Source organism: Streptococcus sp. DTU_2020_1001019_1_SI_AUS_MUR_006 (genome assembly GCF_032340315.1).
Classification (GTDB): domain Bacteria; phylum Bacillota; class Bacilli; order Lactobacillales; family Streptococcaceae; genus Streptococcus.
The window spans coordinates 1-230,686 of the sequence record NZ_CP135436.1; the positions used below are offsets into that span (position 1 = coordinate 1).

Genomic DNA, 230,686 nt, shown 5'->3' on the forward strand with positions numbered 1-230,686 from the left:
CTTTCTCTTTTCAAAAATCCCGACTTGTGATAAGATAGGCTGGTATGCGTTTAGATAAATTATTAGCCCAGGAAAAAATCAGCCGTAAGGCCATGAAACAAGCTCTTTTGAAAAAAGAAATCTTTGTAGATGGACACGCTGCTCGTTCCCTTGCACAGAATGTTGATACTGGATTACAAGAGCTGATTTTCAAAGATAAAAAAATCCAAGGATATGAACACACCTACCTCATGCTCCACAAACCTAACGGAGTCGTGACGGCAAGCAAGGATAAAAAACTCCCAACTGTCATGGACCTTCTTCCTCAGCATCTCCAGTCTGACCAACTCTACGCCATCGGCCGTCTGGATCGGGATACGACGGGTCTCCTCCTCTTAACGGATAATGGTCCCCTAGGTTTTCAACTCCTCCATCCTCAGTATCATGTGGATAAAACTTACCAAGTAGAGGTCAATGGGCCACTGACTCCCGACCATATCCAAGAGTTTAAAGATGGGATTGTTTTTCTTGATGGAACTATTTGTAAACCTGCTCAGCTTGAGATTCTATCTTCAAGCCCTAGTCTCAGCCGAGCCACCATCACCATCTCTGAAGGGAAATTTCATCAGGTCAAGAAAATGTTCCTCTCAGCCGGTGTCAAGGTCACTGCTCTCAAACGAGTTCAATTTGGAGATTTTATATTGGACCCTGAACTAGCAGAAGGTGACTTCCGACTTCTAAACTCACAAGAATTGGCAATCATTCGTGACTTTCTTAGAAAAAGTGGTTAAAAAATGAGGTTGGGACAAAAGATCCCGACCTCACTTTTTATTAGCAATCAAACTTTGACGCGGTTGCTGATTGAACTTTTTGTTCGTCTTTTAGACTCCAAAAAGCTCCTAATCATCCTCGCGGGGCTGGGACTACGAAATCGAGACTTTGTCTATCGATTTCTGTCACACCGCCATTTCTTATTTTTCAACTTTTACTTTCCCTGTCCAAGAATCCAATCCGTAAGAGAGGATATAGATTTCTGAGAAACCTTGTTTTTTCAAGAAAAGTGCTGCGTTTGTGACACGTTGCGCACGTTGGTTTTCATAGAGAAGGACAGGTTTATCCTTGCGAAGAGCTGCAAGACTTGTCTTCAATTGATTTGAAGGAATATTACGAGCTCCGAGGATATGTTTTCTGTGGAAGTCAGCTGGATCACGCAAGTCAATCAACTGACCTGTACGAATCAAAGACTCAAACTCTGCATTGTCTACAATTTTCGCTGCACGACGAATGCGAAGGTAGTTGTATCCCATCCAAGCCAACATCGCTACAATAAGTCCCCATAATACCCAAGTTACCATATTACCTAATCTCCATTTTTTTCTAAATAGTCTAATTCTAGTTTGTGCTCTCTGCGCAGAACAGCCTCCGCTTCAAGATAATCCAGCTTGTCCATCAAGCCTGCATCATAGATTCGAGATAGCTCGATCTTCATCAGTTCAATGTCATAGAGACGTTTTCCCATGTAGACAATGATACCAAACTGTTTGAGAAATTGTTGCACATCATAGAGTGTTTTCATAGCTTTCATTTTAGCAAATAATCAGAGTTTTTTCAATAGTTCCCATGGAAGACTATTTTTACTGCTTACTAATTTTCTTGATACTCCGATATAGAAGATACCCAGCAATCATTCCAACAAAATTCTGCAACAAATTGTGAGGGATATCTGTTAGGGCTGCCCCCAAACCTTTCATCCAAGAAGTCGCACATGCATATCCAGCTACCATAAGAAAAGTTGCCAAAACCAATCCAAGCCACTGCCATTTTCCTTTAAAACCTGCAAAGTAACCCTGCAAGCCATGGAAAAGCAAGCTGAAAAACATCCAATGAGGATAACCTGAGATTAGGTCAATAATGAAACCTCCTAGACCTCCGACAATAGCTCCTTCCCGTTTTCCATAATAAAAAGCAGTAAAGAAAATACCAGCATCTAGTAGAGTTAAGATTCCTGTTTGGGTTGGGATTTTGACAATATAACCTAAAACTACCGATAGGGCAGTTAGTATTGATAATAGGGCGATTTTACTTGTTTTGGTTTGCTTCATACTGTCTCACTCCATATTGATCTGCTTGTGCAATGGCACGGTAAACAAAGGCTTTGGAAGTTTCAATTGCTGGTAATAGTTCCTCTCCCTTGACTAACTGACTAGCAATACTTGATGCAAAGGTACATCCTGCACCAGCATTTTGTCCTTGGATAACTGGATTTTCAAGAATCGTGAAATTCTCCCCATCATAAAAGACATCCACAGCCTTATCCTGACTGAGGCGATTTCCACCCTTGATAATCACTGCTGGTGCACCCAAGTCATGTAATTTCTGCGCTGCAGCCTTCATATCTTCCAGACTTTCAATCTTTTGGCCTGCAAGCAACTCTGCCTCAGGAAGATTCGGAGTAATCACTGATACATAAGGGAAAAAGCGAATCAACTCTTGACAGAGCTCACTGACTGCAACGTCGTGCGTTTCCTTACAAACCAATACAGGGTCCAAGACTACTGGAACTCCTAATCTTTCCTTAATGAAATTCAATGCTTTTTCAGCAACACCGACTGTCGGCAAGAGACCAATCTTAATCCCTCCAAAGTCTACACTTTTCAGGCTATCCAACTGTTGTTGGAAAATAGTCTCATCCGTCGGAAAGACTTCAAAACCATTTTCTGTCAAAGCAGTCAAGCAGGTCATGGCTACAAATCCATGCAAACCATTCAAAGTATAGGTGGCAAGGTCAGCAGCCAGTCCACCTCCACTAAAAATATCATTTCCTGAAAGTGCTAAAATACGATTATTCTTCATAACGAATCTCCTTCAAATACAAACCATTAGGCGCTGCAGTTGGACCTGCCAACTGTCTGTCTTTTTTCTCCAAGATGAGGTCAATCTGTTCAATCGGCATACGGTTGTTACCAATTTTCAGCAGGGTTCCGACCATATTTCGAATCTGCTTATAGAGGAAACCATTGCCTGAGAAGGTAAAGGTCAAAAACTGCCCTGTTTTATCAACCCTAAGACTAGCTTCTGTAATCGTCCTAACCTTGTCCTCCACGCTAGTTCCTGATGCTGTAAAACCAGTAAAGTCATGCGTTCCTTCCAGTTTTTTTACAGCAAGCTGCATCCGCTCCACATCGAGTGGATAGGGATAATGAGTCGCATAATGGCGACGCATAGGATTTTTAGGACGTCCTCTATCCACGATAAACTCGTAGGTCTTGCTATGCTTGGCATAACGGCAATGAAAATCATCGGCCACAATCTCAATCGAAATCACATCGATATCTTCAGGGCTTTGGGTATCGAGAGCAAAGCGAAGTTTCTCCTCATCCATCTGATAGGGAAGATCAAAGTGGATGACCTGTCCTAAAGCATGAACGCCACTGTCCGTTCGCCCAGCGCCATGAATGGTAATAGCTTGTCCTTTATTTAATTTGGTTAAAGTTTTTTCAATTTCCTCCTGAACACTACGCGCATGAGGTTGCCGCTGAAAACCAGCAAAAGCGTAGCCATCATAGGAAATGATTGCTTTATATCTAGTCATGTATCTATTTTATCAAGAAAATTTCTCTGCAACAAGTTTGAAAACCAAAAATTGTACGGGGACAGTTCTTGGTATCATCTAGTTTTTATCTAGATCTTCTCATTATGTATTTTCTCTCTGGAACTTCAATGGTTTCAACGATTTCAAATCCCTCTTTGTGGTAGAGATTTTTGGCTCTTTGATTTGATTCAAAAACCGTTAGGGAAATACTCTCTATTTCTTTATTTTCAAACATTTCTTGAAGAAAGTATTGAAAAGCTTTTCGACCTAATCCTTTCCCCTGCTTATGTGGAGCTATGAGAAATCTTCCAATATGAAGATTTTTATCTTCTAGTTTGATTTTCTGGATGATGCCTACAAACTCTTCTCCAGCAAAAATGGAAAAAATCCCTTCCATCTTTTGCAAAGATTGGGCAATCAAGGGATAAGAAATCTTTGGTCCCATCCATTGCTTCTGAAAACTTTCTCCCAAAGCATTAGACCACTGACAAATGAGTTGGGCATTTTCTAACTGAAGTCCTTTTTCAAAGTGAATTTTCATATTTGTTCCTAAAACTTCTCCTGCATCCAACTATTATACTCTTTCTTTTATCTTTTCCGAATAAATAAGTATGATTCATCTTTACTTTTTTCTTGTTGGAGCGATTCTTGCTTCCTTTCTAGGTTTAGTCGTTGATCGTTTTCCTGAGCAATCCATCGTCTTTCCTGCTAGCCACTGTGATTCTTGTCAGACTCATTTGAAACCACTGGATTTGATTCCGATTGTTTCTCAAGTAGTCTATCGCTTTCGCTGTCGCTATTGCAAGGCTCGCTATCCTGTTTGGTATGCCCTCTTTGAGTTGTGCTTAGGACTGCTCTTTCTAGCTGGGTCTTTGGGATTTCTAACTCTAAGTCAAGTCATCCTAGTCACTGCTGGCTTGACTTTGAGCATCTATGACCTTCGTCATCAAGAATATCCCTTGCTAGTCTGGCTGACTTTCCACCTAGTCCTCATGGTATGCTGTGGTTGGAATCTAATCATGGCTTTCTTCTTGATTCTTGGAATCATTGCCCATGTTATTGATATTCGCATTGGAGCAGGTGATTTTCTCTTTCTAGCCTCTTGTGCACTCGCCTTTACACTTACAGAAATTCTGATTTTAATTCAATTTGCTTCCACAACTGGCATTCTAGCCTTTCTCCTACTAAAGAAAAAGGAAAGACTTCCTTTTGTGCCCTTCCTCTTGCTTGCTGCTTGCATGATTATTTTTGGTAAGCTACTGCTTGTCTGATAAAGTCAGCGATTTCTGCTACTTGTCCTCCATGTAGAGCCTTAACAATCTTGGAACCGACGATAACGCCATCTGATACTGCATTAAAGCGTTCTACATCAGCTTGTGTGGATACACCAAAACCGGTCAAGACTGGAATGTCAGCCACTTGATGCAGTTGAGCCAAGTGCTTGTCCAAGTCATCTCGGTAATTTCCTGCTTTCCCTGTCACCCCGTTAATGGCAACAGCATAAACAAAACCTTCTGCCCCTTCAATGAGTTCTTTTTGACGCTCCATTCCTGTCGTCAAGCTGACAAGTGGAATCAAAGCAATGTCTGTATTCACCAAAAAGGGCTCTACAAAGTTAGCATGCTCATGAGGCAGGTCTGGAATAATCAATCCCTTAACCGCTGTATCAGAAAGGTCTTTGACAAATTTCTCAATACCGTACTGAAAGAGGGGGTTAAAGTAGGTCATGATAACAAGTGGAACTTCTGTTTCAATAGTCTTCAAAGTTTCAACTAAAGCCTGGGTAGAGGTTCCGCGAGCTAGACTGCTCAAGCCTGCTTCTTCGATAACTGGACCGTCTGCAACAGGGTCTGAAAAGGGAACTCCTATCTCAATGGTAGACACACCCAAGTCTTCTAAAAAGTGGATTGTTTCAGCAAGACCATCTAATCCTTTTTCGTGGTCTCCAGCCATGATATAGGGAACAAAAATTCCCTTTCCTGCTGCTTTAATTGCATTCAATTTTTCTGTTAGTGTCTTAGGCATGAGCTTCTCCCTTCTTTGCTGCGTCTGCTTCCAAGCGGTCTTTAACTTGAACTACATCCTTGTCTCCGCGACCTGATAGACAGACAATCATAGACTTGTCTGGACCAAGTTCTTTGGCTAATTTCACCGCAAAGGCGATAGCGTGACTAGACTCCAAGGCAGGGATAATCCCTTCCACACGAGACAAGAGTTGGAATCCTTCCAAGGCCTCTTCATCTGTCACAGGAACATAGGTCGCACGCTTGATATCGTGGTAATGAGAATGTTCTGGACCGATACCTGGGTAGTCCAAACCTGCTGAGATAGAGAAGGCTTCTAAGATTTGTCCATGGGCATCTTGGAGAACATCCATGAGAGAACCGTGAAGAACTCCTGGGCGACCCTTGGTCAAGGTAGCTGCGTGATGCTCTGTATCCACACCAAGTCCTGCCGCTTCAGCTCCATACATAGCTACAGATTCATCTTCCACAAATGGATGGAAGAGACCGATAGCATTAGAACCACCACCTACACAGGCTACTAGGGCATCTGGCAAATCTTGCCCTGTCAAGTCACGGTACTGTTGTTTTGCTTCTCGACCGATAACACTTTGGAAATCACGCACAATTTCTGGAAAAGGATGAGGCCCCAAGGCAGAACCAAGGATATAGTGGGTATCATCGATGTTGGCTACCCATGAACGAAGGGCTGCATTGACCGCGTCTTTAAGCACGCGCGAGCCATCTGTTACAGCTTCCACCTTGGCTCCCAAAAGTTCCATACGAAAGACATTGAGGGCTTGGCGTTTAACATCTTCCTCACCCATATAGATAGTACATTCCATGTTGAAAAGGGCTGCAGCTGTTGCAGTTGCTACACCGTGCTGACCGGCACCAGTTTCAGCGATAATTTTCTTTTTGCCCATGCGTTTAGCAAGAAGAACTTGGCCCAAGGCATTATTAATCTTGTGGGCACCTGTATGGTTGAGGTCTTCACGTTTGAGGTAAATCTTGGCTCCTCCAATATGCTGGGTCAAGTTTTTTGCGTAGTAAAGAGGAGTTTCACGCCCCACATACTGGCGCAAGAGTTGGTTTAATTCCTCTTGGAAACTTGGATCTGCCTGACTTTCACGATAAGCTTCTTCCAAGTCCAATACTGCTGTCATCAATGTTTCTGGGACGAAACGTCCGCCGAATTTTCCGTAAAATCCATCTTTATTTGGTTCTTGATATGCCATTCTTTACCCTCTCTATAAATCTTCTAATCTTTTCATGATCTTTTTGTCCGTCTGTTTCTACTCCGCTTGATACATCTACTGCAAAGGGAGAGAAATACTGAATTGCTTCTTCTACATTATCTTCGTTAAGCCCACCTGCGATGAGGAAAGGCTGAGATAGTTCTGTCGTATCCAGTTGCCCCCAGTCAAATGTTTGTCCACTCCCTGCGACAGGTGCATCAAAGAGTAGATAATCTGCCTGAGAATTGGGTACATGCCCCCTTTCATCCACCTGAACAGCCTGAATGCTGGCACAAGGCAAATTCTCAAACAAATCATCCGCCACCTGACCATGAATTTGAACTAAGTCCAAACCAATCTTTTCAATCGCTTCTAGTAGTTCTTCCCGACTTGGTGAAACAAATACCCCAACTTTTTTTACATTTGTAGGAATAATCTCAGCCAGTTCTATTGCTTGTTCCAAGGTCACCTGTCTTTTGCTAGGAGCAAAGACAAAACCGATATAGTCGGCCCCTGCTAACACAGCTGTTTCTACCGCTCCTTTGGTCGATAGTCCACAAATCTTAACCTTTGTCAATCTGCAACTCCTTGATTCTCTGGGCTACATCTTCTGCTTGCATGAGGGCTGTTCCCACCAAAATTCCGTTAAAGTATGGTGCAACACGTTTTGCATCCTCCTCTGTAAAAATAGCAGATTCAGAAATGTAGAAGCAATCGTCCTTAAAGTATTGGGCCAAGTCTACGCTAGTCTGCAAGTCAACTTCAAAGGTAGTCAAATTACGATTATTCACACCAATAATTTGAGCGCCAAGACGGTGGGCAACTTCTAGCTCTGCTAGATTATGAGTTTCCACCAAAACTTCTAGACCTAGCTCTGTCGCATAGTCATACAGTTCCTTGAGGCGTTCTTCTGATAAAGCCGCTACGATGAGCAAGATAACTGTCGCACCTGCATTGCGAGCACGGATGATTTGCTTTTCATCGATGATAAAGTCCTTGTTCAGTGTCGGAATCTGTACTTGATTGGAAATCTCACGAAGATAATCCAAATGACCCTTGAAGAAAACTTCGTCTGTCAGAACAGAAATCATAACCGCGCCATTCGCTTCATAAGTCTGGGCCTGTTGAACGATATCCACATCCAGATTGATATCACCCATACTTGGACTCGCCTTCTTGACCTCCGCAATGATTTGCAAACGGTCCTGATGGTTTTTCAAATATTCAGCTAAGCGATAGCTTTCACGCAAGGGTTGAAGCTCCTCTCGCTCCATCATTTCAACTTCACGCGCCTTTTGCTCTAGGATACGTGATAAAAATTCCTGACTCATCTTTGATACTCCTGTAATAGTCTGAGTTTTTCAAGGGCCTTACCACTGGCAATTACTTGACGTGCCAATTCAACTCCGTCCTTGATACTGTCTGTTTTACCATTGGCGTAGAATCCTAGACCAGCATTTAAAACGGTTGTTTCCAAGAATGGACTTGGTTCGTTATTAAGAACACTGACAAGAATGGCTGCATTCTCATGCGCATTTCCGCCACGAATGTCCTCAATGGCAATGCGTTCCATTCCCAAATCTTCTGGAGTAAAGGTTGACAAAGTGATTTCACCATTTTCAAGAAGGGCAATGCTGGTAGTACCATTCAAACCAGCTTCATCCAATCCTTGTGGACCAGCTACTACGATAGCACGTTTTCGACCCATGTTTTTCAAAACCTGAGCTGTACTTTCTAGAAGTTCTGGACGACTAATTCCTAGAAGCTGTGTTTCCAAGACCATTGGGTGAATCAGTGGACCTGTCAAATTCATGATAGTTGGAATTCCCAACTCCAAGCGTGCTGGCATGATATATTTCATAGCTGGGTGCATGTTTTTGGCGAAGAGAAAGACAATTCCTGTTTGGTCAAATACCTTACCCAATTGTGATGGTTTAAGGTCAATATTGATTCCCAAAGCTTGCAAGACATCTGCTGAACCAGATTTAGAAGAAATAGAGCGATTTCCATGTTTAGCCATGTGGATTCCTCCACCTGCCAAGACAAAGGCTGCAGTTGTAGAAATGTTGAAGCTAAATGACTTATCTCCACCTGTACCACAATTATCCATAGCATCTTGAATGTTGGTTGGAATGTGTTGAGCATGTCCTCTCATAACTTGGGCGAGGGCTGTTCTTTCTTCAGGTGTTTCTCCCTTCATCTTGAGGGCTAAAAGAAGTGAAGCGATTTGTGCTTCTGTCACTCGCCCTGTTACGATGCGTTCGATCACATCTGTCATTTCAACACTTGATAAATCTTCAAAGTTCGCTAATTTTTCAATAATTTCTTTCATTTTGTCTTCCTCACTTTAAAACTTTCTCGATAAAATTCTGAATAGACGATAGGCCATCTGGCGTTCCAATACTTTCTGGATGATACTGCAAGCCATAAATCGGCAAGGTTTTGTGTTGAATACCCATAATGGCTTGGTCATCTGTCGAACGAGCTGTCACTTCAAACTCTTCTGGCATCTCTTCAATTAAAATACTGTGGTAACGCATGACTGGACGATTGTCCTCGATTCCTTGATAGAGAACGGAAGGAGTCTCAAATCGAATCTGGCTTTGTTTGCCGTGCATAACTTTAGGAGCCAAACCCAACTTACCACCGAAGACTTCCGCGATGGCTTGGTGTCCCAAACAAATCCCTAGAATCGGTTTCTTACCTGCAAAATCACGAATCATTTCTTCCATCTTCCCAGCATCAGCTGGCCAACCTGGACCAGGAGAAAAGACTAATCCATCTGCCTTTGTAGCTTCTTCATAAAGAGTTGGATCATCATTTCTCAAAACCTGAACTTTTGCGAAATTCCCAATGTATTGGGCTAGGTTATAGGTAAATGAATCATAATTATCAATCAATAAAATCATGGTCTTAGTTCTCCCATTCTAGTCATAGATTTAGCTTTGTTAATGGTTTCTTGGTATTCGTTTTGGGCGATAGAATCATAAACAATTCCTGCTCCAGCCTGCACATAGGCTGTTTTATTTTTTAGAATCATGGTTCGAATTGCAATGGCAAAGTCCATATCTCCAGTTGCTGAAAGGTAGCCGATAGCTCCGGCATAAACGCCTCGCTTCTCTGTTTCCAACTCATAGATGCGTTTCATGGCCCGAATCTTAGGGGCCCCCGATACTGTTCCTGCCGGAAGAGTCGCCTTCAAGGCATCCATGGCAGTGAGTTCTGGTAACAAACGTCCTTTAACTACGCTGGTCAAATGCATGACATAGCGGAAAAGTTCCACTTCCATATACTTGGTTACTTGGACACTTGCTGTTTCAGCAATTCTACCGATATCATTGCGTCCTAGGTCCACTAGCATTCGGTGTTCTGCCGTCTCCTTTTCATCAGAAAGTAGATTACTAGCTAATGCTGCATCTTCCTCGTCATTGGCACCTCTAGGTCCCGTACCGGCAATCGGATTGGTTGTTACAATGCCGTTTTTTACGGAAACCAAACTCTCAGGACTGGCACCGATGATTTGATAATCTCCAAAGTCATAAAAGTATAGGTAATTTGATGGATTTGTTACTCGGAGATTTCTGTAGAAGTCAAAAGGATTTCCAGTTACTTCTGCTGAGAAACGCTGACTGAGCACGCATTGGAACATATCTCCGTTACGAATCAAGTCGCGAGCTGTTTCTACCATTTCTTCAAATTTCTGAGGAGCGATATGTGGTCTAAACTGAAGTGGAGAAAGGTCCAAATCTTCAAATTCATTTGATGCTGGGATTTTTAACTCCTCTAAAGCTTGATCCAAAGCCGCTTCTAGTTCTTCATTGCTTCGATCACTGTAAAGAGCATCCTCGATGATATGAATTTTTTCTTTCTTGTGGTCAAATACCATATAACTCTCGTAAACAAAGAAATGCATATCTGGCGTCCCAATCGTATCCTCAGGAAGCTGGCCAATCTCTTCGTAAAGAGAAATCATGTCGTAACCAACAAAGCCAATCGCTCCACCACCAAAAGGTAGGTCTGAATGATGCTGACTCTTTTGTGTCACCTCATAAAGGAAATCCAATGGGTCACGATCAATCACTTGGCCATTTTGATAAAGAACTCCATTCTCAAACTTAATCTCAAAAACTGGATTATAAGCCAAGATAGAAAATCGAGCATTTTCTTTTTCTCTTGGGATACTTTCAAGTATGACCTTGTGTTGTCCGTTCAAGCGCATATACGCCAAGATTGGTGATAAAACATCTCCATGAATGATTCGTTCCATTGTAATTTCCCTTTCAGTCAATAATTTATAGACTTTTAGTCTTAATTTCTTACCTTTTTCTATTTCCCTTAAATAGTGCGGACGGGAGCAACTTTCTCCGAAATTTCATCCCTAATTTTTGAGCTCCTCGCTCATTCATTTTTAGGCTCAGGCTAAAATAGTTCCCCGAACTATTTTACTCTCAAAAATTCCGTTCTAGAGAAGCATCTTTACTTCTCTAGAATACCACTATGGCGGGAAATAGCTGTTCAATGCTCACTTCGCTCGCAAATATTTTATAGAAATCTATCTAGTGATGAAGCATAATTTATAGTTAATTGAACCTAGAATAGTACACTAAGGATTCTAAAACGTCTCTAGAAATTAATTTTACTTTCCTAATCTTTTTGTTCATATCTTATTTCAATCCACTATAAAACTGATAGCCATATCTACGAAAAATATATAAAAATCCCCACGCAAAATAACTTGCGTGAGGACGAAATTCGCGGTGCCACCTCAATTATAGGATTTCTCCTATCTCTCATTCCTGTCTCAGATAGCTCCTGTAACAGGTTGTGCGATAAAGGGCACTCCCTTGAGAATCATGTTTTCTTCTCTCAATTCAGATGGACCCAACCTTACAGCTTTCTCTGCTTGTTTTCAGCAACCACAAGCTCTCTGTGAGAGAAATCTCTGTATCTTTTCCATCTTTTATTTTTTAGCTTCAAGGTAGTCTGCAATAGCAGCTACGTCCTTGTCTCCACGACCAGAGACATTAATGATGATAATCTCATCTCTACTTAGTTTTGGTGCTCGTTTGACTGCTTCTGCGATAGCATGGGAGCTTTCAATAGCTGGGATAATTCCTTCAGTCTTGCTAAGTAGAAGCAAGGCTTGAACAGCCTCTTCATCAGTCGCTGCAACATACTCTACACGACCAGAGTCTTTAAAGAAGGCGTGTTCTGGTCCAACCCCTGGATAGTCTAAACCAGCAGAGATAGAGTAAACAGGTGCAACATTTCCATCTTCACCAAAGACTGCATAGGTTTTCATTCCATCGACAATTCCTACACTACCCTTGGTCATTGTTGCCGCGTGTTTATCGGTATCTAAACCGTGACCAGCAGCTTCTACCCCAACCAATTTAACTTCTTCATCAGCTACATACTGCGAGAAGGCACCGATGGCATTAGAACCACCACCCACACAGGCAATGACGTAGTCTGGCAAACGTCCTTCTTTTTCCAAGATTTGACGACGAGATTCTTCACTGATGACTTTTTGAAACTCATGGACAATGGTTGGATAAGGGTGAGGACCTACAGCTGAACCTAGAACATAGAAAGCTTCAAGGTCATTCATCCAGGCTCCAAAAGCTGCATCAACCGCATCCTTCAGAGTACGTGTTCCTGTTTCAACTGCGTGAACGGTTGCTCCCATCATCTCCATGCGGAAGACATTGAGACGTTGACGCTCCACATCTTCTGCCCCCATGTAGACATCACATGCCATACCAAATTTGGCTGCAGCAGCCGCAGTCGCAACGCCGTGCTGGCCAGCTCCTGTCTCAGCAATCACACGTTTTTTACCCATGCGTTTTGCTAGAAGGATTTGACCCAAAACATTATTAAGTTTGTGAGATCCAAGGTGATTCAGATCTTCGCGCTTGAGATAAATCTTAGCTCCACCTAGGTGCTCTGTCAAACTTTCTGCAAAATAGAGCGGTGTTTCGCGACCTGAATAATCCTTCAAGTAATGGCGAAACTCAGCTAAAAACTCTGGATCGTCCTTGTATTTTTCAAAAGTCACTTCCAATTCATCTAGCAAAACCTGAATTGGTTCTGGTACAAAACTACCACCAAATTGTCCAAAATATCCTTTAGTTGTCATAAAATTTTCCTCCTTCTATATGAATCCGGCTTTTTATTTGCTTTTAGTAGTGAAATGGTCTGGGGGACCATTTCAGCCTTTACTAAAAGAACAAGTGAAACTTGAATATTACTCTCAGTTAACTCCCTAATAAAAGATAAACAAAATGACGGATAGAAAAAGCCCACACACGGAATATATTTCCATGTGAGGGCGTTTGTAACGCGGTACCACCTCATTTGTAAAGAGACTATCCCCTTTACATCTCTGCCTTGTCTATCAACAAGTTGCACTGTAAGGTGTGCCTACCGAATTTTCATTGTTTCAAATTCATTTTTTCAAATCAGCCCAATTTCACTACTTTCAACCACCTGTTCACAGTAACCACAGGCTCCCTGAAGATCAAAAATAATTACTTTTCTGATTTGTTGAGTTAATTATATGTTATTGTTTTTTCTTTGTCAACCGTTTTCAACAATTTTTTACTAATTTTTTTAACTATTATTTAGCACTATTATTTAGAACCTAGAACTTCTTCAGAAACTCTGACAAAAGTCTCAATGATATAATCTACTTCTTCATCCGTTAATTTTGTATGAAGAGGAAGCGTAATTTCATTTTCAAAGAAGGCATAAGCCTTTGGATAATCTGCCATATCGAAACCAAGATTCTTATAGGCTGTCAAAAGTGGAAGTGGTTTGTAGTGAACGTTACTTGCGATTCCTGCCTTAGCCAATTCTTGAATGATTTGATTACGTTGTTCGAGACTAGCACCTTCTACATGGGTGATGTAAAGGTGACGACAAGATTCAACAGTATCTGTCTCATGAGCCAATGGATGGATAGGAGTTCCTGCAAATCCACGGTCATAGCGAGTTACGATTTCTTTACGACGTTGAAGCAAGCCAGGATAACGGTCCAACTGTACCAAACCAAGCGAAGCCATGATATCAGTCATATTGCACTTGTATGCGGGTGTTACGATATCGTATTCCCATGATCCTAGTTGCATCTTGGCAAGAGCATCTTTTGTTTGACCATGGAGGGAAAGGATTTGGAATTCCTTATACATTTCTTCATCATCAATCGCTGGATTGGCTTTCCAAGTGGCACTTCCTCCTTCTGCAGTTGTAAAATTCTTGACTGCGTGGAAAGAGAATGATGTGAAGTCTGCAATTGAACCGGCTGGTTGTCCCTTGTAGGTTGAACCCAAAGCGTGGGCACTATCAGAGACAATCACAATACGGTTAAAGGCCTTTTGCCACTTGCTAGCAGCTTTAAAGAGGTCACGTTTCTTCTCAACAACTTGGAACAAACGGTCATAGTCACAGATAATCCCTGCTAGTTCTACCGGGATGATGACTTTAGTCTTCTCAGTAATAGCTTGCTCAAGCTTGTCATAGTCCATTTCAAAGGTATCAGCTTGGATATCAACCATAACTGGTGTAGCACCTACGTGGGTGATGACACTACATGATGCTGTGTAGGTCATAGCTGGAACGATAACTTCGTCACCAGGTCCTACTTCAAGCACGCGCAAGATCAATTCAAGAGCTGCTGTTGCAGAGTTGAGGCAGACTGTCTTAGGTGTCTGAGTATAGACAGATAGACAACGTTCTAATTCTTTTGTCTTTGGACCTGTTGTGATCCAACCAGAACGAAGGGTATCAGCTACTTCAGCAATTTCAGCTTCGGTAATATCGGGTGGTGAAAATGGAATATTATACTTTGTCATTGATTTACTCCTTTTACTGTATTCACTCTTGTGACTACTTTATTTTAAAACTTCAACTACAGTCTGGAACATGATCTTGATATCTCCGAAGAAACTAAAATCACGTAGATAGGCTAGGTTAAAGTGCATTTTTTCTGGAAGGACTCTTTCCACATAAGCCTGATCAACTGTCATACCTTTTGTAGTCATTTGACTGATGATGGCATCCTCGTCCTTATAGTTAATGCTGGCAAGCGATGTAATCCCTGCAGGTAAGAGCAAGGTAGCCATCATTTCAGGGCTATACTGCTCTGTGTAGCGTGGTACTTCTGGGCGTGTTCCTACAAAGGACATCTCTCCTTTGAGGACATTAACCAGCTGAGGCAGTTCATCCAAACGCACACGTCGAATGAAATTTCCAACTTTTGTGATACGACTGTCATTTGCAGAAGTTACTAGACTTCCTTTTTTATCAGCATCTGTCACCATAGTCCGGAATTTCCAAATCTTGAAATGATGGTTGTACTGGGTTACCCGCACTTGCTTGTAAATAACTGGACCCTTGCTATCTAGCTTGATCCAGATGCTTAGAATCAGAAATAAGGGGGAGGTCAAGATTAACAAGACTACGGCTAGAAACAAATCTAGACAACGCTTGAAAATCAATGAGCCTTTTCTTCTAGACACAAGCTGGTAGTATGGTTTTACCTCGCTCAATTGCATTTCTTGAGGTAGCTCCTCCCATTTCAGCATGCACATTCTCCTCTGTTTTTTATATATAATCTTTATTAACATTCTACATTATACCACAAAATGAAAGAGGCAGTGCAAGAAATCTGTGTTTTAAAGGAATTCTTCCCTAGGAAAGAGCCCCTGCCTGCAAACTATACATCTTGTGATAGGTTCCACCCAATGCTAGGAGTTCCTCGTGGGTTCCACTTTCGATGATACGTCCCTTATCAAGAACATAGATACAATTAGCATCTTGAATGGTAGAAAGGCGATGGGCGATGGCAATGGTTGTCCGACCTTGTCTCATCTTAGCTAGGGAATTTTGGACCAGAGCTTCTGTTTCAGAGTCGATATTGGCTGTCGCTTCATCCAAAATCAGGATTTTAGGTTGACTGGCAACAGTTCTAGCAAAAGCAAGAAGCTGACGTTGACCAGTTGAAAAACTCGAACCACGCTCAGATACAGGAGCATCATAACCTAAAGGAAGATCTTGAATGAAAGAATCTGCATCGACAAATTCTGCTGCAGCCTTGACTTGGTCATCGCTGATATCTTGGTACATGGCGATATTGGACTTAATGGTCCCATGATAGAGGAAGGGATCCTGTAGAACCAAACCGATGTTTTTTCTCAGCCCCTCTTGACTATACTCTCGAATATCCACATTATCTAGGAGAACCCGACCTGACTGAAATTCATAAAAGCGCATGAGAACATTGATGATAGAAGATTTTCCAGAGCCAGTATGCCCGACAAAGGCAATGGTTTCACCTTTATTGACAGTAAAAGAAATATCATCTAGAATTTGGTGTTTTCCATCATAAGAGAAGGACACATGTTCAAAGCGGATATTTCCTTCTTGAATCTCGGCTTGTCCATTTTCTTGGACCGGTTCATAGTTGGACTCATCGATCAGTGCAAAGACACGACCTGCTGAAACCATGGATGTTTGAAGGGTAGAAAAGTTCTGTGTCACCTCGATGAGCGGATCAAAGAGACGATTGATATACTGGATAAAGGCATACATAGTTCCTGCCGTTATTCCTAGATAAAGTCCGCGATAGCCAAAGTAAGCCATCAAAACTGCATAGCCCAACAGCTTCAACAAACTCATAGCTGGACGTAAAAAGAGAGAATCCAAGGCTACTGAACGGTTAGCGTAGACTAGGTGTTCCTGGTTTATCTCATCAAACTCTTCTTGCAGGCGTTTTTCTTGGTTAAAGGCTTGAATAATACGAATGCCTTCGATATTTTCTGCCAGCTTACTGTTAATATCTGACAGTAGACTTCTGGTTTTTTCAATGACCTTGACCGATTTTTTACGGTAGAGATTAACCAAAAGGAAAATCAAAGGTAGAAAGAGCAAGACTAAAGCAGTCAGACGATAGTCCAAAACTAACATGGTATAAAGGGTCGTCACGAATATAAAGACTGCCGAGATAAAGCTAGATAAGATTCCCGAAAACATATCACTGATAGTCTCGGTGTCATTTGTCAAACGAGAAACAATAGAACCTGCAGGAGTTTTATCGAAATAAGACATGCCTAGCTTCTCCATATTGGCAAAGGCATCACGTCGGATATCTCTAACGATGCTGTAGGACACGCGCGCAAAAAGGAGATTCCCCACATATTGGACAATAGTTTGAAGAATGTAGAGACCATAGTAAACTAGCAAAACTGTAACAGCAAGCTGATTGAGATTGTTTAGATACTGGTCGATAAAGTGAGAAGCTACCAGGGGGATAATGCTCTTAACAACAGTCGTCGCAAGGAGAAAAGCAAGTGCTAAAAAGGTGAGTAGACCATAAGGCTTGAGATAGGACAACAAGCGTTTCAATACAGCCCATTGTGCTTGTTTATTGCGCATCTTCTTCTCCTTTCATTTCTAACTGTTGAGACCGGTAGGTTTGTGCATACCAACCATCCAAGGCAAGTAAGCCCTCGTGTGTCCCTCGCTCAATGATACGACCATCCTGCATGACCAAAATCAAATCCGCATGAACAACTGCACTGAGTCGATGGGCAGTGATAATGGTTGTCTTGTCCTTGCGAGTTTCCTTGAGATTATTGATAATAGCGAACTCTGTCTTGGCATCCACAGCTGACAAGGAATCATCTAAAATCAGGATATCAGGATTTAAAATCATAGCCCGACTCATGGCCAGACGTTGCTTTTGTCCACCAGATAGACTGACACCTTTTTCACCAATAACCGTTTCAAATCCCTGGGGCATGGCTTGAATATCTTGATAGACTTGAGCCAACTTGGTTGCTCCTTCTACTTTTGAGAAAGGCAGGTAAGGATTTCCAAAACGAATATTATCTAGGATAGAGCTGGCAAAGAGAAATTGATCCTGTGGGACATATCCCATCAAACTACGCAAGTCAGCTAGTCGATAGTCACGAATATCATGTCCGTTCAGATAAATAGCTCCTTGGTCAACATCATACTCACGTAGGAGCAACTTAATCAAAGCTGTTTTCCCTGAACCAGTCTGACCAACCAAGCCCAGAGTTTGCCCTTTTTCAAGACTAAAGTAAATATCTCGCAGCGTCTCCTCGTCTTCAAAGGCGAAACTATCAATGGCATAGTCCAAACGCCCGTTTTCAATTCCGTCAAGTGGAGATTCTGGGTCTTTGACAGGTGATTTTTGAGACAAGAGACTCTCAATCCGTTGGTAGGAAACTTTTCCTCTCTGAGTGATATTAAAGAGGAAACCAATGGCCATCAAAGGCCAGACCAACATATCCAAGTATGAGATAAAGGTGACCAGATTTCCGACAGTTACCTGTCCTGCTTGCACCATAAAGGCACCGACCAAGAGAGTTAAGGCATAGGAAGAACCAACAAAGAGCAAAACCATAGGGTCAAAGAGACTATCATATTTCATGGTTTGCAGATTCTTTTGGAAGGTCAAATCATTAACTTCCTGGAAAGATGCCAATTCATCAGACTGATAGCCAAAGGACTTGGTTACCTTTATACCTGATACAGACTCCTGAACCTTATTATTAAGTTCAGAAAAGGCTGCTTGTGATTCTCCGAAAGCCTTATGGGTCTTTCTCCCCAGACGACTAGTCCCATAGGCCATAAACGGCAAAGGGAGAATGGCAACCAAGGTCATCTGCCAAGAAATGCTAAAGAGCATAGTCAAGAGAGTCACCAAGGCTGTGATAGAGGCATCCACTGCCATCATGACACCACCACCTGCTAAACGAGTCAGAGCATTGATATCATTGGTTGCGTGAGCCATCAAATCCCCAGTCCGATAACTCTGATAAAAAGCGGGAGACATCCTTGTAAAATGTTCAAATAGTCTTGAACGCATGATTTGTCCAAGTCGGTAGGAGGTCCCTAGGATATACATACGCCAAACGTAACGCAGATAATACATCCCGAAAGCTGCCAGCAGGAGATAAAAGAGATGGAGCAGGAGGTCATCTTGTGTTAATCGTCCCGAAGTAATGGCATCGATTACGCGCCCCATGACCATAGGTGGGATGAGGTTTAGTACAGAAACCAAAACCAAAGCTACAATTCCAACTAGGTAACGGCGTTTTTCTAATTTAAAAAACCACCAGAGTTTTTGGATGATGGACATAAAATTCCTTTCTAATAACAAATGGAAACCTGAGGCGACTGCCTCAGGTTTTTCCTATTCATAGGTGATGACGCTTAGTTGACCTTTATCATACTCAGCGATAAAAATATGCATAGGAGTAAAATTTCATTTATTTTCAATCCTTTACATAAATCATTCTTTATTATAAAGGAATGACCTTGATTTTTCAAACTATACGTTGGGGAATTACTTCTTTTTCTGGTATAATATTGTCTATAATCTGAATGAAAAGGTACACACTATGAAACTAATCTCATGGAATATTGATTCCCTCAATGCAGCGTTGACGAGTGATTCTGCGCGTGCGAAATTATCACAAGACGTTCTCCAAACCTTGGTAGTCGAAGATGCTGATATCATCGCTATCCAGGAAACCAAGCTTTCAGCTAAAGGACCTACAAAAAAACACCTTGAGGTACTGGAAGAACTCTTCCCAGCCTACGAAAATACCTGGCGTTCCTCTCAAGAACCTGCTCGTAAAGGCTATGCTGGAACCATGTTCCTCTATAAGAAAGAACTGACCCCAACTGTTAGCTTCCCAGAAATTGGCGCACCTTCTACTATGGACTTGGAAGGCCGCATCATTACTTTGGAATTTGATGAATTTTTCGTGACTCAGGTCTACACACCAAACGCTGGAGATGGGCTCAAACGCTTGGAAGAACGTCAAGTCTGGGACGTCAAATATGCGGAATACTTGGCTCAACTAGACAAGAAAAAACCAGTCCTAGCAACAGGAGACTACAACGTTGCCCACAAGGAAATTGACCTTGCCAACCCAGCCAGCAACCGTCGTTCACCAGGATTTACAGACGAAGAACGTGAAGGATTTACAAACCTTTTAGCCAAAGGATTTACAGATACCTTCCGCCATATCCATGGCGATGTGCCAGAACGCTATACTTGGTGGGCACAACGCAGCAAGACTTCAAAAATCAACAACACAGGCTGGAGAATCGACTACTGGCTCACAAGTAACCGTGTGGCAGACAAGGTTACCAAGTCAGATATGATTGATTCAGGCGCACGCCAAGACCATACACCGATTGTATTGGAGATTGAACTTTAAGGAGAAACGAATGGACTATCAAGCCGTCATCCCTGAATTTGTAGTATCTGACATCGAAAAGTCGCGCCGCTTCTACTGCAACTTGCTGGGATTCACTGTCCAATACGAGCGTCCAGAGGAGAAATTTCTCTTCCTCTCGCTTGAAGACTGCCAACTTATGCTAGAAGAAGGCAGTGCAGAAGAATTAGCCCAACTGACTTATCCTTTCGGACGCGGTGTCAACATCTCCTTCGGCATAGAGGATGTCCCTCGACTCTATCAGAAAGTAATAGAGTCTAACTATCCTATTCATCGTCCTTTGACCAAAAGAGAATTTCGTGTTGGTGAACAATATATCTATCCTCATGAATTTGCAGTTTTAGACCCAGATGGTTATTTTTTAAGATTTAGTGAATAGAATAATAGAGTATTACAGTGGAAAAAGAAATAAAAAAGAGGCTTGAGCCTCTTTTTCTTATTTCCTAAATCCTCACCTGTCTATCTTCAGATCGTTGCCCTGTGACAAACATGGTGAAGGTTGCCTTGCAGACATTTCGACCATCTTGGTTGGTGATATCAACATCGACGACACAAGTGGTACGTCCATGATGGACACATTCTCCTTTGATAGTGAGAACATCCCCTAGATTTCCAGCTTTCAGATAGTTGATGGAAGACTGGAGCGTCACTCCGTCTAATCCTAGCGAAATCACCACAAGTCCACTGATTTGGTCACAAAGGGTAAATAGATAGCCTCCATGGGCATTGCCATAATAGTTGAGTGAGGAGTCCACTACTTTTGTCGTCACCACAACGTGACCATCTCTCATTTTTTCGATTTCGTAATTTTCAAAGGCAGATATAGCGTCAAAGTGAAAATCTTTCATACGTTCCTCCTGATATTTCAAACGACACTATGATACTACTTTTCAAGACTCTACGCAAGAGAGAAGCACTTATTCGGGCAAAATACCAACCTGCTCCACAAAGCGCATAAAGGCAGCTTGTCCTTCTTCTGTTTGCTTGTAAACACCTGCATCTTCCAATACTCGAGCGAAGATTTTACCCACAGATTCTTGGACAATTTCGAGAGCTTGGTCTTTATCAGTCAATCCAGGATGACTTTCTTTCAACTCATCCGCCCATTCTTGGTGATAATCCGCAATAGAAACGCCCTCTCCGACTAGATAAGCTGCTACTTGCTCCACTTCTTCCTTCAAGCGTGGTGGCAAGATTGCCAAACCCATGACCTCTATCAAGCCGATATTTTCCTTCTTGATATGCTGGACATCCTTGTGGGGATGATAGATACCATCTGGATGTTCTGGAGATGTTTGATTATCCCGCAAGACCAAATCCAACTCAAACTGCCCATCTCTTTTACGCGCAATCGGTGTAATGGTATGGTGCGGTGTCCCGTTGCTTTCCGCCAAGACCTGCACACTTAGATCTGAGTACTGACGCCAAGCCAGTAAGATTTTCTCAGCAAGGTCCGTCAAATCCTCTTTAGAATCTGAAGTTAGTCGAATCACAGACATAGGCCACTGAACAATCCCTGCTTTAACAGTTTTAAAATCTGCAAAGGTAAAGCTTTTCTGAATAGGAGCCACTTCCATTGGAAAGACATGCCGCCCCCCTTGATAATGATCGTGCGTCAGGATGGAACCACCCACGATTGGCAAATCAGCATTCGAACCAGCAAAGTAGCCTGGAAACTGCTCCACAATTGCTAACAAACGTTCAAAACTTTGGCGACTAATGGCCATAGGACGATGCTTGCTATCTAGGAAAATACAGTGCTCATTAAAGTAAGCGTAAGGCGAATACTGGAAGCCCCACTCCTGACCAGAAATATCAAAACGAATAATGCGATGGTTGCTTCTAGCTGGATGGTTGACACGACCATGGTAACCTTCATTTTCCATACAGAGCTGACATTGAGGATAGTTACTCGACTTGACCAACTTAGCTGCCGCTATCTCTTTTGGATCCTTTTCAGGCTTAGAGAGATTGATGGTAATCTCTAATTCACCGTAGTCAGACGGAACACGATAAGCAATATTCTTTGCGATAGCCTTTAGTTTGATGTAGTCATTCTTCTGACTGAGTTGGTAGAAGTTCGCAATCGCCTGCTCTGGTGACTGGGCATAGGTATCCCAAAAGTCACGATTAAGCTGACTTGGACAAGGGGTTACCAAGTCCATGAGGTCAGCGCCTAGTATCTCACGCGCAGCCTGACTATCTTCAATTGTTTCCAATCGAACGGCTTCCTCGACAAGATGGTCTTTGAGATCAATCAAGTTGTCCTGATCAGTCTCAACGTCAAAAATTCCTTCACCAACCAAAGCCAAGACACGATTAGTCAGATAAATCCGGTCCAACTCTTCAAAGGTACTTTCTGCAATGACTTTGGTAACAAATGTTTCTACTAAGGTCACTAGAAAACCTCCTTTTGACTAATCAAGAACGCGAGTACCACCTGCAACTTCAGCGATATAGAAGCTTGGTGCATAGCCAACGATTTCTTCATAGTGTTTGCCAACAGCTTCTTTAAAGTTCTCAACCGTATCTTTTTGAACCAAGGCAATGGCGCAACCACCAAAACCTGCTCCTGTCATACGAGCACCAAGAACACCTTCTTGAGCCCAAGCTGTATGAACCAGGGTATCCAATTCCAAGCCAGTTACTTCATAGTCATGTTCAAGAGACACATGAGATGCATTCATCAAACGACCAAACTTGTCCAAATCTCCCGCTTGAAGAGCCGCTTGTGCTTTAAGGGTACGTTGATTTTCAAGAACGGCATGGCGAGCACGTTTCAAACGATTTTCGTCTTTGATCAGGTAGCTGTATTCATCAAAAGCCCATTCATCCAATTCGCCTAAAGTCTGGATATCCAAGGCCACTTGAAGTTCTTCCACTGCTTTTTCACACTCAGCACGGCGTTCATTATATTTAGAATCTGCTAGTTCACGGCGTTTGTTAGTGTTCATGATAACAACGACATTGTCCTTCAAATCAAGGGGAACCAAGTCGTATTCTAGAGTATTAGTATCTAGGTATATAGCACGTTGGTCTGCCCCCATACCGATAGCAAATTGGTCCATGATACCAGAGTTAACACCGATAAAATTATTCTCTGTCAATTTTCCGATTTTTACTAAATCTAAACGATCCAATTTTAGGTCAAAGAGGTATTCTGCCACGACACCAGTCAAAAGCTCCAAAGAAGCTGAAGATGACAAACCAGCACCATTTGGGATATTCCCAAAGACATAGAAATCAAAACCTTTGTCAATCACATGCCCAGCTTCTTGCAAGAAATGAAGGACACCTTTTGGATAGTTGGTCCAGTTGTGCTCTTTCTCAAACTTAAGGTCAGCCAGAGGAACTTCGATAATGCCTTTGTCCTCAAAGTTTGCGGAGTAGAAACGCAACACTTGGTCATCACGCTTGCGTGCTGCTCCATAAGTTCCTAGTGAAATAGCAGCTGGGAAAACATGGCCACCATTATAGTCAGTATGTTCCCCAATCAAGTTGATACGGCCTGGTGAAAAGAAGGTTTGATCTGCTTCTTGACCAAAAACAGCAAGAAAGTCCTTGCGAAGTGCATCAGCAGTAAGATGTTGTGTCATATGAATTCTCCTTTGACAATTGTTAGGTAAAAAAACTTAACCTGTAATCGTTTTCTTCTATTGTACCCAAGGGTTTTGCTTTGGTCAACATTTTTACCTATATTTTACTAAACTATAGGTAAAAAGCAACAAAAATATGCTATAATAACCTAAAAAGGAGGGGAATTATGGCTACACTCAAAGATATCGCTCAGCTAGCCTCTGTCTCGATCGCAACTGTATCCCGCGTTCTCAATCGCGATCAGAGCCTATCTGTTACAGAAGAAACTCGACATCGTATCTTAACCGTCGCAGAAGAACTAGGATATACAAAACATCTCAAAACAGGCGAAAGTCATAAACTCAAACAAAAAATTGCTATCATCCAGTGGGTGAGCGAACAAGGTGAATTAGAGGATCTCTACTACTACCAGATCCGTCTCGGAATTGAAAAAAGAGCTCAAGAGTTAGACTATGACATTTTGCGCTATTTTAACGACCAACCTTTCACGCTTAGCGAGGAAGTGATTGGTATCCTCTGTATTGGTAAATTTAGTCGTGCACAGATTGCTTCATTCGAGGAATATCAAAAGCCTCTAGTTTTCCTTGACAGTGATACGATTGCCCTTGGTCATACCTGTGTCATTACGGATTTCTATAATGCGGTTAGACAGGTGGTTGATTACTTTACAGATCATGGGCTTAAAAAGGTTGGTATCCTATCCGGTCTTGAAACTACTACTGACCATGAAGAAGTTATCTCAGATAAACGCTTAGATTACTTTAAATCCTATACACAAGAAAAAGGAATTTATAACGAGAAATTCATTTTCCAAGGAGAGTTTACTGCCCAATCTGGCTACGACTTAATGAAACATGCAATTCAAAGCTTGGGGAAACAACTTCCATCTGCCTTTTTTGCTGCAAGTGATAGTCTGGCAATCGGTGCCCTTCGGGCACTCCAAGAAGCTAGTATCCACCTGCCAGAGCGAGTGAGTTTAATTTCCTTTAATGACACTAGCTTGACCAAACAAGTTTTCCCACCCCTTTCAAGTATCACTGTTTATACAGAGGAAATGGGACGCACAGGCATGGATATCCTTAATAGAGAAGTGCTCCACGGACGCAAAATTCCAAGCCTCACTATGCTGGGAACCAAGCTGACTTTAAGAGAAAGCACCTTGCATTAAGCACAACAACTGAACATAAAAAAAACCTAATAGAGATTGAACTGCACCCCAAAAGTTAGACATAAAAATCTAACTTTTGGGGTATTTTTATTATGAAATTAACTTATGATGATAAAGTTCAAATCTATGAACTTAGAAAACAAGGATATAGCTTAGAGAAGCTTTCAAATAAATTTGGGATAAACAATTCTAATATTAGGTACATGATTAAATTGATTGATCGTTACGGAATAGAATTCGTCAAAAAAGGAAAAAATCGTTACTATTCTCCTGATTTAAAACAAGAAATGATTAATAAAGTCTTACATGAAGGCTGGACTAAAGATAGAGTTTCACTTGAATACGGCCTCCCAAGTCGTACGATACTTCTTAATTGGCTAGCACAATACAAGAAAAACGGGTATACTATTGTTGAGAAAACAAGAGGGAGAATACCTAAAATGGGACATAAGCTAAAAACGAGACCTGAAGAGAGGACAGAATTAGAACGTCTTCAAGCAGAAAATGAGTACCTGAGAGCGGAGAATGCCATCCTAAAAAAGTTGAGAGAACTCCGATTGAAGGAGGAAAAAGAGAAAGAAGAAAGACAGAAATTGTTCAAGAATTAATGACTGAGTTTTCGTTAGATATTCTTCTAAAAGCCATTAAACTAGCTCGTTCGACCTACTACTATCACTTGAAACAGCTAGACAAACCAGATAAGGACCAAGAGCTTAAAGCTGAAATTCAATCCATTTTTATCGAACATAAGGGAAATTATGGTTATCGTCGGATTCATTTAGAACTAAGAAATCGTGGTTATCTGGTAAATCATAAAAGAGTTCAACGCTTGATGAAAGTACTCAATTTACAAGCTAAAATGCGACAGAAACGAAAATATTCTTCTCATAAAGGAGACGTTGGTAAGAAAGCAGATAACCTTATTCAACGCCAATTTGAAGCAGCCAAACCAATGGAAAAGTGCTATACGGATGTGACTGAGTTTGCCATTCCAAATAGCACGCAGAAATTGTATTTATCGCCTGTTTTAGATGGCTTTAATAGCGAAATTATTGCTTTTAATCTTTCTTGTTCGCCTAATTTAGAACAAGTACAAACAATGTTGGAACAGGCATTCACAGAGAAGCACTACGAGAATACGATTCTCCATAGCGATCAAGGTTGGCAATACCAACACGATTCTTATCATCGGTTCCTAGAGAGTAAGGGAATTCGAGCATCTATGTCACGTAAGGGCAACAGCCCAGACAACGGCATGATGGAATCTTTCTTTGGCATTCTTAAGACTGAAATGTTTTATGGTTATGAGAATACGTTTCAGTCACTTGAGCACTTGGAACAAGCTATTGTAGACTATATTGATTACTACAACAACAAACGAATTAAGGTAAAACTAAAAGGACTTAGTCCTGTACAATACAGAACTAAATCCTTTGCTTAAATTAATTGTCTAACTTTTTGGGATCAGTACAAATTCTCAAATCTCTATTAGGTTTTTCTTTTTATACTCAATGAAAATCAAAGAGCAAACTAGGAAGCTAGCCGCAGGTTGCTCAAAGCACTGCTTTGAGGTTGTAGATAAGACTGACGAAGTCAGCTCAAAACACTGTTTTGAGGTTGCAGATAGAGCTGACGTGGTTTGAAGAGATTTTCGAAGAGTATTAATCCATCACAATCATAGACTTAATGGTCTTACGTTCATCCATAGCCTTATATGCTTTGTCAATATCTTTCAGTTTATAGCTTGAAGTAAAGACACGGCCTGGATTGATCTCACCATCAAGGACAGCTTTAAGCAAGAATTGCTTATCGTATGTTGTCGCAGAAGCTGCTCCACCTGCAACAGAGATATTTTGCATAAAGGTTGAACCAAGAGCACGATTCTTATAATGTGGAACTCCTACAAATCCCATGCGACCGCCATTATGAAGGACACCCAGTGCTTGCTCAACAGCCGCTTCAGTACCGACGCACTCAAGAGCGGCGTCTGCTCCACCACCGAGAATTTCTCGCACCTTGGCAATGCCTTCTTCTCCTCGTTCAGCTACAACAGCTGTCGCTCCTGATTCCAAGGCCATTTTTTGACGATCTTCGTGACGACTCATGAGGATAATTTGTGAAGCGCCACGCATTTTAGCTGCGATGACAGCACATTGCCCAACAGCCCCATCGCCAATAACGACAACTTTATCCCCTGGTTTCACATCTGCCACACGCGCTGCATGATAGCCTGTCGGCATGACATCAGCTAGAGTCAAGAGAGATTTAAGCATCCCTTCTGTGTAGTCAGACGGTTGTCCAGGGATTTTAACAAGTGCCCAATTGGCATAGTGGAAGCGGAGGTATTCAGCTTGGAAATTCCCTCCTAGGTTATTTCCGATATGATTGTCACAAGAACCATCAAATCCTGCACGACAGGCATCACACTCCCCACAACCATGAGTAAATGGTACAATCACAAAATCACCGGGCTTGACCGTTGTAATGGCTTCTCCAGTTTCTTCAACGATTCCAATCGCTTCGTGTCCACTATTTTTATGACCCGCTTTGATATCTGGATTACGATAGCTCCAAAGGTCTGAACCACAAACGCAAGCACGAACTACACGGATAATAACATCATCTGATTCTTGAATACTTGGACGCTTGACTTCTTCAATACCAATCTGACCTGCCTTAGTATAAACTGCTGATTTCATAAAATTTCCTCTCTGTATCTAACTACCTTTAGTATACACTTTTTAGCAAACTTTCGCTCATTTATACTACGTCTCATTAATGATGATGATGTTCATGACTTTTATCTACTTCCAACTCTTCGACCTTTCGCTTATGGGCTTGGTGAGTTTCTAGGTCTGCATCAACCTCAATGGTGATATTTTGGAAACCACAATCTTTGAGTAGGGTTCGAATCGATTCCTTGCAAAGCTCCATCTGTTCAATTTCTTTTAGACAAACATGGACAATAGCATTTTTCTCCAAACCATCCATGGTCCAGAGATTGAGCTGATTGATACTAGCTATGTGGTCCAGTTGCTCCAAATCACTCTTTACTTGATGGATATCCACTCCTTCTGGCACAGCATCCAAGAAAATCTTGAGAGTAGACCAAAAACGTGGAATAGCCTTTAACAGAATGAAGAAGGAAATGACAAGAGATAAGAGCGGATCCAGAATATACCAGTCGGTAAATCGCAGAACAATGGCCATTAGGATGACGGCCACCCAACCCAAAGTATCTTCCAGAAAATGAAGACTCAGAATAGACTCATTCTTGGTTTTTCCTTTACGAACTACTAGACTTGCCAGCACATTAATGCTAACAGCAATGATTCCTAACCATAAGATTCCCTCATCGTTGACCGGTTGTGGATTAAAGAGTTTCGTTATATTTTCTAAAATAACGAGAACAGACCCTGTTATTAGAATCACAGCCGTTACCATGGCCCCCAAGAGGCTAAAGCGCTTATAGCCCAAGGTATAGTGGCTGTCTTCTTCACGATTAGAGACTGTTTCTAGAAAGGCTGATACCCCAATTGCGATTGCATCTCCCAAGTCATGAACGGAGTCAGCAAGCACAGCACTAGAACCAAAAATCCCTCCTGCGATAAACTCAATAATGGCATAACTCAAATTTAAGAAAAAAGCTAACCAAACAGCACCTTTCGTTGACATTTTCCCATCCTCCTTTGGTATAATTGTAGTATAATTATTTCCTTTACTAGTATTATCTCTTACTCCGAAAAGAAAGGATAGGGGCAAACTGTTTACTTTGTAAGTTAATGAACAGTTTGTTCAAAGTGTCCATATGACTGCTCAAGATCGTCGCATTACCAAGACTCGAAAAGCTATTTATACTGCTTTTTTACAATTACTAAATCAAAAAAATTTTGAATCCATCACTGTTCAGGAGATTATTGACCTAGCAGATGTCGGTCGTTCCACCTTCTACAGTCACTATGAGAGCAAGGAATTACTCCTAGACGAGCTCTGCCGTTATCTCTTTCATCATCTTTTTGAACGTGAGGAAAATATAACTACAAATGCTTACTTGACACATATCTTTTCACATTTTAAGAAAAATCAGGACCACGTCACCAGTCTTCTTTTCTCTAAAAACGACTACTTCCTCCGTCAATTGCAGAAAGAATTGGAACACCATGTTTATCCTATGGTCGCAGAGGACTTGCAAGTTTCCTATCCTAATATTCCTGCTTCTTATCTCAAACACTATGTTGTAACTAACTTTATCGAAACATTGACCTGGTGGCTGAAAAAGGGGAAATCTTACACGGAGGATCAAGTAGTGAGATTTTACTTAGACGTCATGGGGATGAAGTAGCAAACACAACTATAGATTTCATATCCACTCAAAAGAAAAATACCTGTCAACATTCTATCATTCAAATATTCCATTCACCATGAATATTTTGCCTCTACTTTCTATTTAGTAATCTGATCAAATTATGATTTTTTAAGCAAGTACATTAACTAAAAAAATTCTAAGACAAGGAGCCTTAGAATTTTTTTATCGTAACCAACTTTCGTCTAACTGGCCTTTACTTTTGCTAAAAGCTTTCCCATGTTCATCAATAACAGCATGAATCTCTTGGCATTGTTTGAGAGTGAGTCCTTCCAATACATTACAATAAACAGCATGCATTTCATTATAGGTATCAAAATTTCCAAATCCTAATCGTCGAAAAAGTCTTCTAGCATATTCGTCCGAAATAAAAACTGAACGATCAAAAAGATATAGTAAAAGTGCATCTGCAGTCTCTGGTCCAATCCCTTTTAACTCCAAAAGTTGCTTCCGTAAATCTTCTGTTCCAATCCTAGCAAGAACCTCAAAACCACCATTTTCTCTTAGCCAGATTAGAAGTCCCCTAATCGTTTGAGACTTTTGCTTAAAAAATCCAGCAGGTCGAATACGTTCCTGTAAATCTTCTAGTGATAACCCTAGGATACCCTCTACTGTCATGACATCCATAAGACCAGCTAAAGCCAACTTAGCATTTTTCTCAGATGTTCGCTGGATAAGAATAGTCGATACCAGATCTTCAAGCTTGTTATCCGATTGCCACCAATTTTGTTCTCCATAGTGCTTACAGAGTCGCAAAAGAGTCTCTTGTATTTCTTCTTGCCTCATCATTTCTTCAATAATCCCTGTTCCACCAAGAAATCATGTGCAACAGTATAAGCATCCTTACCATCAATACCAACCTGATAGTTCATCTGACTCATCTGGCTCTCGGTGATTTTACCAGCTAGTTTATTAAGAATAGCTTCCAACTCAGGATGTTTTTCGAGTAATTTAGCATTCATGAGTGGAGCGCCCTGGTATGGAGGGAAGAGTTGTTTATCATCCTCCAAAACCACTAAATCATAGCGAGCAATTTCAGCATCTGTTGAGTAAGCATCTGTAATTTGAATGTCACCTGACTGGATGGCTTGGTAGCGAAGAGCTGGCTCCATGGTTGCCACATTGAGATTCAATCCATAAACAGACTGCAAACCCTTGTTTCCATCCTCACGGTCATTAAACTCTAGAGTGAATCCCGCCTTGAGCTGTCCTTCTACTTTTTTCAAGTCTGAAATCGTCTTAAGCCCATATTCTTGCGCAATTTTTTTAGGAACTGCTATAGCATAAGTATTTTGATAAGCCATGGGTTTAAGAAAGGCTAGCTGATCCTGTTTGGCAATGCCATCACGAGCCACCTCGTAAACCTTTTCTGGGTCATGTCCAACTTCTGGAGATGGTTGGAGGAGACTCTCTGTCACTGTTCCAGAAAATTCTGGATAGATATCAATATCCCCTTTTTTCAGCGCTTGATAAAGGAAATCTGTCTTCCCAAAGTTAGGCTTGACCGTCACCGTCATATCAGTATTTTCCTCGATGAGAAGTTTATACATATTCATGAGAATCTCAGGTTCAGGTCCCAACTTCCCAGCTATAACCAGATTTTCTTTCTCATTATGTGGAATAATGCTTGGAACATAACTAACTCCCAAACCAAGGACCATGACCGCAAAGGTCGAAACAATCGTACGCAACTTTGCCTTTTCCAACCATTTGAGAATGACATTAAAGAGAATGGCCAAGATGGCTGATGAGATTGCTCCGATTAAAATGAGACTAGCATTCCGACGATCAATTCCCAAAAGGATAAAGGAGCCCAATCCACCAGCTCCCACAAGAGCTGCTAGAGTCGCTGTCCCAATAATCATAACGGTCGCTGTTCGAACCCCCGATACAATGACAGGCATGGCAAGTGGAATTTCAAACTTCTTGAGTCGCTCCCACTTGGTCATCCCAAAAGCAATCCCGGCCTCCTCAAGACTAGGATCAATGCCATTCAGGGCTGTGATTGTATTTTCTAAAATCGGGAAAATAGCGTAAATGACAAGGGCTGTGAGTGCTGGTAAGGTTCCAATCCCCATGAAAGGAATAAAGAGCCCCAACAAGGCCATTGAAGGAATGGTCTGGAAGATACCTGCAACTTGTAGCACCCAGGTCGCTGCTTTTTTATGAGCATTTAGGTAAACCGCAAGTGGGATGGTCAGAAAAATAGCGACCAATAAGGTCAAAAGAGATAATTGTAAGTGTTGTCCCAGAGCTGTTACCCATTCACTAAATCGATCATGAAAGGTTGAAATCAAATTAGACATGAAGGCTACCTCCAAACAAGTTTGCTACAAAGTCTGTCGCAGGCGCTTGTAAAATTGTTTCAGGTTCTGCGACCTGGCGAATCTCCCCATCCTGTAAAACAGCAATTCGATCGCCTAATTTTAAGGCCTCGTCCGTATCATGAGTAACGAAGATGGTAGTCATACCGAACTCCTTGTGCAAATCTTTGGTAAGAGCCTGCAACTGCTTGCGGGAGATAGCATCCAAAGCTGAAAAAGGTTCGTCCATCAATAGAATCTTTGGTTCCCCAATGATGGCCCGCACAATCCCAATCCGCTGTTGCTCCCCACCAGATAACTCACTAGGTATGCGCTTTGCATACTCTGCAGCAGGCAGACCCACCTTGTCCAAGAGTTCTTCTGTTTTAGAGGCAATTTGTTCCTTGCTCCAACCCTTCATCTCAGGAATCAATGCTATATTTTCAGCAACTGTTAAATTTGGAAATAGGGCAATAGCTTGAAGGACATAGCCGGTACTGAGACGTAACTCCCGTTCGTCATAGTCTTTGATGCGTTTCCCATCCATATAGATATTACCATCCGTTGGCTCCAAGAGACGGTTAATCATCTTGATCATGGTGGTCTTACCAGATCCTGAAGGACCCACTAGCACCATGAATTCTCCATTTTCAATGCGGAGATTGACATCTTTTAAAATATTTTTATCCGTGTAGCGCAAGGCCACATGTTTGTATTCAATCATGTTTTTCCTCAATAAGTTTTCTATCTCTAAGAATATCCAATAGGCTACTTGCCGGATGCCCTAGAACTTTTTCGATATCTGTTGAAACCCCAGCTTGTTCCCCAACTTTGATAGCTGTATAAGTGCTGACCCAGGCATCGTACTCCCAAGTTTGTGCTGGCCATTTTTTCCGTGACTCATAAGCTTCTTCTACTGTTTCATCCACATACGCGATGGTCTTACCGGTCTCTTTTGAGAGAAGCGCTACGATTTCTTCCATGGAAAGATCCTCTGGCCCTGTTAAATTCAAGGTTTGATTTTCCCAGTCCTTAGGATTTAAAAGAATCTCTGCTACAACCCTAGATGTGTCCTTACGGGCAACAGCTGACACAAGACCACTGCCGGCCGGACCACGAATCTCTCCATTTTCAAGTGCAATATCAATCAAGAAATCCAAATAAAAATTATCTCTCAAAAAAGTGTAGGTGAACCCTAACTCCTTGATATAGGCTTCCGTCTGGGCATGATCTCGAGACAAGGTAAAAGTTGCTTTCTCATCTGCCCCATAAAAGGAGGTATAAACGATATGTTGCACCCCTGCTAGTTTTGCAGCATCTAAAAACTCCTTGTGCTCCTTGACACGCTCTGGATTTTCCCTAGCAGAAACCATCAACAAAGTATCGATCCCCTTCAAGGCTTCAACCACCTCTGGAGTATTGGTATAGGACAATCTACGGATTTCCGCAGACGCATAAACTTTTGCACGCTCTGGGCTTCTTGCTAGATGGACTGAAGCGATTCCTTTCTTATCAACAAGATCAGCCACATAGGAGCCTAATTTCCCTGTTACACCTGTAATTCCGATCATAACTGTTACTTCCTTTCCCTAGATGTCATTTTCTTTAGCTTTTAGATTTGAGATAATACGCTCTTGATAAGCTTCAAATTCTTGGATTTCTTGATCCGAAAAGCCTTGGTAGAAAATTTCACCCAATTCTTTGCTAACACGGTCTCCAATTTCTTTTTGCGCCCAACCGAGGTCTGTCAAAGAGATATATTTTTTCCTTTTATCTTGTGTGCAAGGTTCAATCGTGACCAAGCCTTGTTCTTCCAATTTCTTAACCATACTGGTCAATGTATTATTGGCTAGACCCGTCACAAGAGCGATATCGGTCGCTGTAGCGCACCCTAACTCTTGCTTCCACAAAATCGTTAAAATTTTTCCCTGTTCACTTCTGTATTGAGCATCTGGTTCATTGCTCAAGAGTTTTTGAAAGATACGCCCGTTTAACAATCGAATCTGTAGAGCTTGGTAACCTCCTAACATCTTGTCCATTTTGTCTCCTTTTTTATTCTATATCGAACTTTTTAATTATTGTAACACCCTAAATTACATCTGTCAACTATTTCGATATGGAAATAATAAAAAACTTCCTACCAAAAAGTAGAAAGTCAGCATTTTTATAAAATTAAACATGCATCACATATGAAGCATTCCTCTTAAAGAAATTACTATGTACCAGATAAGGATCATACTTAGAATTTTGACTATAAACCAAACATAAAGGAATGATAAAAATTTTTATAAAATATAGTAAACAAAAGAATAAGAAAAGACTAAAACTAAGATTCCTTAATTCAAAAAAATAAAGACAAAAGAAAATTAAAGCATTTAATAGAATATTAAATCCCCTAGCAAAACTAGCTGATAAGATATTCGTCTTGATCTGAGGATTAAAAAGTTTGACAAGAAACAAGGCTAATAAAGAGATATTATAGATACAAATTGGCTTGTAATCATGACGATAGAGGACTAAAAACAAGAACAAAGAATGCTATAGTGGATTGAACTTAGAGTAGTACAATATAGATTCTAAAACATTTTTAGCAGTCTTGGTGTACTGTTCTAGATTCATTCTACTATAATTTCCGTATAAAAGTAGACAAATGTCTACTAGAAATGTTTAGTTTTGGCAAACGACTGGGAATGATGATGCTATAGATTCCTTATCTCAAATACTGCCGTATGAATCCACTCGTTATGCATTTGAAAGTCATTCTCTATGATTCTACTAAAGGTGAAACCATTTTTTAAAAGCACTCTCTGAGAAGCCTGATTGTCCCTTGCCGTTCCTGCAATGATTTTATGTAAACCATAAGTAGTAAAGGCCTTTTCTAAAACGAGTTTAACTGCTTCGCTTGCATATCCTAAATTGGTAACATTTTCTCCAATCCTATATCCAAGTTCTGCTGTTTTTCTATCCTTCCCTAAAACACTTAAATTGATTCTTCCGACCATAGTACCTTGTGCATCTCTAATAAGATGCATGTAGACATCATGATTCTCTTGTTCCCTTAACAATTCCCTTGTAAGTTCTTTAAAAGCTTCTGAGTCAAAATAGTGGGCTGGTCTAGGAGGTAAACTTCGCTCAAAATACTCCCGATTTTCTTTTTCAAAAGAATAAACATCTATACTATTTTCTTCAGACATCAGCTCTAGACTTATCATTGTAAACCATTTCCTATCATTCTCTAGATTCAAATTTACTTATATTTACACAAAGTGACATTTATAGACTTTAAAGAGATATTTTTATTTTTTTCATATCGTATCTACATTATAACACAACATACTATGAAGAAAAATAATATCCATCAAGGTCCTCATAAATTCCAACATCTTGCTAAACAGGCTGGAACGCCTCTGAAAGTTGTTTTTGAACCCTACTTGCTTCATCTTCATAAAATAATCATGACTTACAAATAAAGAAGAAAACCATCTCAAATTTGATGAGATGGTTAATCATTTAGTCTACTTTATAAAAAACTTGTTCTGATCTGGTTGGAGCAGCTTGACCAGCAATCAGCCTATTTTGAGTTAAATCAGTATCTAACCCAGGCATAATAAGTCCAGCAGGATAAATACTCATTCCATAGCCTGAGATACCATCTCTAATGCTAAATTCAATCGTTCCATGGCTACCCATGCTCTTTTTTTCAATGTTTCTACTGTTTACTAGTCCATTTTTATCGAATGTAAATTCTTGCCCAAGTCCATTTCTCCAAGTTCCAACTAGAGTCGAGAAATCTCCATTTAGAATGGCTTGCTCATCTATTTTTTGTGATTCAGCATTCGTTTGCTCTTCTTGTGTCGAGATTTTTTCCTCAGTAGTCGTAACACTATCTTGAGTAGTCGTTGTACTAGTGGTTGTTGTACTAGTGGTAGAAACCTGTTCTGTTGTAGCATTTACTGCTTCTACATCTTGCTTTTTATGATTAAAGAAGAACATAAAACTTATCAGTACTATAGCAATTAAGCAACTTAACAGAATCAAAATCCAATTGATGCCTTTTCCTATTTTCATTTATAACTCCTTTATATTATTCGTATTTAATTATATCATACTAAACTGATACTAGGAAGAAATTGTATAAAACAAAGACTAGTGGTGTGAATTTTGCTAAAAACCATCAAAAAATACCCCTTGGCATGAACCACGAAGTGTTTCGAAACGTTGATAGTATCGTGTTGATGAACCTTTTGAGGCAACTGACTTCGTCAGGTTGCAGCCACATTTGTAAGCGACTAAAGTCGCTAGAGCTATCCTAATTGCGCACCGCCAGTTCTCATAGAAAAAAACACCTTGCAAGATGCAAAGTGTTTTCGTTTGTATTCTGCTACCCATCAACGAATTAACGTTTAGAGAACTGGCTAGCTTTACAAGCTTTTTTCAATCCTAGTTTGAAAAGTTTGGCTTTTAGGACAGCTCAAAAGCGCTTGATAGGAAACGTCCGAAGAGTTTCTGCCGATTTTTATTTCAAGAAAATAGTGCAATTTCTTAACGCAAAACTTTCAATCCTATCCTCTTCCTTCTTATCCTAACAAAGTTTGTAATATTGGAATAACAACGATAAATAGAACCGTACTTAGAGTCACCACATTCGTAGAGAATTCCACATCTCCTTTTCCCTGATTAGCAAGGATCGGAAGAACAGCTAAAGCTGGTGTAGCGGACTGAATCATAAAGGTCTTAAATTCTACTGTCGCCATATTTGGTGCAAAGAACTTCAATACAAGAAGCATGATTAGAGGAGCTAGGATAAAGCGTCCAACTAAAGTGACAATTGTATCTTTATCAAAAGTAATAGTTTTCAAACCTGCCTTTGCAAGAACGATACCAATATAAATCAGAGATAGGGGAGTGACGATATTTCCAACATAGGTTAAGGTATTCGTTGCGAAATCTGGAATAGAGATTCGGAGAATCAAAAATAGCAGAGCCACAAGAAAACCTACAAGCGGGGCTGGTAGTAATTTCTTCCAATCAAATTTAGTTTCCTTCTTGCTTTGACCCGATTTACTATCGCTCGTCATCAAATACACGCCCAATGTCCAAGTGGAAATCGTGTTGGTGATATAGTAAATTAAGAAATAAGGAAGAGCCTGATCCCCAAAAAGAGCAACGTTTAAAGGTAAACCAATAAAAATAGTGTTGGCATTCACAAAGGTATTAATCATGGTTCCTCGCCGTCCTGGACGAACCTTGAAAACCATAACTACAATATAAGCTACGATATAGCCCAAGATAAAGGCCACAAATGTATAAAGGAGACCTCCAGAAAGACTGATTAGTTTATCTAGTGTTAGGTATTTCATTACTGACACAAAGATTGACGCTGGCAAAGCTACATTCATGATCAAACGAGATAGGTTAGGTCCAAAGGCATCTCCAAACCATCCCTTCACCTGAAGAATATACCCCAAAACAATGATAGCGATAATCGGAATGATACTCGTAATCGAGGTTAAAAAGAGTGACATAGGTATCCTTTCTAAATTACTTAAGTCCACAGCCCATACAAATCTGTCGCTAGCGAAGGATAGACAGCAGCAGTGAATTATTTATACTCTGGATACCACTTCAAATCACGAACTGCTTTGGCCATATCTGTTTCCTTAGCACGCGCAAGACCTTGCTCTTGTGCTTTTTTAGCGACTGCTTCTGCTACTTTAATAGAAACATCTGCTACATACTTAAATGGTGGCAAGACAGGAGCTCCTGGTTGGCCTGGATTAACAATACCACTCAATGAATGAGCTGCTGCTCCAATCATTTCATCAGTCAAAAGACTTGCTTCAGAAGCCAGCATACCTAGACCAAGACCTGGGTAAATCAAGGCATTATTGGCTTGACCAATCACATAGTCGACACCTTTATAAGAAACTGTATCAGCAGGAATTCCTGTTGCGACAAAAGCTTTGCCATCTGACCATTCAATCAAATCTTTGGCACTAGCTTCTGCTAGTTTGGTTGGATTTGACAAAGGGAAGATCATCGGACGTTCTGTATTTTCACACATAGCTTCTACTATTTCTTTAGTGAAGGTATTAGGTTGAGTTGAAGTTCCTACAAGAATGGTTGGCTTCACAGTCTTCACTACTTCAAGCAGGTCAGTCAACTTGTCTGCGTTACTAAAGTCGGCACGTTTCTTAGCAAACGGTTTTTGTTCAGGGGTCAGGTCATCCATGTCATCAAAGAGAAGACCTTGTTTATCAACCATAAAGAAATGTTTATAGGCTTCTTCTTCAGAAAGACCTTCACTCACCATTTCACGAAGAACACGAGCGGCAATTCCTGCGCCCGCAGTACCACCACCATAGCAGAGATAAACTTGATCTGTTAATTTTTCACCACTAATATCCAGTGAACCAAAGATACCACCTAGGGTAACGATTCCTGTACCTTGAATATCATCATTAAAAGTTGGAATTTGTTTTCGGTATTTTTCAAGAATATTGGCAGCATTCGAGCGACCGAAGTCTTCCCAGTGAAGGTAGAGTTTAGGAAAGAGACGTTCTGCTGTTTGAACAAATTGGTCAATGAAGTCGTAGTAACGATCTCCGCGAACCCGTTCGTGACGATTTCCTAAGTAATTAGGATTGTTACGAAGTTCTTCGCGGTTAGTCCCTGCATCAATAACTAAAGGAAGAACCATAGAAGGATCGATTCCAGCAGCACCCGTGTAGACCATCAATTTCCCAACAGAAATATCGACACCATTTGTTCCCCAGTCACCGATTCCAAGGATTCCTTCTGCATCTGTTACAACAATGAGACGAATCTCGCGATCCCCAGCGGCATTTTTCAAAGTAGCTTCAATATTTTCAGGATGATTGATATCAAGATATCCCGCATATTGGGGGTCTACAAAGAGGTCACTATAGCCTTCAATGGTATCTGCAATGGTTGGATCATATACAATTGGATTGAATTCTTCCAAATGTTGAGAAAAGAGGTAATAGAAAAGAGTCCGGTTGGTGTTAAAAATTTCCATTAGGAAAAGACGCTTTTCTAAATCATTGGCTTTTGTTTGCATTTGTGCATAAGTTTGCGCCGCTTGTTCTTCAATCGATTGAACATACGGTGGCAGTAAACCAATAAGACCTAGTTCCTTTCGCTCCTCTAAGGTAAAGGCAGTCCCTTTATTGAGGAAAGGGTTGTTTAAAATATCATGTGCAGTCATAGTGCAACCTCCTTTTTACTTCTATTATACCACTTAAAATGAATTGTTTATAAAACTTTATTGTTTAAAAAATACTATTGTGTACGCATATGTTATAATGAGTCTACGAAGACAATTTTCTAATAAGCTCTTTTATAGTTAAAACACCATTATTAATGACACTTTAAGCTGTTATATTTTATAAAGTTCTGAACTCATAAAACTCTCGATGATCACTCTTTACTAAAAGTTTCGAGTAAAAGAAACTAATCATACAAATTGGCAATCCGAATTAAAATAAATATTATGTAAGTTTGTTATACAATACTTTGTATTTTTTAAGATGTTTTTTTGTCATGCAAAACTTGTATTCTATTTATATGACGAATAAAAACTATTTACAACAATATATTTCCCAAAAAGTGAAATATTTTCGAACACAGAAAAAAATGAGCCAGGAAGAACTTTCGGAACAAGCGGGGCTCGGGCTTAAGTATATCAATCAACTTGAAAACCAAAATGTGAATCTGACCATTCACAGTCTTGAAAAAGTGATTGTCGCCCTAAAGATGACCCCAGAGGAATTTTTCAATTTTGATAGCCTTGAATCAACCTCTGATAAGACCGACAATCTTTCACTCAAAAGAATCAACATGAAGGTTAAACAACTCCCTATTGATAAACGAGAAAAGATGTTGGTCATTTTTGAAAGTATCTTAGATAACCTTTGATATCCCTGACTCACTTACATTTTAACCGGTGAATACTCGTATAGTCAAATTGTAGGATACGGATAAAATTTATTTATCTGGTGATTTCCACTTATTTTCCTTCTCCAACTAATGAAAGTGAGCCCCTATGAATTTAAAAGATCTACAATATTTTTATGACCTCTGCCAGCTTCAATCCTATACGGAAGTTGCAAAACAACACAAAGTCAGCCAACCATCTATTTCTTATGCCATCAAGCGCTTAGAAGAATCTTTTAATTGCAAATTGATTCACCACGATCCCTCGCATCGTTCCTTCAAACTCACTCCTCAAGGACAAATCCTTCTAAAGCATACAGAAAAGATCTTACCTGAGGTCATTTCTACTCGCAAAGAAATCAATCGTTCCTTGGCCCAATACTCTACTGTAGGATTCCCTCCTATTATCATTCAGTATCTCTTTGCTGCCTTAAGCGAAAAAGATCAATTCGATTTTTTAAAAAAGGTACGCCCGATCCGCGGTGGCTCCGTAGAATTATTAAATCTTCTCCTCAAAGGAGACCTTGATGCAAGTCTACTCGGCTTGATTGAACCACTCAATCATCCTTCAATAGAGACACATGAACTCTTTCATAAAGAACTGTATGTCGTTTTGTCTAAGAACCATCCTCTTGCTACCGCTCCTTCCCTCACTTTTGAAGATTTAGTAGATCAATCCTTTATACTTTTAGACGAACACTTTGTTCACTTGAAAGCTTTTGAACTGCTTAATCAAAAGTATCAAAACAAGGCAGAAATATTCTTTAAGAGTGACGACATTGTCATCATTAAAGAACTTTTAAAGAAAGGGATTGGCCTTAGTTTGCTGGCTGATATCGCACTTTCTGATGAAGATGATGATTTAATAAAAATTCCTCTAGTACCGGAGGACCAGATAACATTTACAGTTTATTACGCTTATCTCAAATCAGCTACACTGTCATCAGAAGTAGAAGCCTTATTTAATCTCATTAAATCATATGAATAGAAAAAACTCTAACTATCAACTACCTGATAGCTAGAGTTTTTTACATTATAGGTATTAGACTAAAGTACGAAGAAATAGGATATGATCGCCAAATTTTTCATTTACCTGATACCCTTCAAGGAGATTTCTAATTATAAATCCACAAGGTGTCAATAAAAAAAGAACACCCCGAAAGGTGCTCTTTGTAAGTACAGTCATTCTTTCGAAGAACGTTTACTAAATTGTGATGCTTTACGAGCTTTCTTAAGACCTGGTTGGGGCACCACTTATTTCATCTAATTTCAAAGTGCTTTAAAATCAACGCTTTCATAAGTTTTCAAAACATAAAATTTCAACTAATTTCAATCAATTTCATCAAAATAAGGTAAACTTTCATCAAAAATAAGCAAAAATCGAACCAGAATATCAAAAGTTTCCCTTATATAAAATTTTTACATATATACTAATTTGTTTCCATTCATTAGAAAAGAGAGCCACCGCTCTCTTTCTTTTTATCTATTATATTTTCGTTTTCCTGCTAAAGCAAATAGTCCAACACTTGCTCCAAGCAATGCTAAAAGTCCTGAATCCTTTGTTCCTGTATTTGGAAGTTGTTTCTTAGGTTCTGCTTTTGTATTTGTAGTTTGTGCAGGAGCTTGATATGTTTTATCGTCTTTAGTTCCCATCGTAGCAACATTTACTGGTTTGTTTTGAACCTTCGCATCCACAACATCAACTACTTTACCAGTTGCGTCAGTAACTTCCTTAGGTTGACCACCTGCTTTACGGATTGCGTCTGCTTTACGAGATAGCTCTTCCAAGCGACGTTTTTCTGCTTGTTCAGTTTCGTAACGGTCTTTGAGGTCTTTCAAGTTAGCATGGACACGAGCCTTAGCTTCTGCGATACCCTCAAGACAAGCCAACTCTTCCTTAGCAGTCTTCAACTCAGCACGGAGGACACCAAGTTTAGAGTTAATACCAGTAAGCTCTTTGTCTAAAGTCTTAAGGACTTCATCACGCTTAGTAAGAGCAAGTTCAAGAACTGTATGAGTGTCAGTAGCCTCTTTAGATGCTTCACGTTTACGAGCAAGGTCTTCACCTGCTGACTTACGAGCCAAGACTGCTACATCATGAGACTTAGTAAGGACTTCCAATTCACCTTTGGCAGTTGCAAGAGATTGGTCAGCAGTAGATTGTTCAGCTTTAGCAGTAGCAAGAACTGTTTTAGCTTCAGCAAGAGCCTTAGCTTTGTCAGTAGCGTTTGATTTAGCTAGAGCAAGGACTTCTTTGGCAGTTTGCAATGCTTTAGTGTTTTGTGCTAGTTTGTCTTTAGCATCAGCAAGAGCCTTTTCAAGAGATGGAACATCAACCTTATTACCCACTACGTTAGAGAGGTTAGTACGAGCAGTGGCAAGAGCTGTCTCAGCATTAGTGTAGGCAGTTTGGGCTGTCGCTACTGCTGATTTAGCTTCTTGAGAGGCTTTGAGGGCGTTGTCATAAGTTGATTGAGCCAAGTCTAGTTTTTCTTGCAATTTGGCAACTTTTTCAGCAGTGCTTGGGGCGATTACGACTTTGGTTTTGTCGAATTTGGCTCCATAAGAAGTTACGTTGTCGGATGTACCAAGATAATGAATTTTTGTATCTGTATTTTCATCGTAACTTGTAGAGATACCAAGATATTGGTGGTAAGACATAAATGGTTCGTCTGCCACGTGAGATACCCCTTGAGCATGCCCCCAATCAGCGTGAGTATCCCAGTAAAGCATAGCATATACGTCGTTGTAGATAGCTTTTTTGATTTCTGAAACGGTAGTAAGTTTGTGAGTATCGTTACCAATAAGCTCTGCTAGAAGAACACCGTACTCTTTACCTACTGATTTTAAAGTCTTAGTATCGTGATATTCGATACCTTTTGTAAGCTTAGCTACTTTATCTGCGATAGCCATAGCATCTTCGTTAACTGAAACCAAACCTGTACCAAATTGTTTACGAACTTGGTTAAACAAGTCAGCTGCAAACAATGACAAGTCTTTACGTGTTTCGTAGTCGAGATTATTAACATCAACTTTAGTGTTTTGGTCTTTCTTAGTAGAGTTAAATGGTAAGTCAAAACGGTAAATCTCACCATCTTTAGTTAGAGTTACTTTACCTGCCTTTTGCAACTCCTTAATACCTTGTTCTTTCAATTTTTGAGAAAGTGCTTCTGGTTTGCCAGTAGTTAGGTACTCTTTAAGGAGTGACATATACTCTTGGCTTAGAGTAATAGTGTTAACTGCAAAATCAGTGTTAGCAAGCTCTTCTTTGGCACGGTCAAGGTCGGCTTGGGCTGTAGTGACTACCTCATCTTTGTTAGATTGGTTAGCTTTAGCAGTTGCAAGGGCTGTAGTGGCTTGAGAGAGATTAGACTCAGCACTAGATACCCCAGTTTGAGCGTCTTTGATAGCTTGCTCTTTGTCAGATTGAGCTTTTTTACCATTATCAAGGTTAGTCTGAGCAGTCGCTACGGCTTGAGTGTCTTCAGCGACTTGGTTAGTAAGCGTAGCTACCTCCTTTTCAAGTGGAGCAACATCAGTAGTAGATGAAAGAGAATCTACTTTTTTCTGAGCGTCAGCTACCTTATTAGCAGTATCAGTGGCAGTTTTCTCAGCATTAGATACTACCTTAGTTTGGTCAGCAACCTTTTCAGCCGTAGCCGAAACAGACTTATCAGCGTCAGCTACAGTCTTCTCAGCTGTGGCAAGCTCATCTGCTCGCTTTTCAGCCTCGGCTTTTGCAGTTGCAACCTTCTCAGGTGTGACAGCCTTGGCTTCTTCTTTCTTTTGAGTAGTCTCAGCGATAGACTTTTCAGCATCAGCAATCTTAGTTTCAGTAGTTGAAACAACTTCTTTTTGCTTAGCTACATCCTGATTAGCCTTATCTGATTCAGCTTTAGCCTTATCAACATCAGCTTGACTAGGAACTTTAGGGACAACCTCGTCCTTAGCAACTAGCTTAGTTGCAGGCTCGTTAACGGCTACTTCAGTTTCGTTAGCTGATACGGCAGTAGATACCCCTAGAGCCGAGATTGCAAGCGTTGAAATAACTGCGCCAGTACGCAACTTTTTGATGGTCCCGTGACCTTTTTGTAATTCCATCTTATAAATCTCCTTTTAATAGTTCTATAGTCCTATTTTATCACATATTGTAGTGTTTTAAAACTATTTTATATAGCATTTCTCTTTTATAGTAGTTTTTTAAGACTATAAAATTGAGTATGATAGGATTTAAGGGGTACTGATATGACAAAAACAAATCTACAATCTTATCTAGGTAAGAGAATCCGATTACTGAGACTTCAAAAAAATTTGACTCAACAGCAACTAGAGGAGCTGGCGGACCTACCATTAAAATACACGTACAAACTAGAAAATCTTGAGCCTAATATAAAAATAAAAACATTACAAAAAATTATGGATGCACTTGATACAGATATAGAGACTTTTTTCGATATATCCGTAACCGAAAGCAATCCCTTAATAAATCAGCTAATATATAAAATTAAGGAACTAACACCTAGTAAACAAGAACGAGTTCTCAAGCTCATGATACAGCTTATTGACGAAATAGAAACATAAACCAAGTCACGAAAAATTGACTTGGTTTTATTTTATTCTCCTGTAAATAAAAATCGAATGTTCTTCGCTATGGTTAAAAATTTCTAAGACTCTGGCGTAAATTCTATCCCCCTACCGATAATGAATAATCAAAACAACCTAAAAAATAGGTATCCCAGCGAAGAGGTCTAACTACCTGAGCAAAATAAGAAGAGTCTGACGAAAATTTAGAACAACATCATACTATAATATATATACACTGGCGTAAATTTTTGACTACCTGTACTATAATATTTATACAATGGCGTATTTTTGAGATAATTTAATTTTTAATATTAAAATGACGTAACTGAAGGAACCCCCTCGCGATATAGTATTTGAAACTAAACGTTTGGGGTGATAAAAAATGTACTATATGAGTTAAATTGATGACATTTAATAACTTGTTATCATCAAAGATTAAAATCACTTGTCAGCATTCTAAAAAGTCTGACCACGCAAAGAGAAGGAGGCATTCATATGTCAAAATTAAAAGTAGGTAACTACGAAAGCGCAAGAGCATTTTTAGATGCTTTATCAACTTCTGTTGATGTCCCATCCGATATTAAAGTAGTTGATACAAACAATGGTATCATAAACGAAGGTCAAGAAAATCAACTTCACTGGGCATCTTTAACATGCGTAGATGTCGAACTCTATGAACAGTTCGCTAGTATTGCTCAAGAAGCTTACTGTCCAACTTTCAAAGTCAAGTTGAAAAACTATCAAAGTGAAAACTTAGATAGTTTGATTGATACCAACATAGTACTTAACAAGTATGACTTGTCATTTGTTCTTGACAAGTTGAAGCAACCAATCGGATTAGCTCTAGTCACTGAGCTTGCAGATATTTCATTAAAATAAATGATAAAAATAGTGAGTTATCATCTACATTGTGTAGATGATAACTACTCACTATATGACGAGGTAACATATATGTTGATAAAAATATCCTTTTCTCTTATTCTTGCATTATGTGTATGGCAAGTTCTTAATATTCTATACATTTTTCTAAAACGACAGTTTCTCATTGTGTCAGATGAGGTTGTTAAGAAAAATGAAAATTTATGGGAACAATGTCTCTTGTTGACAGGAAAGCAAGTTAAGATTATAACCACATTGATCCGAAATGTCACTCTTTGGTTGTTGAAGAAGAAAGCTGATGAACAATTACAAGCTCGAAAAGCTACTATCTTGCAAAACGTAGTCAATCATCTCAATCAAAACTTAGCTCATGATTTACAGTTAAAAACTATAAATCCTGCTACCACACGAGGTATAGATGTTTGGATCTATCTTGCAAACAAGCTAGATCCAACAACTGAAACTAAATTAGAAGACTACTTCTCAGGCATACTGTCAAAATATACAAATGAATTTGCTCTTGACTATATGCACGTAGAAATAAACGCTGGTGCTGGTTGGGTTGCTAAATTTGATATTAAAACAATCGAAGAGGCAACATACAATCGCATGGCAAGAGCTTCCGAAGTTGAGACTAAAGAAGATTTTGAGGAGATTGATTTATGGTAGTAGATACTAGACCTTTAATAACTCTTTCAGGTCAAAGAATAGGTTGGGAACGAGCTATTCCGCATTTCCTGGTGCTAGGACAAACAGGTAGCGGCAAAAGCGTTATCGCTCAAGCAATACTTGCTGACATTGCCCATAAAACAGCACATCTGCCAATTGAGAAAAGAGCGTTGTTAGTTGCTTGTGACCCCAAATCAGAGGATTGGTTATTTGCTGAAAATTCTCCTAACTGTTTCTTTGGAGATGATTCATATAAGGCGATTGAGTTAGTTTATAATGAACTTTTAAGTAGAAAATCTGATAAGAGTAAACCTAGAAATTCCCTCGTTTTATTTTGTGAAGAACTGACAAGTCTTGTAGAGACATTGCCTAGTAAGCAGAAAAAAGAAACCCAACATCATCTGAAAATTATCTTATTACAAGGTAGGTCTATTGGAATACGGCTACTTTGTGTGTCACAGGATCTGATGGCTGAAGTTCTTGGTAATAGCTCACTTAGAAATCAATTTGGAGCAGTTTTAGGATTGGGATCAATAGCAAGTCGTTCAGCCATTTCCGGTAGTATATTTGACATAGAAGCAGGGCAAAAACTAGCTACTCTACCCAAGCAACATGGCTGGTATCAAGTTTTTGATGGAAGTCCACCAATCAAGGTTAAAGTAGCTAATATCAGGGATATTGATAAAGTTCAGGAAGTATTGCTAGAAATGTTAAACAGATACCAACCTACAGAGCAAGTCAGATAGATTGGGCAGGCTGGGGCGACCCGAAGAGGTCGTTCATTTTACCCCAGCATGCACTAGCTAGATGACTCGCCCACCTGCGGTAGGCAAAAAACATCTAAGATTTTAACTCTAACTATTCTTTACGCGTGGTTAGACTGGGCTTGTCAACGGTCTAACCCAGAATAGTTAAAAGAATAATTAAAGAATAGTTAATAACGAAAGGTTAATTATACATGGCAACAAAGAGAAAAGAAGCACTTTTAACTTCTATATCAATCACACAATACTTTGATACGACTTATTGGAAGAATGACTGGGATGAAGAACTAATAAAATCCGAAAATGTCGAAAAAATTCTTGAAGAAATAGTCAGAAGAGCTAGTGAAGTAGCAACTGTTTCCGAAGCATACGTAATAAAACACGACAAGGACACATCCATCGGCTTTGACAGTGTAACTAATTCAACAACCTCCAAACTAAAAGAACCTCATATCCATGCCTTACTAAAATTTTCAAAAGGTGCTACACTTACCGATTTAGCATTAAAAATCGGATTAGAACCTCAATATCTTGAGAAAGCTAAATCTGGTAGATATGGCTACGATAACTTGTTAGCATACTTAATTCATGCAAAAGATAAAGATAAGTATCAATATTCCCCTGACGAGGTATTCACTCTGAAAGGTAAAGACTACTTAGAAATTTATCACGAAAGACATCTAAGCTGGCTTAAAGGAAAAGCAAAAAAAGAGGTAAAACAAACCTACAAAGATATTGACTTACTTATCGATAACATTCTGAACGGAAACATCACCAAAAAGGAAATGCTTCTGAATAAAGACTATCACATGCTTTATGCAGTTCATAAAAGCAAAGTAAACGAAGCTTTTCGAACAATCGGGGAAATTAAAGGAACTATGACACAGCATGAACTGGAAAACAAGAAGTTCAAGAAGACAATCTTCTTTATCTTTGGACTTTCAGGCCTAGGAAAGACAAAATTTGCAAGGACGCTAACTGAAAGTCTTATTCAGTTAGCAAAACTGAATGATCAAAACTGGCAATCAGTCTTGACCGCAGGCACTAACATGTTTGATGAAGTAAACGGAGAAGAAATCCTACTACTTGATGATGTTCGAGGAGATAGCTTAACCGCTTCGGACTGGCTGAAACTATTAGACCCCTATAATATTAGTCCTATCTCAGCACGTTATCAAAATAGATTAGGTGCTTCTAAAGTCATTATAATCACAAGTTCTAAACATCCTTTGAGTTTCTTCTACCATGCTAAAGGAAACACTAACGAAGATTTATCACAATACATTAGAAGAATCGCTCATCTAGTAACCTTAAGGGGAAATAGTGACAACGTTACTTTCCATGAATCACAACCTAAACGAACTATAGACAGAGTTGTGAAAATTCCAGGCACTGACCAAACGATATCATTATCTTACGATTTCACACCTGACAACGAAGCAGCAAGTAAAGAAGAATTACTATCCATGTTAGTATCTACAGTTGGACTATATAATCAATGGGATTTATGGGAGTACGACAAATCAAAAACCCCGTCCAAAACTGTGACGAGCGAGGACGAGGTTGCAGATAATCAAGAAAAGTAAGTAGGGTATCTCTTGATACCTCTATTATACCATACATTGGAGGAACAGATGCAAGTAATTCTACCAGATGAAGAGGTTCAAAAAATTCAGCACCTACTCGCTGAACTAATCCAGAAAGAAATTGAGAAGAAGTTGCTCAATAGTAACCTTGGAAGCCCATTTTTAAACAAACAGCAGGCTTGCCACTACTTGGGTATCTCAAACAATACACTAGATAGTTGGATCAAACGAGGACTGCCTACAATAAAAATAGGCAAGACTATACGATTTAATAAAGAGGACATTAATTCATGGCTTTACTCACAAAACTAGAAATATCTATATTTTTGTTTTATAATAGTCATGATATTTTCTGGTTCGATACACAAGGAGAATATCATGACTAGCATTAGTAAGACAAAGAACGGAACTTACCGCTTAAAAGTCTATATCCCAATTGAAGCACGAATGCCACTTGGTCTTGTTAATAGCAATTATTACGATAAGAGATTCAAAACGAGAAAGGAGGCAAGGCAAGCTGAGATAGACTTGCTTATCAAGTTAAATCAAATAGAAGATAATGAGTTTACAGGACTAGCAAAAGGAGATATTCTTTTCTCAGACTTCTATAACAATATCTGGTGGGACTCTTATAAAGCAGGACAAACTACATCCACTTCTAAGCCACCAAGCAGGTCAACAGTTGCTAATACCAAAACATGTTTTGAAAAACATATACTACCACTTCTTGGAAACTATACGATACAGTTTCTAAATCAAAATAAGCAAGTTATCCTAAATCTAATGACATCTAAGGCTAATGAATATGCAAACTTCAAATCTTTACGTAGCTATGTGATTTCCATTTTTGACTGGGCAGAAGAACTTGAGTATATCGAAGCTAATAAAGTTGCAAAAATATTAAGAAGAATAAAGGCCACTAAAAAGATTCAACTTGCAGAGGCAAAGAGAGAGGAAGATTTATATCTAACTCATGAACAACTCCAAGAATGGTTCTCAGCATTTCAAGAAGATTTAGAGAATGATAAAATAACCCTTAAAGATTATGTCCTATTTTATCTCACTTTTTTCTTAGGCGATAGAAAATCTGAAACCTATGCTCTTCAATGGAAACATATCGATTTTTCAAAATCACAGATTCAGCTAATTCAAGCTTTAGATAGATATGGACAAGTAAAATCTACTAAGGGAAATAAGAAGACTATTTTCTCTATTTCTAATGACTTACTTCAGCTTCTTACCTCTTGGAAAGAGCAACAAAAACATGAACTAGCAAAGTTTGGCATCATCAGTAATCCAGAACAATTTGTTTTTACATATATTGACACAAGAGGAAACATCAACAAGCCTTTACATGCTGACTATCTAAACAATAAAATGAAAAGCATCAGAAAGCGACATAAAGAGCTGGCACATGCTACACCTCATAAACTGCGACATACAGGAGCAACGCTTGCTAAACAAGCAGGAATGAGCTTAGAAGCTATTTCTGAGGCTCTAACACACAGTGACACAGGAACAACACAGATTTATGTAAATACTTCTAATGTAGTTCCTATGACAGTAGGTGAATTTGCCTTACAGTCTCTAAAACAATAAGGTGAAAATAAGGTAAACTTTGAGGTGAACTTTTTCAAAAAACATAAAAAAAGCACCCATGAGGTAAACTCTTGAGTGCTTTGAAACGTTGATATAATCGTATTGATTAACGTTTTGAGAATTGTGATGCTTTACGAGCTTTCTTAAGACCTGGTTTCTTACGCTCAACTTTACGTGAGTCACGTGTAAGAAGTCCTGCGCGTTTCAATGAATCGCGGAAGTCTGGGTCTACTTGAAGAAGGGCACGAGCGATACCGTGACGGATAGCTCCTGATTGACCAGCGTATCCACCACCTACAACGTTAACGAAAACGTCGTATGAACCTACAGTTGAAGTAACTGCGAATGGTTGGTTGATGACAAGACGAAGGTCAGCGTGTGGGATGTACTCTTCAACATCTTTTTTGTTAACAGTGATTTTACCAGTTCCTGGAACAAGGCGAACGCGTGCAACAGCGTTTTTACGACGTCCAGTACCTGCATATTGTGCTTGTGACATACTTTATTGTTCCTTTCCTTAGATAAGTCCTGAAATATCAAGAACTTCTGGTTGTTGTGCAGCGTGAGTGTGCTCAGCTCCAACGAATACTTTCAATTTCATACCTTGAGCGCGGCCAAGAGTATTGTGTGGAAGCATACCTTTAACTGATTTCTCGATCAAACGTACTGCATTTTTAGAACGAAGTTCACCAGCAGAGATTGATTTCAATCCACCTGGGTGGTTTGAGTGAGTGTAGTAGATCTTATCAGATGCTTTTTTACCAGTCAATTTAACTTTTTCAGCATTGATAACGATTACGAAGTCACCTGTATCAGTGTGTGGTGTGAATGTTGGTTTGTTTTTTCCGCGAAGTACGCTAGCAACAACTGCTGAAAGGCGTCCAAGAGGTACATCAGTTGCGTCAACAACGTACCATTTGCGTTCTACTTGGCCTGGTTTAGCCATGAATGTAGTTTTGTTCATGATTTCTCCTATATGAATATCGTTTTTGTTTACAGGGCGGATGTTCCGGTCCGCAAGTTATTTGAAAGGTTCCGGGGCCTTACAAATGGGGTAAACAATACCGTCTACTATTGTATCAAAATTCTCAGATAAAAGTCAAGAGATTGGGAAAATATTTTTTTATTTCTGCCAGATTCTCAACCTTTTTTCTGCCTGTTCCTGAAGGATTGTTTGAAAAATTTTAGAGAATAAGTAAATAGCGCAAGTCAAGAATAGCGTTACCACTAGATAATTGATCAAACGACCGTGGTCTCCAACCAATGGTGGTCTTGTCAAAAATCCATAATCTCCACCTGTTACTAAATTAACCACGAAAATCAAGGCATTGAGCGAAGACGTGATCATTAGGATTCGTTTGAAATCCAGTAAACTAGCATCGTAGTCCTTCAGGAGATAAATCAAGGAATTTCCAAGAAGGGCTAAGTGTCCGAAAATAAAGGACAGGATGGCAATGTGGGGGAAGGGATAAGGATCTGGCACTGGATAAATAAAAGCTGCCAAAGGTCCAAAGGTTCCCAATACAGCAAAATACTGCTTGACTCTAGATACACCCGGGGTCAAAAGCACTACAAACATAGCCAAACGGCAATGATAAAAGGGAAGACTTTCTGTTAAAGGCATCTGATTAACCAAATACCATCCGTAGAGCAGGATTAGCTGTACCGCCTGTAAAATCTGGAAAAATCGTTGACAGACTTTTTTCTCACCATAACGGTAGGCAAGAAATACAGTCAATGCTAATAAGGTAAATAGACTTCCATACCAAAGAAGGTCAAATTGGGGTGGCTCCGTCGGCTGCGTACTAAATAAAGCATCCCAAAAATTCATGTAACTTTCCTCATTTTCATATAAGCTAATCTCTTACTGATTTTTATAGAGCCTAGCTTACATTTATTTCTTATATTTTTGTGTTCCAAAGAAGCTAGTAGCCTTAATATAAAACAAAGCTTCTAATCGACATATTGTTCCCTCTCACCCTGATAAACCTGCCATAGAATATCCATTTGTTCCTTAGTTATTCTTTTTTCAGATAAGGGAGGGAGAGCCGAAATGTCGAAAAATCCTAATTCAGCAACTTCTTGATTTTCTTGAAAGTCCCCATCCAATAGTCGACAATCAAATACAAACTTGGCATACTGCTTACTCTGCATTTGAAAGCGATTGGTATCAAAAACTGCCAATAAAGAACCTACTTCTGCAAAAAATCCTGTTTCTTCCTGGATTTCTTTCCGAATATTCTCCTTAGGAGAATAGCCAACTTCACCAAATCCTCCTGGCAAAGCCCAAGTATCCTCTCCTTGTCCTCTAACCAGGCAAATCTTCTGGTCTTGAACAATCCAAGCCCTCACATCCATCAGGGGAGTTGCATAGCTAGCTGTTGGTTTTAAGATCGCAGTCAATTCCTCTTGATTAATATCCGTGGTCTCCTGCAATACGTTCGATAAAATCTGACGTAAATCCTCATAACGTTCACGGTCAAAAGTGTCCTTTGTATAGGTCAAACCAGTATCAGTGATGGCCAACATTCTCTGTATAGCCTTGGCAAAATCAGTTGCGCTCATTTTCTAAACTTTCTACTAGCTTAGCTAGATTCATAGAGTTCGAACCTTTAAGCAGAATCTGGTCTTTAGCTCCAAGACTTTCCTTGACCTGCTTGACCATAGCTTCAAACTGGTCTTCCTCAGCTGTTTTCTTGAAGTAGTAAACATGACCGATTGGGAACATTTGACTAGCTAATTGAGCCAAGTCAGCGATGTCTTCGCCATAGAAAATAACGGTATCAAGGACATCGGGTGTAATGCTCAAAATCATCTGATTATGGAGTTGAACAGACTGGTCTCCAAGTTCTTTCATGTCCGCCAGAACCGCGATTTTCTTACCACCTTCATTAGCTGGAATAGCAGAGAAAGTTTCTAAAATCAACTTCATAGCAGTTGGATTGGCATTGTAGACATCTGATAGGATATCCGCACCGTTGGCTGCTTTTTTCCACTCGGTACGATTACGGGTCAATTCAAGATTTTGGAAGGCTTGACGGATTTGCTCTTCAGTCACTCCTTCTTGCAGGGCAACGTAAGAAGCTATCATAGCATTGGTCGCATTGTACTTACCAGTTACTGGCAAATCAAGGGATTTCTCCAAGAAATTAGCCTTGAAGGTTAAGCTATCCTTACGCTCAGTTAGTTCTGTAATTTCGAGTTCTGCACCTGGGCCAAAGCGAACCACTTTTTGCTCAGTAGGTAGATAATCATCTACAATGGGATCAGATGGCGCCAAAAGTAAGCTACCTTTCTCCATACCATCAGCAATCTGTAATTTACCTTTGGCAATCTCTGAACGGTCCTTAAAGAAAGCCAGATGAGCTTCTCCAATCAAGGTCACGATAGCTGTCTTTGGATGAGCTAGTTCAGATAGGAGATGGATGTCTCCTAGGTGATCCTGTCCCATTTCCAAGACCAGCTTTTCAGTATCATCTAGCATATGAAGAACAGTGTAAGGGAGGCCAATCTCGTTATTGTAGTTCCCTTGCGTTTTGTAGGTTTTGTAGCTTGTAGAAAGCAAATGAGCCAACATATCCTTGGTAGTAGTCTTCCCATTCGAACCTGTAACAGCAAAGACATCTACTCCCGTCTTTTGAAGGTAATAGGCTGCAAGAGTTTGAAAGGCAGTCAAGACATCTTCTACCAAAACATAAGGATGGTTTGCTACTTCCTTTTCTGATAAGGTTAGAGTAGCGCCGTTTTCAAAAGCCGTCTCGATAAAGTCATGACCATCACGCGCCCCCTTGAGTGGCACAAATAAATCTCCAGGTCCAATCAAACGGCTATCAAATTCTGCCTTAACTAGCGGACTATCCGGATAGACTGATACGTCATTTTTAGCACCAACAAGACGCGCAACTTCGTGAATCGTAAGTTTCATGTTTACTCCTTTAAAAAGGGGCAAGGAGTCCTTCCCCGCCCTTATGTCTGTCTTTACAATAGGTGCGCTTCACGCTTGTCAAAACTCTCTTTAGCAAGATCAACTAAACGTTCAATTAATTCTGGATAAGAAATTCCCATATTGTCCCAAAGCAATGGATACATAGACCATTGGGTAAATCCTGGCATAGTGTTAAGCTCATTTAGGAAAACTTCTCCCTTATCTGTATAGAAGAAGTCGCAACGTGATAAGCCAAGTCCACCAATAGCACGGAAGGCTACTTCTGCATTTTTTCGCATGACTGCTACCACATCATCGCTAATCTTGGCTGGAATATCCATAGTAATCTTATTGTCGATATATTTGGCATCGTAGTCATAGAAGGCTACGTCCTTGATAACTTCACCAGGTAGAGTGCTCTTGACATCATAGTTTCCTAAAAGTCCAACTTCGATTTCACGCGCATTGACTCCCTGTTCTACCAAGACACGGCTATCGTACTTGAAGGCAAGCTCTAAAGCTTGGCGAAGTTCCTCTTTATTTTCAGACTTAGAAATACCAACACTAGAGCCCATATTGGATGGTTTGGTAAAGACTGGGTAACTTAATTTTTCTTCTACTTCTGCAATCTTAGAAGCCAAATTATCCCCTTCAACAATAGCTACGTAAGGAACTTGGGCAATCCCAGCAGACTCTAAAACACGCTTGGTTGTAATCTTATCCATAGCAAGGCTTGAAGATAGGATGTTACAGCCAACATAAGGCATTTTCAGAACTTCTAAGAAACCTTGAACAGAACCATCTTCTCCCATAGGTCCATGAAGAACTGGAAAGACCACTGCGCCTTCTTCATAGATAGCACTTGGAGCAATTTTCTTGTCCCAATCGATCGTTTCATTGGTCATGAGACGTTCATCCTGCCCAGGAGTTTGGCTAAATTCTTGGGTTTTGATGAAATCACCAGACTGGCTGATAAAGAAGGTTTTTACTATGAAGCGATCATAGTTAACCGCACGCATGACACTCTCAGCTGACAAGACAGACACTTCACGCTCTGCACTGCGCCCACCATATAATAGAATAATTGTTTGTTTCATATGATTGTCCTATTTCTACTAGAATACTCGCCTTTTAGTATATCACATTTGTCTATTTTTTTAAACTTGTATAGCTAAAAACAAGAAAAGAGCCTGAATCAAAATGGGATTCAGGCTCTTTGTACTTTTAAATGATTATCTGCTGCTAGTTCATTGCCTCTATCGTCAATCTTACAGACTAGAGTTCTGTACGATTTTCAATGGCTCTTAGGAGTGTTACTTCGTCCGCATATTCGATGTCTGCTCCGACTGCTAGACCTCGCGCTAGGCGCGTAACCTTAATTCCAGCAGGTTTAAGAAGTCGAGAGATATACATAGAAGTCGCTTCACCATCAGCTGTCGCATTGGTTGCCACGATGACCTCCGAAACCTCGCTATCCATGAGACGAGTCATGAGACTTTTAAGATTGATATCGTCAGGGCTAATCCCATTCATTGGTGAAATGAGGCCGTGCAAGACATGGTATAGTCCATGGTATTCTTGGATATTTTCCATAGCCGCCACGTCTCGACTATCCTCTAATACTAGGATAGTTGATTGGTCACGGCTAGGATCAGTACAGATGGAACAAGGATCATCATCCGTCAGACGTCCACAAACAGAGCAATAGGTCAATTCTCGTTTAGCTGCTAGAAGATTTTTAGCAAATTCATTGACATCGTCATCAGACATCCCAATGGTATAAAAGGCCAGTCGGGTCGCTGTCTTAATCCCGATACCTGGAAGTTTAGAATAGCTGTCAATCAACTTAGCAATAGGTGTTGGGTAAAGCATGGCTTCCTTTCTAGTTCATTGGATGGTGTTGGTTGTATAGATTAATAATGTCGCGAGCAATAGATGGACCGACACCGTTAGTTAGGTTGGTATTGTGAGGGAAAACAACCGCGACTGCAATCTGCGGATTATCTGTCGGTGCATAGGCCACGGCATTAGTATTGTTGGCTTTTTGACCACCATTGACGTAACTTTCGGCTGTACCGGTTTTTCCACTGATAGAGACTGCTGCCCCATTTGAAAAGGCACGACCAGTCGTAAGGGCACTTGTCCCGTGCGATACCTGGTAAAATCCTTGTTGTAGGATGGACATGTCAGATTCGGAAATATTAATTTTATTCATTTCCGTGCTGTCATTTTGCTTAATGAGTTCTCCCAAACCACCTTGTTCATTGTTGTCGTAGACTCCTTCCACGATATGAGGAGCTAAGCGAACACCATTATTGGCAATCGTTGCTACATACTGAGCTAGCTGCATCGGCGTGTAGTTATCGAACTGTCCAAAAGCATTATTTAGATAATTAGCCAAATCAAAGTCTTTAGGGATAAACCCTGTTGACTCATCTGGTAGGTCAATTCCTGTAGAAGCTCCCAGACCATATTCACCAAAGGTCGAACGTAATTTCGCCATAGCAGACTCAAGATTGCTGGTTCCTACTGTCATATTAGGCTGATAGGTTTGCCCCATAATCCCTAGAGCGGTTTGGACCATGTAGGTATTAGATGAGTATTCCAATGCCTCGACAGCTGTAATCGGGAAGGAACCGTAAGAAAGGGTGTACCATGAATTGATTGGTGCAGAACCTTGAAAGACGATTGGTTGATCTGTTAAAGTTTGATTGCCTGATAAAACACCATTTTCCCAACCTGAGCTGATGGTTGCCGCCTTAACGACAGATCCTGGAACAAAAACGTTGGTCACTGTACCTAGTGAGTCTGGAGTCAATTCACCAGATTCCAGATTGTGCTTGATCCCTGACATGGCTAGAACAGCTCCTGTCTTAGGATTGATGGCAACCGCATAGACACCTTCCGAATATTGGGCACCTCCGTTAGCAAGCTCAGAATTAAAATAGCTTTTCAAAAGGCTATCCACACTATCTTGGAAGGCCAAATCAATGGTCAGTTTGATGTTTTTACCCTTGCTACCTTCCTCAATATTTTCTACACTTTCCATATCTCCATGTTTGTCGAGATGGATTTCTTTAACAGTACGTTTCCCTTGTAGGACTTCCTCATATTGTTTCTCAAGGTAAGAGGTCCCAACACGGTCATTGAGGGAATAACCTTTTTTAAGATAGGCGTCCACTTCCTCAGCTGGAAGACCTGATTTTTCACTGGAAACACTTCCTACGATAGAAGCAAGAGAAGTTTCAAGGACCTTGCGATCCCACGAAGTGGAGATGCTAATCCCAGGTAACTCTTTAGATGCAGAGGCAATTTGAGCGACTTGAGTATCACTTAAAGGATCTGTTTGGATATTGCCTGTTGCAAAATTTCCAACTGCATTGAGCTGACTAAAGAGATAAATAGCCTTCTTTTCATCCTCTGTATAATTAGTTTGGCTAGAGCTAACACTCTTAACAGCATTGTTATAAAGATCCGATTCAGAAAGTTGATTACCATCAGAATCAAAACGCTTATCTTTGGGTAGGGCCTCTACCGTTTTTTTATAAACTGCTGGATCAGCTAGATAATAGTCAGCAATTTGACGTTCTGTCAAATCTGGAGAGGATACCGTCACATAAGTTAATAGTTTAGCAGAAATATCCTTTAAATCAGTCGCTGTCATCTTATTGCTTCGTGTGAAAGCAACTACTTGTTTAACCGTATTTTCTACCAAAGGTTTTCCAGCTGCATCATAGATTTCTCCACGAGCAGACCCCGTTGTTACTCTAGTTTGGCTAGCAGATGCTAACTTGGCTTCATAGAAATCCTTATTTACAAATTGCATATAGAGCAAGCGACCAATGATGGTCATGAAGAGCAAAATAACGATTGCAAACAATAAATTAAGCCGAGTCGGTATCGAATGGCTATTAAATTTTCTCATACAAGGCAGTCTCATTTCTAATCAAAATCTTACTCTTCATTGTACCATAATTTGATGAGAAAATTATGGAAAAAGAAAAGACTTTTCCTTTTTATCCAAAAAACAAAGCAACTGTGGTATAATTAAAATGAGCGCTATTTTATAGATTTCATTGATAAAAATTTTAACAAATAACTACAAGGGAGGCCCATGAACAAGCAAGACATCTCTACGATTATTGATCTTCACTTTGAAGAAATGACCGATTTAGAGCAAGAGATTGCCCGCTATTTTTTGCAGGCAGATACCATTCATGATGACTTGTCTTCTCAGCAGGTCACTCAAAAACTTCATATTTCTCAGGCCGCTCTCACTCGCTTTGCCAAAAAATGTGGCTTTACGGGTTATCGAGAGTTCATTTTCAAATACCTACAACAAATTGACAACCTTTCAGTCCCTCAGCAGGATATGAACCCCTTGACTCAACGAGTCTTGAGAAGTTATACAAATATCCGTGAAATGTCTCAAGAATTGATTGATGATGACCAACTGGAGCGCATTGCCCAAATGATTGATCAATCAGAACGCGTCTATTTTTTTGGGACTGGAAGTTCTGGCCTCGTTGCACGTGAGATGAAATTGCGTTTCATGAGACTTGGAGTCGTTTGTGAGGCTTTGACAGATCCAGATGGTTTCGCCTGGACAACCAGTATCATCGATGAAAAATGTTTGGTCTTTGGCTTTTCCCTTTCAGGAACAACTCCATCCATCATTGACAGTCTACTAGACGCTCAAGATATGGGGGCTAAAACTGTTCTTTTTACTAGTACGCCTAGCAAGGAAACTCAGGAATTTACAGAAACTGTACTGGTAGCAAGCCAGAGTCAGGCTTCCTATATCCAACGCATTTCTGCCCAACTTCCTATGTTGATCTTAATTGATCTACTCTATGCTTATTTCCTAGAAATTGACCGTGAGAGTAAAGAAAAAATCTTTAACAGTTATTGGGAAAATAAAAAACTAAATGGCTATCGTAGAAATAGAAGGTCTAGATAAGCCTTCATCCCTATCAAGTAAACAAGCATATGAGTAACCAGCGATTAAAGTCGCTGGTTTTTAGTTTGCTCAAGTCCTATAACTGATGACTTATGCACATAGAACTTTACACCTGATTCTTGATATAAAAAAGCGAACAAGACCAGCTTCTGTTTATCAGAAAACTCGTTTTGCTCGCTTTTTATAATTGAGATTAGTTATTGGTTCCAATCTCTAAAGTTTGGACAGTTATTACAGCAGTTTCTTTAAACAATGCTACTATTCTGCAATAACTTCCCACGAAATCTATACTTTCTCAAAAGTGTTTCTTGAGTTTGACAGATTCTATTCGTCTTCTTTTTTCTTTCCCATTGCAGCTAAGCCAAGAAGTGCTCCTACAGCTCCCAAGCTTGCAAGGGTAGCCGTTTCTTTAGTTCCTGTCTCTGGAAGACTATGTTGACGATTTGCAGGCGCTTGATAGATATTGCCGTGTGAGCTTGCAGGAGCTACAAGAGTCTGTTCATCTTTGTATTCTGGGAGTTCATGGACAGCTGCCTCTGCTCCATTGACACCACCTGTGAACTCTGGGGCTTCTCCACGAATAGCTGCTTCTGCACCATTTACGCCACTAGTAAACTCTGGTACCTCGTTGATAGCCGCTTCTGCGCCATTGACATTACCAGTAAACTCTGGGGCTTCTCCACGAATAGCTGCTTCTGCACCATTTACGCCACCAGTAAACTCTGGTACCTCGTTGATAGCCGCTTCTGCTCCATTGACATTACCAGTAAACTCTGGATCCTCTCCACGAATAGCTGCTTCTTCACCATTTACTCCACCAGTAAATTCAGGAAGCTCATGACTAGTCGCCTCTGTTCCATTGACACCACCTGTGAACTCTGGGGCTTCATGGATTGCTGGATCTGTTTTACCTGTTTCAACTTTCTTAGTTCCAACTAGCACAATCTCATCTTGTGCTGCTTCAAGAACTTCGCGAAGTTTTACAGTACGGCTTCCATCCAATGCTACTTCGGTGATAACACGTTCTTTACCTTCACGACCTACTTGAGACACGCTAGTTTTACCTTCTGGAAGAGTTGGGTCTTCTTTCTTCACTGTCTTGAAGCCTCTTGGTTCTTCAACTACCTCAAGACTTGGTTGACTAAAGCTCAATTCTTTAACACCTTCAGCTGGCTCAGATGTTCCTTCAAAAGTACCAACTTCGATGACACGATCTTGAGCTTCTTCACGTTCAACCTTAACTGTCTTACGTGTGTCTCCATCTACTTCTACATAAGTCGTTACTTGACCTACTTTGCCCTCTGAAACAACTTGTTCCTTGCCTTTGGCTAGGAAGGCATTCTCGCGACGAACAGTATTAAAGGCGATTGATTCTGTCGTTACTTCAAGGCTTGGTTGCGTTTGAATTAAGACCTTATCTCCTTCAGTCGGAAGATTTGAATGTTTTACTTCCTCTTTCGGAGTCGCTTGAAGCTGATTGATAGAAGTTAGAGCTGCTTGCAAGGCTTTGTCTACTGCATCCTGTGTCTTGGCATCTCTGATGGCAGTAAGGGCTTGCTCTCCAAGTTCAACCAGTTTTTCCTGTGCAGCTACATCATCGACAAGTTCAGCAGCTTTTTTCTCGACTGCTGCAGCCAATTCTGCAATCGCCTTATGGCGGTCAACTTTAGACTCTTCTGGTTTGCTTGGTTCTTCTGGTTTCGGATCCTCTTTCGGAGTCGATTGAAGCAGATTAATACCAGCTAGAGCATTTTCCAAAACCTTATCTACTGCATCCTGAGTTTTGGCTGCTTCGATCGCTGCGATGGCTTGTTCTGATAACTCGACTAGTTTCTTCTTAGCTTCTTTATCATTGCCTAGTTCCTTAGTCTTGTTTTGAATAGCCTCTGCCAAACTTGCCATGGCCTTATCATAGTCAATCTTAGACTCTTCTGGTTTGCTTGGTTCTTCTGGTTTTGGATCCTCTTTTGGAGTCGCTTGAAGTTGATTAATACCAGCTAGAGCATTTTCCAAAGCCTTATCTACTGCATCCTGAGTCTTAGCTTCCTGGATAGCAGTAAGAGCTTGTTCGGCCAACTCAACTAATTTCTTCTTAGCTTCCTTATCATCGCCAAGTTCTTTAGTCTTTCTTTCAATCGCTTCTGCCAGACTTGCCATAGCCTTGTCGTAGTTTGGCTCCTCTGGCTGGTCTGGTGTCGGTGTGTCATCTGAACCGTAGTTGTCTTCCTTATCAAGGATAGCTTGTAAGGTTGTGGCTGTCAGCATCAACTCTTGCGCATTGACAGTGCTTGCTGAAAGTTGTTCTGATAATTTGTCCAAGTTTGACTTGAAGGCTTGACGCGCCTCTGGAGTGTTCTTCAAGCTTGTTTGGTCAAATTTAGCCAATTCATCCTTCCAGTTCTTCATAGCTTGAACTAATTCTTCTTTGGTATAAAGAGCGCTATCTTCACCACGAGTGATGAACTGGTCAACTTGGATACCAATATTTCTAGAGGTATCATTTCGTTTTGGATCCAATTGCAAGGTTACAGCATGCCAACCTTCTTCTAGCCCAGTCAAACGAACGAGAGTCTGATCGCCTTGACGTGTAGATGCTGTACCACTGAAGTACTTCTTGCCATTGACATCAGAGGCATTCCCTTGACCATCTTGATACTCAAGTTCTTTACCATCCAGAGTTACCTTGTAGATACCATGTCCAGGATCAACAAAACCTTTGATTTCAAGACCTGTACCGTAGAAGTAGGCTGTTACGCTAGCATTTTTCTTTTGCTCTTCAGTCAAACGACCAAATGATGCCCAAGACTCAGTGTTTTGGTATTTGCCAGAAGAATTGGTTTCATGGTGCCAACCTGGGCTATAGTCAAGTTGACTGGCCTGATCATCGTGACTTACTTGATCTTTTTGAAGCAATTCAGCTTTCATCACTCGAATCGTTGCTTCTGAAGCAAAGCCAAGCAAAGCTTCATCTGAAGCACTCGTCATTTTCACTTTGAAGTCAAAGATAGAGTCAGCTTGCTCCGTAAAGTCAATTGTCGGAATTGTCAAAGTCTTTTCTGTTTCACCATCTTGGAAGGTCAAATCAGCCGTTGTATCCTTATAAACTTTACCGTGAACCCCTGTTCCTGGCTCAGTCACAACATGAACTGTCGCAGCTCCCTTGCTACCACCAACACGTTTGATGGTTACAGTAACTGGTTGTCCTTTTTGAACTTCATAGGTTGTTTCTTTCAACTCAAACATACCTTTACCAGCATTGTTGAGCGTGTAGATACCTTCAGTTGCAATAGCTTTTCCAGTTTTGTTAACGAGTTTGATGGTATGTTCACCTGGAGCTAAGTCATCTGTTTCATAAACCATCTGGCTACGTTTACGAGCTGCATTATTGGTTTGTACGTCTGCAACCTTTTGACCATCAACGTAAACCGACATTTCTCCGTGGTTTGGATCCACTGTAGATACGACATAAGCCTTAGTTCCGTTGAAACGGTAAGTTACGCTTGCATCTTTTTGGTTAGTCCACATAGATGTTCCGCGGATACCTTCAGATTCGTCATACCAAGTTGTATTTGCTTTATCTGCTGTTGTATTTGAATGGTAATCCAATCCAAGAGGGTAACCATCTGTTTTCTCGATACTACTTGGTGTTTTATAAACAGAGAAGTTTGTCAAAATAGGAGTCGCTTGCGCACCAGTAATAGTCACACGAATCTTTTGTGCTTCTACTGGTTGACCTTGGATAAGGCGACGATAACCAACAGTTGAGCCTTCACCGTATGGTACCCAACGGCCATTGAGTTCAACTTCAACCTTGAATCCAGAGATACGCTGACCTTTAGCGATATCTTCTTTGAGTTCAATCACGTCAAAGCGTCTCTTTTGACCAAGATCAACAGTAAATTCACCTGTCTTAGCATCATTTGCTAGTGCCCAGCTAGTATCATCCTTACCATCTGTTAGGTTGCTTGTTTGATACAAGTGATTCTTACGAGTAGAGCTTGCAGTTACAGTTGCACCCTTAGCAAAGTCAGTCGCATACATTTGATCCAAGGTTGCTCGGAATTCTTTCAAACGAGCGACATCTGCATCTGCGAATTTACCTTCTTTATTAGGTGGAATATTGAGTAGAAGTGGCGTTCCACGACCAACAGACTTGAAGTAGATATCCATCAAATCTTTGATTGATTTTGGTTGTTGATTATCATGGTAGAACCAACCTGAACGGATAGAAACGTCTGCTTCACCTACAGAGTACATATCACCATCTGGATCTCCGTGGTTGAGATAGTCATTTCGAACATCATCAGTGATTTTAGCTTTCTTGACCTTATGCCAAACTGGATCTCCTGCGATACCACGTTCATTACCAATCCAACGTACACTTGTCGGTTGTGCAGAGAAGATAGCGATATCTCCTTCAGCTTCCTTGATGTACTTGAACCACTCATCAAAGGTATAAGTTACTTTTTGAGCTCCGCTACCACGCGCACCATCCATCCATACTTCGATAAATTTACCATTGTTTCCGTATTTAGGATTGCCAAGGATTTCCTTGAGTTGGTTGAGATAGTATTCATTGTACTCTTTCTCAGTTGCAACATGATATTTAGGATGGTTGGCATCCCATGGTGATAGGTAAACACCCATATTCATGTCATACTTAGTCGCTGATTTAGAGATTTCTTCGAGAAGGTCTCCCTTACCATCTTTCCATGGACTAGCAGCAACCGTGTGGTCTGTGTATTTAGATGGATAAATCACAAAACCGTCGTGGTGTTTTACAACCATGATTGTTCGTTTGAATCCGGCATCCTTCAAAGTCTTAATCCACTGGTCTGTATCAAGGTTAGTTGGGTTAAAGTTTTGAGGATTTTCTCTACCGTTCCCCCACTCAGAGTTGGTATAAGTATTCATACCATAGTGGATGAAGGCGGCCAATTCTTCCTTGTGGTAGTCCAATTGAGCCTTACTTGGCAGCGGTCCATAGTTTCCAATTTCTGTTTCTTCATCTTTTGGATCCACTACTGGAGTGACTGGTGTTACTGGTTTTGGATCTTCAATTTTTTCGTATTCAAAAATAACTTGGTTCGCTCCTTTGTGTTGGATGGTAGCTTCTTGACTTGCATTTACTGCACGGTAGCCCGTGATTTCTTTAGCTTGGAATCTGTGAACAAAGGAAACTTCATATTCTTTCCCTTCGTTGTTGTCAACAGTTGCAGGTGCCAATTCTTGATCTGTACCTTTCAAGCGGTAACGAACGTCGAAGGAACCTTTATTGACCTTATAAACAACCTTGATGACGCGTGTTCCTGCAGGAGCCTTGCTCACAACGCTATAATCATCTCCCCAAGCATCTTTTAGTTGCTTGTTGACAGCTTTTCCGTCAATTGAGACAATCTCATATTTGTCTTTATTCTTCTTGTAGAAGTCAGTCTTCTCAATTTCTGTTTTATAGTTATAGTCGAACTGAGCTCCAACTTCTGTCTTTTCAACAAAAGTATCGTTTTCTTTGACTGGATTATCTTTCTGGTCTACGTGTTCGATAACAACTCGTCCATATTCAACACCTTCAAGGAGAGTTGCTACACCGCTTTCATCGAAAGAGTATTTATTTTCGCCAATAACTGCTGTCTTATTTCTGAGCATTTCTCCCTCTGGAGTGAAATAATAACGGCTACCGTTATCGCCTTGATACCAGCCTTTAACACCGTATTTATCAATGATGCCTTTAGCCCATGCTAGTTGTTCTGGAGATAGGACAAGACCTCCACCGAAACGGTCTTTTTCAGGAATGTTCATATTATCAACTGTACCACGTTGGTGAATACCGATAACTTTACCATCACCGTTGATGATACCTCCACCTGAAAGACCTGATACAGAAGTCAAACGGTAAGTTACACCAACAGTTCCCTTATCATCATACTTTTCAGTACCTTTAACAACACCATCAGCCTTATACAATTGACCAGGTACGATTGGTTCTTTCAATTCTGGAGAAGTAGAATCTGTTGGGTAGCCGATCGTGCTAACTGGCTCACCAGGGTTATAGGTACGGTATTCAGCTAAAGGAGTAAAGGTTGCAGCCTTATTTGGGCTTGCAATCTGTACTGGAACTGGAGCCACAACCAAGGCTAGGTCATTTTTGTACCCTTCACCAAACTTCTCTTTATTCCAGAAATGGATGTCCTTTTCTTGGAACAAAACAGTTTTTCCTGAAGTTGGTAAAGAATTATTCTTAGCAGAATTTGAACCTACATTGTAATAGAACTTAGCAGTGTCACCGCCTAAGATATTACCAGCATTGGTTTCGGCATCCTTCTTCAAGAAATTGTGAGCCACTGTCAACATGATGTTTGGAGCCACAAAGATACCAGAACCAGAATTGAGGTAACGCTGAGTTCCACCACCTGCTAGAGGTGAACTGAAAATTGTATAAACCATCGCTGCTGATGTAGCTGGTTGACCGTCATAATTGATATGCTTAAGGTCTTGTCCGCCATTGATAATGGCTCTATTTTCTTTTTCGCTTTCAGATGGAGCCACTTCTGTAGGTTTCAAAATGCTCTTAGTCTCTACTTGTGGACTTTCTTTCTCTGAAACAATGGCTGAAGTGTCCAGTTTTTTCACTGGCGTATCAGGATAAGCTCGATCAGGAATTTCTTCAGGGAGTAAATCACCTGATTCTTCTACTGCATTTTCTGCAAGAGGAGCTGGTTTTTCAGCTACTTCTTTGGCAACTTCTGGAGTTTCCTTGTTTGTATCTGCCACTTCTTTTGCTTGACCATCCACTTCAAGTTTTGGTTCTGTCACAAGTTCACTAGCCGCAACATTCCCAGAAGCAAAAAAAGCAAGACCAACTGCTACAGAAGCAACACCAACAGTCAGTTTACGAATACTAAATATTCGACCTTTTTCTAAAAAATATTGTTTCATCAAATACTCCTAATCTTCTAGAGCAGTCAGCTACTGCCCGAGCCCAGTGTTATCTGGCGACAATTTTTGTTTGATTTCCTAGCTTAAAATTCTGCTCCTAAGCTATTTATTTTTGGGCAAGCCCTTATGAGGAAATCGCTTACATTTCTTGAAAATAAAATAAGGCTCAAACTAGCAAAAATTTTACCTAGAGTTTCTGCAGTATAATAAATATACTATATTATCCTGAAAAATGCAAGGGCTTCCAAAGTTTTAACTGGATTTTTACTAAATACTTTTGCCACTATTTACCACTAAAAAATCCTAAATTGGCAAGGCCAACTTAGGATTGTTTTGTTTTGAAGTGATAGTAAGCTCCAAGCATACCCGCAGTATTTTGATGACGCGCAAACTCTAATCTTGTTTTTTCCGCTAAACTTGGAACAAGCGCATCTTTCAGAGCTGTACGAATTTTCGGTTTCAAAATCGCTTCCTGCCCCATAATACCACCACCTAGTATAACAACCTCTGGATTGGCAACATAACAGATGTTAGCAAGACCTTTTCCAAGATAGTCTACCATACGGTCAATTCCCTCCATACAGAGTTTATTGCCTTCTGTAGCTTCTTTGAAAATTCTACGACCATTCCAATGTTCTACTTCTTCACCATGAGCCTTAGCTACATACTCAACCAAGGCAGTTGTAGAAGCTAAATCTTGGAAAGCCCCATCTTGCATATGCATATAGCCAACTTCACAGGCAGAATTACTAAATCCATGGAAAATCTGGCCGTCAATGATTAAGCAACCGCCGATACCTGTTCCGATGGTCAAACATAGCGTTATTCCTGCACCTTTTCCAGATCCAGAAACAGCTTCTGCTAGCCCTGCACAGTTGACATCATTTTCAATTTCACAAGGAACTTGGAAACTTTCTTCAATTTCTTTCTTAAATTGGGTTCCAGCATAGTTCGGGATCTGTGGACCAGCATAGAAAATCTCACCCTTATCAGGATCAACCATTCCCGCTGAGGAAATAGCCACACCTGCCACCGGTCCTTTTTCTAGATAGCTAGCGACAATATCTTTTGTTTTCTGTAAGATATGTGGACCGCCCTTATGAGCCTCAGTCGCTACTTCATGAGACTCAACAAGTTGTCCATCTTGGTCAATCAAACCATATTTGATATTAGTTCCGCCAATATCAATTGCAACGTAATTAGTCATAAAGCCTCCTATTGATTAGAGGAAACGCTCCTTAGTTTCACGAATCAATTGAGCAGCTGCTTCTACAACTGGACGATCTTCTTCGATCACTGGTGTAAGTGGAGAACGAACTGATCCGATATTAAGTCCTTCATTGATTTTCAAGACTTCCTTGATAACGCCGTACATATTTCCATGTGCAGCAGTCAATTTACCAATGATAGCGTTGATAGCGTATTGCAATTCACGCGCTGTTTCTAGGTCTTTGTCTGCAATCAATTGGTTGAGTTTCAAGAAGAGTTCTGGCATAGCACCATAAGTACCACCGATACCAGCTTTTGCACCCATGAGACGTCCACCTAGGAATTGTTCATCTGGACCGTTAAAGACGATATGATCATCACCACCAAGACTAACAAAAGTTTGGATATCTTGAACTGGCATTGAAGAGTTTTTAACACCGATAACACGTGGGTTCTTCAACATTTCTGTGTAAAGACTTGGAGTCAAAGCAACACCTGCTAATTGAGGAATGTTATAGATAACATAGTCTGTGTTTGGTGCTGCTGCACTGATGTCGTTCCAGTATTTGGCTACTGAGTATTCAGGCAAACGGAAGTAAATTGGTGGGATTGTTGCGATAGCATCTACACCCAAGCTCTCTGCATGACGAGCAAGTTCGATACTGTCTTTAGTATTGTTGCAAGCCACGTGTGCAATAATGGTCAATTTACCTTTAGCAACTGCCATGACTTCTTCCAAAATCAACTTGCGGTCTTCTACGCTTTGGTAGATACATTCACCTGAAGAACCGTTGACATAAAGTCCTTGAACACCTTTATCAATAAAGTATTGCACCAAAGCACGAGTACGTTCTGGGCTTACTTCGCCCGCATCATCATAACATGCGTAGAAGGCAGGAATGACGCCTTCATATTTTTTTAAATCTGACATAGATTTCTCCTAAGATTTCTTATTTTCTGCTCTGAGCAGATGATTTTTACTATTTTAGTATACACCTTGTAAAAAGCGCTTTCAATACATCTCAGCCACTTAGATTTTAATTTCTATTCATCTCTCGTAGCTTTTCATGCTTGAAAGTAGTTTCATATCATTTTCAATCTGCTTGATATTTAGCAAACAATTTTTCCATTAATCCAGCCTGGCAAAAGGCAAGAAGGCCAAAGCCAAAGAGTAGAAATGCTGAACCACCAAGTACGAGCGTAAAGCCTGATAGATAGAGAAGCATCATGATTAATAAAATAATCGCAAGCATCAAGAAGAACCACACGAAGTTAAAGCTAACTAAGAGCAAGCCCTTTTGGAGTACTTCTTTCCAAGTCAAGTCATAGCGTGCTGCAATTGGATAGCTAGCCAACATAACCAGAGTTAAAAATATTAGAATTCCTAAGCAAATGGCTTTAATGAGCTGGAAGCCTAGGCCTGTTTGCCCCCAGAATAGAGACAAGTCAACTACACTAATTAGAAAAATTCCTAGTTCCAACAAACCTAACTGGAGGCCTAATTTCAAATTTTGCTTAAAGGCTCTCATATACGTTTTAAAAACAGGAACACGACGACTACTCTTAACTTCGAAGATTGTCTGATAGAGACTAATTTTTGCTACTCCGATTGTCACAATAGGCAAACAAGACACAACAAAAAGTAGGTTGACCGTCACGATATCTAACACTTTCTCACAAAATCGCATAAGAAAGTTATCCGTATCGAATGCTGCTTTTATCAATCCAGATCCTTTATGTGCCATTGTTTGCTCCTCCTAACTGACTAATCGATTAAAATTTTAAATAAGTATTTGCGAACTTTATCTTCCATACCTGCATAACCATTAGGTTGATGAGGTTCACCTGGGAAGAAGATTGCAAAATTGTGATAACCCAACAAAAGTGGGTAGTGTTCGTGGCAATGAACAAAGCCGATATCACTAGCTTCGTCAAAGGCTACAGCCTCATCTTTGACACGAGAACCGTAACTAGAATACTCATGTCCTTCAACTAACAAATGCAAATCTGCATAGTTTTTATGATGCTCAAAGCGATCATTTTCATCTTGGTTGAGAACATTTTCCTGTACAACTAGAAAGACTTTATCCCCATCAATCTCGTATTTGCCTAATTCAAAGCTATCCTTACGATGCTCATAGAGATAATCAATAGCCTTATCTAGATTAGGATGAATTCCCTTGTAAAAGCTAATGTTTTTTAAATCATCAAAAATCATAGTAATTTCCTTTACCTGATTGTTACCTTCAGACATACGATGTCTAGCCAGTAAGTTTATAAGTGTCTAACAAAACTTCATGAAGTAAGCAACTCCTCTCCATTTTGTAGACACTTATATATCCTGTATTCTCTTAGTCTATCAACTATACTGCTGCATACTGATAAACAGATTCTACTATATTCAATTTTCGCAGAGGACTATCCTTTGACAGCTCCCATAGTAATCCCTTGAGTAAAGGATTTTTGGAAGACCAGGAAGACTGTTACGATTGGCACAGCTGCAAGGGCAGCCCCTGCCATGATCAAACCATAGTTAGTTGCCATCTCGGCCTGCATAGTCGCAACCCCGAGCGAGATGGTCAAGTTTTGACGTGAAGTCAACATTACCAATTGCATGAAGTAGTCATTCCAAGTATTGATGAAGGTAAAGATTGCAAGAGCTGCAAATCCTGGCTTCACGATAGGGAAGGCTACGCTCCAGAATGTACGAATCTCGCCACATCCATCGATTTTAGCAGATTCGAGCAATTCTGTAGGAATGTTTTCACTGAACTGTTTCATGAGGAAGACCCCGAATGGCCATCCAATCAAAGGCAAGATAACTGCCCAAAGAGTGTCATGGATTCCCATGAAGTTGACGATACGTACCAATGGTACAAGGACAACTTGTTTTGGAAGAGCCATGGCAGCGATAAAGATTGCAAAGAGAATGCGTTGTCCATAGAAACGTTTCTTAGCCAATACATAACCTGCTAGTGAAGAGGTTGCACAAACCAAGAACATGGTTACCAAAGAAATGAATACTGAGTTCCACATCCATTGCAAGGCTGGGTTTTGCACCATCAATTGTTGGAAGTTCTCCATTGTTGGAGCTTTAGGGAACCATTGTGGTGGAATCATAATGGTATCTGGTTGTGATTTGAATGCACCTGTCAAGATCCAGTAGAATGGGAAGATAAAGAGTACAGTCAACAAGAGCAAAATGATTGTTGAAATAACAGTAAAGGCTGTTAATGGTTTCTTTTGTTGTGTAGGTTTCATAGCTGTCTCCTTTCCTTAGTATTCTACATCGTTTCCGAGGATCTTGAATTGAGCGAAGCTGACAAGGGCAATCATAACTGCCAAGAATACACCAATAGTATTGGCATAGCCATATTCAGTCAATTGGAAGGCTTTTTCGTAGAGGTAGTACATAAGTGTACTTGTTGAGTAGTTTGGACCACCAGATGTCAACAACTGAATCAAGGCGAAACATTGGAATGAGTTGATGGTTGTAATGATTGCGATATAAAGTGTTGTTGGAAGAAGGCTTGGCCATTTAATCTTCCAGAATACTTGGAACTCAGTCGCACCGTCAACACGAGCTGCTTCTACAAGTGAGTTATCAATATTACCCATTGCAGCGATGTAAAGAATGATTGGTTGACCAACTGATGTTGTCAAAAGGATAATCATAATCGCCATCAAAGCCCAGTTTTTATCTCCCAACCAAGAAATGTTTTGGCTGATGATGTGACTTGACTTAAGCACGAAGTTCAAAATACCTGATAGTGGATCGTAGATCCATTTCCATACTACTGTTACGGCAACACTACCTGTTACTACAGGAAGGAAGAAGACGAAACGGTAGAAAGATCTAGCGATGGCATTTTGTTGGTAAGTTTGTGATGCTACAAAGAGCGAGAAGAGTACAACGACTGGTACAGACCCAATAACCAAGATTACGGTATTAATCAAAGATTTTGTAAAGACAGGGTCTTTAAACATACGGATGTAGTTGTCCAAGCCCACAAACTCAAAGCTAGTCATCGAATAGTTGAAGAAACTAGTGATGAAGCCCATGATCATTGGAGCTAAAACGAAGACGGTAAAGAAGATTAATACTGGTGCTAGGAATGCGTAGGAAATAATAGTTTCCCGCATGCGAATTTTATTGATTTTCACAGTCGGCACCTCACTTTCACATAGTTTTGTTTTTTTGACTGTTATCTGACCCTGATCTAAAATCAAAATGAAATTTTTCTAAGATTCGTCAATGTAAAAACTTCATTTTAATTTTGACCTGTCAGTTGCTTCTATTTCAAACAAAAGTCCCCCTTTTCATACACAGATATGCTCAGGGAAAAGGGGGGAACTCAGTTTTTATTTAGGGCTTATTATTTAGCTGCTTTTTTGATTGTTTCATTCGCTTTTTCAGTGAATGCTTTCAATGCTGCAGCAGGTTGTTCGTCACCATTTGATACAGCTTGCAACATTGGGAACCAAAGTGTTCTCATTTCAGCAAATCCGTCGATTGTGTTGTAGTATGGTGAGTAGTATTGAGTCCAGCTACCGATTGTTTCCATACGTTTGTCATCATAAAGTTTTCCAAATGAAGTACGAACTGGGAATGCGCCTGTACGAACTACGTCTTTAGGACCCCATTCTTTGTCATCTGCAATGAATTGGATGAATTTCTTAGCTGCTGCGACTTTCTTTTCGTCTTTGTTGTTAAATACTGCAAATCCGTTTACAAGGTATTCAAGAGCTGGTTTACCTGAATCAGATGGGAATGGTACTTCTACCACTTCAACTTTACTTGCTTCCAAAAGTTTAGCTTGGATACCATTTTGAGCTGGTGCCCAAAGGATTGTGTAAGAAGTTTGACCGTTCGCAAAGTTTTGGATGTCTGCTCCACCGTCAAATTGTGAACCATTGTTCAACAAACCGTCTTTGATCCAGCTAGATGCTTTTTCAAGACCTTTAACGAATTTAGGATCGTCAGTTGTGTATTTAGTTACATCTTTATCTGTTACAGAACCGCCGTAAAGGTTCGCAATGAAGGCACGTGTTCCTTGGTCTCCCCCTTGACCAGAACTGAACAATGAACCTGGAGTATATCCTTTATCTTTAAGCGCTTTCAAAACTTTTTCAAAATCATCAGTTGTCCAACCTTCTTTTACAAGATTCGCAACTCCAGCTTCTTCCAACATTTTCTTGTTCATAGCCATGTAGAATGGTGCTGAACTGATTGGATACATATAAGCTTTATCGCCTGCTTTACTTGCTTTTACAATGTTTTCATTGTTAACATCTTTAACAAAGTCATCTGTGAAGAGGTCGTTCAACTCAGCCAATTTACCGTTTTTACCGTATTGGATGATACGTCCTGGTGCGTCAAAAAGTACGTCTGGAGCTGTTCCTGCTTCGATTGCTGTTGTGATTTTTTCTGGACCAGATTTGAAGTCGATTGTTTCTAGTTTAACTTTAACATCTGGATTTGCTTTTTCGAAAGCTTCGATGATAGATTTTTCATAAGTTCCTACACCATCGCCAGTTTTTTCTTGAGTAAAGACTGGGAATGCCCACCAAGTGATTTCAGTTTTTCCACTGTCACTACCAGAGCTAGCAGCATCTTTGTTAGCATCTGATTTACCACAAGCAGCAAGAGATAGAACCGCAGCACCCGCAAGTACTGTACAAGCTAGTTTTTTAAATTTCATTTGTATTCTCCTAAATGATGATAAGCGTATCCGAATCGGATAATGAGTAATGTCAACTTTGTATACGTTTTCATTTTTTCCTACTAATCAACCACTCTCCTCGTTTTTTATATTATGTTATTTAAGACCCGCAACAAATCGTTCCGTAATCTCTTTTGGTCTAGTAATAGCGCCACCAACTACGATACCTCGCACTCCGTAACCTAGGATTTGCTTAGCTTGTTCTGGTGTGTGAATTTTTCCTTCAGCGATGACGTCCACCCCTGCATCACAGAGTTTCTTGATGAGTTCAAAGTCTGGGCCATCCACTTTTGGACTGTAAGAAGTGTAACCTGATAAGGTTGTTCCGACAAAGTCAATTCCCGCTTCAACTGCTGTTAGACCTTCCTCAAAGGTACTTGTATCAGCCATCAAGAGTTGATTTGGATATTTTTCTTTGATCTGACGGATAAATTCTTGGATTTCTAAGCCATCATGACGTTCACGCTTAGTACAGTCAAGAGCAATGACTTCGATGTCAAGAGCTGCTAGTTCATCCACCTCTCTCATAGTCGCTGTGATGAATGGTTCCTGTGGTGGATAATCACGTTTAATAATTCCGATAATCGGAAGTTTAGTGACCTCTTTAATTTCCTTAATATCTCGAACACTGTTTGCTCGGATACCGACTGCACCACCTTGTTCAGCTGCTTTCACCAACAAGGGGATAACTCCTCCCGCTTCTGTGTAGAGCGGTTCATGAGGAAGTGCCTGACAAGAAACGATGATTCCATCTTTGATTTGTTCAATCAAGGCTTCTTTACTAATTTGTGGCATCTACTTTCCTCCTTTTCTTTTCCTTTGTGTTTATGTGACTATTATAGCTTATTATTAAAGCGCTTTCAATAACTTGTGCTAGAATAGATTGGAGTTTCAAAACAATTTTATGCAACAGTTTCTTCTGAAAGTAGTTTCAGGGGCCTAACATCTATCCCAACACCTCTTAAATCTTAAAACCAGCCCTTTTTTAAAGAAAAAGGCCGTAACAAATTTCCGTTACGCCCCTTTCTAACTAATACTCTTCGAAAATCTCTTCAAACCACGTCAGCGTCCCCTTGCCGTACTCAAGTACAGCCTGCGGCTAGCTTCCTAGTTTGCTCTTTGATTTTCATTGAGTATAAGATTTAGTTTCACTAAGGAAACCTTCAATTTTAACGATTTGACTAAGCTTCTTTTCTCTTCCCAAAAGCAAACATACCAAGGAGCAACCCCACAAGTCCTACTGATGCAAGGGCGGTGGCATCTTCATTTCCTGTCTTAGGAAGAACATCTTGACGAACTGCAGGTGCTTGATAGGTCTTATCTTGTGCCGTAGCCTGAGATACAATAGACTGCTGACCTGTGAATTCTGGTAATTCATGTACAGCTGCTTCTGCACCATTGACACCGCTATTGAATTCTGGGTTTTCTAGCTTAGCTGATTCTACTGCATTCACACTACCACTAAATTCTGGTTGTTCATGAACCGCTGCTTCTACACCATTGACTCCACCTGCAAATTCTGGAGATTCTGCTTTTGCTGCTTCTACTGCATTCACACCACCTGTGAATTCTGGGACTTCATACACAGCTGCTTCTACACCATTGACACCGCCTGTGAATTCTGGAAGTTCTGCTATCGGTGCTGCTTCTTCGCCTACTGTACCAATAGGTTCAGTATACTCTGGGAGCTCCGTTACAGCAGCCTCTTCGCCATTCACCCCACCTTCGAATTCTGGTACTTCATGTACAGCTGCTTCGCTTCCATTAACTCCGCCTGTGAATTCTGGAAGTTCTGCTATCGGTGCTGCTTCTTCGCCTACTGTACCAATAGGTTCAGTATACTCTGGGAGCTCCGTTACAGCAGCCTCTTCGCCATTCACCCCACCTTCGAATTCTGGTACTTCATGAACAGCTGCTTCACTACCATTGACTCCACCAGTAAATTCTGGAAGTTCAGCAATCGCAGCTTCTACACCATTAACACCACCTGTGAATTCTGGTACTTCGTTAACAGCTGCTTCACTACCGTTGGCAGCTCCAGGAATACCTGCTCCTTCAAGACTCACCGGAAGGTTGTGCATACTCTCGATCGCTCCAGAAGCAAGGCCAGTTATCTCCTGACCTAGATCTGACTTATCTATTGTGAATAGAAGAGTCTTAGTATCGTACTGGGTCATAAAGTTTATTTTTTTACCATTTGCCAACTGAAGTGTTGGGATTTTGTTAACCAAAACTTCTGAATCAAACTCTACTGCAAGAATTCCTGGCCATTTTTCAATAACATTTTTAACTTTGGTTTCTTTAGGAGAAATTCTTTCCTTCGTCAAGAAATCCCAGTTGAATTTCTTGAAGGATAGAGTATAAGGATTGCCACCAGCTTCATGATGTTCATACAAGAGACCAAATTCTTTTGGTCCGATCTGTTGAAGTGAGTTATAGGCATACTCCCCTTCTTGAATCAAATGATGATGCAGCCAAGTCAACTCGCCATCTTCTTCTACACGAGCCACTCGAATGTAACCATTCTTACGACCTGGGCCATTGGCATTTGCTAGAAGGATGTACTCTTTACCATCTTGAACCGTATGAGTCGCCGCCATTTGAACATAAACATCAGGTACATCATAGCGTGCTACATAGTTGTCCCATGTAATACCACCATCATTACTTGTCGCAACCTGCAAATCACCTGTCAAACCACGCATAAAGAGTTTCAACTGACCATTATTCAATTGAACAACAGAAGCTTCCGTATTTTGAGCGTAGTAATTGTTCATGTTGCTTGAATCAACTACTGTACCATCATAAAGTGTACGGTTATCATTGACACCGCCACCCATATGCCAAGTCTTACCATGGTCATCTGAGTAGATGATACGAGATGATTGAGAACCGTTGAGGTGGTTAGTACGGTTTGTCGTATAAACAGGAACGACGATACGACCTTTATGAGGTCCATTCTGGAGGGTAATGCCCACTCCAGGTCCCACACCTAAGAATTTCATCCAATCAGCTTTGACCATTGGGGTAATATCTTGTGGTGCAGACCAAGTCTTACCGTCATCATCACTGTAAGACATCCATAGGTAGCTGTCTTTAGCAATTCTAAATGGAGAAGTTTTATTGCTTGTAAAATAGATATTTCCTAGCAGTTGCTCACCCTGATAAAGATCACCTTTATCACTATAAGCCGGCTTGACTGGATTTACAACAACACGGTAATCCGTTGCCTGACCATCTGGTGTGTAGACAACACCATTTTCACGAATGGTATAGGCTCCATTTTCTCCTTCACGATAGAGAATTTGGTAGGTTTTCCCATTAATTTCTTTATAAGCTTCCTCTTTTTCAGCTGACATCCCAAAGATACCTTTTCCTTCTGGGAACATATCATAGACAGAAAAGATGCGCTTGGTTTCAGTATCTTGGGCTAAAACCATATCGATATTTACTGGTGAACCAACAGATGGATCAGTAGCTTTTGGATTGTCGCGTAGATTCGTAAGTGTGATACGATCGCCCCATGTTTGACCCTGATCTTCACTTCGTTTGACGACCATACCGATATCGCCCCAGTCATAGTGGTGCAAACGACGTTCGTCAGCTCCAGCAATCAAAGTTCCCTTGTCAGTCTTAAGGAGGGCTGGAATACGATAGCTATTAATGCCATCTGGATTTGACTGCCCATTTTTACCAGCTTCAAAGACATCCTTTTTATCTGTTATCTCAGCTCCTTCTGGAAGCTTTTTCTCTAATTCGGATCTTTCAAATAGGTAGCTACGATTTTGAACTTCTTCTGGACTCAAGGCACGATCATAAACAGTTAGATTACGAACTTGTAAACCTGCCCCCCAAACCATACTTCCTGCACGATTTGTGGTACCAATTTGCATATGATTCACATCAGGCATATCTTTGATAAAGCGTCCTGATTTCTTACTTGTTCGTGACAAAACTCCGTTTACATAGAGACGAACTTGCCCATCTGGAGAATCTGCACTTGGTCTTTCAACTGTAAAGGTTACTGAGTTCCACTGACCTGGTTTGACAGTTAATGGTGCGTCTGTGTATCTATCATAAAATTGGTCGCCGTTTTGATCGCGGCCCTCAATCAAGGCAACGTTGTTGTAAACAGCCATGGTGAAATATTCATTTCGAACCTTATCACTTGAGACTGAGAAAAGGTTGTAAAATGCTGGCGCAGAAGCATCTGGTTTGAACTCCATATGAATGGTCGCGTTTTGAAGTTGTTTCAGTTTGCCTAATTGCTCTGTCAGATCAATTCTATTGCTATTTGCAGCATTAGTCTCTACATCTTCCTTTTCAAGAACAGTATTGACATTTTCCAACTCTCTAGCATAGTAATCACGTGGAAGCGCAGCTGGATCTTTTTCGGTTTCTCTAGTTGCTTCTGCCGTTGTAGTTGTCTCTGTTCCAGTATGTGCTTCTGTAGATGCATGTGTAACTGTATCTACCCCATTAGATTCCGTAACATTCTTTTCAACGATCTCTGCTTTTTCAGGCTGTTCCTTTTCGACACTAAGCTCGGCGGTCTCTTTACTAGTGACCGTTGACTCTTGTGCTAATACTGGCGATGCACCAAAAACAACTGCTCCAATAACGACTGAAGCGGCTCCTACTGTAAATTTGCGAATTCCGTATCGTTGTTTTCTATCCAACTGATTATGCTTCATCTTTCTTCCTTTCATTTTTAAAAATAAAGCGCTTTCTTTTTCGCTTAAAATTTTTAGTCATCTGACTAAATGACAAAAATTACTTTTTCACGAATGGTTACACTCGCTCTTTCAAATTTTCTCTCACTTAACGACCCATCGTTAACTAGAGTCTCCTACTCCTTTCAAATTTTATCTTATTCTCATTATATAATAAATCCTCCCCTTTTAAGAGAGATTGAGATAGAACAGATTATACTTTCAGTTTTTAAAACATAAACTCAGACATTTGAAACTACTTTCGGGTGCTTTGGATTTTTCTAACATAAAATTGCTTCATTCGGTTGAATCGTTTTTTTAATGAACTTTATCTCAAACTTATACTCAATGAAAATCAAAGAGCAAACTAGGAAGCTAGCCGCAGGTTGCTCAAAACACAGTTTTGAGGTTGTGGATAGAACTGACGAAGTCAGTAACACATATACGGTAAGGCGAAGCTGACGTGGTTTGAAGAGATTTTCGAAGAGTATTAACTATTTGACTCCTGATTTATCTAGATCAAAAAGGCCGTAACTAGTTCTAGTCACGACCCTTTCTAATATAAGATCAAATTTCTCTATGAATTTCGTTGATTTTAACTATTTCATTGATCTTCTTTTTTCTTGCCCATAGCAAACATACCTAGGAGCATTCCTACAAGTCCTAGAGAGGCAAGAGGAGCAAGATCTTCACTTCCTGTTTCAGGAAGAAGTTGCTGACGAGCAGCAGGGGCTTGATAAGTTTTATCTTGTGCCATAGCTTGAACCACAATTGACTGTTCTCCCTTATACTCTGAGACCTCATGGATAGCAGCTTCTAGCCCATTAACACCACCTGTGTACTCTGGAACTTCTAACTTAGCAGATTCCACTCCATTGACACCACCTGTGTACTCTGGAACTTCTAACTTAGCAGATTCTACTCCATTTACACCACTTGTATACTCTGGTGCTTCTAACTTAGCAGATTCTACTGCATTGACGCCACCTGTGTATTCTGGAACTTCTAACTTAGCAGCCTCTACTCCATTGACGCCACCTGTGTACTCTGGAACTTCTAACTTAGCAGCCTCTACTCCATTGACGCCACCTGTGTACTCTGGAACTTCTAACTTAGCAGATTCTACTCCATTTACACCACTTGTATATTCTGGCACCTCTAACTTAGCGGATTCCACTGCATTGACACCACCTGTGTATTCTGGAGAATCTAACTTAGCGGATTCCACTGCATTGACACCACCTGTGTATTCTGGAGCTTCTAACTTAGCGGATTCTACTGCATTCACACCGCCTGTATATTCTGGCACCTCTAGCTTAGCGGATTCTACTGCATTCACACCGCCTGCGTACTCTGTACTTTCTGCCTTAGCTCCTTCTTCGCCATTGACACCACCTTCAAAGGTTGAAGTGTCTGACTTAGCGGACTCTACTCCATTCACACCGCCTTCGAACTCTGGACTCTCTGACTTAGCTCCTTCTTCGCCATTGACACCACCTTCAAAGGTTGAAGTGTCTGACTTAGCGGACTCTACTCCATTCACACCGCCTTCGAACTCTGAACTCTCTGCCTTAGCTCCTTCTTCGCCATTGACACCACCTTCAAAGGTTGAAGTGTCTGACTTAACGGATTCTACTGCATTCACACCGCCTTCGAACTCTGGACTCTCTGCCTTAGCTCCTTCCTCACCATTGACACCGCCTTCGAAGTCTGAAGCGTCTGACTTGGCTGCTTCTACTGCATTGACTCCGCCTTCGAACTCTGAAGTGTCTGACTTGGCTGCTTCTACTGCATTCACACCGCCTTCGAACTCTGGACTTTCTGCCTTAGCTCCTTCCTCACCATTGACACCGCCTTCGAAGTCTGAAGTGTCTGACTTAGCTGCTTCTACTGTATTCACACCGCCTTCGAAGTCTGAAATTTCATGAACCGCAGCTTCCCCTTTTGAAGTTTGCACTGGAATATATTCTGGAACTTCATGGACCGCGGCTTCTTCGCCGTTCACACCACCTTCAAAAGCTGGCACATCATGAACGGCTGCTTCGGCACCATTGACTCCACCTTCAAATTCCGGAACTTCGTGAATAGTTCCTGGTGGATTTTCTTCAACCTCTATTTCTGGAATTTCATGAACGGCTGCTTCCTCGCTGTTCACACCACCCTCGAAGTCTGAGACTTCATTGACTGCTGCTTCAGCACCATTCACACCGCCTTCGAACTCTGAACTCTCTGCCTTAGCTGCTTCTTCGCCGTTCACACCACCTTCAAAGGCTGGCACGTCATGAACGGCTGCTTCCTCACCGTTGACGCCACCATCAAAGACTGGATCCTCATGAACTGTACCTTCACCATTGACTGCACCTGTAAATTCTGGGACTTCATGAATTTCTGCTTTTGCTCCATTTTTACCACCAGGGACTCCTGCACCTTCAAGACTTACAGGCAAATTATGCATGCTCTCAATTGCACCATCAATGATTTCTGTAATTTCTTGACCAATATCTTCCTTGTTTACTGCAAATAACAATGTTTTGGTATCGTATTGCGTCAAGAAAGCAGCAAAGTTACCATTTGCCAATTTAAGAACTGGTGGTTGATTTACCAATACTTCAGAATCAAATTCTAGAGCAATGACATTTTTGCTCATCTCCACAGCATTTTTCACAGTTGCTTTTGTTGGAGCAATTCTATCCTTGCTTAAGAAATCCCAGTTGAATTTCTTATAAGACAAGGTGTATTCATTTTGAGTGGCAGTTGCATGCTCATAAAGCAAGCCAAATTCACCATTTCCAAGATCTTGCAATGAGTTATAGGCAAATTTGCCACTTTGAATTGGATTGTGCTTGAGCCAAGTTAAATCTCCATTAGCTTCCACACGCGCTAAGTGTACCAAACCATTGTAACGTCCTGGTCCACCTGCATTGCTGAGGATGATATATTCCTTACCATCGTGCACCGTATGAATGGCAGATATTTGAACGTAGACGTCTTTGACATCTGAATAGCGTTTTACATCTTTTTCCCAAGTCGCTCCGCCATCTTTACTTGTCGCTACTTGAAGATCACCTGTCAATCCACGCATGAAGAGTTTGAGATCTCCATTATTCAACTGCACAACAGTTGACTCAGTATTTTGAGCACCTGGATTATTCATCGTTGAAGAGTGAATTGTTTGGTTGCCTACTGGGCGGTTATCATTGACAGCTTCACCAGCGTGCCAAGTTTCACCATGGTCATCTGAGTAAATGACGCGTGAAGACTGAGAACCACTTAGGTAGGATACGTTATTTGTTGTGTAGGCAGGGATAACCAGACGCCCTTTGTGAGGTCCTGAGTGCAAGGCAATACCTGTACCAGGTCCAGTACCTAAGAAGTGCATCCAGTCCTTACGAATGCCGTATGTAATATCTTTTGGTGCAGACCAAGTTTTTCCATCGTCATCACTATAAGACATCCAGAGATAGTTGGTGTTTGAAACTCTAAAGATATTCTTGTCGCTATAATCGAAGTAGACATTACCAATCAGTTCTTCACCCTTGTAAAGATCACCCTTATCACTATAAGCTGGTTTCTTAGGATCAACTACAACACGGTATTCTGTCTTTCTATTTTCAGGGTCAAAGACTTCACCATTTTCACGGATTGTATAACGTCCTGCTTCACCTTTTTTGTATAGAACCTGATAAACCTTATCTCCAATTTGCTCATAGGCTTGTGGTGCTTTTCCTGGTAAATCTCTAACAGCTTCACCTTCTACGAACATATCAAAAATAGAGAAGATTCTCTTAGTTTTCGGATCTTGGACTAGGGCCATGTCAATGTTGACTGGTGATCCCGCATGAGCTCTTCTGGCATTCTCATTATCACGAGGATTTGAGATGACAATTCTATCTCCCCATGTTTTACCCTTATCATCACTACGACGAACAACCATACCGATATCGCCCCAGTCAGAGTGATGCAAGCGTCTCTCATCTGCACCAGCAATCAAGGTTCCTTTATCCGTTTTCAGCAAGGCTGGAATACGATAGCTTGCGATACCATCTTTATTCGGCTTGCGGTTCTCACCACCTTCAAAAACATCCAGTTTATCAGTAACTTCTGCTCCTTCAGGAAGTTTCTTCTCCAACTCTCCTCTTTCAAAAAGTTGGCTACGTTTTTTAACTTCTTCTGGAGTAAGAGTACGATCATAAACCGTTAGATTACGGACTTTAAGATTAGCACCCCAGAAGTTTTTGCCTGTACGTTTTGTTGTACCGATTTGTACATGATTAACATCTGGCATGTCTTGGATGAAACGACCAGACTGAGGACTTGTTCGCGACAAGACACCATTTACATAGACGCGAACTTGACCTTTTGGTTGGTCTGCATTTGGTCTTTCAACTGTAAAGGTTACTGAGTTCCACTCACCTGGCTTAATCTTCAAAGGAGCAGTTTTATAATCACCATAGAATTGGTTTCCATTGGCATCACGACCTTCAACGATAGCTGTGTTATCGAGGATAGCCATGGTAAAATACTCATTTACTTTGGTATCACTAGAGACTGAGAAGAGGTTGTAAAAACGTGGAGCAGATGCATCTGGTTTGAACTCCATATGGATGGTCGCATTTTGAAGTTTTTTAAGCTTGTCTAGCTCCTCCTTCATGTCAACTCTTTGACCATTTGAAGGATTGGTTTCCACATCCTCTTTTTCAATAACAGTATTGGCATTTTCCAACTCTCTGGCATAAAAGTCACGGGGAATATTTCCAACTTCCTCGTCTTCACTCTCTGTAGCTGGAGTTTCGTTTGATGCTTCTGTTTCTGTTGGTTTTTCAGACCCTGGGTTTGCTTGCAACTCTTCACGACTCACTTCTGTTCCACTATTATTTACTGTGGTTACTTGGCCTGCAAGCTCCTTATCGAGATTCGTCAGACTTCCTGTCTCTACTTCCTTAGGCAATTCTGGCAAAGATTGCCCCGCTGTTTCACCATTCGCTGATGGTACCTCTTGAGCCAAAGCAGGGGCAGCACCAAAAACAACCGCTCCAATCACTACTGAAGCTGCTCCAACTGCAAATTTCCGAATTCCATATCTCTGTTTTCTATCAAAATCTCTCTGATTCATGTTTTCCCTTCCGTTATTTTAAAAAATAAAGCGCTTTCTTTTTTGCTTAAAATTTTTAGCCACTCAGACTAGCTGCAAATAAGAAACTGTATTATTGAATGGAATTGCCATTCTTTGTAAATGAAATGCTGTTGCACTTTTATAAACTCTATGTTAAAAGATTCGCAACTAGCTATACTCCTTTCACTTTTTATCTTAACCATATTATATAATAAATATTCTAAATTTTAGACTTTATAATCTATAATAGATTCTACTTTCAAAGATATTTAGATGTTTCAAACCACCTGAAACTACTTTCTCATTATCTGGGGCACGTAAAGAAAAGCCTGTAGTTCATTTGAAACTACAGAGCTTTTTTTTCAATTTTTAGTGACCAAGATAGGTAAAGGGGATCTCACTATCACACAACCAATTGTAAACTTGATCATTGACATGAACATTCATGGCTTCATGAGCATATTCAGGCATGATACGATAACTCTTTTCACAAGACAAACGGTTGTAAATAGCAAACTGAGTGATTGGATAGCAGACATCGTCATCAAGTCCAGTAATCATCCGAACTTCCCCCTTAATACGATGGGCAAGATTTTTTACATCGATATAGCTAAGTGTTTTCATAATCTGCTCTTCTGTCTCATGGAATGGATCATGGAACTTAAAGTAACGAAAAAGCTCATCATAGGCTTCGCTGGTATTTCCAATCTCTAGCACTCGTCTAAAGTCTGATAAGAATGGATAAATAGCAACTGTACGCTTGATACGTGGATTTAACCCCGCAGCCACTAGAGCCAGCGCTCCTCCTTGAGAAGCTCCATAGCTTGCTAATTGGCCTTCATCCACTTGTGGGAAGCTAGCGACAATCTCAACTAATTGATAAATATCAAGATAAACATCCTTATAGAAGAGTTGCTCTTTTCCTTCTACTGCACCACGAATAATTTGGCCCTTAACTGTATTTCCGAGTGGCGAACGTAACCCATCTTGTGAGTAACCAGACTGACCACGGACATCCATAGATACGACACCATAACCAGCGACTGTAAAGGCTAACATATCTGTCCAATCCCAACAACGTCCCATATAGCCATGGAAGTGAAAAATAACTGGTACTTTATGTTCAGATTTTGGTAAGACCACACGCGCATAAACAAGACCTTCCCGAGTGCCCTTAAAAGTTAGCTCATAACACTTCACATTTGGAATATGAAAATCACGTTCTTCTAGTTGGTAATCTGGCAAGACCGAAACCTTCTCTATTTCCCCATCCCAAAAATCGTCAAAGTCTTGCGGAACTTCATCTCGCCCTCTGTAAGTTTTCATTTCTTCTATTAGTGCTGAATTTCTCATAAAACCCTCCTTAATTTTGTAAACGTTACCATAACTCTAGCACATAAAGGAAGGCAATGCAAGACTGATATTTTAAATAGAAAGTGATTTTAATTTTGAAGATTCATAAAAGCTTATCTGAAAGTAGTTTTATCCATTCCATTCTGTATAAATTCAATACACTTTCAAAGAATAACAGCTTCTTTTCTCTCTCCTCCAAGAGTCATTGAAGACTAGGCTTATACTCAAATCCAAACTAGGTCAGCTTTATCTGCAACCTCAAAGCCGTGCTTTGAGCAACCTGCGGCTAGCTTCCTAGTTTGCTCTTTGATTTTAATTGAGTATAATATTCTTTTACAAAAATAAAAAAGTTTCATAATCTTAATAGAATTGTTCTATCAAGATTACAAAACTCTTTCTTATTTCAAATCTTTTTTATAGCGTTCCAACTCAGCTTGGTTTGCCCAAACATAGTGACCTGGACGAATTTCTACCATAGAAGGCTTATCAGTTTCATAGTCATGTTGATCTGGATCATAGACTTTCAAAACTTTTTTACGTTCCAAGATTGGGTCTGGAATCGGAACAGCTGATAGAAGTGCTTGCGTGTATGGATGAACTGGATTGTTAAACAATTCTTCAGTTTCAGCCACTTCAACAATAACACCCTTATAAATTACCGCGATACGATCAGAAATGAAACGAACTACTGACAAATCGTGGGCGATAAAGAGATAAGTCAAGCCTAATTCCTTTTGGAATTTTTTGAGCAAGTTCAAGACTTGAGCACGTACAGAAACGTCCAAGGCTGAGATAGGCTCATCCGCAATAACGAAGTCAGGTTGCATAACCAAGGCACGGGCAATCCCGATACGTTGACGTTGTCCACCTGAAAACTCATGTGGGTAACGTGTCAAGTGTTCAGCCAAAAGTCCCACTTCACGAATGATATTTTGAACTTTTTCTTTTCTTTCTTCTTCATCTTTAAATAAATGGTGGTTATAAAGACCTTCAGAAATGATATAGTCAACCGTTGCACGTTCATTCAAACTTGCAGCAGGGTCCTGGAAAATCATTTGGATACGACGAATTAATTCCGAAGCTTGTTCACGTGATTTTTTACCATTAATTTTTTGACCTTCAAAGATGATATCACCTTTGCTGGTATCATTAAGACCGATGATAGCACGACCAATTGTTGTCTTACCACTACCAGACTCTCCAACAAGTGAGAAAGTTTCTCCTTTGTTGATAAAGAAGTTCGCATTTTTAACAGCGACAAACTTTTTGCTTCCTTCACCGAAGGAAATTTCTAAGTCTTTAATTTCTACTAATTTTTCAGACATTTCCTTCCTCCTAGTCCTCAAGATGTGTAAAGCCCATCTTTTCACGAATCTTGTCGTGTAAATCTGCAATCACCGCTGGTTTTTCAACTTTTGGAGCTTGTTCATGAAGCAACCATGTCTTAGCCCAATGAGTATCAGATACTGCAAACTGAGGTGCTTTTTCCTCGAAGTCAATCTTCATAGCATAATCTGAACGAAGAGCAAAAGCATCTCCCTTCAATTCAGTATAAAGCGATGGAGGTGTTCCAGGGATTGAGTATAATTCACCTTTGTCATCCGCAAGTTGAGGCAAGCTTGACAAGAGGCTCCATGTATATGGATGACGTGGGTCGTAGAAGATTTCTTCAACAGTACCATACTCGACAATCTCACCAGCATACATAACCGCTACTTTATCAGCGATACTTGCTACGACACCTAGGTCGTGGGTGATAAAGATTGTTGTAAAGTGGTATTCGTGTTGAAGTGACTTCAACAAATCAATAATCTGTGCCTGAATGGTCACGTCAAGAGCTGTTGTCGGCTCATCACAGATAAGAATGTCTGGACGACAGGCAAGAGCAATCGCGATAACGATACGTTGACGCATTCCCCCAGAATATTGGAAAGGATACTCGTCAAAACGTTTCTCAGAATCTGGAATACCAACTTTATTCATATAGTCGATAGCCAATTCTTTAGCTTCTTGCGCAGTCTTGCCTTGGTGTTTAACAATAACTTCTGTGATTTGACTTCCGATTGTCTTGATTGGGTCTAGACTGGTCATTGGATCTTGGAAGATAGTTGCAATCTTGGCACCACGAATACTTTCCCAATCTTTATTAGATGTAAGGCTGGTCAATTCTTGGCCACGGTAATTAATACTACCTCGTGCAATACGACCATTTCCTTCCAACATTCCTGTGAATGTTTTTGTCAAAACTGATTTACCTGAACCTGACTCTCCAACTAAAGCGAGAACCTCTCCCTCGATCAGATCGATGGAGACACCTCGAATAGCTGTCAAAATCTTGTCACGAACATCAAATTCCACGACAATATCTTGAGCAGTCAAAATTACATTTTTTCCTTTTATCATGTCTACTCCTATCTATGTGTACGTGGATCACTAGCATCCGCTAGGTTCTGACCAACTACGAACAGTGACAAGGATACCAAGACCAAAGTTGTCAATGGAATCCAGAAGAGGTAAGCATTGGTTGTTACGTTCTGAGAATAATCCGAAATCAAACGTCCCAAACTTGGTACTGTGATTGGCAAGCCGAGTCCAAAGAATGACAGGAAGGCTTCATATGAGATAAATGCAGGAAGCATTTGTGATGTAGTTGTAACAATAACAGAAACCAATTGAGGCATGATATTTTTAATAACAATCTTATGGGTTGGTGTTCCCAGTGTACGTGAAGCAAGGTTGTACTCCAAATCACGGTAACGCATGATTTGGATACGAATCATATAAGCAATACCAATCCAAGTAGTTACACTCATGGCAAAAATCAAGTTCCAGAAACCTGCACCGATAGAGTAAGTCAAAACAATAACGATCAAAAGTGAAGGGATGTTATTGATAACGTTATAAACTTCCATCATGATACGGTCAACTGATTTTGAAATACCCCAGATTCCGCCGACAATAACACCGATAACAACGTTTATAAAGGTCGCAATTACGGAAATCAAGATAGAGTTACGTGCTCCAAACCAGACACCGTCAAAGAGAGATTTACCATTACTATCTGTACCAAACCAATGTTCAGCATTTGGCTTAATGTAACGAGCGCTAAAATCATTTACCTTACTTACATCATTGAAGTCAAAATCAGAAAACATTGGATAGATGAAACTCATCAATACGATGGAAATCAAAATACCAAGCATGATGATTGTTGATTTTTTCTTCAAAAACTGTCTAAAGACAGAACCCCAATATGAGTAGGCAGGAGCATCAATTGCTTCAGAGGCAAAATCATCTCGTTTTACAAATTGAAATTTATCATTACTAATCGTAGACATTATTTGCCTCCTTTCTCTGTCAATTTAATACGTGGGTCAATAATAGTCATCCAAATATCTCCAATCAAGTAAGAGAAAATTGAAACACATGTAAAGATGAAGACCAGACCAACTACCATATTGTTGTTTGATGCTTTTACAGAGTCAATCAACATTTTACCCATACCTGGGAAGGCAAAGACTGTTTCAGTAAGAGTTGCTCCACCAATAACACCAATAATTGAGCCTGGGATACCAGAAACGAGTGGTACCATAGCGTTTTTAAAGATGTGTTTGTTAGAAATTTCTTTTTCAGAAAGACCTTTAGCTCGAGCAAAACGGACAAAGTCTTGAGATTGTAAGTCAATCATGTAACGACGAATCCAGATAGCTAGACCAGGTGCTCCAAGTAAACCAAGAATGACTGATGGAAGGACATAAGATCGCCAATCGCCAGCACCCAAGATTGGGAATGAGTCTGGGAATCCGATAGAAGAACCAATCAAACGAATGATATAAACTAGAGCAATCGTTGGGAGGGCCATCAAGAAGGTCAAAGTACCTGTAGATAGGCTGTCAATCCAAGTATTCTTGAAACGAGCCATTGCTGAACCAAGAGGAACTGCAATCGCATATGAAATCGCAAGACCAATCAAACCAGTGATAGCAGAACTTGCAATCATTGATGGGTATTGATAGTTGCTCTCAGTAGCTGTATATGGATCATCTTTACCGTAGTTGGCTACTTCACGAGCATCAGCTTGACTCGGAGATTTATAAGTTCTTGAGTAAATATTAACTGATGATGTTTTCTTACCAGTTGGGAATTGAACTTCAGAAGTCTTCGTTTGTCCTTGTCCTTGTGTAATAACTTGAAGAACAGGAGTATTTGCATAAGTTGGATAAGAATCTCCTAGGTTCAAGTTGACAAAGTTTTGGTGAACAAATGGAAACTGACTATTGAAGTACAAGAGGTATTTGTGTTTAGTACCAGAACCCACAAGAGACCAACCGATAGCAGGGTCATTCTCAAAGCGCAAATAACGCTCTAAGTTAGGATTCTCAGGGTCTTGGATCTTGTTTGTATGGTCAATATCAAGCAAGTTTGCATAGAATTTGAACACACGCTCAAAAATAGGAATTTCACGTGTAGCATAGAATTGTCCACTCTCTGTAAACTCACCTAGAGTCCAACCATTCCCAAGTTGTTGGATATATTTTTCATAGATTGCTTTATTTGTATCATTTGCATCTACTGTAACAGAAGAGTCAATGCTACTAGCTTTTTCCTGCAACTCTTTCGTATCGTAATATTCGATATAACCCATACGCTCAAAGACGGTATTTTCATAGTTATCACGTTTATCAGCTGTGGTTGCAATTTTATTGTAGTTAGTATCTTGTTTGAAGATCAACTTCCGTGGAACCATCGTATAGATGATTGTGTAAATCAAGGTCGTTACTAAGAAAATAGAAACCAACGACCGCAAGATACGCATAAAAACATATTTTTTCATATTATTTCCTTTAAAATCCCAAAAGAACCTTCTCCTTTAGGAGAGAAAGTTCTGATGAGCATTATTTATTTCACATGACTCGCTAATTCTTTTTGAGCTTTTTCGTTTGATGCAGCTTTTTCTTTGAGCCATTTTTCACGAGCTTTTTGGTATTCTTCTTTTGTAATAGGTTTTTCACCAACCTCAGTGTACTTCAAGTAACCTGAGGTTTCTCCTTTAAGACCCGCAGCTGAGTAAGAAGAAGTAAATGGAATAACTTTAGATACAAATGATACAGCGGTTTCTTTTGGACCTGCCATCACAGGAATTGTCAAACCGTTGTCTGTTAACCAAGCTTGAGCAAGGGCATATTTTTCGTAGCGTTTTTGAACATCTTGATTTTCTTTATTTGCTTCATCAACTAATTTTTCATAGTCAGACAAACCAAGTTTTTGGATAACTGATGCGTCAGTATCTTTGTCAATACCCATAAGCAAGCGAGTATTTCCGCCTTTAATCGTGTACTGGTCTAAGAAAGTTGATGGATCCTGATAATCTGGATTCCATCCAGTCAAAGTATGAATATCCCAGTCTTGTTCTTTTGCTGTTGGAGCACTGAATGAAAGTGGTAATGCTTCTGCTTGAGTCATTTGTTGAAGATCGATTACAACATTGTCTGATCCAAGTACGTTTTCAATAGATTGTTTAAGTGATTGAACACGGTTTACAACAGCTGTAGATTCTTGGATTGTTAGAGCATCCAAGTGGATTGGGAATTCTACCCCTTCAGCTTTCAAGCTTTCTTTTGCTTTTGCAAAGGCTGCTTTAGCTTTTTCTTCATTGTAGAGACCATTTTGCGAATCAGCAAGTGAAATGTTTGACCATGTGCCTGAGTTTGTCTTCGAAAGACTTTCTTCTACAAGTTCACCAAATTGTTTGTCACCAACTGGAAGATTATATGGTGTGAAAGTATTACGGATTGCAACTGCAGCTCCTTCTGTGCCATTTGTCTGTGCTGAGTAAGAATTACGATCTACCGCAAAGTTTAGGGCTTGACGGAATTCTTTATTTAGCAAGGCTTTTCTTGTAGATTCTTTTTGGCTATCTGTTGTTTTTGAAGTGTGGTTATAAGTTGAACGACCATAGTTCACACTGACAGTAGCGATGGCTGATCCTGGTTCGCTAAAGTAGATGTTGTCTTTGAACTCAGACGCATATTTTTCGTATGTTGAGCTAGTAGGATAAATACGAGCTTTACTGTATTGTCCTTCTGAGAATCCTTTAGCAACAACATCTTGGTCTTTCCCATCCCAGTATGTAAATTTAATGTTTTGAATTTTAACTGCATCTTTATCCCAATAGGCATCATTCTTAGCCATTTCGATTGAAGACTTAGCTGTGATTGCTTTCAAAACAAATGGTCCATTATACAAAATAGAAGATGGATCTGTAGGTGCACCAAAGCCTTCCCCTTTAGATTTAAGGAAATCTTCATTGATTGGCATCATCACGCCATTTGTTGTTTTATCATTCCAGAAAGTCTCTGGCTGATTCAAGGTATATTCCAGAGTGTTATCATCAACTGCTTTTACTCCAACAGTTGAAAAGTCGTTTGTTTCACCGTTAATGTAAGCGCTGAGTCCTTTAATTGAAGAACTAATAACAGACAGCCCTTTTGATTTTCCTTCTACCGCGTGTTTCAACCCTGTCACAAAGTCTTGGGCTTTAACTGGAGCGTATTCTTCTCCTTCAGCAGTAACCCACTTAGCATCCTTACGGATTTTATAAGTGTAAGTCAAACCATCTTGTGAAACTGTCCATGATTCAGCAATCGATGGTACGAGGTTGCCATATTTATCATTAGCAAGCAAACCATCTACTGCATTTGTAGTTACAAAAGAAGTAGAATCAACGTTGTTAACAACATAATCCAATGTTTCTGGATCAACTGAATAAACGTATTTATAATCTGATGCTAATTTTGCATTGCTTGAACCTGCATTTGAATTCGTGTTTGAACATGCAGCAAGCACTCCTGCCGCAAGCAAGGACACCCCCGCTACTGCAAGAATCCGACTTTTTTTCATGTTTAATTAACTCCTCTATTAAAATTAATGAGATACTGTTGATTATACCATAATCCCTCTCAAAAGTAAACGAATTTTCAGAATATTTTGTCGCATGCCTTTTGAAAGCAGGAAAACTTACATTTTCAGAAAAGAAACTATTGACGAGATTTAATTTAAAAGGTATAATAATAAAAGTTAAGGCGGTATAGCCAAGTGGTAAGGCACGGCTCTGCAAAAGCTTGATCGTCGGTTCAAATCCGTCTACCGCCTTATAATACCGATTTTATCGGAATTTATCCAGACAAAAAGCCCATAAAATAGGGCTTTTTTATTTTTATTTCATGATAAAAAAGGATAACTTTAAAAAACTGTTGGGGCGAGTTTGGGGCGAGGACGTTTTAAAAACTTCATTAAAAGTCTTGATTTTCTCACTTCCCCGTGACATGATATAATCAAGCAAAGGAAAGGGGGAAAGTGAACAAAGAAGATTGGATTAGCGATAGACAATATCCCTGAAACAGGAACTGCTATCGCAAGTCTAATGACCGCGATAACGGTCGCAAGGCAAAACAAAAAGCGTAACCCAAAATTCTGACAAAAGAAAAGGTAAACGCTAAGAGGTCGGGGCGAAAGCCCCTTACACCTCTATTTTATCAAACGAAAAGAGGAAAAGCAATGGTTAGTGCAATAGCTATTTTTATAATTGCAATCAATGTATACATTTATCTCAAAAATAAAAAGGACAAATAAAATGAGAAAAGGTATTCAAGAATTATTAGACAGTTCGATATCTACATCTGCTATTTCGCAAGGCGCTGGAGTTCCGTGGACTACTGTTTCTGACCTTAGAAAAGGAAAAACAAGCATGGACAAAATGGCCCTTCTCACAGCAGAAAAACTTTATGATTTTGCCATATCTGACAAGCAGTGATTTTGGTCACTGCTTGTATTATTTCAAAAAAACCTCAAGCCTGAGCCTGCGGTTTGTGTAATCTATTTTAAAATTCTCGAATGAAAAAAGGAGCATTACAGCCCCTCTTTTGAAATAACGGACACTTGGCTGGTCGGTGTACCCAGCATCTCAGGTACCTTTTTCAAGGTGCGGCAGGAACCTTTCTGCCCTCAAATGTCTTCCGTTAATTTTATTCTAGCACTATCTACTTTTTTTGTCAATTTTTCTCAATCTACCAGACTTAATACGACTTTGTAACTTGTAATCTTGTATACGATACATGATCGGGACGTAAAAGAAATCGCCACTTTTATGTAACTTGATAGCAACAAGTACATTATCATCAAATCTTTTTACATATTCAAAACTAGCGCCTTTCTCTCGTGGATTGATCCCAACGAAATCTGGATTACTTAGTATGAGTTCCAAGTCTTCAATATGCTGAATCACATCATTATGATGGCGTTTCATCATATGACTTCTCAGCCCTTCTTTGTTGCCCTTGATGTCGCTCGCTTCAAGAACAATATTAAAAATCTCTTTTACTTCATTAGTAACCTGACCAATTTTTTCATGATCCATCATTTCCTCCGTTATTCCACAACTATTATATCACATTTTATTTGGTCGTAATCAAGCATCAAGCTCAATCGTAAACTCTGGCTTGTCTGTCATACTATCATCTGGTTTCAGGTAGTACCAGCCGTCTACCGCCTCTATATTATCAAAGGCTCCTACAGGAGTCTTTTCTTTTTTACGACTAGAAAAGCTTTATCAGTTCTACTCTGATAAAGCCTTTTTTTTATTCTGTTTCTTCTTCTGATTCGAGTTCTTGGATTTGAACCTTAAGCTTGGTTACACGTCCATTTTTGACCTTATCATTGGTTAGAGTGATATGCTTATTGCTACTTTCTAACTCATAGCTAAGTTTTTCTGATGTTGGAATAGTTCCCACACCAGTCAAATAGTAACCTGCAATCGTATCTACATCGTCACTTTCAAGTTCGACATCAAAGTAGTCATTAAAGTCATTTAAATTCATTGTCCCTTGGACGATATATGTATCTTCTCCAATTGTATGAACATAGACTTCAGCTCTGTCAGTTTCATCATCAATCTCACCAACAATCTCTTCAAGTAAATCCTCAAGAGTGACCAAACCAGCCATTCCCCCATACTCATCTAGTAGGATAGCCATCTGTCTTTGAGTGTTTCTGAACTCTTTTAATAAATCATCCACAAAAATCGTTTCAGGTACAAAGAGTGGATCCTGCAAGATTCGCTTCCAGATGATATTGTCAAACCCGCTGACAAAGGCTTCTTTAAGGAGGCTCTTGGTGTGAACCAAACCAATGACATTATCCTTGTCTCCATCATAAACAGGAATACGAGAAAAGTTCTGCTTCAAGATACTTTGGATAATGGTTTGAGTGTCATCCTGAATATCTACCATAAAGGCATCTGTTCGGGGAACCATGACTTCACGCGCCATGAGCTCGTCTAGCGAGAAAATCCCTTGTAACATTTCAATTTCATCAGCATCCAAGGTTTCTTCACTCTTAGACAACATGTACTCAATCTCATCACGAGTCATTTTTTCATCTGCATCGTCAAATGTCATCGGTGTCAATTGACTCAAGAGATTAGTTGATGCTGAGAGCATCCAAACGAAGGGACTCACAATCTTACCAAGTCCAATAATAAACGGTACTGTTCGGATAGCCAAGGCATCCTTAAGATTTAGAGCAATTCGCTTAGGATAAAGCTCACCAAAAACAATAGAAATATAGGTCAAGAAAGCTAATGATAAGAAGCTAGCTACCGCATAGGCAGTTTCGCTATTTCCCATCCAAGAGGCGATCAACTCTCCAAGTGAATCTGCTAGTTTAGCCCCTGACAAGATCGTAATTAAGGTGATACCAACTTGAATGGTTGATAAAAAGTGATTAGGGTTTTCAAGTACCTTTAGTAAACGGATATAGCGTTTATCTCCCTCCTCAGCTTTTTGCTCAACACGTGAACGACTAAGTGAAACCATGGCCATTTCTGTTGCAGAGAAAAAGGCATTTAAAAAGGTCAAAACAACTAATAAAACAAATTGCAGTAACAAATCCTGACTGCTCGGGTCTTCCATTTTCCTTCTCCTAAAAAGTATAATTGAAACCATTATACCATATTTTCCAATTTCTACACATTAATTTTCAATTTCTATGATAAAGGGTCGCTGAATAGAGAACTGCAATCCCAGTCCCGACGCCCTAGTTCAAACCTTGTAAATTTTCAAAAAAGCTCTTTAAAATCAGAAGAGCAAAAAACAACCAATCCTGTCAACAGTTCATGACTAATAAAAAACGAGGTTGGGATTTTCCCTCAACCTCTTGATCAATTAGTTGTTTTTTGTGACTGTGACCTCACCTGTTCGGTAATCTAACTGAATTCCCTTTTGGACATTTGGAATAACGACATTAAACTCCAATTCTCCATCAGAGGACTTAGCTTCAATCTGCGATGCAGACGGCACCAAGTCTTCCTCAGACGCATAGAGCAACGTCACACGGTAACGCACTCGTTTATTCTGATCTAGGGCTTTTCGAACCAAACTCTCATAGTAGTTTTGGCCTGTGGAATCTTCGGCACGCGCTTGGTTGGCCCAAGCTGTCTGTACGGCAATATTTTTAGGATTGCTGGTAGAAGCATCGAAGCCATCTAAACCACCTATCAAGGCATAGCCTAACAAGTGTCCTCTATCGACCGCATGGTTATAGCTTCCTTTTAGATTCTTAACCTGATGCCAACCCGCAGGCGTCCAAGATGTTGAACCATTGCCAGTTTCTTCACGGTCCTTGTACTGCCTTGTTGCTTTTGACATGATCGCATTCGCTACTGTGGGAACTGTCTCTCCTCCTACCGTTTTTGTCTTGTTATCTGCATAGGGTTTGCTTGAAACCTTAGCATCCAGATTGGTTTTATTGTTATTGACGACAAAGGCTCCTGCGCCATTCCACTCTAGAGTACCCTTAATTTGTTTTTTAATCGAATCTGTTAGGACACTTTCTGCCAGTTCTTGACTTGGAGTATCAGACGACTGTGATTTTTGTTTTACTTGTGTTTGTGGTGCAGTGTTGGAAGACTGCATTTGTTTAATATAGTAGCTTCCTGCTGACAAGAGCAAAAAGAGCAAGAGACCAATTAGGGCCTGCCTTGTTTTTTTATTCATATTTTCTCCTTGTACTCTTCGAAAATCTCTTCAAACCACGTCAGCTTCACCTTGCCGTATATGTGTTACTGACTTCGTCAGTTCTATCCACAACCTCAAAACTGTGTTTTGAGCAGCCTGCGGCTAGCTTCCTAGTTTGCTCTTTGATTTTCATTGAGTATTACATTCACTTCCTAGAAAAAGACTGGTCTCCCAGTCTATTTTCCTGTAAATTTTGCGATGAGTTCTTGCCATTTTACTGGCGCTAAAATAGCCCAAGGATCTTGACCTTTTCCTAAAATACCATAGCCAATCATCAAACCAATAGCAAGAGCTAAGAATCCTAGTAGTAATACTACAATTACTAGGATAAAGCGACGTAAGACATATTTGGATCGTTTATTCATCTTCATCAGCTTCCACACTTACCCGTTCAATCTTAGCTCCTAACTGGGCTAATTTTTCATGAAAACGGTAGTAACCTCTATCTAAATGGACAAGCTTTCCTACAACTGTTTCGCCTTCAGCTACCAAGCCTGTCAAAATCAAGGCTGCACTGGCACGTAAGTCTGTCGATAGAACTTCTGCCCCTTGGAGAGACTGTCCTCCGACGATACGGGCTGTATCACGGATGATTTCAGAGTGCAAGCCCATACGACGCATTTCCTCTAAATGTTGGAAACGATTCTCAAATACAGTCTCTACCATGGTTGACTCACCTTGAGCAACGGTCATTAGAGCAGTGAACTGCGCTTGCATATCTGTCGGAAATCCTGGATGTGGAAGTGTCTTAACGTGGACAGCCTTTAATTTTTCACGTTGAGAACGAATACGAATTCCTTCGTCCTCATCAATGACTTCAACACCCATTTCCAATAATTTAGCAATCAAGGGACGATTGTGTTCCCAGATGGCATCTTGAATCAAGACATCTCCACCAGTCATAGCAGCTGCTACCATGAAGGTCCCTGCTTCAATACGGTCTTGTACAACATTGTGGGTTGCACCGTGTAGTTGCTCAACACCAGTAATCGTCACAGTTTCAGTTCCTGCCCCCTTGACCTTGGCACCCATTTTATTTAGGAGAACAGCCAAGTCGACAATCTCAGGTTCACGCGCAGCATTTTCAATGACAGTCACACCGTTAGCAAGAGTTGCTGCCATCATCAAGTTTTGAGTAGCACCTACACTTGGGAAGTCCATGTAAATGTGAGCTCCGTGCAAGCGTTCTGCCTTAGCTTCGATATATCCTGCCGTTTGAGTAATTTGAGCCCCCATCGCTTCGAGTCCCTTTAGGTGAAGGTCGATAGGGCGACTACCGATCGTACAGCCACCTGGCATCGAAACTTTAGCATGTCCTACACGAGCCAAGATTGGCCCCAATACCACAATAGAAGCACGCATCTTGCTGACATACTTATAGGGAGCTTCTTCTGTGATATCACCGGTTGCATCAACTTCAACAATATGTGCTTCTTGATCAAAGTCTACTTTCGCATTTAATCCACGAACCACCTGATTCATGGTAAAAACATCCGATAAAATAGGAACATTTTTTAAGACCGTTTTTCCTTCACTTGCTAAAATAGTTGCTGCAAGTAGTGGCAAAACTGCATTTTTTGCGCCCTCGATGGTAACACTTCCAACCAAACGATTATCGCCACCTTGAACTACAATTTTTTCCATAGAGTATTTTCCTTCACTTACAATTTTAGAATAACGTTCTAACTGCTTCTTGCCAAAGTTGGTAGAGATTTAGGAAAAAGGAACTAATCAGATATCCTAAACCGATACTACACAATACTACCAAGAGTCGAACCTTCTTCGCATTATCCTTTGTCACCTTCAAAATTTGATCCCATCTGACCAAATCTTTCAAGAGCTGAAAGACTAGGTAGACAAAAAACATATGACTACTAAGGGTAAAAAACAATTGAATCATTTGCCTATTATACCATCTTCTTTTTTTCTACGCTAGTTTAGGGATTCGCCTACTGTTTAAGGATTGTTTTTCAAATAGTCAATCGCATCTTGAAGCGTTTTGACTGGAACGATTTTCATGTCTGTTTTAATCATTTGAGCTGCTTCTAGAGCTGTGTCATAGTTACTCTTGGCATTTGGATTTGCCTTTTTAGCTTCCTCAGTTACTGGATTGTTAGGAGCAAAGAATACAGTTGCTCCCTTTTTAGCTGCGGCAACCACTTTTTTATCAATTCCACCAATGTCACCTACGTTACCATCTCTATCGATGCTTCCTGTACCAGCAATGATGCGTCCATTTCGAAGAGTAGGATCTGCAATTTGCGTATAAATGGATAAACTAAACATCATTCCAGCACTCGGACCACCAATGCCAGCCGTTGAAAACTTGATTGGCACATCACTTGACACTTCTGTGCGGTCAATCAAACCGATTCCAATACCGTTTTTCCCATTTTCCAGAGTAATAATTTTCCCTTCGGCAGTTTTGACTTTTCCATCCTCCTCATAAGTAACCTTAACCTGATCACCTAGAGTTTGAGAATTAACGTAGTCAACCATCTCCTTGGAACTCTCAAAAGTCTTATCATTAACAGCGGTTACGGTGTCAGCAATATTGAGAACTCCCTTGAAAGTCGAGTTATCTGTTACAGTCAAAACATAGACACCCAGATATTTGAGTTCAATTTCCTTACCAGCCGTCTTCAAACCTTGATATTTGGCCATGTTTTGCGAAGTTTCCATGTAAAACTGGTTGATTCGCATAAATTCCGCATCTGACGAACCACCAGTCATCTCTTTGGCACTATGTATGTCCGTAAAAGGTGTTAGCCAAGCATAGACTAAGTCAACCAGTCTAGCGTGCTTAACTCCAACCGTCACAAATTGGTAGGAACCTTCCTCTTGGTCAGGTTGGTTATTAACTTGTAAAACCTTTCGAATATCTTCAGAAGTTCCTGGCACCTCGATATAATAAGGCAGGGGCACCGTAAAAGCGATAAAAGTGATAATGAGCCCAATAATGAGATATAAGGGCCATCTAGTTTTTTTCTTCATTGTTTAACTCCTCTAGGACAGCATTTGGTACATACCCACTGATATCTTGACCAAATTTCAATAGTTCTCTCACAGCTGAAGAGCTGATGTAAACATGCTCTGGGCGACTGTGGAGGTAGATTGTCTCCATTTCTCCCGCTATTTGATGGTTGTAAAAATCAAAACTGGCTTCATACTGAAGATCTGTTGCATTACGCAAGCCACGCACCAAGATCTCTGCACCTAATCTTCTAGCAACATCAACGACTAATTCATCGTGAGAAGCTATGACTTGGACATTTTTCAGATGTGCCACTGCTTTTTCAACAGTTTTCTTTCGGCTCTCTATCGGTAAAAATCCCGTTTTATGTGGATTATAAAAAATTCCTACATACAATTGATCAAAGAGCTTACTTGCACGCTCAATGAGATCCAAATGTCCATTGGTCATCGGATCAAAGGAACCTGTAAATAGCCCAATCTTATCTGACATAAACCGTCACCTTACTAATCCCATATATTTTTTCCTTCCAGATGCCCAAACAAGCGATTTCTTCTGGAAGTTCTACTGATTTATCGGTTTCACAAACCACCATGACATCCTCTGAAAAAAGATTTCTCTCCGCCATTTTTTCAATATCTGACACGATTTGTTCTTTTGCATAGGGAGGGTCCAAAAAAATAAGATCAAAGACACCATCAACCTGTTCTAATGCACGACTGGATTCCATTTTCAATAATTGAAACTTGGAGGTTTCCTTAGTCATTCGGATATTTTCTGCGACTATATTCTGGGCTCGGCGATCCTTCTCAACCAGAACGGCACTGGACATCCCTCTTGAGACTGCTTCGATGGATAGACCACCACTGCCAGCATAAAGATCTAGCACACGCCCACCTTCAAAGTAGGGACCAATCATATTAAAAATAGCGCCCCTTACCTTATCTGAAGTAGGTCGAGTTGTTTTACCGTCCAGCGTCTTTAACGGACGCCCTCCGTAGATTCCTGATACGATTTTCATACCGTATATTATACCAAATTCTTATCAAAAAAAGAAAATCGAACCTTACGGCTCGATTGATTAAAGAATATTTTCGTAGGTGTCTCTCACTTCTCGTGGCCAAACACTGGTTTGGACTTCACCGATATGCTTCTTACGAAGCAGGAACATAGCCATACGAGACTGGCCAATTCCTCCACCGATTGTCAAAGGGAAGAGTCCGTTTAGGAGAGCCTTATGCCATTCTAAAGTTAGACGGTCTTCGTCTCCTGTGATAGCTACTTGGCGACGGAGAGTGTCTTCATCGACACGAATGCCCATTGAAGACAATTCAAAGGCTGCACCCAAATTATCATTCCAAACAAGGATGTCCCCATTCAAGCCATGATAGCCATTTTCAGACTCAGTTGTCCAGTCATCATAGTCTGGTGCACGTCCGTCATGAGGTTTTCCATCTGACAATTCTCCACCGATACCAATTAGGAAGACCGCACCGAACTCCTTACAGATAGCATTTTCACGTTCTTTAGGTGTCAAGTCTGGGTAGCGTTCTACCAACTCTTCTGTATGGATAAAGGTAATTTGTTTAGGTAGAATTGACTCAATGTCGTAGCGAGCTTCTACTGCTAACTCTGTCAAACGAATAGCCTTATAAATCTTTTCTACCGTTTCTTTAAGATAGGCAAGATTGCGTTGTCCGTTTGGAATGACCTTTTCCCAGTCCCACTGGTCTACATAGACTGAGTGAGTCGCATCTAGGGAATCTTCGTCTGGACGAAGAGCCTTCATGTGAACGAAGAGGCCTTCTCCCTCACCAAAACCAAAACGGGCTAAGGTATGGCGTTTCCACTTAGCAAGGGAATGCACTACTTCATAGGTTTCATCTGGAATTTGCAAAACCTTAACAGAAACTGGATGTTCAATCCCTGAAAGGTTATCCTGCATCCCGTCCCCAACCTTACTCAAGATTGGCCCCTGCACTTCTACAACTTCTAACTTATCTTTCAAATACTGGGTAAAGGTATTTTTTACAAAGGAAATTTCTTCCTGTTGATGGATAAAACTTTTCTTCATACATCTCTCCTTTTAAATAATAAGATGATTATACCCTTTTGCTAGTAAAAATAAAAGTAAAAATTTAAAAAAGAGCTCATTTGAGCTCTAAAAGTATTAATCGTCACTTCCAAAGATACGCAAGAAGCTGAGGAAGAGGTTGATAAAGTCGAGGTAGAGGCTAAGCGCCAATGAAATTGCCCAACCTGTAGCGACTTGACCATTTGATTCTTCATAAACATAGCGAATCTTTTGGTTATCCCAAGCAATCAAACCTGCAAAAACAAGAACCATGACAATACTGATAATGTAGTCGAAGAGACCACTGTTTAAGAATACATTGACAATCATAGCCAAGATAAGACCCACCAGGGCTCCAATCAAAGCACGTCCGATACCACTCAAGTCCTTTTTAATCACAACTCCGATAATTGCCATGACAAAGAAGAGGGCAGCGCTAGAAATGAAAGCCGTTAGAACCGTTCCTGGTAGATAGAGCGACACGATGAAACTCAGTGAAAAACCGTTCACTACTGAATAGATGAGAAACATCGGAAGAGCTGCTGGGCTATTTTTATAAGCCATATTACTTGCTGCAATGACAAGAGCAACTTCAACTACTCCTGTCACGATTAGCCATATGCGGGCATTAAGCATCAACTGAACAAGAAGGTCTTGGAAGGTTGTTAACATCAAGGCTGAAACAAGTGCGGATAAGGCAATCCCAATTCCTACAAAAGCATAAACTTTTGCATAAAATTGATTCAAACCTGAACGTTCTTGAATAATTGTTTGATTCATATCTTTTTCTCCTTATGAAATCTTTTTACTGATTATAACAAAAATAAACTATTTTAACTCAAATAAAACATGAGTATGCCTGCAGCAATGGCAACGTTGAGACTTTCTGCCTGCCCTTTCATGCTGATGTGGACCAATTGGTCTGCCTGGTCTGTCATGAATGAACTAATGCCTTGACCTTCATTTCCCATGACCAAGGCAAAATCCTCTTGACGAGCCAGTTCACGATAATTTTTAGAGTTTTGTGATAAGGTGGTGGCTAGAATGGGCAAGTGATTCTTTTTAGCCTCTTCAACAAATGTTTCAACAGGCATACGATAAATCGGCAAATGAAAATGGCTACCCTGCATGGAACGAAGTGTTTTGAGGCTGTAGATATCAGCCGACTTGCTTGAAACGATGACTCCAGAAAAACCTGCTGCATCTGCCGTCCGAATCATAGTCCCCACATTTCCAGGATCCTGCACATCTTCTAAAAAGAGATACTTTCCTTGGCTCAAATCTGGTAACTGATCCTCCTCCTTTTGAACAATGGCAACAATGCCCTGAGGTGTTTGGGAATCTGCTAAATCGAGCAAGATTTCTTCGGTTACAAAAACAGTCTGAGGATAGGCTACTAATTTCTCATCATACTCTGCAAGGGCAAATATTTTCTCAATCTTTGCACCAGCCTGAACGGCTTCTTCAAACAGATGCCATCCCTCAATCAGATATGAGGTTTTCCGGTATTTTTTTTGATGTAATTTTTTGGCATTTTTCACCACAGAATTGGCTTTAGAGGTTATAATAGTCATAGAAATATTATAACACAATCAAGGAGGTTTGGTATGCAAAAGGTTAAAATGATCGCCCAAGGTCGCGTCCAAGGAGTGGGCTTCCGCTGGGGTGTCTATACCCTAGCTCTAGAACTAGGTGGCATTACGGGTCGTGTCTGGAACAACGATGACGGAACCGTTGAAATTCTTGCCCAAGCAGAGTCTTCAGCCATCATGGCTAAATTTATCCAAGAGATCCGAAAAGGCCCTACCCCATTCTCTAAAGTAACCTATCTTGATGTTCAATTGAGTAACTTTCCATCTTATTCAGACTTCAAAGTCGCAAATTAGGTCTCTAGAACTATTGTATATTTTCCAAAAAAACAGTAGAATAGAAAGGTATAATTTTTAAAGAAGGAATAAAAACAGTGAAATCAATTAAACGAATCGCTCTCTCAGTCATGGGAGTGGCTATGCTATTAGTCTTGACAGGTTGTGTCCAGGTTGATAAATCAACAGGACTCCCAACTGGACCCGTTTGGGATTTCTTGGGTGCTCCAATGGGAGAAGCTATCAAATACTTCGCTAATGATCAAGGTCTCGGTTTCGGTGTTGGGATCATCATCGTAACCATTATCGTTCGCTTGATTATCCTCCCACTTGGTATCTACCAATCATGGAAGGCGACCCTTCACTCTGAAAAGATGAATGCTCTCAAGCACGTCCTTGAACCACATCAGACTCGCCTGAAAGAAGCAACGACACAAGAAGAAAAATTAGAAGCTCAACAAGCTCTCTTTGCTGCTCAAAAAGAGCACGGCATCAGCATGTTTGGCGGCGTGGGATGTTTCCCTATCCTCATTCAAATGCCTTTCTTCTCTGCTATCTACTTTGCTGCCCAACATACTGAAGGAGTTGCCCAAGCAAGCTACCTAGGAATTCCTCTAGGCTCACCTAGTATGATTTTGGTTGCCTTTGCTGGTATCCTTTACTATCTTCAATCACTCCTTTCTTTACATGGAGTTGAGGATGAAACTCAAAGAGAACAAATCAAGAAGATGCTCTATATGAGCCCTCTCATGATTGTCGTGTTCTCTGTCTTCTCACCAGCCAGCGTTACACTTTACTGGGTTGTCGGTGGTTTCATGATGATTCTTCAACAATTTATCATCAACTACATCGTTCGTCCAAAACTTCGTAAAAAAGTACGCGAAGAATTTGCTAAGAACCCACCAAAAGCAAGCAAAACTTCAAGCACTCGTAAAGATGTAACCCCTGAACCAGCAACAGCTATCACAACTTCTAATAAGAAGAAAAACAAAAAGCGCAATGCTGGTAAACAACATTCTAGATAAAAAATAAAAGGCTTAGCTTAAATGCTGAGCCTTTTCTATAGTCAAAAAGAGGCCGAGAAAAAATTCCGACCTCTTCTTTCATTTTATCCATGTACACGTTTCATGTAATCTTGATAGCTTTCTGTATCCATCAATTCCTTAGCATTCTTAACACGATCTGCTGTTGGAGGTTTAACTCCTTCAAGTGAATACGGAATCCCAAGCTCACGCCATTTGAACTCACCCATAGTGTGATAAGGCAAGATTTCAAACTTATCAACATTTTTGAGAGTTTTTACAAACTTACCAAGTTCAATCAAATCTTCATCGCGGTCTGTCAATCCTGGCACTAGCACGTGACGAATCCAAACAGGTTTACCGATTTCTGACAAGTACTGAGCACAAGCCAGAATATTTTTATTGGTTTGACTGGTAACAATCTTGTGTTGTGCTTCGTTGATTTCCTTGATATCAAGGAGAACCAAGTCTGTCACGGCCATTAACTTGTTGAACTTTTCTAGATAGCGTGGTTTGTTACGGAATGGAAGGGCACAAGTATCCAAGGTACAGTGGATACCTTTTTCCTTTGCCTTAGTAAAGAGGGCAATCAAGAAATCAATCTGCAAGAGGGCTTCTCCTCCACTGACTGTGATACCTCCCTTGTCACCCCAGAAACCACGATAACGAAGCGCTTCTTCTAGAACATCATCTACTGTTCGTACACGAGATTTATTTGTTTCCATAGCCCAAGTATCTGGGTTATGGCAATATTGGCAACGCATCTGACAGCCTTGCAAAAAGACAATAAAACGAATCCCAGGGCCATCTACCGCCCCAAAACTCTCTGTCGAATGCACCATTCCTGTCACTTGTCCATAGTCAATTATTTCCTCAGACATATCGTTACCTTCCTTGAAAACGTTTTATAGTCTTTATTATACCATGACTGAAAAGAAAAACCACAGATTTTGCCTATTTTTTAGAAAACAATCTGTTTTTCACTTTCAACTTTCATGATTTTCAAAATATTTATTAATCCTTGTCAAAATCAAAGCCATAGAGAGTCGCAAAATAGTCCTCTGGTCGCTCGGCTCGGCGGATCAAGCGTGCTCCACCATCCTCTGTATATAGAATTTCTGCCGAACGAAGCTTGGCATTGTACTGGTAACCCATAGAGAAGCCATGCGCACCTGTATCATGAATGACTAACAAATCACCAATTTCTGTTTGAGGTAGATCACGATTAACTGCAAACTTGTCGTTGTTTTCACAAAGAGAACCAACAACATCAACCACTTCAGTCTGACCATCAGGATGCATCATATTGGTGATGTGGTGATAGGCGCCATACATAGCTGGTCTCATAAGGTTAACAGCTGAGGCATCTACTCCTAAATATGTACGGTAGGTTTTCTTTTTGTGGGTTACTTTTGTGACTAAAATTCCATGAGGTGCCAACATAAAGCGTCCTAGCTCTGTAAAAATCTTAACTTGACCAAGACCTGCTGGTGTGAGGACTTCCTCATAAACCTGACGAACTCCCTCACCGATTACAGCGATATCATTAGGCTCTTGATCTGGGCGATAGTTGACCCCGATACCACCTGAAAGATTGATAAAGTCCAGTGAAATACCTAACTTTTCCTTGATTTCTACTGCCAATTCAAAAAGCTGACGTGCTAATTCTGGATAGTAGAGATGGGTCACTGTATTGGAAGCTAGGAAGGAATGAATCCCAAAGGTTTTAACTCCCTTTTCTTTCAAGATGGCAAAGACTTCAAAAAGCTGTTCCTTAGTCATCCCGAACTTAGCTTCACCAGGATTATCCATAATGTCCGTACCCAGTTCAAATACTCCACCAGGATTGTAACGGCAAGAGATAATTTCAGGGATGCCTGCTGCACGTTCCAAATGGTCAATATCTTCAAAGGCATCCAAATTAATAGTCGCCCCCAATTCTCGCGCATAAGCATATTCTCTATCTGGGGTGTTATTAGATGAGAACATCATATCCGCCCCTGAAAACCCAAGCTTGTGACTCATCAAAAGTTCAACATAACTGGAACAATCCACTCCACATCCTTCTTCTTGTAAGATTTTCAAGATGGCTGGAGTTGGCGTTGCCTTAACTGCGAAGTATTCTTTAAAGCCCTTATTCCAAGAAAAGGCTTTGTTTACTGCACGTGCTTTCTCACGAATCCCTTTTTCATCGTAAAGATGGAATGGGGTTGGAAACTCCCCAACAATCTTTTCTAAGGCTTCACGTTTAATAAATGGTGTTTTCATAGGACTCCTTCATATTCATTATCAAAGAAAGGCTGGGACGAAAGTTCCAACCTTTGTATTTCAAGTCAATTCTTATTTTTCTGTATCAAAGATATTTCCAACTTCAACAGCAATTTGTTGGTTCTTCACATCAATGTTCGTGACTCTCAAGAGTGACTTGTAGTCGAACTGTTGTTCACGGTCTTCCTGTGCATTATCAGCAAAGACAGCTACACCAGCCAACTCTGAATCAAACTCAGACAAGAGGCTAATCATCCCGTTAATGGTTCCTCCACCCTTCAAGAAGTCATCGACGATCAAGACACGACTTCCTGCTTTGAGGCTACGTTTTGAAAGGAACATCTTTTCGATACGGTCACTAGAACCTGAAACATAGTTGACACTAACAGTTGAACCTTCAGTGATTTTCAAGTCGCGACGGACAATGACAAATGGTACGTTGAGGACATTTGCTACCGCATTCGCAAGCGGAACCCCTTTGGTCGCAACAGTCATAACGGCATCAATCTTCTGATCCATAAAGCTCTTAGCAATAATGCGACCGATATTTTTCAAAATAGCTGGAGTGCTCAATAGGTCAGATAAATAAATGTAGCCACCTGGCAGAATGCGGTCACTCTCTGAAAGTTTATCACGAAGCTCTTCGATAATCGTTTTAGACTCAAGGGTAGAGATCGATGGTGTAAAAATAACACCACCACCAGCACCTGTCACCGTTTGAATATGACCGATTTCAATTTCTTCGAAAGCACGTTTAATGATGACGATATCTTCAGAAATAGACGATTTGGCAGATTCATACTTTTCCGCAAAGGTGTTGAGACTGGTTAATTTGTATGGATTGTTAATCAAGTAATTGGAAATGACAACCATCCGATCACTTCTTCTTAATTTCATTATATTTTTACCATTCTTTTTTATTTAGTCTTTTTCTCATTATATCACACTAAAGCAAAAAAACGAACTTTATTGCCTAAATAAAGTTCATTTTTTTAGTTTCTAGTCTAATTTTGGCTTGTAGAAGGAACGATTGTCCATAGCAAATACTTTATTGGTCATTTCTCCCTTATCAACAAGGGCCAGAGCTGTTGTCATCATCATCATGCTGGCATCCAAATTATCAATCATATGAATAATTTCTGCTTCCATCACTCGAGGACGAACTGGACTACCATACTCAAGGAGACCATGATGACTGAGAATGACATGGCGAAGAAGTACAACCTCTTCTCTGGTATCATCAATGCCAAGTTCCATTACCGCTTTGGTAATTTCGCTATCAATCAGAGCGATATGACCGATAAGGTTTCCTCTTACTGTGTACTCTGTCTGGTCAGGACCTGTCAACTCAATAACCTTGGCAAGGTCGTGCAACATAATTCCCGCATAGAGCAAGCTCTTATTGAGCTGAGGATAAATATCTGCAATTGCTTCTGCCAAACGAACCATAGTGGCAGTATGGTAAGCAAGACCTGTCTCAAAAGCATGATGGTTAGTCTTAGCAGCTGGATAGGAGTAGAATTCCTTGTCATATTTGGTGTAGAGATTCCGAACAATTCGCTGCCAAATTGGATTTTCAATTTTAAAAATCATCTGCGCCATATACTCACGAATCTCTTTGGCATCTACTGGAGATTTAACCTTGAAGTCCGCTGGGTCATTGGGTTCCCCAGGTTGTGGTAAGCGAAGGGTGATTTGATTAACCTGAGGCGTATTGTTGTACACTTCACGACGACCTTGCATATGGACTACTTTCCCTGCTGTAAAGGTTTCAACATTGTGGGGTTGAGCATCCCAGAGCTTCCCTTCGATTTCTCCACTATCATCTTGGAAGGTGAAGGCTAGGTAGTTTTTCCCAGCACGTGTCTGTCTCAAGTCAGCTGACTTGATCAGGTAAAAGCCTTCAAAAAGCTCATCTTTCTTCATGTGACTAATCTTCATATTCTTCCTCATCTTCTTGGAATTGGAGCAAATCAAGCGCAGGCTCACCTTCTGATAACTCAATGTGACGAAGCGTTCGCTCGATAGCTGTAGTACGACGGTTTAATAAATCATCAATATTGCCAGAGGCATGTTGGAGGTGTTTTTGCGCTTTAACCAAAATACCACCAAACTTGCCAAATTCGGTTTTGACACTAGCAAGGGTTTTACTGATATGGTCCGCACTCTTTTGGATATTAAGGGTCTTGAAACCAACCGATAGGGAGTTTAGGAGGGCTGACAAGGTACTTGGTCCTGCAACGATAATCTGCTCCTCCCGTCTCAACTCATCAAAGAAAGCAGGATTGCGAACAATTTCCGAATAGAGTCCTTCTGTCGGAACAAACAAGACTCCAAAATTGGTTGTCCGTGGCGGTGCCAGATACTTGCTCTTGATATCTTTAGCAAAACGTTTAACACTTGCTAGGAGAGACTTACGACAATGCTCAATCTCTTCCTTATCACCTGCTTCATAAGCTTCTTCCAGACGGTAATAATCTGCCAGTGGAAACTTAGAATCAATCGGTAGATAGACATATTCCTGGTCACCTTGTCCAGGTAACTTGATGGCGTATTCCACACGTTCACTAGAGTTTTCAACTGTTGCAAATTCTCGTTCATACTGGGCAGGTGTCATGATATCTTCGATAATCTGTCCCAGTTGTAATTCTCCTAGAATTCCTCGCGTTTTAGTTCCAGAAAGGACTTTATTAAGCGCACCGACATCTCGCGCCACCGTCTGCATTTCTCCAAGTCCTCGGTTGACAGATTCCAGTTGCTTGGAAACTGTCTCAAAAGAGGCCTGCAAGCGTGTCTGCAAGGTCTTTTCTAGCTTTTCCTCAACCGTTTGGCGCATCTGTTCCAAACGTTGCTCATTTGATTCCTGCAAGGCCTGAAGGCGTTGGTCAGTCTTATCTCTTGTTTGGAGGAGGTTTTCATTCATCTCCTGTCGAACCTGAGTCAGACCCTGATGCAATTCGATACGCACTTCCTGCAAGCGATCACTGACAGCCACTTCAAGATTTTTTTGATCAATCTGACTAGCTTGTCGAGCTTGTTCAAAGCGATAATCCAGCTGGTCTGAGAGATTATCTGCCTGATCTTCTAAACTCTTGGTCAAATATTGCTCCTGCTTGTCCTGCCTTTGCCAAATCAGAAAAAGCCCGGCTAGGTTAGCAATTAATAACAGTAGTAATACAATCTCCATCCTACCTCCTGTCCTTGCTATGCAAGACAACCACATAGCCATCTGGGCAAGTCACTGACACTTCCCTATCTATATATTCGTTAGAAGCGTAAACTTTCTTAAAGAAAAAATTCTCCTCTGTCAGTTCATACTTGGCACCGAGTATTGTCAAACGACTATCCCTCACAGGCATAAAGGCCAAATAATCATAGTCCGAACGTGGTTCTAGCTGACTGGTCCCTTCTGGGCAATAGCTAATCAAATTTTGCCCATCCTCAATCTCTATTTGACGCATATAGGGCGCCAATTTAGGATTGCTAGGCAGAAAGACATTGGCCAGCATATGGTCGATGCGACCACCTAGGGCACCAAAAATGGTCACTCGAGCTTGAGGATCCTTTTCAAAAACCGTTAAAAGTGCTAATTCCAGATCCGTATCATCTTTTTCTGGCTGGGCTTGGACAAAGTGATGAGCACGCTTTTGAATCAACTGACGTTCTTCTACAGTCACAGAATCAAAATCCCCAACGGCTATAGTAAGAGGAAGTTCTTCCTCCAGTACCCAGAGTGAGCCACGGTCCACACCGACAAAGCAATCAAAATCTATCCTATAATGTCCACAGTCTCCACCAGCAAAAACTGCAACTTTAGTCCAGTTGTTTTCGGAGAGCTTGCACTCGTTCATTGACATCTCCCTTAAAGACATAGGATCCTGCTACAAAAACTGTTGCACCAGCTTCCTTGGCTTGAGCAATCGTTTTATCATCAATCCCGCCATCGACTTCAATTTCAAAGTTCAAATCTTTTTCCTCGCGAAGGGTCACCAACTCACGAATCTTATCCATGGTTTCTGGCAAAAAGGCTTGTCCACCAAATCCAGGGTTAACCGTCATGACCAAGACTTGATCAACTAAGTGAAGCACGTGCTTGATAACCTCAACAGGTGTTCCAGGATTGATAACAACCGAAGGTTTAACACCGAGAGAACGAATCTTTTGAAGAGCGCCATGGATATGAGGTGTTGCCTCTACGTGAATGCTGATGATATCCGCCCCTGCACGCACAAAATCTTCTAGATGGTGTTCAGGATTAGAGACCATCAAGTGGCAATCAAAAACCATCTTGCTATGGGGGCGAAGGCTTTCGACCACACCTGCACCAAAGCTGATTTGTGGCACAAAGTGACCATCCATGATATCGATATGGGCATATTCTGCCCCAGTTTCTTCTAGGCGTTTAATTTCACGTTCAAAGTTGGCATAATCTGCTGCCAGAATTGACGGAGCAATCTTGTATTGAGACATAGGTTTCTCCTTATTTTGGTATTTTTTTGCTGACTTTTTTATAGGTTTCTCTACGATTTTCAATCTCACTGAGGAATTGCAAATAGTTGTCAAAACGGAAGGTAGCAATAATCCCCTCTTCTACTGCTGGTTTGACTGCGCAAGATGGCTCATGGGTATGAGTACAAGTACGGAACTTGCAGTCTCGGCTAACAGAAGCAATTTCTGGAAAGGCCTGATTAAGGTCTTCTGCTGTTGTCACTTCATAATCCAGCGATGAAAATCCTGGCGTGTCTGCGATTTTCCCACCATTGAGATTGTAAAAACTAACAGCTCGAGTAGTATGGCGACCACGACCCAGACTGTCTGAGATTTCTCCTGTTTCGAGATTGAGGTCAGGTGCAATTTTATTAAGAAGGGTTGACTTCCCAACACCTGTTTGCCCCATAAAGACTGTAACCTTGCCTGTTAACAAAGGAAGGAGTCCCTCTTTACTGGTCACAAAGTCGTAGCCGATATCACCATAAGTCTGTTCATAAAAATCCAGTTCTCCTCTATCTTCCAACAAATCCATTTTGGAAATATAGACGATGGGATGAATGCCCTTGTGCTCTAAAAGAACCAAGAAGCGATCCAGCAAGTTGCTATTAAAGTCAGGTTCTTTAACGGACATAATGACAACGGCTTGGTCAATATTGACAATGGGTGGACGAACCAGACTATTTTTTCGTTCGTGAATCTTGAGGATATAACCCTCGGAATTTTCCTCCGCAGAAAAATCTACCCAATCTCCAACATAGGGCGTATGGCCTTTTTTTCGAAAATTCCCACGAGCGCGTGTTTGATAAACCTGGTCCTCACTCTCCACATAGTAGAAGCCAGCCAAGGCTTTAATGATTTGTCCCTGCATCTTAGAGTCCTTGTCCTTTAAGCGCATCTGCTAGACTAGCAAATTCTTCTAAGCCAAGAGCTTCACCACGTATACTTGGTGACAAGCCTGCCTGGTCCAAAGCCTTGGTCAGCTTATCCTTGATTTCCTCAGTTTTCCCAAAGTAACCAGTCAAGTTGTTCCACAAGGTCTTGCGACGATGAGTGAAACTAGCCTTGGAAACCTTAAAGAAGAAGTTCTCATCTTCGACCGCAACCGCCGGTTCTGGACGGCGTACCATTTTCAGGATAGCTGAGTCCACATTTGGCGCTGGGACAAAGACTGTACGAGGCACGATAAAGGCAACCTTAGCTGTCATGTAATACTGAACTGCAATCGATAAACTTCCGTATGCCTTGGTATTCGGTTGAGCGGAAATGCGATCCGCCACTTCTTTCTGCATCATGACCACAAACTCACTAAACGGAATGCCACTTTCAATCAAGTGCATGAGAATAGGCGTCGTGATGTAATAAGGCAAGTTGGCTACTACCTTAATTGGCAGGTCAGGATTTTTAAAATTCTGGATATGTTGCGCCAAATCAACCTTGAGAATATCCTCGTTGACTACGGTCACATTATCAAAATCACGCAGGGTATCTGCCAAAATTGGTACTAAACGGTGGTCAATCTCAAAGGCCATAACTTGAGCTGCACGCTCAGCCAGAAACTCGGTCAAGGCACCAATACCTGGCCCGATTTCGATAACATTGACCTGGTCATCAATTTCAGCCGTATCCACGATTTTTTGAAGAATATTGGTATCCGTCAGGAAATTTTGTCCGAAGGATTTTTTAAATGTAAAACCGTGACGCTCCAGCACTGCCTTGGTCACGCTATAATCTGCAATTCTCATTTATTCTCTTTTCTATTTATTAGCTAAAAATAATATATAAAACCCACATAATTCCTAGTGCCAACAAAATCCAAAACACTAAAAGAACACGAGGCTTGTTCCCTTTTGAATCAGATCCAGTCATATCAAGCACTTTCTTATCTTCTTGGGGGTTCGTTTTCTTCAGTTCATCCTGATAGGCAACCGAATCTAGAATATTGTCTTCTGGCAATAATTCTGAAGCATAATAGTCAGGAAAACCCATAGCAAGACCAATTAAGTTCTTTTCAGTCAAAGAAAAATCTAAATCTTTGGGTTGATTTTCCCGAATAGCCCGTATATTTTTTAACAGTTTATCAGAAACAACAGACACTTGGTCCATAAAAACAACATCTAAAGGATCAAATCCGAGCACATCACCATCTTTTACGTTTGCAAGAATATAACGAACAAAGGCATCATATAGTTGCACGGATTGCGGGGCATTTTCTTCTAAAAAAGATCGGTTTTTGAGGGCATTCTGCTGGAATTTTTCAATAGAAAGCAAGATAGCTACATTCTGCTCTTGGTAAAATCTTTCTGCTTGCTCTTCATCTTCTTCCAGTTTTTCTGCTGTTTCCCAGAGAGCAATCGGAGCTTTTAAATCTTCTTCATCCCAAAACAATTGCCAAAAATAGGGTATTGTGTAGATGCCTTCTGTTAAGATACGAGCTTCATCTCTGTTTTTTAAGTAAATATAACTTCTATTTGCCATATCATTTCCTTTCACAACCTTTGAAAAAGGTTAGTGGTTCAAGTAGGATGTAGATAAAACTATATAGTTTCCCAATGTAAAGAAACTCTCTAATCTTTAGCGCTGCCTTCTAGTTCCTCACCAAGCTTTTGCATCTCTTTAAAAGCTGTTAGGCTAACATAGGCACCCGCTTCATAGTATTCCGTTGGATTAATGGCATAGTCAAAAACTTCAATCATGCCTCCTGCTTCTTCAATCATGCCATTCCATTTTTCATCAAAGACCATTCGCAGACGTTTCCAATCAGTAAATACAGGCACAGAATTTCGCCCATCTTTTCCTTCTTTAACTGGAATGTTGAAACTAGAATCTTTTTCTAAAACGAAGGAATTTCCTTCCTGACTATCGCCCTTAAATTCCGAAGCCGCATCTAGAGGAATTAGGAATTTAGCTTTCGGCATAGCTTCTGAAAAGAACTTATAATAGAGCTTATAAATTACTTCTTCATCTTCTGTCGTCGGGCTATCCAATTGTCCCATCAACAACATCCATCTTACTAGGTCAGGATTCATTACAGGAACTTGTATTTCTGGTAAATCAGAAAAATCTGGTTTTTGGACTAAGGCTGAAGCACTGATGCTGACTTCCTTGGAATTAAAGATTGCTCCCAAGGCACCATTTAAGTAAAAGGCTGTCCCAAGGAAATTCTCAATCCCTTTTTTATCTTCCGTATTTTCAATCAGTTTTACAACTGAGTTTGGTCGACTATCGATGGTTTCCTGAAATTGGCGATACCAAGATGGGGTCAAAAGCATAATCATGGGATCCGTACAGAGATATCCTTCTTCGCCCCTGTCATAGGTCGTGGAGAAAAGGTAAGGTTCGCCCGTTTTTTCAGAATAAACTGCATAAACCGAATCTGCTGCTAACAACTTGTCTTTGACGATTTCCGCTAGACGTTCCAACTTGCGAGTGTTGGCTTGATAGCTTTCTTCGCTTTCAATTTCCTGATTTTGACGGCATTTCCATAAAAAGAGACGTAAAATCTCTACGCTATCATCAAGACTAGCTGCCAAATAGTCTTCATTCGTCAATTGACCCTCTTGAATGGCTACAAAAGCACGATACAGAGCATCTGAATAGCTTGATAATTTTTGCTCTTCCTCAACACCTGAACTAAAGATCACACTTCCTTTTTTCAATTTATCCAAAGAAGAAAGCCTATCAACCACTAGATGCGCGAGAACTTCATCAGTAAGACTATCGGCATCTTTGTTTTGACTGCTGAGCTTTTTAACCTCTACAGAGCCGAGAGCTTCCATTCCTTGGTCAGGATTGCAAAATTGCAACTGTTCGCCAACCTTGAGAGTCCCTTCTAAACTCCCAACGATCAATAATTGATTCTTTTCCTTCATCGGGAACAAATCTAGAACTCCAATACATGCATTGTTTTTAGATTCTTCTCTTTCTTTCTGTGCTTCACTTATTTCAGTTGCCTCTGCAGTTTCTGTCTTTTTTAAAAAATCAAAGATTCCCATAACTTTTCCTCATTGTCTCCACTTAGCGCAAATCCTATGGAGTCACTTTTCTAATGCTTGCTACCAAGCCTGATTAAACCGTATATGATTACTTCTATTGTATCATATTCCCCCTACATTTTGGGGGAGTTTCTCAATCCTCATAAGATTTCATGGCATCTTCAACTTCAGCTAAACTGATACCAAACAATTCCAAACGCTTGAGAAGTTGTTTGCCATTGGAATAACCAATACGAAGGCTTTCTCCTAGATATTCTCTGCGTTTTCGACTATCTGATCCAGCCAAAAATCCCAATCGAATCAAGTCACTGCGGCTAATATCAAAGTCACTTTCCGCTTCAAATTGCTCTGTGACTTGTTCCAGCGCTGTTTTCAAGTCTTCATAACTGGCATGTTCGATTCCTAGGGAACGTCCTTTGGTCTTGGACTTTGGCACTGCCTCATCACGTTTGAGAAAAGCGTGTTGAACTGTTGGAACAGCCGTCATAATCATCCGGCGAATGCGTTCCCCATTAAAGTCAGGATCTGTAAAGACAATCACCCCATGACGTTGGTGTAGACGTTGGATTCGTTCAAGATCTTGCTCATTGATAGCGGAGCCACGAGTCTCATAGGTCTCCACATCAAAATAACGTTTGAGATTGGCCGTATCATCACGCCCTTCGACTACGATGACTTGGGAAATTTTCTTTTTCATGATTTACGTTCCAGTCCAAAAATTCGTTCTGCATTTGCACTTGTCGCAGCAGCTAATTCTTCTGTTGTCATGCCACGCAAATCTGCAATAAAGTCCACTACATAGCGCGTGTATGCTGTCTTGTTTTCGCGACCACGTTTGGGAACGGGTGCCAAGTAAGGGGCATCAGTCTCTACCAAAATCTTATCCAAAGGCAATTCTTTGGCCGCCTCTTGAATGTCTGTCGCTTTTTTAAAGGTCACCACTCCAGAAAAGGAAATGGTCATACCTAACTCCACAAACCTTTCAGCCCATTCCAGAGAACCTGAGAAGGAGTGCATGATGCCACCACGGGGACCGACTCCCTCACTTTTGATAATTTCATAGGTATCTTCGAGCGCATCACGAGTGTGAACTACAAAAGGTAAGTCCAATTCCTTTGATAGCTGAATCTGACGACGGAAAACCTTCTCTTGAACTTCTTTAGGCGCTGTCATCCAGTGATAGTCCATTCCAATCTCACCCAAGGCTACCACTTTAGGATGTTTGAGCTTGTCCAACAGGTATTTCTCAACGTCTTCTATATAAGTCCCTGCTTCCGTCGGATGCCAACCAATCGTCGCATAAAGTTGGTCATATTCTTCCACCAATTCCAAGGCACGTTCAATGGTTGGTTTGTCAAAACCAACAATATTCATCCGAGTCACACCCATTTCAGCTGCTAAGGCTATTTCTTCTGCTTCTCTTCCTGAAAATTCTTCCACATTCAAGTGGGTATGTGTATCAAAAATCATTTATATTCCCTCGTTTTTTCTACCTTCTATTATACCAAAAAACTAGTCTCATTCTTATAGGAAAAAATATTTTGAAATCATTCATTTTTTCTTGACGGTATTTTTTCATAGCAGTATAATAACACTTGTTGAAATTTTCAGAAAAGGAAAGAAAATGTTTACAAAATTAAAATATACCTTTATTGGTCGTCCCCTTAAGTCCTTGACTGAAGGCGAGGGAGGACTACTTGGAAAAACACAGGCACTTGCAATGCTTTCAAGTGATGCCCTATCTTCTATTGCTTATGGACCTGAGCAGGTCGTTCTTGTCTTGGCTAGTCTTTCTCCCCTCGCTATTTGGTGGAGTCTTCCTATCGGCATTTTTGTCCTCTTGCTACTTGCTAGTCTAACCATTTCTTACCGACAAATCATTCACGCCTACCCTCAAGGTGGGGGTGCCTATATGGTTACTCGAGAAAACCTCTCCCCTGAGTTAGGTTTGATTGCTGGGGGAAGTCTGCTTGTTGACTATATGCTAACAGTTGCCGTATCCGTGGCTGCAGGTGCGGATGCGATCACAGCAGCACTTCCTGCTCTCCATCCCTACAACCTCCACATCTCCATTTTTTTGGTCTGTTTACTCATGCTTTTAAATCTGCGAGGCTTGAAGGAATCTGCTAGTTCTCTGATGATCCCTGTCTATCTCTTTATCTTTAGTACGGTCTTCCTCTTATTGTTTGGTATTTTCCAACTATTGACAGGTTCTCTCAGCTATCATGCAACTTCTGCAATTGGTCAAACTGTCCCGAGTCTCTCAATCGTCCTGATTTTAAGAGCCTTTACCAGCGGTTCAGCTTCACTAACTGGAGTTGAAGCTATCTCAAATGCCGTTCCATTTTTCAAAACTCCCAAAGAGAAGAATGCAGCTCAAACACTGACCATCATGTCTCTGATTCTTGGTTTTCTCTTTGCAGGAATTACCTTCCTAAACTACTGGATGGGCATTACTCCTCAACACGGAGAAACAATCCTTTCACAAATGGCTAAAGGAATTTTAGGGGATTCAACTCTCGGTCAGATTGTTTATTATCTCTTCCAATTCTCAACTGCCCTAATCCTAGCCGTTGCTGCAAATACTGGTTTTTCTGCCTTTCCGATGTTGGCTTACAATATGGCTAAAAACAAGTACATGCCCCATCTCTTTATGGAAAAAGGAGACCGCCTTGGTTATTCAAACGGTATTTTGACCTTAGCCTTTGGCGCTATGATCCTTTTGCTCATTTTCAACGGAAATACAGAACGCTTGATCCCTCTTTATACTATCGGAGTTTTCGTCCCCTTTGCACTTTCTCAAACAGGTATGATTCGCCACTGGAAAAAAGAAAAAGGCTCTCATTTCTTAAAATCTGCCTTTGCTAACATCCTCGGCGCTATCATTTGTTACGCTATCGTTCTTATCCTACTCTTCTTCAGACTTGGAGATATCTGGCCATTCTTCCCAATTATCCTGATCCTAACCTTCCTATTTCTGTCCATCCACAGTCATTACCAAAAAGTGGCCAAACAACTTCGACTTTATGAAGGGATTCAAAAGAAAACCTACGATGGCAATGTCGTCCTTGTCTTAGTAGGAAATGTTACTCGAGTAAGCGTCGGAGCTATTAACTATGCTCAAAGTATTGGAGATGAAGTTTTGGCCATGCACATTTCCACCAAGGAAACTGAGGAAAAAGACCAAGAAATCCTCCAAGAATTTGCCGACTACTTCCCAAATATTACTCTAAAAAACATTAATACTAGCTATCGCGATATCATTACTCCTACAGTCCGCTATGTTCGAAAAATCTCTCAAGAAGCCAAGGAAAAGAACTATACGGTTACAGTTCTAGTTCCCCAATTTATCCCTAACAAACCTTGGCAAAATATCCTACACAATCAAATGAGCCTCAAATTAAAATATGCTCTCAGATGGCACGAAGATGTCGTCGTTGCTAGCTACTCTTATCATTTGAAAGAATAAAGAAAAGGCATTACCAGAACAAGCTTCCGGTAATGCCTTTTTTCTGAATCTAGTCCCTAAAATTAGACTTATACTCAATGAAAATCAAAGAGCAAACTAGGAAACTAGCCTCAGGCTACTCAAAGCACTGCTTTGAAGTTGTAGATGAAACTGACGAAGTCAGCTCAAAACACTGTTTTGAGGTTGCAGATGAAACTGACGAAGTCAGTAACATACCTACAGCAAGGCGACGTTGACGCAGTTTGAAGAGATTTTTGAAGAGTATTAAAATTTTATTGATAACCTTCTTCTATTGAACGTGGTTAGCCAAACCTTCTTGGGCTTTTTTATTAGACTCCGCTTTTTCTTTTTGCCATTTTTCATAAAGTTCTTGATACTGTTTAGCAGTCACAGGTTCCTTTTGCAATTCAACATATTTGTAGTTATCCGCATCTCCCTTGTGTCCTACAAATGAGAAGGCCCCTGTAAACGGTACAGTCTTACGGAAGATTGGATTAGCTCCTGCACTTTGAACTGGTAGGAAGAGAGCACTATCTGTCAACCAAGCTTGAACTTCGGCAAATTTTTCATAACGTGTTTGCGTATTTTCATTCTCATTATCTGCTGCATCCAACAACTCCTTGTAGGTAGCTAGACCAAGTTTTTCTTTGACTTCATTGTCTTTTCCTGGAGTCAAGCCAAGATTTTTCAACTGAGAACCAGAGTCTGGATCCAAGAGATCAAGATAGGTCTTCGGATCTGAGAAATCTCCGCTCCATCCTGAGATATCAATGTCATAGTCCTTTTGATCGGCGGTATCCGCAAAGAAGGTGGCATTGTCTTTCTCATCTGGAGACAATTGAATGATATCAATAACCACATTATCTGATCCAAGCGTTGCTTCAACTGTCTGTTTGAAGGAGCTTGCCTGCTGAACGTCCAACTTAGCAGTTTGGTCTACCAACATATCCAAGTGGATAGGGAAGGTCACGCCTTCTGCTTGCAAACTTTCTTTAGCCTTGGCAAATTCAGCCTTGGCTTTTTCAGGATCCAAGAAAGCTGCTTGGGCATCGTTTAGATTGATGTTAGACCACTCTGTACCATAGTTGACCATCTTTTCATTGACAGCATCTCCAAAGTTTTTGCCACCGATTTGAACAAAGTTACTTGGTGTGACTGTGTTTCGAAGGATTCGGTCAGCTCCATCTTCTCCATTCGTCTGGGCAGCATAGGCATGACGGTCAAAGGCAAAGTTAATAGCCTGACGGAAGTCTTTGTTTTGCATTGCTAGACGAGAATCCTTCTTTTCTTTGTCCGTCTGTTTCATGGTTTGCTTGTAGCTTTGACGATTGACATTGAAAAGATAGTAGAAGGTTATAGCATTTTGAGGAGTATAAGTAATCTTGTCCTCATTCCCTTTTTTCAGCTGGTCAAATACAGAACTTGTCGGGAAGATACGTCCGTCTGTATAGTTGCCTTCCAAGAATCCTCTAGCCAAACTGTCTTGATCTGAACCATCATAGAAGGAAAGTTTTACTTTCTCAATCTTCACATTATCCTTGTCCCAGTAATTAGGATTCTTTTCAAACTCAATCAAAGATTTTGATGTGAATGATTTGAATAAGTATGGCCCATTTGACAGGATACTAGATGGAGTTACACTTCCAAATTCATCCCCCTTAGATTTCAAAAAGGCTTCATTAACTAACTGGACTTAAAATTCCACCTGTTGTCTTAGAATTCCAATAGGACTCTGGCTTGTTCAAAGTATATTGGAGAGTATAGTCATCGACTGCCTTGATACCGACAGTTTCAAAGTCTGATGATTGACCCTCAACATAGTCCGCCAAACCTTTGATAGAGTCTTGCACCAAGTACAAGTTTTCTGCCTTTTTATCCGCCGCATACTTTAGGCCTGCCACAAAGTCATGAGCTGTTACCTCTGCATATTCTTCCCCTTCAGAGGTATACCACTTGACACCTTGACGGATTTTATAGGTATAGGTCAAACCATCTTTTGATACTGTCCATGATTCAGTCATGGAAGGAACCAGATTGCCATACTTATCATTTTCCAACAAACCATCAATCAAGTTTGTCGTAATGCTGGATGTCGAGCCACGTGTCGAAGTAATGTAGTCTAGTGTATCTGGATTGCTAGCAAATACATAAGAGTAGGTTTTATCAGATGCATTTGACTGTGTCGAGCTACAAGCTACCATCAAGAAGCTAGCACTCAAAATTCCAGCCCCTAGTAAGAGAGCTTTTGATTTTTTCATAAATATTCTCCATTTATATAGTATATGAAATATTATACACTATTATAGAAAAAATAGAAAGCTTATACAAACTATTATTTTAGAGCAAAACAAAAGCCAGTAGACTCGAGTTCCTACTGACTTCTTTGTTGAATTCGTTTGGATTATGCAGCCAAAACTTTGCGTCCTTTACGACGACGAGCTGCCAATACGCGACGACCGTTTTTAGTTGACATACGGTTACGGAATCCGTGTTTACGCGCACGACGTAGTTTACTTGGTTGATAAGTACGTTTCACGATGAATACCTCCTCATAGATTTTGTATTCGTTTAGCCGGCTATAAAGTGATCAGTTACTAAACATACTTTACTATTCTATCTGATTCTTTTGCATTTGTCAATAGCTCTGACAAATGTTTCCAGCTTTTTTGCTGAGGGGATAATTTGAAAATCCTTCCAATTTACTTTCGAAATCTATAAAATATCTAATGTACTAGTAATTTACCCAATTGGTACACTCAAAGTTCCAAGTTTTTCCTCTTGAAACCTTCCGCCTGCCTATTAAATGTAAAAGTTGTTTTCTATATTTTCCTTCTGTCACTTCTTGCATTTAAAAAGCAACAACACCGTAGGATGACGATTCTACCGTCTTTTAATTGGCAATAAACAAGATATTTAGCAATAATCCTTTCTAGTTATCATCGATTAAATCTCATTTTAAAAAACTAATATGTGTAGTTATCTAAAACCTCTATCTATTTTTCTTAAACAACACAAAAACGCTCTAGACGTAAAAATAGTTGTTATCCTAGTTGATTAAAAAAATCTCTGATTTCCTCATCTTTTATAAAATAATATATAATTTTCCCCTCTCTTCTAGTGTCCAAGATGTTTTGATTGGCTAGTTTACGAAGATGGTGGGAGGCAGATGCCATACTGAGATCTAGTAAACAGGCTATATCACAGACACAGAGTTCTTCAACAGCAAGGAGATAAAAGATGATATTTATCTGTTTATTATCGGTAAACTTTGTTAAAATGCGAAGTGATTTTTGGACTTTTTCCTTTTCAAGGTAGTTCATTGCGGTTGTAACATTTTGTTGATTTATAATATTCACTTGGCAGATACTATCTTTTTTCATAATATTTTCTCCTAGCCGAACATAGTCCATAGCATGTCAAAGCTGTTGTTTTCAATCAGGATATACATCCCCAATCCTAAATAAACAACGGCAATAAACCATCTGCTATATTTTTCCAAAGTTTCTCCAACAGAAGGGACTTGTGCCAATTTTTGGGCAGAAAAAACCAAGAGATAAATCATGACTAGAAAAGTAAGTAAAGCCACTATCAAATTCGCTAAATTTAAGGTAATAAAATATGGGACAAAAACACCAATATTGTCAGCACCACAACTTGCAAAAGTAATCATAGCGACTAGAAAAATCAGGTTTTTATTATCTTTGCGCAAACCATCTTTTGCAATAGCTTCTCCATCAGAATCTCCTAAAAGCAAAACTTTGAATCCTAGGAAAATTGGAATCAAACCGAGCAAACCTAAAATCTCTTTACTAGGAATATAATTTAAGACAAATGCAAAAAGTAAACTTAGCAATATTAGACTAACAGAGCCTAGAAATTGTCCTAAATAGATGTTAATGATGTCTTTTCTGCTTTTTCTTTTGGCAAAAAATAACATTAGGATAATAAGTAAGTCTACGGCTGTCCCAGAATACAGGATTATTGAAGTAACAACATTTTGAATCATAAAATACCTCATTCAAATATATTTTTGAATATATTTTAACATTAAACTTTATAGATGTCAACTTCAGCTCCATCAAAATATAGATAAGAAGGTAGTGTACCAAACATTAAAAAGCCCTGCCATCGAAATGATAGCAGGGCTTAATTTCAATATCTAAATGATATATTTATCTAAAAAAGGTAGTGAAAAAGGTAGAGATTGAACTGAAATATAGTAAAATTAACAAAAGAAAAAAACGCTTGGAATGAACTGCACCCCAAAAGTTAGACATAAAAATCTAACTTTTGGGGTATTTTTATTATGAAATTAACTTATGATGATAAAGTTCAGATCTATGAACTTAGAAAACAAGGATATAGCATAGAGAAGCTTTCAAATAAATTTGGGATCAACAATTCTAATATTAGGTACATGATTAAATTGATTGATCGTTACGGAATAGAGTTCGTCAAAAAAGGAAAAAATCGTTACTATTCTCCTGATTTAAAGCAAGAAATGATTCATAAAGTCTTACATGAAGGCTGGACTAAAGATAGAGTTTCTCTTGAATACGGCCTCCCAAGTCGTACGATACTTCTTAATTGGCTAGCACAATACAAGAAAAACGGGTATACTATTGTTGAGAAAACAAGAGGGAGACCAACTAAAATGGGACGTAAGCTAAAAACGAGACCTGAAGAGAGGACAGAATTAGAACGTCTTCAAGCAGAAAATGAGTACCTGAGAGCGGAGAATGCCATCCTAAAAAAGTTGAGAGAACTCCGATTGAAGGAGGAAAAAGAGAAAGAAGAAAGACAGAAATTGTTCAAGAATTAATGACTGAGTTTTCGTTAGATATTCTTCTAAAAGCCATTAAACTAGCTCGTTCGACCTACTACTATCACTTGAAACAGCTAGACAAACCAGATAAGGACCAAGAGCTTAAAGCTGAAATTCAATCCATTTTTATCGAACATAAGGGAAATTATGGTTATCGTCGGATTCATTTAGAACTAAGAAATCGTGGTTATCTGGTAAATCATAAAAGAGTTCAACGCTTGATGAAAGTACTCAATTTACAAGCTAAAATGCGACAGAAACGAAAATATTCTTCTCATAAAGGAGACGTTGGTAAGAAAGCAGATAACCTTATTCAACGCCAATTTGAAGCCGCCAAACCAATGGAAAAGTGCTACACAGATGTGACAGAATTTGCCATTCCAGCAAGCAGTCAAAAACTCTACTTATCACCAGTTTTAGATGGCTTTAATAGCGAAATTATCGCCTATAATCTTTCAACTTCACCAAACTTAGAACAAGTGGAAGCTATGTTAAACCAGGCCTTCACAGAGAAGTACTATGAGAATACGATTCTCCATAGTGACCAAGGATGGCAATACCAACACGATTTTTATCATCATTTTTTAAAGAATAAGGGAATCCAACCATCTATGTCACGTAAGGGGAATAGCCCAGATAACGGTATGATGGAATCTTTCTTTGGCATTCTTAAGACTGAAATGTTTTATGGTTATGAGAATACGTTTCAGTCACTTGAGCACTTGGAACAAGCTATTGTAGACTATATTGATTACTACAACAACAAACGAATTAAGGTAAAACTAAAACATACTAAGATTAGTAGTGAGGAAATCTCCGACGGGAGAAAGTACTCACTACTTTTTCGTTATGTTAAAGTAGTGGTGTCTTGTTAAGTCGATAAGTCCTTTGGCGCTAGACGTCGTAACTAAAACTGACAAGACACCTGTTTTAGGAAGAATGTTATCAAAGTATGTGGGACGAAAAACGTCGAGTATTGAAAATGACATCACTAAAGCAAGGAATCATTCAAGACAAAGAGGTAATATCATGCGAGTAGTTTTTGGGATTGACGTGAGTAAAGCAAGCTCAGAAGTGGCCATCTTGGTCAATGGAGAAAAAGTACATGGCTATACCATTCCCAATGATGCCATCGGATTTAATCGACTACTTGGGGACTTGAAGACTGTTCACGAGCCAGAGATTATCTTCGAGGCGACTGGTGTCTATTCTCGTCGTCTTCAGGCCTTCTTTGAGGATAATAGTTACGCTTATACACGGCTCAATCCCTTAGAATCCAAAAAACAACTAGATAGCTTACGAGTACGTAAAACCGATAAGATTGACGCTGAAAAACTAGCTGCGTCTCAGTTCATCCTCAATCGTAAACCAAGCTATGTCCAAGAAGCGCTTTATCAAGAATTACGCGATCTCAGCCGTTTCTATCAGAATCTTACTGAGGATATCGTCTGCGCTAAAAACCGTCTGCACAAGGTTTTACAGGTCACTTTTCCTGAATTGGAAAACATCTTGTCGGCACCAACTGGGGAACAATATTGGAACTTGGTCATGACTTTTCCATGTAATAGTTTTGTACTGGAGTCAGATGACGCCACATTAACAGCTATCATCCGTCAGTCTACGGCAAAACGCATCTCTGAAAAACGTGTGACTTACTTAGTAGATAAGCTTACAAAACTAGCTAATCAGTCTTATTGTGCGGTTAAGAAAACCTCTCCAGTGATAGAAGAGGTCAAATACTATGCAGGGGAGTTACTTAGGCTTTCGGAACACAGACAAGGTGTTTTAGAGGAGATGGTAACATTAGCTCAATCTTTGCCAGAATACGAGATTCTTCTCTCTATTCCTGGAATAGCCGAAACCACAGCGACAAGTATTATTGGCGAACTTGGTGACATTCGTCGATTTCACTCTGCCAATCAAATCAATGCTTTTATAGGCATTGACCTCAGACACTATGAATCTGGAAATTTTCTAGCTAAGGAACATATCACTAAACGTGGGAATCCCTATGCCAGAAAGATTCTTTTTAAGTGCATTCATAACATAGCTTCAGCTAGCCACACCAATCCTTGTCATATCGCAGACTTCTATGAGAAACGGAAAAGACAATCGCAAGTGACTTCAACTAAACCACACACGATTGCCTCTATACATCGTCTCATTAGAACAATGTATTACCTCATAACGCATAACAAACTTTATGATTATACTTCTACCCAAAATCGGTAAAATTGTTTATGCCATATTATTATAACGCCTTATCAAAAAAATCACCAGATAAGGTGTTGATTTAGTGTACACTTTTTTCACTAAACTTTAGTTCAGAAAAAGACAATTTCCTTAGTTTGACTATGGAAATCAAACTATTTTTCATCAAATACCTTGATATACTTGACAAATGGTAGAAAATTGTTTATGCCATATTATTGTAACGCCTTATCAAAAAAATCACCAGATAAGGTGTTGATTTAGTGTACACTTTTTTCACTAAACTTTAGTTCAGAAAAAGACAATTTCCTTAGTTTGACTATGGAAATCAAACTATTTTTCATCAAATACCTTGATATACTTGACAAATGGTAGAAAAGGACTTAGTCCTGTACAATACAGAACTAAATCCTTTGCTTAAATTAATTGTCTAACTTTTTGGGATCAGTACAAATATGACTAGAGCGTTTTCTATATATCCGAACATCTAATTTATTTCACAAAAAATGTAGTCAAAAATGTAGTCATTCGGTTGATTTTTATTGCAATACATTGAAATTGGAAAATTCAAGAATCGCGTTAAATCAAGGTTTTTTCGTTTCTACTGAAACGTAATGACCCACTATTTAACCTCTGTAAACACAACGTGTTTGCGAAGTTTTGGTGAGTATTTCTTCAATTGAAGACGGTCTGGAGTGTTACGTTTGTTTTTAGAAGTAAGGTACAAGCGTTCACCAGATTCTTTGTGTTCAAGTGTAATATTTACGCGCATGGTATCTCCCTTCTATTATTCAGCTGATGCAGCTTTAGCGATCTTACGTCCTTTGTAGTATCCTTTAAGTGATACACGGTGAGAACGTGAGTAATCTCCAGTAGTTTCGTCAAAGTTTACAGATGGAGCTGTTACTTTGTAGTGCGTACGACGTTTGTTTTTCTTCGCTTTTGAAGTGCGACGTGCAGGTACTGCCATTTTGATTTCTCCTTTTAAGATATAATTCAGTTAGGTTTGATTTTCATCAACTTTAATAGTATATCAAAACTTTTTTGTAAAGTAAAGTTACTTGACAAAAAAAGATTAAAAAATTTTCCTATCCAATCTTATGGATAGGAAAATAGACTAAATATCAATCTCGAATGGTTCATCAATGGTTTCTGAGACGTATTTTCCGTCTTTTTTCCGTTGTTTGACGCATTCGGTGAGAAGATATTCGATTTGCCCATTGACTGATCGGAAGTCATCTTCTGCCCATGATGCGAGTGCAGTATATAACTTATTCGAAAGTCGAAGGGGGATTTGCTTTTTTTTAGCTTCTGCCATTTCTAATAAAGGCTTCCTGTATTGACAATTGGTTGTGCATCATGATTGCCACAGAGAACGACTAGGAGATTTGAAACCATGGCAGCTTTACGCTCTTCATCTAGTTCAACCAACTCTCCTTCATTGAGACGTTCCAGTGCCATTTCAACCATTCCAACAGCGCCGTCGACAATCATCTTACGTGCATCAATAATAGCAGATGCCTGTTGACGTTGAAGCATGACGGCAGCAATTTCCGGTGCATAAGCTAGGTATGTAATACGTGCTTCAAGGATTTCCAAACCAGCGTCCTCTACGCGACTTTGAATTTCCTCACGAATACGTTTAGCTACAATCTCACTAGAACCACGGAGGCTTCCTTCATCGGCTTGCCCATCACCTGTAGTATCCACATTAGGAGATACATCGTAAGGATAAATGCGGACAATATTACGAAGGGCGCTATCACATTGCAATGAAAGATATTCTTTGTAGTTATCTACGTTGAAGACTGCTTTGGCTGTATCAACAACTCTCCAAGTTACCGCGATTCCGATTTCAACAGGGTTCCCTAAACAATCGTTAATCTTTTGACGAGAATTACTCAAAGTCATAACTTTGAGAGAAATCTGTTTCTTGCCAATTTCAATATTTACATCATTGCCATTGGATGATTTCATTCCTGAAAAAGGAGATTTTGTGCTAACATCGCCACTTTGTCCGAGTCTGGTGTGGATTGCAGGATTGACCGCTATACTGAAGGGATTGACAAAGTAAAAACCAGGTTCTTTGATAGTCCCAGTATAGTTACCAAAGAGGGTCAAAACCAGAGCTTCCTGAGGTTTGACAACTTTTAAACCAGCATGAGCTAGAACTGAAATTAAGATTAATAAAAGTCCGATAATAATTCCAAAAATATTTTCTGAACCAGCACCGATTACAAATATAAAAATGCCAAGTACGAGTGCCAACTCAATGAGAATCAATGCTACTACACCATTTGGTTTTGAATTGATTAGTTTTTCAGTCATCAGAATGACCTCCTGTATTTGATATCTAAATGATATCACTTTAATTTATAAAGTCAAGAAATAAATGCAAAATTTTTAAAGAAAATATTTCTGTATAGAATTGTCTGAAAATTCAAGAATTTTCTTCTGTTCATTGCTTTTAAAATGTGCTATAATGATACAAACTGAATTGGGAGGGAACTTAATGACAGAATTAGATAAACGTCACCGCAGTAGCATTTATGACAGCATGGTTAAATCACCAAACCGTGCCATGCTTCGTGCAACTGGGATGACAGATAAGGACTTTGAAACACCGATTGTGGGAGTGATTTCAACTTGGGCAGAAAACACTCCATGTAATATCCACTTACATGACTTTGGGAAATTGGCTAAAGAAGGTGTCAAATCTGCTGGTGCTTGGCCTGTTCAATTTGGAACCATTACGGTAGCAGATGGGATTGCCATGGGAACGCCTGGTATGCGTTTTTCTCTAACGTCACGTGATATCATTGCGGACTCAATCGAAGCTGCTATGGGCGGTCACAATGTGGATGCCTTTGTGGCTATCGGCGGCTGTGACAAAAACATGCCTGGTTCTATGATTGCCATTGCCAATATGGATATCCCTGCTATTTTCGCCTACGGTGGTACTATCGCCCCTGGAAAACTGGATGGCAAAGACATCGACTTGGTTTCTGTATTTGAGGGAATCGGAAAATGGAACCACGGTGATATGACGGCTGAAGACGTCAAACGTCTCGAATGTAATGCCTGCCCTGGCCCTGGTGGTTGTGGTGGTATGTATACTGCCAACACCATGGCGACTGCTATCGAAGTTTTGGGGATGAGCTTGCCAGGTTCTTCTTCTCACCCAGCAGAATCTGCTGATAAGAAAGAAGACATAGAAGCAGCTGGACGTGCCGTGGTCAAAATGCTTGAACTTGGTATCAAACCTTCAGATATCTTGACTCGTGAAGCCTTTGAAGATGCTATCACTGTAACTATGGCTCTCGGTGGTTCTACTAACGCCACTCTTCACTTGCTTGCCATTGCCCATGCTGCCAATGTTGACTTGTCACTTGAGGACTTTAATACCATCCAAGAACGTGTGCCTCACTTGGCCGATTTGAAACCTTCTGGTCAGTATGTCTTCCAAGACCTCTACGAAGTCGGTGGTGTGCCTGCGGTTATGAAGTACTTGTTGGCAAATGGATTCCTTCATGGAGACCGCATCACATGTACTGGTAAGACTGTAGCTGAGAACTTGGCTGACTTTGCAGACCTCACACCAGGTCAAAAAGTTATCATGCCACTTGAAAATCCTAAACGTGCGGATGGTCCGCTTATCATCTTGAACGGGAACCTTGCTCCTGACGGTGCGGTTGCCAAGGTATCAGGTGTGAAAGTGCGTCGTCACGTTGGGCCAGCTAAGGTCTTTGACTCAGAAGAAGATGCTATTCAGGCTGTTCTGACAGATGAAATCGTTGATGGCGATGTAGTCGTTGTTCGTTTCGTTGGACCTAAGGGTGGTCCTGGTATGCCTGAGATGCTGTCACTTTCATCAATGATTGTTGGTAAAGGTCAGGGAGATAAGGTGGCCCTCTTGACAGACGGACGTTTCTCTGGTGGTACTTATGGTCTGGTTGTTGGACATATCGCTCCTGAAGCTCAGGATGGTGGACCAATTGCCTACCTTCGTACAGGCGATATCGTTACAGTTGACCAAGATACCAAAGAAATTTCCATGGCCGTATCTGAAGAAGAACTTGAAAAACGCAAGGCAGAAACAACCTTGCCACCACTTTACAGTCGTGGTGTCCTCGGTAAGTATGCCCATACCGTATCATCTGCTTCACGCGGAGCCGTGACAGACTTCTGGAATATGGACAAGTCAGGTAAAAAATAACTAGAAAATAAGCAGTCGCTAAATGACTGCTTTTTCTAATCCTTTGTGTTATCTCGTGAAATGTGATAAGATAATTGCTCTAACTATGATTATGAAGGAGAAACAATGTTTTTACAAAATACAGGAATTATGCTCTACGTAGATGATGTAGCAGCCGAGAGAGACTTTTGGTCTGCTATCGGTTTTGAAGTTTTTATAGTATATTGAATCTAGAAGAGTACACTACAACTGCTAAAAATATTTCTAGAAATTAGTTTGACTTTCCTAATTTCTCTGTTCATATCTTATTTCAATCCACTATATAAACATTTTTTCAATTTTAAATTTATAGTAGATCAAATACAAAACAGTACACTGTGAATTCTAAAAAATGCTAGAAATTGACTTAACTACTCTGGTAAATTTGTTCAGATTCTATTTCATTTCACTATAATCAATCAGAAATTATGGGTTTTGAAATGAAACCTCAAACGGACAGTACACTGACTTTTACTGTCTACGCCAAAGACTTTATTCGTCAGGTATCACCAGAGGTAGTTGATATGAAACCCAGCCTACTCTTTGAGACAGCAGATCTTCACGGTCTTCATAAACGCCTAGCTGCAGTGACTGACACCACTAGTCCGATCAGTACCCAACCTTTCCCTCACTTTAACTTTGCAAATCCAAGTGGACACTATTTCGCAGTTAGAGGAATCTAATAACAAAAAGGCTCTCTGTTTATTAGCAGAGAGCTCTTGTTTTTTAGCGCGGTGGTAGTCCAAGTGCTATACGTCCATAGCGACTGATGCGTGTAATCTTCCAGGCAGGCGACCAGGTAACCTCAACCCTGACATCCTCAATTCCTTCAATCTGTTTCAGACCTGCCACGATTTCGATTGGTAAACTTTCTGCACAGTCACAGGCAGTATCGGTGAAGGTCATGACAATTGTACAAAGACCAGCCTCGTCCAAATGAATCTCGTAAATCAAGCCAAGATTATAGACATCTAGTTCCACATCTGTATCGTAAACTTTTTCTAGCTTGTCAATGATTTGATCTTCTAATGCTAAAGCACGATCATTGATTTTGATATCTTCTCTCATTGCATTCCCTCCATTTGTAAACTGCACCTATTTTCTCATAATTCTGACAATTTGGCAAGTTTTTCCCAATCAAGACGTAATCCGCCATAAAAACGAAAGCCTAGTGATTGCCATAGTTGAGACAAACTACCCAAAGATCTAACAACCTAGAGTAAGACGATATTGCCATAGGTTAGAGAGAGAAGCTTAGAGAATGCTTGAGCTTCTAAGACATACTTTCTAATCAGAAAAAGTAGAGAAAGGTCATCTCTACTTTTTAGATATTATTTTGACTTCACAGGTTTATCTGCCAAGGCCTTTATAGCTGATGCTATCGTTTCTGCGTAGAGCTTAGCTCCCTCTTCTAGTTTGGCATTATCACTTCCAAAGTGAACCTGGTCCGTTCCTTTCCAAATGTCTGGATGATCCTTAGATACCTGATTCCAGTCAGCAACCTCAATGTAAGGATACTTTTGAGCCACTTCACGCACATAGCTAGCATACTGTTCTACATAAGGCTGAGTTGCTTGAGTTATATCACCCTCATAAGGTGTCATAAGTACAAGTTGATGCCCCTTAGGTAGATTTGTTATCAAAGAATCGATATCAGCCTTATAATCCTCAGGGTTATTCACTCCAGTAGCAATAACGACTATTTTAGGGAGGACTTTATTCTGACTGTGATTGAGCATAATAGCATTGGCTTGCTTGGTATTTCTGCTGACTTGACCATCTGTCTGAGCGTCTGGTAGAACCTCTTTAAGTTCAGGTGTTGCACGCAAGGTTACAGAATCTCCAATGATGGATACACCTTCGGCAATATTGTAGCGACTGGCTTCTGCCTGATCCGCCATGGTTTTTGTACGGGTGATATTGGTTTGAGCTTGATTAAGGCCATTTACCATCAAATCCGTTTCAAAAGCACCGACTTGGGGAGCTATGAACATCACAATCAGTGTTAGCAAGCTAAGAAAACCGACGCTACCCGCAAAGATTGGTTGAATATGCGGAATTTCTTTTACCTTTTGCAATAAGCTACTATTCTTCCCAGCAATGAAAGGTTCAATCACATAGAAGGAAAGGCTTGCAAAGAGATAAGAAAAGATAGTGGTGAGAATCACAGCTGGTAAATTGCTCATCAACTGAGAGAAAATAATATAAAACGGCCAGTGGAAAAGATAGACGGCATAGCTGGTGTCAGCTAAGAAGCTAATTACCTTTGGTTCTTCAATCGTCGGAGTTTTCTCATGCAAAAGTCGTGCTGCAACGATCATCAGAAGGGCAGCTAAACTTGCCAACAAGAAGCCAAGCAAGTAGGCAAAAAGATAATTAAATTTCACGAAGAAAGTTAATAAGAGTAAAACTCCGAGACCTGCCCCGAATACTAGCAAGGTCTTTTTCAAATCCCAGGTATTATTTAAACGCTTAACAAGAGTAGTCGTTTGACGAACACCTACCAAAGATGCCAAAATACTGCCTAGAAAGAAAGGATAGACGTGAGTAAAGCTAGAAAAGTAGAGTGTCGAGTAGGAGCTAACGATAAAACTACCGATAAACATTGAAAGAAAACCGATGATAAAGACAGCTGATGATAGAAGAAAGACTAGACCTCTTAATTGTCCAGATGATTTTACCCGCTTGGACAAGAACCAAACCGCCAAACCCCACAAGATATAGTAATGAACCTCAACAGCCAAGCTCCAATTATGGACAAATAAATGAGGAATGAACTGAGATTCATAACTTCCCCCTGTTAACATTTCATAGAAGTTAGTCATAAAACCAAGAACACCAGCTATCTGACTACCAATCCCGGCTATATAATCTTGGCGAACCAAGAAAGTAAAGGGCATAACGACGAGGATCATCAAGACGACTGGAGGGAAAATACGATAGAAACGTCTCCTGAAAAATCCTAAGATATCGATTTTCCCTTTTTGTCCAAATTCTTCTAACAGGAGTGACGTAATTAGAAAACCTGAAAAGGTGAAGAAGACGTCAACCCCGAAGAAACCTCCTGGAAAAACCGTCTGAAAAAAATGGTACAAAAGTACCAAGAGTAAGCCTGTAATCCTAATCAAGGAAAACCATTTTATACGCATACGAGTTTATTCTCCGTTCATTAGAGTAGTAAAAAAACCATCTAATGTTCATTCCATACTACTTTTATTTTATCAAAAAAAGAAGAAAAATCCTAAGAGAAAACTTAGGATTTTAGCTTTGGTCTACTAATCTTAGAAATTACGACCTGATTTATTGTAGCCATATTTTTCAACAAAATGCTCACGGAATTCCAAGAGATTATCATCCATAATAGCCTGACGAACCTGCTTCATAAGGTTGAGCAAGAAGTAAAGGTTATGGTAACTTGTCAAACGAATACCAAAGGTCTCATCGGCCTTGAGCAAGTGACGAAGGTAGGCACGGGTGTAGTTCTTACATGTGTAGCAATCGCACTCAGGATCAAGTGGGGTAAAGTCCTCCGCAAACTGGGCATTCTTGACAACCAAACGTCCTTGACTGGTCATACAAGTACCGTTACGAGCAATACGAGTCGGCAAGACACAGTCAAACATATCGACCCCACGAATCACCCCATCAATCAAGCTATCTGGCGCTCCCACTCCCATCAAGTAGCGAGGTTTATTTTCAGGAAGGAGTTGAGTGGTGAAGTCCAAAACTGCATTCATCTCTTCGTGGGTTTCTCCAACTGCTAGTCCACCGATAGAATATCCTGGGAAGTCCATGCTGACAAGGTCATGAGCTGACTGACGACGAAGATCTTCAAATCCTGCACCTTGTACAATCCCAAACAAACCTTGGTCATGGGGACGACGATGAGCTTTTAATCCACGCTCTGCCCAACGGCTGGTACGTTCGATTGACTTCTTCACATAATCATAAGGCTGATAAAATTGAGGACATTCGTCAAAGGACATCATAATGTCTGAGCCTAGATTATTCTGGATAGAAATAGCCTTTTCAGGTGATAGGAACATTTTAGAACCATTGAGGTGGTTCTTGAAGGTAACGCCTTCTTCTGTGATATTACGGCTATCCGCTAGAGAGTATACTTGGAAACCACCACTATCTGTCAAGATAGGTTGGTCCCAGTTCATGAACTTATGAAGCCCACCTGCTCGAGCAATCAACTCATCTCCAGGACGCAACCACAAGTGATAAGTATTAGAGAGGATAATCCCTGAACCCATCTCTTTCAACTCTTCTGGTGATTGGGTTTTGACCGTTGCTTGTGTCCCAACTGGCATAAACATAGGAGTTGGGAAGGTTCCGTGGGGTGTGATAATCTCACCCAGACGAGCTCCAGTGTGTTTTTCTTTTTTAATCAAACGATATTTGATTGGTGAATCTGACATTTTTTACCTCCGAAGCTGGGAAAGACAGTCCCAGTTCTTACTTTGTGCCCAAGGGCATACTGTATGATTCTATCAAAAAAAACAGGAACTGTCACGAACTATGGTATAAGAATTTTGTGTTTACAATTGATTTCCGTTGCTTATCGTTAGTTGAGTTTTTGCTTATTTTTATTTAAAATCATTTCTGTTGATTTTCGTCATTTTTTTAAATCGTATTCATCTTCGTATTCATTTTCATACTCACCTTTGCCCGTATAGTTGAGAAGGCTGCAATTTAGTTCTAATAGTTTACAAAAGAATCAGTGAGTAATGTCACTGTTTTTATTTTTGACAAAATTACTATTCCTCCGAAAAGATGATTTTACGGATTTGAAATGTGTTTATTAGATTTACATTTCTTGGATTTTAAATCCAACATTTTCAGAGCAAACAAAAAACCGCAAGCTATTGCCTGCGGTTAGTGTAATCTAATTTGAAAGTCCTTTCCTTCTATTTTTATTTTGTGGTAACAATTAAACCATCGGGGAGGACAGTAAGCACTGGTTTGTCTGAACGACTGCCATCCTCGTTGACGTAGTACCAGCCACCTTCAACTTGGACAAGCTCTTTTGAAGACATTGCACCATTCTCTTCTTTGAGATGGTATAGTTTGTCTTTGTACTGAACCCAACCAGTGACCATCGATCCTGAAGTATCAAGATAGTACCATTTGCCATTCACAAACACCCAACCAATGGCCATGGCGCCGTTTTCTTTGAGATAATACCATTTACCATCATCCTTCAACCAGCGAGAAGCTATTAAATAACCTCTCTCGTCGAAGTAGTACCAGGTACCATCGATCTTTTCCCATTCTTCTTTTGGATAAGAGCCGTCAGGGTATTCATACCACCATCCAGTATCGTTTCTTTTCCATTTTGGCTTAGCATCTTCATCATCTAGTAAAACAATGTTTTTGTCGTACGGATTTGAAGAGTATTGCCACCAGCGGATACCATCCATTGATGGAAAATATTCAAAGTTAGCTGTACCATCATTCAAACCATAGCCTGCAATCCAAAGGCTGTTTGGGAATTTCGCAAGAATCTGCTCATAATAAATATTATTGAGCGTGAATGGCTTGTAGCTATAATAGATTGGCTCATAGCCATTTTCTTTGAGAATTTCCATAAAGCGAATACAAGCATCTGTATTTGCTTGTTTATCTCCGCTAGCGTGATCTTCGTAGTCAAGGCACAAGTATTTTACTTTTTGGGGCACATTATCAAGGAAGTAGCGTGCCTCTCGCTCAGCTTCTTCAATGTCACCACCAAACCAAGCAAAATGATAGAAGCCAATCGGATTGGATTGCTCCACTTGAGCGGACAGGCAAGGGTTGATATAGCTTGTACTTTCAGAAATTTTTATAATGGTATTCTGTGTACCCATGTCAGCCAAAATACCTGTAATATCGTATCCATTGTGGCTAGATACGTCGATGAATAAGTCGTTTTTCTTCATTGTTTTCTCCTAATCTTCGCTTGGTTCGTAATATTCTAGCGCACGTTTGCTGTCTGAAATCCCTGCTGTTGTTGGGTCGTTAACAACACCAATCAATACAAGGATGTAAACGAATGTGTTCACACCGTCTTGGATATTTTTGGGAATTTCAAGACCGAATTGTTGAGCCATCAAAAAGATTGCCCCCAAAAGGGCAATAAGTGTTGCTTTATTTTGCAAACGCAATTTCCAGTTAATCATGTGTTATTCTCCTTTGTTTTTGTCGTCATCTTTTTCAAGTAATCGCTGAAACGCTTTTAAAATCGGCTGAAAAAGAGTGACATTTCCTTTTAGTTTCCGGTAATTTTCAATGAGGGATTGAAAAGTAAATGCAATGTACCCGAGATAAATCGAGTACAAGAATGCGAAGCCTGTCTTCTCAGGAAGTAGAACAGACATTGGGATAAGGATCATTAACAAGAGGACTCCTAAAATCTTACGAAGGAGCCCATTGATGCCGATTTTACTCTTATACTCGATGTCAGGGTTTGCGATAGCAGCAATTGTCCCTGTAACAAAATCAATGATTTCCATCGAGACAATCAAAGCTAGAGCGTACAAGACCAGTCCGTCCTCAGTCTGGACGACACTTCTTAAAAAATTGAAAAATTCGATTTGCATATATCCTCCTTAATCGATCCGTGGCATAACTACAGTAAGCACACCTTGCTGCAGCATGTCAGAGAGTGCTTGGTCTTTGTATGTGAACCCCTCGTTTGCTCTCATTTGAAACATAAAGATAGTTTGCGTACCTTTTGGCCATTTGGCATTGGTTTCAAATGGATAAGGCATGGCAATGATGTCTCCATTTGAGTAGCGTGTACCTTTAACAAGAGGCTTGATGAAATTAGCAACCTTGCTATAAGCAAATGTAGGCATACCTCCATTTTGATATACTGACAAAGCAATCATGATCTCAAGGATCTCTGAGGCCGCATCAAGATTTTCCTTATTCTCAGTGGTAGCTTGCTCCACCTTGGCTGCCATTTCCTTGTTTTGTTGCAACTGAGCTTCTACCTGGTTAAATTTCTCCTTCTCAGCACGCTGTGGGAAATTCTCCTGATAGAGAGCCTCCAGAGCAAGCTCGAAAAGCTCTGTGTTTGATAGGCTGATTTTATCAGCTGGTAGCAAGATTGGCACAATAGCGCCATCTGCATTGACTAACGTGACCTTTGTAGCGGATTCTTTCCCGCTTGCATCAAATTCTTGGGACTTTGTCCCGTACTCTAATTTCATATGTTCTCCTTTTTCTAAATTTTGAATGAAATGTTATCAAAGTTAAGCCAGCTTGAGTCTACGTTACCTTTTACAACTATATTGCCATTTCCGTAGATACCTAAAACAGCTACATTATAGTTGTTATTGATCGTTGAGATGTACAGTGTCTGTGTTGGTCTAAACCCCACTGGTAAAGTCCCTATCACTGTCTCAATCGTAGTTTTCCCTTTGTACGCTGAACCTCTAAAATAAACAACGCCGTCAAACGTTTTTGAATATTGAACATCATTGTATTGCTGATGATGCTGCCATCCGTTTTGCAAAGATAAGTCCCTCCAAGGTGTGGGCTCGCTTTCTGATTTTAACAATGCTACATAGTCAGAGTTATTAGTTGATTCTGATTGTTGCACTACATAGCGCCATGGTCTCCAAACGTTATCATATCCGTACTCACGGACTGCCATATATCCGTTCGAAGAAGTAACCCTCTGGATACACTCGTTAGTGGTATGTAATTTATAGCATTCTAAAATACAAAAAGCTCCTAAAGGATTGTTAGCAAAGTCTGCCCCGACTTGCCACAAACCAGGGATTTTCATATTATTTAAGTCTTTATTAAAAGAACCGTGAGGAGGAATTGCACCGCCGAAATTAGAAGTCAGTTGATACTGCTGAATAGGCTGGTCATTAGCATATATATTGCCTTTCACATCCAGGGCGCCCTGCTCTCTGATTTTGTTAACGCCCACCCCTGACCTGTCATAAGACAAGACCACGCTTTCTGTCGCCACGTTGACCATGAAATCAGACCGTGTGAACTTGTCCTCAAGCGTGCCGATTACAACCCATGACTGATTAGCTAGATAATTGCCAGCAAGATTAGCCTGTGAGTTGATGAAACTAGAGATACTAGTCCAGGAGCCAGTGGCTGGTCCATTATCGACTGTGTAAGAGTTAGTCCCTAGTCGAGCAACCTTGAATGTCAATCTCATTGAGTTTTTTTGACTTCCTGAGACTGTAAGAGGGGCGATTTTGGCGTTTCGTGTAACTGTCAGAGTGCTAGAAGTTGATCCTGTTCTTGCTATGCTGAAGCTAAGAGCAGGGGCAAAATACTCAAGCACGGTCACAGATACCTCTCTAGTATCAGACCAACGCCCACGGCTATCAGACACGCTCGCTCTGATTTTGATGGTGCCGTGATAGTTCATAATGCCCAGACTGCCACCGTTTGAACTCGTAGACTGGTTTTTACCAACAATTTCAGCATAGTATCCAGTGATAGACGAGCCGTAGGAACCAACCGCGCCATTAAACGCTACTTTGATGTTAGATATTACCTGAATGAACGTGTTGCCGCTTGGGATAAGGTTCTGAGCTGCAGAGTTCAAATCTGACAATGTGATACCTGTGAAAGTAGGTTTGACATTTCCTGGTACGCTTGCCATGAACGTAGTGGACTGTGTTCCTGTCTTAGTAGATCCTGAGTAGGTATCTACATAGACAGTCCCTGTACCACTAGCAGAGTTGGGAATGTCGTTTGCAAAGTCAAGAGGGATCGTCCACGTTGTGGATGTGTCTACATTCGTTGCAATCGTCCCTGACTTGCCAGCCCAAGCATAGCGTACCGTGTGCTTAAAACTTGAACTCTGACGGTTGATATTGATAGTTACTGAACTACCAATAGTACCAGCTCCAACATTTACAGAGCTTGAACGTGGGATAGTTGTCAGGCTAAGGCTTGCTGATACTGTGATAGTCCCATGCAGGCCATTATTCGGATTGAACGTACATGATATAGGTAAGGTCTTAGTCCCATCCGCATTGTGGCTGATTGTGCTTGAACCACTAGCAAGCGTGTACTCCTCGCCTGATGTCTGCCATGTTGGACGGCTACTATGCACATTTTGGCCATCTAAGCTAAGAGACAGCGTACTGTCCCCTTGATGGTTAAATGTGTAATAACCACCAGAACGACTAACTGTCATCCGCCAGTTGACAGTTGAGGTGTTAGTCGTGATACTCTGAGATCCCTGCTCCACATAGACATTGAGATACAAGCTCCCACTTGAATTACTAAACTTTGCCATACTTCCTCCTATCCTACATACCTGATAACGTTCATATCAGGGTTAATGTGATACTGCTCTTCTCTAAAACGTCCTATCTGGATAGTCTTAGAGAAAATCCCGTTCTCAATGTGGATAACACCTTGAGAAATATACATAACCTCAACACCAGCGCTAAACATTGAAATTCGTCCGTTAGGATTGAACATCATACTAGAGCTACCATCGTTCTTGCCGATGACAAGACCCTCATTAGATGAGCTCATATAGCTATCGATGAAATCCCAGCGGTCAGATAACTCTCCCAAATCTTTAGCAATATTAGAGACACGCTGACTAGCTGAAATCAAATCTTTCTCAGCCTGCGCTCTTGCAGCCTCATTGGCCTTGACAAAGTCCTTGTAAGCCTTTATCCAGTTATCAAGCGTATCAGCGCTAGCCGTAGCTTCAAGCTCAGCCTGGATAATTCCAGTTTTCTCATTTAGAGCGTTGAGTTGTTCCTGAGTCAGCCCTTGGTCTGCTTTAGAGTCAATGTCTCTCTGAATATCTTCAAGAGATGGAGACCAGTCTGTGGGGATGGTGCCTATTTCTAATTTAATTTTGGCGTCTTCGTAAGTTCTAGCAGATAGTCTAATAAATTTAGCAGTAGCTGGTACTGTAATATTATTGACGATATGCCACTTTTGCGCCCTAACTGTATAACTATCCTTACCTGTAAGTCGAGTTCCGATAGGTGATTTATTAGCATCGTAAAATTGCCAAGCATGCCAAGGTATTCCTCCGGAAGGTGTAGTCACCCAAAGCTGATAGATGAGATTAGATGCTCCATCGATTTCAATAAAATCGGACGTTCTCTCCTTGTTCACTGTATTAGCTGGATAAATAATCCCTGCATTCCCTAAATACCCTGCAACAGAAGTGTTTTGAACAAACCTGTTCTGCGAACCAACCTCAACTTTAGCCCAACGATCAGCCCATTTGTACTTAGTTTTATCTGAGCTATCAGGCTTCTCATAATCTGAATAATGACCAAAATAACGCTGTCCGTTATCTGTCATTGTCAAACCAGAACCATCCGCATTATCAGAATACGCAAAGTGAACATAAGGCGTTCTTCCATCTGCTCCGGCCTTGCCTGGTAGTCCATCGGCGCCATCACGACCTTTCCATCTCGTCCAGCGATAGTCAGTAGGATTTCTGCTATCTGTTGGATTAAAGTCAATGTACACCCCAACAAAGGCTTTATCAGTGTTTGTTTGACTGAATCCACTACCTGTTGCATTATCAGCATAGGCCATGTGAGTGTACTGTGTACGTCCATCAGCTCCTTTAGGCCCCGGAATCCCTTGGTCACCCTTAGCACCTTGCAAGCCTTGGAGCCCTTGTAAGCCACGATCTCCCTTTTCGCCTTTTTCTCCTCTATCACCTTTAGGACCTATTGCTCCCTGGGGTCCAGGGTCTCCTTTTCCCCCACGTACACCAATAACAGTAGGGTCTGTTGTCTTACTTGTACCGTTTGTGTATAGCTCAACTCGATAATTCCATAAATAACGCTTGTCTGATGTGATAGGCTGTGGCGTAGTTGTCCACCCTGCACTTGCTCTTGTGATACCTGTTGAGACTGTAGTAGCTAAATAGTAATTAGTTACATTAGAAATACCAGTACCATCTTCCCCTTTTATCAACGTCCACTTATACACTCTGTAATCTGTACTATCTACCTGAGTGTAATCTGTGTATGTTCCTATATACGTTTTATTTGTACTGTCAGTAGTTGAGAAACCTTGCGATCCGTTATTTGATGTGGCGTAAGCTATATGTAAGTATGGCGTCCTACCATCTGCGCCAGCCTTACCTGCCACACCATTTGCACCATCAGAGCCTTTTACAAGTGTCCAATTGTAATCAGATGGAGTATTGCTATCAGCGCTATTAAAATCAACATACATCCCGATATAAGCTCTATCAGAGGTACTTACAGAAAAATCCTTAGTTCCATCAGCGCTATTACTGTAAGCTATGTGAGTGTATTGAGTACGGCCATCTGCACCATTGCGACCAGGTAACCCTTGTTCACCTCGTGCCCCTTGCAAGCCATCTAAACCACGTTGTCCTGGTTCTCCTTTATCGCCTTTTTCTCCCTTGTCCCCTTTTACTTTAGCCCACTTGTATTTTTTAGGGTCTGTGCTATCATTTGGTTCAAAGTCGGTATAAATACCAATATAGAGTTTATTGATTGAGCTGTCAGGACTAAATCCATCTGTTCCTGTTGCATTATTAGCCCACGCTGTATGCACATAAGGAGTGCGACCGTCTCGCCCTGGAGTTCCAGGTGTACCAAGTTTTCCATCAACAACATTAACAAGCGATATCTCATCAACAGCAACCTCTTTATTTCCAATGTAAGCCGCTACTGTCAGAGTGACTGTATCTGTTACATTTGAGCCTCTAACTAAGTAAGTCATCCCTGTTGTCACTTCTCCATCGAGCGCCCAACGCCAAGTAACACCAGCAACAACTGGTTTTCCTCCCTTGTATAAGGTTGGGGTTATTAGACTCTGGCCAATCTGATTTTTAAAAATGATACCGTTACTAGTTGAAAGTTTGATTGTGTAAGGTTTAGATTGTTCAAATAAGCGCTCAAGTACCTCTTGTATGCCGTCTGATAACTGATTTTCCAGGGCTTTAAAGTTTGAAAAGATTGTTTTGTTGCTTGATGGGTTTGAAAAACTGATTTTTTGTTCAGAAACACGAGCTTGAACTATCAATAGTGGGTTGAATCCCTCATCATGAATTTTGACTGTGTCGCCGATTTCGACATCTACAAAGCCATCAACTTCATAAGTGATTGCTGGATAGCAATGTTTTTTTAGTTCATTATATGCTAGACGTCGCAATTCTTTTGGATCGTCGGTATCGTAACTAAAATCTTTTCTTGTGTACTGGTCTAGTTCACCTGTTGAATGTGTGAATGTTGATGGATATAGCTGCATAGAGATTGGAGCAACAAGATGAGCCCCTAATTGATAAAATTCACAAATTCCATCCTTGTTGTACTTTTTCCACTCATCAAGACCTTGTATTGTAACTACTTCTTCAACTTCTTCACCAGATCCATTTTTTAATCGTCTTTTACCAGTTGGCCGGATTGAATTGAAAAGACCTGTCTTATCAACTCTACGGGTGATAGAAGTGATATTCTTGCCATATTTTAAGCTTATATCGTTTCTGATACGACCTACACCTTGATGTGCGTCATCATTTTCATGATAGACGTTGACACTAAACTTTTTGATTGTGCTATCAGCGTTTAATTGTGTATCAAACTCAATCTCAGCATCAAAGCGTTTGGCAAGACTCAATAGACGGGCTAGTTTGGTTTCTTGCCCTTCCCATTCAAGAGTACGTTTATTATCTGATACTTCATTGATGCCAATAACAAGATGGGTATAGTTTAATAAATCCATAGCTTCGCAATACTCAGCAAAGCTCATAGCCTTTGTAGCCTTGTAAGGATTAGCTACCTCATTGATTAACTCAAGATTGAGGTTTTCACAATAGCATTTAATTGTCTGCTCATTTTCTTCAACCTGCATAACGTTGAAAATAAAGCTCTTTCCATGATATTTGAAAGATACCCACGCCCGTTCATTCAGATAAGAATAGGCTTTTTGGGTTGGAGTGTCTGACTTGATAGACTTTTTAAATACAGTGAATTCAAAAGTGGATGATCCTGTTTGTAAACTTCTAGTCCAGGTATCGTTGTAAAAGTTAAGTGTGCTTTGCTTGCTGTTATCAACAAAAGCAACCTTTCGCAAGTTCGCGTCATGAATTGTTAATAGCATTATAGCCACCTTTCTTCAAATTCGATTGTCACGGTTGGTTTTTTCTTTATAAAACTTGAAAAATACATCTCAATTTTAGACTCTCCAGGCGGTATAGATAGCCATTGTGAACCATCGACAACCTCTCCAGCTTTAGCGATACCATCAATATAGACCGTATCATCTTCACTGTTGATTACAACATTTGAACCCATAGGATAACGGTTAGGAATGTCTCTTGATGCTTGTACAAAGTCCTTACGATACATCAACTCATCGAGATACAAGTGAGGGATGATTGCTTTCCCACGAAAAGCACCTATCGTAACATGTATCTTAGCTGACTTTTTGCCTTTGATTTCAGGGACAATAAAGTCATAGTGCGAGCCATTATAATAAACTTGAACTCTCTCGTCGTTTCTTTGTAGTTCAAATTGACCTTTTGAAAGTGCAAACGGATTTGTATTTTTGTCGCTAGAAGAGTCAAAAAGCAAAGTTTTTAAAAAGTTATATCCACCAGCGTTATCTGTCGCAAAGACATTAAATCCACAGTATAGACCGTTATAGCGCTTATAGGTTTCAATTCCATACAAAAACTGACCTGCTGTGTCAGATACAGCTACCTTAATAAAGCCACATTGATTGATTGACTCTAGCTGATAGACCAATTTACAAAATAGATAATCATTGAGTGAGCCTTTCTGACCTGTTGAGTCTGCAGGTATCTCCCATGAAAGCCCTGCGCCATAATTCTCATTGTAAGCCCCGCTGGCCTGCTCTCTTACCTTTATACGTTTTTTTCCATCTACTGTGGTCAGTTCTGATGTTCCCGTTATATTGTCCCATCTGCTATTGGTCACTGAGGTATTTTTCACTGCTCTAGCAAAGCCGTCAGCGATTTTGTCTCCTCTAAAATCAAGCAAGACCTCAGACCGTTTGACTGGTTCAGTATCAGCCTCCTCACGGTTTCCCATCTCAAAAGCCGTATTATTATTGACAAGACCAATATAACCATTTTCAGCATTATGCTTAACTCTGATAATTGGAAATGCCTCAACGGTTCCGTTGTTTACTAAATCAAAAACCATTTTATCGGTTGTAGTTTGTGCATTTGAATCACTATTGAAATTCTTATAAGCTGAGCTATGGGCTACACCGTCTGGAACGATGAACTTAATAGAGCCGTTTGAACGTCTCCCGCTTACCTCTTGCATAGAGATATCATCGATTGCCATGGCCAGATAATACTTATCGGGCTCATCTGAAAATGTCAATTCTTTAGGAGCATCAACATTAAAAATACCCGCAAGCTTATGCTTGAGGGTATTCCTGTCTTTAGACCAGATGGAAAAGTCCACCTTGATATATTTTGCATCAATGGTTTGTTGCTGGATATTCACGCCAATTCTTGGTGCACGGTCAATTAAAATAGAACGATTATTCCCTACATCGCGTTGAATATCATGAATTTCAATCAGATCACTTAAATCTGTTTTATTGAAATTCATTGTCACTTCACTCATTCAAGCACTCCTTTCATTCTCAGTGTCATTTTTTCCCGCTCTCTCTGCTTCTTGGTTATAATATCCGTCACTACAGAACTATCCATATAAGTATCTGTGTCCTTGTTAAGGATAGCAGTAAGGATTTTCTCCATACTTGCTCTCAGAATCCTCATCTCAGACACAACTTTATCTGTATCTTGCCTCTTATTTGTGTATTGGTGTTGAACAACAATATTTTGTTGTGCTTGTTCCATTTCTCTAAGAAATTTAGCGTCACTCGGAATCCCGATACCTGAAGCGTACTTAGGAACGCCCATTTCATGCATCAGACGTCTGGTCTTATCTGCTCGCAATACCTTAGATCCTCTAGGGAGTGGAAGAAGGACATTTCTTCCTTCAGGAATGAAACTTCTGCCGTCTGGAAGAGTAACAAGCTCTTTATAATTACTATTTCTTTGGTCGTTGACGATAGCAAGACCGCCAGGGTGATAATTGGTTCCGTGGGCATGCTTGCTTGCAAAAATATTGGTAAAGAAATTACCAGTTACACTATCAATCCAGCTTCTAATGCCCGAAAGCACCCCAGAAGCATTGTCTCGAGCGTTGATAGTAACAGTTTTGTCACGAATAGAATCAACTCCACTTTGAACCTGGTTAACAGTTCCTTGAGTATTATTTTGAGCCAAAATACTAACAGGGTCATACTGCTTAATCGCATTGATTCCAGCGCTTGCAGATGCAGATTCTGGGCCTGTCAAATCCGTTGCGTTAATACCAATTGGAGTTTCTTGTTTAGGTGAGTTCACACTAACTTGCGCGCTTGAAACTGCTTCACTAGTATTATCAGTAGCATTTAATGATTTAGTCTCTGGATTAGATAGATTCCAAGCCATAATTTTATCTATTGACAATTGCCCATTGTTCAAAACATTCGTAGGATCTGCCTTCAAATCTTTTGTGAATGGCGTCGTAACATTCCAGGTTGTCAGAGTATCAGTTGAGCGAGCGACTGCTTTTCGGACACTTTCATCATTAGCCAGCAACTCTTTCTGTTTTGGTGTCAGAGCTTCATAGTTAGACAGAGCCTTTGATGCTTCCTCCGCCTTGTACATGATGTCTGTATTCTTCATAAGAAGTTCTTTGACTTCCGATGGCATACTATTCCAGGTCTTAAGGTGGGTTTCGCTATCAAAGATAGCTTGTAGACCCGCTTGGTTCTTGACAATCACTTGCTTTTCTTCCAGAGTCATGTCTTTCCATTTACCGGATTCGACAAGAGCCTCTGCAATAGTAGCACGAGCGTTAGAATTGATTTCCGCAGTTTTAGCGATAAACTGCAATTGTTCCCAACTTTCAGCAGATTTAGCAGCCTCTCCGATGACTTCCTTAACATTGGATTTTACTTGGAAATTCCCATTCTTATCAATGTTACCTACCAACAATGACCAGGCATCGTTAGCCTCTTTCACTTCCTTGCTCATCTCACTAGTATAGTTAGCAAGGATACTATGCGAATTCCCTACTTTTTGAGAAGCTTCAGCAGCTTTCTTTCCAATTTCTTCATAGGACAGGCCGTATTCTTCCAGAACCTTCTTGGCTTCTTCCCAATAGTTCCAACTTTGACCAGTTCGAGCCTTTACCTTAGCATCGAGATTTTGCATGACCTGATAGTACTTACTTCCTAAAGCTTCCATGGTTTGAGTATGGTTTGCTTCTAAAGTCTGCATTTTCTTATTGTAAGTTTCTTGATCAATTGCTTTCCCAGCAAGCAACTCTTTCAGCTCACTCTTTGAATTCTCGTAGAGTTTCTTTTCCTCATCCAGCGCTTGTTTCAAAACATCTTTAGTATGCTTCAATTGGGTTTCATTTAGACTTCTGACATCGCCATTCAAAGCTTGTAAAGCTGCCTTCTGTTGCTCAGCTGACAAGTCCATCATCGAGAGTTTGGCCTTAATCATCTCATTCTGATTGTTCAGGATGATTTCTTTCTCCTCTTGAGAGAACTTGCTCGCATCTCCGTTATGACGTTGATAAATCTCATTAATTTGATTCATCATGGACTCAGTATTAGATACGACCTGGGCATTTTTTTCTTTTGCTTTCGCAATATCCTCTTCACTGAGACCCCACTTAGAGCCTAACTCCTCCATGCGTTTGTTGGTTTTATCAGCAGCGGCAGCAATTTCTTCATAAAGTTTTTTAAAGGCTCCAGATACCTTTTCAGCATCTCCAGCACGAGTACCGAAGTTTGCGACGGCTGTGCTGGTTTCGTCAACAGTCTTTTGAAAGCTTCGTAATTCTCCTTGAGCAGTATCGCTCAACTGAGAGCCAAACTCTTCCGTCTTGATACGAGCCTTGTCTTTCTCATTAGCTAGATAGGCTAGACCACCAGCCAGCAGAACCGTCCCTCCAACTAAAAGCCCAACTGGACTCGTCAATCCAGCCAAAGCTGTCTTAAGTAGCCCAGTTTTTCCAGCAGTCTCGGCTACCTGAACTCCCAGCTCAGCCGCTTCCGTACCCGCTTTCCCAAGGCTTAACCCCTTAGAAAACAGACTCGCAACCTTACTACCGCCTTTAAATAGATAGCCTAATCCTGTTGATGCATTCCCCATCATATTCAGCAATGGATACCCCAAAGCTAAGAAACCACCTAAACCAAGTACTAACTTCTGTGTACTTTCGGGTGCCTTATCTAGCCATTCAATAAACTCATTTGCCTTTTCAAGGAGAGGCGTGAGTAGAGGCAAGAGTTTCTGACCGATATTGATTTGAAGCACTTCCAAGCTTGACTTGAATCGCTCTACTCCATTTTTAGATGATTTAGACAGCTCATCCGCCAATTTCTTAGTATACCCACGAGCATTTTCAGTTTCTTTAGTAAGATTACGTAGCGCATCTCCTCCTTGGTTGATAAGGGCATTCATCCCAGTTTGAGCTTCAACACCAAAGGCACGAGCAATAGCAGACGATTTCTCAGCATCTGTCCACCCTTTTGTCGATTCCTTGATGCGATCAATGATATCTGGCAACTTCAATGCACCAGACTGGAATTCTTCAACGCTAAATCCTAATTCACGCATTGCATTCGCATTAGATTTAGAAGGTTTCAATAATTTTGATAAAGCACCACGTAATGCCGTACCAGCCTTCTCACCAGCTATACCATTATCAGAAAGAAGACCGATAGCTGCGGACGTTTCCTCGATAGACATCCCCAAAGAGTGAGCTACAGGACCTATATACTCCATGGCTAGCCCCATATCTGAAAAGCCAGCCGATGTCTTATTGGCCACATAAGTCAAGCTATCTGTAACACGGTTCGTATCCTTAGCCTCTAGCCCAAACTGACGCAAGATGTTAGTCGAAGCATTCATTACCACGTTAAAATCATCGCCCGATGCCTTTGCAGCATCTAAGATAGCAGGCATAGCAGCAATAGTCTGATTAGCATCAAACCCTTTTTTGATAATTTCTTGCATTCCCTCATTGATCGAGGATGTTGAGATACCATACTGCTTCGCCCAACCTTTCGAACTCTCACCTAATTTTTGTGTGGTACTATTCAGTTCATCCGCAGTTGGGATGGTATCTGCTAGGAGCGACTTGGTCGTATTCATTTGACTTTCAAAGTCTATAGCTTTCTTAGTTGACAAAGCAAAACCAGCAGTAAGAACTGTAGATACAGGCTTCATAGCATCACCCATCGCACGGAGTTTTTCACCACCCCGATTAAAGGTATCTCCTAGCTTGTCCATCTTCCCAGCCCAGCTATTTTCGCGACCAACATCCTTCAAAGCTTTTTCAACTCCACGTAGCTGGTTTTCCATTGCTGCCAACTTAGCATTCTCACGCTGAATATCAGCAGCAGCTTTATCAAAGTTAGCTGTTCCAGGGTCGAGTTTATCAAAACTTTTCTTCATCTCATCCAAAACTTTACGTTGTGAATCAATAGCTTGCCCTAAAGTCTTGTATTTAGCTTGAAGCAACCCAGCATTTTTTTCATTCCCTTTTAAAGTACTATCCAAAGAACGGACATTGTTTTGAAAGTACTTTACAGCGTTTTTTGCACCATTCAGAGTAGGGTTGAACTTTGACACGTCCAGCCCTAGTTCGATATACATTGCTCCTAACGGCGTACCACTTGCCATTTTGTTCTCCTTCCTAACCTCTCAGGTAAAAGAAAAAAGCCCTTGCGGACTTTTCTTATTTTTATTTCTTATAATCATTAAAAGCCATAGACATCATTGCCCATATAAAAACACCTAGGAGGCCATATCCATATAAAGGCAAAGAAGCGATGATGAATGGCGACAATAATATCTGCCCAATCGTATTCCCAAAGTTCGTACAAACACAGTAAATACCAAAACAGATATATGTTACAAAAGTTAGTGTCCAAAATAGACACCGCCTGCGATTTTGTTCTACCATCTTCATCCTACTCACCTCCTTACCCTTATTATATGCCTATTGAAGTGTTTTGTAAAGCCTTTGCATTAGATAAGCTGGAGAAAGTCAGCAAGATCCATGACTTCCTCAGTTTTAGCAGATTCGGTTTCACCAAGAACACCCATCAGGTCCTCCCAGCTCGTATCCATAACATCGCGAATACTCATACCGTATGGGCCCTCAGTAGCTTGTTTGACAAAACCATAAAACCGTTTTAGTGCTTCACTCGGCTTTATTTTTTCTCCTTTGGGTCAACATCACCCACCAGATGAGAGTAGATGTCTGCGAATACCGCAAAAATATCTGCCATATCCGTGAATTTCAAAAGCTCTTCCACTTCCAAATCTTCAAACAGTGAGGCGATAAATTCCAATTGCTTGTCTAATTTCTCTACCTCTGACACATCAGATGATAGTGCTTCATTGAGAATCAAGTAGTCGCGATAGTCCTTGGTAGTAATTTCCTTACTTGTCTTTTGAACATCTTGACCCTTTTCGTTTTTAATTAAAAATTTAACCTTAGCCATTTACTTTCCTTTCTAGAAAAAAGATAAAAAGAGAGCTTGTGCCCTCTTCCTACCCTGCAGCAACCATTTTAAGTTGCCCTTTTAGTTTCTTGATTTTTTCTTCATCATTACCAATGTACTTGCCATAGTAATTACCTTTGATTCCTTCATCATCACTTGCGATGGCTGAAAAACTCAAGTTATCATCTGGAAGTTCCTCTTGCTTATCCTTCTGAGTTTCAAACTCTTCAGAATCCATTGAGAAGCTGCCTTTAAAGAAACCAACTTGCGCTTTTGTCCCGTTTGATGTTTTAGATTCAAGCATAACTGAACAAAGTGGAGCATCGCTATCCTCACCAATATAAACAATTTCGTCCTTGACTACATGCCCAAGGATTTTGGCAAGGACCATGTGAGGAATATCAACTGCTGTCATTTCCATCTTCACATCACCTACACCACGTTTTGATGTGTAATAAGCGACATCACTACCATAGGTTTTTACTGGATCACTTGCAAGACCTGAAATCTTAGCGGTACGAGTCGCACCCTCGCCAGTTTTCCCTTCAACCACAAAAAGGTTTTTCCCAAGTGTTGGAGTGGCCTCTCCATCCAACACACGAATTGTCATACGTTTAAAACCAACCAATGCCATTTATAGCACCTCTTTCTTTAATTTAGTATTCTTCGTATAGAGCACTCTGACCCTTGTAGGTACGAGCATCTACATAGCGTTTGATTTCTGGAATCCATTCATCCAAACCACCAGCGGTTTGATAAAATCCCTGGTCTTCCATAATCTTTTCAATTTTTCTTTGGAGTTCTTTGCACTCCACTCGATTAGTAGACTCTACATTGATTTGATAGAGAAAAGTCTTAGCTAGACTAGTATTGCTCCCACGAGCCGTCTGCATTGGAGGACCGACAGGGATAATGACAATACTTGTTTTATCATCTCCTAAATTCTCAGGGCGTTCAAATGACTTGATACTAATACCAGATAAAGAATCATCCTCTTCCAAAGCGTTGTAGAGTTCAGTTAATTTGTCCTTAATCATTACAAAAACTCCTGTTTTAATTTCATGCCGACTTTAGATTTGAAGACTGGTTTGCTACCTTCAAAAAAGCGACGCATAATACCGAAGCCACGAGGATGTCCTTTCTTTGCGTATCCAAATTCATTCAAGTGAATAAGAGTCCAGCGAGGGCTTTTGAAACCTAATTTAACCATTGGAACCCCACTAGCTGTACCAGTCACATTTCCATGGACGACGGCACCGACCGTCTTACCAGTGTCAGCGTAAACTGCCATAGCCCGTTTGAAAGTCGGTTCAAACTCCTCAACCGTCTCCCTCAAAGCCCTGTTGACCTTTCTACGAACCACTGGCTCTCCTAAACGAGCCTCCATATTCCTCAAAACATCATCAAAGCCTTTTAGATTAGCTCCACTAGACATCACGACCACCTCCGATAATAACTATCAAAAAGTCCCGATTATCATAATCAGGACGCACATCGATGATTTGCCATTTTTTACCTTTTAGGCGCAAATCCTCAACTTCGACAAAGTGGCGATTGTCAGGTTGGTAATCATCCAAAGGATCACGAATTTTCAAAGTCATCTTAGCTTTCATCGCTTTTCCTGTCGCAATCTCAATATCTTTGAAACTAGGAGAGTAAACTTGCCCCATCGTATAAAAAGCCTTCTTGTAACTCACATCACGGCCATCAACCCCCTCTTCAACTTTAGAAGTATAGAAAGTGAAGGGAGTTCTCAAATCTCCATTTTGAGACTCAGGCTTTTTGTAACGATAGCTAGGACGATTAGTATAATGAGACATCAGACGTTGTTACTTCTGTTTGTTTTTCTGACCATTCAACAAAGCCAGGCAGCGCTTCATTGATTTCATCGAAGCGCTCTTTTGTCGCTTCAAATTCTTGATCAACAGAACGAAACACCCCTTCTTTGAGGTCGTAAAAGCCTTTCAAAACCTTAATCATGTTTTTCCTCCAGTTTGTAATTTTCTAGTGACAATGCCATCAAATCTCCTTGAAAGTTCCCATAAAAGAACTCAACTTGGTCATTGTAGACATATCGAGCACGTTCTAAGATAAGCTCTCTCACTCGTGGGTCGGTAGAGTCCTTACTACCGACCAGACTGAGGATTGCTACCTCAGAACTTTCCAACATTTGGGAGAGGTTGTTATCCTCACCACTATGAAAAATCCTCATCCGCTCCTTAAATGAATTAAGGAGTTGATGAAGTTGTTCTTCCCTAGTCATGGTTTAATACCTAGACTATGCTTGAGGAAGTTGTAGAGTCCAGACTGCTGCAGTCTTTTCATCGTGAGCCTTACCATAAGCAAATTGCTTAGCAGTGTAAAGGTTCAGGTCTTCCAAAGCATAGGTTTCTGTGTAACGACCAAGTGAAATACCACCACCTACAAAGGCATCGTAGCGACCTTTGACAAATGTAGTGACTTTACCAGCCGTCTGTGCCACGGATTCTACCAAGATAATGTTGAATGGCATCGCAGTGATGTAGGTTCCTTGAGCGTTCAATGAAGTATATTGTTTCTTCACATCCCAAGCATCGGCTGTATTAACAACCATTACAAGATTGCCTTCAACTGCAACTGGAGTAGTTCCATCAGCTTTTGTTGAATGGTATTTACATACTTTTGTCAATTCTTTGACTACGGTTGCTGAGTCGGCGAAAGTCAACTTAGTAGTTTGAGCTTCCTTTTCAGCATGAGTTGTATGGTCTCCTGAAACAGTTCCTGTAAGAGTACGAGTAAGTCCGATAGGTTTATTGTCCCCATCGCCGTTCAAGTAACCAGCTTCAAGTGCGACTGCATAGGCTTCTGTGATTTGAATAGAGATGAATTTTGCCAACCAGGCTGGTCCAAATTTTTCAGCATCTTTTGGAATTACAACGAAAGCAGTCAATTTGTGTTGGATTGCTTCTTCTTCGTTGAATTTTTGTTTGAGTTGCCCTTGGATTTCTCCGTTGATTTTACCCCAAACAGCCTGACCTGTTTGCTCTGATTTGAGGAATTTCAAGCGGATACCAGCATTTTTAAGACCGATATGTTGAAGGAGTGGGCGAGCTTGCACCAGATCTTCAAAGATGTGGTCAATAATTTCTTGCGGGATGAATTTTTCAATCCCTTCAGGTGCTGCCTTTTCAATATTATTGAAAAAATCGCGAGCTTCAGCAGTCAGCTTAGCATCGTATGGATTCAAAGCTGAAACTTCTTCGCGAGCAGCATCACGGGCTTGAGCCATCATTTCATTGGTCATGGACTCAATCATGTCATTGTATAGCTTCGCTTGTTCTTCTTGAGGAGCGCCATTTGTAACGGCATCCAAAAATGCCTGACGTTGTTTTTCAAATTGATTAGATAATGTCATTGTCATTCTGTTTTTCCTTTCTTAAAACATAAAAAGACCGAACCCTTTAGGTACAGCCTTGTTTGTGCTATTTTCTGGACTTTCTGGAAGATTGAATTTCTTCTGTACAAATTCGCTATTTTCGAAAGCCTCTTTTTCAATTTGTGTATCTGGCAGTTTAGCTTCTAGTTTTTCAGCTACCAGTTCTGCGATTTTATCGATATCCGGTGTCATTGCTGACCTCATTTTCTCAATAAAATCACTTGGAATCATAGGAGTTTCACTCGCAACCAAAGTCGGAGCGACTTCGTTTGTAAACATAATCTTGTCTACAAATCCGTGATTCAAAGCTGATTCAGCATCAAACCAAGTAGTCTTGTTCATCAAAGCAAGCAAATCATCCAAAGCTTTACCAGTCTTATGAACATAGGCACTAGCAATAGATTTGTTAAACCCTTCTAGTACACCAGCTTCATGAAGCAGGGTATTATGGTCTCCATTTACTTGCGTTGAAACATTGTGGATCATGATTTGGGCGGTCGGACTGATTTCAACCGTATCTCCTGCCATTGCAATCACGCTTGCTGCGCTTGCTGCAATACCGACAATCTTCACGGTCACGTCACCAGGATACGAGCGTAGAGCAGTATAGATTTCGCTACCAGCATAAACGTCTCCACCACCCGAATTGATATGAACCTCAATCGGTTCACCACTTTCAGGAAGGACAACATCTTTCGGAGCGGTTGCATCCCACTCAAGCCAATCGTAAAGCCATCTGTCATTGTTTGATACAATCGTACCCTTAATCGGAATTACTTTCATCTTCTTTCTCACCTCCTTTCTCTAACTGTTCACCAAGTTGATAGTTTTTGGTGATGAGGAATTTATCGCCACCAGGGACAGATTCTAAGCCAAGTTCAGAGCGCACCTCGTTTCGAGTCATCGCACCAGAAGAAATAAGCTTATCAATGTTTTCAGCAAGTGCAAACTTATCTCTCTGACCTTCGCCAATGATTACAAATAGATTATCGCGCTCGTATTTCCGTCTTGACACTAAAGCAAAATTAAGCCCATCACTCATTTTCTTAACGAGTGATTGGTAGCAATAACTATTAAACATTTTTTGGCTATTTTCAAGATTGGCCATGTCTCCATGAATTAAGGTTGTTGGAATCCCTAAGATATCAGCGACCTCATCATCAAATTGCCGACGAAGTTTCTTCAACTCATCAACAGAGATATTTGAAGTCCCTGTTGTATTCGTATGCTCAGTGTATTCCATTCCATCTTGAGCTGGAACAATCGCAATCGTTTTAGTACTAAACGATTTAAAAAGACCATCTGCATATGATTGGAGTTTATCACGCATCTGCTTATCAAAACTCCCATTGTTTTTGGTTTTCAGAGTTCCTCTGATTTGATTATTCCTAGCCAAGGCCTCGACCAAACGAGTGTGCAATTTCTCGTAATCAGCGAATAAGTCAGAGATATAATCTTGCAGTCGATTGTTGTTGTACTGTAAGAAAATGACTTCACTCATCCGAAAACGCTTCTCAAAGGTGTATCCTCTACAAGTTACAAACTCAAACACATCATCATAAACAGCATATTTAGTCCGTGTGTAAGAGTCGGCAACCAACAACTGGTCATCAGTTGTAAGAAAGATTAGGACCTCATTCTTAGTAATCAACCTGTAGACAACCTTTTGCCAAAATTCTGACGCAGATTCGTTCTTGTTCGGTCTTACATTCAGCAGATAGTCCCAATCAGAAGACTTAGCCTTACCGTTTTCTTGATACTTAAATACTGACTTAGCGAAAATTCGAGCGATGAACTCAGCTGACTTATCAATCGCTAAGCTTTTAAGTTGGAGGTTCCCAAACATCCGCTCAAGATCCTCAAACTCAAAACCAACCTCTGGCACTTCACGCTTAAATAAATTCAGTAACCCCAATGCACTTCCTCCTTTCTTTTAGTTTCTGCCGACCACCCACCCAAATTAATTTTTAATTAAAACTCCCAACTATCAATCATGTCGAGAAATTTCCCGACATTCGACTCTTGCACTAACTCTCTCTTGTAAAGAGCAGCGATCAAGGCATGGAAACCATCCGTCTTTCTTCTGACAGGCTCTTTCTTCAAGAAACGTTTATTGCCATCCTTGTCCTCTTTGACGTAGGTATTATCCGTATACCAAATCATAGAGTTATCATTCTCAAAGACAAACCGTTCATTCGCAAATCCATCTTCGATAATTGGCGCAACCTTGGATTGGATAGCCCCTGGATTTCTCAAGAACTCATATTCAAACCCAGCCTCTTCCAAAAGAGGTTTTAACAAATCCATTCTAAAACCATCGGCACAAACTAGCTCTATTTGATAGTCTTTGCTCCATTCATTTAGTTTTTCGACCAATAAACGAGGGTCAATACTAGGACCGTCCACAATGGTGAATAAGCCTCTATCTGCCCATTCCTGAATAGGGGCTTTCAGCTTAAAAGCTTTTAAAAATGATTTTCGTGCAAATGAATGTTGCTTCCAGATGAACTCATCACCATTTTTGAAGAGCAACCCAACGCTCGCAAAGTCTCGGATGCTCGCATAGTCAAACCCAGCCACACATGACCGACCTTTCAAGTCGATACCAGGAGACCGCAAACAAGCAACTAGCTTTTCTCGAGAGGTAACATCTTTCTCAAGGTCTGCTTCAGGAAGGTTCATCCGTTTTGTCATAAACTCCTGACGGCCAGACGGTTCCAACTCAAGGTCGTCATAGTCAGCCTTGGTTCTAGCAAGTAGCCTTTTAGCATAAGGAGTACTTTCATCCAACATCGGATTTGCCTTTGGCCAGTTCTTCATATCATCCACTTCATCCGCATTGTCTAGCTTGCAGATAAAAGGGAACAACCTAAAGTCATCAACCTCTCCATTCAAGATTTGCATAGACTTCTCTATCAGTTTGTCGTAAAATCCCTCACGTACATATCCATTCGTCCCGTTGTAGAATGTTCGAGCATGAGCAATCTTACCAAGACCAGACCTTTGGACCTTAACAGCTTTATCATCTTCAAATTGGTGAATCTCATCAAACTCAAGACAGCCATCACGAGCAGAGTCCATAGTCTTCGGATTATTCGTCCGAAAAGAAAAGACCGAGTTGTTAGCTCGACCTGTAATAGACATTTTAGTTAGATAAAAATGGTCCTCAAGACCACGCCTTTGAATGGTCTCATAGACTTCCTCAAACGAAACCTTCCCCTGTTTCTCAGAGTTGGCAGTGATAGTCACATCATAATCTCTGATAGGGTAGATAGGACTGATAAAGAACGAGGATCTGGCTGACATAAAACCATTCTTACCACCCCCACGAGCAAGAGTGTATAGATACTCGTCAAAGTGCGGCTCCCCGTCTTCCTTTCGAAAAAGAAAAATGAACGGAGTCAAGAAAAGTTGATACTTAGCCAAAGGGAAAAAGTTCTTTTCCGCAAAACGAATGAACTTGTCAATTAAGTCATTATCAAAATATAGATCATCACGAGGATAGATTTTCTCCCTGATGATTTTAAACAACAGCTTCCTTTCCTTGTTGACAACGATTTCTCCACGTTCGGCCATTTTGATGTAGTCATCAACCAACGGATGAGAAATCATAACAGATCACTTCCAGACGTAGGTTTCTCAACAGGAGAATTTTCCACCTCAAAATCAAACGACCGCTCAATTTTCAAAAGCTCGCTGTTTATTTTGTTGATTTCCCCGACGAGAGGATGCGATTTTGTGAACATTTGCTGACCGTTGCGAACAATGTCAATTAGATCTTCTTCATTCAGGCGAGCTGTCATATTATAAAACAACCTGACAAGATAAAGATATCGATTCACTTTTTCGTACTGGATCGCATCCTTTTTTCTAGGACTAAAGTAGCCGATTTTAGAAAGTAGCTGATTTTCTAATTCTTTTATATTTTTTTCTGAGTATTCTTCCATTACCCCCCACCCCCTTAATTTTTTGTTAAAAATTTGGACAGTCGAGTGCAGACCGCTTACCGACGTCTTTGAAAATTTCCGATTTTTTTGACCGGGGGGTATTTAAGGTTCGTTCACCTAACCCCACCATTCATCTTTTCGGAAATTTCTGTCATTCTTATCAAAACGATCATGCCTCTTATTATGACATGCTTTGCACAGTGTTCGTAGATTATCGATATCAAGCGCAAACTCTGGATAGAACTCTAGTTCCTTGATATGGTCAACCTCTAAGTTAGTAGTCGTGACCTTGCCTTCATCTCTGCACCATACACATTCATAATGATCTCGTTTAAGTGTTTGCCTTCTTATCGATCTCCACTCGCTGGAATTGTAAAACTGGTTTCGTTCTTCTCGAGTTGAAACTTTAATCTTCAATGAATCATCCTCGCGATTTCATATAGTCCATCTGTATCTTTTATCTTATCAATTCATTCTCTTAGCAAACCTAACATACTTTTGTAAACCTCGCTAATTTTACTCTCTCAATTCCTTGTTTTACATATTCTAGTGAACTCGCTACATGAGTTTTAACTCAGATTTATCAAGCGTTTATCCTGCATACATAAAATGAAATCATCATAACCTCAAAACAATGAATTGATGTCAAAATAAAAAATTAAAAGCCCTGAAACTTCGTCATGGCTCTGTCTTGTGAATCTTGGTTTTTGCCTATGTATCTTAGTGAAATACTCTGACTCGAATGGTTCAGTAGATCCATTATCAGAGCGACATCCTTTGTTTGCTCGTACATGAATAAACCAAAGGTCTTTCTCATCGAGTGAGTAGCTATGTTTTCCAGACCAACTTCTTCAGCAGCTCTTTTGATAATCTTATAAGCTGTATTAGGTTTTATATGCTGATGCTTTCCGTTTCGGCTTGGAAAGAGGAAGTCTTCATCTTTCTTATCTTTGATGTACTGCCTCATAGCATTCTTGAATTTCTTTGGCATCTTTCGTTTGGTTGGCTTGTCTGTCTTTTCGTCGACGATCTGGACATGCCAACCTTTAACATGCTTTACTTTCAGTTTAACAATATCACCGATACGAAATCCCAGATTAACACCAGACAAGAAGAGCATGAGGTTACGTTGTCTATCTGACTCTTTGACTGCGCTATGCTTCGTCAGCCATTCAATCATAAGCTGAACATCATCTCTATTTCTGATTGGCTCAACAACTACCACATATCCTCACCTCCTTTTTAGTGCACAAAAAAGCAGAGGTTTTCTCTCTGCTATTCTTCATGATACTAATTTACCACATTGTTTTTGTCAATTCTATATGTTTTTTTGACAACTTCACATAAAGAGCAAATTTGCGAGCGTATCAAGAATGACTTCACGTCTTCTGTAAATCTGCTTGCTATGCCTGTACAAGTATCCAGTTTCTCCATTTTCCATGATGTGCCAAACTTGAATCCAGTCATATCCAGTATGTTCTCCCCAGCGAAGATAAAAGATTTTTTTGTCATCTGGTTCTAGATTTTCTAGTAATTGGTAGATAGCATTTTGGAGATTTTCTAGCCTTAAAATCATAGGATCGCTTGCATAAGCAACTGCTAGGTTCTCTGATCTGTTGACAAACGTACCACTGCCACTTGCTCCAGTATCATCAATGCCTGGTACAGTTAAATGCTTAACCTCGTACAATCGTTCTAGCTCATGCCTTCGTTGGCCAATAATCTTGTCAATCTTTAAATATTTATCATCGAGTTCAAACTCGAGATAATCCCTTCGTGTTTTTGTTAAGTTCTTTTTGACCAAACCTTACCTCCCATGTATCTTTTAGATTTAACCCATTTAATGATCTTACCATCGTTGTTGAAATAGTCTGGTAGTCTTCTGTTGAACTTTCCTTGTAGACCGCTTTTTCGACTACCTGGATTGCAGGCATCATTTCATCATCTATCCACCCAACAAGCCAAGCAGGGTTTACATCATAGGTTTTAGCAATCATTTCAATTTGCTTAATGGATGGATATCCACCTCGTTCGTACAAATGAATTGTGTTTTGTGAAACACCCGTATCCCTAGCCATATCTTTGACAGAGATACCTAGGTCCTCTCTAAGTTCTTTTAATCTTAGTTCCATGCTATGGACTTCCTTCCTAAGTAATTATTTTGTTAAATTCTTCCAGACACATGTTCGACCAAATAAAACGATTGGTTTCTAAAAGTTTCTCGCTCCCCATTTTTTCAATTCTTTGATAAAGCCTAATCTTAAACAACGCTTGATTTTGTTTCGAAAACCTAGTTCCTTTTACTGGTAATGTTGCTATAAACGATAATGTTTCGCCATAAGCACGAATTACACATTTTGCTAATATATCACTGTTTTCACCTTCTCTAACAACAATAGACACATTAATTGGTTCGTAATTTAAAACTTCAGCGAGTTTGACTCTATCTTGTTTGTTGTCTGTCTTTTGAGAGCCTAAATATGGGTATTTTTTAGGTTTCATTCTTTCTCCTCCAAAAGCTCTGGGTTTTCGTAGATGTTGCCAATGATTTCAATTGTTTCAGAAAATTCTTCAGCGTATTCCTCGAAATATTCAACATCAACTCCGTCTGAAACAAATGTTTCTCTACCATTATCAACTGTATAGAATCCCAAAGTTGGATGTCTCTTTATATCCGAGACGTCTTCACCATCGGTAATAATATCCCCCTCAAAGATTTCTTTACCGTTTTTATCCAAAAGGCCCGTTGACTGCATGAGGTCATAGTATTTGATATCCTCTTTTACAACGTTGCCATTTTTATATGTTACTTTGATGACTTGATCATCCAAGACTATTGCATCAACTTGAACCATTTCTTTGAACTCTTTGTCCCATGCTCTAAATTTTGGCACTACCATTTTATAAATCCTCCTCTTTCACAAACACTCCATCAATCATTTTCCCTTTTCGGTCCTTGATAACTTCATAAGCTTCTCCTAAGCAACTTTCAGCTGTAGTGCCATTACAAAATGAAACCGTACTAATCACACTATCAAGAAACATCAAATCTGCTTTGATTAAAGGAATCTGTGTCTCATTGTGACTGACATGAGCATATAGCTTCTGAGCGATATTACCCAGACTAGAAACCATCAGCAACAATTCAAGTTCCTGTTGATTGGCTGAAATCTGAGCACCGTTCTTGATCTGTTGTTCAAGCCCAATCAATACTACCTGGATATCTCCAAGCGCATCGTAAATCAGTTCAGATTTATCCTTTGCAATGCCTTCGAACAATTCTCCTGACTCTTCCATCAACTTCAAGAACTGCTTGACTGGATTTGCTTCATGTAGATTTCTGTCAACAAACCACTGTTGAACCTTTTCTTCCAAATTCATTTTTGTATTCATCTTATTTTTCCTCCACTTCTTTAAATAATTCCATAGTCTTAATAATTTTTTCTAACATGGATTTGTGTAGCGTGATGTAATTATTTTTCTTCACCTGTTCGCAGAAGATACAAATTCGTTTGCCAAAATAATTACAATTTTCAGTTGAACGGTAACTTTCATCCGCTTCAATTTCTTCTTTATTAGCTGAACTAACAAGAATTACTTCATCAGATTCTTTCCAATCAGGAATTCCCAGGCATTTGTGTACATTTTCAAATGCTAAATCCATTAAAATATCTTTAGCCATTATTCTCCTCCGTTTTCAAGGTCACGGTCAACAAACCATTGTTGAACCTTGTTTTCTAATTCTGTGTTGTTCATATTCTTCTCCTTAAAATAATTTTATTTGATTCTCATAAGTATCAAGTCTCTGTTTGGCATGGTTAAAGATTCTTTTGTCAAGCTCGCAACCGACATACTCAAAACCTAACTCCTGACAAGCAATCAAGCTACTTGCTGAACCGACATGAGTATCAAGAATCTTATCTCCAGATTTTGCGTAGTTTTGCAGCAACCAAAGATAAAGATTGATGGGTTTTTGAGTTGGATGAATTCTAACCTCATTCAAAGCCTTGTTTCCTTGCTGGATATGTCCTTCAGATATTGACTTCCCTTGCATCATACCGTTCCACATATAGCGAAACATCCGTGTACTATCATGTAAACTGCAGTACGCTATCTCACAATCTGAGAAACTTGACTGGCCATTAACTTTATCCCACACAATTCGACCAGGCCCAAAAGAGTAGTTGAAGTAGTTCACACCCCAAATGATTTGATTTTTTGAAACTCTAAAAAGTTCATCAAAATAATCTCCATTTGGAATTTGCCACTCTGAGGTTTCGCCATACAGTCTGCTTACACCTATTGGACTGACTTTTCGTCCGTAAAATTTTCTTTTTTCTGGTCCGGAAAAATACGGTGGATCAACAATAGCTAAATCAAAATAGTTGTCAGGATATCTTTTCATGACGTCCATGCAATCTTCGTTAAGAAATAATTTCAAGTCATCACCTCATTCCAATTCCTTTGCTATTGCAGCGATAACATTGACTGTCACGCTATTTCCTGCTTGTTTGTATAATTGACTGTTGCTATTTACTTCTTGAGCTTTGTCAAATGCCCAGTCAGGAAAGCCTTGTAATCTCCAACACTCACGAGGTGTTGGCTTGCGAATACGATAACCATATGATAAATGATTATTTTCGTGATAGCTATTACTTGTCAGTGTAGGAGCTATTTCATACACTCCACCCTGATTATAGCCATGACCACGTTGAATAATTTTAGGCTCGAGCCCTCCCCCTTGATAGGCTCTGATAGTTGGTGCGATGCCGTCTGTTTCGTAAACCACTCCACACTGATTAAAATTGGGTTGTAATATCCCAAATTGTTTTATAGTATTACTTTTTATGGCTATTTTTTGCCCCTCTCCCTTATTCGTTGTGAGCGTAGGAGCCAAGCCGTCAGCTTGATAGACTTCTCCATTCATACCATTTCCTGATGGGTTAACGTTTCCTATTTTCACGACTGATTGGCTACTAGTTGACTGACTTTCTCCGCCGAGAGGAAAAATTCTTCTGGTACGTTCTCCTCTAAGATGTCCGACAATGAACACACGCTCTCGATTTTGGGGAACTCCAAAATTTTTGCTGTTAAGCATTTGCCATTCCATGTTGTACCCCAATTCATCCAAGGCTCCGAGGATGGTCTCAAATGTAGCTCCTCCGTCATGGTTGAGAAGTCCTTTGACGTTCTCAAGGAATAAATATCGAGGTCTGAGAATAGATGCGAACCGTGCAATTTCAAAAAACAAAGTTCCTCGTGTATCCTCAAAACCTCGTCTGTTTCCTGCAATTGAGAAAGCCTGGCACGGAAATCCTCCACAGATAATGTCCACACGTCCGATTCTTCGAATAGACTCATCTGATACTGTTGTGATGTCATGTAGCTCTATTTCTCCTTCTGTGTTATGTATCGCTTTATAACTGGCTCTAGCGAATTTATCTATTTCACAAAATCCTATACATTCATGACCAGCGGATTCCATCCCAAGACGAAAACCACCAATTCCTGCGAATAGATCAAGAAATTTCAAATCCTCACCTCATCCCCAACTTTCACCGTATCATAAACTTCCTTCGTAACTACGAAAATGCCGTAATCACGAATTGTGATTGTGTACAGCTTGCCATGTCGTCCTTTTTCGACGACTTTACCAAATATTTCAGCTCCTGCGTTATCAGCCTTGTAGATAACCATCGGCTTCTTTTCTTCTAGTTTTTTAATATGGATGCTCTGACAAATGTTCAATCCAGCAGATAGCAGAATCCATACTGCGATGAATCGTTTCAATCTGTAACCTCCTCAAAGCGCCCAGCCTTTTTTGGACTTATTTCTTTTGAATATAGGATTCTTCTTTTCTTTTTTCTTCTGCTTGAGATAATCGCTATCTTTGTTGAAGATAATATCTTCATCTTCAATCAGTTCAGTAATGAAGTATTTATCCATAATAATTTCTTCCATCACTCCACCTCTTTCAGATCATTTCTTACTTCGCTTAGATAATGTTGAAAAACAATATTACCAGCGCATTTTCCAATCAATTCGTCTAGTGCTTTCTCAATAACTTCATATCTAGTGGAATACCCATAGTATAGTTTTAATGCTTGGAGGTGTGCGAAAAGATCATCTGGCAAATTAACTATAATTTTCCTCATCACTCCACCTCCTCAATCTCAATCCCCTCACAATCGAACACCCAGCCGAAGCCTGCGTCTTCAAGTTCTTTGCGGGTGAACTTTGTTTTGTAAGTACGGTTTTCTTCTGAACTTGAAAAAAGCCATTCATTTGAATGTTTTTCGCAGTTCAAAGTTTCGTGATTTCCACAAATACCTTTCACTTTCACCAAATACCGCTTCTCTTTCTCGACCTCGTAACCGTCAAGCCATGCACGAGCGAAGAGTTCAGAATTATCATAGTACCATTCTGCGACTCTGTCAGACATGTTCCCGTCTATTGATTCGGAAAGTGTGTAACACAAATTTTTCTGTTCTGTGATAAATTCCGCCACAAACTGTGGAATCACTGGTTTGTTCAATTCTTGTCGAATCTTATCAGCATCTTTCAATTGATTACCAACCCATGCTCCCTCAAGTTTTCCTTGTTCGTAGCCCTCACGATATTTCATCGAACCGTAGTCGCTCCCTAATTCTTTTAGAATGTCATTAAGCCATCTGGCCTGTGTCGTTGGGTCAAACCCTCTAATTCGACCAACAACATCTTTTAATTTGAACGGCAATGCCTCTGGTTCGTCCAAAGACCGTAAGTCTTTCAAAACCAAATCAACCGAGGTCACTTTCTTCTTGCTAGCTTTAAATTTTTCATAGCGTTCAATTAGTCCCTGTATGTTCATCTTCCCTTCCTCCATAAATCAAATAAACTGCAATAACTAACTGTGACATGTTTGGTGAATAGCCAACCCAATCATCAAACTCCTTAGATTTTGGCAACCAATCCTTAGTAGCACCAAAATCATAGTCTTTAGGTTTTTCATCGGCGAAGATACATTCCATCGCTCCCATAAACATCATGCCATCTTCTGTCATTTCCCAGAAATAGTCCGCCCTGTCTTTCACTGCTTGTGGTAAATCTTGTTTTGGAGGCTTGTGCTTCCCTTCTTCTACCGACCAGCCGTATACTTCATTAACTTTTTTCTTTAAATCTTCCATCATCTTCGCTTCCTCCAACTTGTTTTCTAAAAATCCAGCTCTTGCCCCTCATGGCTCGAAGACACAAGAGCTAGCAAATTCTTTATACGCCATTCGTCCAAGTCTGACGCATATCCTAGCTCGCTTTTAACGTGGTTCGCGGCACGTTGATTTTGTCGCCAAATAATAGCAATCTACAGCACCATAATCAAAACGTACATCATCTTTTCCGATATATTTTTTGAATTTTGGTCTGGTAATACCTGAGAAAGCCCATTGATGGTCTTTCATCCGTTCGATAAGTTCATCCACATTGTTAAAACTCCCAAGGAAAAAACTTGCAGTGCCCATTGTAGACGAAATAGAGATTTAATAACAAGGTGTCCCACCTCTCTAAAAATAATCTTTCCTTTTGTTTTTCAAGTCATTAAATACCATCAGATGATCATTGTCCACACCCTTCATCAACCGACTCATAAACGGCCGACCGTAGCGTTTCTGAATTTCTTGTGCAGTCAAATTAGTCGTGATAACCGTATTGGCCCTTTTGTTGAGAATGTTGTAAAGAATACTAAAGGACCACTCACTGTCCTTCTCCATACCAAGATCATCCAATACCAAAAACTTTGCACTAGCGATTTTATTGACCAGAAACTCTTCCTGACTAAAGTCCGCCTTGATTTTCATTAACAAGTCAGTGACATTGATAAAAATAGCAATTTCTTTTGTAGCTTCTGATAAAGCTTTCATCATTGCAAAAGCAAGGTGGCTTTTACCCGTTCCAGCTTCTCCTTGAAAAACAACATTGTTTCTCGCTCCACATGCCCACTCTCTACAAATTTTTTTGGCAAACTTCAACTTTTCAGCCTCTTTTTCAGTGGGTGTGTCAAAGTTATCAAGAGTAGCATTTTTCAGTACATCATCATAGAGAGAGAATCTCTCAAGATAGAACTTCCGCTCTCGTTCATGCTCAGCCTCAGCCAACTCATTGACCTTTATTTGATTCTCTGCATGGATCCGTTCTGATTCACATAATCGACAAAGGACATCATTTGTCCGGAGGATTTTGATCAAGGGAATCCCATGCTTTTCGCAAATTTCAGCCTGCTGTTCAGTATTTCTATGGTAAGATAAGGCCATCTCCTCTAGTGCATCAGTTACCATGATACCTTACCTCCGCAAGCCTGCCAGCTGGCCATATCTGACAAGCAAGCAGTGACGGTAGAAAGAGATTGTTTTGCAAGCAGTGACTTCTTTTCCTCGCTTATCGGATAAAAGTCATCTTCAAATTGCTCGATAAGTTCTAAAATCCCCATTCGTCTGTCGCCTCCTTGCCTGATTTTTTTTCTTGATGTTGTTTTTGAGATTGTTGAACCTGTTCAACTGTTGTAACCTGATTCAGCTGCCAATTTCTTAAAATTCCACCAATGTACTTGATGTTAGGCTTACCTAAATTAATAGCTATCTTCAATGCTTCTTTTACTAAATCGACATCATTTTCGTTCAAAAGATGATTGATTTCCTCAATCTCAAAACCTGATAGCAATCTACGGAACTCAGATTGGAATAATTCAAGAATATTTTCGTTACTACTAGTAGTAGTAGTTATACTCTTATCTTTATCTAATCTATTCTCAGTCTTATCTCCTTCTTCTTCTAGTGCGTTACCGTCCGTTACTGTAACGTTACATGTAACGTTACCAAGAGCAAGATTTTTCTGCTTCTCTCGGTGTCTTGCCACACGATTCCGTGTTTGTTCCTTGATTTTTTCCATGCCATCAATATTTTGATGTTTTTCCCAATTTGGCAAAGTAATGACACCGTCAATAATCTCAATCATCCCAAATTGCTCAAAGACTCCCAGGGCCATTCTGACAGTGTTTAGAGGCCTTTGAAAAATTGTAGCAAGCATTTCATCAGTGTAATGAACCTTATCTGACATCATCAAAAGCCCGTTGCGATTATGTTTACCAGCGAGAGCTAGGATTTTAAACCATATAACTAAAATGGCATCATGATCTGGTAGTGCATCAATAAGACGTATTTTTTCATCGTCAAAAATGTCAGTCGTAATCTTAATCCATTTGATTTCAGACATAATTTCCTCCAATCTGCATCATGCCCTAGCTCCCCATTTTCGTTGATTTCTACGAAAATCCATGGTCATTTCTTTGTAGAGCAAGCGCCCATTTTCTTCTAAAAGATTCGCATTTTGACTTCTTAGAAGATCATTGTTACCTGCTTCTTCCAGGTAATCCTGAGCTAGCCTGTCATAGTCTTCGATACATGTCCGAAAAACTTGTGACACGTCCTCAATCGTTGAAGGAAGGCCGACAGGAGGTTGAGAATCATAGGTGAATCCTCTATCACAGTTTTTCAAGTTTCTTCTTGCAACCTCTCTGAAATCTTCAGCTTCTTCAATGATGATCACTGTTTTTTGTTTAGTTTCTTCTTCATTTTTAACAGTCAGTAACATCAGAATAAAGATCCCGATAAAGATTGACACTAATCCAAGCAGCTGGCTTGATAAAGTTGGTTCAAACATTTTTATCTCCTTATGCTCTTAATTTTCGTACTTGTTTTTCTAACTCTAAAATCTCATAAACATCATTGACATCGTACATAGTATCTTTCCCTTGCTTACGAAATCTTAAGCCTTTTCGTTCTAGCATCTTAACATATCCGTGAGTGAAGCCGAACTTCTTCATCAAAGCTTGTTGATTGATTGGCATGCGATCATTCTCTAACTGCTCCTTGACCTGCTTTTCAGCAAAGGCCAATAATTGATTCGTGAACAATTCAGCACTTTCGCCGTCCAATCGTAATTGTAATGTTATACCTTCCATTTTCTACATCCTCTCAACTATGCGGGCAAGCATTTTTGTGATATAATGGTTTTAATTATTTAAGTATGCGCCTGATTGCCGTCAGGTGCTTTTTGCATATCTCGTTTTCGTTCACGAAATAAATTGGTTCTGCACTTAATTTTTCTATTAATCCCCCTTTCTAAAAAACACTAACTCCTTGTTTTTCCCAATAATCTATGTACTCTTGTTGTGCTTGTCCGTTATATCCACACGCATGGAATGCCAAGCCGTAATTACTATCACTTTCTTTTTTGTCTAACAAAACTTCTAATTCTGATTTGACGAATTTTTTTAACGCTTTTAAATCGCCACATGGATAAAAAAACTCGTACCCATCAATTACTAACTGCCATACCCACCCAAGAGGCGTTTTGTTATAAATGTATTTGATTTCCATTTTCCTACTCCTCCCTACGCTTGACTAAAAGCGTTCAGTTCCATAATCTTCATCTTGGTATTAGTGCTTGGCTCCCACGTCATCCAGTAAGCTAGAGCTGCATCCGCATACTTCTTGGGTAGCAAGTCATAGCGACTAATATTGAAATGATCCTTAAAATCAATCTCAGCTTGTCTAAAGACTGACTGAGCAAAAATCTTATCAGCATAAGCTGGGCTATCAATACCACCCAGGCATGCCACAACCCTAGCCTTACGCTTCTTCAGGAGCGACTGAGCATAGCTCGGATGAATCGGTTGCTCACTCTTGAGATAGTCGATGTCTTCAATCATGCTAGCCTGTTGCTCACGCAATTTCTTTTGCCCAGTAAATAAAGCAATAAAGGCATCCTCATCCAAGTCCTCGCGGATAAATCCGCCCTGCTTGCGAATAGCTGGCAATACCTCTGATGTTACCCAGCGCTTGAACTCTTTAGCCTGGGGCAACTTGCTGGATAAGATAAGAGAGTAAAGACCAGATTCGTTGATGATCAACATATCCTGTGTTCCACCACTAGTAGGGATGCCCTGTTTTAGGGCGTCCTCTTCATCAACGTGAAGAGCAATTGCATTTCTAGCCTTGCTATATCCTAGGATGTCTGCAACATCTTTCCCAACGAACCACGGCTCGTCATCGATTGTCAAAGTACGGACTTCCTGTCCGTGAAAATTAAATATTTCGTTCATATTCCTCTCCTTCAGCATCTAATTTTTGTGATTAGGTGTTTTTTGTTGCATAGCACGTTTTCTGATATCTTTCCTCAAACAATCAGCTAAGTGAAGCACATTCGGGATCTTGCTTCCTTTGATGCTACTAATAGCTCCTAAAGCTTCATAGTAGGTCTCTGTGTGTTCCAAAATATCATCAACCATATTTAAAAATGTTTCTCAATAATTTCTTTGATGAGATCATTATTTTGTTTCTTTTCGTTCATATTTAATCCCCTTTCTGTGAGTCTCGCTTATTCATTCATACTTCTCCTAAACTATGATTTAATTCGTATTTATTGCCTAAAAAAATAAAATCCTTTTCAACATTGTATAGTCGAGCAAGTTTTTCTAAAAGATCCATTGGAATTTTTGAACTATCATGCTCATACTTCAACAGTGTTTGTTGATGGATATTAAGTTTATCGGCAACTTCTTTTGCAGATAAGTTATAATTTGTTCTTATTGCTCTCAAAGTCATTTTCGGCACGTTCCTACCTCCTTATTTTTCTATTTATTCCTCGCAATTCTGCTATAATAAAGCTAGAAAGGAGGTGAAAATATGAGTAAAAATTTTGATGATTTTAAAAATTCTACCTACGCTACTTTAAAGACTACGATTTCTGGTGATGTAAATGTCGTTTTAGGAATTATAGAAACTTTGCTTCAAGCTCAAGCAAAAGATCTAGAAAAAACATTTACCAACCAAAAAATCAATGATTTGCTGAAGCGCATTGATGAGTTAGAGTCTCAAGTCGATGAACTCTCAAAATAGCATCATCTAATTCCTTCTCAGATTTTTCTTGCTTTTTTTGAGTTTTGGCAATAAAGTCTGAGTAAGCATTTTCCCACGCCTTGACTATTTCCGTAGTCGAGGCTTTTATTTTTCCACTATACGGATAACGTTTTGGTCTCATTTCATACCGTCTCACTTTCCAGCGCCCTGAGTTCTATCTCATGGCTGACTTGTTTTAATAGCTTCTCACACGCTATTTTAGCTTCTCTGTACGTTTTAGATTCGCTGATGAAGTGATCAGCAAGTTCGATGATTTTATCTTCCATCAATACCTCCTATATCAGCCCCAAGACTGATGTAATATCCTCCTAAATTGCTATAATAATCTTGACTATGACCTCTCACCGTTTTAGTCAAAAATTCAACAGAAAGGAGGTAAAGTTATGAGTAACAACTTCAAAAAATATGACATTCTACTAGCACATGCTATTATCGCTAAAAATACAGGTCACAAGTTGATAGTCCAAACAGCTGCAGGGCGATACATTGGAGAAGCTTATAATCCTGATAGCTCTGATTATCCTGACGTATCTGCAGTTGCTCAAAACATAAAAGAACTTCGAGTTTCTGAATACGACCCCAAAAATCCAACAGCAATCTTTTTAGTAGATGTTGAAGTTCACACCGATTCAATAGGTGGACCGTTTAAAATGCCATACGTTTGTCTATTTCTAGATCAGATATTGGGTGTTTCGATTGGGAAATTCGAAGATCCGACTGAAGAATAGCATCTTTGTCTATCATAAAGTCTATCGATTGTTTGATAGGCTTTTTTCTTTTCCCACTATACGGATATCGTCTTGGTCTCAATGTTTCTCCTTTCTATTATTTCTTTTTTCGCTCTATGAGCAACAACCTGCCAGGGAGTCGAACCCTGGTGCTACCGATCAGGCTACATTCATTTTGTCCTGCATTCCTGCGAAGGCTGCATCGAAACGAATGTCATCGATTTCGTCTTGAGTGAAACCAGCATCAAGAAGGTAACGCTCTTGACGTTCGATCTCTTCTGGCAACTCTGTCCATCCGAAAGCAAACTGACGGCAGTTGTTCCAGAATGATTCAAGCTGACCATAGAGGAAACGTTCCTCGTATGTGTTTTGAAGCAAGGTTTCTGCAACCACTGCTTTGAAGATGTTGATGGCTTTCTCGTTTAATGTGTTCATGGTGTTTCCCTCCGGTTTGTTTTTCTTATTTCCTTAAGCTTGATTATATTATACTACGAATTAAATCGTATGTCAATGGTTTTATCGATTTTTTTCGTAATTTATTCGAATTTTTTATTTACAAAATCGAAAATAAACGGTATTATATAGTAAAGAAGATAGGAGGAAAAAACATGGCAAGAGGACGAGGGAAATTAACTCCTCAAGATAAAGAGGATATGAAAGTCTTTTCTGCAAATCTTAACTCTATTTTATCTGATAGAAATTGTAAACAAGCTGAGCTGTCTCGAGCAACAGGGATACCGCCTAGCACATTGACAGGATATGTAAAAGGAACTTCTTTGCCAATCCCTGGCAATGTTCAAAAAATTGCTGATTTTTTTGGAGTCCCAAAATCTACTCTAGATCCGAGATTTGTCACTGCTAACCCTGTGGTTTACTCTATCGTGGGAGAATCGAATACACCTAACTATTCCACTTCCTCCATCCAAACCATCTACGATGAACTAAAACCTCCAAGACAAGCCAAAGTCTTGACCTATGCAGAGAGGCAACGGGACGAGCAGAGGAAAGAAGAAACGAAGAAAAACGAAGTATCGGAAGTCATCCAACTTTATAGTTACGACTACTACGACCACCCAGCTTCTGCAGGTACAGGCCAGTATTTGAACGACGTACGAGTTGAACGGATTGAGTTGCCAGTAGATATCGATGCCGACTTTGTCATTCCAATCAAAGGGGACTCCATGGAGCCAGACTATCACGATGGTGATCTGGTATTTATCCAGACCAGTGTGGACTTAAATGACGGAGTTATCGGAGTGTTCAACTACAACGGCGATGCTTATATCAAGCAGCTTGTCATTGACAAAGAACAGGCATACCTACATAGCCTAAACCCAGCGTACAAAGATATGCCAATCACACCAGAGACCGACTTCCGAATTATCGGTGAAGTCGTGGATTTGTATAGAGAGGGATAATATGAGTAGTGAAAGCATACCAATGGAAGTGATTAAACACAACCTAGATTGTCAATGTCATAGACGAAGAGAGTGGATTAGAGTCAATGATAAGTGGCATGCTATCGAGTTTTCGGTAGACGATCCAAATGAACCTCCTATGACCGAAGAAGAAAAAGCCAACGTAGCCTTAATTATTCAACAACACATATCAAAAAAATCCGAATAACAAAAAATTCTCTAAAAACCATGACAAGTGAGATCATGGTTAAAGAGGAATACTTAACATTGTTGGAATGAAAGGAAACTTATATGTCTTACTCATATGTTGCTTTAGATGTTGAAACTGCGAATGATTTTCGCGGTAGCGTTTGTTCTATCGGATTAGTAAAATTTAAAGATGGAAATATTGTTGATACATTTTACACTTTAATCAATCCAGAAGAAGAATTTGATGATTTCAATATTTTCATCCATGGCATTACTCCTGAAGATGTTGTTGATTCACCTACATTTCCAGAAGTAAGGAAGTCCATTGTTGATTTTATTGGTTCTGATATAGTTGTAGCCCACTTTGCACAGTTCGATATGGGAGCTCTTAAGGATGTATACCAAAAATACGAACTGGAGTTTGATAACATAGAATATATTTGTTCATATCGATTAGCCAAGGTTGCTCTCCCTGGACAATTGAATTACAAATTAAAAAGACTGGCTAAAAATTTGAAGATTGAGCTAGACCACCACAACGCTTTATCAGATGCGCGAGCAAGCGGATTGATTTTAGAATATCTACTATCTACTAATTCATTTTCCGATCTCAACGCTTTTTTAAAAGAATTTAGATACAATAAAACTGGCTTACTTGGTCAGTATGGATTTAAAAGGAAAAAAAGTTATCAATACAAGGAAAATCTTATCTATCAGCCAACAGAAGAAGAAAAAGCAGCAATGAATCCAGACCATTACTTTTACGGTTTGTACTTTTGCTTTACTGGAAAACTCGAGCGAATGACTAGAAAAGAAGCTAACAAAGCTGCTGCGTTAGTTGGTGGCATTCCTGAAAAAGGAGTGACCAAAAATACTAATATCTTAGTTGTAGGGGAGCAAGATTGGAGAGTTGTCGGCACAGATGGGTTAAGTAGTAAAATGAAAAAAGCACAAACCTTGTTAGAAAAAGGTCAAGATATTGAAATCATGACAGAAAATGATTTTATAAGATTGCTTGAGGAATAATTAACAAAAAATAAAAAAATCCCCACACTCTCTGACGGCAATCTTGAGTGTGAGGTTTCAACTTTCCATTTTTGACAAAATGAAATATATTTGATAATATATAGTTACTAACCTAGGAGAAATCCTAGTGCAAATAATCCGGTTGGCACAAGCTGCCACGCAGAAACGGTAACTATAAATTTAGTTACCGTTTTTTGTTGAATTAAAAACAAAAAATCCCCACACTCTCCGACGGCCATCTTTGAGTGTGAGATTTCGACCTTCCGTGTGACAAGCAATGGAAAGGATGATAAAAAAATACAGTTCTAGTTTATCATAAATTCTACACCTTTTCTACTATGCGGGCAAGCAATCGAAAAGAAAGGACATTTTATGATAAAAAAATACATTACAAAAAAAGGAGAGACTAGATACCTCTTTCAAACATACCTGGGCATAGATCCAGCTACTGGAAAAGAAAAACGTACAACACGCCGTGGTTTTAAAACCATTAAAGAGGCTAAGGCTGCCGAACGTGACCTTCTCTTAGATGTTGAAGAAAATGGTTTTTCAAACAATGAGGATTTCCAGAACCCTACTTTCGCTGAAGTCGCTGAGTTATGGCTTGATAGCTTTAAAAGTACTGTAAAACCAACAACATATCAGAACGTTAAGAAAAAACTTAATGTTATGATTGACTCATATTTTACAGATATGAAGATTAAGCAGATAAGTGTGGCTTATTGTCAGAAGGTTGCTATAAAGTTAAGCAATCGCTATGTCCTCTATTCCAATTACTACTCTGTTATTAGCCGTATTTTCAAGTATGCCACTTCTCTTGACATCATTAAGTCAAATCCCTTAGACAAGATTATCAAGCCTAAAAATAAACCCTTAAAGGGCAAAGAAAACTACTATACAAAGCAGGAACTGACCGAATTCCTTAAAGTTTCCAAAGCAAATTTTAAACCTGTAGACTACACTTTTTTCCACTTACTCGCTTTTTCTGGCTTGAGAACTGGAGAAGCTATCGGTCTCATGTGGTCAGATGTTGACTTTGAAAATAAACGGTTAAGCATTTCTCGCACGGCTGTCGTGATTGGCAAAAAACAAACTGTTCAGGACCCTAAAACCAAAAGAAGCAAGAGAGTTATCACCTTGAATGATGAAACCCTGAATGTACTGAAGCTCTGGAAACGTCAGCAGATAAAAGAATATTTTCAGGCTGGTGTGCCTTACAAACATGATTCGAATTATATCTTTACGAATGACATAGGGGGATGGCTTCTAGCTGCAACTATGAAAGTGAAGCTTAGCAGATTCTTTTGTAAACACAAAGATCTTAAAAAAATTTCGCCTCACGGTTTTAGGCATACACACGCTTCTCTCCTTTTTGAAGCTGGTGTTGCAGCAAAAATCATTTCAGATAGACTCGGTCACAATAATGTTCAAATCACCCTTGATATGTATACCCACATCAATGATAATCAACGTGTTGAAGTCGTTGACCAGCTCATGGATTTCATCCACTCCAGCTAAAAGTAAAGTCGTATTCAATCTCGTATTCACTTTTGCTTAACACGCTAGAAGTCCACTGGTTTCAAAGGATTAGCAAGCTGTGTACTATTTATGGTATAATGAAAGAATGAAATACCCAAAAATTGATTTAAAAGAAGTTCGTCAACAAGCTAAACAGTTTCAAGCTGAACATCCACGTTTATTGCTTGTCTTTTTATTACCAAGCATTTTCCTGATTCTATCCAGCTTCATAAGTCCGTTATCCCTACTTGATGAGGGGATTCTTGAGCAATCCTTCTTTACTTTTTTGATGAGCTTGATCCAGTCCTCACTCTTTCCTCTAGCAGTTGGATTCACAAGTTCTATTATCCTAGCTGGTGCTCTTTTTACAACCATTAATCTTTACAGAATTTCCGAGATAGAGCTTTCTTTTAAAGATAGTCTGTCCTTACTTGACAATCGCTTCTTCACCCAGACCTTTCTGACTCTCTTGCTCAAGCGTTTCTATCTCTTTTTGTGGAGCATCCCTAATCTTTTTGGAGTCTACTTGCTCTTTTATAGCAGTGCCATGGCTCGTAAATTTGTAGAACTTCATCCCGAATTTCCAGCTGTCGACGTCACCAATTCAGATATCGAACACTTCCTACTTACTTTTGCACTCTACTTCTTTGGTAGCGTCTTTCTGATGATTTTGGGAACCATTGCCTATCTGCCGCAATACTACGCTTATTCCCAAGTAGAGCTGCTCCTATGTGATACCCTTGCAATTGGAATTGCCAAGCCAAGCCGCGTACTCAAAACCAGTCGCTTCCTTATGAAAGGCTATAAGTTCCAACGCTTCGTTCTTGATTTACAGCTACTTCCTTGGTATCTCCTTATCTGGATCAGCTTCGGAATTGCGAGCATCCCTACTTTCCCTTATATCTATAGTAGTCAATTCTTCTTTTATCAAAGATTACTCGAAATCAAGCGGAGAAAAGTTTAATGTGAATGATTAAAACCAGCACCTTCAATAGAAAGTGCTGGTTGTTTTTATTTCAAGAAAAGGATACTCAAGAGTGCTAAGATTGCCGGTCCACCTTGCTTGAAAATGATTTTTTTATCTGCTGTTAAGGCACCATAAGTCGCTGCTCCTATGACAAATAAAACAAAGATTGTTACGATTTCTAAGCTATGTGAGAAATAAATTCCGTAAATAATAAATACCCCAATCAAGGCATTATAAATTCCTTGATTTTTAAACAGTGAGGTGACAGATGGTCGAGTCAACTCTTCCATTTCCATATTAAAGACTCGACTGGTGGCGTCTGATTGGGTTGCCATACTCTCCAAATAAAAGATATAAAAATGTTCGAGGGCAACAATAGTTGCTAAAATAGTAGTAATGATTGACATCGTTTTCTCCTTAAAATTCTATTTTTTCTAATCCTGATACTAGTTTTGTCAACAAAGCTGTCAGGTCTTGCTGCTCAGTAGAGGATAAGATGTTCTCCATCTGCTCCTTCACTCGCAAGTGATGTTTAGGCGGATTGACCAAGAGTTGATTCTTGGCTTCTTGGGTTAATTCAACTAAGACTTCTCGTTGATTGATTGGATTCCGATTGCGACTGACATAGCCTTCTGACTCCAGTATCTTAAAATGACGAGTCAAGGCTGCCTGGTCAATCTGTAACTTCTCCTGAACGGCAATCTGGTTACAGGGTGAGTTTTGTAGTAAAAACTGCAGGATTTGATAGCGGGTCAAACTAATTCCCAATTGTTTCTCAAAAAGTTGAGTGATGGTCTGATCTGTTAAATGGAGCTGGTACAGTAATTCATGCATTTTTAGTATTTTCTCCTTTCTTTTATATTTGATTTATCAATAGTTGACTTATCAAGTATAATACAAATAAATTGACTTTGCAAGTCTTTTGCTTACTCCGTTAAATTAGTCTCCTAGTCACAATCCCTCAAGGCTATGTTTTTCTATTTTATGCCTGGAGTTTATTTACGCTATCTAAGAGTTTGAAAATAAAAAAAGAAGCGGAAACTAAATCAGTTTCCAACTTCTCTCCTATTAGTTCATAGAAACGTGAACGTGGTCATAGTGATTTTCTGTAACGCTACCACGGTCTGGCATTGGATTCCAAGTGTAGGCTGGTCCGTATTTGCTATCGTATGGTGCATAAAAACGTTGTTTCCAGATGATGTAGCTGATGCCTCGGCTAGCCATATTTTGGATAGCATAATCTGCAATTTGGTCTCCAAGAGCAGAGCTTACTGGAACCATAAAGTCAATGGCAAGTCCTTTTCCGTGGTCTCCACTATCTCCTGGACGGTAACCACTAAATGATGTGATTCCGAACAAGTTTGCTATTTCTTCTTTAAAGGCAACCGTTTGTGGCTGAAGACCTGCATTTTCTGATTTTGAAGCTGCAATACTTGCATAATCAGGTGCTGCTGGTGCTGCATAAGTCGCTGATGAACCTTTACTTGCTTCAGCTTGGTAAGTTGATGGTGTTGATTGAGTCTCTGCTACAGTTTCTGTAACTAGTGCTTCTGTTGTAGTCGTTTCTTTCACTACAAGTGTTTCTGCTACCAGCTCTTCTACTGGTGCTGAAACTTCTGCAACAGCTCCTGTTGTTGTTTCTGCTGCAGATTCTTCTGCTGGTGTTGCAACTTCAGTAGTGGTTTCTACTACTGACTCTTCTATCGGTGCTACAACTTCTGTAACAGCTGCTTCTGCGACTGGCTCAGCTACAGTTGTTTCTGCAACTGGTTGAGTTAAATCTTCAACCTGTACAGTTTGGTCATCTACAGTGACTTGGTTGGTTGTCAAATCTGCTGTTGCAGTTGTTCCTTCACCACCTTGAACTACGTCAGGGGTTTGGATTTCAACTTCTGTCACTTCTTCTTTTTCATTTACAGTTGTTGTAAGGACTGTCTCAGGGAAGATCAAATCAATATTGCTGATCTTGTTCAAGTTAGCAAGAACGTTCACATCCACTCCCAAAGCTTCGGCAATGGTACTTAAGGTATCACCATACTGAATCGTATAGCTTGTTTTATTCTCACTCTTGGTAACATCATTTTGAATTTGCTCAACACTACGCGCTGTCCATACTAGTTCTTCTGCTTGAGTTGCCAATACAGGGGCAAGGGACAAGGCTACTGTTGATGCTAAAATAATTCTTTTCTTCATACTATCAAACTCCTTTTCAAATGTAGTACCTGTCTATCATAACACAAAGAAAATAGAAAAAAAGCCCTTTTGGGGCTATTTAACAGAACTGTACATTCGTTGTAACAAATTACATTACTTGAAATAGTTTGTTAGTTTCTTGTCATCAGGCTGACACATTCTTCCTAAAAAAACTCTAGAAGGAAAGCGAACTAATGTCTTCTAAATGCTCTATCTGTTGATTACAAGGTATAGGTGAGGCAAGGAAATTGATACTCTGAATCCCACTATTTTGAGCAAATTCTATATCCAAAGTCCGATCCCCTATATAATAAGTTTGCTGTGGATCTAGTTCATACTTATCTAGAAGATAAATCGCAGCTTCTGGACTAGGCTTCCGAGAAAAGCCACTTTGATTGGTTAAAATCTCTGTGAAATAGTGGGTCAAACCCAAATTCTCCAAAATTGTAAAAGCATTGTCCCCTTTATGGGTATAAACAAACTGCTCAATTCCTTGCTGGTCTGCCCAAGCTAAGATTTCATGCGCCCCCGGCATCAGAACAACTTGAGCATTCTTCTCAGCCAAACTCTGAGCACGAACCTGATTGAGCATATCAGCATCCAAGCCTCTTTCTTCTCCCACCTTTTCCAACAGATCTTGAACGGAAGTTTTTAGAATAAAGGCACGAACCTCAGCCTTATCATAAGGAATGTCAAACTGAGCAAAGGTCTCTTCGATTCCTGCTAAAATAGCCTCATAAGAGTCCAATAAAGTTCCATCTAAATCCCAAATAAATCCAATTTTGTTCATGTGTCATCCTTTCAAAGAGATATATTGCTTATAACGATAGCGCAGGAAGAACCAGCGAAAACCATTATCCAAAAGCGTTCCTGCCCAAATACCAGGCAAGCCCCAACCAAGAACAATTCCCATCAGATACCCTGTTCCGATACGGATACACCACATCCCGATACTTGTCGCATAAAAGGGGAGGCGTGCATTTCCCAACCCTTGCCAGACAGCTGTATAAATGACTGTCCCCGTCGTCATAGGAGTTCCTAGTAGTGAGAACAGCGTCACCAAAACACTGGCTTTAATGGCCACAGGATCACTAGTGTAGAGGTGACTTAGGGGCGTTCCGAGAGCATAGATAGCAAGTGTTAGAGGCAACATAAGAAAGAGGGATAGCCAAAAAGTTTGCTTACTGAGCTTGTCTACCCTTGCCCAATCATTTTCCCCAACTGCTCGAGCTATCTGCATGACTGTTGCTGTAGCGACACCAAAGGCTGGCATATAGTTAAACTGAGTCAAGACTTCACCAATTGCATTTCCTGCGACTGCCTCAGTTCCGAAAGAAACAACCAAGGCAATAATAACCACATCTCCAGCTCGCATCATGAGACGCTCTCCCGCTGCAGGTAAAGCCAAAGTCAGTAAGTCTTTGTCCAGTCCAAAGCTTGGTCTCGTATATGGAAGTTTTAATTGTGACCACAAAATCACAACCCCGATTAAACGAGATAGGATGGTCCCCCAAGCAACACCAGCTATCCCCATATCAAGGATGAAAATAGCGATACTTGAAAAGACAATATTCAAGGCATTGGATAAAAGACTCACATAAAGGGGAAGGCGCGGATTATGGGTGGCGCGAATCAAGGCACCCAAACTAGTCATCAAGCCCAAGAGGACGATTGTCCCACCAACCAAAGCTAGGTATAGTCCACCACTCTCAGCCACAGCCGCTTCTGTCCCCAAAAGACCAATCATCTCTTGACCGGCAAAGATGGACAAGCCCCCTAAAACTAAACTCAGTAGCAGGGTTATCTTGAGCGCTTCTGTCACATGGTAGGCTAGTCTAGACTGGTCCTTCTGCCCCAAACTTTTGGAAATAACACTGGAAATCGCAGCTCCTAGAGCAATAAAAATAGCCTGATAAATGGTGATAATATTACCCGCTACAGACACACCCGAAATGGCTATCAAACCTAGATGGGCTACCAGATAGCTGTCCACCATTCCCATGAGCATCTGCAAGAAATTTTCACCCATGGCAGGTAAAGCTATGTTGAGAATGTCTTTATTTTTCTTAAACAATCCTTCCTCCTGATGAAAAGAAACTCAGTTAGTTGCCCAACCGAGTTTACTTCCTCTGTTTTAAAGTCCTAGATAAGATTCTACTGCAGTCTGCATCTCTGCTGCTGCAACAGTTGTCTTGTGACGAACTGGAGCTGTTTCAAGCCCATCCACTGCTGGTGGCACTGCTACTCCTGAGATTTCATGTAATTGAGCCAAGGCTTCGAAGTCGCTAAGACCTGATTGTCCAGTTACAGCTTCCACAGCAACGACTGGGAATTTGTATGGACTAGCTGTTGACGCAATCACAGTCTTAGTCGCATCACCTGTCGCTGCTTGGTATTTTTTAAATACGGCTGAAGCAACTGCTGTATGAGGATCCTCAATGTAAGAATCTGACTCGTAGACACGCTTAATTTCTGCTGCTGTTTCCGCTTCTGTCGCATACTCTGCTGCAAAGAGGTCAAGAATCTCTGCATCAAAGTCTGTCAATTCATACTGACCTTGAGTGTTCAAGGCGTTCATGAGTTCAGCTGTCTTAACCGCATCATTTCCCAAAAGGTGGAAAATGAGACGCTCCAAGTTTGAAGATACCAAGATATCCATAGACGGACTAGTGGTTACCTTAAACTCACGCTTCTTGTCATAAACACGAGTTTTGAAGAAGTCTGTCAAAACATTGTTGTCATTTGAAGCACAGATCAACTTACCAACTGGTAGACCGATTTGCTTAGCGTAAAAGGCAGCCAAGATATTTCCAAAGTTTCCTGTCGGAACGGTGAAGTTGACCTTGTCACCAGCCTTAATCTCGCCAGTTTTAACAAGCTGAGCGTAGGCATACACATAATAGACAATTTGTGGGACCAAACGGCCAATGTTCATAGAGTTAGCTGATGAAAACTGCAACTTGTTAGCTGCCAATTTTTCACGAAGAGCCACATCGTTGAACATATGCTTGACGTTGGTTTGAGCATCGTCAAAGTTTCCATCGATAGCGATGACATGAGTATTATCCCCAGTTTGAGTGGTCATTTGCAACTCTTGTACCTTGCTGACACCATTTTTTGGATAAAAGACGATAATTTCAGTTCCAGGAACATCCGCAAATCCTGCCATGGCAGCTTTCCCAGTGTCCCCAGATGTCGCTGTCAAAATGACAATCTTGTTTTCCAAGCCATGTTTCTTGGCAGCTGTTGTCATAAAGTATGGCAAGATAGACAAGGCCATATCTTTAAAGGCAATGGTTGAACCGTGGAAAAGTTCCAAGTTGTATTGGCCATCAAGTTTGACAAGAGGAGCAATAGCTGGTGTATCAAACTTGCTGTCATAGGCGTTGGTGATACAGTAGTCCAACTCCTCTGCTGTAAAGTCATCCAAGAAAGCTGACAAGACAAGCTTAGCCACTTCTTGGTAAGAAGCATCTTTTAATGTTTCAAAATCCAAATCTACCTTTGGATAGCTAACTGGAGTAAACAAACCTCCATCAGTTGCCAAACCTTGCAAAATCGCTTGGCTGGCTGTTACGGTATTTTTTGCGTCTCGCGTTGATTGATAAACTAATGTCATAAATCTCTATCCTTTATCTATAGTCTCATCCATTATAACATGATTTTTCAGGAAATTCTTCCTTTATAAGAAAATTATAGAGTCAATTTTTCTTTCAAAGGCTCTAAATAGCTCATTTCTTGCTGACCTCTCATTTCAAGACCTTGCTCTGCTATTGCTAGCAAGTCTTTGGAGAACTGGACAATCCCAGCTGTCTCCTCGTCTGAAAGCTGTTTCTTAGAAAACTGACGTCTCAAAGATTTGTAGTCACGACTAAATCTCTCAAAGAAAGGAGCTGTCTCTAGGTAAGCTTCAAGCTTGTCTAGATTCACCAGCAAACCTAGATGAAAGGCAGCCGACGCAAAAGTACGGTCTAGTAGCTGTGTACAAACACTACGAAATTCGACCGTTCCTCTAGTCGTCAAGTCTTGATATTGGTAACTACGGTGCGTTTGAAAATCCTTCTCTTGAGGGACAAGCAGAGTTTCTTTTCCATTTAGAGTATAGGCAAAAATTTCATCAGTAGCTAGGTAATCTCTAGCCCGAATCGGAGAAAAATAGTAGGTTTCCCCATCTCGTTCTGCTGTAAAAATCGCAGAGCGGTCGAGATAATCAAAGAAATCATCCTCATCTTTGAAGAGTCTGGCATTGACACCAACATTCTCTGGATAAATCCCATGCATGGAGTCTTCCCAAAAGATATCTCGTGAAATCTGAGTATCCCAGTCTGCTCCTGAAAACTCAGAATTGGCAAATAAGAAAGCTTTGGCTGCCTCAAGCTGAGTGAAAGCATTGATAACTCGTAAGTAGTTTGACTTCGAGACATCTAACTGAACTTGACTCCCACAGATAAATGCACCATAGGCTGGAAAGTCATGCAAAGAAACGGACTCCTGATTGTTGCCCATCTTCAGATAGTCCATCAACATCTGGTAACGCTGATAAGCGACAGGCAGATTATCATTGATATTCCAGTTAGGATGAATCCCCCAACCCTGAATCGCATGATCCTTTTCCCCAAGCTTTTCCTGAATCACCTTCATATAAGCTTGAAAGCGTTGGTCGATCTCTTGGATATTCCGAGCTCGACCAAAGGCAAACTCAAGTGTTGTGTAGGAAACCTCAAACAAAATACGATCTTGACTCACCGGTTCTACAAGCTGAATCGGATTTCCATCCTGGTCCTCCTTTTCAACTTCCAGACTGAGAGCGTCAACTAAAAAACGCATCAATTCCTTGCTGACTTCAATATCTGTAGGTTGGCCTTTCGTATGAACGATAGGAAACTCCAACTCAATACCGATGTAGAGCTCTGGATTTTCTTTGATATTCTTTAAATAGCGGTCTTTTAATAACTGAACTGAAGGGGACATACATACCTCTCATTCTAATTTCTCATACTAGAAAACAAATTACTCTCTATTATATCAAAAAGTCCTAGAGAAGGGCCTTAGAAAGTCTGTTTCAAGCTCGCTCCCTAGATTTAAGACCAAATAACTTCCTCTTTATATGGAATTTTATGACAAGACGTCAGATATCATTGTTCAATTTTCACAGTCTCATCAACTGGTTAAGCGATTACATATGTTTTTGCATCAAATCCCTTGTACTATATTAAATATAGTGATACAATTCACATATAGACAAAAAAGAGGGCAGTTCAAATTCGACTTCACTTGAATCATGAGTCAAGGCAAGCCCCTTTTCCTCTGCACCTCAACTACTAACCAAGGAGGATAGCTATGAAAGCTGTTGTTGTAAATCCAGAAAGCACTGGTGTTGCTATTGAAGAAAAAGTGCTCCGTCCGCTCGAAACTGGGGAGGCACTTGTTGAAGTTGAGTACTGTGGTGTTTGCCACACAGACCTCCACGTTGCCCATGGTGACTTTGGAAAAGTTCCAGGACGTGTTCTCGGTCACGAAGGTATCGGTATCGTCAAAGAAGTTGCTCCTGATGTTAAGAGCCTAAAAGTTGGCGACCGTGTTAGTGTTGCTTGGTTCTTTGAAGGTTGTGGCAAATGTGAATACTGTACAACTGGGCGCGAAACTCTTTGCCGCACAGTGAAAAATGCTGGCTACTCAGTTGATGGTGGTATGGCAGAACAATGTATCGTAACTGCAGATTATGCTGTTAAGGTTCCAGAAGGTCTCGATCCAGCCCAAGCTTCTTCAATTACTTGCGCTGGTGTTACTACCTACAAGGCTATCAAAGAAGCAAAAGTTGAACCAGGCCAATGGGTTGTACTCTATGGTGCTGGAGGGCTTGGTAACTTAGCTGTTCAATATGCTAAAAAAGTATTCAACGCTCACGTTATCGCAGTAGATATTAACAACGATAAACTTGCTCTAGCTAAAGAAGTTGGTGCTGATATCGTGATTAATGGTCTTGAAGTCGAAGATGTTCCAGGTCTTATCAAAGAAAAAACAAACGGTGGTGCTCACTCAGCTATCGTAACAGCTGTATCAAAAGTTGCCTTCAACCAAGCAGTTGACTCTGTTCGTGCAGGCGGTCGTGTAGTAGCTGTCGGACTCCCTTCAGAAATGATGGATCTAAGCATTGTCAAAACAGTTCTTGACGGTATTCAGGTCATCGGTTCCCTTGTTGGAACACGTAAAGATTTGGAAGAAGCCTTCCAATTTGGTGCTGAAGGTCTCGTTGTTCCAGTCGTTCAAAAACGTCCTGTCGAAGATGCCATTGCTGTCTTTGATGAAATGGCTGCCGGTACCATCCAAGGCCGCATGGTTCTAGACTTTACCCATTAAGATAAATAATAAATGCCAAAACGAGGTAGGGACAGAAAATCCCACCTCGTTTTTTTAGCAATAATACTCTTCGAAAATCAAATTCAAACCACGTCAGCTTCGCCTTACCGTACTCAAGTACAGCTTGCGGCTAGCTTCCTAGTTTGCTCTTTGATTTTCATTGAGTATAACATTTTGATACGACAACTAATTGGACTTGGGGCATTTTTTAGATGCCCAAGAGCACTAGTGAAGAAAACGTCATTTTTCTAGACAAATTCTACAAGCAAACAGCGGATTGTTGAAACATCAGGGACCCGGACTAGAAAGTCGTGAGTTAATTCATCGATCTCTGCCCACCCATTTTTTATATTAAATTTTTTTACCATTTTATAGACGATTTTACAAAAAGTTTATATATCAATATCTGTAAAGATAAAGCTTTGAGATTTTTTTCACTCTTTATTATAATTAGTTGCTTTTTTTCTGAAAACGATTTATACTTAAGGAGTCTTAAAGTTTTCTTAAACTAAGAGTCAAACATTTTATAAGGAGGAATGACAATAATGAGTATCGGAATCATTATTGCGAGTCACGGCGAATTTGCCGCGGGTATTCATCAGTCAGGATCTATGATCTTTGGTGAACAAGAAAAGGTTCAAGTTGTAACCTTTATGCCAAACGAAGGTCCAGATGATTTATACGCCAAGTTCAACAATGCTGTGGCTGCATTTGACGCAGAAGATGAGGTTCTAGTCTTGGCTGACCTTTGGAGTGGTTCTCCATTTAACCAAGCTAGCCGCGTAATGGGAGAAAATCCTGAGCGTAAATTTGCCATCATCACAGGACTTAACTTGCCGATGTTAATCCAAGCCTACACCGAGCGCCTGATGGACGCTAATGCCGGAGTGGCTAAAGTTGCTGCGAACATCATTAAAGAAGCCAAAGATGGCATCAAGGCGCTTCCAGAAGAGCTAAATCCAGCTGAGGAAGTTGCAACTGGAGCAACTGCTGCAGCTGCTCCAGTTGCCCAAGCCGCTATTCCAGAAGGAACAGTTATCGGAGACGGTAAATTGAAAATCAATCTTGCACGTCTTGACACTCGTCTCCTTCACGGACAAGTAGCAACTGCTTGGACACCAGATTCAAAAGCTAACCGTATCATCGTTGCTTCAGATAACGTTGCTAAAGATGACCTTCGTAAAGAATTGATCAAACAAGCAGCTCCAAACGGAGTGAAGGCTAACGTTGTTCCAATCCAAAAATTGATTGAGGTTGCAAAAGACCCTCGTTTTGGTGAAACACATGCCCTTATCTTATTTGAAACACCACAAGATGCCCTTCGTGCTATCGAAGGTGGTGTGCCAATCAAAACTCTTAACGTTGGATCAATGGCTCACTCAACTGGTAAAACAATGGTCAACAACGTATTATCAATGGACAAAGACGACGTTGCTACGTTTGAAAAAATGCGTGACCTTGGTGTTGAATTTGACGTACGTAAAGTACCAAACGACACTAAAAAAGATTTGTTTGACTTAATTAGCAAAGCTAATGTTCAATAATTAAAACTAAATAGAAAAGGAATAAAACCATGTCAGATATTTCATTCATTTCTGCTATCTTGGTTGTAGTTGTTGCCTTCTTCGCAGGTCTTGAAGGTATCCTCGACCAATTCCAATTCCATCAACCAATCGTAGCATGTACCCTTATCGGTCTTGTAACTGGTAACCTCGAAGCAGGGGTTATGCTTGGTGGATCTCTTCAAATGATCGCCCTTGGTTGGGCTAACATCGGCGCTGCCGTGGCTCCTGACGCTGCCCTTGCCTCTGTTGCTGCTGCAATCATCATGATCAAAGGTGGTAACTTTACTACTGAAGGTATCGCAGTCGCAACTGCAACTGCTATCCCTCTTGCCGTAGCTGGTCTTTTCTTGACTATGATCGTTCGTACCATCTCAGTTGGTTTGGTTCACACTGCAGATAACGCTGCTAAAGAAGGAAACATTGCTGCTGTTGAACGCGCTCACTACTTTGCCCTTGCTCTTCAAGGTCTACGTATTGCTATCCCAGCTGCACTCTTGCTTGCAATGCCAACTGAAGCCGTTCAAAGCGTATTGAACCTTATGCCAGAATGGCTTAAAGGTGGTATGGCTGTCGGTGGTGCTATGGTTGTTGCCGTTGGTTACGCTTTGGTTATCAACATGATGGCTACTCGTGAAGTATGGCCATTCTTCGCAATCGGTTTTGCTCTTGCAGCAATCTCTCAATTGACTTTGATTGCCCTTGGTGTCATCGGTGTTGCCCTTGCCTTCATCTACCTCAACCTTTCTAAACAAGGTGGAAACGGTGGTGGAGGAGCTGCAACTTCTAACGATCCAATCGGTGATATCCTAGAAGACTACTAGAAAGGGGAACAATCATGGCTGAAAAAATTCAATTATCAAAATCAGATCGCCAAAAAGTTTGGTGGCGTTCACAATTCCTTCAAGGTTCATGGAACTACGAACGTATGCAAAACTTGGGTTGGGCTTACTCTTTGATCCCAGCTATCAAGAAACTTTACACTAAAAAAGAAGACCAAGCTGCTGCTCTTGAGCGTCACCTTGAGTTCTTCAACACTCACCCATACGTAGCTGCTCCAATCATGGGGGTTACTCTTGCACTTGAAGAAGAACGCGCAAACGGTACTGAAATCGATGACGCTGCTATCCAAGGTGTTAAGATTGGTATGATGGGACCTCTTGCTGGTATCGGTGACCCAGTCTTCTGGTTTACAGTACGTCCTATCCTTGGTGCCCTTGGTGCATCACTTGCTGCAACTGGTAATATCGTCGGACCACTTCTCTTCTTCTTTGGATGGAATGCAATCCGTATGTCTTTCCTTTGGTATACACAAGAGTTTGGTTACAAAGCTGGATCTGAAATCACCAAAGACATGTCAGGTGGTATCTTGAAAGACATCACTAAAGGAGCTTCTATCCTTGGTATGTTCATCCTTGCCGTTCTTGTACAACGTTGGGTATCCATCAACTTCACTATCAACCTTCCAGGTAAACAATTGTCAGAAGGTGCCTACATCGTCTTCCCAGAAGGTCCTGTTACAGGTGGAGAATTGAAGGGTATTCTTGGTCAAGCACTTAGTGGTATGAGCTTGGATAGCGTTCAACCACAAACGCTTCAAGGTCAGTTGAACTCATTGATTCCAGGATTGATGGGACTTCTCCTTACTTTCCTTTGCATGTGGTTACTTAAGAAAAAAGTATCTCCAATCACAATCATCCTTGCTCTCTTTGCAGTTGGTATCGCAGCTCGTTTCTTCGGTATCATGTAATCTCGGTGAGAATGTACAAACAAAAAAAGAATCAGGTTCATCACCTGATTCTTTTGGCTCTTTGTCAAATAGTGTTGATGAAGAACCTAATGAAAAAAGAATCCAACAAAAATTGGACTACCTGTCTCCGGTTGAATTCCGAAGACGGTAGCCCTAGGGTGTTTTTATTAAATTCTCACTTTTTGGGGTCAGTCCCTAAGCCTGATAATAGTTTCTTGTTCATACTATTCTCCTTTAGTCATTTACTACTTTAAGTTGCATTGCTTTAGCTACTTCTTCTGCCTTTGATCCCTTAGGTGTATGGATTTCTACATCTGGGTTACAGTTATCCACAAAATAGAAGTATTCTGTAATTTCTGTTACACTTGCTGGAATTGTAATAGATTTAATTGATGATGTCCCCCAGAATACTAATGTTCCAATACTCTTTGTTCCTTCTGGGAATACAACTGATTCTAATGAACTGTCAGAGTTGAAAACATCATCTTCTACTGTTTCTATTGACTTACCAAAGTGGACATACTTTAACTTATTGTCAATCGTAAACGCACCTTTTCCAATATATCGTACTGTATCTGGTAAAACGATTGCCTCACAATGTTTCAAGTTCGCAAGACCACGTTCTCCAATTGCGATAACAGGTTTACCTTTAATTTCCTTTGGTACACGAACAACCTTATCGTCAGAAGTACAACTATAGATGACATAACCTTCTTCCCATAAATATACGCATGTTAATATATTAATATCTTTAAGGATTTATAACTATAGTTCCTTAATTTTCCCAGTAAAAAAACGAAAGGCACCACAAGTTATTTATGTGTTTTCTTTAAACGATTCATGTACTTCTGTCGCAACTTCTCACCCGCCTTTAATTGCGGTTGCGATAGATTGAGGACCTAAATATGCATCCCCTGTTATTAGTTCATTTCTATTGTATTCTGATGTTGACCGAAAGTCAAATTTTTACCTTTCATCTAGAACACTAAAGTCTACTTTTGTTCAATTGCTGCAACGACAAGGTCACATGGAATAATATGTTCACTACCTGCCACTTCATGCGTTGATCTTCTTCCACTTTCATCTGATTCACCAAGTTCCATTGTAATAACCTTTACACCAGTTACTTTCCCACTCTCATCACGCAATACTTCTTTAATATTCTCTAAGAAATGGAATGTAACACCTTCATTGTGTGCATCTTTGATTTGTAGTGTAGCTTCTAGTATATTGTTCATATGGTCATCATTCTTTTGTTTTAGGTTTCAGCGCTTTTAATATAATGGATGTTGGCCTTTTTGTATACACTAAAATAGGGTTGGTGGAAAATTTCCATCAACCCTAAAAATTATAGAACCACACAAAACCCTGACCAGAGATGGCCAGGGTTTTGTATTTCAAAAATTATTCTGTAAATTCTATAGTTACTTTTACTTCAGAATCCATTGAAGAAAATATTGTTTTATAATAATTGATTGCAGATTCTTTAATTTCACTCTTAAATTTATCTAAATACTCTGCTTGTTTATCACTAGAAAGTTGGTTAGCGACCAATTTCCCAGTATCAATATCTTCTGTAGTTCCACTTAATAACTCTCCATGACTATCATATAAATCATAAGGATTATCTTTTGAAAGTTCAACACCAATTACTTCCAATTTTGGAACAATAACCTTATATTCTTTTTCGCTTATTTGTTCAACCTTTACACTACTTTTAATTCCAAATTTAGCTTTATAATTTAAAATTACTAATGCTGCTTTTTTAGAGAACGGCACATCAAACCCAAAAACTTGAGTTGTTTTTGTTTCAGAAATAATTTCATTAATTCCCGCATTCAAAAATACAACTTCATTCACTTTTTCAATACTTTCGATATTAATTGACGATTTGACTTCTGATTTATGTTCCTTAGGTAAGAAAAATAGCACTCCAATAGCTATAATAGCTATTAATACCACATTCAATAGTACACTAAACATATTAACTTTCTTCTTTAATATAGACAAGATAAAAAAACCTCACTTTAAATAATCTATCTAAATTTTACACATTCTAAAGAAAATAGTCAATATTTTTTCGTACTATCTTCTAAAATTAATTGTGCCTATTAAAAATGAAATTAGTTTGTTGCATTTGATTATATTTTTTGAACACCAAATCCATTTAAAATTGAGTGCTATTTTGAGCACTAAAAAAGGGCTCTTTGTCAAATAGTGTTGATGAAGAAATTTAGGAAGGGATTAAGCAACTAATTGTTGCTTAATTCCTTTTTGTTTTGGGCCAAACATTTTTGTTATTAAAATAATCCTATTTCTAAAATGGTAATAGTTTCTAAAGCCGTAGGCATTTCTTTTAAGCACTTTTATTTTATTGTTTATTCCTTCAATAGGGCCATTTGTTCTAGTTGGATACTCACAAGTATTTTGAATATATGGCAAGTAAGTCATAAGAGTCTTTAATACTCTTTTTAAACCAGGAGATAGGTCTAATTGCGTAGCTGCTTCAATCGTTTCCTTGAATTCTATATAATCTCTATCCTGTATACATTCACGAAGTGAATGTACAACCTCATAATCATTTTTAAGAGATGGATTTTTTTCTAAGATATAATCTACGATTCCTTTACTTGTTATGAAGCTTTCAAAAAGCTTATAACGATTATATTTATAGTTCTGAAGTTCATTAGAGTTCTTTAAAATTAACTTCCAATAATGTTTTAACTTTCGATATAATTTAGAGTCTTTATAGCGATGCTTATTCATGACACGTACCCGAGTTCGATTTAATTCTCTATTTAAGGCTTGTACGATATGAAAAGGATCAATGATAATTTTAGCGTTAGGAAACATTTCTTTTATTAATTGAATGTACGGTAAGTACATGTCGATGGAGATAGTTTTCACCTTTAATCTAGTCTCAGGCTCAAAACGATAAAAATATTGTTTCAAACTGTAAGATTTTCTACCTCGTACAACATCGACCAACTTGTGTGTAGTGCTATCACAAATAATGAAGCTCATATTGCTATCGGAAGATTTAACAGATTTAAATTCATCAAAACACAAATGCTCAGGTAAATCATGTAATGGTTTAATCGTTAATAATCGTGCTGTATCATCTATGATACGTCTAACGGTATGAATTGAAACATTTGTTTCTTTGGCAATATATGTTTCAGATACTGTTTCACTTATTTTTGCCTTAATTTCATTTTTTAATCGTTTCGAGATATGACAGTATTTTTCTACAATTCGACTAGTATCTGCAGTAAATGAAGAACCACATTCTCTACAGAGAAATCTCTGCTTTCGTAGATTTAAGTAGGCCGGAAGGCCTGAAACAGAACAGAGAGTGATACGAGAAGTTTTCGTCCCGTTTTTAACTATATTGTTATTTTGGCTAACGCACCCACAAACGGCACAAAATTCTGGTTTATGCGTATAAGTAGCTGCATAAAATAAAGATTTTCTCTTTTTAAATATCTTCTCTTGAACTTTATTATCCCAAATAATGTTTTTATCTTTGATTTGTAGTGTAGCTTCTAGTATATTGTTCATATGGTCATCATCCTTTTGTTTTAGGTTTCAGCGCTTTTAATATAATGGATGTTGGCCTTTTTGTATACACTAAAATAGGGTTGGTGGAAAATTTCCATCAACCCTAAAAATTATAGAACCGTTCTTTTTATATCTCATTTATTCAGCCAAGGCACCCATTGGATCCCATGGTGCAAGGACGATTGGTTCTGCTTCATAGGCAGCTTGTTCTTCTGCTGTTAGTAATTCTTTACGAACAACAATCTGGTAAGTGTATTCGTCCATCCAAGCATCTGAGGCAACAAAGTATCCATCTGTACCGACCTTGTCTCCCCATGAGTTTTCAACTTTCCACTTGATTGATTTGCCATTTTCATCCAAATCAACCCCTGTCAAGACCATGGCGTGAGTCATCAAGCTTTCGCTGTAGTCCAAACGTCCTGCCTTGTCTTGAGTGAGTTGAATGTCCATGCTTGATTCAAAGTCATAGACATCTGTCGCAAGTATTCCGGCTTTACGGTTGCTGAGCTGGCCAACATCTGAACCAAACCAAACAGTTTCTCCTGTCTGCATTTGGGCAATCGCCAATTCTTTCAAACGTTCCATCGGTACGTTGATGTAGCGAACTGCACGGCTACCAACGACATTTCCCAACATCTCAACTGTGTAAGATTTACCGTAAGGTTTGTCAGCAGTTGGAGCATTGATCACAGAAACGTAGTCTTCTAGTGGAAGGTCAACGTATTTCTTGTAAAACTCTTGTGGTGTGATGCCTTTTTCGCTTTGGTAGTTGTTGTCCTTATCACGATAAGCAAAGTCAAATTGACGTGGTGGAAGTCCTAGTGACATGGCAAGGAAGTTAAAGATTTCTTGCAAAAGGTCTTCTTTCTTAGCTTGTACAGTCGCTTGATCTGCACCAGAAGCCAAGAGGTCACGCAAGATTTGAGCATCTTGACGAAGCAATTTGTTAAGGATTGCATTGAGTTCACGGCTGCTGCTAGATGAAACAGACTCTGGATAAACAGACTTAGGAACGACACCATATTTCTCAAAGAGAGCCACAACCATATCCCATTGACCACCATCTTGTTGTGGAGTTTGGAGTAGGAAGCTAACCTTGCGACTTGTCAATTCTTGGTCTGCAGTCGCAATGACTTGCTCCAAGAACCAGTTTGATTTTTCATACTTGTCCCAGAAGAAGGTGTGAGCTTGTGACAATTCAAAGTTTTCAAGTTTGTATTGAGAGATGAGTTTGTGGCGGAAGGTATTAAGGGCCGCAAACATCCAGCAGCGACCAGAAGCCTTCTGGTTAGTGACCTTGTCCTTTGTCAAATCAAGTGAGAAAACAGGTGTGTTATCTACATGGCTTTGACGACGCTCAAGGGCTGCAAAGATTCCATTGTGGCTGGCAGCATTTTCGATAGCTTGGTATTTGACATTTGCTTCATAATTAGCAAATAATTTATCTGTAAATGATTCTTGAATCGCGTTCATAAAATCCTCCTTTTATTCTACAGTCTATTATAACTCTTTTCACAAAGGAAGCAACCAAAAACTGAAAAAGGCAAGGATATTTTCCTCACCTTTTTCAAAGATTCCACAGTTTACCTAACACTTTCGAGCAAGCCTTCTAATTCCTCTTTGGCCAAGCGACGCCATTCTCCACGTTTCAAATCCTCATCCAAGGTCAAAGTTCCCATGGTCAGACGTTGCAAGTCCATCACTTCCTTGCCACAGTAGGCTACCATGCGTTTAACCTGATGGAATTTCCCCTCGGCAATAGTCACACGAACTAGACTTTGGTTTTTTTCTCTATCAAGAGCCACAAGCTCCAGTTTGGCAGGCTTACAGGTAAAGTCTTTTAGCGGAATCCCTTGTGCAAATGTCTCAATGTCTTCATCCGTCATGATTCCCTTGACCTGTGCCAGATAAGTCTTATCCACATGACGTTTAGGAGAAAGAAGAGCATGAGCCCGTTGGCCATCATTGGTCAAGAGTAGGAGTCCATGCGTGTCGATATCCAAACGTCCCACTGGGAAAACTTCCTTTGATCGAGCTAAATCATCTAACAAATCCAACACAGTCTTATGTTTAGGATCTTCAGTCGCTGAGATAACCCCCTGGGGCTTGTTCATCATATAGTAAACAAACTCCTCGTACTCTAGCTTTTGCCCGTCAAAACAAATCTCGTCTGTCTCTTCATTGATTTGTAGCTTGGCAGATTTTTCCTTTTTACCATTGACCGTCACGCGCCCTGCCTTTAGAAAGTTTTTAACCTCAGTCCGACTCCCGACAGCGCAGGCAACTAAAAATTTATCTAATCTCATAAAGCTATTATATCATGAAAAAGCATAGACTTAGAACAAAAAAATAAGCCGCCTGATTGGGCGACTTTATTTTATAGGGAGATTATTATGAAAAATTTTTAGGAGTTAAAGTTAAGGTCTTCTTAACTTATGCTTATAGTATAAGCTAGATTCCTAAAAGTTTTCTTAAACTTTTCTCCTCAAACTTAAATTTCTTTAAATCTTCACTGTTAAAATCAAGCATTGTCTCTTTAAAAAATATAGATCATGAAAATGTTAAGGCCATAAAGAGGAGTAGCATCACAAATAAGGCTAAGCTAACGAGCAAAGTTAGAACTTTAACAAGCGTATTGCTTTGCCAATAGCTGGGCTTTCCGATATTACTAGTTGCATCCATAGAAAAAATTTGAGTTTGTCTTGGTTGAATGGTCACAAGGATGATTAAGGCAATAGCTAAAATAATGGTTAAAATTATCAATAATTCAGTCATTTAACTACCTCAAAAGTCCTATTAAAGTAAACAGCAAACCTATCAAAATAATCAATCCCAACAAGAAAGAGAATGTTTTACTGATTTTTTCACCACGTGTAGATTTTTCTTTTTTGATGGGTTCTTGTTTCATCTCTTCCATACGACCTTCAACATCCTGATAAAATAGATCTTTTTTAGTCATGGCTTTCTCCTAAAATGGTTTCCATCCGCTCCTGATACATGATTGGATCCACATAATTGGCATGGTACCCTTGATCTCCAAGAGCTCGACCCATCTCTTTGACATGAGAAAGGGCTAACTCAATGGTATGAATCATGTCATCAACTGCTTCCTTAGCGAAAATATGATTTGGAGCTGTATAGCGGCGATTATGGGCTGTTTCCTCAAAAGCTAGGACCAGTTGGTTGTGTTCAAAAGCCTGACGAACAGCTTGAAGTAGTTCATTCCCATAGTTGATATCCAAATAGATATCTGATAACTGATAAAGCTCCTGAATCTTTTGGGGACTGGCATTTTGATAGAGTACGACATTGGGATAGCGGAGCATATCCAGCAACTTGGATGACATCTCTGTCACTGCTGCGATTCGGAAAGTAACCCTTGGTAAACTTTCCACCAGTTTTTCGACTTGCTCTAGTTGGTCCGAATTGGTCACTATCAAGGCATCAGGACGAACAAAATTATCACGCTTAAAGTGATAATGATAGCCTAAATGACTAAACTTATGATGGAATTTTTCATCCGTCAACTGCAAAGCGTGTTCATAGGTCGCATAATCTGGAATGATAATGGTCTTAGCTCGAAGCTGGTCATTCTCCAAGATTAGCTGCATATTTCCTGGTATATCATTATGTAATGGTTCTTGCCAAACTAGAATATCCTGACCTGATTTGTCTGGGAAATGGAAGGAAGTCAAAAACGATGTAGATAGGGTATTAAAGAGAATGTGGTCAAGATTCACTTTCAAACCTTGCAAGAAGTCTATGATAAAGGCCACTCGACCAGAAAAATGGCGCAATCCTTGACCTTCCAAGGTCAGGAGAATATCACCTGTGACATGGTTTTCCAAAATAACTTCTTTTTGATCTACATTCCGATAAGAAGTCATAATAGCTTGACCAGATCCATCAAAGGTAGTCTTAGCAAAACAAGCTCCAAAACGATTGTAGTGATCCACTTGGAAGATGCGGCCTGCTGGTGTTTTCCATTCGACTTTTTTTACCAAACGAGCCTGTAAGCCATCTGCAAAATGTATCACTGCTCGTTCTTGATTGAGGTCATTGATGGTTCCAAATTGATTATTCCCAGCAATCTCCCAAAAGTCTGGTACAGGAACTTGGTTAAAGTACAAGGGTTTACCGCTGTCATAACCCAAATAATAGGTGAAAGGTGAGACAACTCCATCTGGCAAAAATCCATCTGGTTCAATAACCACAGCCAAATCAGACAGGCCTGCCTCAGTCAGACTATAGTGCAAATCTTGGCTTTCTTGATTATATAGATCAAATAACTGAATCATCCACTACCTCCTTGATTGTTTTTTCCCATTTGTTCAAAATCTCTTGAGTCAAGAATTTCTCAGCAATCTGGTAGGATTTTTCTCTCATACTTTCCAAACGATTTTCCAAATACAGTTGGCAGATTTTTTCTGCATAAGCTTTCTTAATTTCATCTTCGACATGGTCAGATGAACTTGGAATCAAGTAACCATTTTCGCCATCTTCGATGAAGGTTTGATTTCCATAAGGAACATCAAAACCAATCAATGGCAATCCTGAACCAATTGCTTCCATGAGAGTCAAACCAAATCCTTCACTTGTAGAAGCAGTTAGATAAACTTCATACTGTGAATAGATTTGGGAAAGTTCTGCATGGCCCTTGAGTTTAATATACTCTTCTGCCTGACCTGCAGCGATAATCTCATGTAGACGTCCTTCTTCGCCACCACTACCGTAGATATCAAAGGTTAATTCTGGCAATTCCTTATGAGCCTCAATCACAGCCTTGACAAGCCAATCAATATGTTTTTCCTTAGCTAGACGCGAAGCTGTAATGAGAGAAAATGGCTTACGGCTCTCTTGCGGTTTTGTTAATTGGTCAACACTTCCAACTGGAATGGTCACAATCTTAGGAGCATGTGTGGTATAGTGAGCAAACTGTTGCTCTAGAACTTCCTTTTGACGATCCGTTGAAACGATAAAGAGATCGACCTTATCTGCATTGGTAAACTGGTAGTCATAATAGTTGTTCCAAAGGATATAATCATCATTGGTCGCATTTTCACTATAGTGCTCAGCGTGAACGACAACAGCAAGGTGAGCAGCACGCGCTTCTTCAAAGACCACCTGACCAATTCCTGTCTCACGGTCTAAAATCACTAGATCTGATTTACTTAACCCAAGTGTCTGCATGAAATAACGGATCAAGGCAGGCTTCCCGTATAAAATGCGATCCTTGAAACGGTAGACTTCCTCGGTCCCTTGATTCATGAACATTTCATAAGCCGGAGTCCCATCTTCATTGTAGAAGGTTCTTTGATAGAGTGTCGCTACATTGTCTTTAGGAGCAAAATATTCTGTGCAGTAGCGTGTGTAAGAGAAGTAATCCTTGCGGATTAACTTACCAGCATACACATACTCCACATGTTGGACAAAATCTTTTTCCTCATCTACCAAATAACAAGTGATAAACTTGTCTTCATCTGAGAAGAAGATTCGTTCAATTTTCCCATTTCTTTCACGACGGCTTTCGACACCTTCAAAATAAGCTAACACATCATCTACCGTCACACTGGTCGGTGCAATTTTGATATCTGTAAAGTGATTGTAAAGCCAGATGACTTGATCGTCATCAAAGCCGATATTTGCAGTCAAATGTTGTATATTATCTCCCAAAATCATATCTGTAAAGATAAACTTCGACGGCAGGTTCAGGTTGCGAAAAATACCCGCACGATAAGCTTGGGCATATTCAACACCACTGCTGGCCCAGCCGATTCCTAAATTTATATTGTAAATTGTCATATTGTCCCCTTTTTATGGAAAATGGGTTACGATTTCGCCCTTAGGTCCCATCTGTACCAAGCCCATCAAGATATTTCGTACCATATCTGAACGAATCTGCTCTTTCATGGCTTCAAATCCCATATAGGCTTCTCGGTAGTATTCTACGATAGGGTTCGTTTGACTGGCTGATTGTCCGCCAATTGCCATCATCAACTGTTGCAGGTAGTCCACTTGTTCTACCCAGTTATCATCAATGGCTTTAAGCATGGAAACTCTCAAAAATTGGTCATATAAATCATGAGGTTCTAACAAGGTCTTCTTATCATTTAACTCATTGTTAATGATCTGAATCAGGAAATTTCTCAACGCTTGTTGATCTTCAATGACTAGATCAAGAGGTAATTCTCTAATATTAAAACTGATATTCGTGACAATATAGTGAAATAATTCTTCTCTAGTTTTTATGTTTTCAGATAAAATTGTTTCAATATACTCGTCAATCATCTCAGATAATACATCTCTAAGATCTCTCTCTCCATTTATTAAACGATTTCTTTCCTTATAGATGAGATCACGTTGGATATTCATACTCTCAGCATATTCTAGTGTTCTCTGTCTGTTGGCGCGACTAGCACTATCACTTGCATTTTGAGCTTTCTCAACCAGTCTGTGGTATTTTCTTCCCTCAAGGACTTGTGGTTGAGTAATATCTGCAACACTGTACTCTTTGTACATTCTGTGAACCCAGGATGGACCGAACTTCTTGATAACATCATCTTCTAATGATACAAAAAACTTCGACAAACCTGGATCTCCTTGTCTACCCGAGCGTCCTCTAATTTGCAGATCGATTCGCTGGCTTTCCATTCGTTCTGTACCGATAACTACTAGGCCACCAAGCTCGGCAACTCCAGGTCCCAATTTAATATCTGTTCCTCGACCTGCCATGGATGTTGCAACCGTCACGGCTCCCATCTGACCTGATTCTGAGACAATTTGTGCCTCACGCGCAGCATTATTGGCATTCAAGACGTTATGGGCGATTCCTTCCCGCAACAGTAGGGACGAATAGAGATGCGACATCTCAACCGATCCTACAAAGACTAGTAGTGGGTTTCCTTTGAGATGGTATTCCTTGATACATTCAAGTGAAGCATAAACCTTTTCTGGTAGTGTTACATAAAGATTGTCTGGATAGTCTTTTCGGATCAAGGGACGATTAGTCGGAATTCGGATAACAGACATATTATAGGTTTCCAAAAATTCCTTCTCTGCGACCTTCCCAGTCCCAGTCATTCCTGATATCTTATTAAACATTTTGAAAAGACTTTGATAGGTAATAGAGGCCATTGCTCGCGTTTCAGGAGAGAGTTTCACATGCTCCTTGGCTTCGATGGCCTGATGAAGACCTCCCTGCAACTTGGTCATTTCCATCAAACGACCTGTTCCTTTATCCAGGAGAATCATTTCATCATCTCGAATGATGTACTCCTTATCTCTCGTGAACAACTTATGAGCTCTCAAGGAATAGACTAGATGTCGTACATAAGTCGCGTATTCTTCCTTATACAAGTTATCAATCCCTAGGAAGCTTTCAGCAGTTTTAGCCCCCTTTGTAGTCAACCATATCTCTTCTTTTTCTTCTTTAAAGATATAGTCTTCATTTTCAACCATAGTTGTTACTAAAGTATCGATGATGCCATAGTAGTTGGACTGAACGCGAGGAGATCCCGCAATGATGAGTGGGGTCTGTGCACTATCTAGTAAAATATCATCAATTTCATCAATGATGACATAGTCAAATGGGCGCAAAAACTTTTCATTACTACTGGAAGCTAAATTATCACTTAGATAATCAAAACCTAGACTACTATTGGTTAAATAGATGATATCTGAGTTATAAATTTTCTTTTTATCTTCGGCTTTTAATTCTTCCTCAGGATCATCAGTGAATGGGATCCCTATACTTAAGCCTAAGAATCGATAGACCGGCCCCATTTCCTCTGCGTCACGTTTAGCTAGATATTCATTGGTCGTAATCAACATGGCACCTTTACCAGTTAGGGCATTGAGATAAAGAGGCATAGTCGCAGTCAAAGTCTTTCCTTCACCGGTATTCATCTCCGCAACATTCCCCTGGTGGATGACAATGCCCCCCATAACTTGAACGTCATAAGGAAACATCCCTAGGATTCGCTTATCAGCTTCACGTACAACTGCAAAAGCTTCAACAAGTAAGTCATCTAGGGTTTCCCCCTCTGCTAAACGTTGACGAAACTCTACCGTTTTTACTGCCAAGGCTTCATCGCTAAGAGCTGCCATCTCATCTTTGAGACCATTGATCTTTTTTAAAGTAGCTCCGACTTTTCTGAGTTTTCTATTTTGATACAAACTATTAAACACGATCATACTCCTTAATTGAGAAAGAATAAAAATCGAGTGACTCAAACCCAGCAGCAATGAGAGAAACTCTATAGGTATAAGCCTCCTCAGGATAAACGAAAGAAAAAGATAGGGTTTTCTCAACTTTTTCTTCTAGCACTTCTTCGTAACGGTCCAAGAAAACTAGTTTTATGTAAATGCTATTTTCAGGATAACAAGTCATATTCATGGTGAATTGATAGCGATGATTTCTTTTTAAGAGAGGTAGGCTGGGTTGACTTCTACCACCTTGATAATTCAAGCTTGAAAGCCATGATTTGAGAACTTCTCCTGGAGCTAGTAATGGATTTGAAAGACTGATATGGCCATCTTCCCAAAACTGAACTCGAGTTCCATACAGGTAAGTTGCTCCCATATCTCCCCAGAGTATGTCTTCTCTTTGATTTATAATCATGTCTCACCTCTTCCAAATTCTGCTTGTAATATCATGTTATAAAAATGGATAAACCAGATAACGTTGGTTTCTGTATCATCATTGTGTCGACCTGCTGTTCCTTTTGATAAGATCTTCGCTCCAGTTTGACAGAGCGTAGTGACTAGCTGATCATAGGCATGACTATCCATATCCTCATCCTTCATGTAAGAAAGACCAAACGTCGTTTGAGAAAAATCTGCTTGTTTGAAGGCAGACCAAAAACGGTTATCCAACTCATCCATATGGGCCGGGCTGATCCCTCCAGTTTGATGGTGGAGCACGTCAAATCCTGTTGGAAAGATACCTGGTGCTTCCAGTCTACCACGTTTAGCAATTGTCCCTAAATTTGCTAAGGGTTTACCCACAACGATTCCTTTCGGTTCAAAGAATGAGCCATAGTAAAGAGAAGGGAAGGTTCCCATTGATAAACCTGATAAAATCAAATCTTTTTTTTCAAAACCTAAATATTCCTGATAATGTTCAATCGTTTGTTTGATTTTTTCTTCTAGTTCTTCACTACCTAGGTAAAAAGCTCCACCTATTAAGCGAGGGTCCGAGAACAAAATGAAGGGGCACTTGAAATTTTGCATCATCCAGTATCCTTCAAATCCCTCGGCAGGTCGGAATCCTGAAAAGTAAACAGCCAATGGTGGCTTAAAATCCCCAGGATGAAAGAAGTAGTTAATCTCGTCTCTCTTACTATCGTGTAAAATATTGCCTCCAAGGACAAATTTCCCAAATTGTTTACGGGTCCAACGCTGATGTAGATTTCCCAATTTTAAGCTTCCCTGACCACGCGCTTCAATAGACATACAGAGGTGGGCATTGTAATCCTGCTCCATGACTAGAGCCGTTTCTAGTTCCTCTTCTGTATACATCAAGTCTTCAACCACATCCGAAACTGAACCTTCAGGCATTTTTCGAACACGAAACTGAAATTCTACACCTTCACTTTTTTCATACTCTAACCACACCTCGATTGGAAGTTTTGTTGATGATACAAAGTTGTATTTCCAATTAGCTACTTGGGAAAATTCAGAACCAAAATCTCCCTCTAAGAGCAAATATTCAAACCCTTGATAAGAAATAGAACCCTTAAAACTTGGATGGACATCAATTGCAGAGGGATTCAACTTATCTCCATAACCACCACCAAATAAGGAAGTTGATAAATCTTTTAATAGCCTCTGTGGATCTGAAAAGTCGATTGCTTGGGCACAGCGTTTCTTGATTAAATCTAAAATAAGAGGGTTGCTTGTTTGAAACTCTTGGTTATAAAAAATCGTATAAGGATCGATCATTTTAATAATTGGTAATAGGTCAACCAAGTAACGGCCGTCTTCAATGAGAATGGCATTAAACTTGCGAATCTCATCCATTTTTATCGTTTCCTTAAGTACCTTAGGAGAATTAGGATAAAAATAATACCATTCCATTTTCTTAGGGATCTCATAACGATGTTTCCAATTTCCCGTCCCTATCTGTAGGATTTTAAGATCCTTTGACATTTGTACTCTCCTCTATCCATTGATCTAGTTTTTCCACAAATTTTTCACCTGTATGTTCCTTGATTTTATCAATCGAGTAGATTAAAGACTGATTCCATTCTTTTAGGGTATCCAGGTAGTGATGGGCCGCTTTCTTAAATTCTGTGATGGTAGAAAGCAGGTAGCCATTTTTCAAATGGTCAACATAGACAGTCTCTACTTGATTCACCTGAGGAATTCCTGCACTAATCCCTGCTATTTGGGTATATAGATGAGGTTGAGGATTCAAATCAACAATCAAACGCACATATTCTAATGTCTTAATCATTTCCAATTCATCATTGATGTTTAACAGGCGATAACGGAGTTTCTGCTGTGCATTTTCCTTTAAAGGATTTTCAGCCCCTTCATAGTCAACCGCTTTTTCAAAACTCTTTGCTGGGAATTTTTCATCTATGATCTCTTGAATTATATCTGCCACTCTCTCCATCTGGTCGTTATTGGCAGCAAAAGCACCGAAAATTACCTCAGTATCTTTGGTCTCTGCAAGGAAGGATAATATTTGGAAAAGTCCTTCTTTGTCCACTTCTTCTTCAAAATTAAGTTGATAGTAAATAATGGATTCCCTCTTTGTCTGACTTTTTCCCAATCTCAAACGAGTATCAAATGGCGATAAATGTTTGAACAGATTGTATTTATCTGGATACAATTCCTGCAAAAGCTGAAGGCTATCCTCCCTATCAACCAAGACCAAATCGACTTTGGATATAGGACCAAGAAGGTCTCTCATAGTCTGCTTTGGATTGCGACCGATGAAAAGGCTCAAGATTTTCGGATTTGCTTCAGGTAAACGATTTAGAACAAAATCGTTATGCCGAGAATCAGATGGGACAATAAACAAATCACTACTCTCTTCAATCTTCTCGAGTCGTTTCTCAAAAAATTCAGCAACCAACTGCCCCATATCACTATAATGGAGCGAATGAAAACGAAAGGCAAAAATAGGATTAATCTCTACCCTACCATCCTCTTGTAAATACTCTCTGAATTGCCAAATCCCTTTAGGATTCAGGTAATCTTGACAAGCTGGATAATTGTCCTGATAATAAATGACACTCGAAACAAAGCCTCTGTCATCCATAATATAGCGTTTAGACATTTGCCCTTGGATATCAAAATACTGGATATCACTAATAAATCCTTCCACTCCATGCTCAATCTGAGCATAGCGATTTCCATCTTTTTGGACAATAATGGCGAAAGGACTGTATATAAATTCACAGTCCTTATCCCACTCGATATCTCTGATATTCAAGACTTGTGGAGAAATATCAGTAATATCCTGCATCTCATCAAAAATAGAATATACTTCAGCTTCTAATACACCATGACGATGTAAAAAATAGCGAAGATGTGGCTGATAAGCCAAAATCAATAGACGTGTCGATTGTTCCAACCTATCTAGTAGACGAATCTGATTAAAGGTATCGTCAAATTCTAATTTAAATTGTGAAAAGTACCAAGGGGTTATATCAGCATGCCACTGCTGATGGCTACCATACCAAGCCGGAATAAAATAATACATAACACTCTCCTAAATCAGTGGTTTATAAGTTTCATTTAACTTCAGTGCTCTAATTTCATCTTTAATGTTAAAGATCATACCACTTAAAATCATAAACAAACCTGGTATCATACTCACTCTTAATAATTGTTCATCCATTAAAACAAACAACATCGGTAGACCTGCGAATAACACATTAAAGATACCACCTACAATAGCAAACTTGAATACTAGATTATTGATATATTTACTAGTGTCCTCACCTGGATAGATGCCATAAATATACTCGCCAGATTTTTTCATCCGTTCTGCCACCTGCTCTCCACTAATATTGACAAAAGCAAAGGCAATACTAAAGACAAACAAGGTCGCTATATAGGTATAGATCCACAAGGGTTTCCCCATCGCATATTGGATCGTTATTTGTTGATAAACTGGATTTCCTGGATCAAATAATTGCAACAAAAGAAACAAGTACGTTGGTAAGTTAATTAAACTCATCACGTACATGAAGGGCATCCCACCTGCAGGATTCAGCATTATATCAAAATAAGAATAACGCTTAAAGCGAGAGTGGAGACCAATCTTATTGACTGGAATCCGATAACGAGCACGATAAAAAATTGCAATGAGATAGGCAAAAACGATCCCCATCGCTCCGAGTATTTCAACAATCCACATAGGAATCCCTAATTTTTGTATCGATTGTACAATGTCTTGGGGAATATAGATAATCATACTGGTCAACAAGATGACAATAGAGCCACCAACACCTATCACCGAGTTAATATCTGATAACCATATCAAGAAAAAGGTTCCAGCTATCAGCAATATCGTGTTGAGTATGAGTACCAAAAGTGTATTATAGTTGTCCTTGATTGGTAGATTTACCGCTAAGGCTAGCGATTGAATCAAAGCGATTGTCAAGGTTAGATACATCTTTCTCCTATCCTGAACCTCAGTCGAACCAGAGGCAAGATTCAAACGCTTAGAAAAGGAGAACATCTGCCATAAAATCATCGATGACATCCAAGGAGATAAACCGACTGAAAAGATTGACAAGCTCCGTAGATTTCCACCTGTAATTGCGGTTGAAAAGGCCAAATAGGCGGTAGCACCGCCAAGGAAATCCCTGCTATTCAAATCGATAAAAGGAAGAGTAATTCGACTCCCTAATACATAAACAAAGAGCAGAAACAAGGTTCCTAGACCTTTCTTTACTGCTATAGATGAAAAAAATCGTTTCACGAAATACTCCTTTTCATTAGTTATAGGTTGCAGTCAAATCACTCAAGCTGTTGTTACAAATGAGATTTGAAAATTATATCATTCTTCACTCATCCTCTAATCTTACAGGTAACTCTCAATCACTTGGTAATTAGTTAGTATCCAAGTTTTTCATAGCAGCTACCAAGTCCTCTGGTTTATCGATAGAGAAAATGCCATCATAGATACTATCTTCAGCTTTTTTTCGAGTGTCTTCAAAAGCAAAAATTTTCTTTCCTCTTTCTTTTGCTCTTGAAACTACATCCAAGACTTCATCACCCCTATTAATATCCAAGTAAATACTGGAATCATCCAATAATCAATCAATTCTTTGATGAAGGATAGACTGGTACAAAGTCATATTAGGATAAGAGGATAGCTTTGTGACCGACTCAATACAGTAAACTGGAGCTGCTAGATGGAAATGCCAATCTGGTAGGCTACTAATCAAATACTCTAAATGCTCCACATTAGCACTCCAAGTCACAATCATCGCTTGTTTTTGAGATTGATTACTCCGTTTAAAGTAGTTCAAACTAGAACGTTTAAAAGCAATCTCTGTCCAATCCAAATCTCTATAAGTCCACCAGAGTTCACGAAGCCGTGAAATACTATAGGTGTTCCATGGCTTATCATGACTAGCAAAATGAACAATTACTGGTGGCTGATCATCCAGACGTTGACACTTCTGGGTTAGATGATAAGTATCTACACCAACCATATAATTATAAGTTTGGTCTAAGGGCAGCCATTTGTTTTCAAAGTAAATATTTAAAATACTTTGATCCCCTAGATGCACAGCCTGATTCTGTTCTGCTGCTAATTCTAATAGACTATTAACAATTAAGTGCTCTTTCCATTTTGCTACATCCATGATTAAAACACCAGAATTAAATCCTGATTCCCTACCTTCGTAGGCATATACATCATCGACAGCACCTACATAATAGCCTTGAAGATCCATTGTATATAAAGGTGACAAGTCCCCTGTCACAATGATATCTGAATCAAGATACAGAACTCGTTCAGAATGAACCACTTCCGTAGCAAAAAAACGAAAGTATGAAGCGTAATTTAAATGAGGCCCCGTCTTATAACCTTCAAATATCTCTTTGTTCAAATGGACATTATGAATAGTAGAATTCACAACTGTCATTTTCTTTGCTAATAACTTGAACCACTCTGGTGCGATATCACTATTTAGTATATAAAAATCAACATCTTGATTATGATATAAAATCGATTTGATGGTTGTTTCTAACTGGATGAGATAGGCATTATCTGCCGCAAGTACAATTGACTTTCTCACTATTCTCTCTCCTTCATATAGCACTTAATTGCTTCTACTAATTCTTCTGGTCGACTTTCAGAGTAAACACCTGCATAGCAAGTATCAGGCAAATCTGGACAACGACTACTATCAAAACTGAGCATCGGCTTTTGGTATTTTTGAACCAAATCATAAATGTAAGTTAGTTTTTGATCCATGTTTAGGTCTAAATAAAGATCCGATTGTTCAAGAACATTCTCCACTAAAAGAGGGAAGGAATTTGGATAGAGAGTCACATTTTGAAAAGCTGATAAGCGCTTCAGTTCATCTGCCATAAATGTATGAGCAGCAATGTAAAAATGGACCTCAGGCAAGTGTTGAGCCAGATAATCTATTTTCTTAACACACCAAGAATTGGTTAGGTTCATGCATCTTAACTTAGGTTTGTAAACATCTGCAGTACAAACAAGATTCTTTTCTCTCCAAGTAGATACAATATATGACCACTCCATCATGGAATAGTGCCACCATTGGTCTCTGAGACGACCAACAGAGAATTGGTTCCAAGGTTTATCTGGAGAGATATAGTGTAAAATTTTTGGAAGAGGTGTTAGCGGAATATCAAAGACAAAACGATGATTCATTTCAGCTGCACCAGCATCAAAACCTATTTGAAAATTATAGGTATCTTCTAGCTGATAGCAGCTATCCCTAAAGAGAATATTGAGAATAGACTGATCTCCTTCTCCCACGTTTTCATGCTCTCTCTCAGTTAAATCAACCAATCTCTGTCTGATGTCATCTGATTTCCACTTTTTATTATTGATTAATAATACACCTGCATTAAAACCAACTCCTGCACCAAAACAAGAACGAGCTGCTGCCAAATAATTTTCTTCTAGTTCTATTTCAAACAGCTGACTCAAATCACCAGTCACAACTAAATCACTATCTAAATAGAGAACCTTATCTTCTTCGACAAAATCTGGAATAAAGTAGCGGGCAAAGGTCATGTGATTGATATGAAGCAACTGATTGGTCCAGTTCATCTTATATTTTGCTCCAATGACCTTACAATCAATCAAATCCCCACCCATTTGTTGAATATAGGTCCGAATATTCATAAACCATTCTTGTGGAATATCTTGATTAAGTACATATATTTTCAAATGGCTATTGTGGCGACAGATTGATTTTATAGCAGTTTCAATTTGACGAATATAGGCATAATCTCCTGCAAAGATAACTGACTGCTGTTTTTTCATTCGTTCTCCTTTTACTGAGTTGCTTTTGATAAATCAGCAACTATTTGACTTGTATAGGTCTCATCTTCGATAAATTCAATATCTTGATCAAAATTATATTCAGCCGTATGTTTATGGGCAAATTTAACCTTAGTTTTAGCTCCCATCTTCATCCACTCATATTCTGAGTCGATGTGTCCAATATCTAAGACCTGATAGCCTTTCTGACTTAGACGGTAAGCCAAAACCTTGGCTGTAGGTCCAAGCATGCATAAAACAAGACGCCCAGCTGCATGCTTTTCTATCTCTTGCTCAATCTCATCGACACGCGAATAGGCACTATGAGATGAACAAACGATTCGTTTAATCGATTTTGCTTCATCAAATAAATCATTGCCGACACCCGAACGTGAAGTAGCCCCTTCTACAATGAGTAGGTCTTGATTTTCCCAAATACTTTTCAGTTTATCAAATTGACCTTTGGCCTGACTCTTATCTTCGAAATCAATGTAAGGACGTGATACAAAGGTTGAACCATACCACGAACCCGTGCAGAGTTCGCGATAAAAGTCCATATAATGATCCATATGTTCTTTCCAGAAGGGAATGGCCCATGATGTAAATTTGAAACGATCCGTAAAAGCATCAGGAAGGCAGACTACTAGGTCTTTCGCACTTTCTAAACCTATAATCTCTCGCATGGTGGAAACGAGCTCTTCATCATAGTTTTGGTAGGGAATTGAATGCCCAGCAAGCATATTGATCTCGCCATCTCCAAAGCGAACTAAAGACGACTGGTGTTCAATGATATAATCCAGAGTTTCATCAATGCTCTTAACCTGAATAGGATCTTCTTGTTTTGCCAGTGGTTCCCCATCAAGAAGTTTTTGAAGGTCTGCTAGCATCCGTTCAGGGTGCTCACTCGAATATAGTCTTTGTCCATGATAGCCATTTTGAGATTTATAAAAAGCAAAGACAGGCTTAGACAGTTGAACTACATCTGCAACCATGTCTGAAGTTGAGGTTTCTAGGTTAATATCCAGATAAACATCCATCTGCTCTTTTAGTTCTTCGAGTTTTTCTTTTGAAATTGCTGGATGGAGGTGGATATTTGGATAACGATTGGATAGGTCATGAAGTTTTGGCCCCATACTTGTCCAGGCTGCTACATGAAAGGCTACATTTGGCAATTGTTCTGCTAAGTAGTCTAATTGTTCTAGTTCTTGAGAAGCCGTAAAGGTTAAACACGTTAATTCTGGAACTTGATAAAATCGTGTAAAGTGCCCATTCTCCTTGAAATCTTTGATTGCCTCAATCATCAAAGCAGTTTTCCCTGTTTCAAATAAAACTTGACCACAATTTCCATGTTGGGTGGATTGGAAAGCCAGCATTGGTTTCCCTTGTTTTTTCATGGACTCCAACATCGATTGCTCCACATTGCCATGGTTAATATCAAGGTAGATTGAAGCTAGATTTTTAAGATTTTCTAATACTGGAGGAACAATTTGAGGATAGAGGCGGACGTTATCATAGCTTGCCAGTCTTTTGAGCTTTTCGCCCATATCGGTCCAGGCTGCGATATGGAAAATCACGTCTGGTAAAGCTGTAAGCAGTTCTTCTATTCCTTCTAAATCTTGCGATGTTGTAAGCGTCAAGCAAGAAAATCCTCGATTCTGAGGGGAAACTAGTTCAAACTCACCCATATGGTGTTGCAAAATTTGCGTCCATTCTAAATCATGAAAATCCCACCAGAGATCACGGTAGCGATTAGCTATCAATGTCGTCCATGGTTTTCTATGAGATAAAAAATGCAAAACAACAGGTCTGTAGGATGATTCATCAAAAAAATTTGGCCAATTACTATAAAAAGCGACAACATCATGTCCAACTTGCAAATTGAATCGACGGTCCAATTCTAGCCAGTTATCCTTGACAACCTGATTAAAAATAGTCTGATCACCATTGAAATTTTTAAAACGACCTTCTGCTACTATTTTTAGAGTTTCAATTGATTGAGTAATGAGTAACTCTTTAATATTCTCTTGTTTCCATTTGGCATTGTTAATTAAGAGAACCCCAGTATTAAAGGTAACACCCTCTGTATCCCTAACAGCAGCCAGCCACTTATCTCCAAGATTGATAGTAAACAATCCCTCTAAAGAATCATTCACAATCAAATCCGAATCTAAATATAAAACCTTATCTTCTGGAATGTAGTCGGCTATAAAATAGCGAGCATAGGCAATCGCACTGATATGATCCTGTTTACTCCACTGCTGAAACACGGCTTGCTCGGGTAACTTCACATCGATGATGTCGCTCCCCAGCATTCGAGCCATTTTGCGAGGTTTCCGAAACCAATCTGGCATGATATCTTGGTTTAAAATATAAATGTTAAGGTCTCGATTGTGATAGAGAATGGACTTGATCGTCGTTTCTAGCTGGGAAGTATAGATGCAATCCCCAGCTAGTACAATTGCTTTTTTCATATTTTCTCCTAGTTAATTCCTAATTGATAGATGGCATCTACCAGTAATTTTTTTGTAAAATAACCCTCTTTTAGCAAATAACTAAAGGTCTTTATCCGATTCGTCATTTCTTGATATTCTTGTAGATTCATTTTATCAACTATCTCATGAACCTCTTCTAGGCTATCTGCCACAAAGCCCAAGCCTTGATCTACTATAAATTTAGCAGTTGATAAGCTACTTGGTACAATGACTGGGATCCCGGCTGTCAGATAGGTGCTAACCTTATGAGATATATTCAGGGTGTAATATTGGTTACTTTCTCCATCATTTTGATGAGTTCCCCAGACAAGACCAAATCCACCTTTTGATAATTCTAGCAACAGTTCCTCATCTTTTTTCCATCCTTCAATACTAAGATTTCTAGCACTAGAACTAGCCTCCCCTTTATTTGAAAATACTCTTAAAGGCGTATCTTGAGACCAATTTTGTAAGTCTGGAAAACGCTCTAAACTTCCAGCAAAAAAGAGTTCTTTTTTTAAATCTGGAGTGTATAAGGATAAATCATGAGGATGGTCCCACATCCCTTGAACGAGGATTTTCTTAGTTGTCAAGCCTTCTTCCATCAAGCGTGCTTTCATTCTCTCTGATGGAACTATCAAAACATCTGATAGATTATACATATACATGTATTCTTTCATGAGATAATAGTTACTATCAAACATGAGAGGAACAACGTCATGAATAAAGCAAACAATTTTCACCTGCATATCCTTCAGCTTATCAAATAAGACACGATCAAATTCAAAACCATTCCAAGTAGGAGATTGAAAGACTAAGATATCACCAATAGAGATACTAGCCATAATGCCATCCAGACGCTTATTCATTTCAGAAGGGCTATCTGAAGCAATATTGTAAAAATAAATGCCAACCTCTCTAAATCCCAGTTGACTGGCTATTTTTTGTACAGCATTTTGGGCTAGAATAACAGTACTATCACCAGCCATACCGTATAAGTTTGTTAAATGTAGTTTCATATTGTATTATCTCATTTTTTATTACTACGGTAGTAAAGACAATTTTTCCATCATTCTTCTATAAATCTCCGTAGACTGCATATTTTGTACTTCTAACTTCGCTATCACTCTTTGTAATCTATTTTTATAAACTAAAATATGATTGGTCAAGTCATAATCTAAACTTGCCAAAATAGAGATTTTCTCTTCCCTAGCCTCTATTTCATCATATATACGTTTTTCGCTCCATGTATTTGATAAAGTACCAGTCAAACCAACGCGGTACCAGTAAATACAACGATTTAAATAGACCACCTTCGAAGCTTTTAGAAGTACCTTCCATGTCCAGTATGTATCCTCAGCCATTTTCCCTATAGGAAATGGTAAATCTTGTAGTAACTCTCTCTTAATTAATTTCAAATAAGCTACAGTCCAATTCCCAGTCTTCATTTCTTCGACACCTTCTCTATCTATGATTTCTTTTCCTTCTATCACCTCAAGAGAATCATCTGGATTAGAATCATAAAACAAATATTGGCAACGTGATTCATCGTAACAATTATAACGTCCGATACTAATATCCGCATTTTCTTTTTTCAATGCATCATATAACAGTTGTAAAGCATCATGTTCCAACCAATCATCAGAGTCTACAAACGTAACATACTCCCCCTCCGAACGTTCAATCCCAAAATTTCTTGCTGAAGATGAGCCACCATTTTCTTTTTCAAAGTAACGGAAACGAGCATCTTTAGCAAGATATTCTCTACAGATATCTGCTGAATTATCTGGAGAACCATCATTGATTAATAAACACTCAAAATTTTGATACGTCTGATTTTGAATGCTATCCAAACACATTCGCAAGTAATTCTCAACGTTGTAAATTGGAACTACAATACTGATTAATTCATTCTCCATACTATAATTTTTCTTCTCCTAAAAATTTTTTCATCTCTGTCACCATTCCATTTGCATCTTCTTGTCGAAAAACTTTACTAAATCCACTTGAATCATGATTGGTATTCTCAAAAGCATAAACAGGCTTATTCTGTTCTATTGCTCTATGAACAATACCATCCACCTCTCCCCAATGGTTAATATCTAAATAAATATCTGATTTCTTCAACAAATCCTCAATAATATCATCATGATGAACATTTGTGTATATATTCACGTTCTCATAACGATTGAAACTTTCAAGATAATCCGAAATATTTGTTTTAGCTGCTATATGGAAAGCTACCTCTGGAAGATTCTGAACAAGATAGTCTAGGTTTTCTAAAGTGTCTGAAGCTGTTAAAGTAAAAACATGAAATTGGTGTTGTTTCCTAGGAATGATTTTTAAATCCTCCTGAGAAGTAACGATAGAATTAGCTGGTATATCTTTATAAATTAGGGCATTTGCTCCAATAATGACATTATCTCCAATCGTCACCCCTTTTAAAATGACAACATTAGTTCCAATCCAGCAATTTTTTCCTATCGTTATTTTATCAGCAGTAAATTGAATTTTTTCGATATGGTAATTTGAGTATTTATGATTATGGTCAAAAATCCTTACCCCATCTCCAAACATGGTATCCTTACCAATTTCAATTTCTTTACCACAACGAATCGTACAATGGTCATTAAAGAAAACTCTATTTCCAAGTGTTAATTTAGCATTATTAGCTACTTCTAAACTTACAAATGAACGAAATGTAACATCTGTTCCTAATTCAATAGTACTGGTGGGGGAAATCTCTATATGATGAAAATCTCCTAATAACTTTACAGAATCTTTAAAATCCATGTTTTTCTTCCACTTCTCTTAATTTTTCAATCATTTCTTGAACTTGTTCTACTTTGTAGGTTATCTGTCCAACTTCACGATATTTTGTATTCTCAAAAGCTAAAATCAACTTTCCTCTTTCTGAAAATTGATCTAACATTTCCTCTGTTTTTTCACCATGATTAATATCTAAAAGTACCTGACTAGTCTCAATTAATTCTTGATCTAGTTCTGCTAAATAATTAATTCCAGCATAAACAGTTACATTTGGATAGACCAACAATTGTTTCAAACGATCACTGACCATCACTCTAGCCGCAATCTTAAATTGAATATTAGGCAAAGATTGAATCAATGTCTCAATTTGTTCAATCTGATCTGAAGACGTATAAATTAAACAAGTAAGCGGTTCTCTGATAGGATAGATATGTGATTTTTGTAATGGATGTAAATGATGATTTTTTCCTAACTCTGTCCATTCGAGACTATGATAATACCACCAAACATCACGATAGGTCTGCGCAGCTAAATCAAACCACGGCTTTCTATGTGAGAGATAGTGGATAATACCAGGATAATCTTGATCTGCTGGTAACTCATAATCTGTGAATTGCTTATGAATCACAACATGGTTATTGTCAAATTCCATCTCTAGCCATCTATTTTCAAAGAGCATATTTAAAATACTTTGATCTGCTTGATCCACCTTATCATGCCACTCATTTGTCAAATCTATCAAGCGTTGGGACATATTTTCTTGTTTCCACAAACGATTGTTGATTAGTAAAACACCCGCATTGAACATTTCCCTACCATAGTATACTCTTCCTCCATAATCTCGAACAGCTGCTAATGGATAGTCTTGCAAATCTGTTTCAAACAAGTTATCCAGATTTTTAGTTACTACCAAGTCGCAGTCTAAATAGAGAGCCTTATCTTCTTTCACAAAGTCAGATACAAAATAACGCAAAAATACTGTGTAACTAATATCTGTTTTATAACGCGAAATTTGCTCAGAAGTTACCCGACAATTGATAATCTCTGAATTATATACTTCTAATCGCTTATTTAATTGCTTAATCCACTCATTTGGAAAATCACTATTAATCAAATAGAAACGAATTGAGCGATTATGATAGCAAATAGATTTAATAGTCGTCATGACCTGCTCAACATAGGCATAGTTAGCTGCGAGGACAATAGCTTTCTTAAATTCCTGATTTTGAGTCTGAAGTAAATCTAATAACATCTTCTTCTCTTTTATCTGATCTAACACATGAGATTCTGATATTCCTCTGTTCTTACTTTCAGAAGTTATATGATTTAAAATAAATTTATAAGCATGTATATGTTCTGACATTGGATAACCTAATGTTGATAACAATGCCAATCTATCTTCTATAGCGTATATGCAATCTCTAATCCATTTTTCATCCCAAGTATTTGAAATACTTCCACTCCTAACTCTGTAGATATAAGAAGCTTTATTAATATAAACAATACTTTTAGAAGCTAATAATATTTTCAAATTAAATACTGTATCTTCAGTCACTATTCCTACCGGAAAACGAAAATTAGAAATAATTTCTTTTCTATAAATTTTTCCCCAAGCAACTATCAATGCTGAATTTAATAATCTATTAGAATCATTTAAACAATCCACTATAGAGACATTGTCATAAAGTTTCTCAAAATAATTTCCAGATATATGAAAATAGAAATTTGAATCAGACTCATTAAACTTACAATAATTTCCAACCGCAATATCAGCCTGATACTCCGTTATTTTTTTATATAGGGTTTCTACATAATCTAACTCGACCCAATCATCCGAATCAACAAAGCTCACATAAGATCCAGTCACTCGATCCAAGCCCATATTTCTTGCTTCCGCTTGACCACCATTTTCTTTTTCAATATAGACAATTCGATTATCTTTTTGTGCGTACTCTTGACAAATTGTGCCCGAATTATCTGTAGAGCCATCATTGATAACGATAATTTCAAGATTTTTATAAGTTTGGTTTATTAAACTATCCAAACATTTTTCTAGATAATTTTCAACATTATAAACGGGTACAATTACAGTAATTTTTTCAGTCATGTAGTCGCTCTCCTTTCCTACTATTATAACATTTTTTTTTGCTATTTTTTGAGCTATTAAGGAATTTCAATTTCAAAAATATATTTATTTCATTGACAGTATCGCTCATACAGTGTTAAATTATAATTACTTTCCAAATTAAATAATTATACAAAAACAAAAGTAAAATAGCTTAATAAATTCAATATTGTAATCTCGCTGTAATTATATGATAACATTTTCGAATAATCAATCCTAAAGATAAATTTTTACAGTGAAATGAATTAAAAACTGAACAAAATAATTGGGAAATCTAAATCACTTTATAAAAATATTTTAGGAACTGTGGTGTGCTATTCCAGATTCAACTCACTATAATTCATCTCAAGTATATTTTAGGAATCTATCGATGTAAATAACCTTATTATTTTATACTATACTAAAATCAAAAAAACATCTTATAATAGTAGTTATGAAACTTACAAATGAAGAAATACAAAAAATTGAACAACTCCTAAGAGATTCATCGTACGCCAAATATCATAAACGTCTACAGATTATTTATTTTCGCTCAAAAGAAAAGAGTTATAGTCATTTAGTTTTAAAAAGCACTCTAATGATTCAAAGATATTGGGGACTTCCCTTAATAAATCTGTCACTTTCTTTTTCAAGATAGCCCAAGCCTGCTCAATAGGATTCAAATCTGGTGAATACGGTGGTAGAGGTAAGAAAAAGTGTTTATCTTGAATGCAAAGCTCATCCAAGATGTTCTTGGGATGAAAACTAGCATTGTCCATGACAATGACATGAGGGGTCTTCAAAGCAGGTAGAAGTTGCGTTTTGAACCACTCCACAAAGAAATCGCTCGCCATATTTTCCTTGTAAATCATAGGAGCTATAAACTCTCCGTCTACTTGTCCTGCAACAATTGAAGTCCGCTCAAAACGCCGTCCACTAATCTTTTCATAGACTTTCTCTCCTCTAGGAGCCCGTGCATGAGGACGATAGAGGTAGCGATCGATTCCTGTTTCGTCAATATATACAACTGGTAAATCTTTTAGGTTATCCAAAATATCAAGAAATTCAGCGACTTTCTCTGGATCTTGTTCCTTAAAGCTAGTCGTCTTTTTTTAAAGTGACATTGATCTGCTTTAAAGCTGCCCATACTGAAGGAACAGCACAATCAAAATGTGCCGCAATTTCCCGTAAAAAAGCATCTGGATGAGCCTCTACAGAGGTCTTCAACTCCTCCAAAGGAATTTTTCGGCTTTTGGCGACTCGCTTTTTCCGTTCTAAGTGCCCTTGTTCACGTAATTTCTTTTCCCAAGTAAAGAGAGTTCTAACGCCAACATCAAAAACTTTGGCTGCCTCGACATGGCTGTGTCCCTCTTTGATGTAATCTAATGCTCCTTGTCTAAAATCTGTACTATATGCCATAACTTTATTATAACATGTATTTTATAAACTAAGCGACTATATCCCACCTTACGCACCAGAAATGAACCCTATTGAACAAGTCTGGAAAGAAATTCAAAAACGAGGTTTTAAAAATAAGGCTTTCCAAACATTGGAATCTGTCATTGATAAGCTTCAAGAAGTTATTCAAGGACTGGAAAAAAGTATTTTAAAGTCCACTGTCAGCAGACAATGGACGAGGTTGTTTTTTGAAAACAATTGAGTATTATGGTGAAATGAAATAGAATCTGAACAAATTTACCAGAGTAGTTAAGTCAATTTCTAGCATTTTTTAGAATTCACAGTGTACCGTTTTGTATTTGATCTACTATAAATTTAAAATTGAAAAAATGTTTATATAGTGGATTGAAATAAGATGCGAATAGAGAGATTAGGAAAGTCAAACTAATTTCTAGAAATATTTTTAGCAGTTGTGGTGTACTATTCTAGATTCAATCTACTATAGAATAGCTATCTGATAAACGTAAAAAGCAACCTATAGCAAAAACGAGATAACATTCTAATTTTTGAGTATAGGTCACTTTTTCTATCTAAAAATAGAGAAAAATCAATTTATAAAATGTGTTTGACTAACCTTCAAAATATTTAGCTGCAATTGCTTTTTTGACCAAAATTTGTTGATAAGATTCCACGTCCCCATGTTTAAGAGTTTCTTCTTCATGAATAGATAACCGCCATTTATAAGCTTGAATTTCTCTATCTAATAACTCCTGAGGAGCTCCAATTAATTGGAGAATAGTCATACGTTCTTCAATACTCTTTAAGGGATATACATCTGCAAGATTGACTGTCCTTGTAACACTTGTAGAACGTTTTCTATGGATATAAATAGCCTTATTCATAAAAGCAATTTTATCTGCCTGAAGATAAACTTTATAAGTTGTGTAATCATCCTCTACACTTTTATCTGTTGGATATACAATATCTTTAAATAGCTCTGTCTTGTATAACTTCGCCCACGGAACTGTGAAGCATTGACTGAAATTATACTTACTATCATATTGATGGTTAAACCATTCAAATGGCGTATAAGTCTTCTCAAAATAATCATCTGCTCCTACATGAATCAAAAAACTAGCTTGATCATCCAAAAATTGAGTAAAGTTTCCGATTGCAATATCTGCATCTGTTTTTTTCAATAAATCATAAAGATTTTGGATATGATCCAACTCCAACCAGTCATCATTATCTGCAAAAACGATATAATCCCCAGTTACCACTTCCAAGGCACGATTGCGGCTAGAAGAAACTCCACCATTTCTTTTATGATAGACTTTAACACGTGCATCTTGCTTTTGATAACGTTGACAAATTGCTGCTGAACCATCTGTTGAGCCATCATTAATCAAAATAATTTCAAGATTTTGATAGGTTTGTTGAACGATACTATCCAAACATTTTTCAAGATATAGTTCTGACATGTAAACAGGAACAATAACACTTATTTTTTCCATCATTTTAATCATATACTCCTTTTCTGATGCAATATCTAAAAACCAAAGTCGATTTCAGTACAGTGCGATTTCTTTAAGATACATTCTAAATCAATTCTAATATTTCTGAGAACAGATCAATCATGTTTAACTTTCCCAGCATTTGGTAAGTATTCTTTTATAAATCCTGATATATCCTTACTCATGATTTTATCCAATCGTTCAGAAATAATGTCTTCCGGCCAATTCCACCACGCAATTTCTAACATCTGTTCACGGAAAGTAGGATCTGCTATGCGATAACGAATAAGCTTAGCAGAATTTCCTCCAACAATAGCATAGGGTTCCACATCCTTGGTTACTACAGCACCTGTTGCTATCACTGCTCCATCTCCAATAGTTACCCCTGCCATGATTTGAACATTGTTTCCAATCCAAACATCATTCCCAACACGAGTGGGATTCTTTAAGATATGGTCATCCGTCATATTCAGGGTCTTATCTGTGTAAAACAACTCCAAACTCTTAAATGGATAAGTGGTAATCAATTCCACATCATGATTTGCTGTTACAAATTGAACATTTTGTCCAATAGAACAATAATCACCAATAATGACCTGGCCTCCATGGTCATAGTCAACTAATTGAGGAATACCATAAGTATGATTGCCCACTGTTAAGGCCCCGTAGTCAATCAAATAGCGACTAGTAAATTTCGTCAGGTAATCAAACAGATCCGAACGCGAATTATAGACACGAATTTCCAGAGGAATCGTTTCCTGATGCAAACCTTCCCAATAAGAATAGCTGACTTCCTCATAACAACAGTCAAAAACTGCCGTCAACTCTTTCGAGCTAGAAAATAGTTGAAGTTTTTTCTCCTGCATATGCCAAAACCGCTCATTATCATGACCGGTTCCACCAATATCCTTGATTTGACCATCAGGTAAAAGTTGAAAAAAGCGCTGATGTTGCTTATTTTTATGTGAAAACATGCAGAATTTTCCAGATAGCAATTAAAACTTCCCCCTCCAACTAAATTGACTATATCTATCAGTGTGCCTACAATATGAATAACTTGTCATCTAACTAAAACTTTTATACAAATTTAATGTTATTTACCATTAATATAGAGATACTATATAGCATTCTGTTATTATGTACATCTTACCACAAATAGCCTTATAATAAAAGCAACTTACATAAAAATATCAATGCTATCCAAAAATTGATAATTAATAAATTTACATACAATTAGCAAATCGGAAATATGATCATACACGATTTAAAGTCATGCCATTGAAGTTTCATTTTTTCAAGGATATTAATCCACAAGCAAAAAGAGGTCTTAAAGCCTTGTTTACCATAAGCTATAATCGTACAGGAAAAATGCGAATACAACTATAGATCATTATGGGACGGTTACAATAGATGGAAAAATCAAGCTCTTTTAACTGACAACGAAAAATCATCTTATTCTTCTTTTTCTTATCAAAACGGCGAGATTGGGGTGTTTCCAAAGGGACAATAAGGTGTGACATTAAAATAACCTCCAGTACTGTTTTTTCTACTAACAGTATACCGGAGGAATGGAAAGTTGGCTAGGTACTCTGTTATGGGGCGGTTACGAAATTTCTACTCTTTTTGATTTTAAACGAGTCTTACGAATCAACAAAACTCCAACCAGCTAATACTCACTTCCTATAGACAAAAACCTCCAAGAATTTTACAATCCTTGGAGGCTTTCTCATAGCTTACCTAGTCTTTTAGCAACTTTATAAAACAAGGCTTATTCTTCATCATCGCGCTTACGACGCTTAGCTACTAATCCTAATCCTGTTAGACCTGCTACAGCTCCTAGGAGCAGATTTGTAGCCGAAGTTGCTGTTCCAGTATTTGGAAGTTGCTTACGTGTCTTAGTTGTATCAGTTTGAGGAGCTTGACTAGTCGAATGAATCATAGATGCGCTTATGCTTGCTGATTGACTCGCACTGGTTGACGCTGACTCAGATGCACTTGTGCTGGCTGATTGGCTCGCACTGGTTGATGCTGATTCAGATGCACTTGTGCTGACTGATTGGCTTGCACTGGTTGACGCTGACTCAGATGCACTTGTGCTTGCTGATTGGTTCGCACTGGTTGACGCTGACTCAGATGCACTTGTGCTGGCTGATTGGCTCGCACTGGTTGATGCTGACTCAGACGCTGACGTGCTTGCTGATTGGCTCGCACTTGTCGATGCTGACTGGCTAGCTGATGTGCTTGCTGATTGACTTGCACTGGTTGACGCTGACTGGCTAGCCGACGTGCTGGCTGATTGGCTCGCACTGGTTGATGCGGACTCAGACGCTGACGTGCTGGCTGATTGGCTCGCACTGGTCGATGCGGACTGGCTAGCTGACGTGCTGGCTGATTGGCTTGCACTGGTTGACGCTGACTGGCTAGCCGACGTGCTGGCTGATTGGCTCGCACTGGTCGATGCGGACTGACTAGCTGAGGTGCTTGCTGATTGGCTCGCACTTGTCGATGCGGACTGGCTAGCTGACGTGCTGGCTGATTGGCTCGCACTGGTTGATGCTGACTCAGACGCTGAGGTGCTGGCTGATTGGCTCGCACTTGTCGATGCGGACTGACTAGCTGAGGTGCTTGCTGATTGGCTCGCACTGGTTGACGCTGATTCAGATGCCGATGTGCTGGCTGATTGGCTCGCACTGGTTGACGCTGATTCAGATGCCGATGTGCTGGCTGATTGGCTTGCACTGGTTGACGCTGATTCTGAAGCGCTTGTGCTGGCTGATTGGCTCGCACTGGTCGATGCTGACTGGCTAGCTGATGTGCTGGCTGATTGACTTGCGCTTGTTGAAGCTGACTGGCTAGCTGATGTGCTGGCTGATTGACTTGCGCTTGTTGAAGCACTTTGGCTAGCTGAGGTGCTTGCTGATTGGCTTGCACTGGTTGACGCTGATTCTGAAGCGCTTGTGCTTGCTGATTGGCTCGCACTGGTTGACGCTGATTCTGAAGCACTTGTGCTTGCTGATTGGCTCGCACTGGTTGACGCTGATTCTGAAGCGCTTGTGCTGGCTGATTGGCTCGCACTGGTTGATGCTGACTCAGACGCTGACGTGCTTGCTGATTGACTTGCGCTTGTTGAAGCACTTTGGCTTGCTGACGTGCTGGCTGATTGGCTCGCACTGGTCGATGCTGACTGGCTAGCTGATGTGCTGGCTGATTGACTTGCGCTTGTTGAAGCTGACTGGCTAGCTGACGTGCTGGCTGATTGACTTGCACTGGTCGATGCTGACTGGCTAGCTGACGTGCTGGCTGATTGACTTGCGCTTGTTGAAGCTGACTGGCTAGCTGACGTGCTGGCTGATTGGCTCGCACTGGTTGATGCTGACTCAGACGCTGATGTGCTGGCTGATTGGCTCGCACTGGTCGATGCGGACTGACTAGCTGAGGTGCTGGCTGATTGGCTCGCACTTGTCGATGCGGACTGGCTAGCTGACGTGCTGGCTGATTGGCTCGCACTGGTTGATGCTGACTCAGACGCTGAGGTGCTGGCTGATTGGCTCGCACTTGTCGATGCGGACTGACTAGCTGAGGTGCTTGCTGATTGGCTCGCACTGGTTGACGCTGATTCAGATGCCGATGTGCTGGCTGATTGGCTCGCACTGGTTGACGCTGATTCAGATGCCGATGTGCTGGCTGATTGGCTTGCACTGGTTGACGCTGATTCTGAAGCGCTTGTGCTGGCTGATTGGCTCGCACTGGTCGATGCTGACTGGCTAGCTGATGTGCTGGCTGATTGACTTGCGCTTGTTGAAGCTGACTGGCTAGCTGATGTGCTGGCTGATTGACTTGCGCTTGTTGAAGCACTTTGGCTAGCTGAGGTGCTTGCTGATTGGCTTGCACTGGTTGACGCTGATTCTGAAGCGCTTGTGCTTGCTGATTGGCTCGCACTGGTTGACGCTGATTCAGAAGCACTTGTGCTTGCTGATTGGCTCGCACTGGTTGACGCTGATTCTGAAGCGCTTGTGCTGGCTGATTGGCTCGCACTGGTTGATGCTGACTCAGACGCTGACGTGCTTGCTGATTGACTTGCGCTTGTTGAAGCACTTTGGCTTGCTGACGTGCTGGCTGATTGGCTCGCACTGGTCGATGCTGACTGGCTAGCTGATGTGCTGGCTGATTGACTTGCGCTTGTTGAAGCTGACTGGCTAGCTGACGTGCTGGCTGATTGACTTGCACTGGTCGATGCTGACTGGCTAGCTGACGTGCTGGCTGATTGACTTGCGCTTGTTGAAGCTGACTGGCTAGCTGACGTGCTGGCTGATTGGCTCGCACTGGTTGATGCTGACTCAGACGCTGATGTGCTGGCTGATTGGCTTGCACTGGTTGACGCTGACTGGCTAGCCGACGTGCTGGCTGATTGACTTGCACTGGTTGACGCTGACTCAGATGCCGATGTGCTTGCGGATTGACTCGCACTTGTCGATGCTGATTGGCTAGCTGACGTGCTGGCTGATTGGCTCGCACTTGTCGATGCTGACTGACTTGCAGACGTGCTTGCGGATTGGCTCGCACTTGTCGATGCTGACTCAGACGCTGATGTGCTTGCGGATTGGCTCGCACTTGTTGATGCTGACTGGCTAGCCGATGTACTTGCGGATTGACTTGCGCTTGTTGATGCACTTTGGCTTGCTGACGTGCTTGCGGATTGGCTTGCGCTTGTTGAAGCACTTTGGCTTGCTGACGTGCTGGCTGATTGGCTTGCACTGGTTGATGCTGACTCTGATGCACTTGTGCTTGCGGATTGGCTCGCACTTGTCGATGCTGACTGGCTAGCTGATGTACTTGCGGATTGACTTGCGCTTGTTGATGCACTTTGGCTTGCTGACGTGCTGGCTGATTGGCTCGCACTGGTCGATGCGGACTGGCTAGCTGATGTACTTGCGGATTGACTTGCGCTTGTTGAAGCACTTTGGCTTGCTGACGTGCTGGCTGATTGACTTGCGCTTGTTGAAGCTGACTGGCTTGCTGACGTGCTGGCGGATTGACTTGCACTTGTCGATGCGGACTGGCTAGCTGATGTACTTGCGGATTGACTTGCGCTTGTTGAAGCACTTTGGCTTGCTGACGTGCTTGCGGATTGGCTCGCACTGGTCGATGCTGACTGGCTAGCTGACGTGCTGGCGGATTGACTTGCGCTTGTTGAAGCTGACTGGCTAGCTGACGTGCTGGCTGATTGACTTGCACTGGTCGATGCTGACTGGCTAGCTGACGTGCTGGCGGATTGACTTGCGCTTGTTGAAGCTGACTGGCTAGCTGACGTGCTGGCGGATTGGCTCGCACTGGTTGATGCTGACTCAGATGCTGATGTCGATGCACTTGTTGACGCTGACTCTGACGCTGAGGTCGATGCACTTGTTGATGCTGATTCAGATGCTGATATGCTTGCACTTGTTGACGCTGATTCAGACGCTGATGTGCTTGCACTTGTTGACGCTGATTCAGATGCTGAGGTCGATGCACTTGTTGATGCTGACTCAGATGCTGAGGTCGATGCACTTGTTGACGCTGACTCAGATGCTGAGGTCGACGCACTTGTTGACGCTGACTCAGATGCTGATTCAGATGCTGATGTCGATGCACTTGTTGACGCTGACTCAGATGCTGATGTTGATGCGCTTGTGCTTGCTGATTCAGATGCTGATGTCGATGCACTTGTTGATGCTGATTCAGATGCTGATGTGCTTGCACTGGTTGATGCTGACTGGCTAGCTGACGTACTTGCGGATTGACTTGCACTGGTTGACGCTGACTCTGACGCTGAAGTCGATGCACTTGTTGATGCTGAGGTCGATGCACTTGTGCTTGCGGACTCAGACGCTGACGTGCTGGCTGATTGGCTTGCACTGGTTGATGCTGACTGGCTAGCTGACGTACTTGCGGATTGACTTGCACTGGTTGACGCTGACTGGCTAGCTGATGTGCTTGCTGATTGGCTTGCACTTGTCGATGCTGACTGGCTAGCTGATGTGCTTGCGGATTGACTTGCGCTTGTTGAAGCTGACTGGCTAGCTGACGTGCTGGCTGATTGGCTCGCACTTGTCGATGCTGACTCAGACGCTGATGTGCTTGCTGACTGACTTGCACTTGTTGATGCTGATTCAGATGCCGATGTACTTGCTGATTGGCTTGCACTGGTTGACGCTGACTGGCTAGCTGACGTGCTTGCTGATTGGCTTGCACTGGTTGACGCTGACTGGCTAGCTGACGTGCTTGCTGATTGGCTCGCACTTGTCGATGCTGACTCAGACGCTGATGTGCTTGCTGATTGGCTCGCACTTGTCGATGCTGACTGGCTAGCTGACGTGCTTGCTGATTGGCTCGCACTTGTCGATGCCGACTCAGAAGCCGATGTGCTTGCTGATGCTGACGCGCTTGTTGACGCTGATTCAGAAGCCGATGTACTTGCTGACTGACTAGCACTTGTACTTGCTGATTGACTGGCGCTTGTTGAAGCACTTTGGCTTGCTGACGTGCTGGCTGATTGGCTCGCACTTGTCGATGCGGACTGACTAGCTGATGTGCTTGCTGACTGACTTGCACTGGTTGATGCTGATTCAGATGCCGATGTACTTGCTGATTGGCTTGCACTGGTTGACGCTGACTCAGAAGCCGATGTGCTTGCTGATTGACTTGCGCTTGTTGAAGCACTTTGGCTTGCAGACGTGCTGGCTGATTGGCTCGCACTGGTTGACGCTGATTCAGAGGCCGATGTGCTTGCTGATTGACTGGCGCTTGTCGATGCGGACTCAGACGCTGACGTGCTGGCTGATTGGCTTGCACTGGTTGATGCTGACTGGCTAGCCGACGTGCTGGCTGATTGGCTCGCACTGGTTGACGCTGATTCAGATGCCGATGTGCTGGCTGATTGGCTTGCACTGGTTGATGCTGACTGGCTAGCCGACGTGCTGGCTGATTGGCTCGCACTGGTTGACGCTGATTCAGATGCACTTGTGCTGGCTGATTGACTTGCGCTTGTTGAAGCACTTTGGCTTGCAGACGTGCTGGCTGATTGGCTCGCACTTGTCGATGCCGACTCAGAAGCCGATGTGCTTGCTGATGCTGACGCGCTTGTTGACGCTGATTCAGAAGCCGATGTACTTGCTGACTGACTAGCACTTGTACTTGCTGATTGACTTGCGCTTGTTGAAGCTGACTGGCTAGCTGATGTGCTTGCTGATTGGCTCGCACTGGTTGAAGCCGACTGGCTAGCTGACGTGCTGGCTGATTGACTTGCGCTTGTTGAAGCTGACTCAGATGCACTGGTCATTGCACTTACTGATGCACTGGTTGACGCTGATTCAGAGGCCGATGTGCTTGCTGATTGGCTCGCACTGGTTGAGGCCGATTGGCTAGCTGAGGTGCTTGCTGATTGACTTGCGCTTGTTGAAGCACTTTGGCTTGCCGACGTGCTTGCTGATTGGCTCGCACTGGTTGACGCTGATTCAGAGGCCGATGTGCTTGCTGATTGGCTCGCACTGGTTGATGCTGATTCAGAGGCACTTGTGCTTGCTGATTGACTTGCGCTTGTCGATGCGGACTCAGACGCTGACGTGCTGGCTGATTGGCTTGCACTGGTTGATGCTGACTGGCTAGCTGACGTACTTGCGGATTGACTTGCACTGGTTGACGCTGACTGGCTAGCTGATGTGCTTGCTGATTGGCTTGCACTTGTCGATGCTGACTGGCTAGCTGATGTGCTTGCTGATTGACTTGCGCTTGTTGAAGCTGACTGGCTAGCTGACGTGCTGGCTGATTGGCTCGCACTTGTCGATGCTGACTCAGACGCTGATGTGCTTGCTGACTGACTTGCACTTGTTGATGCTGATTCAGATGCCGATGTACTTGCTGATTGGCTCGCACTGGTTGATGCTGATTCAGAGGCACTTGTGCTTGCTGATTGACTTGCGCTTGTCGATGCGGACTCAGACGCTGACGTGCTGGCTGATTGGCTTGCACTGGTTGATGCTGACTGGCTAGCTGACGTACTTGCGGATTGACTTGCACTGGTTGACGCTGACTGGCTAGCTGATGTGCTTGCTGACTGACTTGCACTTGTTGATGCTGATTCAGATGCCGATGTACTTGCTGATTGGCTTGCACTGGTTGACGCTGACTGGCTAGCCGATGTACTTGCGGATTGACTTGCGCTTGTCGATGCTGACTGGCTAGCTGATGTGCTGGCTGATTGACTGGCGCTTGTTGAAGCTGACTGGCTAGCTGACGTGCTTGCGGATTGGCTTGCACTGGTTGAAGCTGACTGGCTAGCTGACGTGCTTGCTGATTGGCTCGCACTTGTCGATGCTGACTCAGACGCTGATGTGCTTGCTGATTGGCTCGCACTTGTCGATGCTGACTGGCTAGCTGACGTGCTTGCTGATTGGCTCGCACTTGTCGATGCCGACTCAGAAGCCGATGTGCTTGCTGATGCTGACGCGCTTGTTGACGCTGATTCAGAAGCCGATGTACTTGCTGACTGACTAGCACTTGTACTTGCTGATTGACTGGCGCTTGTTGAAGCACTTTGGCTTGCAGACGTGCTGGCTGATTGGCTCGCACTGGTTGACGCTGATTCAGAGGCCGATGTGCTTGCTGATTGACTGGCGCTTGTCGATGCGGACTCAGACGCTGACGTGCTGGCTGATTGGCTTGCACTGGTTGATGCTGACTGGCTAGCCGACGTGCTTGCTGATTGGCTCGCACTGGTTGACGCTGATTCAGATGCCGATGTGCTTGCTGATTGGCTTGCACTGGTTGATGCTGACTGGCTAGCCGACGTGCTGGCTGATTGGCTCGCACTGGTTGACGCTGATTCAGATGCACTTGTGCTGGCTGATTGACTTGCGCTTGTTGAAGCACTTTGGCTTGCAGACGTGCTGGCTGATTGGCTCGCACTTGTCGATGCCGACTCAGAAGCCGATGTGCTTGCTGATGCTGACGCGCTTGTTGACGCTGATTCAGAAGCCGATGTACTTGCTGACTGACTAGCACTTGTACTTGCTGATTGACTGGCGCTTGTTGAAGCTGACTGGCTAGCTGATGTGCTTGCTGATTGGCTCGCACTGGTTGAAGCCGACTGGCTAGCTGACGTGCTTGCTGATTGACTTGCGCTTGTTGAAGCACTTTGGCTTGCCGACGTGCTGGCTGATTGGCTCGCACTGGTTGACGCTGACTGGCTAGCCGACGTGCTTGCTGATTGACTGGCGCTTGTTGAAGCACTTTGGCTTGCCGACGTGCTTGCTGATTGGCTCGCACTGGTTGACGCTGACTGGCTAGCCGATGTACTTGCGGATTGACTTGCGCTTGTCGATGCTGACTGGCTAGCTGATGTGCTGGCTGATTGACTGGCGCTTGTTGAAGCTGACTGGCTAGCTGACGTGCTTGCTGATTGGCTTGCACTGGTTGACGCTGACTGGCTAGCTGACGTGCTTGCTGATTGGCTCGCACTTGTCGATGCTGACTCAGACGCTGATGTGCTTGCTGATTGGCTCGCACTTGTCGATGCTGACTGGCTAGCTGACGTGCTTGCTGATTGGCTCGCACTTGTCGATGCCGACTCAGAAGCCGATGTGCTTGCTGATGCTGACGCGCTTGTTGACGCTGATTCAGAAGCCGATGTACTTGCTGACTGACTAGCACTTGTACTTGCTGATTGACTGGCGCTTGTTGAAGCACTTTGGCTTGCTGACGTGCTGGCTGATTGGCTCGCACTTGTCGATGCGGACTGACTAGCTGATGTGCTTGCTGACTGACTTGCACTGGTTGATGCTGATTCAGATGCCGATGTACTTGCTGATTGGCTTGCACTGGTTGACGCTGACTCAGAAGCCGATGTGCTTGCTGATTGACTTGCGCTTGTTGAAGCACTTTGGCTTGCAGACGTGCTGGCTGATTGGCTCGCACTGGTCGATGCTGACTGGCTAGCTGAGGTACTTGCTGATTGACTTGCACTTGTTGACGCTGACTGGCTTGCCGACGTGCTTGCTGATTGGCTCGCACTGGTTGATGCTGATTCAGATGCACTTGTGCTTGCTGATTGACTTGCGCTTGTTGAAGCTGACTGGCTAGCTGAGGTACTTGCTGATTGACTTGCACTTGTTGACGCTGACTGGCTAGCTGAGGTGCTGGCTGATTGGCTCGCACTGGTTGAGGCCGATTGGCTAGCTGAGGTGCTGGCTGATTGACTTGCGCTTGTCGATGCTGACTCAGACGCTGAGGTGCTTGCTGATTGGCTTGCACTTGTCGATGCGGACTGGCTAGCTGAGGTGCTGGCTGATTGGCTCGCACTTGTCGATGCTGACTGGCTAGCTGAGGTACTTGCTGATTGGCTCGCACTTGTCGATGCTGACTGACTAGCTGATGTGCTTGCTGATTGGCTCGCACTGGTTGACGCTGACTGACTTGCAGACGTGCTGGCTGATTGGCTTGCACTTGTCGATGCTGACTGGCTAGCTGATGTGCTGGCTGATTGGCTTGCGCTTGTTGAAGCACTTTGGCTTGCTGACGTGCTGGCTGATTGGCTTGCACTGGTTGACGCTGACTGGCTAGCTGATGTACTTGCTGATTGACTTGCGCTTGTTGAAGCTGACTGGCTAGCTGACGTGCTTGCTGATTGACTCGCACTTGTCGATGCTGACTGGCTAGCTGATGTACTTGCTGATTGACTTGCGCTTGTCGATGCTGACTGGCTAGCTGACGTGCTTGCTGATTGGCTTGCACTTGTCGATGCTGACTGACTAGCTGACGTGCTTGCTGATTGGCTCGCACTTGTCGATGCTGACTGACTAGCTGATGTGCTGGCTGATTGGCTCGCACTGGTTGACGCTGACTGGCTAGCTGATGTGCTTGCTGATTGGCTCGCACTTGTCGACGCCGACTGGCTAGCTGAGGTGCTTGCTGATTGACTTGCGCTTGTTGAAGCACTTTGGCTTGCAGACGTGCTTGCTGATTGGCTCGCACTTGTCGATGCTGACTGACTAGCTGATGTGCTTGCTGATTGACTTGCGCTTGTTGAAGCACTTTGGCTTGCAGACGTGCTTGCTGATTGGCTTGCACTGGTTGACGCTGACTGGCTAGCTGATGTGCTTGCTGATTGGCTCGCACTGGTTGACGCTGATTCAGAGGCCGATGTGCTTGCTGATTGGCTCGCACTGGTTGATGCGGATTCAGACGCTGACGTGCTTGCTGATTGGCTTGCACTTGTTGATGCTGACTGGCTAGCCGATGTACTTGCTGATTGACTTGCACTGGTTGATGCTGACTGGCTAGCTGATGTACTTGCTGATTGACTTGCGCTTGTTGAAGCTGACTCAGATGCACTGGTCATTGCACTTACTGATGCACTGGTTGAAGCAGACACTGACGCACTGGTTGACGCTGATGCTGACTTATGATCCGAATCTGACAAGTCAGGAGTTACTGTGTTTTTTGTTCCGTCTTTGTAGGTAATCGTTACAGTTCCATTGCTAGCAATCTCGTACGATTTAATACGGAAATCTGACTCAGGGTTGACTGTCTTCACTGCAGCAAGAATCTTCTTAAGATCATCTGGTGTCAATGAAGTTAAATTAGAAACTTGGATAGCACTACTTGGTTTAATACCTGGGAATTTTTCATTCAGTTTACCTTGTGCAACTACAGTTGTGACTCTACCTGTATTATCTGATAAATCTGTAGCACTAGTTCCACGGGTCCATTTATTACCAACTACATATTGGACATTTTCTCCATAAGTAGCAGTGTACGTTAATACTTTTGGATTTGTTGTTGAAGCTTCAGTGGTAATATCCTTAATTCCTAGTGCATCATCATCTGAAGAATAACCAGTTTGGAAAATACGACTGATATCAGAAGTTCCATCGTTTAATTTCAGAGTTTTAATCTTACCACTATTATCTTTAGCAGTTAGAACAACTTTAATCTTGTCGCCTGCGAAGACTTCGTAACCGCTGACTCCTGGACGAACATTATTCTTGATCGTTTGTTTTTCCCATTGGCCAGTCTTATCATTCTTAATATAAAGTTCAAAAATTACTTCAGGTCCTACAGTTTCCTTGGTAATCGTTGCAGTCGTTGTAGCCGAACTCAAGGTTTCAGTTCCACCACTTGGAAGTGTTACTGTTTTTTCTTGCTTAGCTGTCACATCTCTAGTCGGAAGGAGACCATTGTTGCCATCGTAAGCTTTTTGTAGTTCTGCAGGTTCAAAGGTAACACTTGATTCGTTATCTTTAGCTGTCTTGGTAAATGTATGCCCAGCTAAAGTCAAGGTTACAAGAGCTCCAGGTGTGACATTGGTCACAACAATTGAACGATTTGGCAAACCACCTGTTTCGTTGGTAGAAGCAACTGAGATAGCTGGCGCTTGCGGATTAACTGTATAAGTGATTGGAACACGCTGTTTGACACGTGTACCTGTACCATCTGCTGGCAATTCAACTTCTACATCTTTTGTAAATCGACCTACAGTTGAAAGATCTGGGGCACCATTCACCCAAGTAAAGTTAGTCTTGTTAGCATCGTAATCAGGGCTTCCTGTCACCTTGGTGATAGAGTCTTTTGGATTTGCAACAACTTGTTGATACGTAGCATCGCTTGTCTGTCCCTGAGTAAAGTTATAGGAACGTTTAGACTCAAATTTGTACACATTATGAACAATATCTACAGTCTTGCTGAGCAATTTCGCGCTATCTGTTTCACCCAGACGCCCTTTTGGATATGTAAAGATTAATTTAAAGCGATGCTGCCCAACTTCTGCTGTATTGATTGGACTAGCTGACGAGCGAGTTCCATCTCCTTTTTCCCATGTTTGACTAGATCCTCCTGGGAACCAGTGACTACCAAGTTTTTTAATGTAGTCAATCCAGCTTGTTCCATTATGAGGAGTCGTTCCTTGTATATCATTGATTGGATCTTTTGCTTCGATAGAAGCCATAGTACTATAAGTTACAGTAACATCATCTGTAGATCCATCTGGGTATGTGACTGTTGCTACAGCTGTTTTATTATCCCCAGAGTCAGTTGTGTCAATTGGTGTCTTCCAAGTAACAGTGGTACCTTGTGGTAATTGCTTACCACCTTGAAGCTGAACAAAGTTAGCCGCATTTGACAAATCATCTGCTGTTTCACCTACATAAGTATAGACCGTTGACGCCTTCGCTACAGCAGTATATTTATCAGTCTGGCTTTTGATTACAAATTTGACATAACCATTGTCGGTTATACCGTTTTTTGCATGGTTACTATCAGAGGTGTTTTGGTCATCTGTTGCCATTAAATAGCGTTCAAATGATGCTAACGGTACATTTTTTGCTAGAGTGCCTGTAAGGGTAATCTTTGCATCCGCCTGATCTGTCAAATTTGTGATTGGAGTTGAACGATTGAGACCGGTATATCCTGCATAGTTTGTACCATTAGCATTGTCAGCTGTACCTTGCATTTCAAACTTCAATGAAGAAATCTTGCCAGAATCATCAGTTGCTCTAAAGGTTACATTAACTTCTTCCCCACGGTATAGATAGATTTCCTTAGTTGTAGCATTATCATAATGAATCTCCAGTTTTGGTCGTTCATTGACTGTAACATCTCGAGAAATAGTATTGCTTGTTAAATCCTTATAAATAATCTTTGCAGTTCCATCGCTTGCAACTTCAATGTCTTTGATGCGGTGAACTGTCTTATCATTCTTAGCGTAGATGGCAGTCTTGACATCTGTCTTTTCGTTATCTGTTAAACTGTTTTTATTTACTACAGGTGTAAAGTCAGGATTTGTTACTTTAAGACGGTCTTTCAGTTGTCCTTGGGTGATACGAACATTGCCAGTACCATTCACTCTGTTGAAGTTGCCTACTTGGTCAGTTGCAACTGCATTCCGTTGCCAAGTATGTCCTGAGTTCCACTCCAGATTATCATTCATATGAGCGTCGACTGTGATAGTCGCAGGACTTTCTGGCGTAGCTGTGATATTTCCTGTCAAGAGCCCTACAGTTCCTGTACCATAGTTAGAACCTTCAAAGTAGTTTTCTCTCAACCCTGGTTGGTTCCCATCTGCTCTAGGTACAATCTTGAACTCTCTTAATTTACCACTATTATCAGTCGCAGTAAATTTAACGGTGAAATCATCACCTGCATAGACAATATGTTCCATCCCACGACTAGAGTCGGGACTTTGAGTAGCTGTAATCTGCTGACCACCACGTGTCACGGTTACAGCAGGTACAGGCACCTCAGTTTCCGCTCTTACGTTAGCTCGAACGACATCCACAGTGTTATCACGATAAGTAATAGTGATTTCACCCGTATTAGACACCGTTATTTCATGATTACCTTCAGAATTTTTCTTGTAATCAGAACTGTTGAGGATAGTGGCATTTTTACTATTGTTCCTAAAGTTTGCAAGGATTTGAGTTTTCTCAGTCTCGCTCAAAGATGACGGATTATTTACCGTAACAGTATCACCACTCACAGGCTCGTTACGCTCGTTGAAACCTTTGATGGTGAGAGTCATATGTGCCGTATCTGTTTGACCGTCACTATCTGTTACAACATATTCAAGAATGTGCGCGCCAGTAGCAAACGGCTTCCATGTTCCTTTGTCTCGACCAATGGTACCTTGCATATTTACCGTATAAGTAGTTGGATAATAGGCAAACCTACCATTTTGATACACACCAAAATCACCAACGACATTTCTTGCATTTCTTGGATAATCAGGCGCATATAAGCCAGTGATAATTGTATTATTAGATCCTGCAGCTAATGTTTTCAAGCCCCTATCATCACTCATTTTCATCTTGATTGTGGTAATAGAGTCGTCATTATAGTAGGTAACATTTGCAGGCAAAGTAATCGTAGGGCGCTTAGATGTTCCACGGTTATGACCAGCTTCTCCAGTCGAAACAGTTGAGCTCATTGAGCCACTATAATTCCCAGAAGTGTTGGCGCTTGTGAACGGTTGACTACTTGTCGCCACTCGCGCACTCAAAGTAGCTGCATTAGACTTATTGTTCACAGTCGCATAAACCAATATAGTCGCCTCAAGGTTTCTATTCAAGTCATGGTGCTTGTTGAATATATACTCATTACCAGAACCACCACGTTTTTCCATTGGTTGTCCATTAAAAAGAACACGAGTGATGGTTGTATTTCTATCCACTTGCGCGATCAGACCAGCATAATTAAGCGGACTCTGCGAGTGCATTTTTATTTTCCAGACAACCTCACGATTAGAACTTGAATAACTTCCTTGCCCAAGTTCAGCTGTGGTGTGACCGTTTATCGAAACACCTCTGAGATTTCCCCCTGTTGGCATCGCTTGCCCGTTACGGCTGTCACGTTGACCAGAGGTTGCACGTGAAACCGCATTAGCGATAGAGTTGCGAGCTGAAGTGGCAGAATTGATCACTTCTCCTAGATCTGCGTTTGGATCCTTGAGAGCAGACTCAATCTCAGCAACCACGGTTTTAACCTTGATAATTGCTGCATCTGTATCAGGTAAACCAGCAACCTTAGCCAGATATTCACCCATCTCTGCAGAAAGAGCGACTAGTTTTTTACGGTCTTCTGCTTGCTTTTTAGCACTTGCTTCTGCAGTTGTTGTCGCAGCAAGAGTCGCTGTTGTGGTTGCTGTCAGACTCGCGTTTTGACTTGTGAAGTTTTCTGCAGTTGACAGAGCACTAGAAAGGCTAGGGTTGACCTTAACATCGCTAGCCTTGACTGTAACTCCGGATACTCCGTCATTACTGATAGCATCTTCGCTAGTAGCCGTCTGTGAACCTTCTACATGCGAAGCCTCAGAGAGGGAACTGCTTGCAACAGTCGAAGCACTAGCCGAGGTTGAGGTCGAATCACTCAATGAAGCCGAAGTACTAGCAGAAGTTGAAGATGATACACTGGCACTAGTGCTAGCTGAGGTTGAGGCACTTACGGACTCTGATGCACTTGTTGAGGCCGAAATCGAGGCGCTTGTTGAAGCAGAGATTGAGAGACTCTCACTGACAGAGGTAGATGTTGAAACAGAAGTTTGTTGCTCATCATCTTTATTGACCGTTCCCAAAACGACCTGATCAGAATTGACTAGGTTGTCGGTTCCATCAACCACCTTCTCTACAGCAACCTGTTCATTGGCATGGACTTGCGTGTGAGTAGCAACTCCACCACCAACCACCGCCCCTGCAGCGGCTATCCCCTTGAGGATATCTAGTCCAGTTAAAGAGGTAGACACATGATCGTCTACAACTTCAGTTGTAACTTGGGCTGTATCAATACCACCTCGAAGAACTTTAAACAAGCCAAATAGTGACGTTGAGGCACGCAACCAATGTTTTCCCGATTTAATCAACTTATATCGGGTAACACGATCAGTTTCTCTATACCGTCCTTCTTGACGTCTAAAAAACATGGTTTTTTCTCCTTGAGTTCATTTTTTATAAAAAACTAAATACCAAAAAATTTTACGACAAACAGCCATGTTACTTGGATATTTTCCCTTTTTCAACATGATAACCAATGGTGTACTCTTAAAAATTTTTGATATGCAGCTCAATCTATAACGCCTTATTATAGCACATTAGAGGTCACTTTGTCCAAAGATTTGTGTAAAAAATATATTAATACAAATGACTTATTCTTTTTCTATATTTTACCTGAATTTAAGATTCTTTTTTTATCCAATAATCATCTATTTACCTTTAAAAAATCAAATATTATTGTAAAAAATCAGTAGGATGAAATAAAATATAAACAAATTGACCAGAAAGAAAAGTCCGATCAATTT

Annotated in this window: 208 protein-coding genes, 1 tRNA gene, 6 pseudogenes and 2 other annotated features; of the genes and pseudogenes, 42 read left to right on the plus strand and 173 right to left on the minus strand. The window is 40.3% G+C overall.

Annotated features, from left to right (window positions below; genetic code table 11):
- The first annotated feature begins 44 nt into the window (after positions 1–44).
- Entirely contained in the window at positions 45–770 is a 726-nt protein-coding gene (locus tag RRU92_RS00005; protein ID WP_311522532.1) for a pseudouridine synthase, read from the plus strand.
- Between the two features lie 180 nt (positions 771–950).
- Here RRU92_RS00005 and RRU92_RS00010 read toward each other — a convergent pair whose 3' ends face one another.
- The 6 genes from RRU92_RS00010 to RRU92_RS00035 all read right to left on the minus strand — a co-directional run bounded on the left by RRU92_RS00010 (position 951) and on the right by RRU92_RS00035 (position 4,112).
- Entirely contained in the window at positions 951–1,334 is a 384-nt protein-coding gene (locus RRU92_RS00010; RefSeq protein WP_049548145.1) for a rhodanese-like domain-containing protein, read from the minus strand.
- Positions 1,335–1,339: 5 nt separating this feature from the next.
- A complete protein-coding gene (locus tag RRU92_RS00015; RefSeq protein WP_000646475.1) occupies positions 1,340–1,564 on the minus strand; it encodes a YqgQ family protein in 225 nt (74 codons plus the stop codon).
- Between the two features lie 49 nt (positions 1,565–1,613).
- Positions 1,614–2,081 (minus strand): ECF transporter S component, encoded by a 468-nt coding sequence (locus RRU92_RS00020; protein ID WP_311522533.1) that lies wholly within the window; start codon positions 2,079–2,081, stop codon positions 1,614–1,616.
- The gene (locus RRU92_RS00025; protein ID WP_311522534.1) at positions 2,059–2,832 is read right to left on the minus strand and encodes a bifunctional hydroxymethylpyrimidine kinase/phosphomethylpyrimidine kinase; all 774 of its coding nucleotides are present in this window, start codon (positions 2,830–2,832) and stop codon (positions 2,059–2,061) included. Before RRU92_RS00025 ends, RRU92_RS00020 begins: the two co-directional genes overlap by 23 nt.
- Positions 2,822–3,571 carry a tRNA pseudouridine(38-40) synthase TruA gene (gene truA / locus RRU92_RS00030; RefSeq protein ID WP_311522535.1) on the minus strand — a complete coding sequence of 250 codons (750 nt, stop codon included), beginning with the start codon at positions 3,569–3,571 and terminating at the stop codon, positions 2,822–2,824. Before truA ends, RRU92_RS00025 begins: the two co-directional genes overlap by 11 nt.
- 85 nt (positions 3,572–3,656) lie before the next feature.
- Positions 3,657–4,112, minus strand: a complete 456-nt coding sequence (locus RRU92_RS00035; protein ID WP_315639798.1) for an N-acetyltransferase — start codon at positions 4,110–4,112, stop codon at positions 3,657–3,659.
- Positions 4,113–4,182: 70 nt separating this feature from the next.
- Here RRU92_RS00035 and RRU92_RS00040 point away from each other — a divergent pair, with 70 nt between their 5' ends.
- Entirely contained in the window at positions 4,183–4,842 is a 660-nt protein-coding gene (locus RRU92_RS00040) for a prepilin peptidase (RefSeq protein WP_315639799.1), read from the plus strand.
- Here RRU92_RS00040 and trpA read toward each other — a convergent pair.
- The 12 genes from trpA to RRU92_RS00100 form a co-directional block, all read right to left on the minus strand.
- Positions 4,814–5,596, minus strand: a complete 783-nt coding sequence (gene trpA, locus RRU92_RS00045; RefSeq protein ID WP_311522537.1) for a tryptophan synthase subunit alpha — start codon at positions 5,594–5,596, stop codon at positions 4,814–4,816. The two genes, RRU92_RS00040 and trpA, sit on opposite strands and share 29 nt — an antisense overlap.
- The gene (gene trpB, locus RRU92_RS00050; protein WP_315639800.1) at positions 5,589–6,812 is read right to left on the minus strand and encodes a tryptophan synthase subunit beta; all 1,224 of its coding nucleotides are present in this window, start codon (positions 6,810–6,812) and stop codon (positions 5,589–5,591) included. The genes trpA and trpB (RRU92_RS00050) overlap by 8 nt, the downstream gene beginning before the upstream one ends.
- Positions 6,790–7,389 carry a phosphoribosylanthranilate isomerase gene (locus tag RRU92_RS00055; protein WP_315639801.1) on the minus strand — a complete coding sequence of 200 codons (600 nt, stop codon included), beginning with the start codon at positions 7,387–7,389 and terminating at the stop codon, positions 6,790–6,792. Before RRU92_RS00055 ends, trpB (RRU92_RS00050) begins: the two co-directional genes overlap by 23 nt.
- Complete coding sequence (trpC, locus tag RRU92_RS00060) at positions 7,376–8,143, minus strand: indole-3-glycerol phosphate synthase TrpC (RefSeq protein WP_315639802.1); 768 nt, start codon at positions 8,141–8,143, stop codon at positions 7,376–7,378. Before trpC ends, RRU92_RS00055 begins: the two co-directional genes overlap by 14 nt.
- A complete protein-coding gene (trpD, locus tag RRU92_RS00065; RefSeq protein WP_315639803.1) occupies positions 8,140–9,144 on the minus strand; it encodes an anthranilate phosphoribosyltransferase in 1,005 nt (334 codons plus the stop codon). The genes trpC and trpD overlap by 4 nt, the downstream gene beginning before the upstream one ends.
- A 10-nt stretch (positions 9,145–9,154) precedes the next feature.
- Positions 9,155–9,721 carry an aminodeoxychorismate/anthranilate synthase component II gene (locus RRU92_RS00070; RefSeq protein WP_315639805.1) on the minus strand — a complete coding sequence of 189 codons (567 nt, stop codon included), beginning with the start codon at positions 9,719–9,721 and terminating at the stop codon, positions 9,155–9,157.
- Positions 9,718–11,079, minus strand: a complete 1,362-nt coding sequence (gene trpE, locus RRU92_RS00075) for an anthranilate synthase component I (RefSeq protein WP_248035971.1) — start codon at positions 11,077–11,079, stop codon at positions 9,718–9,720. The genes RRU92_RS00070 and trpE overlap by 4 nt, the downstream gene beginning before the upstream one ends.
- A 471-nt stretch (positions 11,080–11,550) precedes the next feature.
- Positions 11,551–11,782: a binding site (T-box leader), on the minus strand.
- Positions 11,773–12,951: a tryptophan synthase subunit beta gene (gene trpB / locus RRU92_RS00080; RefSeq protein WP_281335313.1), complete on the minus strand. Its 1,179-nt coding sequence runs from the start codon at positions 12,949–12,951 to the stop codon at positions 11,773–11,775. (Overlaps the previous feature by 10 nt.)
- 185 nt (positions 12,952–13,136) lie before the next feature.
- Positions 13,137–13,368, minus strand: a binding site (T-box leader).
- A 76-nt stretch (positions 13,369–13,444) separates the two neighbouring features.
- Complete coding sequence (locus RRU92_RS00085) at positions 13,445–14,665, minus strand: DegT/DnrJ/EryC1/StrS aminotransferase family protein (RefSeq protein WP_315639806.1); 1,221 nt, start codon at positions 14,663–14,665, stop codon at positions 13,445–13,447.
- 39 nt (positions 14,666–14,704) lie between these two features.
- Positions 14,705–15,397 (minus strand): sugar transferase, encoded by a 693-nt coding sequence (locus tag RRU92_RS00090; RefSeq protein WP_315639808.1) that lies wholly within the window; start codon positions 15,395–15,397, stop codon positions 14,705–14,707.
- 106 nt (positions 15,398–15,503) lie between these two features.
- Positions 15,504–17,246: an ABC transporter ATP-binding protein gene (locus RRU92_RS00095; RefSeq protein ID WP_315639809.1), complete on the minus strand. Its 1,743-nt coding sequence runs from the start codon at positions 17,244–17,246 to the stop codon at positions 15,504–15,506.
- The gene (locus RRU92_RS00100) at positions 17,236–18,981 is read right to left on the minus strand and encodes an ABC transporter ATP-binding protein (protein WP_315639810.1); all 1,746 of its coding nucleotides are present in this window, start codon (positions 18,979–18,981) and stop codon (positions 17,236–17,238) included. Before RRU92_RS00100 ends, RRU92_RS00095 begins: the two co-directional genes overlap by 11 nt.
- A 262-nt stretch (positions 18,982–19,243) precedes the next feature.
- Between RRU92_RS00100 and RRU92_RS00105 the strand changes: the two genes are divergently transcribed.
- Together RRU92_RS00105 and RRU92_RS00110 are read left to right on the plus strand one after the other, a co-directional pair.
- Positions 19,244–20,071, plus strand: coding sequence for an exodeoxyribonuclease III (locus tag RRU92_RS00105; protein ID WP_315639812.1), 828 nt, complete (start codon positions 19,244–19,246; stop codon positions 20,069–20,071).
- 10 nt (positions 20,072–20,081) lie between these two features.
- Positions 20,082–20,468: a bleomycin resistance protein gene (locus RRU92_RS00110; protein WP_315639813.1), complete on the plus strand. Its 387-nt coding sequence runs from the start codon at positions 20,082–20,084 to the stop codon at positions 20,466–20,468.
- 64 nt (positions 20,469–20,532) lie between these two features.
- On the opposite strand, the gene RRU92_RS00115 is transcribed toward RRU92_RS00110, so the two are convergent.
- The 3 genes from RRU92_RS00115 to RRU92_RS00125 all read right to left on the minus strand — a co-directional run bounded on the left by RRU92_RS00115 (position 20,533) and on the right by RRU92_RS00125 (position 23,685).
- A complete protein-coding gene (locus RRU92_RS00115) occupies positions 20,533–20,937 on the minus strand; it encodes a PaaI family thioesterase (protein WP_036759319.1) in 405 nt (134 codons plus the stop codon).
- Between the two features lie 69 nt (positions 20,938–21,006).
- Positions 21,007–22,488, minus strand: a complete 1,482-nt coding sequence (locus RRU92_RS00120; protein WP_315639814.1) for a UDP-glucose--hexose-1-phosphate uridylyltransferase — start codon at positions 22,486–22,488, stop codon at positions 21,007–21,009.
- A gap of 18 nt (positions 22,489–22,506) precedes the next feature.
- Entirely contained in the window at positions 22,507–23,685 is a 1,179-nt protein-coding gene (locus RRU92_RS00125) for a galactokinase (protein WP_315639815.1), read from the minus strand.
- A gap of 167 nt (positions 23,686–23,852) precedes the next feature.
- On the opposite strand from RRU92_RS00125, the gene RRU92_RS00130 reads away from it, so the two are divergent.
- From RRU92_RS00130 to RRU92_RS00140, 3 genes are all read left to right on the plus strand, one after another.
- On the plus strand, positions 23,853–24,854 hold the full coding sequence (locus RRU92_RS00130; RefSeq protein ID WP_315639817.1) for a LacI family DNA-binding transcriptional regulator: 1,002 nt from the start codon (positions 23,853–23,855) through the stop codon (positions 24,852–24,854).
- 92 nt (positions 24,855–24,946) lie between these two features.
- A protein-coding gene (locus RRU92_RS00135) for an IS3 family transposase (protein ID WP_315639819.1) occupies positions 24,947–26,295 on the plus strand; the annotation gives its coding sequence in 2 pieces (ribosomal slippage) (positions 24,947–25,397 and positions 25,397–26,295; 1,350 coding nt in all).
- Positions 26,296–26,365: 70 nt separating this feature from the next.
- Entirely contained in the window at positions 26,366–26,497 is a 132-nt protein-coding gene (locus RRU92_RS00140) for a hypothetical protein (protein ID WP_006149400.1), read from the plus strand.
- A gap of 18 nt (positions 26,498–26,515) precedes the next feature.
- Here RRU92_RS00140 and RRU92_RS00145 read toward each other — a convergent pair whose 3' ends face one another.
- Together RRU92_RS00145 and RRU92_RS00150 are read right to left on the minus strand one after the other, a co-directional pair.
- Positions 26,516–27,553, minus strand: a complete 1,038-nt coding sequence (locus RRU92_RS00145; RefSeq protein WP_315639821.1) for a zinc-binding dehydrogenase — start codon at positions 27,551–27,553, stop codon at positions 26,516–26,518.
- Positions 27,554–27,629: 76 nt separating this feature from the next.
- Positions 27,630–28,529, minus strand: coding sequence for a cation diffusion facilitator family transporter (locus tag RRU92_RS00150; protein ID WP_315639822.1), 900 nt, complete (start codon positions 28,527–28,529; stop codon positions 27,630–27,632).
- A gap of 133 nt (positions 28,530–28,662) precedes the next feature.
- Between RRU92_RS00150 and RRU92_RS00155 the strand changes: the two genes are divergently transcribed.
- Positions 28,663–29,196 (plus strand): TetR/AcrR family transcriptional regulator, encoded by a 534-nt coding sequence (locus RRU92_RS00155; protein WP_075231491.1) that lies wholly within the window; start codon positions 28,663–28,665, stop codon positions 29,194–29,196.
- A 186-nt stretch (positions 29,197–29,382) separates the two neighbouring features.
- Here the strand turns inward: RRU92_RS00155 and RRU92_RS00160 are convergent, their stop codons facing one another.
- The 9 genes from RRU92_RS00160 to RRU92_RS00200 all read right to left on the minus strand — a co-directional run bounded on the left by RRU92_RS00160 (position 29,383) and on the right by RRU92_RS00200 (position 38,748).
- Positions 29,383–30,006: an endonuclease III domain-containing protein gene (locus tag RRU92_RS00160; RefSeq protein ID WP_075231492.1), complete on the minus strand. Its 624-nt coding sequence runs from the start codon at positions 30,004–30,006 to the stop codon at positions 29,383–29,385.
- Positions 30,003–31,523 carry an ABC transporter permease/substrate-binding protein gene (locus RRU92_RS00165; protein WP_315639827.1) on the minus strand — a complete coding sequence of 507 codons (1,521 nt, stop codon included), beginning with the start codon at positions 31,521–31,523 and terminating at the stop codon, positions 30,003–30,005. The genes RRU92_RS00160 and RRU92_RS00165 overlap by 4 nt, the downstream gene beginning before the upstream one ends.
- Positions 31,516–32,244 carry an ABC transporter ATP-binding protein gene (locus tag RRU92_RS00170; protein ID WP_153225467.1) on the minus strand — a complete coding sequence of 243 codons (729 nt, stop codon included), beginning with the start codon at positions 32,242–32,244 and terminating at the stop codon, positions 31,516–31,518. The genes RRU92_RS00165 and RRU92_RS00170 overlap by 8 nt, the downstream gene beginning before the upstream one ends.
- Positions 32,237–33,091 (minus strand): SDR family oxidoreductase, encoded by an 855-nt coding sequence (locus RRU92_RS00175; protein ID WP_153225466.1) that lies wholly within the window; start codon positions 33,089–33,091, stop codon positions 32,237–32,239. Before RRU92_RS00175 ends, RRU92_RS00170 begins: the two co-directional genes overlap by 8 nt.
- A gap of 18 nt (positions 33,092–33,109) precedes the next feature.
- Positions 33,110–33,559: a MarR family winged helix-turn-helix transcriptional regulator gene (locus RRU92_RS00180; protein WP_153225465.1), complete on the minus strand. Its 450-nt coding sequence runs from the start codon at positions 33,557–33,559 to the stop codon at positions 33,110–33,112.
- Between the two features lie 660 nt (positions 33,560–34,219).
- Positions 34,220–34,732, minus strand: coding sequence for a GNAT family N-acetyltransferase (locus RRU92_RS00185; RefSeq protein ID WP_315639829.1), 513 nt, complete (start codon positions 34,730–34,732; stop codon positions 34,220–34,222).
- Between the two features lie 298 nt (positions 34,733–35,030).
- Positions 35,031–35,588: a DUF6287 domain-containing protein gene (locus RRU92_RS00190; protein WP_153225463.1), complete on the minus strand. Its 558-nt coding sequence runs from the start codon at positions 35,586–35,588 to the stop codon at positions 35,031–35,033.
- A gap of 509 nt (positions 35,589–36,097) precedes the next feature.
- Entirely contained in the window at positions 36,098–37,045 is a 948-nt protein-coding gene (locus RRU92_RS00195) for an AEC family transporter (RefSeq protein WP_153225462.1), read from the minus strand.
- Between the two features lie 77 nt (positions 37,046–37,122).
- Positions 37,123–38,748, minus strand: coding sequence for a malolactic enzyme (locus tag RRU92_RS00200; protein WP_315639831.1), 1,626 nt, complete (start codon positions 38,746–38,748; stop codon positions 37,123–37,125).
- A gap of 359 nt (positions 38,749–39,107) precedes the next feature.
- On the opposite strand from RRU92_RS00200, the gene RRU92_RS00205 reads away from it, so the two are divergent.
- Positions 39,108–39,458: a helix-turn-helix transcriptional regulator gene (locus tag RRU92_RS00205; RefSeq protein ID WP_311522560.1), complete on the plus strand. Its 351-nt coding sequence runs from the start codon at positions 39,108–39,110 to the stop codon at positions 39,456–39,458.
- A gap of 127 nt (positions 39,459–39,585) precedes the next feature.
- Complete coding sequence (locus RRU92_RS00210; protein ID WP_153225459.1) at positions 39,586–40,464, plus strand: LysR family transcriptional regulator; 879 nt, start codon at positions 39,586–39,588, stop codon at positions 40,462–40,464.
- 491 nt (positions 40,465–40,955) lie between these two features.
- Here the strand turns inward: RRU92_RS00210 and RRU92_RS00215 are convergent, their stop codons facing one another.
- The gene (locus RRU92_RS00215) at positions 40,956–43,577 is read right to left on the minus strand and encodes an SEC10/PgrA surface exclusion domain-containing protein (protein ID WP_315639836.1); all 2,622 of its coding nucleotides are present in this window, start codon (positions 43,575–43,577) and stop codon (positions 40,956–40,958) included.
- 144 nt (positions 43,578–43,721) lie between these two features.
- Here RRU92_RS00215 and RRU92_RS00220 point away from each other — a divergent pair, with 144 nt between their 5' ends.
- The 7 genes from RRU92_RS00220 (at position 43,722) to xerC (ending at position 49,557) form a co-directional block, all read left to right on the plus strand.
- Positions 43,722–44,057, plus strand: a complete 336-nt coding sequence (locus RRU92_RS00220) for a helix-turn-helix domain-containing protein (RefSeq protein WP_000169361.1) — start codon at positions 43,722–43,724, stop codon at positions 44,055–44,057.
- Between the two features lie 498 nt (positions 44,058–44,555).
- Positions 44,556–44,939, plus strand: a complete 384-nt coding sequence (locus RRU92_RS00225; RefSeq protein ID WP_000040314.1) for a hypothetical protein — start codon at positions 44,556–44,558, stop codon at positions 44,937–44,939.
- Positions 44,940–45,011: 72 nt separating this feature from the next.
- Positions 45,012–45,608, plus strand: coding sequence for a hypothetical protein (locus RRU92_RS00230; RefSeq protein ID WP_000905718.1), 597 nt, complete (start codon positions 45,012–45,014; stop codon positions 45,606–45,608).
- A complete protein-coding gene (locus RRU92_RS00235; protein WP_004249590.1) occupies positions 45,602–46,354 on the plus strand; it encodes a type IV secretory system conjugative DNA transfer family protein in 753 nt (250 codons plus the stop codon). The genes RRU92_RS00230 and RRU92_RS00235 overlap by 7 nt, the downstream gene beginning before the upstream one ends.
- A gap of 212 nt (positions 46,355–46,566) precedes the next feature.
- Positions 46,567–47,958: a Rep family protein gene (locus RRU92_RS00240; protein WP_125416922.1), complete on the plus strand. Its 1,392-nt coding sequence runs from the start codon at positions 46,567–46,569 to the stop codon at positions 47,956–47,958.
- A 48-nt stretch (positions 47,959–48,006) separates the two neighbouring features.
- Entirely contained in the window at positions 48,007–48,270 is a 264-nt protein-coding gene (locus RRU92_RS00245) for a helix-turn-helix domain-containing protein (protein ID WP_001196066.1), read from the plus strand.
- A 66-nt stretch (positions 48,271–48,336) separates the two neighbouring features.
- Entirely contained in the window at positions 48,337–49,557 is a 1,221-nt protein-coding gene (gene xerC, locus RRU92_RS00250; protein ID WP_000200847.1) for a tyrosine recombinase XerC, read from the plus strand.
- Between the two features lie 106 nt (positions 49,558–49,663).
- Here the strand turns inward: xerC and rpsI are convergent, their stop codons facing one another.
- The 8 genes from rpsI to pbp2b all read right to left on the minus strand — a co-directional run bounded on the left by rpsI (position 49,664) and on the right by pbp2b (position 57,422).
- Positions 49,664–50,056, minus strand: coding sequence for a 30S ribosomal protein S9 (gene rpsI, locus RRU92_RS00255; RefSeq protein WP_000075973.1), 393 nt, complete (start codon positions 50,054–50,056; stop codon positions 49,664–49,666).
- 18 nt (positions 50,057–50,074) lie between these two features.
- Entirely contained in the window at positions 50,075–50,521 is a 447-nt protein-coding gene (gene rplM, locus RRU92_RS00260) for a 50S ribosomal protein L13 (protein ID WP_001044622.1), read from the minus strand.
- 159 nt (positions 50,522–50,680) lie between these two features.
- Entirely contained in the window at positions 50,681–51,388 is a 708-nt protein-coding gene (locus RRU92_RS00265; protein WP_315639842.1) for a TIGR02206 family membrane protein, read from the minus strand.
- A 122-nt stretch (positions 51,389–51,510) separates the two neighbouring features.
- A complete protein-coding gene (locus RRU92_RS00270; protein ID WP_315639844.1) occupies positions 51,511–52,122 on the minus strand; it encodes an NUDIX hydrolase in 612 nt (203 codons plus the stop codon).
- Positions 52,109–53,482 carry a UDP-N-acetylmuramoyl-tripeptide--D-alanyl-D-alanine ligase gene (locus RRU92_RS00275; RefSeq protein WP_315639845.1) on the minus strand — a complete coding sequence of 458 codons (1,374 nt, stop codon included), beginning with the start codon at positions 53,480–53,482 and terminating at the stop codon, positions 52,109–52,111. Before RRU92_RS00275 ends, RRU92_RS00270 begins: the two co-directional genes overlap by 14 nt.
- 53 nt (positions 53,483–53,535) lie before the next feature.
- Positions 53,536–54,579, minus strand: a complete 1,044-nt coding sequence (locus RRU92_RS00280; protein ID WP_075231527.1) for a D-alanine--D-alanine ligase — start codon at positions 54,577–54,579, stop codon at positions 53,536–53,538.
- Positions 54,580–54,757: 178 nt separating this feature from the next.
- Positions 54,758–55,354, minus strand: a complete 597-nt coding sequence (gene recR, locus RRU92_RS00285; protein ID WP_315639846.1) for a recombination mediator RecR — start codon at positions 55,352–55,354, stop codon at positions 54,758–54,760.
- 10 nt (positions 55,355–55,364) lie between these two features.
- The gene (gene pbp2b / locus RRU92_RS00290) at positions 55,365–57,422 is read right to left on the minus strand and encodes a penicillin-binding protein PBP2B (RefSeq protein WP_315639848.1); all 2,058 of its coding nucleotides are present in this window, start codon (positions 57,420–57,422) and stop codon (positions 55,365–55,367) included.
- A gap of 174 nt (positions 57,423–57,596) precedes the next feature.
- Between pbp2b and RRU92_RS00295 the strand changes: the two genes are divergently transcribed.
- Positions 57,597–58,442: a MurR/RpiR family transcriptional regulator gene (locus tag RRU92_RS00295; RefSeq protein WP_075231529.1), complete on the plus strand. Its 846-nt coding sequence runs from the start codon at positions 57,597–57,599 to the stop codon at positions 58,440–58,442.
- A gap of 324 nt (positions 58,443–58,766) precedes the next feature.
- Here the strand turns inward: RRU92_RS00295 and RRU92_RS00300 are convergent, their stop codons facing one another.
- The 17 genes from RRU92_RS00300 to RRU92_RS00380 form a co-directional block, all read right to left on the minus strand.
- Positions 58,767–65,378: an SIALI-17 repeat-containing surface protein gene (locus RRU92_RS00300; RefSeq protein ID WP_315639849.1), complete on the minus strand. Its 6,612-nt coding sequence runs from the start codon at positions 65,376–65,378 to the stop codon at positions 58,767–58,769.
- Positions 65,379–65,700: 322 nt separating this feature from the next.
- Positions 65,701–66,585: an ROK family protein gene (locus tag RRU92_RS00305; RefSeq protein ID WP_315639850.1), complete on the minus strand. Its 885-nt coding sequence runs from the start codon at positions 66,583–66,585 to the stop codon at positions 65,701–65,703.
- A gap of 15 nt (positions 66,586–66,600) precedes the next feature.
- On the minus strand, positions 66,601–67,518 hold the full coding sequence (locus RRU92_RS00310) for a dihydrodipicolinate synthase family protein (protein ID WP_315639851.1): 918 nt from the start codon (positions 67,516–67,518) through the stop codon (positions 66,601–66,603).
- A gap of 163 nt (positions 67,519–67,681) precedes the next feature.
- The gene (locus RRU92_RS00315) at positions 67,682–68,332 is read right to left on the minus strand and encodes a YesL family protein (RefSeq protein ID WP_281335232.1); all 651 of its coding nucleotides are present in this window, start codon (positions 68,330–68,332) and stop codon (positions 67,682–67,684) included.
- Positions 68,333–68,352: 20 nt separating this feature from the next.
- Positions 68,353–68,805, minus strand: a complete 453-nt coding sequence (locus RRU92_RS00320) for a YhcH/YjgK/YiaL family protein (RefSeq protein ID WP_049548140.1) — start codon at positions 68,803–68,805, stop codon at positions 68,353–68,355.
- A gap of 200 nt (positions 68,806–69,005) precedes the next feature.
- Complete coding sequence (locus tag RRU92_RS00325; RefSeq protein ID WP_311523629.1) at positions 69,006–69,848, minus strand: carbohydrate ABC transporter permease; 843 nt, start codon at positions 69,846–69,848, stop codon at positions 69,006–69,008.
- A 15-nt stretch (positions 69,849–69,863) separates the two neighbouring features.
- Positions 69,864–70,730 (minus strand): carbohydrate ABC transporter permease, encoded by an 867-nt coding sequence (locus RRU92_RS00330; RefSeq protein WP_075227343.1) that lies wholly within the window; start codon positions 70,728–70,730, stop codon positions 69,864–69,866.
- Between the two features lie 233 nt (positions 70,731–70,963).
- Complete coding sequence (locus RRU92_RS00335) at positions 70,964–72,289, minus strand: ABC transporter substrate-binding protein (protein WP_315639854.1); 1,326 nt, start codon at positions 72,287–72,289, stop codon at positions 70,964–70,966.
- A gap of 117 nt (positions 72,290–72,406) precedes the next feature.
- Positions 72,407–73,105, minus strand: coding sequence for an N-acetylmannosamine-6-phosphate 2-epimerase (locus RRU92_RS00340; RefSeq protein WP_001135656.1), 699 nt, complete (start codon positions 73,103–73,105; stop codon positions 72,407–72,409).
- A 386-nt stretch (positions 73,106–73,491) separates the two neighbouring features.
- On the minus strand, positions 73,492–77,004 hold the full coding sequence (locus RRU92_RS00345; protein WP_315639856.1) for an SIALI-17 repeat-containing surface protein: 3,513 nt from the start codon (positions 77,002–77,004) through the stop codon (positions 73,492–73,494).
- A gap of 622 nt (positions 77,005–77,626) precedes the next feature.
- Entirely contained in the window at positions 77,627–82,135 is a 4,509-nt protein-coding gene (locus RRU92_RS00350; protein ID WP_410530738.1) for an SIALI-17 repeat-containing surface protein, read from the minus strand.
- 369 nt (positions 82,136–82,504) lie between these two features.
- On the minus strand, positions 82,505–83,488 hold the full coding sequence (locus RRU92_RS00355) for an acetylxylan esterase (RefSeq protein WP_049509043.1): 984 nt from the start codon (positions 83,486–83,488) through the stop codon (positions 82,505–82,507).
- A 398-nt stretch (positions 83,489–83,886) separates the two neighbouring features.
- Positions 83,887–84,813, minus strand: a complete 927-nt coding sequence (locus tag RRU92_RS00360) for an ATP-binding cassette domain-containing protein (RefSeq protein WP_001291283.1) — start codon at positions 84,811–84,813, stop codon at positions 83,887–83,889.
- A 10-nt stretch (positions 84,814–84,823) separates the two neighbouring features.
- Positions 84,824–85,891 (minus strand): ABC transporter ATP-binding protein, encoded by a 1,068-nt coding sequence (locus RRU92_RS00365; protein ID WP_315639858.1) that lies wholly within the window; start codon positions 85,889–85,891, stop codon positions 84,824–84,826.
- Positions 85,892–85,899: 8 nt separating this feature from the next.
- Positions 85,900–86,826 (minus strand): oligopeptide ABC transporter permease OppC, encoded by a 927-nt coding sequence (gene oppC, locus RRU92_RS00370; protein ID WP_000104373.1) that lies wholly within the window; start codon positions 86,824–86,826, stop codon positions 85,900–85,902.
- Positions 86,826–88,322 (minus strand): ABC transporter permease, encoded by a 1,497-nt coding sequence (locus RRU92_RS00375; RefSeq protein ID WP_000761009.1) that lies wholly within the window; start codon positions 88,320–88,322, stop codon positions 86,826–86,828. Before RRU92_RS00375 ends, oppC begins: the two co-directional genes overlap by 1 nt.
- A gap of 65 nt (positions 88,323–88,387) precedes the next feature.
- Positions 88,388–90,388, minus strand: a complete 2,001-nt coding sequence (locus tag RRU92_RS00380) for a peptide ABC transporter substrate-binding protein (RefSeq protein ID WP_315639859.1) — start codon at positions 90,386–90,388, stop codon at positions 88,388–88,390.
- A gap of 181 nt (positions 90,389–90,569) precedes the next feature.
- Between RRU92_RS00380 and RRU92_RS00385 the strand changes: the two genes are divergently transcribed.
- Positions 90,570–90,640 (plus strand) — tRNA-Cys (locus RRU92_RS00385).
- A gap of 481 nt (positions 90,641–91,121) precedes the next feature.
- On the plus strand, positions 91,122–91,301 hold the full coding sequence (locus tag RRU92_RS00390; RefSeq protein ID WP_315639860.1) for a hypothetical protein: 180 nt from the start codon (positions 91,122–91,124) through the stop codon (positions 91,299–91,301).
- 222 nt (positions 91,302–91,523) lie between these two features.
- Here the strand turns inward: RRU92_RS00390 and RRU92_RS00395 are convergent, their stop codons facing one another.
- From RRU92_RS00395 to RRU92_RS00450, 12 genes are all read right to left on the minus strand, one after another.
- A complete protein-coding gene (locus RRU92_RS00395) occupies positions 91,524–91,904 on the minus strand; it encodes a hypothetical protein (RefSeq protein WP_315640889.1) in 381 nt (126 codons plus the stop codon).
- 220 nt (positions 91,905–92,124) lie between these two features.
- Positions 92,125–93,456 (minus strand): hemolysin family protein, encoded by a 1,332-nt coding sequence (locus tag RRU92_RS00400; protein ID WP_315639863.1) that lies wholly within the window; start codon positions 93,454–93,456, stop codon positions 92,125–92,127.
- 252 nt (positions 93,457–93,708) lie between these two features.
- Positions 93,709–94,539, minus strand: coding sequence for a DNA/RNA non-specific endonuclease (locus tag RRU92_RS00405; protein ID WP_153225124.1), 831 nt, complete (start codon positions 94,537–94,539; stop codon positions 93,709–93,711).
- A 197-nt stretch (positions 94,540–94,736) separates the two neighbouring features.
- Positions 94,737–94,931 carry a DNA-directed RNA polymerase subunit beta gene (locus tag RRU92_RS00410; protein WP_315639866.1) on the minus strand — a complete coding sequence of 65 codons (195 nt, stop codon included), beginning with the start codon at positions 94,929–94,931 and terminating at the stop codon, positions 94,737–94,739.
- On the minus strand, positions 94,918–96,204 hold the full coding sequence (murA, locus tag RRU92_RS00415; RefSeq protein WP_315639868.1) for a UDP-N-acetylglucosamine 1-carboxyvinyltransferase: 1,287 nt from the start codon (positions 96,202–96,204) through the stop codon (positions 94,918–94,920). The genes RRU92_RS00410 and murA overlap by 14 nt, the downstream gene beginning before the upstream one ends.
- Positions 96,205–96,229: 25 nt before the next feature.
- Positions 96,230–96,460 (minus strand): DUF1146 family protein, encoded by a 231-nt coding sequence (locus RRU92_RS00420; protein WP_000615324.1) that lies wholly within the window; start codon positions 96,458–96,460, stop codon positions 96,230–96,232.
- 56 nt (positions 96,461–96,516) lie between these two features.
- Positions 96,517–97,554, minus strand: a complete 1,038-nt coding sequence (locus tag RRU92_RS00425) for a SepM family pheromone-processing serine protease (protein ID WP_000730763.1) — start codon at positions 97,552–97,554, stop codon at positions 96,517–96,519.
- Positions 97,538–98,026 carry a pantetheine-phosphate adenylyltransferase gene (gene coaD / locus RRU92_RS00430; RefSeq protein ID WP_315639870.1) on the minus strand — a complete coding sequence of 163 codons (489 nt, stop codon included), beginning with the start codon at positions 98,024–98,026 and terminating at the stop codon, positions 97,538–97,540. The genes RRU92_RS00425 and coaD overlap by 17 nt, the downstream gene beginning before the upstream one ends.
- Positions 98,016–98,555, minus strand: a complete 540-nt coding sequence (gene rsmD, locus RRU92_RS00435; RefSeq protein WP_045762698.1) for a 16S rRNA (guanine(966)-N(2))-methyltransferase RsmD — start codon at positions 98,553–98,555, stop codon at positions 98,016–98,018. The genes coaD and rsmD overlap by 11 nt, the downstream gene beginning before the upstream one ends.
- 60 nt (positions 98,556–98,615) lie before the next feature.
- Positions 98,616–99,608, minus strand: a complete 993-nt coding sequence (gene asnA / locus RRU92_RS00440) for an aspartate--ammonia ligase (RefSeq protein WP_315639874.1) — start codon at positions 99,606–99,608, stop codon at positions 98,616–98,618.
- A 96-nt stretch (positions 99,609–99,704) separates the two neighbouring features.
- The gene (locus tag RRU92_RS00445) at positions 99,705–100,388 is read right to left on the minus strand and encodes a Bax inhibitor-1 family protein (RefSeq protein ID WP_075228308.1); all 684 of its coding nucleotides are present in this window, start codon (positions 100,386–100,388) and stop codon (positions 99,705–99,707) included.
- 53 nt (positions 100,389–100,441) lie between these two features.
- A complete protein-coding gene (locus RRU92_RS00450) occupies positions 100,442–101,182 on the minus strand; it encodes an RNA methyltransferase (protein WP_315639875.1) in 741 nt (246 codons plus the stop codon).
- A 33-nt stretch (positions 101,183–101,215) separates the two neighbouring features.
- Here RRU92_RS00450 and RRU92_RS00455 point away from each other — a divergent pair, with 33 nt between their 5' ends.
- A complete protein-coding gene (locus tag RRU92_RS00455) occupies positions 101,216–101,494 on the plus strand; it encodes an acylphosphatase (protein WP_001174501.1) in 279 nt (92 codons plus the stop codon).
- Positions 101,495–101,571: 77 nt separating this feature from the next.
- Positions 101,572–102,498 carry a membrane protein insertase YidC gene (gene yidC / locus RRU92_RS00460; protein WP_045762702.1) on the plus strand — a complete coding sequence of 309 codons (927 nt, stop codon included), beginning with the start codon at positions 101,572–101,574 and terminating at the stop codon, positions 102,496–102,498.
- 83 nt (positions 102,499–102,581) lie between these two features.
- Here yidC and pflA read toward each other — a convergent pair whose 3' ends face one another.
- From pflA to RRU92_RS00525, 13 genes are all read right to left on the minus strand, one after another.
- Positions 102,582–103,376: a pyruvate formate-lyase-activating protein gene (pflA, locus tag RRU92_RS00465; RefSeq protein ID WP_001287990.1), complete on the minus strand. Its 795-nt coding sequence runs from the start codon at positions 103,374–103,376 to the stop codon at positions 102,582–102,584.
- Positions 103,377–103,509: 133 nt separating this feature from the next.
- Positions 103,510–104,763 carry a diaminopimelate decarboxylase gene (locus RRU92_RS00470; protein ID WP_315639877.1) on the minus strand — a complete coding sequence of 418 codons (1,254 nt, stop codon included), beginning with the start codon at positions 104,761–104,763 and terminating at the stop codon, positions 103,510–103,512.
- A 72-nt stretch (positions 104,764–104,835) separates the two neighbouring features.
- Positions 104,836–105,660 carry a pur operon repressor gene (purR, locus tag RRU92_RS00475; protein WP_049528290.1) on the minus strand — a complete coding sequence of 275 codons (825 nt, stop codon included), beginning with the start codon at positions 105,658–105,660 and terminating at the stop codon, positions 104,836–104,838.
- Between the two features lie 102 nt (positions 105,661–105,762).
- Positions 105,763–106,704, minus strand: a complete 942-nt coding sequence (locus RRU92_RS00480; RefSeq protein WP_075232254.1) for a 3'-5' exoribonuclease YhaM family protein — start codon at positions 106,702–106,704, stop codon at positions 105,763–105,765.
- Positions 106,694–107,950 carry a DNA recombination protein RmuC gene (gene rmuC / locus RRU92_RS00485; protein ID WP_315639879.1) on the minus strand — a complete coding sequence of 419 codons (1,257 nt, stop codon included), beginning with the start codon at positions 107,948–107,950 and terminating at the stop codon, positions 106,694–106,696. The genes RRU92_RS00480 and rmuC overlap by 11 nt, the downstream gene beginning before the upstream one ends.
- A gap of 1 nt (position 107,951) precedes the next feature.
- Positions 107,952–108,614 carry a thiamine diphosphokinase gene (locus tag RRU92_RS00490; RefSeq protein ID WP_075232256.1) on the minus strand — a complete coding sequence of 221 codons (663 nt, stop codon included), beginning with the start codon at positions 108,612–108,614 and terminating at the stop codon, positions 107,952–107,954.
- On the minus strand, positions 108,577–109,233 hold the full coding sequence (gene rpe, locus RRU92_RS00495; RefSeq protein WP_075232257.1) for a ribulose-phosphate 3-epimerase: 657 nt from the start codon (positions 109,231–109,233) through the stop codon (positions 108,577–108,579). The genes RRU92_RS00490 and rpe overlap by 38 nt, the downstream gene beginning before the upstream one ends.
- 10 nt (positions 109,234–109,243) lie before the next feature.
- Positions 109,244–110,122 (minus strand): ribosome small subunit-dependent GTPase A, encoded by an 879-nt coding sequence (gene rsgA / locus RRU92_RS00500; RefSeq protein ID WP_075232271.1) that lies wholly within the window; start codon positions 110,120–110,122, stop codon positions 109,244–109,246.
- Between the two features lies 1 nt (position 110,123).
- Positions 110,124–110,996: a 16S rRNA (adenine(1518)-N(6)/adenine(1519)-N(6))-dimethyltransferase RsmA gene (rsmA, locus tag RRU92_RS00505; RefSeq protein WP_315639882.1), complete on the minus strand. Its 873-nt coding sequence runs from the start codon at positions 110,994–110,996 to the stop codon at positions 110,124–110,126.
- A gap of 19 nt (positions 110,997–111,015) precedes the next feature.
- A complete protein-coding gene (locus RRU92_RS00510; RefSeq protein ID WP_315639883.1) occupies positions 111,016–111,729 on the minus strand; it encodes a dimethyladenosine transferase in 714 nt (237 codons plus the stop codon).
- A gap of 89 nt (positions 111,730–111,818) precedes the next feature.
- Entirely contained in the window at positions 111,819–113,246 is a 1,428-nt protein-coding gene (locus RRU92_RS00515) for an SseB family protein (protein WP_315639884.1), read from the minus strand.
- A gap of 133 nt (positions 113,247–113,379) precedes the next feature.
- Positions 113,380–113,943: a ribonuclease M5 gene (rnmV, locus tag RRU92_RS00520; protein WP_315639886.1), complete on the minus strand. Its 564-nt coding sequence runs from the start codon at positions 113,941–113,943 to the stop codon at positions 113,380–113,382.
- Positions 113,940–114,716, minus strand: coding sequence for a TatD family hydrolase (locus RRU92_RS00525; RefSeq protein ID WP_315639888.1), 777 nt, complete (start codon positions 114,714–114,716; stop codon positions 113,940–113,942). Before RRU92_RS00525 ends, rnmV begins: the two co-directional genes overlap by 4 nt.
- Before the next feature lie 154 nt (positions 114,717–114,870).
- Here RRU92_RS00525 and RRU92_RS00530 point away from each other — a divergent pair, with 154 nt between their 5' ends.
- Both RRU92_RS00530 and RRU92_RS00535 read left to right on the plus strand, forming a co-directional pair.
- A complete protein-coding gene (locus tag RRU92_RS00530; RefSeq protein ID WP_315639889.1) occupies positions 114,871–116,715 on the plus strand; it encodes an APC family permease in 1,845 nt (614 codons plus the stop codon).
- A gap of 77 nt (positions 116,716–116,792) precedes the next feature.
- Entirely contained in the window at positions 116,793–116,951 is a 159-nt protein-coding gene (locus RRU92_RS00535) for a hypothetical protein (protein WP_315639890.1), read from the plus strand.
- A 53-nt stretch (positions 116,952–117,004) separates the two neighbouring features.
- Here the strand turns inward: RRU92_RS00535 and RRU92_RS00540 are convergent.
- From RRU92_RS00540 to RRU92_RS00555, 4 genes and pseudogenes are all read right to left on the minus strand, one after another.
- Positions 117,005–118,973: pseudogene (locus tag RRU92_RS00540) on the minus strand (peptide ABC transporter substrate-binding protein).
- A 143-nt stretch (positions 118,974–119,116) separates the two neighbouring features.
- Complete coding sequence (gene rpmH / locus RRU92_RS00545) at positions 119,117–119,251, minus strand: 50S ribosomal protein L34 (protein WP_000831905.1); 135 nt, start codon at positions 119,249–119,251, stop codon at positions 119,117–119,119.
- A gap of 505 nt (positions 119,252–119,756) precedes the next feature.
- Positions 119,757–120,095, minus strand: coding sequence for a Cd(II)/Zn(II)-sensing metalloregulatory transcriptional regulator CadX (gene cadX / locus RRU92_RS00550; RefSeq protein ID WP_049549049.1), 339 nt, complete (start codon positions 120,093–120,095; stop codon positions 119,757–119,759).
- 11 nt (positions 120,096–120,106) lie between these two features.
- Entirely contained in the window at positions 120,107–120,721 is a 615-nt protein-coding gene (locus RRU92_RS00555; RefSeq protein ID WP_315639893.1) for a CadD family cadmium resistance transporter, read from the minus strand.
- 28 nt (positions 120,722–120,749) lie between these two features.
- Here RRU92_RS00555 and RRU92_RS00560 point away from each other — a divergent pair, with 28 nt between their 5' ends.
- The 3 genes from RRU92_RS00560 (at position 120,750) to RRU92_RS00570 (ending at position 123,772) form a co-directional block, all read left to right on the plus strand.
- Entirely contained in the window at positions 120,750–120,878 is a 129-nt protein-coding gene (locus tag RRU92_RS00560; RefSeq protein ID WP_281335247.1) for a FanG protein, read from the plus strand.
- 143 nt (positions 120,879–121,021) lie between these two features.
- Positions 121,022–122,415 (plus strand): IS3 family transposase gene (locus tag RRU92_RS00565; protein WP_315639895.1). Its coding sequence is split into 2 segments (ribosomal slippage): positions 121,022–121,463 and positions 121,463–122,415, totalling 1,395 coding nucleotides; the frame shifts between segments, so codons are not numbered across the junction.
- Positions 122,416–122,569: 154 nt separating this feature from the next.
- A complete protein-coding gene (locus RRU92_RS00570) occupies positions 122,570–123,772 on the plus strand; it encodes an IS110 family transposase (RefSeq protein ID WP_315640891.1) in 1,203 nt (400 codons plus the stop codon).
- A 601-nt stretch (positions 123,773–124,373) separates the two neighbouring features.
- On the opposite strand, the gene rpmG is transcribed toward RRU92_RS00570, so the two are convergent.
- The 4 genes from rpmG to RRU92_RS00590 form a co-directional block, all read right to left on the minus strand.
- Entirely contained in the window at positions 124,374–124,523 is a 150-nt protein-coding gene (gene rpmG / locus RRU92_RS00575; protein ID WP_001265622.1) for a 50S ribosomal protein L33, read from the minus strand.
- A 15-nt stretch (positions 124,524–124,538) separates the two neighbouring features.
- Positions 124,539–124,721: a 50S ribosomal protein L32 gene (gene rpmF / locus RRU92_RS00580; protein WP_000290417.1), complete on the minus strand. Its 183-nt coding sequence runs from the start codon at positions 124,719–124,721 to the stop codon at positions 124,539–124,541.
- Between the two features lie 147 nt (positions 124,722–124,868).
- Positions 124,869–125,069 carry a PTS ascorbate transporter subunit IIC gene (locus RRU92_RS00585; RefSeq protein WP_315639900.1) on the minus strand — a complete coding sequence of 67 codons (201 nt, stop codon included), beginning with the start codon at positions 125,067–125,069 and terminating at the stop codon, positions 124,869–124,871.
- 2 nt (positions 125,070–125,071) lie between these two features.
- On the minus strand, positions 125,072–126,079 hold the full coding sequence (locus tag RRU92_RS00590) for an SPFH domain-containing protein (RefSeq protein WP_315639901.1): 1,008 nt from the start codon (positions 126,077–126,079) through the stop codon (positions 125,072–125,074).
- Between the two features lie 184 nt (positions 126,080–126,263).
- Here RRU92_RS00590 and ilvD point away from each other — a divergent pair, with 184 nt between their 5' ends.
- Complete coding sequence (ilvD, locus tag RRU92_RS00595; protein ID WP_315639903.1) at positions 126,264–127,967, plus strand: dihydroxy-acid dehydratase; 1,704 nt, start codon at positions 126,264–126,266, stop codon at positions 127,965–127,967.
- Between the two features lie 458 nt (positions 127,968–128,425).
- Positions 128,426–128,668 (plus strand): hypothetical protein, encoded by a 243-nt coding sequence (locus RRU92_RS00600; protein ID WP_315639905.1) that lies wholly within the window; start codon positions 128,426–128,428, stop codon positions 128,666–128,668.
- 43 nt (positions 128,669–128,711) lie between these two features.
- Here RRU92_RS00600 and RRU92_RS00605 read toward each other — a convergent pair whose 3' ends face one another.
- The 47 genes and pseudogenes from RRU92_RS00605 to RRU92_RS00835 form a co-directional block, all read right to left on the minus strand.
- Positions 128,712–129,053: a metal-sulfur cluster assembly factor gene (locus RRU92_RS00605; protein WP_075230952.1), complete on the minus strand. Its 342-nt coding sequence runs from the start codon at positions 129,051–129,053 to the stop codon at positions 128,712–128,714.
- Positions 129,054–129,316: 263 nt separating this feature from the next.
- Positions 129,317–131,134 carry an acyltransferase family protein gene (locus tag RRU92_RS00610; protein WP_315639911.1) on the minus strand — a complete coding sequence of 606 codons (1,818 nt, stop codon included), beginning with the start codon at positions 131,132–131,134 and terminating at the stop codon, positions 129,317–129,319.
- 132 nt (positions 131,135–131,266) lie between these two features.
- Positions 131,267–132,409: a tRNA guanosine(34) transglycosylase Tgt gene (gene tgt / locus RRU92_RS00615; protein ID WP_004250663.1), complete on the minus strand. Its 1,143-nt coding sequence runs from the start codon at positions 132,407–132,409 to the stop codon at positions 131,267–131,269.
- 495 nt (positions 132,410–132,904) lie between these two features.
- Entirely contained in the window at positions 132,905–133,909 is a 1,005-nt protein-coding gene (locus RRU92_RS00620; protein WP_315639914.1) for a GH25 family lysozyme, read from the minus strand.
- Positions 133,910–133,918: 9 nt separating this feature from the next.
- Positions 133,919–134,149 (minus strand): phage holin, encoded by a 231-nt coding sequence (locus tag RRU92_RS00625; protein WP_033585128.1) that lies wholly within the window; start codon positions 134,147–134,149, stop codon positions 133,919–133,921.
- A gap of 3 nt (positions 134,150–134,152) precedes the next feature.
- Positions 134,153–134,569, minus strand: a complete 417-nt coding sequence (locus tag RRU92_RS00630; RefSeq protein ID WP_075229513.1) for a phage holin family protein — start codon at positions 134,567–134,569, stop codon at positions 134,153–134,155.
- A 9-nt stretch (positions 134,570–134,578) separates the two neighbouring features.
- A complete protein-coding gene (locus RRU92_RS00635; RefSeq protein ID WP_315639916.1) occupies positions 134,579–135,184 on the minus strand; it encodes a DUF1366 domain-containing protein in 606 nt (201 codons plus the stop codon).
- Between the two features lie 14 nt (positions 135,185–135,198).
- Entirely contained in the window at positions 135,199–137,253 is a 2,055-nt protein-coding gene (locus tag RRU92_RS00640; RefSeq protein WP_315639918.1) for a DUF859 family phage minor structural protein, read from the minus strand.
- An 8-nt stretch (positions 137,254–137,261) separates the two neighbouring features.
- Entirely contained in the window at positions 137,262–141,077 is a 3,816-nt protein-coding gene (locus tag RRU92_RS00645; protein WP_315639919.1) for a phage tail spike protein, read from the minus strand.
- Complete coding sequence (locus tag RRU92_RS00650; RefSeq protein WP_315639921.1) at positions 141,077–142,579, minus strand: distal tail protein Dit; 1,503 nt, start codon at positions 142,577–142,579, stop codon at positions 141,077–141,079. The genes RRU92_RS00645 and RRU92_RS00650 overlap by 1 nt, the downstream gene beginning before the upstream one ends.
- Entirely contained in the window at positions 142,576–146,709 is a 4,134-nt protein-coding gene (locus RRU92_RS00655; RefSeq protein WP_315639922.1) for a phage tail tape measure protein, read from the minus strand. The genes RRU92_RS00650 and RRU92_RS00655 overlap by 4 nt, the downstream gene beginning before the upstream one ends.
- Positions 146,710–147,242: 533 nt before the next feature.
- Complete coding sequence (gpG, locus tag RRU92_RS00660) at positions 147,243–147,536, minus strand: phage tail assembly chaperone G (protein ID WP_007519106.1); 294 nt, start codon at positions 147,534–147,536, stop codon at positions 147,243–147,245.
- Positions 147,537–147,585: 49 nt separating this feature from the next.
- Positions 147,586–148,170 carry a major tail protein gene (locus tag RRU92_RS00665; protein ID WP_315639924.1) on the minus strand — a complete coding sequence of 195 codons (585 nt, stop codon included), beginning with the start codon at positions 148,168–148,170 and terminating at the stop codon, positions 147,586–147,588.
- Between the two features lie 22 nt (positions 148,171–148,192).
- Positions 148,193–148,573 (minus strand): hypothetical protein, encoded by a 381-nt coding sequence (locus tag RRU92_RS00670; RefSeq protein WP_315639925.1) that lies wholly within the window; start codon positions 148,571–148,573, stop codon positions 148,193–148,195.
- On the minus strand, positions 148,573–148,971 hold the full coding sequence (locus RRU92_RS00675; RefSeq protein WP_315639928.1) for a hypothetical protein: 399 nt from the start codon (positions 148,969–148,971) through the stop codon (positions 148,573–148,575). Before RRU92_RS00675 ends, RRU92_RS00670 begins: the two co-directional genes overlap by 1 nt.
- Positions 148,964–149,356: a phage head-tail adapter protein gene (locus RRU92_RS00680; protein WP_315639929.1), complete on the minus strand. Its 393-nt coding sequence runs from the start codon at positions 149,354–149,356 to the stop codon at positions 148,964–148,966. Before RRU92_RS00680 ends, RRU92_RS00675 begins: the two co-directional genes overlap by 8 nt.
- Complete coding sequence (locus RRU92_RS00685; protein WP_315639930.1) at positions 149,340–149,516, minus strand: hypothetical protein; 177 nt, start codon at positions 149,514–149,516, stop codon at positions 149,340–149,342. The genes RRU92_RS00680 and RRU92_RS00685 overlap by 17 nt, the downstream gene beginning before the upstream one ends.
- On the minus strand, positions 149,509–149,799 hold the full coding sequence (locus tag RRU92_RS00690; RefSeq protein ID WP_315639931.1) for a phage gp6-like head-tail connector protein: 291 nt from the start codon (positions 149,797–149,799) through the stop codon (positions 149,509–149,511). Before RRU92_RS00690 ends, RRU92_RS00685 begins: the two co-directional genes overlap by 8 nt.
- 15 nt (positions 149,800–149,814) lie before the next feature.
- Positions 149,815–150,936, minus strand: coding sequence for a phage major capsid protein (locus tag RRU92_RS00695; protein ID WP_315639932.1), 1,122 nt, complete (start codon positions 150,934–150,936; stop codon positions 149,815–149,817).
- 15 nt (positions 150,937–150,951) lie between these two features.
- Entirely contained in the window at positions 150,952–151,734 is a 783-nt protein-coding gene (locus RRU92_RS00700; protein ID WP_315639933.1) for a head maturation protease, ClpP-related, read from the minus strand.
- The gene (locus RRU92_RS00705; protein WP_315639934.1) at positions 151,715–152,866 is read right to left on the minus strand and encodes a phage portal protein; all 1,152 of its coding nucleotides are present in this window, start codon (positions 152,864–152,866) and stop codon (positions 151,715–151,717) included. The genes RRU92_RS00700 and RRU92_RS00705 overlap by 20 nt, the downstream gene beginning before the upstream one ends.
- 56 nt (positions 152,867–152,922) lie before the next feature.
- Positions 152,923–154,563, minus strand: coding sequence for a terminase TerL endonuclease subunit (locus RRU92_RS00710; RefSeq protein WP_315639935.1), 1,641 nt, complete (start codon positions 154,561–154,563; stop codon positions 152,923–152,925).
- The gene (locus RRU92_RS00715) at positions 154,560–154,898 is read right to left on the minus strand and encodes a hypothetical protein (protein ID WP_315639937.1); all 339 of its coding nucleotides are present in this window, start codon (positions 154,896–154,898) and stop codon (positions 154,560–154,562) included. The genes RRU92_RS00710 and RRU92_RS00715 overlap by 4 nt, the downstream gene beginning before the upstream one ends.
- Before the next feature lie 117 nt (positions 154,899–155,015).
- Positions 155,016–155,315: an HNH endonuclease signature motif containing protein gene (locus RRU92_RS00720; RefSeq protein WP_315639938.1), complete on the minus strand. Its 300-nt coding sequence runs from the start codon at positions 155,313–155,315 to the stop codon at positions 155,016–155,018.
- 241 nt (positions 155,316–155,556) lie between these two features.
- The gene (locus RRU92_RS00725) at positions 155,557–156,123 is read right to left on the minus strand and encodes a tyrosine-type recombinase/integrase (RefSeq protein ID WP_036756769.1); all 567 of its coding nucleotides are present in this window, start codon (positions 156,121–156,123) and stop codon (positions 155,557–155,559) included.
- Positions 156,124–156,237: 114 nt separating this feature from the next.
- Positions 156,238–156,702, minus strand: a complete 465-nt coding sequence (locus tag RRU92_RS00730; RefSeq protein ID WP_315639944.1) for a hypothetical protein — start codon at positions 156,700–156,702, stop codon at positions 156,238–156,240.
- Positions 156,653–157,030: a helix-turn-helix transcriptional regulator gene (locus tag RRU92_RS00735; RefSeq protein ID WP_315639945.1), complete on the minus strand. Its 378-nt coding sequence runs from the start codon at positions 157,028–157,030 to the stop codon at positions 156,653–156,655. The genes RRU92_RS00730 and RRU92_RS00735 overlap by 50 nt, the downstream gene beginning before the upstream one ends.
- 16 nt (positions 157,031–157,046) lie before the next feature.
- Entirely contained in the window at positions 157,047–157,400 is a 354-nt protein-coding gene (locus tag RRU92_RS00740) for a hypothetical protein (protein WP_315639946.1), read from the minus strand.
- Positions 157,397–157,798: a YopX family protein gene (locus RRU92_RS00745; RefSeq protein WP_315639948.1), complete on the minus strand. Its 402-nt coding sequence runs from the start codon at positions 157,796–157,798 to the stop codon at positions 157,397–157,399. Before RRU92_RS00745 ends, RRU92_RS00740 begins: the two co-directional genes overlap by 4 nt.
- A gap of 1 nt (position 157,799) precedes the next feature.
- Entirely contained in the window at positions 157,800–158,291 is a 492-nt protein-coding gene (locus RRU92_RS00750) for a MazG-like family protein (protein ID WP_315639949.1), read from the minus strand.
- Position 158,292: 1 nt separating this feature from the next.
- Positions 158,293–158,580 (minus strand): hypothetical protein, encoded by a 288-nt coding sequence (locus tag RRU92_RS00755; RefSeq protein ID WP_315639950.1) that lies wholly within the window; start codon positions 158,578–158,580, stop codon positions 158,293–158,295.
- Between the two features lie 84 nt (positions 158,581–158,664).
- Positions 158,665–159,339, minus strand: coding sequence for a DNA methyltransferase (locus RRU92_RS00760; protein ID WP_315639952.1), 675 nt, complete (start codon positions 159,337–159,339; stop codon positions 158,665–158,667).
- A gap of 9 nt (positions 159,340–159,348) precedes the next feature.
- Entirely contained in the window at positions 159,349–160,431 is a 1,083-nt protein-coding gene (locus tag RRU92_RS00765) for a DNA cytosine methyltransferase (protein ID WP_315639953.1), read from the minus strand.
- A complete protein-coding gene (locus RRU92_RS00770; protein WP_315639954.1) occupies positions 160,428–160,688 on the minus strand; it encodes a DUF1372 family protein in 261 nt (86 codons plus the stop codon). Before RRU92_RS00770 ends, RRU92_RS00765 begins: the two co-directional genes overlap by 4 nt.
- Positions 160,689–160,700: 12 nt before the next feature.
- Positions 160,701–160,859 carry a hypothetical protein gene (locus RRU92_RS00775; RefSeq protein ID WP_285304790.1) on the minus strand — a complete coding sequence of 53 codons (159 nt, stop codon included), beginning with the start codon at positions 160,857–160,859 and terminating at the stop codon, positions 160,701–160,703.
- A 193-nt stretch (positions 160,860–161,052) separates the two neighbouring features.
- Positions 161,053–161,748 carry a DUF1642 domain-containing protein gene (locus tag RRU92_RS00780; RefSeq protein ID WP_315639956.1) on the minus strand — a complete coding sequence of 232 codons (696 nt, stop codon included), beginning with the start codon at positions 161,746–161,748 and terminating at the stop codon, positions 161,053–161,055.
- Positions 161,726–162,067 (minus strand): hypothetical protein, encoded by a 342-nt coding sequence (locus RRU92_RS00785; protein WP_315639957.1) that lies wholly within the window; start codon positions 162,065–162,067, stop codon positions 161,726–161,728. The genes RRU92_RS00780 and RRU92_RS00785 overlap by 23 nt, the downstream gene beginning before the upstream one ends.
- Before the next feature lie 123 nt (positions 162,068–162,190).
- A pseudogene (locus RRU92_RS00790) lies at positions 162,191–162,422 on the minus strand (hypothetical protein).
- 14 nt (positions 162,423–162,436) lie between these two features.
- Positions 162,437–163,207, minus strand: a complete 771-nt coding sequence (locus RRU92_RS00795; protein WP_315639958.1) for an ATP-binding protein — start codon at positions 163,205–163,207, stop codon at positions 162,437–162,439.
- Positions 163,201–163,359 carry a hypothetical protein gene (locus RRU92_RS00800; RefSeq protein ID WP_315639960.1) on the minus strand — a complete coding sequence of 53 codons (159 nt, stop codon included), beginning with the start codon at positions 163,357–163,359 and terminating at the stop codon, positions 163,201–163,203. The genes RRU92_RS00795 and RRU92_RS00800 overlap by 7 nt, the downstream gene beginning before the upstream one ends.
- Positions 163,347–164,141, minus strand: coding sequence for a phage replisome organizer N-terminal domain-containing protein (locus RRU92_RS00805; RefSeq protein ID WP_315639962.1), 795 nt, complete (start codon positions 164,139–164,141; stop codon positions 163,347–163,349). The genes RRU92_RS00800 and RRU92_RS00805 overlap by 13 nt, the downstream gene beginning before the upstream one ends.
- Before the next feature lie 18 nt (positions 164,142–164,159).
- Positions 164,160–164,588: a hypothetical protein gene (locus RRU92_RS00810; protein ID WP_315639964.1), complete on the minus strand. Its 429-nt coding sequence runs from the start codon at positions 164,586–164,588 to the stop codon at positions 164,160–164,162.
- A 10-nt stretch (positions 164,589–164,598) separates the two neighbouring features.
- Positions 164,599–164,889 (minus strand): hypothetical protein, encoded by a 291-nt coding sequence (locus RRU92_RS00815; RefSeq protein ID WP_315639965.1) that lies wholly within the window; start codon positions 164,887–164,889, stop codon positions 164,599–164,601.
- A 160-nt stretch (positions 164,890–165,049) separates the two neighbouring features.
- Complete coding sequence (locus RRU92_RS00820; protein WP_261070085.1) at positions 165,050–165,307, minus strand: hypothetical protein; 258 nt, start codon at positions 165,305–165,307, stop codon at positions 165,050–165,052.
- 14 nt (positions 165,308–165,321) lie between these two features.
- Positions 165,322–166,032 carry an ORF6C domain-containing protein gene (locus tag RRU92_RS00825; protein ID WP_315639966.1) on the minus strand — a complete coding sequence of 237 codons (711 nt, stop codon included), beginning with the start codon at positions 166,030–166,032 and terminating at the stop codon, positions 165,322–165,324.
- Between the two features lie 18 nt (positions 166,033–166,050).
- Positions 166,051–166,218, minus strand: coding sequence for a hypothetical protein (locus RRU92_RS00830; RefSeq protein ID WP_315639968.1), 168 nt, complete (start codon positions 166,216–166,218; stop codon positions 166,051–166,053).
- 97 nt (positions 166,219–166,315) lie between these two features.
- Positions 166,316–166,543, minus strand: a complete 228-nt coding sequence (locus RRU92_RS00835; protein ID WP_315639971.1) for a helix-turn-helix transcriptional regulator — start codon at positions 166,541–166,543, stop codon at positions 166,316–166,318.
- A gap of 72 nt (positions 166,544–166,615) precedes the next feature.
- Here RRU92_RS00835 and RRU92_RS00840 point away from each other — a divergent pair, with 72 nt between their 5' ends.
- A complete protein-coding gene (locus tag RRU92_RS00840) occupies positions 166,616–166,828 on the plus strand; it encodes a hypothetical protein (protein ID WP_315639973.1) in 213 nt (70 codons plus the stop codon).
- Between the two features lie 143 nt (positions 166,829–166,971).
- Here RRU92_RS00840 and RRU92_RS00845 read toward each other — a convergent pair whose 3' ends face one another.
- Positions 166,972–167,115 (minus strand): hypothetical protein, encoded by a 144-nt coding sequence (locus tag RRU92_RS00845; RefSeq protein ID WP_315639975.1) that lies wholly within the window; start codon positions 167,113–167,115, stop codon positions 166,972–166,974.
- Positions 167,116–167,232: 117 nt separating this feature from the next.
- Between RRU92_RS00845 and RRU92_RS00850 the strand changes: the two genes are divergently transcribed.
- Entirely contained in the window at positions 167,233–167,577 is a 345-nt protein-coding gene (locus tag RRU92_RS00850; protein WP_049549209.1) for a hypothetical protein, read from the plus strand.
- A 159-nt stretch (positions 167,578–167,736) separates the two neighbouring features.
- On the opposite strand, the gene RRU92_RS00855 is transcribed toward RRU92_RS00850, so the two are convergent.
- The gene (locus RRU92_RS00855) at positions 167,737–168,012 is read right to left on the minus strand and encodes a hypothetical protein (protein WP_315639978.1); all 276 of its coding nucleotides are present in this window, start codon (positions 168,010–168,012) and stop codon (positions 167,737–167,739) included.
- Between the two features lie 173 nt (positions 168,013–168,185).
- Between RRU92_RS00855 and RRU92_RS00860 the strand changes: the two genes are divergently transcribed.
- The 5 genes from RRU92_RS00860 to RRU92_RS00880 all read left to right on the plus strand — a co-directional run bounded on the left by RRU92_RS00860 (position 168,186) and on the right by RRU92_RS00880 (position 172,692).
- Positions 168,186–168,995 (plus strand): XRE family transcriptional regulator, encoded by an 810-nt coding sequence (locus tag RRU92_RS00860; RefSeq protein ID WP_315639979.1) that lies wholly within the window; start codon positions 168,186–168,188, stop codon positions 168,993–168,995.
- Position 168,996: 1 nt separating this feature from the next.
- A complete protein-coding gene (locus RRU92_RS00865) occupies positions 168,997–169,203 on the plus strand; it encodes a hypothetical protein (RefSeq protein ID WP_315639980.1) in 207 nt (68 codons plus the stop codon).
- 83 nt (positions 169,204–169,286) lie between these two features.
- On the plus strand, positions 169,287–170,210 hold the full coding sequence (locus RRU92_RS00870; RefSeq protein ID WP_315639981.1) for an exonuclease domain-containing protein: 924 nt from the start codon (positions 169,287–169,289) through the stop codon (positions 170,208–170,210).
- A gap of 372 nt (positions 170,211–170,582) precedes the next feature.
- Positions 170,583–171,728, plus strand: a complete 1,146-nt coding sequence (locus tag RRU92_RS00875) for a site-specific integrase (RefSeq protein ID WP_315639983.1) — start codon at positions 170,583–170,585, stop codon at positions 171,726–171,728.
- A gap of 106 nt (positions 171,729–171,834) precedes the next feature.
- The gene (locus RRU92_RS00880; protein ID WP_075228139.1) at positions 171,835–172,692 is read left to right on the plus strand and encodes a DUF975 family protein; all 858 of its coding nucleotides are present in this window, start codon (positions 171,835–171,837) and stop codon (positions 172,690–172,692) included.
- Between the two features lie 47 nt (positions 172,693–172,739).
- Here the strand turns inward: RRU92_RS00880 and RRU92_RS00885 are convergent, their stop codons facing one another.
- The 7 genes from RRU92_RS00885 to RRU92_RS00915 form a co-directional block, all read right to left on the minus strand.
- Positions 172,740–173,102, minus strand: a complete 363-nt coding sequence (locus tag RRU92_RS00885; RefSeq protein WP_315639987.1) for a DUF1304 domain-containing protein — start codon at positions 173,100–173,102, stop codon at positions 172,740–172,742.
- Between the two features lie 10 nt (positions 173,103–173,112).
- The gene (locus RRU92_RS00890; RefSeq protein WP_410530759.1) at positions 173,113–173,529 is read right to left on the minus strand and encodes a MarR family winged helix-turn-helix transcriptional regulator; all 417 of its coding nucleotides are present in this window, start codon (positions 173,527–173,529) and stop codon (positions 173,113–173,115) included.
- Positions 173,530–173,763: 234 nt separating this feature from the next.
- Entirely contained in the window at positions 173,764–174,888 is a 1,125-nt protein-coding gene (locus tag RRU92_RS00895; RefSeq protein ID WP_315639989.1) for a LysM peptidoglycan-binding domain-containing protein, read from the minus strand.
- Between the two features lie 175 nt (positions 174,889–175,063).
- Positions 175,064–175,678, minus strand: a complete 615-nt coding sequence (locus tag RRU92_RS00900; protein ID WP_315639990.1) for an HAD-IA family hydrolase — start codon at positions 175,676–175,678, stop codon at positions 175,064–175,066.
- 3 nt (positions 175,679–175,681) lie between these two features.
- Positions 175,682–176,962, minus strand: coding sequence for an MATE family efflux transporter (locus RRU92_RS00905; RefSeq protein ID WP_315639991.1), 1,281 nt, complete (start codon positions 176,960–176,962; stop codon positions 175,682–175,684).
- 60 nt (positions 176,963–177,022) lie between these two features.
- Positions 177,023–178,507, minus strand: a complete 1,485-nt coding sequence (gene thrC, locus RRU92_RS00910) for a threonine synthase (RefSeq protein WP_315639993.1) — start codon at positions 178,505–178,507, stop codon at positions 177,023–177,025.
- Positions 178,508–178,581: 74 nt separating this feature from the next.
- A complete protein-coding gene (locus RRU92_RS00915; RefSeq protein ID WP_315639995.1) occupies positions 178,582–179,859 on the minus strand; it encodes a gamma-glutamylcysteine synthetase in 1,278 nt (425 codons plus the stop codon).
- A 369-nt stretch (positions 179,860–180,228) separates the two neighbouring features.
- Between RRU92_RS00915 and adhP the strand changes: the two genes are divergently transcribed.
- From adhP to RRU92_RS00935, 4 genes are all read left to right on the plus strand, one after another.
- Positions 180,229–181,248, plus strand: coding sequence for an alcohol dehydrogenase AdhP (gene adhP, locus RRU92_RS00920; RefSeq protein WP_315639997.1), 1,020 nt, complete (start codon positions 180,229–180,231; stop codon positions 181,246–181,248).
- Between the two features lie 545 nt (positions 181,249–181,793).
- The gene (locus RRU92_RS00925) at positions 181,794–182,792 is read left to right on the plus strand and encodes a PTS sugar transporter subunit IIB (protein ID WP_315639999.1); all 999 of its coding nucleotides are present in this window, start codon (positions 181,794–181,796) and stop codon (positions 182,790–182,792) included.
- Between the two features lie 29 nt (positions 182,793–182,821).
- A complete protein-coding gene (locus RRU92_RS00930) occupies positions 182,822–183,634 on the plus strand; it encodes a PTS mannose/fructose/sorbose transporter subunit IIC (protein WP_315640001.1) in 813 nt (270 codons plus the stop codon).
- A gap of 14 nt (positions 183,635–183,648) precedes the next feature.
- Positions 183,649–184,560 carry a PTS system mannose/fructose/sorbose family transporter subunit IID gene (locus RRU92_RS00935; RefSeq protein WP_315640003.1) on the plus strand — a complete coding sequence of 304 codons (912 nt, stop codon included), beginning with the start codon at positions 183,649–183,651 and terminating at the stop codon, positions 184,558–184,560.
- Between the two features lie 234 nt (positions 184,561–184,794).
- On the opposite strand, the gene RRU92_RS00940 is transcribed toward RRU92_RS00935, so the two are convergent.
- The 22 genes and pseudogenes from RRU92_RS00940 to RRU92_RS01045 form a co-directional block, all read right to left on the minus strand.
- Complete coding sequence (locus tag RRU92_RS00940; RefSeq protein WP_223339927.1) at positions 184,795–185,214, minus strand: leucine-rich repeat domain-containing protein; 420 nt, start codon at positions 185,212–185,214, stop codon at positions 184,795–184,797.
- A gap of 338 nt (positions 185,215–185,552) precedes the next feature.
- Positions 185,553–185,798, minus strand: a complete 246-nt coding sequence (locus RRU92_RS00945) for a hypothetical protein (protein WP_004238875.1) — start codon at positions 185,796–185,798, stop codon at positions 185,553–185,555.
- 166 nt (positions 185,799–185,964) lie between these two features.
- A complete protein-coding gene (locus RRU92_RS00950) occupies positions 185,965–186,543 on the minus strand; it encodes a DUF4230 domain-containing protein (RefSeq protein ID WP_000493216.1) in 579 nt (192 codons plus the stop codon).
- Positions 186,544–186,804: 261 nt separating this feature from the next.
- The gene (locus tag RRU92_RS00955) at positions 186,805–188,121 is read right to left on the minus strand and encodes an ISL3 family transposase (RefSeq protein ID WP_315640004.1); all 1,317 of its coding nucleotides are present in this window, start codon (positions 188,119–188,121) and stop codon (positions 186,805–186,807) included.
- 138 nt (positions 188,122–188,259) lie between these two features.
- A complete protein-coding gene (gene pepC, locus RRU92_RS00960; RefSeq protein ID WP_315640006.1) occupies positions 188,260–189,594 on the minus strand; it encodes an aminopeptidase C in 1,335 nt (444 codons plus the stop codon).
- 110 nt (positions 189,595–189,704) lie between these two features.
- On the minus strand, positions 189,705–190,427 hold the full coding sequence (locus tag RRU92_RS00965) for a pseudouridine synthase (RefSeq protein ID WP_315640007.1): 723 nt from the start codon (positions 190,425–190,427) through the stop codon (positions 189,705–189,707).
- Between the two features lie 244 nt (positions 190,428–190,671).
- Positions 190,672–190,896 (minus strand): accessory Sec system protein Asp5, encoded by a 225-nt coding sequence (gene asp5, locus RRU92_RS00970; RefSeq protein WP_075230877.1) that lies wholly within the window; start codon positions 190,894–190,896, stop codon positions 190,672–190,674.
- A gap of 4 nt (positions 190,897–190,900) precedes the next feature.
- On the minus strand, positions 190,901–191,080 hold the full coding sequence (asp4, locus tag RRU92_RS00975) for an accessory Sec system protein Asp4 (RefSeq protein WP_075230876.1): 180 nt from the start codon (positions 191,078–191,080) through the stop codon (positions 190,901–190,903).
- Positions 191,073–192,419: an accessory Sec system glycosylation chaperone GtfB gene (gtfB, locus tag RRU92_RS00980; RefSeq protein ID WP_315640009.1), complete on the minus strand. Its 1,347-nt coding sequence runs from the start codon at positions 192,417–192,419 to the stop codon at positions 191,073–191,075. Before gtfB ends, asp4 begins: the two co-directional genes overlap by 8 nt.
- Positions 192,403–193,923, minus strand: coding sequence for an accessory Sec system glycosyltransferase GtfA (gtfA, locus tag RRU92_RS00985; protein WP_315640012.1), 1,521 nt, complete (start codon positions 193,921–193,923; stop codon positions 192,403–192,405). Before gtfA ends, gtfB begins: the two co-directional genes overlap by 17 nt.
- Before the next feature lie 12 nt (positions 193,924–193,935).
- On the minus strand, positions 193,936–196,314 hold the full coding sequence (gene secA2, locus RRU92_RS00990; protein ID WP_410530761.1) for an accessory Sec system translocase SecA2: 2,379 nt from the start codon (positions 196,312–196,314) through the stop codon (positions 193,936–193,938).
- Positions 196,301–196,741 carry an accessory Sec system protein Asp3 gene (gene asp3 / locus RRU92_RS00995; protein WP_315640015.1) on the minus strand — a complete coding sequence of 147 codons (441 nt, stop codon included), beginning with the start codon at positions 196,739–196,741 and terminating at the stop codon, positions 196,301–196,303. The genes secA2 and asp3 overlap by 14 nt, the downstream gene beginning before the upstream one ends.
- Positions 196,738–198,270 (minus strand): accessory Sec system protein Asp2, encoded by a 1,533-nt coding sequence (gene asp2 / locus RRU92_RS01000; RefSeq protein WP_315640016.1) that lies wholly within the window; start codon positions 198,268–198,270, stop codon positions 196,738–196,740. The genes asp3 and asp2 overlap by 4 nt, the downstream gene beginning before the upstream one ends.
- Positions 198,254–199,834, minus strand: coding sequence for an accessory Sec system protein Asp1 (gene asp1 / locus RRU92_RS01005; protein WP_315640017.1), 1,581 nt, complete (start codon positions 199,832–199,834; stop codon positions 198,254–198,256). Before asp1 ends, asp2 begins: the two co-directional genes overlap by 17 nt.
- A gap of 9 nt (positions 199,835–199,843) precedes the next feature.
- A complete protein-coding gene (gene secY2 / locus RRU92_RS01010; protein WP_315640018.1) occupies positions 199,844–201,061 on the minus strand; it encodes an accessory Sec system protein translocase subunit SecY2 in 1,218 nt (405 codons plus the stop codon).
- Between the two features lie 130 nt (positions 201,062–201,191).
- Positions 201,192–202,388 (minus strand): annotated as a pseudogene (locus RRU92_RS01015) (glycosyltransferase family 8 protein).
- The gene (locus RRU92_RS01020; protein WP_315640019.1) at positions 202,388–203,614 is read right to left on the minus strand and encodes a glycosyltransferase family 8 protein; all 1,227 of its coding nucleotides are present in this window, start codon (positions 203,612–203,614) and stop codon (positions 202,388–202,390) included. Before RRU92_RS01020 ends, RRU92_RS01015 begins: the two are co-directional and overlap by 1 nt.
- Before the next feature lie 11 nt (positions 203,615–203,625).
- On the minus strand, positions 203,626–206,082 hold the full coding sequence (locus RRU92_RS01025) for an SP_1767 family glycosyltransferase (RefSeq protein ID WP_315640020.1): 2,457 nt from the start codon (positions 206,080–206,082) through the stop codon (positions 203,626–203,628).
- A gap of 8 nt (positions 206,083–206,090) precedes the next feature.
- Positions 206,091–207,101 (minus strand): sugar transferase, encoded by a 1,011-nt coding sequence (locus tag RRU92_RS01030; RefSeq protein ID WP_315640021.1) that lies wholly within the window; start codon positions 207,099–207,101, stop codon positions 206,091–206,093.
- Between the two features lie 24 nt (positions 207,102–207,125).
- Entirely contained in the window at positions 207,126–208,001 is an 876-nt protein-coding gene (locus RRU92_RS01035; RefSeq protein WP_315640022.1) for a glycosyltransferase family 2 protein, read from the minus strand.
- A 1-nt stretch (position 208,002) separates the two neighbouring features.
- Entirely contained in the window at positions 208,003–208,875 is an 873-nt protein-coding gene (locus RRU92_RS01040; RefSeq protein WP_315640023.1) for a DapH/DapD/GlmU-related protein, read from the minus strand.
- Positions 208,865–210,958: a glycosyltransferase gene (locus tag RRU92_RS01045; RefSeq protein ID WP_315640024.1), complete on the minus strand. Its 2,094-nt coding sequence runs from the start codon at positions 210,956–210,958 to the stop codon at positions 208,865–208,867. Before RRU92_RS01045 ends, RRU92_RS01040 begins: the two co-directional genes overlap by 11 nt.
- Before the next feature lie 451 nt (positions 210,959–211,409).
- Between RRU92_RS01045 and RRU92_RS01050 the strand changes: the two are divergent.
- A pseudogene (locus tag RRU92_RS01050) lies at positions 211,410–211,538 on the plus strand (IS630 family transposase); the annotation flags it as partial.
- Here RRU92_RS01050 and RRU92_RS01055 read toward each other — a convergent pair.
- Positions 211,495–212,374, minus strand: a pseudogene (locus RRU92_RS01055) (IS630 family transposase). The pseudogenes RRU92_RS01050 and RRU92_RS01055 sit on opposite strands and share 44 nt — an antisense overlap.
- A gap of 37 nt (positions 212,375–212,411) precedes the next feature.
- Between RRU92_RS01055 and RRU92_RS01060 the strand changes: the two are divergent.
- A pseudogene (locus RRU92_RS01060) lies at positions 212,412–212,615 on the plus strand (transposase); the annotation flags it as partial.
- 367 nt (positions 212,616–212,982) lie between these two features.
- Here RRU92_RS01060 and RRU92_RS01065 read toward each other — a convergent pair.
- The 3 genes from RRU92_RS01065 to RRU92_RS01075 form a co-directional block, all read right to left on the minus strand.
- On the minus strand, positions 212,983–213,867 hold the full coding sequence (locus RRU92_RS01065; RefSeq protein ID WP_315640894.1) for a glycosyltransferase family 2 protein: 885 nt from the start codon (positions 213,865–213,867) through the stop codon (positions 212,983–212,985).
- A gap of 116 nt (positions 213,868–213,983) precedes the next feature.
- Positions 213,984–214,841, minus strand: coding sequence for a CatB-related O-acetyltransferase (locus RRU92_RS01070; RefSeq protein WP_315640025.1), 858 nt, complete (start codon positions 214,839–214,841; stop codon positions 213,984–213,986).
- Between the two features lie 794 nt (positions 214,842–215,635).
- Positions 215,636–230,311 carry an accessory Sec-dependent serine-rich glycoprotein adhesin gene (locus RRU92_RS01075; protein ID WP_315640027.1) on the minus strand — a complete coding sequence of 4,892 codons (14,676 nt, stop codon included), beginning with the start codon at positions 230,309–230,311 and terminating at the stop codon, positions 215,636–215,638.
- Between the last annotated feature and the right edge of the window lie 375 nt (positions 230,312–230,686).

Bases quoted from the DNA above. Each gene is read 5' to 3' on its own strand.
- RRU92_RS00005 (WP_311522532.1), top strand. From the start codon at position 45: ATGCGTTTAGATAAATTATTAGCCCAGGAAAAAATCAGCCGTAAGGCC.
- RRU92_RS00010 (WP_049548145.1), bottom strand. From the start codon at position 1,334: ATGGTAACTTGGGTATTATGGGGACTTATTGTAGCGATGTTGGCTTGG.
- RRU92_RS00015 (WP_000646475.1), bottom strand. From the start codon at position 1,564: ATGAAAGCTATGAAAACACTCTATGATGTGCAACAATTTCTCAAACAG.
- RRU92_RS00020 (WP_311522533.1), bottom strand. From the start codon at position 2,081: ATGAAGCAAACCAAAACAAGTAAAATCGCCCTATTATCAATACTAACT.
- RRU92_RS00025 (WP_311522534.1), bottom strand. From the start codon at position 2,832: ATGAAGAATAATCGTATTTTAGCACTTTCAGGAAATGATATTTTTAGT.
- truA (WP_311522535.1), bottom strand. From the start codon at position 3,571: ATGACTAGATATAAAGCAATCATTTCCTATGATGGCTACGCTTTTGCT.
- RRU92_RS00035 (WP_315639798.1), bottom strand. From the start codon at position 4,112: ATGAAAATTCACTTTGAAAAAGGACTTCAGTTAGAAAATGCCCAACTC.
- RRU92_RS00040 (WP_315639799.1), top strand. From the start codon at position 4,183: ATGATTCATCTTTACTTTTTTCTTGTTGGAGCGATTCTTGCTTCCTTT.
- trpA (WP_311522537.1), bottom strand. From the start codon at position 5,596: ATGCCTAAGACACTAACAGAAAAATTGAATGCAATTAAAGCAGCAGGA.
- trpB (WP_315639800.1), bottom strand. From the start codon at position 6,812: ATGGCATATCAAGAACCAAATAAAGATGGATTTTACGGAAAATTCGGC.
- trpC (WP_315639802.1), bottom strand. From the start codon at position 8,143: ATGAGTCAGGAATTTTTATCACGTATCCTAGAGCAAAAGGCGCGTGAA.
- trpD (WP_315639803.1), bottom strand. From the start codon at position 9,144: ATGAAAGAAATTATTGAAAAATTAGCGAACTTTGAAGATTTATCAAGT.
- RRU92_RS00070 (WP_315639805.1), bottom strand. From the start codon at position 9,721: ATGATTTTATTGATTGATAATTATGATTCATTTACCTATAACCTAGCC.
- trpE (WP_248035971.1), bottom strand. From the start codon at position 11,079: ATGGAACGAATCATTCATGGAGATGTTTTATCACCAATCTTGGCGTAT.
- trpB (WP_281335313.1), bottom strand. From the start codon at position 12,951: ATGACAACTAAAGGATATTTTGGACAATTTGGTGGTAGTTTTGTACCA.
- RRU92_RS00085 (WP_315639806.1), bottom strand. From the start codon at position 14,665: ATGACAAAGTATAATATTCCATTTTCACCACCCGATATTACCGAAGCT.
- RRU92_RS00090 (WP_315639808.1), bottom strand. From the start codon at position 15,397: ATGCTGAAATGGGAGGAGCTACCTCAAGAAATGCAATTGAGCGAGGTA.
- RRU92_RS00095 (WP_315639809.1), bottom strand. From the start codon at position 17,246: ATGCGCAATAAACAAGCACAATGGGCTGTATTGAAACGCTTGTTGTCC.
- RRU92_RS00100 (WP_315639810.1), bottom strand. From the start codon at position 18,981: ATGTCCATCATCCAAAAACTCTGGTGGTTTTTTAAATTAGAAAAACGC.
- RRU92_RS00105 (WP_315639812.1), top strand. From the start codon at position 19,244: ATGAAACTAATCTCATGGAATATTGATTCCCTCAATGCAGCGTTGACG.
- RRU92_RS00110 (WP_315639813.1), top strand. From the start codon at position 20,082: ATGGACTATCAAGCCGTCATCCCTGAATTTGTAGTATCTGACATCGAA.
- RRU92_RS00115 (WP_036759319.1), bottom strand. From the start codon at position 20,937: ATGAAAGATTTTCACTTTGACGCTATATCTGCCTTTGAAAATTACGAA.
- RRU92_RS00125 (WP_315639815.1), bottom strand. From the start codon at position 23,685: ATGACACAACATCTTACTGCTGATGCACTTCGCAAGGACTTTCTTGCT.
- RRU92_RS00130 (WP_315639817.1), top strand. From the start codon at position 23,853: ATGGCTACACTCAAAGATATCGCTCAGCTAGCCTCTGTCTCGATCGCA.
- RRU92_RS00140 (WP_006149400.1), top strand. From the start codon at position 26,366: ATGAAAATCAAAGAGCAAACTAGGAAGCTAGCCGCAGGTTGCTCAAAG.
- RRU92_RS00145 (WP_315639821.1), bottom strand. From the start codon at position 27,553: ATGAAATCAGCAGTTTATACTAAGGCAGGTCAGATTGGTATTGAAGAA.
- RRU92_RS00150 (WP_315639822.1), bottom strand. From the start codon at position 28,529: ATGTCAACGAAAGGTGCTGTTTGGTTAGCTTTTTTCTTAAATTTGAGT.
- RRU92_RS00155 (WP_075231491.1), top strand. From the start codon at position 28,663: ATGACTGCTCAAGATCGTCGCATTACCAAGACTCGAAAAGCTATTTAT.
- RRU92_RS00160 (WP_075231492.1), bottom strand. From the start codon at position 30,006: ATGATGAGGCAAGAAGAAATACAAGAGACTCTTTTGCGACTCTGTAAG.
- RRU92_RS00165 (WP_315639827.1), bottom strand. From the start codon at position 31,523: ATGTCTAATTTGATTTCAACCTTTCATGATCGATTTAGTGAATGGGTA.
- RRU92_RS00170 (WP_153225467.1), bottom strand. From the start codon at position 32,244: ATGATTGAATACAAACATGTGGCCTTGCGCTACACGGATAAAAATATT.
- RRU92_RS00175 (WP_153225466.1), bottom strand. From the start codon at position 33,091: ATGATCGGAATTACAGGTGTAACAGGGAAATTAGGCTCCTATGTGGCT.
- RRU92_RS00180 (WP_153225465.1), bottom strand. From the start codon at position 33,559: ATGGACAAGATGTTAGGAGGTTACCAAGCTCTACAGATTCGATTGTTA.
- RRU92_RS00185 (WP_315639829.1), bottom strand. From the start codon at position 34,732: ATGATAAGTCTAGAGCTGATGTCTGAAGAAAATAGTATAGATGTTTAT.
- RRU92_RS00190 (WP_153225463.1), bottom strand. From the start codon at position 35,588: ATGAAAATAGGAAAAGGCATCAATTGGATTTTGATTCTGTTAAGTTGC.
- RRU92_RS00195 (WP_153225462.1), bottom strand. From the start codon at position 37,045: ATGTCACTCTTTTTAACCTCGATTACGAGTATCATTCCGATTATCGCT.
- RRU92_RS00200 (WP_315639831.1), bottom strand. From the start codon at position 38,748: ATGACTGCACATGATATTTTAAACAACCCTTTCCTCAATAAAGGGACT.
- RRU92_RS00205 (WP_311522560.1), top strand. From the start codon at position 39,108: ATGACGAATAAAAACTATTTACAACAATATATTTCCCAAAAAGTGAAA.
- RRU92_RS00210 (WP_153225459.1), top strand. From the start codon at position 39,586: ATGAATTTAAAAGATCTACAATATTTTTATGACCTCTGCCAGCTTCAA.
- RRU92_RS00215 (WP_315639836.1), bottom strand. From the start codon at position 43,577: ATGGAATTACAAAAAGGTCACGGGACCATCAAAAAGTTGCGTACTGGC.
- RRU92_RS00220 (WP_000169361.1), top strand. From the start codon at position 43,722: ATGACAAAAACAAATCTACAATCTTATCTAGGTAAGAGAATCCGATTA.
- RRU92_RS00225 (WP_000040314.1), top strand. From the start codon at position 44,556: ATGTCAAAATTAAAAGTAGGTAACTACGAAAGCGCAAGAGCATTTTTA.
- RRU92_RS00230 (WP_000905718.1), top strand. From the start codon at position 45,012: ATGTTGATAAAAATATCCTTTTCTCTTATTCTTGCATTATGTGTATGG.
- RRU92_RS00235 (WP_004249590.1), top strand. From the start codon at position 45,602: ATGGTAGTAGATACTAGACCTTTAATAACTCTTTCAGGTCAAAGAATA.
- RRU92_RS00240 (WP_125416922.1), top strand. From the start codon at position 46,567: ATGGCAACAAAGAGAAAAGAAGCACTTTTAACTTCTATATCAATCACA.
- RRU92_RS00245 (WP_001196066.1), top strand. From the start codon at position 48,007: ATGCAAGTAATTCTACCAGATGAAGAGGTTCAAAAAATTCAGCACCTA.
- xerC (WP_000200847.1), top strand. From the start codon at position 48,337: ATGACTAGCATTAGTAAGACAAAGAACGGAACTTACCGCTTAAAAGTC.
- rpsI (WP_000075973.1), bottom strand. From the start codon at position 50,056: ATGTCACAAGCACAATATGCAGGTACTGGACGTCGTAAAAACGCTGTT.
- rplM (WP_001044622.1), bottom strand. From the start codon at position 50,521: ATGAACAAAACTACATTCATGGCTAAACCAGGCCAAGTAGAACGCAAA.
- RRU92_RS00265 (WP_315639842.1), bottom strand. From the start codon at position 51,388: ATGAATTTTTGGGATGCTTTATTTAGTACGCAGCCGACGGAGCCACCC.
- RRU92_RS00270 (WP_315639844.1), bottom strand. From the start codon at position 52,122: ATGAGCGCAACTGATTTTGCCAAGGCTATACAGAGAATGTTGGCCATC.
- RRU92_RS00275 (WP_315639845.1), bottom strand. From the start codon at position 53,482: ATGAAACTTACGATTCACGAAGTTGCGCGTCTTGTTGGTGCTAAAAAT.
- RRU92_RS00280 (WP_075231527.1), bottom strand. From the start codon at position 54,579: ATGAAACAAACAATTATTCTATTATATGGTGGGCGCAGTGCAGAGCGT.
- recR (WP_315639846.1), bottom strand. From the start codon at position 55,354: ATGCTTTACCCAACACCTATTGCTAAGTTGATTGACAGCTATTCTAAA.
- pbp2b (WP_315639848.1), bottom strand. From the start codon at position 57,422: ATGAGACTGCCTTGTATGAGAAAATTTAATAGCCATTCGATACCGACT.
- RRU92_RS00295 (WP_075231529.1), top strand. From the start codon at position 57,597: ATGAACAAGCAAGACATCTCTACGATTATTGATCTTCACTTTGAAGAA.
- RRU92_RS00300 (WP_315639849.1), bottom strand. From the start codon at position 65,378: ATGAAACAATATTTTTTAGAAAAAGGTCGAATATTTAGTATTCGTAAA.
- RRU92_RS00305 (WP_315639850.1), bottom strand. From the start codon at position 66,585: ATGACTAATTACGTTGCAATTGATATTGGCGGAACTAATATCAAATAT.
- RRU92_RS00310 (WP_315639851.1), bottom strand. From the start codon at position 67,518: ATGTCAGATTTAAAAAAATATGAAGGCGTCATTCCTGCCTTCTACGCA.
- RRU92_RS00315 (WP_281335232.1), bottom strand. From the start codon at position 68,332: ATGGCACATAAAGGATCTGGATTGATAAAAGCAGCATTCGATACGGAT.
- RRU92_RS00320 (WP_049548140.1), bottom strand. From the start codon at position 68,805: ATGATTTTTGATGATTTAAAAAACATTAGCTTTTACAAGGGAATTCAT.
- RRU92_RS00325 (WP_311523629.1), bottom strand. From the start codon at position 69,848: ATGAAACCTACACAACAAAAGAAACCATTAACAGCCTTTACTGTTATT.
- RRU92_RS00330 (WP_075227343.1), bottom strand. From the start codon at position 70,730: ATGCGGGAAACTATTATTTCCTACGCATTCCTAGCACCAGTATTAATC.
- RRU92_RS00335 (WP_315639854.1), bottom strand. From the start codon at position 72,289: ATGAAATTTAAAAAACTAGCTTGTACAGTACTTGCGGGTGCTGCGGTT.
- RRU92_RS00340 (WP_001135656.1), bottom strand. From the start codon at position 73,105: ATGCCACAAATTAGTAAAGAAGCCTTGATTGAACAAATCAAAGATGGA.
- RRU92_RS00345 (WP_315639856.1), bottom strand. From the start codon at position 77,004: ATGAAGCATAATCAGTTGGATAGAAAACAACGATACGGAATTCGCAAA.
- RRU92_RS00350 (WP_410530738.1), bottom strand. From the start codon at position 82,135: ATGAATCAGAGAGATTTTGATAGAAAACAGAGATATGGAATTCGGAAA.
- RRU92_RS00355 (WP_049509043.1), bottom strand. From the start codon at position 83,488: ATGAGAAATTCAGCACTAATAGAAGAAATGAAAACTTACAGAGGGCGA.
- RRU92_RS00360 (WP_001291283.1), bottom strand. From the start codon at position 84,813: ATGTCTGAAAAATTAGTAGAAATTAAAGACTTAGAAATTTCCTTCGGT.
- RRU92_RS00365 (WP_315639858.1), bottom strand. From the start codon at position 85,891: ATGATAAAAGGAAAAAATGTAATTTTGACTGCTCAAGATATTGTCGTG.
- oppC (WP_000104373.1), bottom strand. From the start codon at position 86,826: ATGTCTACGATTAGTAATGATAAATTTCAATTTGTAAAACGAGATGAT.
- RRU92_RS00375 (WP_000761009.1), bottom strand. From the start codon at position 88,322: ATGAAAAAATATGTTTTTATGCGTATCTTGCGGTCGTTGGTTTCTATT.
- RRU92_RS00380 (WP_315639859.1), bottom strand. From the start codon at position 90,388: ATGAAAAAAAGTCGGATTCTTGCAGTAGCGGGGGTGTCCTTGCTTGCG.
- RRU92_RS00390 (WP_315639860.1), top strand. From the start codon at position 91,122: ATGAGAAAAGGTATTCAAGAATTATTAGACAGTTCGATATCTACATCT.
- RRU92_RS00395 (WP_315640889.1), bottom strand. From the start codon at position 91,904: ATGGATCATGAAAAAATTGGTCAGGTTACTAATGAAGTAAAAGAGATT.
- RRU92_RS00400 (WP_315639863.1), bottom strand. From the start codon at position 93,456: ATGGAAGACCCGAGCAGTCAGGATTTGTTACTGCAATTTGTTTTATTA.
- RRU92_RS00405 (WP_153225124.1), bottom strand. From the start codon at position 94,539: ATGAATAAAAAAACAAGGCAGGCCCTAATTGGTCTCTTGCTCTTTTTG.
- RRU92_RS00410 (WP_315639866.1), bottom strand. From the start codon at position 94,931: ATGAAGATGAATAAACGATCCAAATATGTCTTACGTCGCTTTATCCTA.
- murA (WP_315639868.1), bottom strand. From the start codon at position 96,204: ATGGAAAAAATTGTAGTTCAAGGTGGCGATAATCGTTTGGTTGGAAGT.
- RRU92_RS00420 (WP_000615324.1), bottom strand. From the start codon at position 96,460: ATGATTCAATTGTTTTTTACCCTTAGTAGTCATATGTTTTTTGTCTAC.
- RRU92_RS00425 (WP_000730763.1), bottom strand. From the start codon at position 97,554: ATGAAGAAAAAAACTAGATGGCCCTTATATCTCATTATTGGGCTCATT.
- coaD (WP_315639870.1), bottom strand. From the start codon at position 98,026: ATGTCAGATAAGATTGGGCTATTTACAGGTTCCTTTGATCCGATGACC.
- rsmD (WP_045762698.1), bottom strand. From the start codon at position 98,555: ATGAAAATCGTATCAGGAATCTACGGAGGGCGTCCGTTAAAGACGCTG.
- asnA (WP_315639874.1), bottom strand. From the start codon at position 99,608: ATGAAGAAAAGTTTTATCCATCAACAGGAAGAAATTTCCTTTGTAAAA.
- RRU92_RS00445 (WP_075228308.1), bottom strand. From the start codon at position 100,388: ATGAATCAAACAATTATTCAAGAACGTTCAGGTTTGAATCAATTTTAT.
- RRU92_RS00450 (WP_315639875.1), bottom strand. From the start codon at position 101,182: ATGACTATTATAACCTCTAAAGCCAATTCTGTGGTGAAAAATGCCAAA.
- RRU92_RS00455 (WP_001174501.1), top strand. From the start codon at position 101,216: ATGCAAAAGGTTAAAATGATCGCCCAAGGTCGCGTCCAAGGAGTGGGC.
- pflA (WP_001287990.1), bottom strand. From the start codon at position 103,376: ATGTCTGAGGAAATAATTGACTATGGACAAGTGACAGGAATGGTGCAT.
- RRU92_RS00470 (WP_315639877.1), bottom strand. From the start codon at position 104,763: ATGAAAACACCATTTATTAAACGTGAAGCCTTAGAAAAGATTGTTGGG.
- purR (WP_049528290.1), bottom strand. From the start codon at position 105,660: ATGAAATTAAGAAGAAGTGATCGGATGGTTGTCATTTCCAATTACTTG.
- RRU92_RS00480 (WP_075232254.1), bottom strand. From the start codon at position 106,704: ATGAAGATTAGTCACATGAAGAAAGATGAGCTTTTTGAAGGCTTTTAC.
- rmuC (WP_315639879.1), bottom strand. From the start codon at position 107,950: ATGGAGATTGTATTACTACTGTTATTAATTGCTAACCTAGCCGGGCTT.
- RRU92_RS00490 (WP_075232256.1), bottom strand. From the start codon at position 108,614: ATGAACGAGTGCAAGCTCTCCGAAAACAACTGGACTAAAGTTGCAGTT.
- rpe (WP_075232257.1), bottom strand. From the start codon at position 109,233: ATGTCTCAATACAAGATTGCTCCGTCAATTCTGGCAGCAGATTATGCC.
- rsgA (WP_075232271.1), bottom strand. From the start codon at position 110,122: ATGCAGGGACAAATCATTAAAGCCTTGGCTGGCTTCTACTATGTGGAG.
- rsmA (WP_315639882.1), bottom strand. From the start codon at position 110,996: ATGAGAATTGCAGATTATAGCGTGACCAAGGCAGTGCTGGAGCGTCAC.
- RRU92_RS00510 (WP_315639883.1), bottom strand. From the start codon at position 111,729: ATGGCAAATAGAAGTTATATTTACTTAAAAAACAGAGATGAAGCTCGT.
- RRU92_RS00515 (WP_315639884.1), bottom strand. From the start codon at position 113,246: ATGGGAATCTTTGATTTTTTAAAAAAGACAGAAACTGCAGAGGCAACT.
- rnmV (WP_315639886.1), bottom strand. From the start codon at position 113,943: ATGAAAAAGAAAATTTCCCAAGTCATCGTAGTCGAAGGGCGTGATGAT.
- RRU92_RS00525 (WP_315639888.1), bottom strand. From the start codon at position 114,716: ATGATTTTTGATACACATACCCACTTGAATGTGGAAGAATTTTCAGGA.
- RRU92_RS00530 (WP_315639889.1), top strand. From the start codon at position 114,871: ATGTTTACAAAATTAAAATATACCTTTATTGGTCGTCCCCTTAAGTCC.
- RRU92_RS00535 (WP_315639890.1), top strand. From the start codon at position 116,793: ATGAAAATCAAAGAGCAAACTAGGAAACTAGCCTCAGGCTACTCAAAG.
- cadX (WP_049549049.1), bottom strand. From the start codon at position 120,095: ATGAAAAAAGATAGTATCTGCCAAGTGAATATTATAAATCAACAAAAT.
- RRU92_RS00555 (WP_315639893.1), bottom strand. From the start codon at position 120,721: ATGATTCAAAATGTTGTTACTTCAATAATCCTGTATTCTGGGACAGCC.
- RRU92_RS00570 (WP_315640891.1), top strand. From the start codon at position 122,570: ATGCGAGTAGTTTTTGGGATTGACGTGAGTAAAGCAAGCTCAGAAGTG.
- rpmG (WP_001265622.1), bottom strand. From the start codon at position 124,523: ATGCGCGTAAATATTACACTTGAACACAAAGAATCTGGTGAACGCTTG.
- rpmF (WP_000290417.1), bottom strand. From the start codon at position 124,721: ATGGCAGTACCTGCACGTCGCACTTCAAAAGCGAAGAAAAACAAACGT.
- RRU92_RS00585 (WP_315639900.1), bottom strand. From the start codon at position 125,069: ATGGCAGAAGCTAAAAAAAAGCAAATCCCCCTTCGACTTTCGAATAAG.
- RRU92_RS00590 (WP_315639901.1), bottom strand. From the start codon at position 126,079: ATGACTGAAAAACTAATCAATTCAAAACCAAATGGTGTAGTAGCATTG.
- ilvD (WP_315639903.1), top strand. From the start codon at position 126,264: ATGACAGAATTAGATAAACGTCACCGCAGTAGCATTTATGACAGCATG.
- RRU92_RS00600 (WP_315639905.1), top strand. From the start codon at position 128,426: ATGAAACCTCAAACGGACAGTACACTGACTTTTACTGTCTACGCCAAA.
- RRU92_RS00605 (WP_075230952.1), bottom strand. From the start codon at position 129,053: ATGAGAGAAGATATCAAAATCAATGATCGTGCTTTAGCATTAGAAGAT.
- RRU92_RS00610 (WP_315639911.1), bottom strand. From the start codon at position 131,134: ATGCGTATAAAATGGTTTTCCTTGATTAGGATTACAGGCTTACTCTTG.
- tgt (WP_004250663.1), bottom strand. From the start codon at position 132,409: ATGTCAGATTCACCAATCAAATATCGTTTGATTAAAAAAGAAAAACAC.
- RRU92_RS00620 (WP_315639914.1), bottom strand. From the start codon at position 133,909: ATGAAGAAAAACGACTTATTCATCGACGTATCTAGCCACAATGGATAC.
- RRU92_RS00625 (WP_033585128.1), bottom strand. From the start codon at position 134,149: ATGATTAACTGGAAATTGCGTTTGCAAAATAAAGCAACACTTATTGCC.
- RRU92_RS00630 (WP_075229513.1), bottom strand. From the start codon at position 134,569: ATGCAAATCGAATTTTTCAATTTTTTAAGAAGTGTCGTCCAGACTGAG.
- RRU92_RS00635 (WP_315639916.1), bottom strand. From the start codon at position 135,184: ATGAAATTAGAGTACGGGACAAAGTCCCAAGAATTTGATGCAAGCGGG.
- RRU92_RS00640 (WP_315639918.1), bottom strand. From the start codon at position 137,253: ATGGCAAAGTTTAGTAATTCAAGTGGGAGCTTGTATCTCAATGTCTAT.
- RRU92_RS00645 (WP_315639919.1), bottom strand. From the start codon at position 141,077: ATGCTATTAACAATTCATGACGCGAACTTGCGAAAGGTTGCTTTTGTT.
- RRU92_RS00650 (WP_315639921.1), bottom strand. From the start codon at position 142,579: ATGAGTGAAGTGACAATGAATTTCAATAAAACAGATTTAAGTGATCTG.
- RRU92_RS00655 (WP_315639922.1), bottom strand. From the start codon at position 146,709: ATGGCAAGTGGTACGCCGTTAGGAGCAATGTATATCGAACTAGGGCTG.
- gpG (WP_007519106.1), bottom strand. From the start codon at position 147,536: ATGGCTAAGGTTAAATTTTTAATTAAAAACGAAAAGGGTCAAGATGTT.
- RRU92_RS00665 (WP_315639924.1), bottom strand. From the start codon at position 148,170: ATGGCATTGGTTGGTTTTAAACGTATGACAATTCGTGTGTTGGATGGA.
- RRU92_RS00670 (WP_315639925.1), bottom strand. From the start codon at position 148,573: ATGATTAAGGACAAATTAACTGAACTCTACAACGCTTTGGAAGAGGAT.
- RRU92_RS00675 (WP_315639928.1), bottom strand. From the start codon at position 148,971: ATGTCTAGTGGAGCTAATCTAAAAGGCTTTGATGATGTTTTGAGGAAT.
- RRU92_RS00680 (WP_315639929.1), bottom strand. From the start codon at position 149,356: ATGTCTCATTATACTAATCGTCCTAGCTATCGTTACAAAAAGCCTGAG.
- RRU92_RS00685 (WP_315639930.1), bottom strand. From the start codon at position 149,516: ATGATTAAGGTTTTGAAAGGCTTTTACGACCTCAAAGAAGGGGTGTTT.
- RRU92_RS00690 (WP_315639931.1), bottom strand. From the start codon at position 149,799: ATGACTAGGGAAGAACAACTTCATCAACTCCTTAATTCATTTAAGGAG.
- RRU92_RS00695 (WP_315639932.1), bottom strand. From the start codon at position 150,936: ATGACAATGACATTATCTAATCAATTTGAAAAACAACGTCAGGCATTT.
- RRU92_RS00700 (WP_315639933.1), bottom strand. From the start codon at position 151,734: ATGAAAGTAATTCCGATTAAGGGTACGATTGTATCAAACAATGACAGA.
- RRU92_RS00710 (WP_315639935.1), bottom strand. From the start codon at position 154,563: ATGATTTCTCATCCGTTGGTTGATGACTACATCAAAATGGCCGAACGT.
- RRU92_RS00715 (WP_315639937.1), bottom strand. From the start codon at position 154,898: ATGGAAGAATACTCAGAAAAAAATATAAAAGAATTAGAAAATCAGCTA.
- RRU92_RS00735 (WP_315639945.1), bottom strand. From the start codon at position 157,030: ATGGAACTAAGATTAAAAGAACTTAGAGAGGACCTAGGTATCTCTGTC.
- RRU92_RS00740 (WP_315639946.1), bottom strand. From the start codon at position 157,400: ATGAAACCTAAAAAATACCCATATTTAGGCTCTCAAAAGACAGACAAC.
- RRU92_RS00745 (WP_315639948.1), bottom strand. From the start codon at position 157,798: ATGGTAGTGCCAAAATTTAGAGCATGGGACAAAGAGTTCAAAGAAATG.
- RRU92_RS00750 (WP_315639949.1), bottom strand. From the start codon at position 158,291: ATGAATACAAAAATGAATTTGGAAGAAAAGGTTCAACAGTGGTTTGTT.
- RRU92_RS00755 (WP_315639950.1), bottom strand. From the start codon at position 158,580: ATGGCTAAAGATATTTTAATGGATTTAGCATTTGAAAATGTACACAAA.
- RRU92_RS00775 (WP_285304790.1), bottom strand. From the start codon at position 160,859: ATGGAAGAAATTATTATGGATAAATACTTCATTACTGAACTGATTGAA.
- RRU92_RS00780 (WP_315639956.1), bottom strand. From the start codon at position 161,748: ATGAACATACAGGGACTAATTGAACGCTATGAAAAATTTAAAGCTAGC.
- RRU92_RS00785 (WP_315639957.1), bottom strand. From the start codon at position 162,067: ATGATGGAAGATTTAAAGAAAAAAGTTAATGAAGTATACGGCTGGTCG.
- RRU92_RS00795 (WP_315639958.1), bottom strand. From the start codon at position 163,207: ATGGTAACTGATGCACTAGAGGAGATGGCCTTATCTTACCATAGAAAT.
- RRU92_RS00800 (WP_315639960.1), bottom strand. From the start codon at position 163,359: ATGGGGATTTTAGAACTTATCGAGCAATTTGAAGATGACTTTTATCCG.
- RRU92_RS00805 (WP_315639962.1), bottom strand. From the start codon at position 164,141: ATGTCTGAAATCAAATGGATTAAGATTACGACTGACATTTTTGACGAT.
- RRU92_RS00810 (WP_315639964.1), bottom strand. From the start codon at position 164,588: ATGTTTGAACCAACTTTATCAAGCCAGCTGCTTGGATTAGTGTCAATC.
- RRU92_RS00815 (WP_315639965.1), bottom strand. From the start codon at position 164,889: ATGGAAGGTATAACATTACAATTACGATTGGACGGCGAAAGTGCTGAA.
- RRU92_RS00820 (WP_261070085.1), bottom strand. From the start codon at position 165,307: ATGGAAATCAAATACATTTATAACAAAACGCCTCTTGGGTGGGTATGG.
- RRU92_RS00825 (WP_315639966.1), bottom strand. From the start codon at position 166,032: ATGAACGAAATATTTAATTTTCACGGACAGGAAGTCCGTACTTTGACA.
- RRU92_RS00830 (WP_315639968.1), bottom strand. From the start codon at position 166,218: ATGGTTGATGATATTTTGGAACACACAGAGACCTACTATGAAGCTTTA.
- RRU92_RS00840 (WP_315639973.1), top strand. From the start codon at position 166,616: ATGAGTAAAAATTTTGATGATTTTAAAAATTCTACCTACGCTACTTTA.
- RRU92_RS00845 (WP_315639975.1), bottom strand. From the start codon at position 167,115: ATGGAAGATAAAATCATCGAACTTGCTGATCACTTCATCAGCGAATCT.
- RRU92_RS00850 (WP_049549209.1), top strand. From the start codon at position 167,233: ATGAGTAACAACTTCAAAAAATATGACATTCTACTAGCACATGCTATT.
- RRU92_RS00855 (WP_315639978.1), bottom strand. From the start codon at position 168,012: ATGAACACATTAAACGAGAAAGCCATCAACATCTTCAAAGCAGTGGTT.
- RRU92_RS00860 (WP_315639979.1), top strand. From the start codon at position 168,186: ATGGCAAGAGGACGAGGGAAATTAACTCCTCAAGATAAAGAGGATATG.
- RRU92_RS00865 (WP_315639980.1), top strand. From the start codon at position 168,997: ATGAGTAGTGAAAGCATACCAATGGAAGTGATTAAACACAACCTAGAT.
- RRU92_RS00870 (WP_315639981.1), top strand. From the start codon at position 169,287: ATGTCTTACTCATATGTTGCTTTAGATGTTGAAACTGCGAATGATTTT.
- RRU92_RS00875 (WP_315639983.1), top strand. From the start codon at position 170,583: ATGATAAAAAAATACATTACAAAAAAAGGAGAGACTAGATACCTCTTT.
- RRU92_RS00880 (WP_075228139.1), top strand. From the start codon at position 171,835: ATGAAATACCCAAAAATTGATTTAAAAGAAGTTCGTCAACAAGCTAAA.
- RRU92_RS00885 (WP_315639987.1), bottom strand. From the start codon at position 173,102: ATGTCAATCATTACTACTATTTTAGCAACTATTGTTGCCCTCGAACAT.
- RRU92_RS00890 (WP_410530759.1), bottom strand. From the start codon at position 173,529: ATGCATGAATTACTGTACCAGCTCCATTTAACAGATCAGACCATCACT.
- RRU92_RS00895 (WP_315639989.1), bottom strand. From the start codon at position 174,888: ATGAAGAAAAGAATTATTTTAGCATCAACAGTAGCCTTGTCCCTTGCC.
- RRU92_RS00900 (WP_315639990.1), bottom strand. From the start codon at position 175,678: ATGAACAAAATTGGATTTATTTGGGATTTAGATGGAACTTTATTGGAC.
- thrC (WP_315639993.1), bottom strand. From the start codon at position 178,507: ATGACATTAGTTTATCAATCAACGCGAGACGCAAAAAATACCGTAACA.
- RRU92_RS00915 (WP_315639995.1), bottom strand. From the start codon at position 179,859: ATGTCCCCTTCAGTTCAGTTATTAAAAGACCGCTATTTAAAGAATATC.
- adhP (WP_315639997.1), top strand. From the start codon at position 180,229: ATGAAAGCTGTTGTTGTAAATCCAGAAAGCACTGGTGTTGCTATTGAA.
- RRU92_RS00925 (WP_315639999.1), top strand. From the start codon at position 181,794: ATGAGTATCGGAATCATTATTGCGAGTCACGGCGAATTTGCCGCGGGT.
- RRU92_RS00930 (WP_315640001.1), top strand. From the start codon at position 182,822: ATGTCAGATATTTCATTCATTTCTGCTATCTTGGTTGTAGTTGTTGCC.
- RRU92_RS00935 (WP_315640003.1), top strand. From the start codon at position 183,649: ATGGCTGAAAAAATTCAATTATCAAAATCAGATCGCCAAAAAGTTTGG.
- RRU92_RS00945 (WP_004238875.1), bottom strand. From the start codon at position 185,798: ATGAACAATATACTAGAAGCTACACTACAAATCAAAGATGCACACAAT.
- RRU92_RS00950 (WP_000493216.1), bottom strand. From the start codon at position 186,543: ATGTTTAGTGTACTATTGAATGTGGTATTAATAGCTATTATAGCTATT.
- RRU92_RS00955 (WP_315640004.1), bottom strand. From the start codon at position 188,121: ATGAACAATATACTAGAAGCTACACTACAAATCAAAGATAAAAACATT.
- pepC (WP_315640006.1), bottom strand. From the start codon at position 189,594: ATGAACGCGATTCAAGAATCATTTACAGATAAATTATTTGCTAATTAT.
- RRU92_RS00965 (WP_315640007.1), bottom strand. From the start codon at position 190,427: ATGAGATTAGATAAATTTTTAGTTGCCTGCGCTGTCGGGAGTCGGACT.
- asp5 (WP_075230877.1), bottom strand. From the start codon at position 190,896: ATGACTGAATTATTGATAATTTTAACCATTATTTTAGCTATTGCCTTA.
- asp4 (WP_075230876.1), bottom strand. From the start codon at position 191,080: ATGACTAAAAAAGATCTATTTTATCAGGATGTTGAAGGTCGTATGGAA.
- gtfB (WP_315640009.1), bottom strand. From the start codon at position 192,419: ATGATTCAGTTATTTGATCTATATAATCAAGAAAGCCAAGATTTGCAC.
- gtfA (WP_315640012.1), bottom strand. From the start codon at position 193,923: ATGACAATTTACAATATAAATTTAGGAATCGGCTGGGCCAGCAGTGGT.
- secA2 (WP_410530761.1), bottom strand. From the start codon at position 196,314: ATGATCGTGTTTAATAGTTTGTATCAAAATAGAAAACTCAGAAAAGTC.
- asp3 (WP_315640015.1), bottom strand. From the start codon at position 196,741: ATGATTATAAATCAAAGAGAAGACATACTCTGGGGAGATATGGGAGCA.
- asp2 (WP_315640016.1), bottom strand. From the start codon at position 198,270: ATGTCAAAGGATCTTAAAATCCTACAGATAGGGACGGGAAATTGGAAA.
- asp1 (WP_315640017.1), bottom strand. From the start codon at position 199,834: ATGTATTATTTTATTCCGGCTTGGTATGGTAGCCATCAGCAGTGGCAT.
- RRU92_RS01020 (WP_315640019.1), bottom strand. From the start codon at position 203,614: ATGAAAAAACAGCAGTCAGTTATCTTTGCAGGAGATTATGCCTATATT.
- RRU92_RS01025 (WP_315640020.1), bottom strand. From the start codon at position 206,082: ATGAAAAAAGCAATTGTACTAGCTGGGGATTGCATCTATACTTCCCAG.
- RRU92_RS01030 (WP_315640021.1), bottom strand. From the start codon at position 207,101: ATGAAACTACATTTAACAAACTTATACGGTATGGCTGGTGATAGTACT.
- RRU92_RS01035 (WP_315640022.1), bottom strand. From the start codon at position 208,001: ATGGAGAATGAATTAATCAGTATTGTAGTTCCAATTTACAACGTTGAG.
- RRU92_RS01040 (WP_315640023.1), bottom strand. From the start codon at position 208,875: ATGGATTTTAAAGATTCTGTAAAGTTATTAGGAGATTTTCATCATATA.
- RRU92_RS01045 (WP_315640024.1), bottom strand. From the start codon at position 210,958: ATGACTGAAAAAATTACTGTAATTGTACCCGTTTATAATGTTGAAAAT.
- RRU92_RS01065 (WP_315640894.1), bottom strand. From the start codon at position 213,867: ATGGAAAAAATAAGTGTTATTGTTCCTGTTTACATGTCAGAACTATAT.
- RRU92_RS01070 (WP_315640025.1), bottom strand. From the start codon at position 214,841: ATGTTTTCACATAAAAATAAGCAACATCAGCGCTTTTTTCAACTTTTA.
- RRU92_RS01075 (WP_315640027.1), bottom strand. From the start codon at position 230,311: ATGTTTTTTAGACGTCAAGAAGGACGGTATAGAGAAACTGATCGTGTT.